Source organism: Streptomyces sp. NBC_00989, from assembly GCF_045162655.1.
Taxonomy (GTDB): Bacteria; Actinomycetota; Actinomycetes; order Streptomycetales; family Streptomycetaceae; genus Streptomyces.
Window position 1 is genome coordinate 1 of sequence record NZ_CP108728.1, and the last position, 230,686, is coordinate 230,686.

Consider the following 230,686-nt stretch of genomic DNA (forward strand, 5'->3'; position numbering starts at 1 on the left):
GCTCCGCAGGAACGACGCGCCGACGCTACGCGTCGGAAGCTGTCTCGCTCCGCGAAGACAGCTCGGTCCCTCCGGGACCGGAGATCCGCTCCGCGGATCCTGTAGGGTTCGTCGGTGTGGTGTCCCGATCGCTCCGCGATCGTGCCTCCTCCCCGACTGGCCTGCGCCTATACAGTGCATCTCCACTGTTCCTGAGGTGAGTTGAGGGATCCGTCCACTCCGTGGCCGGCTCCTGCTGGCTACGGAGTGGATGCTGCGTCCTTCGGCTGGCGGGCTTGGCCGCATCGGGTAAGTGATCAGCCATGCGTTCTGAGGGAGTTTCAGGGATTGGGTGCTTCCTTAGTCGAAAAATCTTGGGATATCTGAGTTCTGCCCCTCCCCCTCTCCCGGCTTCGCGAAATCTAGTACCGCATTCGGTACCTGTCCCGGTACCCTGGGCCTATGCCTGCACTCAATGTGGTTTTCACCGAAGACGAAATGACACGGCTGCGCCAGCGGGCGGCTCTGACGGGCCGGAGTCTGAAAGATCACGTGCACGACGTGACGGTTCAGGAAGCCGACCGCATCGCCTTCGTGGAGGGAGCGGTCGAGGAAGCCGCCCGGGTGCTGCCCGGCGTCGTGGCGCGGTTTCCCGAGGGACAGCGGTGAGCCCGATCATCCGTGTCGATGTCGGCTGGGTCCTGCAGATCCAGTCGGCGATCTCCCCGCTGAACGTGCCCATCGCGGACTGGGGCGCTCTGGGGTTCATGGCCGACCGGCACACGTTCGAGCGGGAGCGCGGCGTCCTGTACTACGAGGAGGCCGCCTCCCGGGCCGCGACCTTCCTGCACACCGCGCTGCTGCTGCGGCCCTTCACCGACTACAACCTGGTCATCGGCTGGGCCTGCGCCAGCCAGTACATGCACGTCTCCGGCCAGCCTCTTCAGGCCAAGGACGATGATCTGTACGAACTCGCCCAGGCGATCCGTGCCCAGGAAGCCGATCTGCGCACGGTCGCGCAGCGGCTGGAGTCCTGGCGTATCGAGTAACTACCGTCAGCGACTCCGCTTGGGGGTTCCGGGCGACGAGGGTGTGACGGCTTCCCGGGCTTCATCTTCGCTTCCGCCGGTTGCCCGGGGCCCACGACCTGCTGCCGCTGCGGGCCCTGGTCGATGTCTTCCCCGACGACGTGCACGCGGGCCGCGGGCGGCGCCGGACACCACGGACAGCCCCGACCTCTCGCCGTCATGCCGTCTGACGGCAGCGGTACTGGCCCTGGGCGCTGAGTGCTACGCACAGGGCCAGTCCAGGGCGGCGCACAGGTCTTCAAGGACCTGCCGGTCGGCTGCCGGCAGATGGGGCGAGAGGCCTACGCCGATGTCGAGCAGTCCCGGCTGCTCCAGGCTCTGGCGCATGGCAGCGATCCCGGCGAAGGGGTAGTCGGGTGTGAATTGCTCTGCGGCGGCAAGCCGCTGGGCCCATACGGTACCGGGGCGCATCCACGCGGCTCCATAGCGGGAGACGTCGACCGCGAGGAGCACCGGCGCGCCGTCCAGGGAGCGGCCCTGGGCCGCCTTCTGCGTGCCGCGGCCAGCTTCGAACGCAGCGTACTCGGCGGCGCCCAGCGGGCCGTCGAGTACGCCGGCGGTGACTTCCCAGCCCACCGCGCCGTTTCCCGGACAGACCTGGACGGTGATCTCCAGGGGGCCGCCGTTCTTCGGGTCCTCGACCTGGATGACCTCGGCCATGGCCGGGCTGCCCGCGCCGAGGGCATCAACCTGGGCGCGCACCGCTGCCGCGGCCTTGTCGGCGATCTCCGGCTGCAGCCGGCTGGGATAGCCGTCGAAGGCCAGGTCCACGTCGAACCGTCCGCCGCTGACGGCTTCCACGCGCTCGACGAGTTCGTTGATGTTCTGCGGCGCCCGAGCGGTCACCTCCACCCCGGCGCAGATAGCGCCGGAGCCGGTGAGCAGGAGGAGGTCGGGGTTCACGATCTTGGTGTTGCCCAGTTCGTAGCCGATACCGGCATCAGTCAGGGCCAGGGCGAGAGCGAACTCGGCCCGCATCTCCAGGAGTTGTCCCATCGAGGTCAGCTGCCCGAACTCCGCGATCTTCCTGCTCCAGCGCGGGTTGTCGGCGGCCGTGTCGTCGAGTGCGGCCGCCATCATCTCCAGGGCGTCCAGCCCCATGGGGACAGCCGGGTTCGTCTCAGTCTTGGCTTCCAGAACCCGGACGGGGTGGGTGTCGGGGGCGTCGGTGAGCCACCGTTGGAGCACCGGGCGGCCGGCGGAGGGCAGTTGGGAAGTGCCGCTGGTCATCGCGCCGGTCTCCTCAAGTTCGCCCGGCCTGCGGCCGGCGTGGACAAAGACTGGGCGTGCCCCGTCCGGTGGCGTCCCTCTCGTGTGCGCCGACGCGGCACCTGCTGGTCGTGCGCGGCGCGTTGCCGCATCCCGTTTCCTGCGGCAACGCGCCGGAGTTGACGCTTTCCCTGAGGGTCCTGGGCGCCGAGCGCCTCCGCACCAAAAATCCGGTCCGACGTGGTGGGATGCGGCCGGCTTCGACGGCTGGATCAGACCGCGGTAGCGGTCCGTTCAGGCCCCTCAGTGACGGGGGCGTTTGGCATGGAGCGTGAGATCCAGCCGATGACCGTGTCGGTCAGCCGCTGAACCTGGTCGGCGGTGCGCGGCATCCGCGCACGATGCCATGGAGTATGTCCCCACTGCTGTTCCAGGACCCATGCCGGTCCGTTTCGCTGTGCTTCAGCGAGGAAGCACACGCCGTCGTCGAGGAGCGCGTCCAAGACGATGCGCCGTCCGTCGTGGATGTGGGTGGCCATCCAGATGAAGCCGCCGTCGGGTATGAAGCCCTCCTCGCTGTTGTCGATCCATCCGTACTCGCCGAGGGTGGCATCGCCGTTGTCGTGGTCGATGCCCTCGCTCCAGGCGCTGGGGTCACCGGTCAGGGCTTCAGCAATACGCCGGATGCAGGGCAGCATCATCGCCCGTGTCGCCTCAACATCGCGGCGGTTGCGGTCCCCATGCGGCCCCCAGCCACCCATGAAGGGACGGCCGAAGGGGCGGAAGCGGGCTGGCTGGGCAGTGTGGCGATCAAGCCAGGCCGCCAGTTCAGCATAGAAGTCGGCCATAGTCAGCCGGTCATGCACCTGGTGCTGGGTCGCGGCCTCCAGGACATGTTCCAGGGCGGTCGTTGCGTTCCCGCCGCCGAGAGAGGACAGGCTGAACTCCTCCGAGCCCACCCAGTGTGCTCCTTCGGGCGGATACGGGCCGCGACCGGGGTAGGCCAGGACGAAGAGGGTCTTGGCGAGAGAGTAGACATCAGCCCGCTCGCCGCGGTCCTTGCCGCCAGCGCTGCGCATCTCGGGGGCCATGAAGTTCGCGGGCCCGACCCTCTCCCCGACCCGGGTCAGGCCAGCCGGCCGGTGGGCGAAGGCCGCGATCCCGAAGTCGGCCAGGACCGGCGCCTCGTCGTACCAGAACAGGTTGTCGGGCTTGATGTCCCGGTGGAAGATCCCCTGTTCGGCGAGCCCCGCGAGGGTCCGGGCCAGGGCTGCGATGTGCGTGACGACGTCCAGGACGGTCGAGGTGTCGTCGAAGACGTCGGCCAGCAGCCGGGCCCGGGGCATGGCGTACCAGCGGGGTGTGTTGCCGTGGGTGTCGTCGATGTCCCAGATCGGCAGGATGCCCGGGCTCCCGTTCACCTGCCGCATGAAGAGCGCCTCGTCGTAGAAGCGTTGGCGACGAACTTGTGTTGCCTTGTTCACGTAGCGCTCGCCCGGCACAGGCGGGGCGGACATGTGCTTGAGAACGCCCTTGCGCCCGCTGCCCGCCTCGGTGCCTTTGCGCACCCACTTCTTCCCGCCCAGTGGGCCGCCGTCGCGCCAGCGCACCACGTTGTAGTTGCCGTTGTTGTGGGCCGGCTGGGGCTTACGCGGACGCTGCGGAGGGCGGGGTGTGGGTCTTCCTGGCATGCCCGAACGGTAGCGTTCCTGGCACTCGTTCCGGGACCAAACGGTGTGGTCTGCCTGCGAGTTGGGGCTCGGACGGGGCGGGCGGACTCTGCGGGAGCGGGCGTACGGCTGCCGTGCACAGCAGGCTGCGTCATTCGATCATCGAGCCCGATGCCGCCCGGCAGCCGGTGCGGCCCTGCGCGGAGCACTGAGCGGGTGGGGCGTGGTGCTGGGGCGCAGTGGTGCGTGGAGGGCCAACCAGCGGCGCAGGCGCAGGGGCGGGTGCAGGTGTCCGGCGCAGGTGAAGTTCCAGGCGCGGGCGGCCAGGGACGTGGTGTGCTCGGCAGCGATGTCCGCGCTCCACATGTCGGCCACGCCGGTACGGCCGCAAGCCCGTACCGCGGCCGCGTCGCAGGCGAGTTCGGCCCACCAGTGCAGCACGACGGTGATCAGCCAGACGGTCAGGGCGGTCGCGGTGAAGGCCACGAAAGGCAGGAGGCCGGACGCGAGGGAGACGGCCACCACGGCGGCGGTCTCGACGCCCACCCGTGTGCGAGTGTCGCCGCGTCGCAGGTGAGCCAGTTCGTGCTCAAGGACCGGCGCCAGGTGCTGGGTGTGGTCGGGATGGAACCAGTGGGCGCCGAGCCACAGATGCCCACGCCGCCCGTAGCCGGTCGAGCGGGCGTCCGTGAGGGCGTGCCGGTCGCCGGGCAGCGCGAACGAGATCCGCTCGAGTCCGTGCCGGGCGGCGAAGGCACGCGCATGGTGCTCGGTGTCCCGCATGCGTGCGGCCATCGACAGGTAGAGTGCCGACGGATCAGCTGGCGCCCTGTGCGGGCGGACGTGAGAGTCCCAGGTCAGCGCCTGGGCGAAGCCGCCGGCAGAGACGGCGCGGTCGCTGGTGTGGTGTCCGTTCCAGGCCCAGAGCGCGCCGCTGAGGAACGCGGTGTAGAAGGCGATGGAGTGCGGCCCGCCGACTGCCGTGGTGATGGTCTGCGCGGTGATCCCGGCGGCCACGATGAGGGAAACGCCCCAGCGGTCCAGCACCTCCCCGATACGCATGGCGTCAGCGTAGTGCGCGTCTCGTGTCCGCCGGGCCCGCGGGCCCGGCGAGGAGATTGGAGGCGTTGGCGGAGTGGGGGCACGACGTCAGCGGCCTGGAGAACGCGGACGACGTCGCGGTCCGCGCACACTGGGCCAACAGCGAGCGGAACGCTGGACGGGCGGCTGCGCAGACGGTCCCCCGTTCTGCGTGGCCTCGGCCCGAACCCGGGAACGTGCAGGCTGCCCCGGGGCGGGTCGGCGTCGCGCCCAACCCTGCTCCGTAGGGCGGATGTTGAATGTGCCGGGTATCAACCGGGCGGTGCAAAAAAGGGCGTTGAGGTTCCGCGTAGACCATTTCCCAGTTGGGAGGTGGCCGCGCAAGAGGCCGACGGCTACCGCGCGGCTGTCCGGAGGCCGTCGATCAGGGCCCGCAGTTTGGGTGTCAGGTCCGGGTGGTCGCCGCGGGAGGCGGACTGGAGCAGCTCGGCGCAGACGACGAGCAGGGCGGCGCGGCCGGCGGCGCCTTCGAGGAAGGCGGCGAGTTCGCGGCGGATGCGGGCGGCGGTGTCGGGGGCGAGCTGAGCGTAGGCGTAGAAGATGGCGGCGTCGTAGCCGCGGGGCGCGATTCCCCATCCCTCCCAGTCGAGGACCGTGCCGCCGGTGGTGAGGTTGGCGGCATGGAAGTCGCCGTGCGCGCACTCCCACTCGTCGATCCGCGGCGCCGGTAGTCCGGTGAACTGGGGAACGGCGCGGTCGATGTACTCCTGCCGTACGGCGGTGCGGTCGGTGGGGGTGGCGGCGATCGACGCCAGGTTCGCGCGGGTGGTGGCGAACCAGGCGTCGGCAGGGTGAGTTCGTGGCGCAGGACGGGGTCAGGGGAGAGTACGGGCTCGTCGATGTACTCGGTCAGTTCGGCCCGGTAGGCGTGCGCGCCGGCTGTCCAGTCGTGCAGTCCGTAGAACCCTGGTTTGCGGACGGCCGGGAACGCGGCGACGGCCCGCTCGGTGCCCTCCCACAGTTTCCCGCCCTCCTTCGCGGCGGCCACGGACACCAGGCGCAGCCAGCACACGCCGTGTTCGGGGTGCTCGGCGCGATGGCCGAGGGTGCGGCCGTGCCACCCCCACACCCGTGGCCCGTGGACGGTGACGCCGAGGGTGACGGCCGCGCGTGCGTGCGCGGCCGTCATGCGTCGGGTGTCGTCGTCAGACGGGGGTGGCGAGTACATCGAGGGCCGTCCGTAGCGTGTCGGGAGGGGTGGCGGGCGCTCTTCGGACGTACCGAAGTTGGGCGACCATGTTTCGACCGGAACGAGGTCACATCAGCTCGCCGGGCTTGAACTCACCGACCGTCTTCTTCTCCGCCCTCCACACCCAGATCGGCGACCTCGTCCACAGCTCCGGCTGCTGCTCTCCCTTGGGCGCCGGCCGCCAGGCCTGGTCGGGGATGAAAATTGCCCGGACTTCATCCAGGCGCATCGTCGGCCCGCGCCAAGGGATGCGCCACTCCCGCTCGTGCGTCCAGTCAGTGGAGCCGCCGGTGCGCACTGCCCAGTGATCGAGTTTCGCGCCTTTGAACATCGCCAGCGTCGCCTCGTCTTGCATGTAAGCCACCGTGCCGCCGCCCCTACACAGCACCTGCGGACGTGTCATCACGATGCCCCACGGGCAGTAACGGCGTTCTCCCAGCAGGAAACGCAAGTGGTCCCCGGTCGTCTCCGAGAAGCTCACGCAACGCATCCCTGCACCGTAGGGAGGAAACGCTCTGATCAGCCCGCTGCTGACTATCGACCGCAGTCGCTCCTCCGCCGACATCCACCGGATGTCCCGATCCACCCAGTCCGGGTGCGGGCGACCGCCCCGGCCAGTGAAGTGGATGAGGAAGTCGCTCTGCGACGGACTCATTTTCTCCATCGGCCCCCCAGCCCTCTCCTGCGGCGCGGAGACCGGCTCCGGGTACACCGAGCCCCCGGCTGTCCGGTGGACGGTGCCGGGGACTCGTATGCGCAGAAGCCCGGGGATCCCTAGTTCTTTGGCGAGAGCGGGGAATCCAGGCTTTCCTCCAACCCGGAGCCACCTCCAAGTCGGTAAGCACAGAAACCGACACTGAAACGGTCACAACTGTGCTCGTGACAACACTACGCCCGACTCCCCCCGAAGGAAAGCGAGCGTGGCAAGCTACATCCGGCCCATTGCCCACAGGAATAGGCATTTCTTTTGCCTGCTTGCCGTCGTCATTACTAATAGGCGCCGAGAACGACGGACCGTGCAGCCGCAACGAAGTGACCTGCGTCACACGCCAGCAGGGAGCGTCTGCCAGCGCAGGCGAGGGGACAGAGCCGTGACGGCCACCGGGAGCCGGGAGCCGGGAGGGCCGATAAGACAACAAGACAAAGAATGAGAGAGCGAAGGGTCCGGAGGCGCCGAAGAAGATCATTAATTGCGGGTGATCATCGCCGAATTCACGCCGCCCCGGAACACGGAAACGTGCAGTGAAGATCACGTGAACCACGTCACGCCTTCTCCGGAATCCGAATTGGTGCACAGCGGTTTCAAGTTCTGCTGTAATGGAATGAAAACTCAATACCCCTGCAGGGCGAGGGACTTCACGAACCCTTTTGGCGAGAGCGCGTGAACCCGAGCCACCTCCACCCCGGGGCCGTCGGTGTCCGCGTACGCGGGCCCGGCGGTCCCCTCTCTCCCGAGAGGCACCTCCGATATGGCCTTCTTCGGCCTTCCCGAGCGCGTACGCACGGCGTCGCGCACCGTCCTCGACCTCGCGAAGCGCGGCGTCGAGGCCGCCCGCCGCGGTCTGGAACCCGCGGAGATCTGGTTCCAGGACCATCACGTCGCCGTGCTGGTCTGCGTGGCGGGCACGGTCCTGCCGCTGACCGGCCTGATGATGTGGACCCACTGGGACGCCGTCACCGAGACCGCCCGCCAGGTGGGCCCGGTCCTGACCGTCATCAGCATCATCACCGGCGCCGTCCTCCGCATCGTGCGGTGGGTACGCAAGCGCCGCGCCGACCGGCTCGCGCAGGTCATCACCCTTCCCGCCGCCCGCAACACCGAGTCCGGCACCGAGACCTCCCCGGCCACCGAGACCGAAGCCCGCACCGAAGCCGACGGAGGTGCTCATGACGACGCCGCCTGAGGACCCGCAGCAGCATCGGACGGACCGCGACGCGCTGGAGACGGCCCGCCAGATCCAGCTCACCCGCGTCCGCGACGTCCTGGAGAACACCCGCCAGGCCCAGCTCACCCGCGTCCGCGACGTCCTGGACCGCGGCGCCGAGTCGCTGGCTGTGGACCGCGAGAGCGGCGTGCCGGAGGGGCTCCGCCTCCCGCTCGACTACGAGGCGTTCCACGCCGTCGACCGCACCGAGTTCATGAAGTTCGCGTTCGTGCCGCTCAGGGAGGACGTACCAGAGGATGTGCCCCCGGAGCCTCTCTACGCCCCGTCCAGCTTCGAGGCGTTCTACGCCCGCAACGTCGGCCGGTGCACGAAGTACGTGTCCTCGCGGCGCGGGCGCGGCTGGTGGAATCTGCCCGGTCACTCGCCGGAGGACATCACCCAGGACGCGTTCGTGACCGTGCTGCGCAACTGGGACAAGGTCAGCGTCATGGCCTACCCCTACGCCTACCTGCGCAGGGTGGCCGACAACCTGCTGCGCCGCGCCTTCGAGCAGGGATGGGAGTACCCCGTCGAGGAGTTCGGGGACCTCGAGTCCTGGGACCGGACGGCGGAGCACGAGCAGGGCCTGGACGCCGTGATCGTCAACGGCGAGACGTTCCGCGAGCTGGTCGGGCAGCTGCCGGAGCGTCAGGCCCAGGTGCTCGTCCTGTACGCCCTCGAGTTCACGGACTCGGGGATCGGCGAGCTCCTCGGCCTGGCGCCCGCCACGGTCCGCTCCCACCGGCGCCACCTGGTCAACTACGTGACCAGGACGGGCTGGAGGGAGCCGGAGGAGGAGATCGCGGCCGCCTAGCCCCGCACACGGACGAAGGACCGGCCGCCGGACTGCACCCGGCGGCCGGTCCTTCTCCGTCCCCGCTCCGGGACCGGCGCCGGAGACGGCCTCGTTGCCGTGCCTTGTGATCCGGTGCCGTCAGAAGTGGGGCCGGCCGGCGCCGTCACCCGTGCTGTCGTAGGCGTTGATGTAGGCGAGACGGAACGTCGGCCCGCAGCGGCCGGTGTCGCCGTAGAGGCCCTCGTCACCGAGCAGTTGATGCGCGGCCACCGCGAAGACGCCCTCCGCCGAACCCACGACCTTGCCGCTGCTGTCGAGGAACTCGTACCGGATGTCGTACGCCATCGAATGCGCGGCATGGTTTCGCAGCCAGAACGTGAGCTGAGGCGAGCCGCCGGCCTCACAGTCGCTCTTCACCCGGTACAGGTCCTTGACCGGGTGGAGATAACTCCGGCTCGGTGACGGGCCGGGCGTGGCTGACTTGTCGTTCGACGGGGCTGCGGACGAACAGCCGGCCGTGACGAAGGCGAGGGCGGCCGCAGCGGCCGTGACGCGGTATCTCACCAGGTCACCCTGGCAGAACCCGGGCAACCCCATAGTGGTTTCACCAGGCACCGTGTCCCTCAAGTGCCCTTGGCCGAGCGGCAGCTGAGCGGGTGGGGCCTGCATGGCGCACTCCGCAGGTCACAGCACATCTCCATGGTGCAACAACGCATTCCGCAGGTCGTCTGCCTTCACACCGCGCGGCGGGCCGGACAGCTCCGGCCCGCCGCTTTGATTGGCTCCCGGGGATGGACCGCCTTTACGCCACTATGTAGATTTGCGACATTGGAGGTGTGCCATGAAGACGTCCCTCTCCTTGCTGCGCGTGCTCGCGGCCCTACTGGAAAACCCTGACGACCCCGCGTACGGCTACAGTCTGATGAAGACGACCAGCCTGCGTTCGGGGAGTCTTTACCCGATCCTCGCGCGACTCACCGCCGAGGGCTGGGTCACCCGCGAGACGGAGGAGGCCCGGCCCAGCGAAGGCCCGGCCCGCAGGTACTACCGACTCACCGCCCTTGGTGTTGCCGAGGCCCGCCGGGAACTCGCGTCTGCTGCGGCCGGCCTGACGCCCGGCCAGCGCCAGCACCCGGGGGTGGCCGGTGCTTAAGGATCTGGCCGTCGGCCTGCTGTCCGCGCTCCTCGCACTCCCAGTCCCGGCAGTCCTCGGCACCCTCAGCCGACGCCTGCGCCAAGCGATACCCCACGCGCTCGTCCTCATCGCCGCTTTCCTCACCCCGCGCGAACAGCGGGTCGAGATGCGCGATGAGTGGACCGCAGAGCTCGCCCAGATTCTTGCCACCATGCCGACCGCCTGGCAGCAAAGCACGGCCGCCAACGGGTTCGCCTTCGACCTGATCCGCGCAGCCGCCAGAGTCCGCGCCGCCACACACCGTCTGACCCGTGCCGCCCGCCGCGAGGAACCCACCGTCACTATCACGGTCAACAAGGCCTTCCGGGTCTGGGAAACCAAAGAGATCACCGTCCCCGCCTCCCTCACCCGGCGCTGACCCGACACCACCCGGGTCGCTGACCAGAGGTGATCAAACTTCCCTACGTTCTTCTCCGGGACCGGGCGAGCCCTTCGTATGGTTGGCCCACCCAGGTGTGACCTCCAGTGATAGGTCGCCAGGGCCGACGGGAAGCCCGCAGTTCAGCAACCGGTACTCAACGATGGTTGGCCACTGCGGTCTCGGCTCCATTCGAGGCCACCAAGGCATGGGTGGGGCGGTTGGATGCCTGCACTTTTACTCGTACTCGATACATGCTTGCATGTCGTACTCGATACATGCTCCACTTGTGGCATGACGAATATTCGGCTCACCAAGCCGACGATCGCCGTCCTGGAGACACTGCTCTCCGCGACAAGCGACGAGCGGGCATGGGGCCTCAGCATCTGCCGCGACGCCGACCTCGGCCCCGGCACCGTCTATCCACTCCTTGACCGGCTATCTAAACGTGGGTGGGTCACCAGTTACGAAGAGACTGGCCCCCATCCGGGCCGTCCAGCACGCCGCTTCTACGAACTCACCGGCATCGGTCGCACCCGAGCAGAGGAAGCTCTGGAGGCGCGAAAAGCAAGGCAGCTCAAGCTCCACCTGTCAGGAGGCTGGGCATGAGCACTCCGTCCCACATGGAGGACCCGGCTTCAGCCCGACTCGCCACGGGCGCCCTTGTTCGGAGCAGCGTCGAGGGCGACGCGGCCGCCTGGAAGTCACTGGTGGAAGGGCTGAGTCCGCTGGTGTGGTCGGTCGTGCGCGCACACCGACTCTCCGACGCCGACGGGCACGAGGTCTACCAGGCCACCTGGTTCCGATTCGTGCAGCACCTGGAACGACTCAGGGAGCCGGAAAAGGCGGGGTCGTGGCTTGCGAGCACCGCCCGGAACGAATGTCTCAACATTATTAGGAGCCAGAGTCACCCAACACGTCAGGAGTACTCCCAGGCCGCAATGTCGTTCGCCGAGAGGCAGGACGTCGAGCTTCCCTGGCGGAGCCCACAGGCCTATCGACCGCGGAGGTCTCGCTCGGCGTGGGGCCTGACGTCCTGGGCTTCACGGCTAGCCGGGAGGCAGCGGGACACAGACCAGTGGCGTGCGCACCTTGCCGGAGTTCCGGAGGAGGGCATTGTCCTGGCACCGCGCCAGCAGTTGGGCGCAGCATTTGGCTTTCTCGTCGCCGCGGTGCGGTACCGCCTTAGCGATCTCCTTGGCGGCTTGTGGCGACCCGTGGACTGGTTGCTCCGGACCCCGCATCGCAGCAACGCTTTCATCACCGCGGCGGTCGGCGCCCAGGCTGTATACATCGTCGGCGATGATGGGTTGGCAGCACTCGTGACGGAGGTATGGGAGCCCTGCGGCATCGCGGGCGCCTCCTTGTTCGCCCTGACCCGCTGGCTCCGTCGCGTCCGCGGCATCGAGTTGGCCACACCCGATCGTGAGCCCGCCGACGACTAGATGATCGATTCCAAGAAGTCTCTGTGGTTAGTGGTCGTAGGCGGTCAGTGAGCGGAGGGTGGGCTGGCCGGTGTGGTCGTTGTGCCAGATCGCGGCGGTCAGTGCGAGGATGCGCTGCATGACGCGGGCGATCACGCCGCCTGGTGTGCGGCCTCTGTGTTGTTCGAGGTTGAGTTGGCCCTTGAACGTCTCGCTGACCGACTCGATGATCTGCCGCAACGGCTTGAACAGCGGCGCGCCGGGCCGTTCCGGCTCGCCCTTGCGGGCCGGCCGCAGCAGCCGGATGTTCTGCTCGGCCACCTGGTGCTCGAAGTCGCGGCCGAAGTAGTTCTTGTCGCCGATCAGCGTCTGTCCGGGCCGGGCGGCGACGAGGTGCGGTTCGGCGGCGAGCAGGTCCAGCAGGGTTTCGCGCTCGTCGGCCTTGGCCCCGGTCAGAGCGAAGGCGATGGGCAGTCCCTGCAAGGTGCACACCAGGTGCAGGCGCAGGCCCCAGAAGAAGCGGCTGTGGCTGGCGCAGTACCCGTACTCGGCCCATCCAGCCAGGTCGGAGCGTTTGACGGTCTCTCGGGAGCGTCCGCATTCCACCGGCGTGGAATCCACGATCCACACGTCGTCGCTCCATACGGAGGTGGCGGTGGCCAGCAGCCGGGTCACTTGCCGCAGCAGCTCGGCGGCCTTGCGTAGGCGCTTGTTGTAGCCGGGCTGCTTGGGCAGGTAGGGAAAGAGATGCCGCAGGTGGGAGTGGGCGTGGCGAAGCCACTTGGCCTCAGAGGTGAAGCCCAGCATGGCCTGCATCATCGCGAGTGTGACCAGTTCGGCATCGGTGAGCTGCGGAGCGATACCCGTGGCCGGACGCCAGGGCGCCAGATGCGGGGACGCCTTCAACAGGTCGTCGGTCCTGACGTACAGCGCGGTGGCGAGGTGTTCGATGTCGCACTCTTGACCCTGCATACCCTCAGTATTAATACTGGAGATATGCAGACGATGCAGGGTATCCACAACCCGCTCGACCTCGACATCATCGACGCCAGCGGCTACCTCACCGGCCAAGAGACGTGGGTCGCCGACCACGTAGCCGCCATCACCGACAGCATGCGCCGCCACGGCTGGCAGGGCGCCCCGCTCGTCGTCCTCCCCGAGTGGGCCATCTCCTACAGCGGCACCCACCGGCTCCTCGCCGCCGAAGCCGCCGGACTGGAGCAGGTGCCGGCCGTCAGCCTGGAAGACCTCTTCGAGGCGTGCGGCCTGGACCTTGAGGCCATCGTCGCGGCAGACGACCTGATGGTGACCATGCACCGGCCCGAGATCCTGGGCCACCTGCCCGACGACGTCCGCGCCGCGTACACCCTCGACGACATCATCTGATCCCGCGGGAAGCCCTGATGACCACACCCACCACCGGCTACGAGGCCGAGCCCACCGACGTCGCAGCCGAAGTCGACGGCCACCTCGCCGACATCACCGACCCGCTGGAGCGATACCACCGGGCCACCGCCGCCCAGGCCCACCACCAGGCGGTCGCCGCCGCCTTGCAGGCCGAACGCGACAAGGCCCTGGCACTCCTCAACACCCCGGACCCGGACGGGTGCCGCCTCACCTACGAGCAGATCGCCGAACAGGTGACCGTCGGCCTCACCCGCTCCGGCGTCCAGAAGGCCGTGGAACGCGGTCGGGAGCACCTGCGGTGCGCCGGCTGACGAAGGAGGAGAAGACCGCGATCCTCAAAGACGTGGGCACGGGCCTCTCCCTCAACGGGAGCCTGGGCCGTCTCGACGTCTACGGTCATCTGTTCTACGACGAGCGCCGCCTCAACCCTGGATTCGAGGCGGCGCTCATGGCTGCGGCTCACCGGGGCGGGAACCAGGACATCCAGCCCATCCGCACCGCCGCTGCCCGCATCGAGGAGAAGCGTGTGAAGCGGGCCGTCCTCGATGCGCTTCAAGCCGGTGGGACGCTCGCCCTGGCGTACCGGCAGGTGGGAGTCACTGACCGGACGGTCCGCCGACTGCGTATGGACGACGCACAGTTCGACGCCGTTGTGGGCAAGATCCTGGACTCGCGGAAAATCGACACGGAACGTGTGAAGCAGGCCGTCCTTGAAGCGCTCCGCGCCGGCCACCCACGTGCGAAGGCATACCGGCAGGCGGGCACCTGCCGCAGGACGGTCCACCGGCTCCGAGCGGAGGACCCGCAGTTCGACAGAGCCGTCACCGAGTCACTCCACGAGGTACTCGACAGGATACTCCGCGGGGAACATACCGTGCCTCGGATGCCCACGACGACCGGCCCTCGCCTCTTGGAAGGATGCACGGTTGCTGGCTGCCCGGACACCAACATCAAGGCGAAAGGGCTGTGCATCCGGCACTACTACCAGCAGTACCGGACGGGCCAGACCACGCCTGGTCCGCAGACCTACGGCCGGACGACATGCACAATGCCCGGCTGCGGCCGACCGCACCGGGCGAAGGGCTACTGCACCCGCTGCTACGAACGACACGTCAGGCAGCGTCTTCGCGCACGGAACGGCAACTGACCTTGGAATCAATCATCTAGGACAGAGCGGCTCGCCTGCGCCTCGTGGCCAGATAGCTCTGCCAATGGCCAGCTATCGCTGCGAGTCACACCAGGGGCGTCGGGTGTGGCTTTCAAATTCGAACATATGTTTTAATCGCATAGTGCAGCAGCCGACGTTTCCGCGCGATTTGATCCGGACCCAGCTCCAGCGGACCCGCACATACGCGGCCCTGGAGCTCCGACCCTTCGAAACGACTGCGCTGCGCCGTCGGCTGCGGCAGCTCGACAACCGGATCAGCGCTCACCCGTTCTGGCAGACGGCGGCCGGGCGCTCGCCGTCGGCCAGGGTCGAGCTGCGCGAACTGGTCCGGGAGATCCAGGAGACAGAGGAACACCTCTCGGACCAGCAGCGGCGCATCCTGCGGTGCATCAGGGAGTGGGCCGCCGCGCACAACGGCGAGACCCCCTCGGTACGGGAGATCGGCAGGATCGTGGGCCTGTCCAGTACCGGCAGCGTCGCCTACCAGCTCGGGCAGATGGAACAGCTCGGCGTCCTCGACCGCAGCGTCAACCGCGGCCCGGGCAAAGGGATCTCGCTGCCCTGGTGACCACGGGACCTGCGGGCTCCGGGCTGGTCAGGCCTCGTCCGACTCAGCGGTGTCGGCGAGTGCGGTCAGGTCCTCGCCGAGACCGGGGCCCGTCCGTACAGGGCCCGCCGCCGTCCGGGCCGGAGACCCGTCGATGCGCTCCAGCGTGATCCTGGCATCGAGCACGGGCGCCTCGTCAGAGGTGTCCCCCGGCTTGCGGTGCAGCTTCGACCTGAGGCCGCTCAGCCCGCTCTTGGCGTACGGCGCGGCCTTCATCGCGGCGTAGCACGCCACGAAGCCCAGCGCAGCGAGCACCGTACGCTCCATGATCCTGTTGTCGTCCTGGTCGGCCGGGAACAACTCGACGTGTCCGACGAACGTGTTGTCATCGTTGATCAGGAGTCCGCGGCTCCCCTCGGACGCGCGTGACCGCGCGAGACGCGTCCCGGCCGGACGCTCCACATACATCACGTCGCGGACCTTCTCGGACATGTCAGCAGAGGCCATGGGGCAACTGTAGAGATCTCCGCCGGTGCCGTGACGGGGATTCCCGAGACCCGGTGCCGATCGCAGCGCCGCACTCCTGCACGGCATGGCCCCGGGCGTCGGCCGCAGGACGTCGAGCGCGTCGTCTACCACCATCCGGCCCCCTCCGATATCCCAGATCGGCGGGGCCGGAGCCGTGTGCGGTCCCGGACATCCAGACGTGAGATACCGGGCACGACCCGTGGTACTGCACGATGCCGAGCTGGCGAAGTGCGAGCTGGTCAGCGTCGGAGCGGGCGCACGGCAGCCGTGCACAGCAGGGGAATCTCATCGAACTCCCACAGACCCTCACTCCACTCCCACGCTCCGCCGCGGTCGGCTTCCTCGTAGCCGAGCTCGGCGAGCGCCCGGCGGCGGCCGGAGCCGGTCAGCAGGCCCGCGTCGAGAAACACCGTCGGCTCATCCATCCACGGGTCCCCGCCGTCCTCGTGCAGCTCACCGGGCGCCACCGCCATCAGCCAGCGCCCGTCGTCCTGCAGGGCGACGTACGCCGTGGCCCTCTCGTACCGCTCCCTGCTCACAGGCACCGGCCCCGGACACCGACGGCCCCGGCAAGGCCCGGGACGGTCGCCGACATCTTGCAGTGGGAGATCACCGGGATGCGGCCGTACCAGCCGGCGCCGCCAGGACGGACTAGTCGCGCCCGTACTACGGCCGCGGGGCTGCTCAGGAGTCGGCGCAGCCGGAAAGCGTCCGGGCGGGCGGTGCCGGCGTATACGGCGGTCTGCAGGACGTCGCAGAGCAAGGGCGGGTCCGGCTGGAGCAGCCGGCGGTCCAACAGGCGTGACACGGCGGTCTCTCCCCTCGGTGCGGCAGCGGCGGAGCGGTGGTTGCTGTCCGCCAGCCTGCCGTGTGGGCACGCTGCTGATCGCTGTGCGCGGCGAGTCCTCCCGCCTGGCGGTCCGTGCCGCTCTGAGCGTCCCGTGCCACGGGATTCGGCCCCGGGACCGACCGGCGGGTGCCGGTCACGCGCATGACTGATCGAAGTGGGGTCCTCAGGTCTCACCCCGCCCCTCCCCCGTCCCCTGCTCTCCGCCGGCGTCGGGGTACCAGGGGGCGAGGCGCAGGAGGAGGTGGAGGGTGTGGCGGGCGGCGGTGCGGTGGGCGGGGCGCGGAGCGTAGGCGGCGCCGAGGGCGATGACGGCGGTGAGGGTCAGGAGAAGCAGGAGCGCAGCGCCGGCGTACGCGAGGGCGGTGCGGCCGGCCGGGGCGAGGAGGAGCACGGTGGCGGCCGTGGTGGCCGTACGGGCGGGCCGGCGCCGAGCGGAACGCCGGCGGGCGGGACGGGGACGGGCTGGCATGGGCGAACGGCTCCTTCGCGGCGTGCGGCGATACCCTGGGCCCCTGCCGGGACCCGGTCGTCTGCCCAGTTCAGCGGGTACGCGGCGCACGTTTTCCGGGTACCTCGCGGGGTTCTAAAATGCGGCGGTGACCAGAGGAGAACCGAGCCCGGCGGACCAGCAGCTGATCGAGCACCTGACAGCGCTCGGCCTGGACGTGTCGGCGGCGCAGCTGGAGCGGTGGCGCGGGGCGGGGCTGCTGCCCGGGCACGCTCGGGCGTGGCTGGGGCGCGGGCGCGGCTCGGTGTCCGTGCTCGCCGAGGAGACCGTCGCGGTGGCCGCGGCGATCGCCGAGCACGCGCGGCCGGGGCGGGACCTGCGCTGGACGGTGATCGCCTGGTACGCCGAGGCCGGACGGCCGGTGGTGCCCGGGGAGTCGGTGGTGCCGGAGCCGCCGTGGCCGGCCGTGCACGAGGCCCTGCTGTGGGCCGCGGGCCGCTCCCAGGCGCAGCGCCTGGCCGCCGCCGGGAGAGCCGCGGCCGCCGCCGGCGACGCGGAGCAGGACGCCTTCTACACCCACGTCACCCGGCTGTTCGGGCGTGCCCCGGGCCCTCTCCCGCACCCGGACGAGCTGCTGCGGGTGGTCCAGGACCCGGACGCCGAGCTGGAGCGCGGCCCCGACCGCCGGCTGCGGCGCGGCGCGGTCCGTCTGATCGCGGCCGCCGGCATGGGTGCCGACGAGGTCGGCGGCGAGGCCTTCGTCGACGCGCTCGCCGCCCTGATGCCCGGCCTCGACTGGGCGCCCGTCGCCGCGGAGGCGCGGCGGGCCGAGGAGGCGGGAACCCTGGAGGACTGGGTCCGGGCCGGGACGCTCGACCCGCTCGCCCTCCTGCGGGCGGCCGGCGAGCAGGAGGTGGCCGCCGCGCGCCGGACGGCGCAGCTGCTCGCCGGGATCGGCGGCCTCTACGTGATGCACGGGCTGCTGATGCCCGACACCCCCGGCCTCGCCCACCTGCGCGAGCAGCTCGACGCCTCCGGTTTCGGGGTGATCGTCGCCCAGCTCGTCCCCCTCATGATCAACCCGACCGGCGTCCCCCAGGCCCTCGTCATGTGCCTGATGCCCGTCATGGGCGCGCTCGCCGCCCACTTCGAGGCTCTGCTCGCCCAGCAGGCCGACACCGGGCGCGGGCTGCTGTGGCTGCCCGGCGACGAACACGGCTCAGCCGAGGCCTACATGGAGGCCTGGACCGGCCGCGTCCACCAGCTCGCCGAGCGCTCCCGCACCCGCCGCACCGCACAACAGGCCGACAGGGTGGACGAGGTGAACGACGACGTCGCCGTCGAGGCCTGCGACCGTCCACACGGCGCCGGCCGCATGATGGAGCCCGCCCTACAGCCCGACGAGGAAGGAACCCGCAGCCGATGACCAGCAACGGCCTCCGGACCGGGCCGGGAGGTGCTGCATGACCCTCTTCGACGACCTCGCGCGCGCCTCCCGGATGCGCACGCCGGAGACGGAACTGCGCTACCACGGCGGCCCGCTCGACGGACAGGCCCACACCTGACCCCTGGCCGCCGTGCCGCCGCAGATCCCGGTCGCCCCGTGCCGCCGGCCAGGCGGGAGGCCGGTACCTGCTCGCCGACGGCACGGACGACCCGAACCTCTCCTTCTCCTCCTACTGGACACCCGGCGACCGCGCATCCGCGCCGCGACCGGGTTCCGCCGCCCACGACGCCCCAGCGGCCGACCAGCTCATCGAGCTCCCGGACTGGGCCCTCGCCATCCGCGCCCTCTTCCAGGACAGCCGGGGCCGGCATGCCTCCCTCCAGCTCGATGTCCCGCCCCCGCCCCACGAGTAGCCGTGCCCCTAACTCCCCGATGGCACCAGGCGGTTGGGACCCCGCCACGGGCGCGGCCTGGCCGGGGAACTCGCGGGGGTGACGCCGGCATGACCGTCGAGCAGTGACGGGCCGCGGCCCTACGGATGGATCCAACGGCACGACTTCGTACGGGAGTTGCTGGGGCAACTGGTCACCGTCCCAATGCCGGCAACGGCTGTGCGTGGACGGGAGGTTGAGGCTTTGTCGTGCGGCCGTCAAGGCCGCCTTCACCCGTAGGGATTGCCGCGCCTTGACGGTGTCTCATGCCAGGTGCGTTTGTCGTACGGTCTCCCCACCGTCGCATCCTCGGGTGGGACTGTGGCGGTCCGGATCGGGGAGAGGACGGCATCGGGTGATCGCGGGTGATGGGGAGTCGTGGGGTGCGAGGGCGATCTGCCGAACCGCCGACCCCGAGGAACTGTTCGTCGAAGGCGCCGCGCAGAACCGGGCGAAGGCGGTGTGCACCGGCTGTCCGGTGCGTACGGAGTGCCTCGCCTACGCTCTCGACAACCGTATTGAGTTTGGGATTTGGGGCGGTATGTCGGAGAGGGAAAGGCGCGCACTGCTGCGGCGGCGGCCCACAGTGACGTCTTGGCGGTGTCTGCTTGAGGCTGCCCGCACGCAGCACAACCGGCAGGAATCCCCCGAAGGTGACGAGCGCCGTGCCTCGGCCAGCTGAGTACGGCCCGGCTGGCCGCCGCTTCATCACCTCCGCTCCGGCGTCGACGAGGAGAGCCGGCTCACGTTGAACCACGACCTTGCCGCCGAGCTCCACCGCCGTGCCGAAGACGACCAGGCTGTGCGCGCCTCCCGGCCGGAACTCATGACGGACGCGAGATGCGCCGAGCGCATCGGGCAGGTCTGTCTCAACGCCATCACATGACAGCAGACCCGGACACAACACATTCCCGACGACGGGGACCGAGACCACCCACCAGCACTCACACCATCAGCGAGCCAACGCCCCGAGATCGTCCGGGCCGTGGGAATGCCGCGCCGGTTCGGGCGGGGAGGTCACCGGTCATCCCTCATTCCTGACGGGCGGCACCGCGGCGCCGCCCGGGCCCCGGCCGGTCAGCGGGCGTGGCCGGTGTCGGGGCGAGGTCCACCTCGCCGGCTTCGACCAGGGACCGGCGTAGTTGTTCGGTCTGGGTGGGCCGTTCGGCCTCCGGCAGCGCTTCGGCGGCCTGGAGCAGGGCCCGTGCGTGCCGGCGGACGTCGGCATCGTACTCGGGGTCGGGGGCGGGGTGGGTCAGCAGGTGCGCGGTCAGGAGCAGGGCATCAGGGCTGCGCGGGTGGTCGGCGGCGATTTTGGCGACCTTGTCGGCGCAGGTCTGGGCGGGGGTGTGCTCGGCGCTGCGCCGGGCCAGGGGCAGCCATACCTCGTCCGTGAGGGCGGAGCTGACGAAGTAGCCGGCATCGGCGAGCGCACCGGACGGCAGGTCGGCCTCCAGCGCCGCCGTCCACCACGTGCGTGCGACGTCTTCGGGGGCGCGGGCGGCCGGGGCTCCCGCGGCCTCGCCGGACCGCGGGCGCCCGCGCGCGGAAAGGGCGAGCGGCATGAGGAGATGGGAGGCTCCGGCGCCGTCCGGCCCGGCCACCTCGCGCCAGGCGTCGACCGGGTCGCCGAGCAGGTCGTGCTGGCCGTCCAGCAGGAGCGCGAACGCGACGCGTGTGGCCGCGCGGTACCGGTTCTCGCGCACCGCGGCCAGGAGCTGGTCGCGGTGCAGGGCGGCGAGCAGCAGCGGATCAGTTCTTCCCCGGGCCAGCCATACGGAGGCCGGGGAGGGCCGGTGGGGGTCGAGGGCGTACAGCTCGGGGTGGGCGGCGGTGAAGGCGGTGGCACGGCGGTGCAGGACCGGCAGGTGCGCGCCGATCACAGCAGCGACCGCCTCGTCGCCCGGGCGGGCGGCCAGGACGTCGGAGAGAAGGCGAAGGATGTCGGCGGGCATCTCACCGTCCGCAGGGGCCCGGCTTGCGGCGTAGTCGAGCAGGCAGTCCAGCGCGCGCACTGCCGGGTGTGAGCCCAGCAGTCCCTCGGGCAGCTCTTCTTCTCCGCCCGCACCCGCACCCGCACCCGCACCCGCACCGTCGCTGTCGCCGACGCTGGGGGCGGGCGTGTCCGAGGTGCTTGCGGGCGGTGGCGGGGCGGGGCGGGTGAGGGGCTCGGCGAGGCCGCGCAGGTTGTCCAGGACGGCCGGCAGGTAACCGTCGAGGTCGGCGCCGGTGTGCCACACGACGCTCAGCAGACCGGACCACGCCCGGCCGGCGAACTCCGCCGCGTCGGGGACATGGGGGCTGGCGGGGGCGGGCAGGGCGCGGCTCAGTGCGAGAGCGGCGAGGACGGCCTCGGCCGGGCCGGCGGGGAAGGCGTCAGGGGCGCGCGCGACGGTCGCGACGGCGGCGAGGTAGAACGCGCCGAGCTCCGGCCGGGCCAGGACGGCGAGGACCTGGGGGACGTCGGCGGTCCAGGCGGCCCGGTCGGCTCCCACGAGGCGCTGCAGCACGAGGGCGTAGCCGTCGGCGCCCGCGTCTTCGGCGGCGGCGAGGGCGGCGGCGGCCTCGAGCGGGCCGGCCGCGGCGGCCAGATCCAGCAGGTCCTGGAGGGCGACGACGGTGTCATGGCGCGAGCGCGGGCGCGCGGCGGAACGCGGGTCGGGCGGTCCGGCCGGCTTCAGCCGGTGCAGCGCGGCGAGCAGCGGGGCGAAGTCGGTGAGCAGCGGTACGGGCAGGACCGGTGACCAGTGCCATACCCGCAGCCAGGAGGCGGGCAGCTCGGTCCGGCCGCTGGCCTGGGTGGCAGCGGGGGCGGCGGGCAGGGCCTGGTCGATCTCGTCGGGGGAAGGGGCCGGACCGAGTGCCGCGCGTGCCCGCTGGTTCAGGTCGGCGGCCCGCTCGGGCGGGCAGGTGTCCAGCACCAGGGCGGCCAGCCGGGAGCCTTCCGGGTTCGGGCGGCCGGCCAGCAGCCGCACGGTGACCTCGACCGCCCGGTCCCACCACTCCCCCGCGCCCGCGGAGTCGGTGCCCGCGGCCGGTGGGTGTGCGGCCAGGTGTGCGGCGAGCATCCGGTCGTGCAAGCGCGGGGCCGCGGCGTCGATCCGCGGCCATCCCCGCATCCGCTCGACAAAGGGGACACCGGCCGCGGCGTCCGCTACGGCGAGGTCGAGGACCGCCCGGGCCAGGAGCGGGCCCAGGAACGGGCCGAGGACACTGGCCAGGAAGGGGACCTCGTCGTCCCGGAGGCGGACCTCGTCCAGGTCGACGCCGTCGACAAAGCCCTCCTGCCAGGTGCTCTTGGAGGTCGCCGAGACGTTGCGGCACAGCAGCGCTGCCAGCGCGTTCCGGGCCCGGCGGTCCCAGCGGACCGTCACGCCGTCCGGGCTGTGGACGGTCGCCACCAGCTCCCGCAGCAGGGCCACCACGTCGCCCTCGGGCAGGAGGGCAGCCCATTCCTCGGTGGCATGCGGGCGCTCCAGCATCGCTTCCAGGGCCGGGAAGCCTGCGTCCACCACGTCTTTGAGCAGCTCCTCGACGACGGCCAGCCAGTCCCCGTCCCGCTGCGGCATCGGGAGAGTGCACGCCCAGCGGGCAGTCAGCCCGCGCGGCCAGCCCGCCGGCTCGATCGGCATCCCGGCCCGGGCCGGTCCGATGACGACGGGGAGCAGCAGGCGGACACCGGCGGGAGCGAGGGCTCCGACCGGAGCCAGGAGCAGTACGTACAGGGCGTCCGGGCCGGCGGCGGCGAGTTGTTCGGCGTGGGCGGCCAGCCACGGGCGGGCGGTGTCCGGGGCTGCGGCGGCCAGGTGCTCGAAGAACCGGACAGCCGGCCACCGGCCGGTCGCCTTGTCGGGCAGGAGCAGGTGCGGTGCGTGCTCGTCAAGGACGTGAAGCCAGGCCGGGGCAGGGCCGGAGCGGAAGAAGTACCCGGTGGCGCGCGGGTCCGCCCAGCCGGCCAGCTCTCGCGCCTCCTGCTCACCCGGGCCCGTGAGCGCGGTCAGCTCAAGAACCCGCGCGGCACGGGCGGGGAGCGGCACCAGCAAGTTGCGGGCCGCGCTGAGGAGTTCGGTGTACAGCGAGGCGGCCTTGCCGGGGGCGGCGGCGCGGCCGTGCAGGATGCCCGAGGCCACCCCGTAGAGGGTTCTCCACACGTCCAGCGCCGTCTCTTGCGCCGCGCCGAGTGTGACGCCCATCAGCCGCTCGACGATTCTCGCGGCCCGTACCTGGTGGCCCGGCTGGTTGAGTTCATCGCGCAGCACGTCGGCCGCCGCCGTCACCCGTTCCCACGCCGCGCGCTCCGTCGGAGACGGGCTGGCCGGGGAGTCGGTGACGCCGGGAGCGGCGGCCCGGGCGGCCTCGGCGGCGGCCGGTGACGGGACGGCGTCCACTGCGGCCAACAGGTCCTTCGCCGGGAGCATCAGGCTCACCGTGCCCGGCGAGCCGGACAGGCCCAGCAGCGCGTCCGCCGCGGACCGCACACACGCCGCGGCCACCTCCTCCGGCTGGAGGAACCCCGCCACGGTGAGCACCCGGTGCGCGTCCCGCAGCAGCCCCAACGCCCGTACGCCCGCCTCCCCCTGAGCGGTCAGGGCGTCGGCCAGGGTCTCGTCGACCACGGGCAGTCCGGCCGGCGGCATCTCGTCGCTCACCGGTGCACCGTAGAGCGTGGTGGGCGGTGGCCGGGCAGGAATCGGACAAGTCCGACCACCGGGCCCAAGCCGGCGCGGCAGGGCGGGAGCGCGGGCGATACGGCGCTGACGGGCCCGGGAGCGCGACGGGTCGAAGACGGAGGTGCTGTGGCTTCTCGCCGCCCGTCCGTTCGCGGCACGGTTTGCCCTGGTCCACTGGCGCCCTGCGCGGCTCGCAGCGGCTTCCCGTAGGTGCTGTCGAGCAGGGGGCCACAGGGGTCCCTGAGGTAGAACGACGACTTCACAGCAGCGGAGTCTGTAGCCCAGGTTGTAGACCGGGAGGCTATTTCCCGTACGATCGAGACGCGGAACAACGCGGAAAACTTGACGCAGAGGACCCCTTTCCTGGGCTCCACCCCAGGTCCAGGGCCCTCCATCCGCGACACAGCCAGTGAGCCCGGTCGTCCAGACATCGGCCGGGCTTACTGCTGCCCGGCGCTACGACCCGCTCCCACGTTCTCCGTCAGGAGAAGTGCTGCACCACGAGGTTGGCGAGGCCCGCGAGCACCGGTGACCAGTCGATCAGAAGCTGCCGGGTGAGTCGGCGCCGTCTCCGGCGCTTCTCGGCTGCTTCCTCCTCGTCACCGCCGTCGGCGGGTGTCTTGCCTTCCATGTGGGCCTCCGTGGCGTCCGAGACAGCCCGGCTGATCTGCCGGGCCTTCACCAGGCGGTGAAGTACAAGGCAGGCGCCACAGAGGAACGTCCCCAAGCATAGAGGTGGGGCCGACACACGAGGGCACCGAGGAGCACAACCTGCGGAAGTCCAAAAGCCGCTGAGCCCATGTCAATTAGCGGCTCCACCTGCGACGGAGAAAAGAGACTCGGTGACGCGGGGCGATTTGCAGGGGGTCCCCAAAAGTGGTGCTCGGCCGGTGTCTGGGCCCCTGGGACCATCGAAAATTTCGAGCTCCCCTCCTTGATGTGAACTGTGGTTTCGTCAGGGGCGCCGCGTGCCGGTCGGATCACTGTCCGGGCCGTGCCCGAGCGCCGCCCGGGCCTTGATCACCAGACGTGAAGGCGCCCTTCTTGCTGTCGCGGGATCTGGCCCGGGTCCTTCAGGGGTCGGCAAGAGTTCTGCCACCGCGAACCGCTGCATCAGCTGCCGGGAAACCTGTGTGAAGGGCTGCATGGTGGTGGACGTGCAGACGGGACAGGGCTTGGACCTCGCCGAGAGGACGGTAGTTCCGTCGGGAAGGGTGAAACGCCGGAGCTCCTGCCCGTCGGGGGTGCGCTCGGGATCCGAGTGGAGGTACACCGGGCGGCCGTCCGGAAGAACGACTCCCGAGGCCTGGCGCCGGGCGACGACCGCGGGCCCGAGCCGCCGCTCCTCCGCCCGGTCCCACGCCTGTTCCCACTCGCGCAGCACCAGCCCCTTCGCCCCGCAGGCGATGGCGAACGCCCGGACGAACTGGCGGGTGGGACGGCCGCCCTCCTGGCGGAGGAAGCGCCCGACGGTGGCGTGGGCCAGCACACCGGCGCTGGCGGCCTCCAGCTCGCGGTACGGCCGGGCGCCGTCCTTCTGATAGAGGTCGGCCAGCGCTACGTGCAGTTCCGCGAAGTTGCGCACGTACCGCGGGTGCGGAACGGGCTCCTGGCAGCCGCGGGCGGCCCGGTAGCGGGCACGCTTCCACAGCCGCTCGGCCTCATCGGGGTCGGCGTCGCAGGCCAGGGCGTAGGCCCGGACCGTCTTCAGCTTCGGCATCTGCTCGCCGGCCACGGCCCGGATCAGCGTCGAGGCGCTGCATCCGGACCGTACGGCGAGTTCCCTGTAGTTCAGCCCGGCCCGCTCGCGGTGGTCCCGCAGATAGAGAGCCAGCTTCTCCAACTCCCGCTCGCACGAGGCGATCGGGTTCTCCCGCCGCCCCACCGTCAGCTCGCCGCTTCGACCCGCTTGGCGGAACGCGCCCGGCGGACCAGGCGCAGGCCCGAGTCCGTCGTCTCGGCGAGCAGGACCAGGACGGACAGGGCCGGCATCCCCGCGAGGGCCAGCAGCACGGCCAGGACCAGGACGACCACGACGACGGTCGCCTCCGGAGCGTTCAGCGGCCGGTCGCCGGTCACCACGCAGGTAGCGCGGGCAGTGTGAGACATGGTGTTCTCCCCTTCGGTGTCTGTTCGGGCTCCCCAACTGGCGTCACTGCGCGGGCGGTTGCCGTCGCCCATGCGAGTGACATTCCAACGATGCTGGCGCACCGCACAGACTGCTCATGACCAACTCCCGGACCACGCCGCGTATAGACCCGTCCCCGTCTCACACTGGACATCACGCATCCAGGCCTTCACACGCGCCGAAGCCGCAGGTCGGCGCGGGGGCTCTCTGGACTTTGCGCCGATTCCGTCTCAATCGTGGTTGTGCACTCCTGCGCGTACTGCCGATTCTGGTTGACGCCTCACCGCGCCAAGCGCTGAGGATCCCGTTCCGTTTGTGGGCTCCCCCACGACCTCGGGACATCGTCGTGGGCGGCCGCGTTGCCGCGAGGGCTCCCGCGACCGTCGGCCCGCTTCACCTGCCGACACGACGTGCGAGAGGCCGGCGGTTACCGTCGGCCCCTCGCCGTGTCTCCGGCCAACCCGCCTGGAGCTCGACGGCCCGCTCGGGTATCCGGCACGGTCTGCTCCAACTCCGCAGAGTGGGGCCCCCTCCCCGTTCCAGCAGGCGCCTGAAGAACAGACTCGGGACCCGCGACGTCTCCTTCCCAGAGGGCCACTGCGGCCAGCGGATACCCGGCACACCGTGCCCGGCTCACGCCATGTCCCCCGGCGCCAGGTCCGGGCGCAGCCGGTGCCAGGAGGGATGCCGCAGGTAGCCGGCCCGGGCACGGGAGGCGTATGTGACCTCGCCGACCAGACGCGGCAGTACCCAGTGCGCGCCCTCGATCCGGGGCACCGGGGTGAAGGGGCAGGAGGCGACCGCGGCCGGTGCGGCGGGGGACCTGCGCGCCGAACTCGCCGCGTACGTGACGCGGGCACGCGCCGGTGGTGGGTGCGGGCCGGCTGCTGACGGACGGTGCGGCACGGGGGCTTGTGCGAAACTGCGCGTGGAACTCCGCGAACCCCGCTTCGCGCGACAGCGACAGAGCCCTCCGCGGCCCTGGCAAGACCGGCATCTGGGTGGAGACGGCCCCATGACAGAACCCGAAGGCATAGTCGCCAGGGCTGAAGAGTTGCTCTTGGAGGGCGCTCAGGCCCGGCACGCGGACAGGAACCTGGCCCGGCTGCGAGCGAAGGACCCGGATGCGGCCCGGGTACTGACCGTCGGCTTTGTCGACGCCCTGATGGACTCCGAGCTCTACACGCAGCAGGGCGAGGAGCACCGCCGGTACTACGCGCTCAAGATGGAGTCAGACGAGACGCATCTGTGGGACGAGCTCTTCGCCGGCATGGACGAGATCGAGTAGGGCCTCCCATTTTATGAGCGCCTGCCGGCCTACCCGCCGACGACGTCCCTGGGGCCTGGCACGATGGGCACCATGACGCAGACCCGAAAGGCCGATGGCGCGTAGGCCGCCCGGCGCCATCCGCTCTCAGCGGTGGCCAGCCCGCAGCGACACTCGTCCGATCCGCCAGATTCCCGGCATTTCCCGCCGAACGCTGTCGACCATCCACCGGATCGAAGCCCAGCATCTCGGGCGTGGTGCGGTCGCCAAGGCCCTGCACCAGTACGAGCGCTTCCTCCGCCAATCCGGCAGATACCTCTATCTGCCGTGGGACGAGTGCCCTTGCTGCGACCCGACGGACGCTCGGGACATCCTTGAAGAGGCGCTTCGCCGGCTGCCGCCCGCAGCCCGGGCGGGGCTCGGCAGGATCGTTGCCCCGCTGGATGAGGAGTTCCTCCGTCGAACCCTGCCTGACCCCCGGGCCGCATCAGTCAGTTCGTGGCATGCGGCAGCGTGGTGGCGGCAGAGAATCCGGGAGAGATGACCGCTGCCCTGCTGCCGAACAGCGTCACCCCCGCCGGCTCCAGGACTGGACCGGCACATGCCCCCGCCGACGCAACGGCGCGGCCGTTGTGGCCTGACGGCCGGGGCAACCGGCGGACACCGGGCGTACGTCGTCGCCAGCATCACGCCTGAGTGCTGTCACGGAGGCGAGCTCGCAGCCGCCGCCCGGCGCAGAGTCCCGACCGCGCGGCCAGACGTCCCGGCCGTGCCGCGCGCGTGGCACGGCGGTGCTCCGCGACCGCTGCCCCGACCCAGCGCTGCTCCTCGGCTTTACGCAGCCGCTCCTGTATCCCTGCATGGACGGCTTCCGGGGTGTGGTGGATCGGGTGGATCAAGGCAGACGCTCCGTTCTGGTCCGGACGAGGAGCCGTCGGACACGACGGTCCTGTCGTCACCGGGAGTGTGAGCGGCAGCATCAGGGCGTTGGTGCAGGTGAGAGCCCTCGTCCCGTATGATGGGAGAAACGGGGCGGCCGGTGTCCTTCCGGTAGCGCAGGACGGAATCGCAGCCCCGGGCCCGCCCTCGATGGCCGGGGCGGTTGACCGGGCGAGCCGCCCCTTTCACCAGCATCAGCAGGAATCAGTGGGTGCCGGTCAACCGGCGTGCGGTGCGGGCCCGTTGTACCGGTTCCGCAGGCTGGAGACGGCCCCCATCCGGCACCGTGCTGCCGAGCGCTCCGGTTCCGCGTGGATCTGATGAGCGTGCGTCGGACGCGGCTAGTGCTGTGACCGCATTGGTTCGCCGGGTGGGCTTTCGGAGCGGTTGTATGGGTGGTGACGTCCGCTCCGACCGTTGGAGGTGTGGTGGCCGAGCTTGTGCGGGTGCGCCGACTGACCGATCAGGAGGGGCAGAAACTGCAGCAGATCGTGCGCCGGGGCAGTACCAGCTCGGTGCGCTATCGACGGGCGATGATGCTGCTGGCCTCGGCCGGCGGAAACCGCGTCCCGGTGATCGCCCAGCTCGTCCAGGCCGACGAGGACACCGTCCGCGATGTGATCCACCGCTTCAACGAGATCGGCCTGGCCTGCCTGGACCCTCGATGGGCGGGAGGCCGTCCCCGCCAACTCAGCACTGACGACGAGGACTTCGTCGTCCAGACGGCCACCACCCGCCCGACCAAGCTCGGCCAGCCCTTCACCCGCTGGTCGATCCGCAAACTTGCCGCCTACCTGCGCCGTATACACGGACGCGTCATCCGGATTGGCCGGGAAGCCTTACGGTGTCTGCTCCTGCGCCGCGGCATCACTTTCCAGCGCACCAAGACCTGGAAGGAATCGCCCGACCCCGAACGCGACGCCAAGCTCGACCGGATCGAGCAGGTACTGGACCGCTTCCCGGACCGGGTCTTCGCCTTCGACGAGTTCGGGCCCCTGGGAATCCGGCCCACCGCAGGCTCCTGCTGGGCGAAACAGGGCAAGCCCAACCGGCTCCCGGCGACCTACCGTCGTACGCACGGCGTCACCTACTTCCACGGCTGCTACTCCGTCGGCGACGACACACTCTGGGGCGTCAACCGCCGCCGCAAAGGCACCGTCAACACACTGGCCGCGTTGAAGTCGATCCGCGCCGCCCGGCCCGACGGCGCCCCGATCTACATCATCCTGGACAACCTCTCCGCACACACCAGCGTGGACATCCGCCACTGGGCGAAGAAGAACAAGGTCGAACTGTGCTTCACCCCGACCTACGCCTCCTGGGCCAACCCGATCGAGGCGCACTTCGGCCCACTGCGGCAGTTCACCCTGGCCAACTCCCACCACCGCAGCCACCCCGCGCAGACCCAGGCCCTGCATGCCTATCTGCGCTGGCGCAACGCCAACGCCCGCCACCCCGACGTACTCGCGGCCCAGCGCAGGGAACGCGCCCGCATCCGCGGTGAGAAGGGCATCCGCTGGGGCGGACGCCCCCTCGCCGCCGCAGCCTGACAGTGGCTCAGAAGCCCCGGAAGACACCGTCGTCGTCGACGGCACCGACGAACTCCCCGAAGTCCATGTTCGCGCCCGAGAGGTTGTTCTCGATGCTCCACAGCTCGGCTGCCACCACGCGGACACAACGCCCGCGACCACCCCGCAGGTCCACCACGAGGAGCGGCAGGTCGGCCGAGGTGACAGCCGCGGAGTCCGCCAGGACAAGCAGGGGATGCCGGTACGCGGGATGGATCAGGTCAATGGCCTGCTCAGGCGTCACGCCCTCGTACCTCCGGTCATCGACGAGCGCGACGTTGGCCAAGAAGCCGTCCTTGCTGGGCGAATACAACGCCGCCCGCAGAGCATCCCAGGCACCGTCCGCCGAGAAGTCAGTGCGCACAACAAGGGCTTCCAAAGTGCTGGGGAGCTGCTTCATGCGCGGACAGTACCGCCAAGCCGGTGAACCATTCCGGTCACAGCACTAGTAGGACTCCGTTAGGTCTGCCTGGATCTTGGCTTTGAGTATGAACCGCTGGGCAGGGGTTGGTGGCAGGTGGTGCAGGTCCCGGTCCAGCACCTCAGGGTGTCTTGGAGAGCGTCGAGGATCTGGTAGAGGGTGAAGCTGGTTCCGGTGCTTTTGGGGCGAGGCGCCGCTCGGTGAGGAATGCCTGTGCAGCCGTCACGAGGGTGACGTGGTGATGCCAGCCCGGCCAGGAACGGCCTTCGAAGTGGTCCAGGCCCAGGCCGTGTTTGAGCTCTCGGTAGTCGTGCTCGATGCGCCAGCGGACCTTGGCCAGGCGGACCAGATCGGCGATCGGAGTGTCGGGCGGGAGGTTGGAGAGCCAGTATTCGCTCGGTGCTTCGGCGCCGACGGGCCATTCGGCCAGCAGCCAGCAGTCGGGCAAAACCCCGTCCCACCAGCCCTGCTCGGCCGAGGCCGCTGCTTTGATCGGGCGTTCGACCGCCTTGCCGGCCGGACGTACGCGCACGGCCGCGAAGCGGGAACGCAATTCCCCTTTCGCTCCCTGGCGCCAGGTGACCGGGACGAATGCCTCTTGCCCCAGGCCCGTGGCAAGGGCTGCAACTGACGGGGCCTTCTGGCGGTAGCGCGGCTGGGGCCAGCAGCCGACATCTCCTTTGCGGTCCGGGGCCACGGGTTCCGCGTCGAACGGGTGGGCGCTCACATCCGACCGGATGGACAGGACATAGGTGAGTCCTCGCTCCGACAGGGCGGCCCGCAGGTGTGCGTTGGTGCCGTAGGCGGCATCGGCCACCACCGCCGGCGGGGTCATCCCCCAGTCCGCGAGACTGTCGAGCATGTCCAGGGCCAGACGCCACTTCTCCCGGTGCGTGACCTCGGGCGGAATCAGGGTCCTTGTGCGGCGGTGGCTGTCCGCAGCCCAATCCTCGGGCAGGAACAGCCTCCACTGCAAAGGGCACGAGGCAGTGTTACTGGCAGCGTGGACGCTGACCGCGACCTGGCAGTTCGCGCGTTTGCCCAGGGCTCCGCAGTACTGCGGAGCCACACCGACCGACATCCGGCCGTCCTTGGGCATCGACACATCGTCGATCACCCAGGCCACCGGGTCGACCAGCGGCAGCAGCCGTTCGTTGACCCGCCGCTGAACAGGCACCGGATCCCAGGTCGACTGATTCACGAACTGCTGCAGGTTCTGCTCGTTGCCGTCCGGCAGCCGCGCAGCCATCGCCTGGATCGATTTGCGGCGGCCGTCCAGCATGAGTCCCCGCAGGTAGCAGTCGCCCTTGGCCCGCTGATCCTTCCGCGGCACCGAAGCGAACACATCGGCCACGAACAACGCCAACGTCGCTCGAACACGCCTCACTTCATGTAAGTCCACATACTTAACATGCTCTTGATCAGCGCAAACAGAAAGACCTAACGGAGTCCTACTAGTGCTGGGTTCCTCTTTGGCTGGGTATAAGTCCTGGTGGCGGGGTAGTTGACGGTGCTCGGGGGCGGGTGCTGGACGATGGTTTTACGGGCACGACCGGGGCTTGACGAGGACGAACGGGCCGTCGTTCGCCGGTTATCGCGGGCGCGGAAGGCTCCGCGCGATGCCGTGATGCGGGCCCGGATGATCGAGCTGAGCTGGTCGGGGCTACGGGTGCCGGCGATCGCCGGGGCACTGGACTGCAGCCCCAAAACGGTCCGGTGCTGGCTGCACCGCTTCAACCGCTCGGGCCTGCGGGGGCTGGATGATCTGGGCGGGCAGGGCCGCAAGCGGCGGATCACCGAGGAGGAACGCTCCAAGATCATCGCCCTGGTCAAGACCGTCCCGCCGGGGCGGCTGAGGTGGGAGCCGGTCGGGGAGCTGTGGGCCTTTGACGAGTCCGGGCCACCCGAGTGGACCCTGGATTCCCTGGCCGCGGCGGCACGGGCCGAAGGGATCGAGGTGGGCCGCTCGCAGGTCCGCCGCATCCTGCTCGCCGAGGGCGTGCGCTGGCGCCGTACCCGGTCCTGGACGCGTTCAAAGGACCCGGACTTCGTCCCAAAAGGACACGGATCATCGGCCTCTACACCCACCCGCCCGACGACGCGACGGTGATCTGCGCCGACGAGCTGGGGCCAGTGATCCCGCGGACCTTCCCGCCCGCACCCGCCTGGTCACCCGACGGACACCGGATCAAAGCGGAACTCGACTACAGCCGCGGACCCGAGAAAACCTGGGTCTACGGGGCCTTACGCGTCCGCGACGGCCAGCAGATCACCATGGCCGCTTCCTCCCGCAACAGCGTCTTCTACCAGCAGTTCCTGCAACAGATCGAAGACGCCAACCCGACCGGCGAGGTCTGGATCGTCACCGACAACCTGTCCAGTCACAACAGCCTGTCCACCCGGACCTGGCTCGAGGACCATCCCCGCATCCACCACGCCTTCATTCCCGTCGGCGCGTGCTGGCTCAACCTGCAGGAAGGCTGGTGGCGCATCTTCCGCAAAGCCGCCCTCGCCGGCCGCTCATTCGCCAACCGCGACGACATCGAATACGCCACCACCCTTGCGACCAGCCAGCTCAACTCCCGTGCCAAACCCTGGGTCTGGGGCAGACCCGCACCGCCAACCCGCCGACTACGGCGCCGATATGTGTACACCGTTTGAGGAACCCAGCACTAGGTGCCCCCGGAGCAGAGGAGGCGCCGTGCTGGGTACGGCTCAGGCGATGGTGGCCGACCACCCCCTACGCGAGAGCGTGGCCGCCCCGTCGGGGGTGATGGTCACCGTGGCGCCCCGTACAGGGAGGTCGCCGTCTATGACGAGCCAGGTGCGGATGCGGTCCAGTTCGTCCCACAGCCGCCGAGGTCCGCCCTGGTGCACGGTCGGGAGGTCCCGACGCCCCGCAGCCGTGGCGCGGGCCCACGACCCGTCCGCGTGGAGCATGTAGACGGTGCGGATGCCGTCGTCCGCCGTGTGCCGGCGGTGGTCGATGCCGGGGACGAGGACTGCGAGGGTGGAGCGTACGTCCCAGGTGTCCGGCACGTACATCAGCGGATAGAGGCCGGTGGTGATGCTCTCGCCCTCGGCGTGCTGGGCGCTCTGCCACACCGGCGGGTTCTCGGGGAAGGTGTCGTCGTAGTCCTCGCCGTGGCGCGCGTTCATGAACCCGGCCGCCTCCGGTGCGACGTGCCCGACGGCGCCGCCCTCGGGGGTCTTGTCGGCGACGACGACCAGCCCGGTGTCGGCGAGGGCGGTGACCAGCCGCCCGCCGGGGGCGAGCGCCGTCAGCCAGGAGGCGGGCACGGTGGGCACGGAGACGGTGGAGACGATCCGGTCGTAGGCACCTTCGGGCAGGGGCCCGGTCAGGTCGCAGACCTCGACCCGGGGGTGGTGGCCGGCGGCTGCCAGCCGTTCCCGCGCCGCCTTCACCAGGTACGGGTCGACGTCCACACTCGTCACCCGCTCTGCGCCGAGACGGACACAGGCCAGCGCGGTGCCGTAGCCGCTGCCGGTGGTCACCAGGAGGCGGGAGGCGTCGGTGACGAATGCCGCCCGGTACATCATCACAAGCAGTGCGGGCAGCGTGGAGGACGAGGTGGAACGCCGGTCCCGTCCCCGGGGGAGAGTCTGGCCCCTCTGGGCGTGGTCGGCGTGGTGGGTGCCGACACGGGTGACGAGCGTGGTGTCGGCGTAGGTGTCCCGCAGCCATGTGTCGGTGTCGCCGCCGCCGCGCAGCTCCCACAGGTCTTCGCCGTCGGTGCTGGTGGTCCTGGTCCACCAGCGGGGCACGAAAAGGTGTCTCGGTGTGGTGGCCAGCGCCTGGTACCAGCGTGACTCGCGCCGGATCACGGTCTCGGCGGCGAGCCCTCGCGCTGCTGACTCCCAGTCCATCGGGGGTGTCCTTTCAGCCTGCGGTGCTCGGGATGACCCCGTCGTCGGCGGGGCCACAGGTTCCGCCGCCGCCCTTGCTGTCGTCGTTGGGGCCGCAGTCGGGGGTGCACGGGTCGTGGCGGCCGGCCGGGATGCTCGCGGCGGCCTGCCGCCACCGCGCCGAGGTGAACACCCGCTCCAGCGCCGTGCCTTGGACCTGCCCAGCCGGCAGGAACCGGCCCAGCACGCAGGGGGCCACGCTACCGTCCGAAAGGATCGCGGCGATGCCGTTGGCGCACCGGCCGCACAGTGCGGACGTGGACGGCAAGCCACCGCCGGTGAGGGCATTGCCGACTTCTCGCACTGGGTCGGTGTGCACGTTCGTGATGCCGAGCGCCGCCAGGTCCGCGCGGGCCTGGCCGACGCGCTGTCCGTCGAGGACGTCGACGATTCCCACCCGCACGGGAATGCCGCGCCGGTGCGCCTCGACGATGTTCTTGCGGGTCGCGGCGTGGGAGCCCCTGCGGCCGGTGACCTGGTCGTGTCCCTCGTCGGTGTCGGCATAGTAGGAGGTCGCGAGGCTGATGCCGGGCCGGGTGAAGAGGCTCCAGTGGTCGGGGCGCACGCGGTACAGATTCGAGTACACCTCGGCCCTGAGCCCTTCCGCGAGGGCGTGTTCCACGAGTTCGGCGAAGCCGGGGTGGAGCGTGGGCTCCCCGCCGATGAGCTGAACCGACCTGACGCCGAGCGCGGCGGCCTCGCTGATGGCCCGGCGCCAGTCATCGACGGTCATGACACCGTGCCCCTGTGCCGGGCCCGCTGCGGCGTAGCAGTGCGAAGAGCAGGAGAGTTGGCAGCGGCGGGTGATCTCCAGCTGAAGAACCCGAGGAATGAGGGGGGTTGTCGTTGTCGGGGCTTCGGGTGCGATCGTCACGTGTGTTCCCTCCGGTTGTGTTCCACAGTGGGGTGGGCCGGCCGCACCAGTCGGGAAGGGCGCACATCTGGTTCGTCGGCTCCTGCGTCCGGGCCCTGGTGCATCACCGCAGCAGCCGCGCTGTAGGAGTCTGCCCAAGGTCCCGCCCGAACGCCGGGTACAGCGTGGTGCTCACGGCGGGCACCGCCTTCGTGGACGCCACGGTCGGCGGGCGGTCGCGGACGGTCTCAGCAACGTGACGAGGCCAAAGCGGGAAGTCACGGGTATTCACCCCGGGTTGAGGGCGTCGTGGTCGGCGACGATCCATTCCGTACCGCCGCCCTCGGGGCGCAGGAAGACCGCGCAGACGGTGACGCTCCGGGTGACGGGGTCTTCCCACTCGCCGATGAACTGCACGATGCCCCGCCGGCCCTGGCCGTCGACCGCGACGGAGCCTTCGTGCAGCCAGTCGGGCAGGTGGCGGTGGGAGACGGGCCGGTGCCCGGTGTGCATGACGCGGCCTCCATCGGTCGGGCTCACGCAAGGGTGAACTGTGCCGCACCCGCCGCGGAGGGGCATCTTGAGGGGCATCATGTGCCCATGCCGATCGGACAGTTGATCCGCGATCTGCGCACCCTCGAACGGTGGACACAGGCCCAGCTCGCCGAGCGATTAGCCATCGCCGCAGGTGACCCCACCGGTGCTCCGGGCCGGGACGCCGTCAAACGGTGGGAGAGCGGGAAGGTCATCCCCGGAAGGCACTGGATCGGGCACCTGTCGGGTGTGCTGGACGTCCCTGCCGGGCTGCTGGCAGCGGAGGCTACGCTCGACCGTGTGAACCGACGAGCCTTTCTGGGACTGTCCGCCCTGGCCGTCACACACGGCCCACTCGCTGCCGAGATGGCGGCCAGCATCGCCGGACGCGACCCGGGACCCCTCGCCCGCGTGCAGACGACGCACGGCGCGGACATCGTCACCGCGTCGCTGGCGGACAAGGCGTCCACCACGCACCTGCGCCGGTGGATGGCGGACGGCGACGTACCGATCCTGCGGGTCAACGCCGCGGGCATCCTCGCCAAGATCCCCGGCCAGGGCCAGGCCGACCATGTCGCCCGCACTCTGGCCCACGACGAGGAGGTCCGTCACCTCTACCTGACGGCCGTCACTTCCCGCGTCTGCGCCGTCGACTGGACCACCGCGGGCCAGATCGCCTCCCAGCCCACCGCCTACGCGCACCGCGCGGACTTCCTCGCCACCCGTTTCGTCGGAGAGGCTCTCAACCCCCGTGACTCTGGCGCCCGCTGGTGTGCCTCGGTCATGCTGCGGGAGCTGAGCCCCATGATCGGACGGAGTCCCGCGTGATGATCGTCTTTGAAGTCCCCGAGGGTGACCTCGTCGCCGAGCTGAACCGCCAGGCCGCCGAGGCCGGCATCACCGACGCGGCGATCGTCTCCCTGATCGGAGGCGTCGACTCCTTCACCGTCTCGACCATGCCCAAAGGCGACGCACTCACGGACACCATCACCAAGTACGACCTACCCGGCGAGATGACCGGCGGCGGCGAGATCCGCAGCGGTCTTGTCCATCTTCACGTCGTGATGGGCGTCGAAGGTGACCGTGCCATCGCCGGACACCTCCACGAAGCTCTGATCGCCACCCACTTCGCCCGCGCCTACGTCATCCCCGCCGGCTGACTGAACTCACGGCTTGCACCGCCCGGTTCTCACCGGACCCAAACGCCCCTCACCGCAGGGTCCTCCCGGAACGACCTGGCCTGTGCAGCACCCGCCCAGCGGCGACGCGTTCCCTGCGACGACGGCCGGGCAAGGACATGACCAACGACGGGACGGCTCCCCCGGGCGCACGCGCCTCCCCTCCGGGACCGCCGCGGGCCGAGGCCCGCTCTGGCCCGCATTCCGGACGGGCGCGGCCTCGCGCGCCGCGCCCCTGCCCAAGGCCGACGGCCGTGCCCGTCCGGGCTGGTCAGGATGTCTGCTCGTCGCGGACGCTGACGTGACCGGCCCGGCATTCGCGCACCGCGTGGGCCAGCGTCCGGACCGCGGCCTGTGTCCGTTTCGTATCCCGGCCATGGTCGATGGCTTCCAGCGCCTCGGCGGCCGTCACCCGCACCGAAAGCGGCAGGTCGTCATAGGCGGCGAGCTGGTAGGCGATGGCACGCCGGGCCTGGCGCTCCGTGAGGCTCGCTCCCTCGGGAGTCAGCGGGAAGACCGTGGCCTCGTACAGCGTGATGGCCCGCAGGACAGCATCCGCGGTGGCTTCCGTCTTCCCGTCGCCCACCACGATGCGCTCCAGGAGGGTCTTCGTCCGCAGACGGCACAGGGAAATCGTGACCCGCACGCACAGGAGCACTGTGCCCATGCCCGCGGCGATCCCCCCGACCGAGCCCCACCCGCCACCCAGCAGACGCCCGGCCCAGCTCCCGGCAGCGCCCGCGCACAGGAGCAGCAGCGCCAACGCCGCGTACAGGCGGGTGCTGGGCGCAACTCTCATGCCCAGGAGTATGCCCGCCCTGCCCGTGCCGCGACCCCTGATCCGGCACGGCCCGGTCCGGCTCCGGCCCGTGGTGCCGGAGCGAACCCGCCGGTGTCCGGCCCGCCCGGGGCCCTTGGGAACAGGGCGTTGCTTCAGCCGCCGAAATGCCCCTCGGCGGCTGAAGCCGGGAGCGTCCGGGCGGGCGGCGCCGGTGTATACGGCGCTCTGCAGGACGTCGTAGAGCGAGGACAGGTCCGGCTGGAGTAGGTGGCGATCAGGTCGCGGACCGGCCGGAGAGCGCCCACCAACCTACGAAAAAGGCGGCGGGCTGGAACGCGGCGGCCACGTGCGTCAGCTCGTCCGGGGCGTCCGCAGTGGTCACTGGGAGTTGTACGCCTTGACACTCACCGCCGGGCCGTTGGAGTACCTGGCCACTGCGCGGGCTGCGGCGCCGGTGACCTCGACCACCGCACTGCCGTGGGCGGGGACGCGGACCAGTCCGCCGACCGGGGTGTCGGAGATCGCTTGCTGGGTGTCACCCGCAGCCGGCTGGTCGTAGACGAGGTAGGAGACCCGCACGGAGACCGGAAAGGCGTCAGGGTTCTGTACCCGGACGGAGGAGAAGCGCGAAAACTTGCTGACGACGTGTCCGGCAGCGTCCAGCGGCTCGGCCGTCAGGGGATGAATGTTGGCCCTGGTCTTCGCGGCAGCGAGGTGGGCCACGGTGACCCGCACGTCGTACACCTCGTGCTCGCCGGGGCCGGAGAATCGCAGGATGTCCAGGCTCCACCCGTAGGGAACCACCAGACGGCCGCTGTCGCTGCCATAGACGGTCCTGACCCGTACTCCGGGCAGCGGGTGGTGGTGGCGGTCGAGCGCGGTGAACTCCAGGTCCGGGACAACCGAGTGGGGTTCCGCGTTCTTGATCTCCAGGGTCTGGTCGATGTAGTTGTCGCCGCTGTGCCGGTGATAGGCGAACGTCAGCACGTTCTTCTCCGGCACCGCGGACGATCCAGCCGTGCTCCCCGAACCTGGCGCATGGACACCACCAACGTTGTGCGCCCCGCTGTTCGCGGAACCGCACCCCGCGAGCAACGCCGCCGCCAGCCCCGCCAAGACCCCCGCCACAGCCTGTCTTCGGCCCACCCTGGTCCTCCTCAACTCGTGCCTGTCCGCGCCGTGTTCAACGCAGCATCGTCGGAGCCTAACGAACCGGGCCCGGGCGGCCCACCAGGGGATCCGGGCTGATCGGAGCGTGCGCGCCGGCGACGGACGGACCGGGCGCGCGCCCCGCCGCCGCCGTCCTCCAGCAGCACCCGGGACTCGCGGGCCGCCCGGGCGGCGTCGCATCCCGGCCACGGCGCGACGGCCCGCACCGCGGTGTGTGCCCCGGCCGCTACGACGGGACCCGCGACGTCTCCTTCCCGGAGGGCCACTGCGGCCAGCGGATACCGGCACACGGAGCCCGGCTCACGCCATGTCCCCCGGTGCCAGGTCCGGGCGCAGCCGGTGCCAGGAGGGATGACGCAGGTAGCCGGCCCGGGTACGGGAGGCGTAGGTGACCTCGCCGACCAGGCGCGGCAATACCCAGTGCGCGCCCGCGATCCGGGGCACCGGGGTGAAGGGGCAGGAGGCGACCGCGGCGACGGACAACAGACCGGCCAGAGCTGCCCGTTCACGCTCGCTCCACCCGGTGCCGACGCTGCCGATATAGCGCAGCCGGCCTTCCGTCCGCTCCCCGAGCAGGAGCGCCCCGGGCAGGCCTGTCAGACGGCCCCGCCCCGGCACCCACCCTCCGATGACCGTGTCGGTGGTGAGCAGGTTCCTGATCTTGATCCACGACCGGGAGCGCACCCCCGGCTCATACCGCGAGGCCAGGAGCTTGCACACGATCCCTTCCAGCCCCGAGGCCCGGGTCAGGTCGAGCGCCTCCGCGCTGCGTCCGACCGCCGCGCCCGGCACCGACCAGCGCGGCCCGTTAAGTCCCAGCGAGCGCAGTACCTGCCGTCGCTCCGCATACGGCTGTGCCAGCAGGCTCTGCCCGCCGAGGAACATCACGTCGAACAGGACCAGGTGCGCCGGGGTCAGCTCTGCGGCCCGCTCGACAGCCCGGACCGGCGCCCTGGTGAGCCCCATCCGGGACTGCAGCCGCTCGAAATCCGCCCGTCCCTGTTCATCAAGTGCGACGATCTCGCCGTCGAGGACCGCCGGCGTCCCCCCGAGCGCGCCACCCACATCTCGCAGTTCCGGGTACGCAGAGGTGATGACCTCGCCGGACCGGGAGCGCACCTGGACCGTGCCGTCCCCCGGCAGATACACGACCGCCCGCTGGCCGTCCTGCTTGGTCTCCACCGCCCACCGGTCGTCGCCACCGGGCAGCGGCAGCCGACCCGGTGTCGCGAGCATGGGCGTGATCCGTGGCAGGGCGGCCATGGCCGAACCCTTCACCGCCCGCAGCACCAGACACACGCGGGCGGACGAGATTTCCATCGTACGCGGGCGCGCTGGACAGCCACCCGGCCCACAGCGCGGGCCGCCGGGCCCGGTCTGTGCGACGAGGCCGCCCGTCCCGGGACCGTCTCCTGGTGCCGTGACCGCATACGTTCACCGGGTTGGCGATCAGTGGTGCGAGGGGACGAGCTTCTAGAGTGAGGCGTCACAGCTCAGCTGTGGGTGGGAGAGGCGTATGGCGAAGGCTGAGGTTTCAGGGCCCGTGTCGGACTGGGAGCGTGCGCCGGAGTACCAGGGAGGGAAGCGAAACCCGGCCCTCCAGGCCAGCATGTGGGAGTACGCGACGAGCTCCTTCCGGCTCGCTGCCGGCCTGTCGCCGTCGCTGGACGTTCTGGCCGCTCGGCTGCGATTGACCATCGAGCGGGGCTGGGAAGACCTGGGTGCGGTGGATGCGGCGATGTTCCGCATCCAGAAGATCGACTTCGCACTCAGCCGGTTGGAAGGCAGCACCCATCCTGATGTCTTCGTCTGGGTCGGCCGTGCCCACGCGGACGTCGACATGGCGCTCGGTATCCTGCTCGATGCTCTCGGCATCGGCGAGGAAGCCCTCACCTTCCGCGGCGACGTCGAAACCGGCTTCGTTGACCTGCGGAGCGAGCCCCAGGCATGAGACCTGAACTCACGCAGCTTCACCGATGGGGGTGTCCGCCCCCATCGGGTGCCTTTCTGCGATCGGATCGGATGTCGCCTCGCATCCAACCGCTGGAACCGTCCACCCGGTGAACCTTCCCGTTCGAAGCACTACTGAACTTGAATGGGTGATGTCGGGGGACGGCGAGCGTGGTGGTACCCCGAACCGCTCCGCGTAAGGCTGTCGCGTCAAGATGACCGCATGACCGAGAGCGAAGCGGATCTGCTGGCGTTGCTGCGCGAGCTCGATGATCCGGAGTGGCTGGAGTGGCCGCAGCACTACAACCGTGGCGAGACCGCGGCCCTGTTCAGCGGTCTGGTGAGCCGGCTCGAAGGTGACTTCGCAGCTCGGTGCACGGCTGAGCAGGACACTCAGGACTCCAGCGAGTACGGACGTGTCGTCGTGCCTGCGGACGCGACCGTATGCGGAACCCGGATCGTGGTCTGTGTGAGCAAGTTCGGCTCATTGGCTCTGGTCTGCGCGGACAACCCGGGCGCCTTCTTCGGGACGGAGGATGCCCAGGCTGAGGGCGAACTGGACCGCGTTGACCTTGCCAAGGTGAATCGAGCGTTGGTCGAGCTCGGCTACGTGGTGGTCGCCGAGGAAGTGTTGGAGCGCGATTACGACGGGCCGAGCCGCCTGCCCTCGCACGTTCAGCGGCCCAGCTGGTGGCATCGCTTCTTCGGCATCTCCTGACGATCACGACCACAGGGTCAGGCCGGTGCCCGCCAGGCAGCCGTCAATCACCTCCGGTTGGTACTGCAACATCTTGAGCTTGCGCTTCACAGCGCGGGTGACCTGGCCGAGGTCTGCGGCGGCAAGGTTGCCGATGGAGGCCGGGCAGGCGGACCTGTTCCGGCGGGCCCACGCCGGGGACACGTTCTGGTGCGGGCAGTGGCTGGGCGGCTGCCGAGGGCGTCTGACGATCAAGACCTACGCGGACCGTGTCGCCCACTTCGCCCATGTCCCGGGCCCTGGGCGCGTTGTGTGCCGCCGGGCGTCGGTAGGTATCTCCGGCGCCGACCACCTCTACATCAAGCAGCAAATCCTCGCGTGGCTGGCCGGCCAGGACATCACCGCCGCCGCGCGCCTGCCCGAAGACCAACCGCCCGGCTCCGAGGTGGTGTTCGAGCCGGCCGAGCACGGCTGCCTGCGGGTCCTGCTGGACCAGGATGCCGCGCTGCCGGCGTCCCAGGACGGTATCCAGCTGCTCCTGGGCCCGCAGGTCGCGCACGATCCGCACCGTCTCGTCCTGGACGGCTACGTGCTGCGCATCCGCTGCGACACCGACAGCCACCTGCGCCGCGTCATGATCGGAACCCAACTTCACGGCCGCACCGAGTGGTTCGGCCTGGACGAATGCCGTCTCAGGCCGTGGGGGCTGTCCACGCCCGCGGTCGAGGAGGTCCGCCGCCTGCGCGGCAGCAGCCGCCCCCTCGCCTCCTTCCCGCGCCGCGCCGCACCGGCCCCGCCCGGCGCCGTGGTCCGGCCGGTGGCAGCGCCCCAGGCGCCGGACGACCGCCAGGCCGCGTTCGACGCGCTGCGCACGGCCGTCGAGGGCGAGCACTCCACCAGCGAACTGCGCCATCACCTCACCCATGCGGAGGCCGCCGCCCACGGCGGCGCGAGCGCCGAGGAGAACGCCCTGCTGCGCGACGCCGCCGACCTGCTGCTGCGCCGGGACCGCGGTGTGGGCGTCAGCGCCCCGCCCCCTGACCCGCCAGGGCGTGGTCGTCTCGTCCGCGCCGAGCGCGGCGGGAAGAGCACCGCGGGGCGGGCGGCCGAGGCGGTCGCCGATCTCCTGGACGTCCTCGACCGGCGCCGCGGCCACCTGGGTCCCGGCGAGCAGGAACGCCTGGTGACCCGGCTGCAGGACCAGGCGCGGGCGGCCGAGCCCTGGCTGACGCGCGTTCAGCGCAGGCAGATCACCGCCTGGACGAAACGCACCCGGCCGGCCGCACTGCCCGTGGCCGAGGTGTCCGTTGCTCCGACCGCCGTCGTGGAGGAGGCACCCGCGCAGAGCGCGGCCCCGCGGGAGCGCCGTCGCGACGCCCCGCGCCGTCCCGCCCCTGCCGGCGTCGACGCGGTGGCGGACGCCGCGCGCGACGTCCTCGAACACACCGCCCGGCTCCAGGCCACCATCCCCTGGGACCGGCTGTGTGCGCAGGTCAAGGGGCTGCGCGAGCTGAGCGAGGAGGAGCAGCGCCGGGCCCTTGAGTCCGCGTCCGCCCGCTCCCGTTCCACCCGGCCGCTCACCGCCCTGATCACCACCGGCAGCGGGACGCCGCACCCGCACTACAGACACCCGGCCACGCCGGGCGACGGCCCGGCCGCCCGGAGGGCCTGGCAGCAGACCGTGGCCGACGTCCATGCCTCCTACCGGCCCAGCACTCCCCCGCCCGGGGCCCGGCCTGCCGGATGAGACGGCCGGTCCGGTTCACCGGCGTCGCGCGCAGGCCGGTGCGCAGTCAGGATCTCGCGGCGCCGGCGATCAGGGCCACGAGCGGGTCGGCGGCAAGGCGCTGACGCGCCTGGAGGAGCTGTGCCCGGACGGCACTAGGGGTGAAAAGGAAGTCCAGACCGCCTCTGTGCGGTTTTCAGATTAATAGGCACGACATCTTTCGTTTTCGTCTTGTCCTGACGTACGGTCAGGCCTCCCGAGCGGGCCCGCCGTTCCCTCCCCCGGAGCGGCGGGTCCTGGGACGTGCCTAAACGGGCGCTCCTCCCCCACCCACCCGGAACGGGCAGGTGCGGGCCCAGTCGCGACGCCCGCATCCGTCAGCGGCCCCGAGCCCCGGTCGAGGAGAGACAGGCCGCTCCGGTCACGCCTGGTACACGGGGGTTGACGTGAGGTGTGGGTGGGTCTTGGGTAGAGGCTCTCGGTTTACACAAGGGGGCGCCTTATGAACCAGATTGTGCGATCCCGGACCCTTCCCGTCTGCTCACGCTGCCACGCCGACGAACTCATGACCGTGGCGGACATGCCCAAGAACGACGCCGACGGCCGGCGTATCCGGCTGGAGCTGTGCAAGGTCTGCGACGCGGACAAACCCGCGGCCTCCGCGGTCATCGGCTTCTTCGCCTCAGGCGGCGGCCACGATCTCAGCCGGGCAGAGGAAGGCAGCCGGCTGATGATCGAGTGGACCAGGGAAGGCATGGCCGCCTACGGCTGGTACTGGAGCGAGACCTCCCACAGCCATGGCTGAGCTGCCCGCACACACGGCGGCGTGCGAACGGGCCGTGACCACGGCAGGGACGGCGTCGTTGAAGCCCCGGAACGTATTTCTCTTCCCCGCGGAACTACGTCAGCGCGAGCCCCCGGCGGTTGGGCCCCGGGGGCTCGCTGCCGCGTTGATGAGGATGTTGAAAACGGCCGGGTACGCTCATCGCGCCACTCGATCCGGTGGTCAACACAGCGGGAAGTTCCAGCGAGCGCCGGGCGCCGTGCCGACTGGTAGTCCCCCGCTCGTGGAGTGCGCGAGATGAACCCCCGGCAGACGCCGTGTCATGTGCCGTGCTGCCTCGTGAGGACTCTTCCAGAGGGCGGGGGGGCGGGCTTCACGCCGGGCGATCGGCCGTTCCCAGAACGACGAGTTCGGTGCTGCCCAACACCTCCGCGACCGCCTGCGGCGCGCCGCGCATGTGGTGGTGGTCCCACTGCGCGCGGCGAATCATCTCGTCCGGATGACCGAGCGCACGCAGCACGTCCCAGTGCAGGGCCTGGGCCCAGACGTACCCCGGCCCGCCGTCGACGTCCATGTCCTCCGCGTCGATCGGGGTGTTCGCGAGCGCGGAGGCCAAACGGTGGCTGTCCACGGGGCCGGTGGCGAAGTCCAGGAACGCAGCAGGATCCGCACCCAACGGTGCATCGTCGGCGCTCCCATCGTCCCGGCCCGGCCAGGAGTCGTAGCGGTGGGCACGATCTCCGTCCCGCCAGACCTCCAACTCCAGTCGGTCACCGTCGTACTGGAAGGCCGCCAGCACCGCGACGCCCAACTCCGCACTGATCGGCCCGGCGAGCGCGAAGACACCATTGCCGTCGACGAACCGGTTCGGATGGACAAGGCAGAAACGCGGCCCGGCGGGAGTCGCGTAGCCGTCCGTGCAGACCTCGCGCAGGACAGGGGCCGCCTGTCCGAGCGGCACAGGAATCAAGATCGTGCCGTACGTGGTCACGGCCTCACCTCCTGGGACGCGGTGACCCTATGCGGCGGTCACGCTGCCCGCCAAACGAAATACGCCCTCAGAAGTGCGCCTCGCGCCCGGCTGGCGGCCTTCCGCTGAGGGAGGTCCGTCAAGCAGGTTTGGGGGGACCCCGGAGCAGGAGATGGCCGTTCTCGAGATTCTGGCCGCAGTTCCGTGAAGGATCTTGGGGTGGCCTGACCTAACAGCGGGGGCGAGCAAAAAACTCGGCCCTACTCCTCCGCGCGACTACTGTGCTGCTGGTAGATCGTTCACCGATTTGAGGGCTGAGTTGTGCTGACCACTTCGCACCCGCCGTAGGTACCTCTGGAGAGCCCAGAGGGCCCTACGGAGGCTCTCGATGTCCAGGACTGTTCGCACGACTCCCTGGCGACTCCGCGTCCGAGACGGCGCATCGGAGTCCATGTCCCTGTACGACCTGCGCTACACACACGCTGAATTGGCCCAAGCCGCCCGCGAAGGCCGTCGCCCTGCTCCAACGAAGACGCTGCGCCGGATCACCTCCTGGCAGTCGATGGTGCTCTACTGCAGAAAGGGCTCATTCTCCGCCGAGATCGCTACGGCTGAAGGTCGCGCCCGGCTCCAGGGTCGACTCGAAGCCCAGCGGATCCGCGGACTGCACCACGCCGGCCACGACCTTGACGACGTAGATATCCCTCCGGTCCGCCACCGTCACGGTGAGCTCTGGCATGCGTGGTAGACACGAAGCACCCAGGACTGACCGGCACGTGCGAGGCAGGGGTACCTACGGCGGGTCGAACAAAGGGCTTGCGCCCTCCGCCCGTTCACCGGCAGCCCGGCCAGGCCGCGCTCGTACGACGAATGCACCCTCGTTGCCTGTGAGTTGCACCCCGGACAACGTGGTGGCGGCCCGCACGCGACCGCCTCGACGACCAGCCCCTCCGCGGCCTTGGTGACGCGCGTCAACCGCACATCGAACCCGGCGAACAGAACATCAGCGAGCGATTCGACCCCCATCAACGTGAGCTTCAGCCACACCAAGCAACCAGATTCACGATGTGAGTGCAGGTCAGGGCGACCGACGGCGCGGATGACACCGCCGGCCCGGGCACGGCACAGCGAGAAGGCCGCGGTCTGTCACGCGCTGGGGACGGCCGTCCGCCGACAGAGGCCGCCAGCCTGGCCGAAGAGGCGCAGCAGGGTGTCCAGGACATCGGCGAACTCGTCGACGCGGCGCGAGAGTTCGATGTATTCGTCCGTGGGCATGTGCGTCCGGGCGGCGGCCTCGGACGCGGCCCCGGTGGGAGCGGGGAGAGGGTCGGCGACGAAGGTTCCCCGGCCGGGCCTTGTGTGGACGAGGCCTTCGTCGCGCAGGATCCGCACGGCGGACCGGGCGGTCATGTCGGCGATGCCGTAGTCCTCTCCCAGGATGCGGGAGGGCGGGATCTGGTCACCGGGAGCCAGCCGCCCGGCGAGGATCTGGCGCCGCAGGTCGTCGGCCAGGAGGCGGTAGGGAGGCCGGTCCGAGGAGTGCGGCAGACGCCGTGTCGGAGTCCTGCGGGCAGCCCGTGCGCGTGGACTGCCGGGCGCCGCCGCGGCGTTGCTCACGACGGGTCCGCGCCCGGGGCGGGGCGCCGGGGGGCGCGGTGGATCAGGCTGCTGACCAGTTCGATCTGCTCGGCGCCGTAGGCGGTGGTCACGCCCGAGGGCTTGTAGCCGGAGGCCGGGGCGAGTTCGCGCAGCGGGTAGCGGCCCGAGGGGTGGAACTCCCGGGCGTAGGCCAGGAGCAGGCGGACGCGGCGGTCGGCCGCCTCCCTCTGCGCCCGGGCCTCCTCCAGGGCCAGGATCAGGGGATCGGCATCGAGGCCCAGGGCGGCGGCCTCCAGGTTGGAGGCGTACTCCGAGCGCTCGCGCTCGGCCTCCTCGCAGGCGTCGGGGAAGGCCTCCTGCGGAGTCACACTCCCCGGCTCGGGCAACGGGCAGAGCACGGTGGCGAGTTCATCAATCAGCAGCATTTTTCGATTATCGTAAAGATTTACGATAATCGCAAGACCTTGGGGCGGCCCCGCCCTTCCCCGGCGCCGGCCCGCGCGTTCCGTCACCGGCGGGAGGCCGAGCCGCGACGGCGCCATGCCTCGGCGGCCGACGGCCGGTTCCGGCGGGCCGGCCTCGCTCCGGTGACCGGTCCCTCGGCACCCCTGACGCCCCGTCCGCGATGCGGTCGCGGCCCCCAACTGCCGTGGGCGCGGCTACGGTTGACGGTGCGGACGCGGCATCGGCGGACACCGGCAGGAACAGCCGCGCGCCACAGGGCCGGATGCGGCACATCGGCCGCGGCCCGGACGGGCTCTCCGCACCCCTCACTAAAAGATCTTGAAAGATCCGTTCCCCGGTCCGGGTCCTCCGCGCGATGAAGAGGGTGGACGGCACGGAGAACGAGGAACGGGGCAGTAACCGCGATGCAGGAGTTGGCAGTGTGTGAGGAGGTGTCCAGGCCGAGTGTGCTCCGGGCCGAAGGACCGCAGAGCGATGCCGGCCACCGGTACGCCCCTTCGCGAGTCACGGTCCAGGCGAAGGCGGGCCGCCGAAGGCCCCCCGGTGCCACAGGCGGGACGGAGCCGCGCCGGTGACCGTGGAGGAGCACCTGGAAGCGGTCCCCGGCGGCGCCGGCGACAGCCGGCCGGTGATCGACGAAGCCCGGCTCGTCATGTTCTACGAGCAGGAGGCCGCCCGTCTGCGCCGGTACCTGTACCGCAAGGCCGGCGCGAACGACGCCGAGGATCTCATGATCCACGTGTTCGAGCAGTTCTTCGCCTGGTGGCCGGACAACCCCGGCCACACCAACCCGGTGGCAAGCCTCTACCGGATCGCCAACTGCCGTCTGCTGGACCGGCTGCGCAGCATGGGCCGGGACCTGACCCTCGTCGCGGACGACCTGCACGCGGCCATGGACGTCGAGGCGGGCGAGGACGGATTCGAAGCCGTCGACCTGCGCCTGGACCTCGACCGGGCACTGGCCGAACTGACCGAGCAGCAGCGGCAGTCGCTGGTGCTGCGCTACGTGGCGGAGCTCTCGGTACAGGACTGTGCCGAGACCCTCGGGGTCAGCTACGAGAACATGAAGAAGATCTTGACGAAGGCGCGGGATTTGCTGCGGCGTTCGCCGCGGATGGATAGCTACGAGATCGCCGCAGGGATGAAGGAGGTGCGCCGGTGAAGCACGTGGAGAGCGACGGACGTGATGTGCCGCAGGAGTGCGGCACACCGAGCGCGGCCCGGAAGGCGGGATTCGCCGCGGTCATGCAGCGGCTGGCGAGCCGGAGCGAGGCCGAGCGCGCCGTGCTTGCGGCCGAGGCCGAGGGTGCGGTCCTGGGCTACGAGGCGTACGCCCTGGGCCAGGAGTACCTGGAGCGCGGCAACTGGGCCAAGGCCCTCCAGTGGCTGAAGGTGGCGGCCCGCCACCGTGTCCCCGGCGCGGACGGCACCCTTGCCGAGGCGCAGACACGCCAGGCCGCAGACCGCCTCGCCCCACAGCCTCCGGACACGGCCACACGCTGGACCCGGCACGGCGCGGACGCGGCGGTGCCCGCCGAATCTGCGGACACCGCACCGACCGTGGTCTGCGGGCAGAACCGGATCACCGCCCCCACGACCTGGCGCGACTGGCCGCCGGTGCAGGTACGACTGGTGCGCCCGGACCCCTGGGCGGCCGAACAGGCTGCCGCCCGGGCGGCGGCCGAACGGATCACCACGCAGGCCCGCCGGGAAGCGGCCGAACTCCTCGGCCGGGCGCAGCAGCAGGCCGAGGCCGCCATGCGTGCCGCACGCGAACAGGTATCGCCGACCCCTCCTGCAGGCCGTCTGCAGAGGTACACGCCGTTGGCGATCAGGCTGCCTGCGGACTTCTCACTCGAGGCCACCGAACTCTTTTGCACCGCGAGGCAGGTGATGTTCCGTCATGGCCTGGTCCAGATGCTGAAGTTGGTCTTCTCCACGGAAGAGGCAGACCTGCGCAGGACGCAGGCCTATGCGCCACGTCCGGCACCGAAGCCTGGGGCTCCCTGGCGGTCGGGGCACGACCGCATCCCGGTTCCGATCACGCTCGGCTGCGCCGTCCTCGTGTCGTTGCCGACGGCGCCGTCGCCTCAAAAGCCGCTCCCCATGGGACAGCCGGCACCGGCCATGGCCTTGGGCGGAGGGCACTTCGGTGAGCCCGCGCCCGACCTCGTAGGGCAGGAGCAGTTCGGACTGGTGAAGCTGCGGATGCTCTCCGCCGGAGTGCCCGTTGTGGTGGCAGCCTGCGGACTGGTCGACGATCCCGCGCCTGACCTCTCGCCGCAGGAACACGTGGGACTGGTGAAGCTGCGGCCGATGGCCTCCGACGGACTGCCCGTTGGGGTGACAGGCAGCACAGGGCCAGCCGGCCATGGACTGTGGACTCCTGGCTCTCCCGGGCTACCAACAGGAAAGTGGGCTCCCGCACCCGGCGGAACCGACGCCGAGCGGAGTGCCGGGTCGGGCAGACCATGGCAGGGCCAGACTGTGCAGGACCGGCCGCCGATGGATGAAGCATGCGCGGACAGCACTGCGTGACGGCGGAGCATACTGCTGCGGCCCCGGCCGGAACTCCGCCGCCCGCCGCCGGAACGGACACGGACTGGCGGGTGCGAGCGCTGCAAACGGCTTGTGGCGTGAGTTCGTCGGGCGCTTCGGGAAACGGTGACTGCTGCGGGCGCAACAGGCAGGCCGCCGAGCACGGCTTGAGCGGCAGCACCCCGCCTCGACGCGGACTCTCACGGGCCGCGGACGCATAACAGCGCGGTCTTCCTGCCCGCGTGCGGCGGAGCCCCAGGGCAGCGATGCCGCATCCGTCGTCGACACCGGGCGGGGAGAGGTGTGCCCGGCATCTGGAGTGAGGGCGCCCGGCAGAGGAGGGCTCTTGGCTTCTCGTCGGACAGCCTCCGACGGTCCGGGACCAGCACTCACAGAAAGTGAGGCACGTCACACGAAATCAGGGACAGGCGAAAACAGGTTCGAACATTGCGGCCGGAAAATACGGACTAATTACCCTCGACAGGACCGGAAAGCAAGATCGAAAAGATGATCAACAACGGCAGGAAAAGGGAACAGGGGCCCGCCTTGATATTCTTTCCTCAGCAGGCTCATATCCCCTAGAAGAAAGGCCCAGGCATGTCCGGTATCGAAGAGTCGGCTTCCGAGCGTTCCGACGACAAGGTGCCGGGAAAAGGTGACCGCCGCCTGTGGAAGTGGCTCCTCGCCCTCCACGTCATCGTGGCGACCACGTACTACAGCATCTACATCGTGGAGCACTGGCTGCGGCCCCTGCTCTGCACACTGGCCAGCATGATTGTGCAGGTCATCGGGATGCTGTAGGCCGACAGGGCCGGAGTCACCAGCCGGTGACCCCAGCCCTGCGGCAGTCCCGGAACCTTCCCGGGAATCTCACACGGTTTCGCGGCCAAGAGATTCCCGGGAAACAACTTTCCAAGACTGTGCCCGGAGGTTCGGCGTCGCCGAACTTTCGGGCACAGTCATTCTACCGCGTCCCGAACTGGAATCACACTCCACATACGAATGTTTTGGACGTCGGAACTTTCCAGTTCGTCAAATCCGGCAGCAACTACCGCACCGGCAATGTTTTGCATGCCTGCAATTCATGTTCACCATTTCACTTCCGACGTCGGTGCAGTTCACGTTCACCACTTCACTTCCGACGTCGGCACAATTCATGCCGTGTGATTGCGGAGGGAAGTTGTTCCGGTCGAGTGGAAAAACCAATTCATCTTCCGCGGTGCAACTGGCGCGGTCGCCGGCTGCCGGGTGAGCTCCCGGCGCAGGTCAGCGCAGTGCCTGCTGCTGTGCGGATGCCGGGCCGGGGACGGCGGCCGGCTCCGTCTCGGGTGTGCTCCAGTCCTCCTGGAGGATCCCGGACAGCAGCTCCGCCTGCTGGGGCGGCAGTGTTCCGGCGTTCCTCTTCGTGCGGGTCTTGGCGAGCCAGGGACCGATCATGACGCGTTCGCCGTCGACCTCGATCCACTCGCGGGCGCCGGGGGTGCGTCCCCAGCGGTCGACGAACAGGCTGAGGATCTGCGCGGTCTGGGCGAAGGTGCGCCGCTTCGGGGCGCCGGCGCTGGGGGAGGCCTGGTCGGGGGTGAGGCCGGTCGAGGTGAGCAGGTCGCGCTGTCCGGGGGCGAGCTGGGTCCAGGTGGTGAACTGGCGGTGCAGCCAGCTGCCCGCCTTGACGGTGCCGATGACCGTGTCGCGGGTGAGGGTGGCGGGGTGGTGGCCGGCTTCGAGGTGGCGGCGGATCACGTGGTACTTGCGGTGCCAGTCGGGGCCGTGCGGGAGCATCCAGCCGGGGTCGAGGGCGGTGAGTTCGGCGGCGCGGGCGGGGGTGAGGCGGCCGTTGCGGGCGGCGGTGCGCTGGTCGGCGAGGAACTGGCCGCCGGGCGCCTGGGCGGGGACGGCGAGGTGGCCGTGTTCGGCGAGGAAGGCCTCGACGGTGGCCATGTGCCCCTGCCAGAGGGCCTCGTGCTCGTCCCAGACCATGCCGAGCGCCTCGAGTTCGGCGGTCCACGCCGGATCGAGGGCGCCCGCGCGGTGGGCGGTGCGCTGGCCGGTGACGAAGGCCCCCAGCCGGTAGCCGTAGGCGTCCTCGTAGTCGGCGCTCACGCGCAGGTGGCCGCGCTCGGCGTGGTAGCGGACCGCGGCCGCGAGGCCCGCGCGGCGCGGGGCGGACAGGACGGCGCCGTCGGAGGGCCACACCAGCAGGTCCAGGGCGCGGGCGATCGCGGTGGGGTCGAGGGTGTGGTCGAAGCGGAAACGGCGGGTGATGTAGGTGTGGGAGTCGCGGGCGGGGTGGGTGTTCTTGGCGCGGGGGGCGCGGGCGGCGATGGTCTGGTCGTGGTGGCGCAGGGCTGCGGTGACCAGCCAGAGGGCTTCGTAGGGGGTGCCGAGGAGGTCGGTGGGGTCGGCGCCGGGCGGGATGTAGGCGGGGACGACGAGGGAGGCCGTCTTGGTCGTGAGGGTGGGGGGTTTGCGCAGGGCGCGGCCCAGGGCCTGGACGATGCGGCGGACGCTGGCGGTGCGGTCGGCGAAGACGATGCCGTCGACGGCCGGCAGGTCGACGCCTTCGCCCAGGACCTTGGCGTTGGCCAGCACGCCGCGTTCGGCGTCGGCGAAGCGGGTGAGGATGGCGGCGCGCCGGTGGGGGCTGTGGGTGCCGTCGATGGACTGCACGCTCAGCTGGCCGGCCCAGCCGGGGCGCAGGTCGTCGGGGAGGGTGCGCAGGGTGTGGGCGAACTGGCGGGCGAAGTCTGCGGCGTCGGCGATCTGCTGGAAGTAGACGAACACATGCTTGAGGTTCTGCTCGCGCATGGCCTTGAGGATGGCCAGGTGCAGGGCGGTGGTGCGGCGTGCGGTGGGCCCGGCGTCCGGGTCGGTGAGGGCGGTGCGCAGGTCGGTGTCGGTGACAGTGGGCACGACGAGCTGGTAGTCGGCCAGGACGCCGTCGTCGATGGCGTCGGCGTGGGAGTAGGTGTGCAGACGGGGGCCGAAGACCCTCGGCTGGTCCATCGTCGCCAGCAGGGACGGATCGTCCCAGCCGGGCGCGGTGGAGGGGGTGCGCTTGGGCTGCGCCCTGCTGGTGGGCGCCTCGGCCAGGCGGGGGGCCTCCCACACGTAGGGGGTGGCGGTGAGGTAGAGGCGGCGCTCGGCGGGGATGCGCTCGTCGTCGTGCAGCGCGGTCCAGTTCTTGGTCCAGGTGCCCGCGGTGGCGTGGGCCTCGTCCACGACCAGCAGCCCGAACACGGGCGGGGCGAACACCGCGGAGTGCTGGGCCTCTGCGACCTTGTCCAGGGAGTCGAAGGTGAAGAACACCGTCGCCCGGGGGTGGCGGCCCAGCCAGTAGGCCAGGTACTCCCCCGAGTTGGTGGAGGCGACGTCGGCGTCGGCCAGCAGCGGGTGGGAGGCGGCGTTCATCGAGGAGACGGTGATCATCGGCTCGTCGCGGTGGTCGGCGCGGGCGGCCGCGGCCCACTGGGCAACCAGGTCCAGGCTCGGCGCCGCCACCCCCAGGTGACCGATCCCGAGCGCCTCCGCCGTGCGCAGCGCGATGAGGGTCTTGCCGGTGCCGCAGGCGGACACCTCGTGGCCGCGGGTGCGGGGACGTCTGAGGTGGCGGGCCGCGCTGTCGACGCCGTCCTGCTGGTCCGTGCGCAGGACGAAGCGCGGCGGGCGGCCGTCGGGCGTGGGTTGGGCGGTCATCGCGCGGGTCCTCGGTATGCGGAGCGGCGGGGCGGCGGGCAGGACGTTGGCGTTCATCCTCCCGTACCGCGGGGGCGGGTGCGGTGCGGATCCGCGGAGCGCGCCGGACGGTGGGGCAGGCAAGTGCTGCGGCTTCCGCGCCCGCTGGTCTTTTGGCATCGGGCGGGGCGCACGGTTCCTGGCAGGCCGTCGCGGCCCAACGGGCAGCCGTGTACGTCTCCTTGGCCGTGTGGTTCCGGGGGACTCGTGATGGCGGGGTCTACTACGGTTTCCTGGCGGGCTGCCGAGGGGGCGGTCGTCGGTGAGGAGTTGGCATGCTGCCGCAGGTGGGGCTGTACTACCCGTTCATCCACTTCCGTGATGAGCGGTGGCTGAAGACGGCCGCGCTGTACTGGCGGGAGCTGGCGCGCGTCGTGCCGCAGGGATACCCCCTGGCGGATTCACGGACCGCCCGTGTGCTGCGTGAGGAGCTCGGCTTCGTCAGGCCGGTGGATCCGGCGGAGACAGCCCGGCAGGTGGCACCCCTGTTCCTCAGTGTCCTTGCCCGTCACGGCGGGGCCCTGCGCGCCGCCGGATACGCAGCGTCGCCGGCGTGGGGCGCCTGGGGCCGCCACAGCGCGGGGGACTCCTTCAATCCGGCACCGCCGCTCACATGGGGACGCGCAGCGAGGCACACCCACGGCAGGGTGTCCGCGCGTGCGGGCGTTGCTGCCTCCTACGAGGAAGAGTTCACCCCCGAGCTGCGCGAGGTGCTCATGGAGTGCGGGCTGGCAGCCGATGTGCGGCGGACGCCCGGACTGCAAGAGCGGCAGTCCCTCGTGTACGGGCGCTGGATGGCGATGGACGCCAGACTCACCTGGGTCTACAAGTGTGCGTTTGTCGAAGTCCTCGCGCGCCAGGGCCGTTACACGCCCACGACGGACCAGCCGGATGCGCATCTGGCGTCGGACGGCTGGGATGTGGACCGCATTGCCCAGAGCCTGCTCGACGCTCCGGGCGTGGCAGCGGCCGCTCGGCCGGACGACCTCACCGATGCGGTGGGACTGCTGGCCATCCGTCTGGCTGTGCCGGCCGGAATGGACAACATACCGGTCGAGAAGATCGTCAAGCTGCGCCAGGAGCACCGCGAGGAGTTCGCCGCGTTCAACGCCGTCGTGACGCAGACCGTGGAGGAACTGCGGCAGGAGCTGAGCGGGGTGACGTTGCAGGAGGCGCGCGTGCGCGATGTGCGGCTCGCGGTCGAGGACCGATTCGATCGTCCCTTGCAGGCCTTGCGGAAAGCGATGAAGGCACAGGGCATGGGTACGGTGTACGGCCTGGCCAACGTGAAGTTCGATGTACCCGCCCTGATGAGCCTGGCCGGTACGGCTGCAGGCGGCTTCCTCGACCATCCCGTGGCAGGTGCGGCAGCCGGAGCGGCGCTCGGCTTCATGAACGTCCGCCACACGCACAAACAGCAGGTGCAAGGCCTCAAGTCCGGGAACCCCGCCGCCTATCTGCTGTCGGTGCAACGCGGCCTGAAACCGCAGTCCCTCCTGCGGCAGATCACCCAGCGCGCCTGACCTGCCCAACGCAGCGAGCAGGCTCCCCTTGTGCACTCGGTGCCGGCACCGGCTGGTGGCCTGTCCGGCACACCGCAGCGGCTTCTAGGCGGCGAAGCCGATGCTGGTGCAGTACTCGTACTGGCCCCACTGGGAGCCGAGATCGACGATCTTCTCGATCCAGGCGTCGTCCAGCGCCCGGTCGTCGCCGGCGGCCCACGCGTCGACGATGCGGTCCCAGTGGCGGACGTTGAGGTGGCGGTGCCCCATGACCCGCTGCAGGGGGCGGCTGACGAGGGACTGGTCGAGGGGGTGGATCTCCACGCGGGTGCCGCGGCCCTCGCGGTTGAGGCGGGACAGGAGGTGGCGGGCGACGTTGTGGCGGCGCACCGCGCGGTAGGCGTCCTCGACGGCGGCGAGGTTCTTCTTCAGGGGCCGGCGCTCGCCGTTGAGCCAGGCGTTGACGGTGTCGTCGGTGACGGTCAGGCCCGCGTCGCGGGCGGCGGTGCGGGCGTGGTCGGTGCGGGTGAGGTAGTGCAGGCGGGCGAGCAGGCCGCGTTCGGTGGTGACGGGGGTGGTGATGTAGGTCAGGTAGGAGTCCAGCTGGCGGGCCACCAGTTCGTGGCCCTTGGTTCCTCGGGCGTGGTACTTGCCGAAGTCGACGGTGCGCTCGGGCATGCGGGGCTGCTCCTCCTCTACTCGTCGGTGTCGCCGGGGGCGGCCGGGTCGTCGGGCGGACCGCCCACCATGTAGGTGTCCTTGACCTTCACCTCGGTGACGCCGCGGCCCTCGGTGAAGACCTGGTGCCAGTCGCCGATGACGTGGAGTTCGTCGGTGCCCTGGACGCTGACGACCATCAGGCCCTCGTCGTGGGCCCTGAATGCCTTGGTCCAGAGGTTGGCGAAGGCCTGGGAGCGGATGAGGTGCATCCAGTCGGGGCGGTTGAGCTCCCGGTTGTACGTCGATTCCCCCATCGTGGAGACGAATTTGGAGTACATGGCTTTCACGTACTCGACGGTGACCTCGTCGTCCTCGGCGATCGCCTTGTCGCGGGCGTCCTTGAGGGTGATGCGGAACTTCTCCAGCAGGCTCTCGGTCGCTCCCGAGGTGAACGACTCGTGGATCACGGGCGGCTCGCACAGCCGGTGCTTCGGGCCCGCCAGACGCATCAGCAGGCGCAGGGTGGGTTCGGTCACCCACAGCGGACCGGGCTCGTCGCGGTCGCCCAGCGGGTTGGGCAGGACCGCGTCGTGTTCCCAGGCGGACGCGGTGATCCGGTGGACCCCGGAGCGGCGCCGGTCGTGGACGTTGCCTTCGGAGTGTTCGAGGCGGCCGATCGGCAGGTGGGTCTTGAGGGCCGACATGTAGGCGCCGTTGATGTCGAGGCGGGCCACTTCGTGCGCTCCGGCGGGCAGTTCGGGGCGGGTCCACTTGGGGCGGGCCTCCCAGATCTGGTCGGCTCCCCTGGCGGTCTGCTTGCGCAGGATGTCGGGGATCCCCGGGTGGGCCACGATGTCGTAGCGGCCGCCCTTGCGGGTGGCGTCCAGCAGGGCCATCGCGTCCGGGATGGCCCGCTTGACCAGCGCAGCGGTCGCGGCCTCCATATCGCCCCGGTGCTCGGCGAGCGCGGCCGCGACCGCGTCGCCGATGGGATCGGGGACGTCGGCGGCGGTCCGCACCCGGCCTGCGGTGGACCCCACCGTCTTCACGCTCCCGGACCGGCGCGGCGGGGCCGGGCGCGGCACACGGCCGGCCGGAGCCTCCGCCACCGAAGGCACCGTCGCAGTGGGTGCCGGGACCGGGGGTGCAGGAGCGGTGCACTCGGCGGGGTCCAGGTGCTGGGGGTAACCGGCGACCTCGTGGCGTGCGTCGTGTCCGCACAGCACGCACGGCCGGGGCACCGTCAGGGTCTGCACGTCCTCGACGTCCTCGGCGTCGTCGGTCTCCTGCCCGGCGGGCGTCTGGTGCGCCGCGTCGCCCGGCCCGGCATCCGGCGCGTCCTCGGCACCGGTGCCGGTGTGGGTGTCGGCATCTTCGGCTGCGCGGTCCGCGTCGAGGGCGGCGAGCCTGGTCTGGGCGCCCTTGAGGAAGTAGGCGTACTGGTCGCGGACTTCGCCGCCCGGGTCGCGGCCGCTCTCCCAGCCGCCGACCGTGGAAGGGCTGACGCCCAGGGCGCGGGCCACCTGCGCACGCGAGAGGTTCAGCGCCTCGCGCAGCATCCGGCGCTGCTCGGCCGGGGGCAGTTCGGCCTCCTTGCGGGCCGTGGCCAGCAGGGCGTCGACCGCGTCGAACTGTGCCATCACCGCTTCCTCTCACGTTCGCCCGTATCCGCCCGTTCCCGCACGGCGCGGCGCGCGTCGGGCAGTTCCTCGCACGCCCGGCTCGGCCCGGCCAGCAGGTCCAGTACGTCGATGCCGTAATGCGCGGCCAGTGCGTCGCAGTCGTCCAGGCTCCATGCGGCCGTGCCGGACTGACGGCGGCTCACCTGCCCCTGCGTGACCCCGAGCACCCCGGCCAGTGCCGCCTGCGACTCACCGGTGGCATGCAGCAGCGCCGCCACCGTGACCCGCACTCGCTCCGCCAGAGACATTCCCATGCCCCACACCCTACCCCAATCATGTGACTTCCGCATGCAGATTGAGTTTTTCGCATCACGAGAAGAGTGTCCGCCCGCAGGCCGGTGCAGACTTCCTCCCTGGACCCGGCGGAGGCAGGCACCGCATGCTGGTGATCACTTGATCACTGCCTTGCCGGAAGGAGCCGCCGTGATCCCGGGCGCCGTCCGTACCGCCCCGCTCGCCGGTGAGACGGCCTTCTCGCTGCTGCGCCGGGCCGCCGCCCGCTACGGCATGACGCCCGCCCAGGTGCTGCCGTGGTGGTCGTGGGCCAACCATCCGCCCCGGCATCCGGGCACGGGCACGGGTCCGCGCCCGGACGCGGAGGTGCTGTTCGACCGGGCCGGGCAGCGGGTGCTGGCGCGGCTGTGCGGCGTGCCCGAGCAGCATCTGGCCCGGGCGCTGCCGTCGTGGCCGCACGCCGCGGCGCTCTTCGGCGAGGAGACGGACGCAGCAGGGCCGCGGGCGCGGTGGGAGCTCGCGTCGCGGGTGGCGGGGCCGGTGGCGCTCGCCTGCCGCCGGTGCGCCGCGCGGCGCACCGGGCGTGACGGGGAGGTGCTGCGGTATCTGCCGCTGTGGCGTCGGGTGTGCCCGCGCCACCAGTACTGGCAGCCGGACGCCCCCGACGGGCAGGACGGGCCCGGCGGGTACGGGCCGGTGGCCCTGGACGTGTCCGGGTGCCCGGAGATCGGGCGCGCGCAGCGGCGCTGGGAGGCGGTGGCCCGGCGCGCGCAGGGTGGGGGGCATGACGCGGGGCGGGTGTTCGCGATGGCGCATGCGGTGGTCGCCCGGTGGTGGGAGCAGGCCCTGTACTGGGAGGAGGAGAGCATCTGGCCCGGCCGGCTGCACCGGGTGGTGGGCGGCAGCGCCGGGGAGCGGCTGGCGTGGTGGCGGGCGGTGGGCCGGGACGCGGTCACCCTGCCCGAGACGGTGGCCGTCGCCGGCGCGCTGATCGACCCGGTGCTGCACGAGCTGGTGTGGGCCGACGCGGGCGGCGCCCGGAGTGTGCGGCCGCTGGGGCCCGACGGCCGTTTCGTGGCCCGCCTCGGCGAGCTGGTCGCGCGTCCCTGGCTGGGGCCGCTGGCCGGGGACGACTGCCCGAGCGCGCTGTACGACTTCATGGGCGTGGTGGTGCGCACCCGGCGCTGGCCGCCGGCGCCCGGCGCGAGCGGTCCGGCCGCCTACGGCTACGACCCGTTCTTCCTGCGCCGTGAGTGGCGGCCGCCGTCCGTGGCCGCAGGACTGCGGCGGCTGGCCGGGCAGGAGTACGCCGCACGGCAGGTGGCGGCCCGTCAGGAGGCGGCCCGCCGGGCGCGGTCGGGGGCGGGCTGGAGCGCGGGCGAGGCGTTCACCGACCGGCGCGGACGCCGCGGACGGGCCTACCGCCGCCGTCCGGCCCCGTAACCGGTCACGCCCCAGGCGGGGAAAGTGCAGGATCCCGCACTGACACGGGCGGACGCTGCGCGGCATCCTGGGCGCCGCGCGCCCGGCCCGCCGGCCGGTGGGCGGGCGGGAGTTGGAGTTACCGGCCGGTTCGCCTGCGCGGCGCCGTACGCATGGACTTGTCTGGAGCACGTGATCATCGAGAGCCATCACGCCGAGGTGCCCGCCGGTTTACCGGCCGCCGCCGCAGGCGGGTGCCGGATCCCGGAGACGGACGGCGTGGAAGCGGTGTTCGCCGCGCCGGACGGAACGCGGCTGCCACGGCGCCGGCTCGCGGCCGCCCCCGTGGGGCGGTTCGAGGACCTTCAGGCGGTGGCGCCGCTCCCCGCGGTGCCCGGACGGCGGTGAGGGCCGGTGGTGGCCGGCTTCCCGGGACAGGCCCTTGAGGGCGATCCTCACCGCGTCGGGGTCTTCCGCGTCGTTGCCTTCAGCGGGGAGACGACGTCGTCCCTGATCTGCCGCATCGCGGCGCGCTACGGGCTGGAGGCGAAGGCGTTGCGATCCTGCTGGAAGTGGCGCAACTACCAGCCCCGCCACGAGAGCGGGCGGGTGCGCTTTGATGCCGATGTCCTGCTGAATACGGCGGGGCGGCAGGTGCTGGCCGGGCTGTGCGGCGTGGGAGAGGAGTCGCTGGCTCAGGTGTTGCCGTCCTGGGCTCGGCAGGACGCGAAGCTGTCCGCCGCGCAGGACGGGGGGCCGCTGGCGGTGTGGCGCATCGGGGGTGAGTTGGCCGGGCCGGTCGCCTTCGGCTGCCGCCGGTGCGCGGCCCGGCGGTGCGGGATGCCGGTGCAGGTGGTGCGGTACGCGGCGCGGTGGGAGCGGGTGTGCGTGCGGCACGGGCGGTGGCAGCTGGATGCGGACGCCGACCAGCCCCTTGAGGACCTCGACCTGCGCGGTGTCCCGGAGGTCGTTGCGGCCCAGCGGCGGTGGGCGGGGGTGGCACGCCGTGCGGTGCGGGCCGGAGCGGAGTGCGGGGAGGTGTTCGCCCTGGCGCACGCGGTCGTGGCCCGGTGGTGGGATGAGGCCCTGTACTGGGAACGGGAGGAGATCTGGCCGCGGCGCCTGCACCAGGTGGCGGGCGGCGACGCCGGCGGGGACGTTGAGCGGTGGCGGATCGTGGGACGGGATGCGGTCATCTTCCCCGAGGTGGTGGCCGTGGCCGGCGCGCTGCTGGACCCGGCCATGGCCGAGCTGGCTTGGAAGGACAGCGGTGGTGCGCGTCCGCGGCAGCTGCCTGTCGACGGAGGATGCTGCCGCCGGCTGGGCGAGCGGGTGGGACGGGACTGGCTGGGGCCGCTCGCCGCGGTCGACTACGGCGGGCCGCTGATCGCGTGGATGGGCAGCGTCATCCGCCTGCGCCGCGGCAGCGGCGGACCGCCCGGGTACGACAACAACCCGTGGTGGGTCCGGCAGGAACACCAGCCCGCGGCCATGGCCACCCAGCTGCGGGTGCTGGCCAAGGAGCGCAGCTCGCCCGGCTCCGGCACCACGTGGCGCTCGGTGGTTCTGGCCGAGCGGCGTGCCCTGATCACTAGTCTGATCGGCGGCGCCGAGGAGCAGTTGACCCAGCTGCGCGGCGCCCAGCAGGGCACGACCACTGATGCCGCGCGGCAGTTGCTGGGCAGCCTCGGCCAGGCCGCCACGCTGATCGACCAGGCCGTGCGGGAGACCGCGGCGGCGGCCCGGCAGGCAGGGGTGGCGCTGGAGGATCTGGCGCAGTGGGCCCGCCTGCCTGCCGACGCCCTGGCCGAGGCGCTCGCGGACTACCACAACGACCGGCCCGGACCTGAGCGGTGAGCACGCATCGCCACGGCCGCAGCACGGCACGGGGCGCTTCGAAGGGTGTTTCCGCATCACCGGGCACGGTGTGATCAAAACCTGTAAAAACTGCCCGTCACCAGGCGGCACGGGCTTGGATGGAGCGTATGAGCGGCAAGGACGCGGCGGCCACATCGGGCGGCCGGCCACGGCGTGTGCAGGCGGCTGCCGCATCGGGGTGGGAGGCGGTCTTCGTCGACCCCCTCGGGCAGGTGGTGCAGCAGCGGTGGGCGGACGCGGCCCTCGCGGTGGCGTTCGAGGACCTGGAGCCGGTATCGACGTTCCCGGTGGTGCCGGGAACGCGGTGGGGTCCGGGCCTGTGGTGGTCGGCCACGACCGGCCGGCATGTGTCCTGCGGATCGGCCGCGATGCGGGCGCAGTTGATGGTGCTGGACCGCGATCCGCGGGTGGTCGGCCTGGCCGGGCGGCCGGTCCGGCTGCTGTGGCGGGACGGGCGCGGCAAGGCGTATTCGTGGGTCCCGCAGCTCTTCGCCCGCTACAGCGACGGCAGCGCCCTGCTGGCCGACTGCCCCAGCCACCCGCAGGCCGGCGGCGAACGGGCCCGGCGGGCTGCGCCGGTTCTCGAGGCGGCGTGCGCGCAGGCCGGCTTCAGCTACCGGCGTCTTGAGCCGCTGGAGAAGGTGCGGGCGGCAAACCTGAAGTGGCTGGCCGGATACCGCCACCCCCGCAACCAGGGCCGGCCCGGCCTCGCGGCCGCCGTGCGCGGGGCGTTTACCCGGCCGCGGCCGCTGATCGAGGGCACCGAAGCGGTCGGCGACCCGCTCGAGGTCCTGCCCGCCGTCTTCCACGCCCTGTGGCACGGACACCTCACGGCGCCCCTGGACGTCCCGCTGAGCGAACGGGTCCTCGTCAGCCCCGGCGCCGACCAGGAGAGCGGCCGCCGCGACAGCACCGGCGGCCCAGACCGTGGGGAGGAGCGGTGAGCGTGCGGCGTGGCGGGCGGCCGGTGCTGAAGGTCGGCGCGCACGTCCGCTTCCGCGACCGCACCTGGCAGGTCATCGCTCTGGCAGGACAGCAGGTCCACCTGGCCGGTGAGGCGGGAGAAGACGAGACCGTCGTGGCCGGGCATCTGTTCGCCGACCCGTCCTTCGCCCTCGTGGGTGCCGAAATGCCCCAGGCCGTGACGCAGTGGGGGCTGTTCGAAACCGCCCCCGAGAGCGCGCGCCGCAAGGCGCTGGCCTGGCAGCGGCACATCCGCGAGGTGGAGTCCGGCCTGCCCGACCAGACGGACAGCGGCCAGGCGCCCCGGGCACAGTACGACCCCGAGCGGTTCACCCTCGCGCAGCGCGAGGAGGCCAAGGCCGCGGAACTGACCGCGATCGGCTTCGGGCCCGTCTCCCGCACGACGGTGCAGCGCATGCGCCTGGCCTACCGCAAACAAGGCCTGTGGGGCCTGGTCGACCACCGCACCACCCGCCGCCCACACCCCACCGGGCGCACCGACGAGCGCGTCATCGCCGCCATCGAGGAAGCCCTGCGCCGCCAGCGCGGCCGCTCCAAGGGCACCATCAAGGGCCTCAGGCCCCTGGTCACCCAGATCCTGACCGACCGGCACGGGCGCGGCACAGTGCCCACGCCCTCCCAGGCCACCTTCTACCGGCTCGTCCACCGGCTCGCCCACCCCGCCGACCACCCCCACCGCCCCGCCCGTACCCTCCCCTCCCCCACCGGCGGACAGGCGTTCACCCCGACCGTGGCGCTGCGCCCGGGCGAACAGGTACAGGTCGACACCACCCGCCTGGACGTCCTCGCCGTCTTCGACGACGGCACCACCGGCCGGCCCGAACTCACGATCGCCGTCGACGTCGCCACCCGCGCCATCCTCGCCGCCGTCCTGCGCCCGGCCGGCACCAAGGCCGTCGACGCCGCCCTGCTGCTGGCCGAGACGGCCGTCCCCCACCCGGCCCGCCCCGCCTGGCCCGACGCGCTGCGCCTGGCCCACGCCCAACTCCCCCAGCTGCAGCGGCTGCTGACCCTGGACGAACGCCTTGAGGGCGCGGCGGCCCGGCCGGTCGTGATACCCGAGACGATCGTCGTCGACCGGGGCAAGGTCTACCTGTCCGCGGCGTTCACCGCCGCCTGCGAAACCCTCGGCATCAGCGTCCAGCCCACCCCGCCCCACGCCCCCACCGCCAAAGGCATCGTGGAGCGCACCTTCGGCACCATCAACGCCCTGCTGTGCCAGCACCTGCCCGGCTACACCGGCTCGGATGTCACCCGGCGCGGACCGGCCGCCGAAGGCGAGGCCCGCTTCAGCGTCGCCCAGCTGCAGGACCTGCTCGATGAATGGCTCATCCACTACCACCACCGCCCGCACGAAGGCCTGCGCCACCCCACCCTGCCGAAGAAGGCGCTCACCCCGAACCAGATGTGGGCCGCTCTGGTCGCGGTGGCCGGGTACGTGTCCCTGCCTTTGAACGGCAACGACTACCTCGAGCTGCTGCCGGTGCGCTGGCAGGCCATCACCGAACGCGGCATCCGCATCGACCACCGCACCTACGACGCGGACGTCCTGGCCCCCTACCGCGGCCAGCCCTCCCCCGTCTCCGCACGCGGCGGCAAATGGGAGATCCACACCAACCCCCACGACGCCCGCCAGGTCTGGATCCGCCTGCCCGACGGACGCCTGACAGAGATCCCGTGGATCCACCGCGACCACATCCACCAGCCTTTCAACACCGCCACCTGGCAGCACATCAAGACCATCACCGCCCGCCACGGCGACCGCGACACCCACGAAGTCGACCTCGCCGACGCCCTCGACCAACTCATGCGCCGCGCCCGCACCGGCACCGCCACCCCCGGCGAACAGCGCCTGATCACCCGCACCGCGCCGCTGAAAACACCCCCGCCCGCGGACCACACCCGCCCTCCCCGCGCTCCGGACCCGCCCGCCGACGGCTGGGACGACGACAGCCTCGACGACCTCGACGACCCGGAACAGGCCGACAGCGAAGACGAACCCGACCCCGGCGACAACGACCACGCCCCCGTGCCGTACACCGGACTCGGCCTCTACGACCCCGCCCAGGAAGCCCTCAACTGGTGACCAGCCCCGCACCCGACCACCACGCCACCACCGACACCACACCGCCGCTGCCTGGCACGCACACAGCACAGCCGGAGTGGCCGATCACCCACTGGCAGGGCTGGCACACCTTCGCCACCACGCCGCCCCTCACCCCGCCCCAGCCCGGCAATGCGCCCCGCAGCACGGAAGAACGCCTCGCCTACCACTCCGCGTTCGTCACCGTCCGCACCCCCGCCATCGACACCCTCGCCACCCAGGTCCGCACCCTGATGCTGCTCGGCCGCCACCAGCAGACCACCGCCCGGCCCTCACTGATCGTCACCGGCCCCGCCGCGGCCGGGAAAACGACCGCCCTCCTCGAAGTCGGACGCACCTGCCACCTCGCCCACACCCGCACACCCCCCGCCCCGCCCGGCCGCACCTACCAGCAAATACCGGTCGCGTACCTGCTGGTGCCGCCCGGCGCCACCGCCAAGACCCTCGCCACCGAATTCGCCCGCTACCTCGGCATCCCGGTCACCACCCGCATGACCCAGGCCCAGATCACCAGCGCCGTCTGCCACACCTACACCCAAGCCGGCGTCCGCCTGGTCCTCATCGACGAGATCCACCGCCTCAACCCGCGCACCACCACCGGTGCCGAAGCCGCCGACCTGCTGAAAGACCTGACCGAACGCATCAAAGCGACCTTCGTCTACACCGGCATCGACGTCGCCGCCACCCCCCTGTTCGCCGGCGTCCGCGGCGCCCAACTCGCCGGCCGCGCCAGCCTCATCACCTGCGGCCCCCTCCCCGCCCGCCACGGCGCCCGCCGGCCCTTCACAGACCTCATCACCGACATGGAAGCCGCCCTGGACCTGACCCAGCACACCCCCGGCACACTCCCCCACCACGCCTCCTACCTCCACCAGCGCACCGCCGGCCGCATCGGAAGCCTCGCCCGCCTCATCCGCCAAGCCGCCATCACCGCCATCTGCGACGGCACCGAACGCATCACCAAGAAGACGCTGGAAGCCATCCAGCTCGACCATCTCGCCGAAGAAGCCAGGCGCCCCCGCACCCGCCAACCGTCCACAACGGCATGATGCGAACGTGAAGAAGAGCACGGCCATGCCGGCCGACGAGGAGTTCGCTGCCCTCTACGGCCGGGCGTGGGACGTCCTGATCCCCGCCCGTGTCGGCTACCTGGCCGCCGTCTCACCGCACTACGACGAAGTCTTCCACGACGTCGCGCAGCGAACCGAAGACACCGGCAGCCTCGGCAAGACAGACATCGCAGCCCTCGTCGTCTGGAAACGGCTCTCCGCACAAACCCGTTGGGTGACGGCCCTCATGTCCCTGCCCGACACCCACGTACGGGCCGTCACCCAGCGGGCCGTCGCCGCCGTCCGCGACGCCGCCCTGTCCCGTGGCGAAGCCGCCCGCGCCGGACGCGGCATCATCGCCGAACTGCCCGGCTTCCGCACCGGCGACGCCCTCGCCTCAGCCGTCCTCACCGCAGCAGCACCCCAGCGGATGGCCGTCTACGACCAACGCGTCCAACACGCCCTCGACACCCTCGGCCTCACTCTCACCCCCGCACCGGGACGCTACGGCCGCTACCTCCAGTTCCTCGACGACCTCCTCAGGCACGGCGCAGCACGCGCCGACGGCTGGACCGCACGCGACATCGACACCGCCCTGTACTGGACCGGCGGCAGCGGCAACCCGCCCCACCCGGCTGCCCCGACCGGCAAGCAAGCCGCTGACCAGCACAAACACGCACCGGACCTTTAGACACCGGGGACCATTACCAACACCACGCCACCGTTATCAACCAACCACGAATAGCCCCAGGCCAGAAGCCTCGTCATCGCCCCACCCAGTACCCAGAACGCGCCCTGCCGCTTCTCAGAAAACTCCCAACACCCCAGCTCAAGCCACCCTTGCCGCACCGACTATGAACCCCGGAATCACACCGGCACTGTCTGGGCGGCAGTCTCCTCGTACGCGGCCAGGAATGTCTCAGCTGCGACCGGGCCGTACAGCAGGGCGAGGTCGAGTCGACACCAGCTCACGTCGAAGCCGCGCGGTGCCAACGATGCCCCTGACCAGTCGACGATGCCGGTGAGTTCGTCCTCCTGCCACAGGACGTTGCCCGACCAGTAGTCGTAATGAGTCAGGACCGGTGCTTCTTCGGCGAGACGATGACCATGGGACGCCAGGATCGTTGAAGCAGGAGCGGCGGCATTCACACGGGCGGACGAGACAGTTGCGGCCGCCATTCCGTCGCGCAGTCCGATGAGTTCAGCGAGCGGGACATCGTGGAGACGGGCCAGGGTGCGCCCCAGTTGGACCGCTGCCACGTCGGGGGATGCTGATGTGATGTCCGAGCGGCCGGAGAGACGGGTGATCAAGGTCGCAGGTTCGCTGAAACGCTCTCCGTCGGGGTCGGCGCCCAGAAGCCGAGGAGCCCAGCCCCCCAGTCCGTCAAGCGCCGCCAATACGCGTGCTTCTCGAGCGGCAGCGCGGTCACCAGGCGGAAAGCGACGCAGGACCATCTCTCCCGCCGGGTCCACGGTTTCCAACAGATGAGTGGCGGCGTGAGTGCCGCCGACCAGTCGCTGTACGGTGCGCGCGGAGGCATGGGGGCCAGCGATTTCGGCCGCCCAGGTGAGGGCAGCGGCAGGCGGTTGCGACTTGATCACCAGGCCAGTGTGCATGGCCGCCGCCGTGCGGGACCACCGGTTTCTGCTCGCACTCAGGACGAGATGCGGGCACAGGCCCCGGCATTCAGCTCGGCGGCTGACTTCGGTGGCTGGATCACCGAGCGGTCGGCGGCATAGCCGGCCGAGCCGTGGTCTCGTTTTGCGATCGGTGGAGATCGGACGCACGCCCCACCTACGCGACGACGTCTTTTGCGATCGTTTCCAGCGCGTTGATCTCCTCGTCAGAGATCGGTTCGCGCAGGCGACCGACCTGGGAACGGTCGCCGGTGTGACTTACCGCCCGGCCGGGTGAGGTGACGGCGGATCACCGGGCGTGCCGGGGCTCCGGCCCGCTACGGAGATCACAGCCCTGTCTGTTCTCCGGAAGGATCCTCGTGCACCCCATCCGCACGGCACGCTCCGCGACAGCCGTCCTGTCCGTCCTCGCCGCCCTGCTCTCCCCCACCGCAGCCCATGCTGCCGCGACCGAGCGTCACGCTGCTCCCGGTGACAGTGTGACGCTGCCGGTCCGTGATGCCCTGGCCGCGCTCCCCGTCCAGACCGAGAACCGCACCGGCTACGAGCGCACCAAGTTCCGCCACTGGACCGACGCGGACCGCGACGGCTGCAACACCCGCCTGGAAGTCCTCAAGGCGGAGGCGGTCAGCGCCCCGGTCCAGGGCCCCAACTGCGTTTTGACCGGGGGCAGTTGGTACTCGCCGTACGACGACCGCTACCTCGACAGCGCGAGCATGCTGGACGTCGACCACCTCGTTCCGCTCGCCGAGGCCTGGGACTCCGGCGCCTCCCAATGGACCGCGAAGGAACGGGAGTTGTACGCGAACGACCTGGACGACGCCCGCGACCTGATCGCCGTGTCCGCGGCCAGCAACCGGTCCAAGGCCGACAAAGACCCCAGCGAGTGGATGCCGCCGTACGCAGGCTACCGGTGCCAGTACGACACCGACTGGGTCGCCGACAAGATGCGGTGGGGCCTGAGCATCGACGCCACCGAGCGCGACGTGCTCACCCAGCAGCTCGTCGGCTGTCCCGACTGGCCGATCACCGTCACCCTCGCCCGCTGAACACGACTCCGGCCCGCCGCTACGGGGGAAAGCGACGGGCCGGAACCACTTCCACCGTGCCACATCCGCAGGCCGGACATACGAGGTGCGGCGGAATCAGCCGATGGGATGGCCCGGATGCAGCTCGCAGAGTCCTTGGCACAGTGGTCCCCCAACGACAAGGTCAGGCAGCGCTCTTCGCCTTCCGGACACCGCTGGCAGCTGTGGTGCGCCTGCTCTGGTTTGGTCGGCGATCGCCGGCGAGGCGGTGGCCTCCGATCCTCTTCTGGGGAAGTGCGGGTGGCTCTACGCTCAATGGCACGGGGCAGAGGGCGAAGCCCCTCCTATGTGCTGCCGGGGGACAACGTGACGGTGCCGACGCTGATCCTGCTGGGGGCTGCCGGTGGCGTGCTGCGCGGGCTTCTCGATGTCTACACCCGGTTTCTTGACTGGCAGTCGGACCGCCGTGCCCACCGCCGATTACCGCCTGGACAGGAGGGTGAACCACCGCGCTTCCAGCAGTACTTCGATCCGGTCGGCGATCCTGTCGCCGCTGTGGTCCACAGCGGTATGGGTGCCGGCGCCGCAGTACTGTTCGGCGCCACGGGACAGATCAGCGGGGCGTACGCGGCCATTGTGGTGGGGATCTCCGCACCGGTCATCCTGACTCAGCTCAGCCGCGTCCAGTCGGTGAGCGATGCGCTCACCGCGGGCCCAACGGCGGGTACAGCCTCCGGCGACACGACGACGGAACCCACAGCGCGCCGTGATCCGATCGCTCCCGAGCCCGCAGCAACTTCCATGGCGCTCGGTTCCACGGCGGTGACACCGCCCCAACTCCAGGTACCTCCGCGTACATCCGCGCACCGTGGCGAGTTCCCGTCGCCGGTCCGGGCCGAGAGACGAACAGAGGGACCACAGGCGCAGTCGAACGGCCGGCCGGCGGATGCCGTAAGCGAACCGGTGACCGGGCACACCGGGCCCGATATGCCGCCGCTGCCTCATACCCGGCACCGGGGAGAGGAAGGGACCACATGACGGTCCGCTCCTCCTGGCCGACGCGCATCGCCGCCAGCGTTCTCGGCGTCGCCCGCCCCGGACGTATCCCGCCGACGATGGAACAGCAGCGCAGCCTCCCGCTCCGGCGACGGCTGCTGGCCTCGCTCCTCGGCATCCGCGTACGCCCAGGCCTTCCACAGACCTCCACCTCACCCGTCGCACCCGCGGCTCCCGGCGGATCCATCACCAGGGCCGAGGAATCTCCCCCGACCGCCGACCATCTCGACGACTCCCCCACGCCGGTCCACACCCCGCCCCCGGCCGGCCAGCACGAACCCCGGCACACTCGTACCAAAGGCCACCTGCACAGCGAGGACCGCCAGGAGTACGAGCGGATCCTCGACGAGGCGCTGCGCTCCGCCCCTACCCGCCCGGAACTGGCCGCTGTCGGTCAGCGGCTCAACCCCGAACAGCTGCGCACCATGGCGCTGAACGCCACCGCGCTCATCACGGCGGCCGCGGCGACCGAGTACCAGCACTACGTGAAGGTCCGCGAGGAACTGCGCCAGCCGGCGTCGTCCACCCCGTCGACCGTCCGCGAGACCGGCTCCGCGGAGCCGGGCGGCGTGGGCGCGATGGGGCTCGCCACCACCCGGGGGAGGCGGCCGAGGGTGCGGGTGCCGTCGCCGTCGCCGCCGTCCTCACCCCCGTCCTCTCTGGAACATTCACCGCGATCTTCCTGCTCGTGGGCTACATCCTCAAGATGCTCAACCCCGAGCCGGCGTTCGCCCAGACCATGCTGACCGCCGGGTGGGTGTTCGGTGCCATGACCGCCGCGGCGATCCTCGTCGCCGCCGTCGGCCTGCTGTTCACCGTTCTGCGCAACAGGCCCTCACCCGACACCGGCCCCTACGGCGAGTCTGGCGGCGAAGTGGCCCGCGCCAGGGATGCCTGGCACGACGCCCTCCTGGAACGCGGCATCCTGCCGTTCCTCCAGGAGGCGCTCGCGGCTCCGGGCACGCTGGCACTGCGCCGTACGACGCCCCCGGGACCGAGTCGCATGCCGCACCTCGGCTACGACCGCCCCGGCTTCTCCAGCCCGGACGACGGCCCGGAACCGAGGCACCGCCCGAGCTTCAGCAGCCCGGACTTCGAAGACCCAGACTTCGGGGGGCCAGAACACCAGCCGGAGTGACCGGGTCGCAGACGGGACTTCGCCCACGGTCCGGCATTTACCGCGACTGCGGATGTGGGAAGGCTGCCCGCGTGGTCCAGGCAAAGACGAAGGCCGGTACCAAGGGGATCAGGGCTGTCCACGGGAGCATCACCACCAGGGAGCTGCTCGTCCGCCGGTCAGGGCTCCTCCCTCGATGCCAGGTTGAACGCGGAGACATACCAGGGGGACGCGGCATCGGACCGGCCTCACCCGGGACACCTTCACGCCGCTTCACGGCGCACCGGGCCTCACCGGCCAACTGCCGCCCGGAGTTCATGCTGTCGGCTCCTCCCCCGCCCACGCCTTGCTGCACGCCCTGAACCAGGACCTTGACGCCCCGACGACGAAGAGGATGAGGATGAGGCGTAGCCGCTCCTGCACCTCACCGCCGCTTCCGGTCGTTTCCCTGCACCTCGGGGCTACGGCGATCACCGACCCCGCTCCTTCTCCTCCTGACCGCGACCGCACGTCAGTTGATGCCGATCAGGCTCGTCCACCAACGGGCCGGGCGTACGGCGAGCCGACGAAACCGGCCGACAGCCGGGCCTCGTTCACAACCCCGGGATGCAAAACGGTCGCTGTCCCGCACCGTGTGCGGGACAGCGACCGTGTATGGAGCGCCGGGCAGGCCTTGCACCTGCATTTCCCCGCAGGAAGCGGGGCGTCTTTCCTTGGACCACCAACGCAGCACCAGCCGACCGGAGTTGCGGCGACCAGCTCAAGATCGATTATAGCCGGTGGAAGGTTGGCAAGGAACCGGCGCCGGAGGCAGCCGGGGCTGCGAATCCGGTCCCGAATCCGGAGGGGCCCTGCGAGAGCGCCTTGGCGGCCCGGGTGCGGAGGCGGCTGAGGTAGTAGGCCGTGCGGGTGCCGAGGCTGTCCGTGCTGTCGGCGGTGGCCGCCTCCCAGGAGCAGACGGCGCTCGCCTCCTGGAAGAACGTGTGGGTGATCGCGGGCTCGTCGTGGCCGTCGGCGGTGACGTTCACCAGCATCTGCTCCGGGCCCTGCGTCCAGGCCGGCACGCGCTCGCTGTCGCTGTCCGGGTCGGCCGGGGGACGGTTGGGCAGGTCCTCCGTGTCGGCGGTTGCGGCGCCCGACGTGTCAGTCGGACGGGTGTAGTGGCCCGTGCCGGATGCCGCGATGGCGACGACCGCGAGCCGTTCGGCGAAGTGGTCCCCGGGTACGGGGAGTTCGAGGTCGGGGTGGCGGTCGTAGCCGACGGCGACCGCGGCGGCGACGATGTCGATGACGGCCTGCGCCATCGGTGTGTGCCTGCGGGGGTCGGTGCGGGTGAGGCGGCTGAGGATGCGCAGGACGGTGGAGAGACTGGTGTCGGCGGTCATCATCCGGTAGGCCGGAGCGTCCTGGTCAGCCTCCGCCGGATCCGTGCCGTCACCGCTGTCGTGGGGTGCGTGGGGACCGGCCTGCGCTCGCCACAGGGCGGCGGCGTGGGTGTCGCCCTGGGCGAGGTGGTGGAGGTAGAGGCAGTAGGAGGACGGCTGGTCGTCGGCGCCGGCAGCGTACTGCCACCAGAAGCGGGCGCCGTCGTCGGCGCCCGCGAGCTGCAGGGCGCAGCCGAGGATCCATGCGGCCCGCGGCTGGGGCACCTGGTCGGTGAGGAAGTCGGCGAGCTGTTCGATGGTGCAGTGGGTGACGACCGCCTCGCACAGGGCGGCAAGACTCCGCGCTGCGCCGTCATCTGCCGTCCTGGGCCTGAGGTCCCACAGCGGGAAGCCGTCCGCGGCGAGATCGTCGTAGGCCAGGTCGTCGTAGGGGACGACATCGGACGGGACGTGCGGCTGGTGCAGCAGCAGGGACTGGGCGAGGAGGTCGTCGACGGTGCTCATGGCGGGGTGATCACTCCTGGGTGTCGGTGTCGGGGAAGAGCTCGTTCAGAGCCCCTCGTGCGTGGTGGTCCAGGGTGTGGGCGACGGCCTCGGACAGGCCGACGACGCCGGGGACCGTGTCCGGAGGGATGCCGCACAGATAGCGCAGCACGGTGACGTCCATCTGGTCCGGGGGCAGGCCCGCGATCGCGTCGAAGAACCGGGTCAGGACGCCGATGCGGGCCAGCCGTTCGGAGAGGTCGACGATGCCGGCCTGACAGGCCGCGAAGAACGCGGCCGCGCGCAGGTCGGGACGGCCGCCGGGCCTTTGCGGGGCCCGGGCCAGGACTCGCGAGCGCAGCAGCAGCCAGGCGTGGCGGGGCGTGTCGGGGCTCGCGGTCGCTTCGTCCCAGGTCAGCCAGAGAATGTCGAAGGTCTCCGCGACCACCTGCTGGGCACGCTGGTCGGACTGCAGGAACGCGCGGGCGTAGGCGGTGTAGGGCTGCCACATCGCCTGGGTGAACGCCAGATGGGCGACCGGCTGCTCCTCCAGGTCGGGCGCCTGGACGTCCCGGATCCCGTTCTTGATCCAGGAAGTGTCCTTCTCCGCCTCCACGGCGGCCGCCTTCCACAGCCGGCACACCGGGCTGACGGGGATGTCGAGCGCGCGGACCACGCTGTAGGTGATCTCCCAGCCCGGGTAGTAGCCCTTGCCCCGCAGGAGTTCCGACAGGCGGGTCTTGGAGTAGCCGGAGCGGCTCACGAGGTCATCGAGGGTCAGGCCGCTCGCGGTCAGCCGGGTACGGACCGGCTCCAGCCAGGTCCGGTGGGCGGTGCCGGCGCTCTCGCAGATCGGCTCCGGCGGGCGGCCGCGGCGACTGGGAGGATCCCCTCCGGGCTGCTCGGGCACCTGGGGCGGCTTCACCGTGGCGGCTCCTCACTCCCGGCCGCTGCGGCCGGGGTCGGGCCGGAACGGCTGTCCGTGCCGCTGAGCGCGGCGACGATCTGCTGGATGAGGAGCCCCAGCGAGGGCAGTAACGCGGCCACCGCCGCGAGTTGCCCGAGCACAGTCATCACCGTGCTCCATGCGAGGACCGCCGCCAGCACGGCTGCGGTCATCACCTGCTTGCTTGTCATTGCACCTTCCCTGGGCGGAAAGAAGGGTCTGGGAGGGCCCCTCCGGGACGGTGCTGAATCGCCCCGGAGGAGTTGGACGACAGCATGGTGCGCCGGGCGCACACCACTCAACGTGATTCGGGGGTTACGGAACAAATAGCGCCCGTCGCCCGCCCCGGCACAGTCGGCCCGTTACTCCATGACGGCCACAAGTACGGGCAAATCATGGCCGAATGAACGCTTTTGGTGGCGAAACCGTACTTGTCGTTGCGGCACCGGCGGGATGGCGCACCATGGAAGCGGACGCCTCCCCCGGCGTCGCACCTTCCGGTCTGGAAGGCCGCGCGGCCCCCTTGTGCTGAAGAACAACCAAAGGGGACCGCCCCGCTTCCGTCCAGCCGCCCACGCGCTGGGCGGAAGCGGAACCCGCCCCCTACCCCGTCTCGGGGGTAGCTTGAGGCCGCCGGGTGCAGTGGCGTGGACGTTGCGCCCGTCCTGCCTGGGCTGCTGCCCGAACCGCGGGGCTAGAGTCTGGCATCATGGCCGCAGTCCCCTTCCCCTTTGCCGCCGCCCCGGACGGGTGGCGGGTGGCGGGTGGCGGGTGGCGGGTGGCGATCAAGTGCCCCAGCGACAGCCTGATCATGGTGATGCCGATCGTCGGCTGGGCAACTCCCGTAGACGGCATGCGGCGAACCGATGACCAGCTGGCCGTCGAGCCCGTCATCCTCTTCGACAACGTCGACGAGCCGCTCATCACGGCTCTCGCCGACACGCTCCATGACTGGACCGACGGCGAAACACTGCACCAGATCATGGCGCCGGGCTTCGCGGTCCGCGACGTGCCTGCCGGCTGGTCAGTGCGCGAATACGGAGACTGAACACGCGAACACCCCCCCGGGGGGCGAACGGTGTCAGCGAGGGGCTGACCAGTGGGTGCGCGGTCTCGCCAGGGTGGGGTCAGGAAGCGGGCCGGTACGTGGCGGCGGGGCCGATCGCGCCGGGCCCGAACTTCTCCCGGATCCGGTCGGCGGCCGACTCCGTCACCAGACGGGCCTGCCGCGCGGCATCGAGGCTGAGCTGTTCGGCCACCAGGCCGGCGTCGACGAGGTCCTCGCCGCGCAGCGCGAGTCCGGTCAGCCGGCCCCGCTGGAGACCCGCGGCGTCCATCAACTGGTAGGCGAGCAGCCGCAGATCGTCCTCGTGCGCGGACGGCCCGGTCAGGCGACGCGTCTTCTCCCACGTCGGTCCGCCGGCGAACGACAACGTGAGCGTGAGCGCGCGTGCGGCCTGCCCGCGGCCGCGCAGTTCGGCACCCAGCTGCACGACCAGACCGAGCAGAGCCGCGCGGGCGGCGGCGCCGTCATGGACGTCGCGGGGGAAGCGGTGGCGGACGGTCGCTGAGGCGGGCTGGAGGCGCGGGGTGACGGTACGAGGGTCGATCCCGCGTGCCCGGTCGACAGCCATGCGGCCGGTCTTGCCTCCGAGCATCCGCTGGACCGTGGCCGACGGGAGTGCGGCGAGCAGGCCGACGCGGTCGATGCCGTAGCGCTTCAGGGTGGCCGCGTGGCGGGGGCCGATGCCGTGCAGGTCCTCCACGGGGAGCAGGGCGAGCCAGTCGGCGGCGTCGGCCGGCTCGATGGCGAGGACGCCGCCGGGGTGGGGAACCTGGGCGGAGGCGGTCGTGGCGACGGTGATGGTCGGGCCGATACCGACGCGCACGTCGATGCCGTACCGGGAGACCGTCCGCAACCGCAGCACGTCTGCGAGGTGGGCGGCGGTAGCGGCGTGGTAGCGCAGCGCGCCGCGCAGGTCGACCAGCGCCGCAGTAGGCGGCAGCGCCTGCACCACCGGCGACAACTCCCCCAGCTGCTCCAAGACCAGCCGGTACAGCTCATCCGGCAGCCGCTCCGCACAGCGCACATGCATCACCACCGGCACCCGGCGCCTCTCTCCGTCCATGTTCACCGCACCCGCCTCTCACACACCACGCTATCGAACTAGTATTCGAACGCGCGAGTTACGTGCACCACGGACCACGACTCTGGATCACGACATGCCCGACGACCTGCCGCCCGACCTGGACCGCCTGCACACCCTAGAAGTTACGTGGAATCCGCCTGGGTGATCATGTAGCCCGGCGTCGTCCACGGATCTGGGGAACGGATTGAGCAGCACATCGTTACTGGTGGTCAAGTGGCCGGTACTGGCCCGGCATGGGCATGCAGCGGCCTGGTTGCAGGCGTGGGAGGACCTCGGTCGTGCGCCGCGGACCTTGGACGCGTACGCACGGGGGCTGGCGGAGTATCTGGCGTTGTGCGACCGGGAGGGCGTCGATCCGCTGGCTGCCGGCCGGGCGCATGTGGGGGTGTTCGTTCGCGAGTTGACGTCGCGGCCTCACCGGCGCGGGGCGAACGTCCCGGGCTCGCTGGGAAACCTGACGCGGCTGCGCTACCTCAACGTCGGCGAGAACGCTCTCGCCACCCTGCCCGAGGCCGTCGGCCGGATGGCCGACCTTATCGAGCTCCGGGCACAGCACAACCGGCTGGCCACGCTGCCCGACAGTATCGGCCGCCTCCGCAACCTCCGTGAGCTCTGGCTGAGGGGCAACGTGCTCGAGAGCTTGCCGCCGTCTGCAGCCGACCTACCCGAACTACGCCACCTGGACCTGCGGGAGAACGCACTCGCCGAACTGCCGGAGATGCTGGCGGGCCTGCCCCGACTACGCCAGCTGGACGTGCGAAGCAACCACCTCACCCGACTGCCGGAATGGGTCGTCGACATGCCCTCACTGGAAAAGCTGGATCTGCGCTGGAACCCATGCGAGCTCACCCCGCAAATGGTGGCCACGCTGGAGCGGCGGGGATGCATCGCCCTGACGTGAGTGCCTGTTCCCGAACCCTCTGTGCGACCCCTGCCGTGAGGCAAATGACAGAGTCACCGTCCGTTTTGGCTGCCCGACGAACAAGGCGGCATGGCGCATGATCAACACCCTGTGCTCCATGGCAATCTGCGGCCCAGCAGGATGACTTGGAGCCGGAGGTACACCGCCCGTGGCGGCGAACAACAACCCCACCGTCAGGAGACGCCTCCTGGGAGCCGAGCTTCGCAGGCTCCGCTTGGCGAGTGGGCTGAAGAGCACAGAAGTGGCCGAGCGGCTCATGGTCTCCCAGCCCAAGATCAGTCACCTGGAGAACGGCCGCCGCACCGTCAGCCCCCGCGACGTACGAGACCTGTGCGCGATCTACGGAGTGACGGGCCAGCAGGCCATCGACTCACTGATGCAGATGGCCAGAGAATCCGGACAGCCGGGCTGGTGGCACGCCTACGGCGACATTCCCCAGAGCGTCTACATCGCCCTGGAGACGGATGCCGCCTCACTCCATGCCTACGAGCCCTTGGTGATCCCCGGCCTGTTGCAGACGCCCGCCTACGCCCACGCGGTCATCGAGGAAACGATCCCCCAGCTCACCGCCGAAGAGGCCGACACGCGCCTGAAGGTGCGGTTGCGCCGCCAGCACCGGATCTACGACCCGGCCCGTCCGCTGCACCTGTGGGTCGTCCTGGACGAATCGGCTCTGCGCCGTGTCGTCGGCAGCCCGGACGTCATGCGTGAACAACTGGAGCACCTGAACGCGCTCGGCGCCGAGCCGCACATCACCGTGCAGGTCCTCCCCTGCACGGCGGGCGCCCATCCGGGCCTGTCAGGACAGTTCTCCATCCTGCGGTCCGCCGACAGCTGCGCGGCGGCGGTGGTGTATCTGGAGCGGTTCACCAGCGACCTCTACCTGGAGAAACCATCCGACGTGCAGCATTACAGCGTGCTGCATGATCACCTTCAGGCCCAGGCGCTCAGCCCCGACAGCAGCCGCGACTTCATCACCGACGTCACCAAGATGTACATCGACGCGGCAAGCCACCTTGTGACTGTGGTGTGAGACGAAGATTCAGTGATCACGCGGTATGACATGCGTTCAGCTGACGGTGACTGTGCGCTGCACCGCGTTGGCGAACAGCTCGGAGACCACCAGCAGCACCGCCGGGTGTTCCGCTGACAGATCACGGACGGCGGTGGGAGAGTCGTTCTCAGGACCGCAATTTCGGCCGGGGCAAAAGACCAATGTGATGACCCTGACCTTGAGAACGATCAGTGCCGCCGGGCTTCGCGGGATGCCAGCTGCCCGCTTTTGCGCGTGATTCGCACCAGAGGTTGCTTGACGAGAACTGTCGCCTGCGGCGTCGACTTGCCGGAGCGGCGGAGGATGTCGGGACCTGTCGGAACGGTGACTTGAATCTGGTGGCTTCTGAGCCTTGGCGGTCTGGTCCGTAATTGGCCTGGCGCAGAAGGGGCTCCTCGCGGGCCGGCGCCGCGTAGTGTCGGAGTACGAGGACGAACTCCGGGCCTGCGGCCCGGCCGGAGTGTGTGGCCGCCGCCGGGGCATCGGCGTCCCCGGCGGCGGCCGTGGCACGGGGACGGGCGGCTCCCCTCCGCGGTGTCCTCGCACCGGTCGTCCTCACCGGCGTCCGGGGTGCGCGGGAGTTCACCCCGGCTCGAAAAGCTGGGAGGACGGCGTCGGAGCCGTGTTGTCGGCGATACGGCTCCGACCGTCAATCGCCCCCGGGGGCTGGGGGGCGACGCATGCGGGCTCGGCGTCCGGTGGCCGGCTGGTGCCGGTGAAGCGGACGACTGCCCTGGGACCAGGGTAGAACCAGGCAGGGGATGGGCGACACCCCCCGACTTCCGGCCAGGAGAAGCTCTCTGCCGGGGCTGCCAGTCGTGGCTACCCATCCAGGCGTGGTAGCAGTACGAAACGCCAGAGCCAGACCAACTGGCACAGCTTCCGGCATGCACTCGCCCGCTACCAGATCAGCTGAGACCACCCACATCCGCAGATCTAAGCCGATCTGATCGCCGCGGGTCACAGCTCCCGGCCTGGACGCCATCGCCCACGAACTCAACCACCGTCCAGGCAAGACCCACGGCTACCGTTCTCCGGCAGACGTCTACGCTGACCTCCTGAACAGCAGTGATGCACTGACCGCCTGAGCTCGCCGGCGACCGTGCCCACCCGTAGGTGCACTGCCTCTACCGAGAACGCTTGACAAACCTGATTCCACAGAATGCGCGTATGGCACGCCATGTGGCTGGACCGCATCGACCGCAGAATCGCCTACGTCCGCAAGCGGCAGGCCGAAGAGGAACGCAGACGCCGCAACCGGCCGAAGCCCCCGGACAGGGTCGTCGAACTCAGCAGAGCCACCGACGGACCGCTCCAGGTCCACGACGGCGCATGCGGCATGAAAGGCAAACGGCACCGTGAGGTCAGCCGCAACGAAGCCCGCCGACTCCTCACCACGGACGCCGTGCCAGCGTGCCCGTTCTGCCACCCCGACACCCAGCTGCGCATCATCGGCGACTTAGCCGACCGGCGAAACCACCCCCGCCCCGCCTCGAACGACCGTTCCACCACGCCCGCTATCGTGCCGAACAGGCGACTTGTGATGACCGCCTAGAACAGGCCCCCTTCCGATGACCACGACTCCCCCGCCCCCCGCTCACCGAACCCGACCCGTCCGCACTGACCTGCCCCGGGGACCGGGTCGGCCTCTGCTCCGGATGCCAGCGCAAGACCCACAAGTACGGATCCGGCGGCAGCCTGCTGCGCCAGTGGTGCATGGCCCCGGTCCAGTCGGGGTGGGCACGTTCGTGCGCTACATCAGCACGCGCGTCTGACCTCGCGGCCCGTGCACCCGGCCGGGTGAAGTCACCTCTGCGGGAGAACTTCCGCGGGCGCCGGCACGTCGTGCCGGGCATGAAGCAGATCACTGAAGCGCACGTGGCCGCGCCGGGCCTGGTCGTAGTGGACATCGCAGCAGCCGACGACGAGACCGCGTTCGTGTTCCAGCAAGCGCTCGCTGCGTGGTGGGCGACCGCGACGGCGGACCGTACAACTCGCACGCCCGGCGAACCCGGCGTACGGCTGCGCTGTTTCCTGGACCTGCGCCAGGAAACCGGCGCATAGCGGCAGGCCGTGCACCAGTCTTCCTCGTGCCCTAAGGCACGTATCGAGTCGTGATCAAGCGGTACTTTTGACTGACACCGCCCTTCTCTCAGGGCAGCACGCGATAAGTCACGTGTGTAACCGAGTTCGCTGCTCGCGACTCCACCTGCTCAAGATTCAGTGACGGCACTCCGTCGAACAGCCGTGTGCCGGCGCCGAGCGTGAACGGCACAATGTGCAGCCGCAGCTCGTCGATCAAGCCTGCGGCTAGGTACTGGTTGATGGTGGTCGCGCCCCCGTGGATCGACACGTTGCGGTCCCCGGCCGCCTCGCGAGCCTGCCGCAGTGCGGATTCGATGCCGTCGGTGACGAAGTGGAATGTGGTGCCGCCGTCCATCGGTTGCGGGTCGCGCGGGTGGTGGGTGAGGACGAAGACCGGCGCGTGGTACGGCGGATTGTCGCCCCACCAGCCCTTCCACTGCCGATCCCACGCGCCGCGTACGGGGCCAAACATGTTGCGCCCCATGATGAAGGCGCCGACTGCCGTCAGCCGGTCGAGTTCGACCTGCCGCTGCTCCGAGGTTTCAAACATCCATGCGTGCAGCCTGTCGCCCCAGCCATCACCGGCGTCGTCGCCGAACGGGCGCTGCTCGGCCTGGTTGAGTCCGGCCGAGTACCCGTCGACGGAGATCGAGAGGTCGCAGGTCACCCTGCCCAAACGTTTGGTCACTGTGCCGTCCTCCTGGTGGCGACCTTCCGTCGCCTTCGCGGTGAGTCGCCTGATCCATTCACTACTGGGGTAGACCGTTCCGGGCCCGCGAACTCATCGCGCGGCCGTTTCGCTGTTTTCGGCGCCGCTCAGCTGGCCACGCCCCTTGACACTGTGCTCAAACTTCGACGACACGAACTCGCGTCCGTCAAGGTTCGATGGCGCGCGATCAAGGTTCGGTGACACGGGACAATTGATCACAACCGGATACACGCCCTAGCGGCCCGCGACGTTTCGGCCTCCTTCGAAAAGCTGGCGCCCCCTGCTGGCGGCACCTAGGTTCTTGCCCACCAGACCGACCGCCAGGGGGAAACATGCGCAAGGTAATGAGCGCCGCCGCCGCGTTCGCGACCGCGGCCACGGCAGTAGTGGCGATGAGCGGCGCCGCCCAGGCCGCGCCCGACGGCGACTCCACGGTGTACGGATGCAGGTCCGGCAACGTGTGTATCTGGCCCCAGGGCGTCGAACCCTTCAACAACCCGCACCCGACGGTCCAGTACAGCAGCTACGGCTACCACAACCTGAGCAACCAGTACGGGGACCATTGGGTCCTCAACAACCAGTACGGCGGCGCCACCGCCAGCCTCTGCTACAACTACGGCGGCACCAACTGCTACGAGACCCTCTTCCAGGACGATTGGACTTACGAGAGCCTCACGCCGATCAACTCCATCACCCTCAACCGGCCGTAGCGCACCATTCACCACGGGGGAGCGTCCACCGGGCCGGCCCACACCGGTCCCGTCCGGCGTGTGAACCTGCATGTCACGAGGCCGGACAAGAGGGGCGGCCGGGTTCCGCCGAGTACCGGCGCCGGTCGGTCCGTCACGGCCACGCGGAGAAGATCACCCGCACCGGGTCCGGCAGGGGAACGCTCGTCGGCTGGTCGCGCGGCCCCGCCGACGAGCGAGGTCCCATTCAGAGCGAGAATCGCACCGGCTACGAACTCACCAAGGCCGAAGCCGTCACCGCCCCGACCCAGGGACCCAACTGCGCTCTGACCGGCGGCAGTTGGTACTCCCCCTACGACGACCGCTACCTCGACAGCGCGAGCAAGCTGGACGTCGACCACCTCGTACCGCTCGCCGAGGCCTGGGACTCCGGCGCCTCCCAATTGGACCGCGAAACAAAGGGATCAGGTCGCCAGCAACCTCGACGACGCCCGCGACCTGATCCCAGTGTCCGCGGTCAGCAAACCGCTCCAAAGCTGACAAGAACCCCAGCGGGCAATCTCATCCAGGAGGACCGGGCCCCTCGTACCGGGTGCTTGTCGAAGTACTCCGTGGCCGTACGCCGGACCGAAGCGCAAAACGCCCCGTCAGATGCCAGGTGTCCTGGATACAGCGAGCAGGATCAGAGTGCCCACAGGCATCCAGTCCTCCCAGCTGCGGCCACGGGCCGCATCTACCGGTACCAGTACTTGACGCCCCGGTGGTGCGAGCACGTCCCGCGGGCGTGGGCACTGTAGGAGTACAAGCCGTCCTTGCACTTCGCGGTAGCGCCGCGCGGATGAGGTGAGTTCGCCTTGCAGACACCCGTCGTGTGGCGCGCGCACGACGCGGCCGCCGCATCGGCTGCCACGGCCACCGGCACCAGGAGTGCCCCCGCCATCACCGCCGCCGCAACCGCGCCCCGGACCTTCGTCAGCATGATTCCCCCTCTGATCGTTCGGAGAGGCGAGCATGCGTCCGCCGGCCACAGCATCCGGGCAGGCCGGGCGGACTGTCACACAGCGGTGACCGCCGTAGCAAGACCCTCGCACTGGGTTCGAAGCATGCGAACAAGCAGGCGGGTCAGAGCACTCCTCTCTTGACTTCCTCCCCTGCCTAAAGGCGGGGGATTCCAGCGGTCGCCCGCTGGGGTTCCTGTTTCACCGACGACTGCCCCGTCCGGGAGGACTCCCGTTGAGGTCTTACACCGTCTCCACAGGCTGCTGCCGCCAGCCCGGCGGCCAGGATGTTGCGTGCCGCGTTCACGTCGCGGTCATGCACGGCGCCGCAGTGCTCGCACGTCCACTCACGGACGTTCAGCGACAGTTTCCCGCGGACCGTGCCGCAGCTTCCGCACAGCTTCGAGCTGGGGAAGAAGCGGTCGATCACGACGAGTTCACGCCCGTACCAGGCACACTTGTACTCCAGCATGAAGCGCAGGTCCGTCCAGGCCGCGTCCGAGATGGCGCGCGCGAGCGTGTGGTTCTTCAGCAGGTTGCGGACGGTCAGGTCCTCGATCACGACCACTTGGTTCTCGTGGACGATGCGCGAGGTCAGTTTGTGCAGGAAGTCGCGGCGCCGGTCAGCGATCCGCGCATGCACGCGGGCCACCTTGCGGCGGGCCTTCTCCCGGTTCGCAGAGCCCTTCGCCTTGCGCGACAGCTCCCGCTGCGCGCCGGCCAGACGGGCGCGATCCCGCCGCTCGTGCTTCGGATTGGCGATCTTCTCCCCGGTGGACAGGGTCACCAGGGAGGTGATCCCGGCGTCCAGGCCGACCGCTGTGCTCATGGCGGGGGCCGGGGCGATGGTGTCCTCGCACAGCAGGGACACGAACCAGCGACCCGCCGCGTCGCGGGACACGCTCACCGTGGTCGGCTCGCTGCCCTCAGGAAGGGGACGCGACCAGCGGATGTCCAGTGCACCGGCCATCTTCGCCAGAGTCAGCTGTCCTTCGCGCCACGTGAAGGCGCTACGCGTGTACTCGGCCGACGCCCGCGACTTCTTCCTCGACTTGAAGCGCGGATACTTCGCCCGCTGGGCGAAGAAGCTCCCGAACGCCGTCTGCAGGTGGCGCAGCGCCTGCTGGAGCGGAACCGAGGACACCTCCGTCAGGAAGGCGAGCTCCCCGGTCTTCTTCCACTGGGTCAGCGCGGCCGACGACTGCACGTAGGAGATGCGGCGCTGCTCGCCGTACCAGGCCCGGGTGCGCTCCTCCAGCGCCTTGTTGTAGACGAGGCGGACACAGCCGAACGTGCGCGACAGCTCGGCCGCCTGCTCGTCCGTGGGGTAGAAGCGGTACCTGAACGCCCGCTTAACCTGCTCCGCCATACCTCACCCTCTATCAACTCCCGTGTGAGAGGCGGGTATCGGACGGTCGGCGGTGGGCGCCGGTCCACCCCGGCGGCGAACCGACTCCTCCTGCCCTGCTCCGCAGGAGCTTCGCTTCCTCCCCGGCCTGAAGGCCGGCGTATCCACGAAGGAAGGCCCCGATGAGGTCGGTGTCCCGGCCTTGTTCGGCCGCAAGCCTGTACTCGGTGGCTATATCAGGCCCATGGCCTGGGCCATGGCTCCGGCCGTCGGTACGGCACAGCACCGCGTCGGGCCGGGCGCCCTCGATCCTGCGTGGATGACCCAGCTGTGTCACTGGCTGAGTGCTGGCAACGTCGCAACGGCCTCGGTGCGGCCCGCCACTCTGCTCACCGTTGTCCCGGCCGTCTGGCTGGCACTCCATAGCTACCGGCCGACGTCGCGCCGGCCTCACCGGGTGGAGCGCAGGACACAACGCTAAGCTTGGCGTCTATGCAGCTCTGCTGCTTGTGACGGTTGCCGCGAGGTTTGGTTTGTCCTGTTTCCCGACGGCATGCTGGCGTGCACGGTGCTTGTTCTTCACGCCGACTGGTCGGCCGGGGCCTGCGGTGTTGGGTTTCGGTGCGCTGGCCGGCCGGGCGTCCTCCCGTAGCTCGGGCCATATAAGACAAGCTGAAGGGAACAACGGGTTCCGCCTGTCCGTAGTATCTCTACGGGGCAGGCATTTTGCGCCAGTTACAGCGGCTGCCTCACCGGTACAGCACAGAGGAAGCGCTGCCCCGGTTCGGGGCCGAGAGCCTGGATCGCTGCCGCACACCGAGGAAAGGCCAGCACCATGTCCGAGAGCACAACTGTCGCCACGGGACTGACATCCCAGTACATCGCCCAGGTGGCCGGCGACCTCGAAAGCAACTTCAAGGAGCAGGAACGCATCGGCGCGGAGATCGCCGTCCTGCAGCAACAGCTGACTGCCCTGCAGCAGGACCACAGCGTGCTGGTCAACATCCAGCAGGCGCTCGGCGTCACGCACGAACCTGACGGGCAGTCGGCCGCGGCTGAGAGCGCCGCAGTGCCCTCTCTTCAGCAGAAGACCGAGGCTGCGCCCCCAGCAAGCGAAGGGCACGGAAGGCCACAGCCGTGCAAGAAACGACGGCCAAGAAGCCTGCCGCCCGCAAGCCCCTGCCCAAGGCCGGCACCACGGCGGCCCGGCCCACCCTGGTGGAACTCATCCGCCGCCACCTCACCGAGCAGAACGAGCCGCGCTCCGCCGCGGAAATCTCCACCGCACTCAGCCAGGCCCACCCCGAGCGCGGCATCAAGACCAAGGTCGTCCGCGTCACTCTCGAAGGGCTCGTGGCCAAGAGCCAGGCCCAGCGCACCAAGCAGGGCGCCGCCGTCTTCTACACCGCCCCCACCGCACCGGAGCCGACAACTGCGCCCCAGGCCGAGGAGAAGCCCGACGACACCGACCGCTGAAGCCACGGGGCAACAACCGCACACCACCAGACACCACGGTCTGAATCAACACGTCCGGGGAGTACTCGCCGTCGCCCGCGCCCTTCCGCGGTAGCGAGTCCGGCATCGGCAAGGTTGTGTCAGGGCAGGCTCAGCCTGATCAATTCCATCGTGTAGAGGCCCGTCTGGGATTCCGTGAGCGCATCGCCAGCGGTGCCGATCGAGGCGTCGGTGCCGAGCCAACTGCTTTACGCCGTGTCTCAGGCGAGGCCGAGGCGGCTGAGGGCGGTGGTCCAGTCGGTGACGATCGCCTTCTGCGCGGCGGCGAGGGTGACCGTGCCCTTGCAGACCGCGGTGTGCAGCTTCGTCTCCACCGGGTCCTTGGCGTTGTTGACCCCGGAGCCCTTCTTGTGGCCGGGGTCGGCGGGCTCCACCCACAGGTTGCGGTAGTCGTTCGGGTCCCCGCCCAGCTGCAGGCTGATCAGGTGGTCGTACTCGGCATCCCCCATGCGGCCGGTGAAGCCGTAGGAGGCGGCGTTCAGCTTCTTCTCCTTGCCGGTGACGGACGTGGAGGGGCGGATGCCGGAGGTGTAGCCGCCCTTGCGGCAGATCGTCGACTTCAGATTCGACTGCGTGACCGCCGGGGAGATGGCACCCGGCGTGCACGTCGGATCCTCGATCGGCTCGCCCTTGAGATACCGGTAGTGGCAGGTACCCGCGGCCGGCTGCCGCTGCACCGTGTACGTCTTCTGCGGACCCGCCCCCACCGCGATCGCCCGCCCGGCACCGCCGGCACCCGACGGACCCGCCGAAGGGGTTCCGCTCCCTGACGCGCCCGCGTTCGAGTTTCCGAGCGACGTGGGAGAGCAGCCCGCGAGCACCAGGCAGGTGAGCAGCACGGATGATGCGGCGCGGCGGGTGGAACGCATGATGACCCCTCACAGGCAGGCAATGGCTGAGCAGATGCTGCCCTACCCGACTGTCGGCCTACCGTGCGGGGGTACGGCGTACGGGCGCGCAGATGTCCCACGCCCGGCGCCGTCGGCGCGCAACGCAGGAACCGCACCCCGCATATCGCCACTGTCCGTGAACCACGCGTGGGCGGGCAGGGACATGACGCATCACCACCGCGCCTGGCCTACGGCGTCCTGCGACTCTGCCGACGTCGTTGCGGAGCGGTTTTGACGGTGACGGTGGTTCAGCTCGTGGGCACGGCCGGCTCGATGTGCTTGCCCAACTCCAGCCCGTTGGGCAGGTGATCACGGTCGAGGCGGGCGGCGGCGTATCGCCACACCGGTTTCACCACCGTCGGTGCCCCTGAGACCGCGCTGAGACCGCGCTGAATGGAGGGTCGGTCACGCTCTGCGGCATGACGACAACGGCCCCGTCAGGGGCAGCGGACGGGGAGGGGATCACCATGAACAGCCTGCGGCTGATCCGTCGGCACGCGGCGGCCTTCGGGCGCTTCGCCGGGCTGGGCAGCGGGGTCACCCTGGCGGCCTCGGCGGCCCTGGTCCTGCTTTCGCAGTGGATCCCGTGGATGGCGGCGAACGCGCTGACCACTGTCGCCTCCACCGTGGTCGCCACCGAGGTGCACGCCCGCGTCTCGTTCGGCCACGGACGGCCCGGCCTTGCCGGGCACCTGAAGAGCGCGGCCACCATCGCTGCCGGCTGGCTGGTCACGTCCGCTGCGGTCGGCGCGCTGGCCGTGCTCCGCCCCGGCGCCGGACTCGTCCTGCAGCAGACGGTGTACCTGTCGGCCACCGCGCTCGTCGGGATGGGCCGCTATCTCGTACTGCGTCTGGCGGTGTTCGCCGAGGGTGCCCCGCAGCGCCGGACCGGCGGCGAAGTCCGGTTGCGGGCCGCCTACGACGCGGCGGCGTAAGTGTGTGGCTGTGCTCGACGCAAATGCCCAGGAGGCCAGCGACCTCGGCAAGGCCCTCAAGCGCGGCGGGTGAGGCCGGCCGTCCCGATCAGGTGCTGCCCGGCCCGCCCGCCGGAGGGTAGCCTCCGCAGCCCTCGCCCAACTCCTCCGAGTGGGGCGGTGTGTGACGTGCGCGTTTGCCCGGCCGGGTCGTCGGCCTGCCCGTCCTGCGCGGTGCCGGTGGCATCGTCGGCGAGATGCCGGTGCGCGTCCGCCGGGGAGCGGGCTCAGTCGACGGCGAGGGCGTCCAGCAACTGCCGCAGCGCCTGCACTATGTTCCGTGCACCGGAGGCGTCCACCGCCTCCAGTACCGTCGCCGCCGGATCGAGGACGGCGACCAGGTGCCCGGCGCGGACGGAGGCCGGCAGATCGCGCAGCGCGGCCCGGAAGGCGGATCCGTTCCACCGCACCCGGGCCAGATCCCCGGCGAGCGCGTGCTCCCCGTCCGCCGGGAACCAGTTCCCGCCCTCGTACGCCGCCAGGAGCACGAGAGCGTCCCGTTCAACGGCATCGGTCAGCGCGGTGGTGGTCACACGCCTTCAACGACCCGCAGCACCCTATGTGACGGCGCCCCGGTGTGACAGAGCACGACTGTTTGCGAGTGATCGCAAGGAGCGAGCTGGTCACCAGCTCCAGGGAGCGCGACGGTTCGCGAGGGCGGAGCACGAAGGTTGCGAGTTCGGCGCAGGCAACGTCACTGAAGGTGATCGGCTGAGGTGTCCTGTCCCGACGACCTGGACTCAGGAGCCATGGGCGCAAAGCCTGACGCGGTGTCGCTGAAGGTCGACTTCCGCAACCCGCACCGTGATCTGGTCGCCCTCGCTGACGAGTTGGGCTGGGCTTTCGACTGGCGAGTCGGTCATCTCGGATACGTGCAGAAACCCCTCGATGCCGGGGGCGAGTCACACGAACACGCCTCCAGCAGAGGTCCGTACGGTGAGTGGTGTAACTCCCGTGCAGAGAGCGACAGTTGATGACTGATGTGACGAGGACGGCCTCGTCGTCAGCTCTCAGTGCGGTAGTGGGCGGCGGTCCCTGTGGCGTGCGGGTTGAGTTCGGGGCGCAGGACCAGGTCCTCGTCGTAGTCGCCGCCGTTCTGGTGGCGGAACGGCAGCGGTCCGGTGTACGGAAGGTCCTCGAGACGCTGGCGTAGGACGTTCGCGTGGAAGGCGTACGCGGCCTCGTCCACACGGTCGGCTCCGTGGACGAGCAGCGGGGGCAGGACCTCGATCCCCGCGTACCACAGCGTGCCGTGCTGGAGAGGGAAGAGCAGGTCGTTGAGCTCACCGTTGACGCCGCGAGGGCCGAGGCTCGCCTCCCGAGCACCGGCACTGACGACGACCATCGCGCGCTTACCCGCGAGCGCCCCCTCGCCATAGCGCAGTTGGCGCCCCTGGGCGTCACGGACGCCGAAGGCGAACCCGCCGACGAAGACGCGGTCGAACCAGCCTTTGAGGATGGCCGGCATCCCGTACCACCACAACGGGAACTGCACGACAAGCGTGTCTGCCCAGGACAACTTGTCGTGTTCGACGGCGATGTCAGGGGACAACGCGCCCCGTTCGAAGGCCTGCTGGGCCGCGCTGCCGACGACGAGCCGCTCGCCGTCGGGGTGGGAGAAGTCACTGGCCCTGACGACCGGGTCGAACTTCATCGCGTACAGGTCGCTGGTGCGCACCTCGTGCCCCTGGTCCAGGAGGCGTTGGACACCGTCGCGGTACAAGGAGCCGTTCAGGGAACGGGGTTCGGGGTGGGCGGTGAGCCACAGGACTTTCACTGTAGGTTCCCTTCTGGCAGATCCATGATCGTGCGCACCTACCCGGCCCGTCCTGGGGCAACCCGCCGCCGGGACCGTCCCGGACGCGGTGACGCCGAGTCCCCGCCAGTGGCCTGGCAGGGACTCCAGGGATGCGCGGGTGTCGCGGCGCGGCCTACTTGGCCTCCACCACCTCGTCCGTCAGCAGCGGATAGACTCCGTTCTCGTCGTGGTCCTCACGGCCGGTGAGGGCCGGGGTGAAGATGCACAGGAACGTGCTGTCCTCGATCGGCTTGATCGTGTGGTTGTCGGCGTCGTCCAGGATGTGGAGGGTGCCGGGCGTGATGACGTGTTCCTCGTTCTCGTCGCGGTCGACCAGAATCATCTTCCCGGAGATGCAGAAGACGGCTTCCACGTGGTTCGCGTAGCAGATGTCGGTCTCGGTTCCGGCGTACACGACGGTCTCGGAAACCGAGTACCCGAATCCATCCGAAGCCAGCAGGATGCGCTTGCTGCGCCACGCGCCGCTCGCCGCCGTGACATCGCGGTCAGTGCCTTCGATCTCCGAAATCCTGCGAACCTGCATGATATTCCTCCTGATCGTTCTCGAATTCTTGGCGCTATGACAAATGAGGTGAGGTCGATAGGGCTAGCGCGTTTTCAGCGACTTCAGGAGCTCGATGTAGAGGCGGTTGAACTGGGCCCCTTTATCCAGGTAGGCCGCCCCGACGATCGCGCTCTCCCGCAGGTACGTGACGAGGACTCCGTCACCGGGGCGTTCGAGGTCGCCGCGAACGATCTCCACGGAGTCCGCATTCCTGGGGTTCCCCGCGATCTGGATGCGAAGTCCGAATACTTCGGTAGCCATGCTGGGGAAGTACGCGATCCGAGTCATCTTCGATCCGTATCCCAGAGACGACGCTAGCGCCTTCCCAGCGATATTTCCGGTGTCAATCGCATTTTTCCAGAATTCCATGCGGGTTAGCTTTACCGTGCCCCACGGGTCGGGATAGCGGGCGATGTCGCCGGCTGCGAAAACGCCATCGCACCCCAGTACGCGCATATACTCGTCGACCCGTACCCCGTCAGACAGGTCCAGGCCGTTCCCGTCCAGCCATTCCACGTTGGGAACGCTGCCGATGGCCTCGATGAAGAGCGGTCGTTCGGACGCCGCCCCGGGAGGCGACGCCGCGTGCCTGCCTCCGGAGCGCCTTCCCGAGCGGTCGCAGAGGAGCTCCTTCGCCGCCTCGCCTGTCAGCAGAGTGACGCCGTTCGCGGTGACCCAGCGTCCGAGCGCTCGCGCGACGTCCTCGCCCAGGATGTTCTCGAAGGGGCCGTGCCTCATCGCTTCGAGCATGACCACGTCGCAGCCGTACTCCTTGGCCAACGAGGCCAGTTCGCACGCGACGAACCCGGCGCCCGCGATCGTCACCACCTCTCTCCTATGGAGCTCTTGGTGGATGGAGTGCGCGTCGTCCAGGCCGCGCAGCGTCCTGTGCGCGTGCGAGGCGCACTCCTCGTCGTCACGGGCGGCGGTCCGCGGGCGTACTCCCGAGGCGACCACCAGGCCGTCGTAGGCGAACGTTCCGCCGGTGCTCAAGTGCAGGACCCTGCCGCGCAGGTTCGCCGCCTCGACGCGGGTGCCGAGGTGCCAGTCGAGCGCGCTGGTCTCGGCCCCCTTGACCCTCAGGTCCTCGGTGATGGCCGCCCTGAGGTCGGCCGACGGCGGGTACCGCTTCTTCGTGAGTCCCGGCCGGTTGTACGTGCGGTGGGCCTCGTCCCCGAAGACGGTGATCCTGGCACCGGTTTCGCAAGTGAGGACCGATTGGGCTGCCCGCAGGCCGGCTATGCCGGAGCCGACGATGCCGATGCGCGGCGCTGCGCCAGTCATGCGGCGTCACGGCCCATGACGATCGCCTGCAAGGGGCACGAGTCGATGGCGTCCTCGATCGCATCGAGGTTTTCCTCGTCGAACGTCTCCTGGTACGTCAGCTTCCCGTCGGCGTCGAGTTCGAAGTGATCCGGCGCCGAGATGGCGCACAGGCCGTGGTTCTGGCACTTGACCTCGTCAACGGTGATCTTCATGGTCTCCTCCGATCGGAAGCACGGTTTAGGAACGCGAGGTGAACGTGATGGGCAGCACAACCGCCCCCGTGTTGCCGGAGTCGGGCAGCCACTCGGCGTCCTCCCCCACGCGCAGGTCGGTCAGCCGCGTGGCCAGCGTCGAGAGGGCCACGCCGATGTCCGCACGGGCGACGAAGTGCCCAAGGCAGTGGTGCAGTCCGCCGCCGAACGCGAAGTGCGGGGAACGCTCGGCGTCGAGGTCGATGCGGTCAGGGTCGTCGAACGCGGCCGGGTCGGTGGCCGACGTCATGGTGAAGAGGTGGAGCGTGGTCCCCTTCTCGATCGTGCGCTCCTTGTGCTGGAACGTCTCCGCCGCTTCGCGCGAGATCCAGCGGCCGATCGGGTTGACGCGCAGCGCCTCCTCGACCGCCGCGGCGGAGTAGCGCTCAGGGTCCGATGCCAGCTTCTCCCACTGGTCGGGCTGCTTGGAGAACGTCTCGACGCTCAGGGCCAGTTGGTTCCGGGTCGTGTCGATGCCCGCGAAGATCAACAGGATGATGAGGTTGATGAGCTCCTTGTCGGAAAGCTTGCCCGCGTCCTCGTCCCTCGCGTCCACGAGAGTGCTCAGGATGTCGCCCTTGGGGGACTCCCTGCGGCTGCGGACCAGGGACTCGGCGTACTCGGTTAGCTCGACGATGGCCTGGTCGATCCGGGCGATATTCTCCTGGATGGTGATGCCGAGGCCGAGGCCGATCGTAGAGGCGAGTTCGTGGATCTTCTTCCAGTCGTTCTCGTCGATGCCCAGCAACACGCACAGAATCCTGGTCGCGTACGGTGCGGCGAACCGGCTCGCGAACTCGGTGCGCCCGTCCTCGATCCACTCGTCCACCAGGCCGTCCGCCAGATCTTGGAACTTCGCGTGCAGCGGCGCTATCTGGCGAGGCGAGAAGGCGGGGTTCACCAGACGGCGAATCCTGTTGTGCTCGCCGCCCTCCAGCACCAGCAGGGTCTTCTGCCACCACTCGTCGAAGTGTCCTTCGACGACCCCGTGCTGGGCGGGCCACTTGGCCGATCCTTGCGTCAACAGGGGGCTCTTCAGGAGGGCGCTGCTGTCCTCGTAGCGCAGGACGGCGATGCCCCAATCCGTACGTGCGTACCAGTGGGCGTCTCGTGCCTTCCGCACCTCCTCGGAGTCCATGCGGAAGTAGGCGTTGCTGATGTCGAGGTGCAGTGTCGTGGGTTGCGTGGCCATGACGGTCGGCTCCCAGTCGTCGGATGCGGTGCTGCTCGGACCAGTGACGGGCGGCCCGGTTCAGCCGGCGGTCAGCGGGCCGATGCGGTACAGGACCTCGTCGTGGTGGCCCTCGCTGTCGGCGAAGAGGGAGCTGGGGAAGAGCACGCGGGTCTCAACGGGGGCCGAGTGCTTCTTCGCGTACTGCTTCAGCACCATGATGATCGCCTTGTTCTCGGCGGAGACAGTGGCCTCGACGTACCGGGCGCCGTTGGCAACCTGCTGGTCGGCCGCCTCCTGGAAGAGCTTGACGCCGAGGAACGGGATGCCGTGGCGCGGGTTGACGGCGGTCTGCCACACGAAGTAGGTCTCGGGCTGCTCGGGGCGGCGGTAGCCCGTGAGGAAGCCGACGAGTTCGTCGTCCACCGTCGCGACCAGCGAGCCGTCGGCGAAGTCCCGGAACCATAGCGAGTAGTAGTAGAGGCTGTTGGAGTCCAGGCCGGGAGTGTCCTCGACCATCTTCCACACGGCGGGTCCGTCCTGAGGGACCGGTGCGCGGAAGACTGCCCGCTTCTTCTCGGCAGTGTTCGGCTCCGTGGAGGCTGCAGTGGGCATGGTGATCGTCATCTCGGGTCGGGCCTTTCTTTCGTGTGTCTCTCATGTCGGTGGCGGGCGCGGTCACGCCGTTTCGTAGACCGCGCGCTGCACAGTGCGCAGTCCCTCGTCGAGTTCATCGGTGGTGATGGTGAGCGGAGGCAGCAGCTTCAAGACCTCGTCGTAGGCCCCGGAGGTCTCCACGAGGAGCCCGAGTTCGAAGGCGCGGCGTGCGGCGCGCCCCGTGTGCCGAGGGTCGGCGAGCTCCAGGCCCCAGGCCATCCCGCGGCCGCGGTAGGCCGATCCGCTGTGGTGTGCGGCGGTGTCGTGGAGCGCTGCCTCGATGGTCTGGGCGTGCGCCAGGGTCTGCCGCTCCAGCGTGTCGTCGCTCCAGTAGGTGTTGAGGGCGGCGGTCGCGGTGACGAAGGCCGGGTTGTTGCCGCGGAAGGTGCCGTTGTGCTCGCCCGGCTCCCACACGTCGAGCTCCGCTCGGAACAGGCAGAGCGACATGGGCAGTCCGTAGCCACTGATGGACTTGGAGACGGTGACGATGTCCGGCGTGATGCCCGACTCCTCGAAGGAGAAGAAGGCGCCGGTGCGGCCGCAGCCCATCTGGATGTCGTCGACGATGAGCAGCATGTCGTGCCGGCGGCAGAGCTGGGCGAGGGCGTGCAGCCACTCGGCGCGGGCGACGTTGATGCCGCCCTCGCCCTGGACCGTCTCGACGATGACGGCGGCCGGCTGGTTCAGGCCCGAGCCCTGGTCCTCCAGGAGCCGCTCGAACCAGATGAAGTCCGGGGTCCTGCCGTCGAGGTAGTTGTCGAACGGCATGGGGGTGCCGTGTACCAGCGGGATGCCGGCGCCGGCCCGCTTGAAGGCGTTGCCGGTCACGGCGAGCGAGCCGAGCGACATGCCGTGGAAGGCGTTCGTGAACGACACGATCGACTCGCGGCCCTTGACCTTGCGTGCCAGCTTGAGGGCGGCCTCGACGGCGTTGGTGCCGGTCGGGCCCGGGAACATGACCTTGTAGGGCAGGTCCCGCGGGCGCAGCACCGTGTTCTGGAAGTACTCGAGGAACGCGCGCTTGGCCGTGGTGGACATGTCCAGGCCGTGGGTGACGCCGTCGTGCTCCAGGTAGTCGAGCAGGGTGCGCTTGAGCACGGGATTGTTGTGGCCGTAGTTGAGAGAACCGGCCCCGGCGAAGAAGTCGAGGTACTCGTGCCCGTCCTCGTCGTACATCCGGCTACCTTGCGCGCGGTTGAACACGGTGGGCCAGCTGCGGCAGTAGCTGCGTACCTCGGACTCCAGGGTCGTGAAGACGCTGAGGTCGGGCTGGGTGAGCGTCATGCCGCGACCTGCTCGCCCTGTGTCGCGAGGACGAAGTCGGTGAAGGTGTCCACGGAGACGAAGTCGTCCGCGTCCAGCTCCTCCGGGTCGACGACCAGGCCGATGGAGTCCTCAAGGAACATGAGCATCTCGAGCATGGTGGTGGAGTCCAGGTGCAGGTCGGCGAAGAGCTTCACGTCGCCGGTGAGACCGGTGACGGGGCGCTCCAGGACGTCAGTGAGGGCGCTCTCGAGGGCGGTGACGACGTGCTGGCGGTCCATGGTCAGTTCCTCACGTGTGTCGGGTGGTTGTCGTTCTCGGGCGTTGCTCTGGTGGGGCGTGCGGGGGTCAGTGGGCCAGGCGCGCTTGGAGGGCCTCTGTGGTGACCGAGGCGGGCGGGTCCTGTTCGATCAGGGCGGCCAGCTTCTTGCGGTCGACCTTGCCGTTGCCGTTGGTGGGCAGGGCGTCGAGGCGGACGCAGCGGCGCGGGATCTTGAAGGGTTCGATGTGGTCCCGCATACCCTCGCGCACCTGGTCGGCGGTGAGGTCCGCGACGACGACGAGGAGCGCGGTCCGCTTGCCCTCAGGAGGCAGTACGGCGGCAGAGGTCACTCCGTCGACCCGGGTCGCGGCGGCCTCGACCTCGGTGGTGCTGAGGCGGAACCCGCGCTCCTTGTAGAGGTCGTCCCTGCGGCCGGAGAAGTAGAGGTAGCCGTCCTTGTCCTGCCAGCCGTAGTCGCCGGTGTGCAGCTCGGGGAACAGCCCCTCCGTGCGCGGGAAGCGCTCGCCGGTCAGCTCGGGGCGGCGCCAGTACCCGGCCATGACGTTGGGTCCGCGGACGACGATCTGGCCGATCTCTCCCGCGGGCAGCCGGTCTCCGTCGTCGTCGACGATGAAGACCTCGGTGCCTGGCAGCGGCAGCCCACAGGAGCCCGGGTGGTCCAGGTCCCCATCGGGGGGCATGATCGCCGTGCGCTTGCACTCGGTGAGGCCGTACATCACCTGGATTCGCAGGTGGGGCAGGGCGGCGCGCAGCGCGGTCATGGTGGGCTCGGAGAGCGCCGCACCAGTATTGGTGAGCAGGCGTAGGCGGCTCGGCCCCCCGCTGCTGCGGCTGAGCAGCCAGGCGAGTCGGTCCGAGACGGAAGGCATGGAGGGCAGGACGGTGGCGCCCGCCTCCTCCAGGCTGCGCAGCAGCGGGGGGCCGACCTCGGCGACCGTGGCCAGGTGGAGTCGGGCGCCGCTGAGGGCCGCGAGGTAGACCTGGTAGAGGCCGTAGTCGAAGGAGAGCGGGAGCGGGCAGTAGACGACGTCGTCACTGCGGTACTCCAGGCACTCCTGGATCGCGATGGCGGCGAATAGCACCTGCTGGTGGGTGCTCACCACGGCCTTGGGCAGGGAGGTGGTGCCCGAGGTGTAGATCAGGCTGACGGGGTCCACGCCTAGGGCGTTCGGGCCGGCGGGGGTAGCGGGCTCGGCGGTGTCCGCGTCGAGTGCCGTGCGCACGAGCTCGTCGAGCACGAGAGAGCGGACGCCGTGCTCGGCGGCGGTCCGTCCGGCGTCGAGGTCGTCGGAGACCAGCAGCGCGGGCTCGCAGTCGCGCAGGACGTGTTCCAGCGGCCCGCCGCGTACTTGCTCGTGGAGCACGCTGAAGACGGCGCCGACACGCGAGGCGGCGTAGACCAGGATGGCGATGCCGATGCCGTCGGAGGCGGTGACGATGATCCGGTCGCCGCGCCGCAGGCCCTCGCGCCGCAGGCGGGCGGCCATGGCGGTGGTGGCGGTGGCGAGTTCCCGGTAGGTGAGGCCGCGATCGCGTGAGCTCAGTGCGGCCGACTCCGGATCGCGGTCGGCGGCCCGGTCCAGTATCTCGTGCAGGAGCTGCGGAATGCGGGGCATCAGGCCTCCTCGGCCGTGGGGATGCGGGCGGTCGCCATGTGTGCCCGGCGGTGGGGTACAACAGTGGTGGCGGTCGCAGCGCACACGAGTTGAGGCTCGTCGAGGACCTCGCCGGCGCTGTCGGCCTCTTCGGGGCTGGCGCGGATGACCTTGTGCGCCTCCAGCTCGACCACGCGGCGCAGTCGAGTCTGGCGCACCAGCCGTGCGCGCGCCTCGATGTAGTCGCCAGGCCTCACGGGCGCGGTGAAGCGGATGTCGCTGTACTGGGCCAGCAGTCCTTCGTCGCCGTCCGTGCGGACGGTGATCTCGGTGACGAGGTCGCCGAACAGGCGCAAGATGCGCGCACCGTCGACGAGATTGCCCCCGTAGTGAGCCTCTTCCTGGCCGACGCGTACGCGGAGGAAGGCGGTGGTCTGCGCTTCTCGCTCGTCGCGGGTACTGGTCTCGATGGTCGCGGTCGCGGGAGTGTTCGGCGGCGGCACGGCGTCAAGCTCCTTCGGTGCAGTGGGTTCGGTTCGTCCGTCTCCGCCGGCTTCGCCGGTGGGGTCGTCGGCGGTCGCACCAAGGGCCTCGGGAAAGCTGATGGCGACGGCGGCCACGACGTTCTGCTTATGAGTTATGGAGACCGAGACGGATGACGGGGTCAGTTGCGCAGCTCGTCCGCGGAGGTGGACGACAGGGGCGCCGTGCGCGGTGTGTTCCACGTAAATCTCCCGTGGCGTCACACCTTGCAGGAAACCGATTCCCAGGACTTTGAGGAGAGCCTCTTTGGCGGCGAACCGACCGGCCAGGAATTCCAGGCGACGATCTTCGCCGAGGGTCTCGGCATGGGCTATTTCCTCCGGGGCGAAACTGAAGCGCAAGAACCAGGGTCGTTCGATGAGGCGGCGGAGTTCGGAGCGGTCGAGTACGTCCAGTCCGACTCGCGCAGCTTGCTTCGCTGCGGTTCTCATTCGGATCAGGTGTCCATACGGATCACGTGTTCAGGCGGACACGGCGCGGAGATCGACGAGGCGCTGCTTCGCCAGCAGGTCCTCCGTCGTGTCGCGCTCCCGGATGAGGTGGGCGCGCCCGCCGTGGACGAGCACCTCGGCCGGGAAGCCGTGGCTCAGGAAGAGGCCGGGTGAAGCGGTCGGCCCGTAGGCTCCGGACCGCTCCACCGCGAGCAGGTCTCCCGGCCGTACTTCCGGCAGACGGACCTTCTTGGCCACGACGTCGTTGGGCGTGCACAGGGGTCCTGTCACGCTGTAGGGGCGCGAGGCTCCGGCGGCCCGGTTTCCCAGGTGGCGGACCGGGAAGTTGCGCTTGACGAAGCTGCCGACGCCGACGGCTGCCATGTGGTGGTTCGTGCCGCCGTCGGCCACCACGAAGCTCTCTCCCATGGACTCCTTCACGTAGCGGGCGCGGACGACGTACGTACCGGCCGTGGCGGTGAGGAAGCGGCCCAGTTCCATGATCATTCGGCAGTCTGGGTTGCGCACCGAGAAGGGGGTGATGACCTCCGTGAGGCCGGCGCCCAGCGCATCGAGGTCCAGGTCCTCCTCGTTCTCGAAGTAGGCGACGCCGAGTCCGCCGCCGAAGTCGACGGTCTCCAGGGGGAAACCGAGCTGTCCGGCCAGGTCCTCCGCATTGGCGAGGATGCGCCGGGTGTTCTCGACGACGTCCTCGTGGTTAAGAAACCGCGTCCCCATGTACGCGTGCACGCCCTTCACTCGGACGTTACGGAGGGCCGCGAGGCGGTGCTTGGAACCGCGCAGTTCGGCTTCATCGATGCCGAACTGCCGGGGTTTACCGCCCATGGCCAGCCCGGACCCCTTGCTGTCGAAGGCCGGGTTCACCCGGAGGAGCACCGGGAAGTCGTCACGTCCTGCCGCTGCCAACAGCGAGTCGAGCAGGTCGAGTTCATCCAGTGACTCGCAGACAATCGCGTGAATGTCGGCTTCGACGCACGCGGTGAGCTCCCTCTCGTCCTTACCGGGGCCGAGGAAGATAATGTCGCCAGGATGGACTCCCGCCCGCAGGGCGGTGGCCAGTTCGGCGTAGGAGGAGACCTCGGCTCCCGTACCGAACGAGTTCAGCAGGGCGCAGACGCTGATGTTCGGGTTCGCCTTGAGCGAGTAGAAGATGTCGGCGCCGGCGGGGAGCAGGCCGCGCAACGTGCGGTACGTGTCCGCGAGGACGTCCGCGTCGTAGACGAACAGCGGGGTGCCGTACTTCTCGGCGAGATCCGCCATCGAATTTCCCTGGACACTGTTCTTCGAGGTCGTCATACGGTCACTGCCACCCGCCGTCGTCTTCGGGTGAGAGGCAAGGAATTCCCCTCTTCACCGGTGAGCTATCGGAGATGAACATTCGCTCTTTCATGACTCGCCTCTCGCTGGTTTGCTGTGCGGCGATAACGAGTCTGCGATGTTCGCAGCGGCGAGGGAAGGGCGGACGGTTGGCCTAAAGGGTCCTGACCTGTTCAGGACTGCGGTCGGATTAGTCATCCGGCCAAAGGGACACGGCGATCGCGACATTCTCCGGGCTGGACCGTTTGGGACACGCAAGAATGTGCATGCAGGTCCCACGCACCGCCCGGGCACGGGCAGCGGCGGCGCGTGGCACGGGCGTCGAGAGGAGCAGGGCTCACTCCACGTCGTAGGGGTGGAGGGGCACTTCGGCCCGCCGCAGGGACCAGGCGGCCAGAGGGCTGCAGCTGGTGGTCGCGTGCTGCCAGATCCGCTTCGCTGCCGCCTCGGCCTCGTCCAGGGAGGCGGCGCGGAGAAAGAGGCTGACGACAAGGTGGGGCCGCGTCTGCGTGTGAACGCTGACGTGTTCGACGACGTCCGGCGCTGCGTCGTGGAGCGCCTGCTTGATCTCAGCAGGTGGGTGGGCATCGCCCGAGGGTGCGAGGGTGAGCTGTACGAGGTACATGAGTGGAGTGTCCTGTCCGAATGGTTATTTCCTTTCAACTGCTTGTCGATCGGTGACGTACGGGCCGTCACGGCCGAATGAGGCCCCTAGCAGCCGCGTGCAGGCCGGCCTGGAACCGGCTTCGCGCGCCGAGGTGACCCATGAGTTTCGTGGCGATCCGGCGTGCCGTGCGGCCTGACACGCCCAGCCGCGCCGCAACGTAGTCGTCGGTGTGCCCGAGGGACAAGAGCCTCAGGGCTTCCAGTTGTTGCGGACTGAGGCCCTGTTCGTCACTCGACTGGGCGCTCTCTCCCATGAGTTGGGCGGCCTGCCAAATATTCTCGAAAAGTGCGTAAAGGGACGAAACTAATCCAGCCGTCCGGAGGACCACCGCCCCGGCCGAGGTGTCGTCTGAGTCGACGGCGACGATGGCGATCTTCTTGTCGCAGATGATCAGTCGGTTCGGCAGCGAAGGCGCGGTGCGTATCCGGCCGCCCCGTTCGGCGAGCCAGTCCGCGTGCGCGACCGTGAGGGGATCGTTGCGGACGCTGTCCAGGTACACGGTGCGCATCTGCACCCCTCGCGCGAGCAGGGAGTCCGCGATCGGGCGCGAGCTGCGCAGGTTGGCCTCCGTCTGCGCTCCGCCCGGGGCGAACGTCAGCAGCTCGTCCTGGACCTCGTTGTGAAGCGCCGCCAGGTAGTCGCGTACGGAGTCGACCCCGGTCAGGCGGTGCACCTCGTCCTTGGGGCTCTCCTGGGTGAACTCCGACTTGAGCTGCAAGGCGGCGGCCTGGACCTCCTGCACGCGCTGCTGCTGGGCCGCGAGCTCGGCCCGTTCCCTGGCGAGCAGAATCTCCGCGGCGAGGTGAGGTTCCACGACGTGGAAGCTCTGGGGGTCTTCGAGGGAGTGCCGCACCAGGGCCAGCTCGCCGAGGGTGTCGAGTGCTGCCCGTACCTCCTGCTCGGTCAGTTCGAGCCGGCGCACCAGCTCGGCCATGCCCTCCTGCGGATGCGCCAGCATCTCGCGGTAGACCACTTCCGCGGTGGCGTCGATCTTCAGAACGTCCAGCATGTACTTCCCTCTCTGCACCTGCGTGCGGTAGCGGACGAGGGGGTGCGGGAGCCTGCGGCAACGACGCCCTGCCCTCGTCGTCTACAGCGCCCGACGGTTGTCGAGCGGTAGCATTCCGAATTCGCGAGCAGCACACTGCGGCGCGGGCCGCTTCCAACGCACGAGGCAAGTCCTGACGTTGGACGCGGTCGCGATGAGCGACGACGGCTCGGCTACTCGCTTGCGACGGTCGAACACGAGGCGCTCCGGCCACCGTGCGACTGGGTCGGGCACCTCCCTGACGAGGAGGGACGGCCAGGAGGCAGAGGGGCGTCGGCGTAGAACGGCGCCCGGTGCGACTTCAGCCGGCGCGGCTCGGGTCCTGGCGCTTGCTGGCGAGGAAACGCGCCTTCTTCTCGCGGTTCCCGCAGGTGTTCATCTCGCACCATCTGCGCGTGGCGCCCCGACTGGCGTCGAAGAAAGCGGCCCGACACGTCGGGGACGCACACAACGTCATCCTCCCCTCGCGCGCGCCCGAGACGATGTCAACCGCGTCGGCGGCGATCACGCTGAGAGCGTCCTCGACGGAGGCGGAACCCAGGTACCACTCCTGTTCGCCCCGGGGCGAAAGGACCGCCGAGGCCTGGCCGCCCGTACTGCAGTCATTGATGACCTGGACGGCTGCGGCGGGAGGGGGGACCTGCGTTGCGACGGCGGTAGCGGCTTCATGGATCGCTTCACGCAGTTGCCGAGCATGCTCCAGCTGGGAATCGCTGCACGAATCGACCTTGAGCCCGTTGACCGCCAACCAGTCGACCAGCCGCTCGGGGATGGGAATGCGTTCGACGGGTTCACCGCAGCGTTCTGTGAGGGTTGCCGTGAAGCTGGTCGCCAGCACCTTGCCAAGACGGAACTCGGGGAATCGCTTGACGGACATGGAACCACCTTAGCCGGTTGCCATGCCGAGGACAAGCAAGCGAACTGCTCCAGGTGGTTCCGCGCTGCTGGAGGGCACGGCACCCCGCGTCCGCGTCTCCGTGGACGGACGGTGCGCTTCGCGGTCCTGATTAGGCCAAGGACGATTCAGGACACTCGAAGACCCTTTCTTTACTCTCTGCGAGCTTGCAGTATCGAAAGGGCCGGAGGACGGACCAATGAGCCGCGAGAAAAAAGGCCTTGGAATTCCGGCACCCCGCCCCGCGAGCCGATGAATTGCGCTCCTATACGGGCAGAAGAAGCCGCCGCTCCCTGAAAAGGAGAACAGCACATGACTGTCGCTCAGCGCCCAGACCTGTATCCGACCCGAGTCCTCGGTGAAGCCGTTCCCAAGCCGCGGACGGACCCGTCGGTGTGGGGAGAGGCTCCGGGCCCGCTCGACGCCGAGCAGCTCAAGCAGTACGAGTCCAACGGCTACCTGGTCCTCGACGACCTGCTCTCCACGCAGGAGGTGGACCTCTACCTCTCCGAACTCCGGCGCCTCGGTGAGGACCCGGCGCTGCGCGCGAGCGAGCGCGTCATCCTGGAACCGGAGTCCGACGAGGTCCGTTCCGTCTTCGAGGTCGAGAAGGTCAGCGAGATCTTCGCCGAGCTGCTCCGGTCGCCCCGGCTCATGAACATCGCCCGCCAGGTACTCGACTCCGAGGTCTACATCCACCAGAGCCGGGTCAACTACAAGCCGGGGTTCGGCGGCGCCCCGTTCCACTGGCACTCCGACTTCGAGACCTGGCACTCCGAGGACGGCATGCCCCGGCCGCGCGCGTTCAGCGTCTCGATCTCCCTCACCGAGAACCACCCGTTCAACGGCCCGCTCATGGTCATGCCCAGCACCCACAAGACGTTCGTCCCCACGGTCGGGGCCACCCCGCAGGACTACCACAAGGAGTCGCTCCGCGTGGCCGCCCCCAGCGTCGGCTCCCCGGACCGCAAGCACCTGACGCACATGGCGGAGGAGCACGGGATCGAGCAGATCACGGGTCCCGCCGGCTCCGCGGTGATGTTCGACTCCAACCTGCTGCACGGCTCCAACGGGAACCTCTCGCCGTTCGCGCGCTCGAACATCTTCATCGTCTACAACAGCGTGGAGAACACGCTGGGGGCACCCTACGCTGCGGACACTCCGCGTCCGCAGCACCTCAGCAACCGCGAATTCCCCTCCTCGCGGGGCATGTAGGGCACCCGCGCCCGTCGCCGCACAGGTGAGGCCGTGCTGGCCTCGGCCGTGCCAGCGCCCCCTCTCCGGGCGCCGCACGGGCCGGGGCCCGGCTTGCGTAGTTCCGGCCGCCGGTCCGTCGCAGGGTCGGCCTCCGACGCAATACTCGCGCGGCGCCCCAGGCAGGAGCGTGGAACCGGCTTGGCCGGTTGACTTAAGAATCACAGACTGGTAGAACCGTCTCAGGTGGTTCATCCTCGACTCGGAGACCTCATGGCGCCCTCGAAAACCAGCCCTGAGTGCCCTGCGGCCCACCGCGCGGCGCACACAGGTCCCACCGGGCTCGGAGAGAGAAGACCGACGGCGGATTTAGCAGTCCTGCCGGGCGTCGTCGCAAAAGTCCTCCTCCTGCTGCGCTCGCCGAAGAAAGCCAACTGAGACGAGGTCTGCCATGACCGGAACTGTCCTTGCCCCAGCACGGTCCACCGGCGTGTCGAAGAAGGTCCTCTTCCCGCTGCTGCTGGTCCCCATGTTCCTGGGCGGTGTGGACTCCACGCTGTTCAACTCCATCGCCTACGACCTGCCGGTCCTGACCGACTCATGGCGCCTGTGGTTCATCGACGGGTACACGATCGCCCTCGCCTCCAGCGTCGTCCTCGGCTCGCGTCTGGGCGCACGCCTGGGTCCCGGCGTGACGCTGGCGACCGGCCTCTTCGTCTTCGCCCTCGCGGGGGCGAGTCCCGCACTGCTGGACTCGGCGACGACGTGGACGGCGAGCCGGTTCATCCAAGGCTTCGGCTACGCGCTGATCGTCTCCAGCGTCGCCTCGGTCATCGGCGGACTGCCCGAGACGTCGGAGCGCACCCTCGGCTACTCCCTGTGGATCACCACATACGCCATCGGAGCCGGTACAGGACCCCTGATCGGCCGGGCGTTCGTCGGCATGGACGCCTACACGATGCTCTTCTGGCTGCCCGCCGCCGTCGCCCTGGTGTGCGGAGTGCTCGCCACCGCGCTGCTGCGCGGCATCACCCTGGGACAGGCCTCATCGACCAGGGTCGACGTCGCCTCTTCCGCCCTCGCCTTCGTGGGCTTCGGACTCTTCGTGGCCGGACTGCAGAGCCATGGTGCCGCGTTCGGGCGCCTCCTCGCGACGGTCGCGGGCTGCCTGGTCCTGGCGGTCTTCTGCACGCGGCAGCTCCGCTCGCTCGACCCGCTTATCGACGTACGGATGCTCAGCTTCTCCCGGCTCGGCGCGCCTTCCCTCGCGCTCGTCGTGAGTTCCGCCAGCTACACGGGATCGGTCTTCCTGTTCAGCGCGGAGGCCGACTCGCTCCTGTCGATCCTGCCGGTTTCGGTCCTGGCCCTGTGGGTCTCCCTCGGCGGGTTCGCGTTCCACAAGCTCCAGGCCCGCTTTACCGCAGTGCGCATGCTCCAGGTCAGCCTGGCCACCTGCGCCGTCGGCCTCATCGTGGCCGCCTTCGTCGGCCTGTGGCCCGCCAGCTTCCTGATCGGCCTAGGCGTCGGCGTCTCCATGGCCTCCGGCGACGCCTACCTGCTGGGCAGCGTCCCGCCGAAAGACATCGCGCGCGCCGCGGCCCTCCAGGAGACGGCCCTCGCGGTGGGTGCGGCGCTGGGCGTAGCCGGCTTCGGTGGCATCTTCGCCGCCACCGACTCGGCCGTAGGGACGGCCGTCATCACGGCGGTCATGATCGCCGTCGTCGTGGCGGCGCTGCGCTGCAACCGGGGCGTCTTCAAGGCGTAGCTCGAGCGCCTCGCGGGTCACGCGGGTGGCTACCGATCCGCCGGTGGCCACCCGCGTTCCGCGGTCCGGGTCTGTACGGTCTTCGATGTAACTCCCGATCATGGAAGTGACGCAATCATTACGTCAAGCAGGTTCTCCTCAGCTCCCTCCCAGGTGGCCGAGTGCGTCCCCGCTTGGGTGATGAGTGGTCCGGGACTCCGGCTCACCGTTGAGTACGCGGAAGGCAACGGCCTCGGTGCTGCCGGTGCCGAAGGGATGGCGGCCAGCGACCGCGACATCGGCGCCCTGGCCGAAGTCATGCGCCTGCTCACTACCGGCCACCGCGTCGCCCTCGCCCTCGCCCGAGGAGGACAGCAGCTCGCCGCGCTGGCCCTCGCCGCCCGCGACCTCAAAGACCGGCGCCGCACCACCTGCCCCGAACTCGTCCTCTTCCCCTCCTGGGGCGAAGTCCAGGACTACGCCCTCTACGACCCCGCCGGTCGTGACCTGCGGCCCTTCGTCGACCTCGTCGACACCCACGGCCCCGACGCCATCCTCAACGCCGTCGACCAACTCACCGACGAGGCCCACGCCGATGTGACCGTCTCCACCGCCCACACCGCCAAAGGCCGCGAATGGCCCACCGTCCAAATCGGCAACGACTTCCCACCGCCCAAAGACACCGACCAGCACGACGACCGGGGACGCCCCGTCCCGGAACCCGTCAACGACACCGACGCCCGCCTCGCCTACGTCGCCGTCACTCGCGCCCAACAGCACCTCGACCTCGGCGGCCTCTCATGGATCACCACCCACCCGTCTGGCGAGGTCAGTCGTGTCGTTCGCGTTCTCCGGTGACGAGGAATTTCACGTCACGGCAGAATTTGTCGAAGGAGGGCGCTGCGGCGCGCGCGGTGTCCAGGTCGAACTGTGCTGCGAAGGACGGCTGGTGTGCGGTCTCCTGGTACGTCGCGCCCGGTGGCATCTGCCGTGAGAGCCACTCCTTGGCGCCCCGGATGCTCTCTGGACGCGGTGGCGGCTGGAGGTCGTGCGGCAGTCCGGCGCGGCCGGCCAGGCTGGCCGCGCCGGCGAGGAACCAGGCTTCGAATTCACGGACTGCCGCGACTGCGACCAGCGGGACGTTGTGGTGAGTGGCTTGTGCGTGCTCATGCAGGGTCCGGGCCAGCTCGACGGGGCAGTCGTCGTCCGAGTCCAGCAGAGCCAGGACCCCGGTCGGCCGGGGGGAACGCGTCATGACGATGGTCAGGGTGTGCTCGAGGTGGTTCTTTTTGAGCATCCGGTCCCGGGGGAGGCGGTGAGGACGCTGGATGTCTGCGTACATGCCGGGCAGCAGGTGAGGGACAAGGCGGTTCAGCAGCCCGTGCAGGGCTCTCTCTTCCCCGTGTCCCTCGACGATCGAGGCGATGACCGGGTAGGGGCTGTTCACCGCTGCTCGCCCTCTTCCCGCTGCCCTGGTCCCGAAGCGGTTGCAGGACGCATCTCTCCACTGCGCAGGAGTTCCGGCAGGGTCAGCACGCCGTCGGCGAGGAGGCGGCGCCCTGAGCCGTCGATCGGCCCGATCACGGTTCCTGTTCCGGCGTCCCGGACGATCAGCAGATGGTCGGGATCGGCGGCCGCGTTGTCCAGGAGGTCCGCGCTCTGTGTAGTGACGATCACCTGGGTATTGCGGGAGGCGGCTACCAGGGCGTCGTAGAGGGCGCCGAGCATCGGGGGGTGCAAAGAGATCTCTGGTTCTTCGATCCCGACGAGCGGGATGTTGCCCTCCAGCGCCAGCGGCTGGAACAGCGCGGCCAGGACCGCAGTGAGGCGGAGGGTCCCCTCCGACAGCGACCGGCGGTCGACCCTGGTTTCGTGTCCGTCCGCCTGGAGGAAGCGGCCGACGACATAGGCGAGGCTGGCTTCGGATACCTCGACGCCGTCCACCGCGACGGCGTTGTCGATCATGGTGGAGAGGTAGCCGTCCACGGCCTCCTTGGCCCAGGGATACTGCTTGCTCATCTTGGTGAGCACTCGGGCCAGATGGCTTCCTCGCTCGCCGAGCAGTTGTCCGCTCGTACTGCTCGAGGTGTCGTCGACGTCCCGCAGGGCCGGCGTCAGGAACTCGTAGAAGCGCATACGGCCCAGGGAGCGGACGAGTGCACGCGCCTCACGGTTGCCGCGACTGAGACGGATCGGCAAAAGGAAGTCGTCCCGGAAGACAGGCTCGTCCCCGGACGGGTCGGGGGGGAACGGCTCGCCGACCAGAGTTCCGTTGATGACGAGTTCGTCCTTGCGCACCACCGGCAGGGAGGGGTCACGCTGCGGGTCGGTGCCGATCTCCACTGTGTAGGCGGCATCGAAGGGGGTGCGGCCGTCGTGTGCACGGACTTCCATGTGAATGCGGAAGGACTGTGCCTGCCGGCCGGCTCCGTCGCGGTGCAGGACTTCATCGAGGCCGCCGCGTGGTTCGAGTGCACGTGCAGGCGAGGTTCGCACAGCATCGCGGACGAACCTCAGAGCGTCGAGGAAGTTCGACTTGCCTGCGGCGTTCGGGCCGGCCAGGACGGTCAGAGGGCCAAGGCGTACGTCGCAGCCTCCGATGGAGCGGTAGTTCCCGATCTGCAGCCGAGTGAGGAACTCGGAGGGGGGCTGGTGTTCGACGGTCATGACAGTGCCCTGGTCGGGACGGGTTGCGGACTCCGGTACGAAACCGCGGCAGGCAGTGACGTTCTCACGGTGCCCGCGGCAGAAAACCGCTTCTGACGGCTTGAGGCAATACGGCTCGTCAAAGCAGCCTCCGGTCGCCTGATGTCACCGGCGCGGGCTTTGGGCGTTGCCGGGGGCACTGCTTGGGTGAAGCGTGTGAGGTACGTGCTGCTCACCGTACGTTGCCTGCTGTGATCCACAATCCGTCACCCTATCCGGATGACTGCGGACGTTCCGAGCAACAGCCCGGTCGACGGGACTGAAGGCCGCGCACCAGGGTGAGGGCAAGACGCCGCGCATGTGACGTGCACCGAGCAATAGCAGCACCCGCTGACGAGACCCGACCCGCCCTAGGCCGGCGGAAGACTGCAGAGGCAGAGGAGGACCGCATGGCCCCATCGTCAAAGATCTTCTTCGAAGAAGTACGAGCGGCTTACGCAGAGACGGCAGGTTCTCTGCGTCTGGCCGGTCCGGTCGAGACGGAGAACGTCCTACCGGTGTCGACGTACACAGCCGGCGGCGTCGAGTACAGCGTCGAACTCGACATCAGAGAGGGCTATGTGGACTGCGTCGTCGGCACCGAAACAGAAACTGTCGACTTCACCGTGAACGTGGAGCAGCTGGCACTGACGGCCGGGGTCATCGAGGTCCACGGAAAAATCTCCTACAGCGCCCGCAACCTCACCCAACTCAGAAAATCACTGTCGGGGCAAGCCAGATACGTCCGGCTCGTACACCCTTTGCTGGCCGACAAGGCCACAGAAGCACTGATGCGACGGGCCGGCGCACGTGCATGGAAGAAACCGGCACGCCCTTGAAGCAGGGCTTGCAACTGACTCGGCTGCGGTTCCTGCTCCTCGAACACCACTGGCGGCTCGTAGACCCTGAGCAGTCGCGGAAAGTCCAGCGATCGTCGGGATCACACGACGGTCAACGGGGGCTGACGTCGTGCGTGGCGATCGTGTGCGGGAAACGAAAATCCATGGCCCGGCCGACCTCTCGCCAGGCCACCTCTGCCACCGGGACCAAGACAGGCGCCGTCACCGCCACTAACGGCCACCCCTTCTGGGTTCCCGCACTCCATCAGTGGGTCGAAGCAGGCAACCTGACGGCCGGTCAATGGCTGCAAACCAGCAGCGGCACTCGGGTACAGATCACTGCCATCCGTCACCACACCAAGCAGACCCCGGTCTACAACCTCACCGTCGACGATCTCCACACCTACTATGTGGGCACTGGCCAAGGTGACCTGGTCCACAACGCTCAGCCTGGCTGCGGGCCCCACCTCGCCCTGGGTCTGAGAAGCATCCATGGTGGCCAGCAGGGGCTTCTGGACGAGTTCGCTCGAAGCGTCGCAGCGATCACCTACACCGACGCCATGTTCAACGTCCCCATCGGGGGCGTCATGACCGAGCCCATGGTCCGAGACATGATCGACGTCGTTGTCAGCCGCAGTGGACGCATGACCTTCAACATGCACGGCATCACAAGGGTCGACGAAATGCTGACCGGCGGAGAGAGTTACGTAGCCACGCGTGGTCACGGCGATGGAGCTGCGCTACATCTGCGGGAACGCGGCTGCCCGGGCCATCACGACCTTCGTGAACGGAGACGCGCCATGCTGAGTGACTCTCGCAGTCCGGAATCGGCATGGACGCGCCTGCTGCAGGAGTTCCGCCCCCCACACTCCGGCTCGGACCTCTACACGCCGGCGATGTGGACCCTGCTGCAGGCCGCCCACAGGCATCCGCTGCTGAGCACGCTGTATCCAGAGCTGTCGACCACCATGCTCACCTTCTCCCGGACAGACGACTTCCAGATGCGCGGGGGCGAACGGTTCCCTGTCATCGGCGCTGCCGCCGGCGAGTTCGGCGTGTCCGCCTATCCCGTTGCCGAGAACAACATCCTGCTTGTCACTAGCGAGGTGAATAAGGCCGTCGCCCTTGCCGCCAGCCTCATCGAGGAGCAGCTCGACCAGTGACAACGACAAGCAGGCGAGGGGTCCTGCGTGCCGCGATCGCCGCTGGCGCTGTCGGCGCAGGCGGCCCCGCCGCTGCCGACACCGTCGCTCTGCGCAGCGAATCCAGCCACCAGGACCAGGAGGCCGCTCACCTCCGCGGCCCGGCCCCGTTGCCGTACGCGCAGGTAATAGCCCTCGACTTCATTGGGGGTGGAACTCGCGCCGGTGGTTCCCTGCGTACTGCACACCACGTGGTCGAAGCGGTAGACGGCGGCAACGTCGCCGCTTGGTTGGCCATGCAGGTAGGCGCGGGCCACGGCCCGGGGCTCAACTCGCCCGAACCGGCCCGCGATCCGGGCCATGACCTGGTCGAACATCGCCCGCCAACGGGCAGGGTCTACGCCGTGGCCCGCAGCCACCGCACGATCTTCAGGAGTCCACACAACCCCCGATGATCACGCGGTGGTCGTGCTCGTTCCCGGCCGACCCTGACACGAGGTCATGAAGCTGGACCGCAGTGCTAGGTCAGGACCAACCAGCGCCGGCCGTCGATGAGCTCTCGTGCCGCATCGAGGTGGCCGGCGTGGCATGCAGTCTCGGTGATGACGTGCAACAGGACGTCGCGCAGGGTGTGTAGGTGTGGTTCGCCGAACAGGTCGTGAGGCCACCAGGCCAGGACGGCGTCGGCAGAGGTGGTGGCGATGATGACGTCGGAGAGCTCTGCCTCCTGCCGATATCCGTCGAGCACGTCGACGGCCCGCGCTTCCGGAGCCACGTTCCAAGCTTCGTCGCCGCTCGTCAGGCCGCGGATGATCTCCTCGTCCCCGGCGACAACCGCACGGAACCAGAAACGCTCAACGTCGAGCGTGAGGTGTTGGACCAGCCCCAGGCAGTGCCATCCGGATGGCAGCACCGGCCGTCGCAGAACTTCGGCGTCGAGCCCGTCAAGGATGCCGAGAACGTGGCGACGCTGCCCGGTCAAGACCCGAAGAAGCGCCCTGACCTCATTATCCGGAGCTGTTTCGCTCGTATTTTCGGTCATGAGCAGCCAGGATTCCCCAACTCCGGCGGTCATGCAGGGAGTTCTCCGAAATCCGGGACACACGATCAACGGCAGGCCAACGCAAGCGTGGATGTGCGCAGCACCCGACAACATCTGCCGCTCCAAGGACGCGTCGCCGTGACGACTTGCCGCACCCTCCAGCCATGAATCACGAAACCGTACTGGAGTACTAGGGCGTGTTTCAGAAGTGGATCAAGGTTGTGCGATGATCACGTCTCGTGGCTCGGGGAGATCTGACAGAAATCCAGTGGGTGGTACTGGAGCCGCTGTTGCCGAGGGGCATCAAGTCCGGACGCCCGCCGGTGCACACCAAGCGGCAGCTGATCAACGGGATACGGTTCCGCACCCGTACCGGCATACCGTGGCGGGACCTACCCGAACGGTACGGGCCGTGGGAGACGGTGTACGGGCTGTTCCGCCGCTGGCAGCGCGACGGCACCTGGCACCGCATCCTCGAACAGCTCCAGGCCCGGGCCGATGCTGAGGGCCTGATCACCTGGGACGTCTCAGTAGACTCCACCGTCGCCCGTGCCCACCAGCACGCGGCTGGCGCTCGCAAAAGGGGGATCTCCAGGTCGAGCCGCCCGGCGGGGTTGCCATCGAGCCCGACGACCACGGGCTCGGACGCTCCCGGGGCGGTCTGACCACCAAGCTGCACCTGGCGGTCGAGCAGGCCCAGAAACCGATGTCGCTGGTGATCACGGCCGGGCAGCGCGGAGACTCCCCGCAGTTCCAGGTCGTCCTCGGCCGCATCCGCGTACCCCGGTCCGGGTCCGGCCGGCCTCGCACCCGGCCGGACAAGGTCCGCGCCGACAAGGCCTACGGCTCCCGTGCGAATCGCGCCTACCTGCGCCGACGAGGGATCCGCTGCACCATCCCGGAGAAGCGCGATCAGATCGCCAACCGCAAGAAGCACGGTTCTCGCGGCGGCCGTCCGCCGAAGTTCGACCCGGTTGACTACAAAGAACGCCACGCGGTGGAGTGCGGCATCAATCGCCTTAAAAGACACCGCGCGGTCGCCACGAGATACGTCGCCCGCGAGATCTACCAAGCCCTACTCACATCGCGGAGGCGATCTCCCGCACCAGCCCCCGCCGGTTGACATCCATAGGGGCATCAAACTTGCCGTCCGTTACGAAGCGACCGTACTGGTCGCCGCCATCAACGAGTGGCTGTAGGAATCCGGCGAAAGCCGAGAGCCGGTGGAGGCCCCACAAACCAGTCGAGAAAGCCTTTGCGGGCTGTCACCCTGGCCAGATGTTGCTCAAGCTGACCGGATCCAGCGGCGCGGGCAAGACCACGCTCGCCTTCGCCCTCGCCGACCGGCTGGACGGGGTCGTGGTGCACGAGTTCGACGAAGTCGGTGTCCCGGACCCTCCTATCCCTCCCCACTGGCGCAATCACATGACCGAGATGTGGGTACGGCGCGCGCTGGAGTACCAGGACCGTGGAATGGACCTGCTGCTGTCCGGGAACTCGCCACTGGGCGAGGTCCTGGCCGCCCCCTCGGCCCCGTTGCTGAACGGGACCGCAGTCTGCCTGATCGACGTCGCCGACCAGGACCGGCGACACCGACTCGCCGCACGCGACGGCGGCCGATGGGATCAGGCCGCCACCGACGCCTTCTGCGGCTGGGCCGCATGGCACCGCGGGCACGCCCGCGACCCGCGCTTCCGGCCTGACGTCATCATCGACGGGAGCTGGCCGGAGATGGTCTGGCGCCGGTGGACCACGTGGACCGCCGAGGACCCGCGATGGCGCACCCACCTGATCGACACCACCGGCCAGTCGCTCGCGACATCCGTGAACCAGGTCGAGCGATGGGTCACCGAACAGCGCGAGGCACATCGGTCAGGCCGACTGGCCTTACCTCGAGGCTGGACAGACGAGACACCCCGCCCAACCGACCACGATGCTTGATCCACTTCTGAAACACGCCCTAGTACTCCAGCCGTAGATCGCTGGTGCGACGTCCGACCGACCGCGCCTACGGGTGCGTGTCCGTGATTGCGATGACCTTGTCGAGGCGGTCCAGGGCAGCCTGCATGTCGTCGATCTTGGCCTGGATGCGGTCCCGCTCGGTGCGCAGCATGGCTCGTTGCCCGGCGTCGGTGTGCCCGGAGTCCCAGCACGGAAGGAGTGCCATGATCCCTCGGCTGGTCAGGCCGGCGGCGAACATCTGCTGGAAGAAACGGACCAGGGCGACGGCATCCTGCCGGTAGAGACGCTGGCCGGATGGGCTGCGCTCCGCGACGAGCAGCCCCTGCTGCTCGTAGTAGCGCACGGCGCGTACCGAGACGCCGGCACCCCGCGCCACCTCGCCGATGCGGATCAACCGCTCGACCGCGGCCTGCGTAACGGTCATGGTGATTCCTCTCCCCCGGCCCTGATGACCAGCACTTGCCTCTGACGTCAGCGTCAGGTTTTAGCGTACCGGGCATGGACATCAACAACTCAGTTGCCCTTGTCACCGGAGCCAACCGCGGCCTGGGCCGCGCCTTCGCCCAGCGTCTGCTCGAACGGGGCGCCCGCAAGGTCTACGCGACGGCTCGCCGGCCCGAGACCGTGGACCTGCCCGGGGTCGACGTGCTGCCCCTCGACATCGCCGATCCCGCATCCGTGAGGGCCGCAGCCGAGGCCGCCCCGGACGTCTCGCTGCTCATCAACAACGCGGGGATCCAGACGGGGACCGACCTGGTGACCGGTTCGCTGGACGCGGTACGGCACGAGCTGGAGACCAACATGTTCGGCCACCTGGGAATGATCCGGGAGTTCGCGCCGACGCTCGCCAAAAACGGCGGGGGCGCGATCGTCAACGTCCTCTCCGCCATGTCATGGTTCGGGGTCAGGGGCGCCAATACCTACCACCTGACCAAGGCCGCCGCCTGGGCCATGACCAACGGCGTCCGCCTGGAACTCTCCGAGCAGGGCACGCTCGTGACAGCGGTGCACCTCGGCCTGGCCGACACCGACATGGCGGCGGGCTGGCCCGTGGCCAAGATCGCGCCGTCGGACCTGGCCGACGCGGCGCTCGACGGTGTCGAGGCAGGCTTCGCCGAGGTCCTCGCCGACCAGTGGAGTCGGGACATCAAGTCCCGTCTGCCGCTGACGCCGGAAGAATTCAACGACGCGATGGACCGCGCCCTGGCGGCGCTAACGGCGGGATGAGGGGGCCCTCGGGCCGCACTGACTTCGGTCGGTTGCTTCTGAGCTCAGTCAATTAACACTCCATCCGCAGTCGTGGATCTTCATCGGGGCCTTCCTTCGTGGATACCCCGGCCTTCAGGCCGGGGAGGAAACGAAGCTCCTGCGGAGCAGGGCAGGAGGAGTCGGTTCGCCGCCGGGGCGGACCGGCGCCCACCGCCGACCGTCCGATACCCGCCTCTCACACGGGAGTTGATAGAGGGTGAGGTATGGCGGAGCAGGTTAAGCGGGCGTTCAAATACCGCTTCTACCCCACGGACGAGCAGGCGGCGGAGCTGTCGCGCACGTTCGGCTGTGTCCGCTTGGTGTACAACAAGGCGCTGGAGGAGCGCACCCGGGCCTGGTACGGGGAGCAGCGCCGGATCTCCTACGTGCAGTCGTCCGCCGCGCTCACCCAGTGGAAGAAGACCGAGGAACTGGCCTTCCTGGCGGAGGTGTCCTCGGTTCCGCTCCAGCAGGCGCTGCGTCATCTTCAGGCGGCGTTCGCCCACTTCTTTGCCAAGCGTGCGAAGTATCCGCGCTACAAGTCCCGTGCGTCGGCCGAGTACACCCGCAGCGCCTTCACCTGGTGCGAAGGACTGCTCACGCTGGCCAAGATGGCGGAGCCTTTGGACATCCGCTGGTCGCGCCCCCTGCCTGAAGGTGCGGAGCCGACCACGGTGAGCGTGTCCCGCGACGCGGCGGGTCGCTGGTTCGTGTCCCTGCTGTGCGAGGACACCATCGCCCCGGCCCCCGCCATGAACACAGCGGTCGGCCTGGACGCCGGGATCACCTCCCTGGTGACCCTGTCCACCGGGGAGAAGATCGCCAATCCGAAGCACGAGCGGCGGGATCGCGCCCGTCTGGCCGGCGCGCAGCGGGAGCTGTCGCGCAAGGCGAAGGGCTCTGCGAACCGGGAGAAGGCCCGCCGCAAGGTGGCCCGCGTGCATGCGCGGATCGCTGACCGGCGCCGCGACTTCCTGCACAAACTGACCTCGCGCATCGTCCACGAGAACCAAGTGGTCGTGATCGAGGACCTGACCGTCCGCAACCTGCTGAAGAACGGCACGCTCGCGCGCGCCATCTCGGACGCGGCCTGGACGGACCTGCGCTTCATGCTGGAGTACAAGTGTGCCTGGTACGGGCGTGAACTCGTCGTGATCGACCGCTTCTTCCCCAGCTCGAAGCTGTGCGGAAGCTGCGGCACGGTGCGCGGGAAACTGTCGCTGAACGTCCGTGAGTGGACGTGCGAGCACTGCGGCGCCGTGCATGACCGCGACGTGAACGCGGCACGCAACATCCTGGCCGCCGGGCTGGCGGCAGCAGCCTGTGGAGACGGTGTAAGACCTCAACGGGAGTCCTCCCGGACGGGGCAGTCGTCGGTGAAACAGGAACCCCAGCGGGCGACCGCTGGAATCCCCCGCCTTTAGGCAGGGGAGGAAGTCAAGTTGTGGCCTCGCGTCGGCGGTAGTGGCAGTCGCGGGCGCGGGCCTGGTGTCGACGACGTCATAGGGACCAGTGCAGGCGATGGTCGCGTTGGTGGTTCGGGGATGCGGCGGGCAGGGCGAATGGTCGCTGTATTTCGTTGCCGGTGAGAGCGATGAGTTCGGTGGGGGCGGGGTGCTCGTCGGCGCGGATGACGGCCAGGAAGGCGTGGGCGAGCGCCGAGAGGGTGACCCAGCGCAGCCAGGGGGTGTGGCGGCGGACCTGGTGCTCTTCCAGGCCGGCGAGGCCCTTGCCGGCCTGGAAGGTCTCCTCGATCTTCGTGTACTCAGCGGTTCGGGCTGACTGGCGCGACCGTAGAGCCTGTGACGTGGGTGTCCCATCGCATTCGAGCCGGCAGGTGGCAGGCTTTTCCGCGGGGCTGCCAGATAGTTTGAGAATGCGATGCGGCGGGGGCTCAGGTGAGTTGCCCTTCGCGGGGAAGTTCTCGTAGCCGGTGGTGGGGCGGTGCTGCGAGCGGGGTGGAGGCCGCGGACAGCTGGCGGCGCAGCTCGACCGTGCTTCCCCGGCGAGATGCGCGCTCTGCCGGGCGGGCTGGCGGTGTCATTGGGAACGGGGGGGCGGGATCATGGGCGAGGTCGGACTCGAGGGTCGGCTCGTGTCGGCGGTTCGGGCGGGGGATGCCGAGGCGGTTCGGGATCTGCTGAGCAGGGGTGCGGATCCGGATGCGGTGGACGCGAACGGGCTGCCGGTGCTGTGTGTGGCGGTGACGGCGTACGACGAGCAGGTCGCCGAGGCGTTGGTGGAGGGCGGGGCGGACCCTGACCGGGTGCTGCCGGACGGGACCACGCCGCTGGGGTGCGCCGTCGACGGCGGTTCCCCGGCGCTCTTCTCGGCGGTGCTGGGCAAGGAGCCCCGGCTGCGGCTTGCGGAGGCTGCCCGGGAACGGTTGCTCGCGTCGGCCCGGAGCTGGTACGAGACGGGCGCGGCCGAGGAGCTGCGGCGCAGGACGGGCGCACCGGGTCCGGCCGTGACGGTCCGGGTTCAGGACGGCGAGTACGACTGGGTCGATCAGGTCACGCTCGGCGGCCTCGTCGTGCGGGCTGGGCACGGTGCCATCCTGACCGCGCTGGAGTGGGCCTTCCGTGTTCTGACCCCCGTCGACGAACTGATCGCCCGTGCTGTGGAGCAGCCGGACGAGGAGCATGTGGGCTGGTCCACGGTCTGCTGGATCCTCACCGAGCGCCGCAGCTTCGAGACCTGGTCCGCTGTGGTGGCCCATCGTCACGACCCGGAGCGGGCGCATCGCCGGTTCGTAGTGGATTACCTGCGGATGCGGGGGTTCCTCGATACCAGTCCCTACTACGAGAAGGAGGAGGGCGAAGTCCTGGCCGCGTGGGCGGCCGAGGAAACGGACGGCGAGATGCTCGCGAAGGTGCTCGACGCCTTCACCAACCGTGCCCATCCGGGTCAGGAGGCCATCGGCCTTCGGCATGCCGGCCATCCCGACCCGCGTGTACGCCGCGAAGTGCCTTACGCCCTCTGCGCGACCCGCACGCCCGCGGCCAGGGCCGCCCTGCGCACCCTCCTGCGCGACCCGGACGCCGGAGTGCGGCTCAGGGCATGCGAGGCGAGCATGCGGGACGGCGACCTCCTCCCGGAGATCACCCGGGCGCTGCTGTTGCTGGCCGAGGCACCGGATGCCGGTGTGCGGGGTGAGGCCGTGGCGGCGCTGGCCGGTTCCCCGGACCGTACGCCCGCCGTTGCCGACGCCCTGGCCGCGTTGCTCGGTGAGGACAACCAACTCGTGCGTCTGGAGGCCGCCTACGGTCTCGCCCGGCGGGACGACCCGCGCACCGCCGAGGCGATCGAACGGGTGGGGCCACTCGGTGCCGGCTTCGAACACGACCATCGGGTCGACGAGTTCTGGCGGTGGAGGTGGCGCAAGGACAACCCGGACGGCGAGTGACGATCTCCTGTCGTGCAGGCTGTGGTTCGCTGACCTGCAAAGGAGCCAGCTGGTTTGAGAACACCGGCAGCCCTTGTTCTCAAACACAACGTGGCCTTCGCGGACGTCTCGTTCGCGGTGGGGCAGAAGCGCCGGCCCGCGAGCAACGACACGCCTCCGGAGCGAGACTGCTCTGCTGTCGCCGGCGACCGGAAGCCGACGAGTTCGCCGAAATGGCCGTTGCCGACCAGGGACAGGAGCTCCGCCCGCGTGGTGCTCGCCCGGTTGGTCGCAATGCGGCTGGTGTTGATCATGCAAGAGCTGACGGGCGGCCGGTCCCCCGCCGGCGTGAGCCAGAGGTCTTCTTCCTTCACGTTCCGGGAGTGCCGACGGCGTTCAGCTCTTCGCCGGTGGCGAGGCGGGCCCGGACGGTGATGCGTGGGTTGTGGGGGGCGGGTACGGCGAGGGTGCGGGTTCGCTGCGTGGCCGTCACGTCTCCGCTCACCGTGAGGCGTGTGACGGCGCGGCTGCCGGCGGCCAGTGCGTACCAGTGGCCGTTCGGGGAGCGCCAGCCGTCGGCGGCCACGACGTGCTGGCCGAACCGGCTGCAGGCCGCGGTCGCGCGGGCCCGGGTGATGGTCCGGGCCGGTGCGCCGGGTGCGTATGTGCTCGTGCGGAAGGAGACCGTCACGTCGCCGGGTCCGCGCCAGGTGTCGGCGCGGGCGCAGGTCCACACGGCGTGGCCGCCGCCGTCGGGCAGGTCCTGTTCGGCGAAGTCCCAGGTGTTGACGGCGCGTACGCCGGTGTCGTGCAGCAGTTGCAGGGAGCAGGCCTGGTGGGCCCAGGCCAGCAGGGCCTGGGGGCCGGTGGCCTCGCGGGGCTGGCGGGCGGGTGGTGTGCCGTGTCCGGGCAGGGGGGTGTAGGTGAGGTGGACCGGGGACAGGTCGCCCAGGGGGGCGAGCAGGAACGCGTGGTGTTCGGCGATGCGTTGCGAGGAACGCAGTTGCAGGACCGGCCGGCTGTCGCAGTCCCCTGTCGCGGGCCCGGTCGCGACCGGGTCCGTGACGCCGTCCTTGGAGACGTGCAGCGCGCGGGCGGGGACATCGGGGCGCAGCAGGTCGCGGGTCTGTGTCTCGGCGATCCAGGGGGCCAGCAGGTAGCGGGCGGTGCTGCCTGCCGGGGTGAGGGTGAGGGCCGCCGCCGTGGTGACGTCCGCGTCGTCGGCGCGGGCGATGCTGAGCTGCGTGTCCCGCGCCGCGGAGCGGGTCTCGCTGTAGCGGGCGAGACGCGCTCCGTCGTAGAGCAGCACCACGGCGCGGTCGCCGACGTCCCCGGCGTACAGCAGTTGCGGTGCGGTCGCCGGTGGGCTCGCGGTCGTGGCGGGGGCGAGGTGGAGGTGGGTGCGGGCCTGCGGGCGCGTCCATGCGGACAGGGCGCGGTCGAGGAGGTGCTGGTCGTGGACGCGGGAGCCGCGGGCCGGCCATGCGGTGAAGTCGACCCGCGAGGTGTTGTCCCACACTCCGGCGGCCGTGCGCACCAGGTCGGCCGGCCCCGGTGTGCCGTGTGACGCGGGTGCCTGGGTGCCCGTCCGGTGCGCCGTGCCGCCGGCGGCCACGACCAGGGTCACCACCGTCACGAGTCCGATCGCGGCCGTCCCCAGGACCAGGCGGGTTCGCCGGGTGCGGCGCAGCAGATCGGTGGGGCCGGCCTGGAGGGCGCAGGCGTCGAACTCCTGTGACGCGAGCAGGGTGGCAGGTGGCCTGCGCGCGTCCTCCTCCAGGAGGCCTGCGGTGCGCAGGGCGGCGGCCGCATCCGGCGCGTCCGCCGACTCCAGCAGGGCGTGGACGGTGTCGGGGGGCAGGCCGTGGACGGTACGCAGCAGGAAGGCTGCGCGGGCCGCGGCGGGGGCTGCGGACAGCCGCTGTGCCAGGGCGAGTTCGTCCGCTCCTCCCGAACGCGGGAACAGCCGCAGCCCCCAGACCATGGGCAGCCGGGGCCGCAGAGCGCCCGGGTGGACGAAGCGTGCGGGCCACATCCGCGGACGCCGCCCGTAGGTCAGCGCGGCGCGCAGCACTTCCACCAGGAGGCGGCGCTCGACGGTGTCCCCGCCGCGGGACTCCCGGCGCGGCAGGGGGACGGCGGGTGCGGTGGGTGCGGTGGGTGCCGTTCCCGCGCGGCGCAGCGTCCGCTGGACGAGGGAGTGCGCCAGGAGTACCCGCCGGTGCCGGCCGAGTGAGGCGGGAAGGACGAGATGTGCCAGGCGGACGAGGTCGCCGTACTGCTCGACGAGGACGGATTCGGTCTGCCGGACCCGGGACCTGACGCCCCCGGTGTGGCGCCGGAGCGAGCGAAGTTGCATGGAGCAGGACGCTTTCCGGGAGGGGACGTGGCGATGTGTCGTTGCGTCAAACGAGTGAATCCCGGGCCGGTCACCGCCTGCGGGGTGTGCGACGGTGTTCCGCCCGGTCGCGCGGTTCACACGCCGTGAGCAAGCAGACCGTCCGTGTCGGCGAACTGTTGCGTGGCCTGGGCCTGCCGGCCTGATCGCAGTCTCGGCACCGCGGGGGGGGCAGGACTCAGCGAGAGTTCTTCCAGCGGGTGGCGGACGTGGTGCAGGCCGCCCCGGGTGCCGCCCTGTCTACGTCGGTCATCGTCCGGCCGGCGACATCTTTCCCCGCCAGGGGTGACAGGACTGCGCACCGCCGAGGCCATCCGTCGTCAGCTCGCCTGCTGTCCGGTCGCTCACCGGCAGCTCAGGTCTCCGGGCGTTCGTTGGGGGTGCTGTTCCCTGCCGCGGAACGAGATGTCCGTGCGGGCAGTCAGGCCGTTGTCTGCCGGGCGTGAAGAGTGAACCGCTGCTGTGCCGCACCTCTGTGCGCTCTTCGCCGGGGGCGTGTCCCGCGGGACGATGCCTGAGCCACCGCGACCGGCGGCCGCAGTTGTGCGGGTGCAGGTGGTCGGGCGTTGGCCGGCGTGAGGGCCGGTCGTAGACGACACGAGCAAGGAGCGGGAATTGGCTGTGGTGATGGTCATGCGCTGGGCGGGTGTGACCCCCGAGCAGTACGACACCGTGCGGGATGCCGCGGGCTGGGAGGAGACCGCGCCTGAGGGCGCTCAGGTCCATGTGGCGTGGTTCGACGGCCAGGGACTCAACGTGACCGATGTCTGGGAGTCGGAGCAGGCCTTCCAGGCTTTCTTCGCCGCACGGCTGTTCCCTGCGGTCGAGAAGGCAGGGATCACCGGCGAGCCCGAGAGCGAGTTCTGCCCGCTGCACCGGCGTTTCATCACCCCCGGGGTCAGCGGCGCCGCGTGAAGCGAGTGCCGGCTTGTGTCCGGCTGCCCCGGCAGGGACCTGCTGCGTGACTCCTCCCCCGGCTGCAGCCGGGGGCTTCTCGCTATGCCGGGTTGGCGTTGCGACGGACCAGCCCGGCCCGTAGAACGTTGGTGGCTCCGACTGTGTCGGCGTGCGCGGTGTGGCCGCAGGCCACGCAGTGGAACTTTTCCTGTGTGGGCCGGTTCTCCTTGGCGGTGTGCCCGCATTCGGGGCAGGTGCGGGAGGTGTTGCGGGGGTCCACGGCGATCACTTCCCGTCCGGCGCTTTCAGCCTTGGCATGCAGGATCGTCAGGAACACCCCCCAACCGGCATCGTGGATCGACTTGTTGAGCCCGGCCTTCGCCACGGCCCCGTTCGGCAGGAAGGCGCCCGCCTGGTCGGGGTCGGGCTTGGGTGCGGGGGCCTTGCTCATGTTGCGGATCTTGAGGTCTTCGTGCGCGATGAAGCCGTGTGCGCGGACCAGGCCGAGGGCGGTCTTGTGTGCGTGGTCGAGGCGCTGGCGCCGCACCTTGCCGTGGAGCTGGGCAACCTTGTCCACGGCGCGCTGGTGGTTGGCTGTGCGGTCCTTGGCCTGGCGGCGCGGGAACCGGGAGAGGGCCTGCTGTGCGGCTTCGAGTTTCGCGGCGGCCTTGCGCCCGTGGCGCGGGTTGGGGACGAAGTCGCCGTTCGAGTCGGCGAGGAAGTTCGCGATGCCCAGGTCGATCCCGACCACGCTGGCGGTCGCGGGCAGCGGCTCCGGCTGTTCCTGTTCGGCGGTCAACACGACGAACCACTTACGGCCCTCGCGCTTGACCGACACGGTCTTGACCCGGCCGGCCACGGCGCGGTGCTGGTTGACCCTGACGTGGCCGACGCCCTGGAAGCGGACACGGCTAACGGGGTCGTGCGGGATGGAGTCCCACCGGCAGCCGTCGCCGTCCTTCGGGAAATCGACCGTGTCGAACCAGTTCACCCCGCGAAAGCGCGGGTAGCCGGGCGTCTCACCGGACTTGACACGGCGGAAGAACGCCTGCATCGCCTTGTCCAGGCGACGCAGCGTCGCCTGCTGCGAGGAGAACGACCACCGCCCTTGACGCTCCGGGTCGAACGCCCGGATCTCCTTGAGCTGCCCGGACTGCATCCCGTACCTGACGCTCGTCTTCGAGCTGTGGCGATAGGCGTCACGCCGCTCCTGCAAGGCCCCGTTGTAGAGGCAGCAGTGATCCCGCAGCATCTCGGCCAGTGCCTGGGCCTGACGGACGGTGGGCCGCAGGAGGAACTTGTACGCACGGATCATCTCAGCCCACCCCCTCCGGTCGAGTTCGCTCGATCCTACTAAACTTGGCGTATATCACCGCGCTGGGAACCAGATCCCGATATCAGACGTGGAAACCACGTCATCTACAACCTCCACGCACACTTGGTGTTTGTCACGAAGTACCGGCGCGAGGTCTTCAACGACGACATGCTGACACGCTGCGAAGAGATCATGCGGGACGTGTGCCAGTCCTTCGAGGCCGAGTTGCGCGAGTTCAACGGCGAAGGCGATCACGTCCACCTGCTCGTGCACTACCCGCCGAAGATCACCCTGTCCAAGCTCGTCAACAGCCTCAAAGGCGTCAGCTCCCGCTACCTGCGCGCGGAGTACACCGGCCGGATCAACCGGATCGGCACCGGGTCCGTCTTCTGGTCCCCGTCCTACTTCGCGGGATCCTGCGGCGGCGCACCACTGAGCATCGTCAAGGACTACATCGATAACCAGAAGCGGCCTGTCTGACCGTCAGAACGAAAGCGCAGAGAAGTCCGGCGCTTCGCGCCTCCGGACGAAGGATCGCATTCCCGCCCGGCCTGAAGGCCGGGATTCCCTGCGAAGATCAAGGGATGGAGCATCCGCCTGAAGCGCCACCACCCACCAGCACCAAACCGATCAGCCCACGCCAGCCCGCCACCCGCTGATCGGAAAAGGACCGCTCCTGGACAAGGCCACCCTGCGGGAGTTGAGCATGAGGGCGCAGTCGTTGTGACGAGCCTCGCTACGACACGGCCGGTCCGAGTAGCCCTGGACCGGCCTCTTCGTGTGCGGCGTTCTCGGAGGCTCCCGCTCGGTGATGACGACGAGGCTGGGTGAAGGGGGCAAGGATCTGGTGTCGGTGCGTGCTCGTTCGTCCGCCGAACATCCCGACAGCGAGATCATGCCGGAGGCCACGTCCCTCAATGGCCCGACTGGGTAATGCCGTCGGCGATCTGTCCCATGGTGTGGGCGACTCCCTGCCCGAACGTTGTCGGGGCGATGAGCACGCCGAAGGCCAGGACGATGAGCACGGTCAGCAGTTCGTCATTGCGGCTGCGTGCCTGAGTCCGGCGGCGCAGCCGGAAGAAGATGATGACCGCCAGCAGCACCGCCACATTGATCGTCAGCACGAACAGCACCTTCTCCCCCACGCAGAGATGCCCTTCATTCAGGTGTAGTCAACGACCGGTGAGGAAGTGACACAGTCGGTCAGGAATGGCAGCAAAGGGCGTACAGGTCGGCCGAATCTGCGTCGTTGACCTCCAGCCGTATCCGGTGCGACGTCTCACGCCGATGCACTGGGCATTCTTAGAGGATGCCGCCGCTTTTCCTCGCGCTATGTCAACGGATCAAGACTGCGATCAATGAGGACAGCTGACATCCGCATGAGGGTCGGCTGGGCATCGAAGTGGGAAACACACGAGGTCCCTCACGGCCGTTGGCGTCGAAACGGATCCCGCGTCGTCACTGGCGAGACAGCCGTCGCCACCGCGTGTCTGCCCGGCAGTCGGGCAACGGTCGTCATCCGGCACACCGGCACCGGACAGGCCCGGCCGGCTGGGGAACAAGCGTTACGGACCGGCCGCCGGTGTGCCGGCCGATTCGACGTGTCCAGGGCCCACAGGGCACTGCCGTGGTCCCCCGTCACCTCCTCCTCACCTGCAACATCCGAGGTCAGGGCGTCGTACTGGTGTTCATCAGGGAGTTCGCCGGAAGTGCTGCGGCGGGTGCGGGAGGCGCATAGCGTGCGGTGACCGGGCCGTTTCCCCGCGGTTTTGCGGTCCGTGCCTTGTGGGGCCCACGACCCTCTAGGAGATCTTGGGATGTCTTCCGACAGCTCCGAGTTACGTCCGCTGCCGCATCGGGCCGGACGGCATGCTTCCGCTGTTGCGCCTGGGTGGGCCACGGGCCGGGTCCGTCCGTGGACCGGGCCGCACCGGGATCTGCGGCTGTTGCGGCGGGCGTGCCGGTGGCAGCGGCGGGTGGCCGCGTTCGCCGCGCTCGGTTATTTCGCGGTCTTTCTGGCGCTGACCGTGGAGGTGCCCTCCCTGATGGCGCGTCCTGCTCCGGGCGGGCTGCCGTTCGGGTTGTTCCTGGCGCTGGTGCAGTTGCCGGTGACGTGGCTGGCGGTGGTCTTCTACGAGGTCACCGCGCGCCGGTTCGTGGATCCGCTCGCCCGCCGGGTGCGGCGTCAGGGCCGTGAGGGGCAGTGGCGGCCGTGACGGATTTCGAGGGCGCCGCGCAGTCCTGGTCGCTCGTGGCGTTCTGCAGTGTGGTGACGCTGACGCTGCTGCTGTGTGTGATCACCGGTCCCGACCGGGAGGACCTGGACGAGTTCTACACCGGCTACCGGTTCCTGTCGCCGCTGCGCAACGGGCTGGCCATCGCCGGTGACTACATCTCGGCGGCCACCGTCCTGACGGTGGGCGGGATCATCGCGCTGTGCGGTTACGACGGTGTGGTGCTGGCGCTGAGCACGCTGCTCTCGCTGCTGCTGCTGATGTTCCTGCTGGCGGAGCCGCTGCATCACACGGGCCGGTTCACGATGGGGGACGTGCTCGGGCGGCGGATGCCGGGGCGGGCGGTGCGGATCACGGCGTGTGTGGTCACGCTGGCGGCGCTGGTGCCCATGATGGTGGTGCAACTGGCCGGTGTGGGGCAGCTGTTGGCGTTCGTCCTCGGCTTCGACGACAGTTCGATGCGCACCGGCTGCGTCGTCGGGGCCGGCGCGCTGATGATCACGTACGCGGCGATCGGGGGGATGCGCGGGACCGCGCTGATCCAGATCCTGAAGACGGTGATCCTCCTCGGTTCCGGGCTCGTCGTCGCCGCGCTCATCCTGCACACCTTCGGCTGGAGCCCGCAGACCCTGTTCCAGAGCGCCGCGCAGAACAGCGGTGCCGGGCCGGGCTACCTGCGTTACGGCCTGCAGTTCGCGGGCGGGGAGCATCCGGCCCTGGACATGGTGAGCACGCAGTGCGCGATCGTGCTGGGCGGTGCCTGTCTGCCGCACGTCACGATGCGGATGTACACGGCGGGCAGTACGCGTCAGGTGCGGCGTGCGATGTCCTGGGCGGTGTCGGCGGTCGCGCTGTTCATGGCGGTGATGACCGTCGTGGCGGTGGGGGCGACCGCGTTGATCGGGGGCAAGGAGGTCGCGGCGGCGGATCCGCGGGGCAACACGGCGTATCTGCTGGGGGCGCGTGCCGCGTTCGGGGCGGATCTCTCCCGTGCGGAGGGGCTGTTGTTCACCACGGTCACCACGGCGATCTTCCTGACGCTGCTGGCGTCGGTGGCGAGCATGACGCTGGCGTGCGCGAATTCGCTGGCCCATGACGTCCTTGCCCGCGCGGGCACGGCGCCGTTGCGGGAGATGGGGCTGGCGCGGCTGTCGGCGCTCGCGGTGGGGGTGCCGGTGATCGCGCTGGCGGTGCTGGCCCAGCACCGCAGTCTGCAGCCGCTGGCGATCGTCTCGTTCTGTCTGGGCGCCTCGGCCATCGCGCCCGCGCTGGTGTTCGGTCTGTTCTGGCGGCGCTACACCCGTGCCGGCCTGCTGTGCACACTGATCGGCGGCAGCCTCAGTGTCCTGGTCCTGATGACCGGCACCAACCTCGTCTCCGGTTCTCCTCAGTCGGCGTTCCCCGAGGCCGACTTCAACTGGTTCCCGTTCACGACGACCGCTCTGGTGTCGGTGCCGGCGGGTTTCCTGTGCGGGGTGCTCGGCACGGTGCTGTCGGGCAGGAGGGCCGCGGCGCGTGAACGCAACCGTTACGAGGCGGTCGAGCCCGTCCTGCTGGCCGGGCCGCCTCGTCCCCGCAGCGGGTGACACGGGCCGGGGACCCGGGGGGTGCGTGTCCTGCATGTGTGGCGGGGTTCCGCTGCAGAAGCGCTGTGTTTCGCGTTGAGCAATCTCGGCGATGACATTGCCGGTGTGCCGGCCGCACCCTGATGTGTGAACGTGCTCTGCGGGAGCGGGAGATGAATTCACGTGGCTCGCGGGTACGGCCGAATCCATGACTGGGGAAGGTCTCGCATGTCGCCCACTCTTTTTGGGGTCACTGAGGATTTCGACGTTATCGTGATCGGCGGCGGGCCCGCCGGTGCGACCACCGCGGGGCTTCTCGCGAAGCGCGGGCACCGTGTTCTCGTGCTCGACCGTGAACGGTTCCCGCGTTATCACGTCGGGGAATCCCTGATTCCCGGCGTGATGGTGCCCATGGAGGAACTCGGCCTGGTCGAGCGCATGGAGGCCAAGGGATTCGAGCGTAAATACGGCGGGACTCTGGTGTGGGGGAACAACGAGGTTCCGTGGAATTTCTCGTTCACCACGGGCGGCCGTATCCCGTACGCCTATCACACGCGCCGTGCCGACCTGGACGCGCTGCTGCTGGACCGGGCGCGGGAGCTGGGCGCGTTCGTCGTGGAGGACGCGACGGTGAAGGAGCCCCTGGAGGAGGACGGCCGGGTCGTCGGTGTCCGCTACGCCCTGCGCGGCCTGAGCGGCACCCACGAGGCCCGGGCCCGTCTGGTCGTGGACGCGTCCGGACAGGCGCGGGTGCTGGGGCGGAAGTTCTCCACGGTCAACTGGAACGACCAGCTGCGCAACGTCGCGGTGTGGACGTACTTCGACAACTGCCACCGGCTGCCCGGCGACGAGTGGAGCAACATCCTCATCGAGGGGACCCGGGACGGCTGGTTCTGGGGCATCCCGATCGACAAGGGTGTCTTCAGCGTCGGTTACGTGACCCGGTCGGACGTCGCCAGCGGGAGCGACAAGTCGCTGGAGGACCTCTTCGAGTCGGAGATCGCGCAGACCACCAAGCTGAAGGACATCCTCAAGGACGCGACCCAGGCCGCCGGCTACCGTTCCGCGCGCGACTGGTCGTACACGAACGAGCGTTTCCACGGGAACGGGTGGGTGCTGGTCGGGGATGCCGCCGCCTTCGTGGACCCGCTGTTCTCCACCGGGGTCGCGCTCGCGACGCTGGCGGGCAGCACGCTGTCGAAGGTCGTCGACAAGATCCTGCAGACCCCGGGGATCGAGGAGAAGGCACTCGACCGGTACTCGACCGCGTACCAGGACTTCTTCCACGACATCCGTACGTTCGTGGAGGGCTTCTACGACCGTTCGAAGACCAAGGGGTTCTATTTCAACCTGGCCCAGGAGATCAACGACCCCGGCCAGGAGAACGACGCCCAGGTCGACTTCGTGAAGCTGATCTCCGGGCTCAGCGGGCGGGCCGGCGGGCTGTTCGACCTCGACCTCGACGACCTCGTCGCCGACGCCACGCAGGCCGGCGCGGCCGGCGTATGACATGACGCCGGGGCCTGACCGGGGCCCGCAGAAGCGGGTGCGGCGGGTCCCGGCACGGACAGCACGGTGCGGCGGTTCCCGGGAGCGGGGGCTGCCGCACCGCGCTGTCCGGCCAGGCCAAGCCGGAGTGGGGCGGGGCGGGGCGGGCGGCGGACCGGGGCGGCGGGCCGGGGTGTCAGGCTGCCGCGTCCTGGCCGCCGGGGTGCTTCGGGGCACTCACCCAGCGGACCGTCTGTATCCGTGCGTCGAGGATGCCGAGCGCCAGGGCGCCCAGGGCCGTGCCGTCGCGGTCGTGGAAGACAGCGCCGGGGCCGCCGTCCACGTCCTGCGGCCTCATGGTGACGCCGATGCGCAGCAGGGCCGGGACGACCGCGGCCAGGACCCGGGCGACGTGGTCCGCGCCGGTGATGCGGTCGGGCCAGGACGGGCCGGGGCCGCCGGGCCCCTCCGGCGGCGTCACGCAGGCGGTGAGCCGGCGGCTCACCGCCTGCGGGCAGCCCACGGCCGCCGCGATCTGTGCCGTGTCGCATCCGAAGATCTCCCGCAGGGCGAAGACCGCGCGCTCCAGCGGGGCGAGCCGTTCCAGGAGCAGTACGGCCGCTGCCGCCGTCATCGGCGACAGGGCCGCCGGGGCCGAGGTCGGCTGCTGCTGCGGGTGCGGCGGGTCCTGGAGGGGGGCGTGGGCCGGGTGCTGTGCGGCCCGGGCGATCCGGGTGACTTCGGCCGACAGGAACGCCCGGGGCGCGGCGGGCACGGCGGGGGCACTCTCGTAGGCGAGCCGGGTCTCCTCGACGGCGTCCCGGGCCCGGCTCGCGTTGCCCAGGATCCGGTAGGCGATCGAGAACAGCAGCGGCCGCAGTTCCTCGAACTCTTCGGTCCGGCTCACCCGGGCCCCTCCCTTCTTGGACACGGCGGACGGTGTCCGCCTCCTGCTCGCCGTGCTCGCCGCGGGAGAAGCACTGACCCCCTGCGGGCCGTCGTCACCGCCGTGCGTCCGGCGGCGGCACCGGTTTCCCGTCCTCTGCGCCGCACGCACGTCTGCCGCCTGCCGTGCACGAGACGAGACGGTCCCGGCGCACGTGACATCGAAGGGCATCGAAGGGGCATCGAGGGGTGCGGACCGTCGCGCCCGCCCGTCGGCCGGGGGGGGCGGGACGGGCGGGCGCGGCGGTCCGTGCGGGGCGGCCTCGGGGGGGGTGGCCGCCGCCGCGTGTCCCGTGCGCGCCGGGGGGTGGGGTGCGCACGGGGGCCGGGGTCAGGACGGCGTGTCGGGGGTGGGCGCCGGGTGTTCGTCGTGGGCGGCGTAGACCGCGAGGAAGGCGGCGAGCGCGCGGACTTCGCCTCCGCCGCCGGGGCTCAGGCCGGTGACCGGGATGCACCGGCCCAGGCCCTGCGCCAGTGCGCTGTGGGCCCGCAGCGCGTGGGCCGCCAGCTCACCGGGCCCCGGGCAGCCGGGGTCTGCCCTGCCGTCAGAACCGGAGCGAGAGCCGGGGCCTGAGCCGGGGCCGGGGTGGGGGTCTGCGGAGGTCATGGCGAGGGCCTCGGTCCAGGCCCGGGAGACCAGTTCGGCGGCGGGTGCGGGCCGTTGCGGGGCGGGCGGGGCGGCGCTCATCGGCTGTCCTCCGTCGGTGGGTCTCTCCTGCTCCGGGGAGCCGCACGCACCGCCGCCCCGGCCGCGGGCGGGGCGGCGGTGGGCGGGTCAGTCCTCGGTGTCGCCGCTGATGTGGCGCTGCACGAAGTCGTGGGCCAGGTCGCCGAACTGGGCGCCGAAGGGGATGGAGCGCTGTGTCGTCCCGGGGAAGGCCACGCCCGCCCACACCCGGCTGGCGGCGCAGTCGTTCTCGAAGTCGGTCCAGGTGTCCCAGGTCAGTTTCAGGTCGCCGGCGGGCACCAGGCCCGGCTCGGTCTGTGCGGTGCCGGCCGGGAAGGCGTGCGTCCAGTCCAGGACGTCGTCGCCGAGGAAGCGCCGGGCCGCCTGGGCCTGGGCGGAGCACAGGGCGGTGAACGCGGAGGGGAACTCGGGGTGGCTGCCCTGGGGCAGGTAGCCGCTCCACAAGTTGGCGGGCAGGTCGGTGACGGTTCCCCGGCCGGGGCCGCCCCAGGCGGCCACCGGGGTGTGGCCGTGGACGTGCCGGACCGCGCTGGGGGGCCGTACCGCGTCGTGGGCGTGCTTGTGGTGCCAGACGGCGATCAGGTTGTCGAAGCGGGCCAGGGCGGTGGTGAGGAACAGCTGGGCCCAGCCGTCCAGGTCCAGGTCGTGGGCGAGGGCGGCGGCGCGCGGCGCCCAGGTGAGGGAGACCGGTGAGTGCTCGAAGAACTCCGCCTTCACCTTCTGCTCGTCGCTCAGGCGGGCCGACGCGTCCAGGACCTCGTCGACCGCGCGCCGGTAGGCACCGGGGTCGGCGGGGTCGAGGTGGGCGGGCGGGGCGAGGGGGAAGGCGGCCGGGTCCTTGTAGGTGTAGGGGGTGACCAGCCGCAGCTGCGGGGTGAGGAACTGCTGGACGGTGTAGACGCCCTTGTCGCCCGGTCCGCCGCCGACGCGGCGCTGGTGGGGTCCCAGCGCGGGCTGCCAGCGGGTGGGGTCGGTCAGCTCGTAGGCGGTGTTGACGGGGGTGTAGCCGGTGTAGTCGGCGTAGGGCAGGGCGTTGTAGGTGCGGCCGTCGTGGTCGCCGCGGTGGTTCATGCCGTCGTCGTGGTGGGCGGCGACGACGGCTTTGCCGGCGGTGTTGCCGATGCCGACCGCGGTGGTGGGGTCCTGGGAGTCGTCGTCGGGGTCCAGGCCGAACGCGGTCATCGCCATCCGCATGACCGGGGCGCGTTCCTCGAAGACGGCCTTGACGACCTGGTAGGAGGCGTGGAGGCCGGCGATGTTCTTGTTGCGGTTGGTGGCGGACTCGGCGGCGGGGCGGCGGGCGATGCGGGAGTGCACGCCCAGGGCGGTGGGGTGGTAGGGCGCCAGCGCGTCGAACCAGGCCGTCTGGAACTGGAGGGTGATCCAGGTGTAGACGGGGGTGTCGCCGGGGGCGATGGCCTCGGCCGGGGGGAAGCCGCCGCCGCCGTTGGTGGTGATCAGGTCCCGGATGAAGTTGCCGTTGTCGAAGTCGAAGGCGACCTTCGGGGCGGGAGGCGCAGCCGGTGCGGCCGGGGCGGCGGGTGCGGGGCCGGACGTCGTCATGGGGTGTGTCCTTTTCCTTGGAGAGGGCGCTGCGGTGAAGAGGACGCTGCGGTCCGGGGGCGGGGCGGGCCTTTCTGTGCGGAGATCCGGCGGGCTGCTGTTCACCTGCGTCGCGAATTCCGTCCGGGAATCCCGCATTTCACCCCATGGAGAGTAACCGCGGCCGCTCGAGGCCCGGTGGAAATCCGCTGCATTTACCGGCCCTGCAGAATATCGGTGGGAAAGATTAGCCAATATCTTGACAGGCCGAGTTTCCGGCGTCGATGCTTCGATGGAGCGGCGGCCCGGGACGTGCTTTCTGCCGGTGCCGATACAGACGCCGGTACCGGCGCCGTGTGCGGATGATCCGCCCCGGTTGTGCGCGGACATCGATATAGATATCGATACGGAAATCGATATGGTCATTGACGGTGACACTGGAGGAAGACGAATGAGCGGGACAGCGGAGCTGGAAAGTCTTTACTCCGTCATGGAGGAAACGGCCGGGCTGCTGGACATCACTCCCTCGCGCGACCGGGTCTGGCCCATCCTGGACGCCTACGCGCCCCTCATCCCGCAGGCCGTGATCGCCTTCCGGGTGGCGACGCGCGACACGGGTGACCTCGACTGCCGTTTCACGGCGTTCCCCCGGGGCTTCGACCCGTACGCGCACGCGGTGGCGCACTCGCTGACCGAGAAGACGGAGCACCCCGTCGGGTCGCTGCTGGCCGACCTCGAGGAGCGGTTCCCGATCCCCTGCCACGGTGCCGACTTCGGGCTGGTCGGCGGTTTCAAGAAGACCTGGACGTTCTTCCCGGTCGAGGACCTGCAGAAGCTGTCGGATCTCGCCGAGGTCCCCTCCATGCCCCCGAGCCTGGGCGGCAACCGCGACTTCTACGCCCGCTACGGCCTGGACGACAAGATCAGCATGGTCGGGATCGACTACCCGAGCAGGACGGTCAACGTCTACTTCCTCGGGGCCCCCGCCGCCTGCCGCGAGCCGGAGACCGTGCGCGCGATGATGCGCGACATCGGGCTGCCGGAGCCGAGCGCGGCGATGCTGGCGCACGCCGCGCAGGCCGGCGGCATCTACACGACCCTGAGCTGGGACTCCCCCGCGATCCAGCGGATCACCTTCGCCGCGCTGCTGCCCGACGTCCGCGAGCTTCCCGAGCGCTTCGACGTCGACCCGCGGGTCGCCGGGTTCGCGCGGAACGCCCCCCACACCTACGGCGCGGTCGGCAAGGGCCTGTACAACGTGGCGTCGTACGCCGGCGGGGAGTACTTCAAGCTCCAGACGTACTACCAGATCAGCGAGGGCTCCGTGGAGGCGAAGGGGCTGCTCGGCCGCACGTGACGGTGCGGGCACATGAGGCAGGCCCCGCATCCGGTCCGGGTGCGGGGCCTGCCGCGTGTGTGCTCACACCTGCCCGGGTGCGGGGGCCGGCAGCGGGCGGGGGGCGGTGTGCTCGGCGGCCCGGTGGTCCCGGCCGCGGGCCCGCAGCGCGCGTACGGCCGGCAGGCACAGGGCGAGGGGGAGGGCGAGGACGGTCAGTACCGTGCCCAGGCTCCAGCCGGCCTGGGCCATCAGGCCGCCCGCCAGGGCGCCGAGCACGGGACCCAGTTTGCCGGCGCTGTTGGCCCAGCTGATGCCGGTGGCGCGGGCGGACGGCGGGTAGGCGAGCGCGGCGATCACCTGCAGCGCGGAGTTGGCGGCCGGCAGGCACAGTCCCAGGACGAACGCCCCGGCCAGCAGCGCGGCGAACTGCGGCGCCCACAGGCCGGCGGCCGCCAGGCCCAGTGCGCCCGCTGTCCACAGGGCGGCCAGCACCGCGAACCGGTCGAAGCGCCGCAGGACGAAGGAGACCGCGAGCTGTCCCGCCAGGCCGCCCCATCCGAACGCCGCGACGGCGATGCCGGCCTGTGCGGACGTCAGGCCCGCGCGCTCGGCCAGCAGGGGCAGGTAGCTGAGGATCAGGCCGACCACGCCCAGGCCCGTCAGGAAGCACAGCCACAGCAGGACCGTGGTGCGGGCCGTCGCCCCGGACAGGACGGCCCGGGAGACGGGGAGCTGCCGGGACTCCGTCTCCCCCCGGTCCAGATCCAGGTCCACGCCGGTCAGGTCCCGGCCGGCGACGGCGGCACGCAGCGCCGCGCGCACCTGCGCCGGCGGCCGGCCGCGGGCGGCGAGCACGCTCACCGACTCCGGGACGTACACGAGCAGTGCCGGGATCAGCAGGAGCGGGAGGAGTCCGCACACCGTCAGCAGCACGGGCCACCCGTGGGCGGGGATCAGGAGCGAGGAGAGGATGCCGCCGGCGGTGGTGCCGGCGGTCACCCCGGCGAAGGCCAGCGCGACCATCTGGGCCCGGCGCGCGGCGGGGGTCCAGTCCGCGACCAGGGCCATCATCGTCGGCAGCACCGCGCCCAGCCCCAGGCAGGCCACGATCCGCACCCCGGCGAAGGGGCCGATGCCGTGCGTGAGCGCCATGCCGGCCGTGCCCAGGCCGAAGACGGCGATGCCGGCGGCGGTGACGCCCCTGCGCCCGTACCGGTCGGCGAGCGGTCCGGCCACCGCGCCGCCGAGGACCATCGCCAGCACGCTCAGGGTGACGGTGGCGGTGACGGCGCCGTCACCGGTCCCCCACTGTTTCTCGATCTTCGGGTAGACGAAGGCGGCGACGACGGCGTCGAGTCCTTCGGCCACCATCATGAGCAGGCCCAGGATCACGATGAGCCACTGCCGGCGGCTCATCGGACCGCGGTCGATGAACTGCTGGGGGCTCAGGCGTGCCGAGGCGTCCGTGGTCGAGGCATCCGTGGTCACCGGCGGACCCCTTTCGTCGCGAGGGAAAAGATGAAGGGAAGACATGAGGAGGGCGGGGGGAAGGTGTGCGGGCAGCAGAACGCCCCTCCGCGGGTGCGGAGGGGCGGGGAGAAAAAGAGGGGGGCGCCGAGGGCGCAGGGGCGGGTCGTGGGGGGTGTGGTCAGTGTGTGGCGCGGCGGGCGCGGTTGGCCTCGCGGCTCAGTGCCCAGGCGTCGGCGACCGGGCCCAGGTGGGCGAGCTTGTCGGGGTTGGTCACCGAGCGGATCGTCTGGACGCGTCCGTCCAGGACGTCCAGGGTCCAGGCGGTGAGGACCCGGCCGTCGCGGTCGCGGAAGATCGCGCCGGGCTGGCCGTTGACCTCGCGCGGCTCCAGCGTCACCTCCACCCGTACGAGCGCGGGCACGACCGAGGCCAGCAGGCGGGCCGTGTTGCCGGCGCCGCTGACCGCCCTGGCCAGCTGCGGGGTCTTGCCGCCGCCGTCGCCGACCAGTTGCGCGTCCGCGGCGAGCAGGTCGCGCAGGCCCTCCACGTCGCCCTCGCGCAGCGCGCAGAAGAAGCGGGCGGCGAGTTCGTCGCGTTCGCGGCGGCCGGCCTCGAAACGGGGGCGCTCGGCGGCCATGTGCCGGCGGGCGCGTACCGCGAGCTGGCGGCAGGCGCTCTGCGAGCGGCCCACCGCCGCGGCGATCTGCGGGAAGTCGAAGGCGAACACCTCGCGCAGCACGAACACCGCGCGTTCCAGCGGGGAGAGCCGCTCCAGCAGGATCAGGGCCGCCATGGACACGGAGTCGGCCAGCTCCGCCGAGCGGGCCGGGTCCTGGTAGGGGTCGGTGAGCAGGGGTTCGGGCAGCCACGGGCCGACGTACTGCTCGCGCCGTACGCGGGCCGAGCGCAGCACGTCGATCGAGATGCGGGTCACCACCGCGGACAGGAAGGACTTCACCGACGTGGGGCTCGCCGTGGAGGCGTCGTAGCGCAGCCAGGTCTCCTGGACCGCGTCCTCGGCCTCGCTGACGCTGCCCAGGATGCGGTAGGCGATGGAGAACAGCAGGGAGCGCAGTTCCTCGAACTCCTCGATCCGGCTCACCGTGACCTCCTGCCGTGGTGCCGAGCGTGGATCCGGGCCTGTGCCGGGGCGGTTTTCACCCTAGGGGCGGTGTCCGTGCGCGCCCCGCACGCTCCAGCGGTGCTCGAGTACGGCTGTGGCGGGTCTTGAGCGGGAACGGCGGGTGCGGCCGGCCGTGCCCGGGGGTGACCCGGGTGCGGCCGGCCGCTTCGACGGCCCGTCCGTGAGGGGGGCGTGCGTCAGGAGCGGGCCGCTTGGGCCTGTTCGGACGGCTTCGGGGCGCCGGCGCCGGCCGGTGCGGGCAGGGGTCCGCCGCGCAGCAGCAGGGCGGAGACGACGGCGCCCAGGACGAGGAGGGCGGTGCACCACCAGAACACCCGGATGTCGCCGTGGATCGACGCCAGGTGCAGCTCCCGCACGGTCGGGCTGCCCTGGACGTGGCCGGCGAGCCAGTCGGTGGCGGCGGCGGCGGCGATCGTGTTGAGCAGTGCGGTGCCGATGGCGCCGCCGAGCTGCTGGCCGGTGCTGATGACCGCCGAGGCGATGCCCGCGTCCTGGGGTGCCACACCGGAGGTGCCCGCGCTCAGCGCCGCGCCGTAGATGAGGCCCATGCCGATGCCGACCAGCAGCACGGGGCCCAGGATGTGGCTGGCGTAGGCGGAGTTCGCGTCGATGCGGGTCAGGCCGGCCATGCCGACGGCGCTGATCAGCAGGCCGCCGGTGATCAGCGGCCGCGGGCCGAACTTCGGCAGCAGCTTGATCGCGCCCACGCTGGTGCCCACCGGGGTGATCGCGATCATCGGGAGCAGCGCGCAGCCGGAGGTGATCGCCGAGTAGCCCAGGATGGTCTGCATGTAGTAGACGAGGAACATCAGGATGCCGAAGAAGCCGATGCCGACCAGGAGCACGGTGAAGTAGGCGGCGCCGCGGGTGCGGTTCAGGACGATCCGGGGCGGCAGCAGCGGGTGCGCGGCACGCGTCTGCCAGATCGCGAAGGCGATCAGCAGGACGGCGCCCAGGGCCAGGAAGCCCCAGGTGGAGGTCTCGCCCCAGCCGTTGTGCGCGTTGGAGAAGCCCAGCACCACGCCGAACATCCCGACCGACGCGAGCAGCACTCCCGGGATGTCCATCCGGGCGTCCGACTTGGGCTGGTCCTGCAGCAGGGCCATGCCGCCGAAGAACGCGACGGCGGCGAGCAGCAGGTTGACGTACATGCACCAGCGCCAGCTCAGGCCGGAGGTCAGCGCACCGCCGATGATCAGGCCCACGCCCGAGCCGCTGGCCACGACGCCGCTGAAGACGCCGAAGGCCTTGGCCCGTTCCTTGGGGTCGGTGAACGTGGTGGCCAGCAGGGCCAGGCAGGACGGCGACAGCAGCGCGGCGAACGCGCCCTGGCAGGCCCGCGCCGTCACCAGCATCTCGAAGTTGGTCGCGGCGCCGCCCACCGCGGAGGCGGCCGCGAAGCCCAGCAGGCCGATCAGGAAGGCCCGCTTGCGGCCGATCAGGTCGGACAGCCGTCCGCAGAACAGCAGCAGGCCGCCGAAGGGCAGCGCGTACGCGGTCACGATCCACTGCCGGTCGGCGTTGCCGAAGTCCAGGGCCCGCTGCGCGGAGGGAAGCGCGATGTTCATGACGGTCAGGTCGAGGCCGACCATCAGATAGGCGGTGCAGATGACGGCGCCGATCAGCCACCGCCGCCGTGCGTCCGCGGCCGCCCCCGTGCTCGGCCCAGCCGCGGCGGCTGCGCTCTGTGCTGCCATGATCATCTTCTCCTTGTTCCGTGGTCCGGCGTTTTCGGCGAACGGGCTCGATGCCTCGCCCCTAGGACGAGACACGGGGTGGCGGCTGTGACATGACCGCGGAGCGGGTGCGGCTGCGGCCGGGAGCCGGCGCGAGCAGGACGGCACCCCGGAGGGCAAAAGCGGGGGGGCGGGTCAGGCGGGGCGGGCGTGCGACGTGAACACCTTCAGCAGCAGCGGCGAGATCTGGTGGTACACCGCGAGGTCGAGATGGTCCCCGCCGGGCGACCACTTGACCGCCGACGCGTTGACCGGCTCACCGGCGTACGTGTACGGGGAGGACCTGACGAAGTGCTCCAGCCGCGGATCCAGCCGGGCCGGGAGCGCCGAGGGGTCCAGACCCGGGGACGGCACGGGGGCGAAGGAGATCCGCCGGATGTCCGGGGAGTCCCAGCCGAGGGTCGCGTAGACCCGGTACGCCGTGCAGGCGTACGCCAGCATCCGCTCGTCGGGCTCGGGCAGCCCCATCGCCCGCAGCAGCGACAGGACCGTCCGCGGGTCCAGGTTCCCCGCCACCTCGGCGGGCAGCTGGAAGTACAGGTTCAGCGTCCTGCTGCGGTAGTTGATCCCGACCAGCGCCACCTCCTCCAGGCCGTGACGGGCGAAGAGACCGGCGTTGTCGGCCACCGAGCGCGGCACCGACGGGATCCGGGCGAACTCCGACACCTTCTGCAGGTTGCGGGGGAACTGCGCGTAGATCTTCTTGAAGCCGTCGGCGACCCCGCAGTCGATGAAGTAGTCGTCGACGACGATCCGCTCCTCGATGTCCGAAAGCAGCGTCGCGACGGGATGGCCGGTGGGGGGAAGCAGGCCGCCGGCCAGCGCCCGGGCATAGGGGCCCTCGGTGCCCGGGGACACCTGGACGGTGTATTCGAGTTCTCCCACCCGGCCCGCGTTGACCTGCGCGCTGAAAATGATCGCGCCGTCGGTGAGCGCGTCACGGAACGCCTCCAGGACCGGCCAGACCGTGTCACGCGAGAAGGCCGCCCCCACCAGCCCGGCCGCCTCCTCGATGGCCGAGTACAGCTTTTCCGCCTCAGTGCCTTGGGACATCAACACTCCAAGTAGTCTGCGCCGGTCGTTGATTCCGCAGGAATCCCGTGCTCCGCCGCCTTCGGGAACATAACGCGGGGCCGCTCGGGAACCGCTGGAGAATTCACTGACGCCGGGGTCGGTGAAGTCGTGAGCGCGTGAACAGCGTGAACGGGTGGTGATCGGCCCGTCCCGCGACCCGGAGGACCTCGACGGCAGTCGCAGGGGCACCCCGGCGGGAGAAGCAGCAGGCCGGCTACGGCGTCCGCGCCTGCCGCGGCGAGGACCCCGAAGGACGGGGCCGGGCCGGCCCGCGCCTCGTCCCCTCCCCCGGGCCCGCCCGTCCGCCGGCGGTCCAGGAGACCCGCAGCGCGCGTACGGCCGGCCGGCAGGCAGGCACAGGGTGAGACCCGGCCGGCGGATCCTGCCGCGGACGCGCCCCGGGGGGCACGCCCGTCTGCGGCGCCGGTCGGCGGTCGGCGGCTCCGCCGTTTCCCGGCTTCGCCCGAGGGGCGGGCCCCCCGTCGCGCTGGTTCTCTCTATCTGTCTCGCGGCCGCGCGCGCCACGGCCCGCCCACCGGTCGGCGCCGGTGAGGGGCCGCCGCTCTCCTGCGGCTCGATGCGCCGGGCAGGGCTAGGCGGCCGTGCCCACGGTTCCCGCCGGGTGCCCGGTACCGGTTCCGGTTCCGGTTCCGGTCGCGGGGTCGGTGCTCGTCGCGGGGGCGGGCGGGCGGGGCAGGTCGACGTCCGTGGGGCGGGCGGTGATCCAGCTCAGCAGCGGGCCCGCCATCGCGGTGGTGACCACGGCCATGACGACCATCAGCGAGTACAGGTCCCGCTCCAGGAAGCCCAGTTGCAGGCCCACGTTCAGCACGATGAGCTCGGTCAGGCCGCGGGTGTTCATCAGCGTCGCGAGCGCGGCGGACTGCCGCAGCGGCATCCGGTTGAGGCGGGCGGCGGCGAACGCGCCGGTGAACTTGCCGCCGACCGCCACCAGCAGGATCAGCCCCAGCGTGCCCAGCGCGCCCGCGTCCAGCTGGGACAGGTCGACCTGGAGACCGGCGACCAGGAAGAACACCGGCAGCAGCAGCGTGCCGCTCAGGTGGCCCAGCCGCTCGTGCACGTCGGCGCGCAGCCGCTCGCTGCCGCCGCGCGGCAGGATCACGCCGAAGAGGAACGCGCCGAAGATGTAGTGCAGGCCCACCCACTCGGTGGCCGCCGCCGACAGCAGCAGGCCCACCAGGGCGGCCGCGAACACCGTCGGGGTCAGCGTGCGGGCCGGGCGGCGGGCCACCAGGCGGCGCAGCAGGGGCCGTACGACGAAGAGCATGCCCAGCAGGTAGGGGACGGCCAGCAGGATGCGCCACTGGTCGGGGCCGGCCGCGCCGCTGACGGCGATCACCGCGGCCAGCAGCGACCAGGCCAGGACGTCGTCGATGGACGCGCAGGCCAGCGCCACCACACCGAGCGGGGAACGGGACATGCCCCGGTCGGTGAGGATGCGGGCCAGCACCGGGAACGCCGTGATCGACATGGCGATGCCCATGAACAGCATGAACGCCGTCCGGTCACCGGTGCCGTAGTCGTCCATCAGATACAGGGCCAGCAGCATGCCCAGGCCGAACGGCAGCAGGACGGAGCTGAAGGACACGGTCGCGGCCAGGCTTCCGCTGCCGCGGATCATCGAGGCGTCCCACTCCAGGCCGACCAGGAACATGAACGCCGCCACGCCGACCGCGGCCAGCGCGCCCAGCAGCGGCCGGATGCCGGCCGGGAAGAGGGCGTCGGACAGCGCCCCGTGGAAGAGGGTCGGCCCCAGCGCGATGCCGGCGAGGACCTCGCCGATCACCGCCGGCTGGTTCAGCCGCCGGGCCAGCATGCCGAGCACACGGGCCAGGAACACGACGGCGGCGAGACCGAGAAGCAGGGACGAGGTCTGATGAGTGGTCATGGCGAAAGATCTCCGTAGGTGGAATCCGGCCCGGGAGCAGAGCAAGGGTCGTGCCGCGGCACACCGGCGGCGGGACGCCGGCCGCACCACCGCGGGACAGCCGCGGAACCCGGCGGCCACTGTGTGCGGTCACCGGGCTCCCCGCGGGAACGGTGCGGGCGGCATGGCGCGGCTCAGTGCGGGGTGGGGCGGCTCAGTGCGGGGTGGGGCGGCTCAGTGCGGGTAGCCGCCGAAACGCCGCTCCCGGTCCCGCAGGTCCGCCAGCGCGGCGTCGAAGTCCGCGCGCGTCATGTCGGGGAACAGGCACGGCGAGAAGTGCAGTTCGGCGTAGGGGGACATCAGCGGGAAGAAGGACGACATGCGGGTCGCGCCGCCGGTGCGGATGAGGTGGTCGACCTGCGTGGGGACGTAGGCGTGGCGGGCCAGGATCTCCTCGGTCAGCTCCGGGATCTTCCCGTTGAGCCGGTTGAAGATGCCCACGACCTCATGGGTGAGGGACATCCCCAGGATGTAGTGGAGCGTGAACGGCGCGTCCCTGGCCGACTTGTCGCGCAGTTCCTCCAGTTCGGCCAGGTGCGGGGCCGACACCAGGTCGAGGGAGCCGGAGAAGTCGAAGGCACAGGTGTCGTGGACGCGGCGCACCACATCGGTGAACGCGTTCATGAACGTGGTCACCGCGGCCTGGGGACGGCTGTGGTTGGCGGCGGAGGAGGCCGTGATGTAGAGGGTCGTGACCCCCTCCTGGCGGGCCCAGTCCATGAACTCGACGATCTTGTCCCCCATCGCCGCGTAACCGTCGTCGAGAGAGACGCCGTGCGCCTCGGACCAGCGGCGCATTCCGTCCGGCAAAAGCATCAGGGTGGTCACCGGGAACTCCTTGTCGTTGCGGGTGGGAACAGGCGGGGACAGATGAGGCAGGAGCAGGGCGGGGCGGGGATGTCCGGCGCGGGTGCGGGCGTGTTCAACGGCCGTGTTCCGCCCGGCTTGTGCTCGGTGAGGGGGAGGTGAGCAGGTGCGCCACCGAGGCCCACGCCCGCACGCCGTGCAGGGCGCCGTCCACCTCGGCCGTACGCCAGGTGCCGGACGGGGAGCGCAGCAGCCGGGCCCGCTCCAGACGGGCCGTCACCTCACCGCCCGTCCCCTCCGCCGCGCCGGTGCCGGCGGTGATGCGGGTGCGCCGCATCCACAGGTTGTTGCTGTCGGCGCGCTCGACGCCGTCCAGCGTGTAGAGCAGGACCTGGCCCAGCTGCATGGCGGCGACGAACGCGTCGATCATGGTGGCCGGTGCGTCGTCGAGGGCGGGCTGTGTCCCGTCCCCGACCAGCGCGACCCGGGCCGACGCCCGCGGGTCCTCCCCGGCCCCGTCCTCGACGCGCACGCCGGTGAGCAGCTGGCGGCGCCCGCCGTGCGGGACGCCGTAGGGCGCGTCGTTCCAGGGTCCGGGCAGCTCCTCCGCCAGGTAGTACGACCGGGGCGGGCCGGGCGGGCGGCGGCCCGGGCCGTGCCGTGCCTGGACGCGGGCCGACAGGGAGCCGATGCGGCAGTCCAGGGTGGTGGACCAGACCGGCCCGGCCGTCTCGGCGGCGACGAGCCGGCCGGTGACCGGGAAGCTCTCCAGTCCCTCCTCGTCCGGGCGCGAGCCGGCCCTGATGTCGACGCGGCACACCTCGAAAAGGTCGCCGGGCGCAGGCGAGCAGGCGTGGGCCGCGTACAGGCCGGTGAGCCGGGCGGCGAAGAGCATCACGTCGAGGGAGCTGAGATGCGGGGTCGGATACCGGTCACCCTTGCGGGACCAGGCGGCGGGCAGCGCGAGGTGGGCCGTGGCCCGGATGCCCGCACCGCCGCCGGCCGTACCGGGGGTGACAGTTGTGCCGGGGGTGGTGGTGGCCGGTGTGATCGTGAGGTCGGTCAGCGAGTGTGCGACCCGCTTGAATCCCTCGCCGAGGAACCGGCCCTCGCGCGGGCCGAGGAAATCGTCGATGGACGCGAGGTGCAGGGATGACACAGGTGCTCCTGTTCCCGCCGGGAGACCGTCCCCTCCGGGTTCGGGCGGCGGGAGCGGCCGTACGTCCGCCGCGTCCGCGGTGACGCCCTCGGCGATGGGCGTGGCTGTCCTGGTACGGGTGGAGACACGCGGCCCGCGCGCCGGCGGCAGCCGGGGGTGACGCGCGGACGGGTACGGCGCGTGGGTCCGCGGGGCCTGACCGTGGGGGTGGGGTGCCGTAGCGCGCGGGCCTCTCCCCCGGGTGGGGCCGGTGCCCGTGTCCTGCGTCGCCGGAGGACGGGCAAGAACGGGCGGAGGCCGTCCCGCTCCGGGCAGGCCGGCGGAGGACTCCTCGGAGACCACCGGGCGGGCACCATCGGGCAGTTGGGTGCCGTCATGGGCAGGAGGACGGTCTTGGCGGGTCTGTGTCCGCTGCCGGAACGGCCCGCCCCTGGCCCACCCGGTCCGGGCGCAGCGCCGGGGGGGGCGGGCAGTCCGCAGAGGGCGTGTCCGGGATCGCCCCGGTGCTCCGCCCGGACCGCCCTCGGATCTCGGGCCTCGGGCCTCGGGCCTCGGGTCAGTTCTCCGTGGCGGGCCGTTGTCCGGTGGTCAGGGCGGTGCGGCCGGCGAGGTGGATCGCTGTCAGGCGGGCGACGCGTTCGCCGAGGTGTTCGGCGGTGGCGATGTCCGCCTTGTGGACGGTGTCGGCGGGGAGGTCGCCCGGCGCGGTGGCGGCGGCGCCGTTGAAGTAGCCGAGCCGGTTCAGGTCGTTCTCGCTCTCGTGGCTCAGATGCCAGCCCGGGAGCAGGCCGAGGCTGACCCAGATCATGCCGTGCTGGGCGCCCAGGGTCGCGAAGTAGCCGAGGGTGGAGTCCTTGTCGCCCGCCTTGCAGGCGCCGATCGTGAACCCCGATCCGAGCTTGTCCTTCCACGCCTGCCGCGCCCAGCGCCGGCTGGTCGACTCGGCGAAGACGTGGAACGCTCCCGACGCCGACCCCATGTGGGTGGGCGCCCCGAAGACGATCGCGTCGGCACGGTCGAGGCTGTCCCACGCGGCGTCGTCCATGGCGGCGACACCGACCATGGTCACCTCGGCGCCCGCCGAGCGGGCGCCGGCCCGGACGGACCGCGCCAGCACGTCGGTGTGGCCGCGGCCGGAGTGGTAGGCGACGGCGATGACGGGCGGTGTCTGCATCGGTTGTCCTCCTGCGGACGCGGGGCGGCTCAGGGGTGTGCCGGGACCCGTTCGTGCTCCATACGGAAGTCCTGGCGGCCGTACTCCTGCCGGGCCAGTTCGATGGCCTCGGCCGTGCTCATCACCGGGGTCCAGCCGAAGATGTCGGTGATGGTCTCCAGCCGCCGGGCCAGGGGGCCGCCGACCACGTGGTGGGGGATGCGCAGTTCCTCCAGGGTGGCCAGCAGCATCCGGTCGACGTCCGCGCGGAAGGCGTCGTTCATCGGCCGGTGGCCGTCCGCGGCGAGCGGCAGTTCGTGCCGCAGGTGGACGTAGGCGTCGTAGGTGGCCTTGACGTGCTGTTTGAAGGCGTGCCCGTACTGCTCGACGACCTCGCCGAAGAACACCATCTCCGGCGACGCCGTCGTGGCCGGCACCCCGCCCCCGCCCCCGCCCCCTCCCCCGGCTGCGGCGGTGTTGGGGTTCATGCCGTAGCGGCGGCGGACCTCGCCGTAGAGCCATTCCTGCAGGGAGGACCCGTCGGAGACGAAGTCGTCGCCCAGCAGGGCCTCCTGCACGGCGCGGCCGGTGTGGCGGCGCAGGGTGAGCTGGAGGAACTGGGCCGGCGTCACGTCCGTGAGTCTCACCCCGGGCAGGGCCTGCGGCATGATCTCCCGGACGGTGCGGGCGCGCGAGCGCGGGATGCCGGTGTAGTGCGACAGCGCCATCACCGTCGAGGTCTTGCCCGAGGAGTAGGTCCCGGACACGGCCACCCTCATGACTCCCCCCGCTCCCAAAGATGCGGGGGCAGGGTGGAGGGCCGGCCGCTCACGCGGTCTTCGTCGCGGTCAGGACGGCCTGGACGGGGATGACGTCCGGCGGGATCTGGGCGGTGTCCCTGGTGACCGCCCTGGTCACCTCGAAGCCGCACTCCCGCAGCCAGCGCTCGTAGACCGAGAGTTTCTGCGGGCCACCCTGGCCCATGGCGGCGCCGATGAAGAACGCCGGGAAGAAGTCGACGTTGTAGTTGCCGGTGTCCTTGATGTCCTCCGGGTAGACCGGCACCAGGACGTTGACCGTGCCGCCGACCCTGAGCGCTTTGTGGACGCCCTGCAGGATCCTGACCACGTCGGCCTTGTCGAACATGTCCAGGAAGTGCTTGACCAGGACGACGTCGTAGCCCTGCGGGATCTCCTCGAAGACGTCGCCGCCGATGAACGACAGATGCTCCTGCAGGCCCGCGGCACGGAAGTTGGCCAGCGCCTCGCTCTCCTTGCCGGGCAGGTCGAAGGTGGTCACCTTCAGGCCCGGGGATGCCTGGTGGCGGTAGGCGTGGATCGCGCCCAGGCCGGTGTTGCCGGCGACGTCCAGGACGCGGGAGCCGGCCGGGATGTCGATGGTGTCGAAGAACCAGGGGTCGATGTGGGCGGTGACGCTGTTCATCAGCGTCAGCCAGGACTCGTTGAGGTCCGGGTGGTCACCGACCGCGTCGTAGAGGGTGCCCGAGGCGCCGTAGAGCTCCTTGAGGCCGACGACAGTGCCGGTGCGGGCGGACTCGGTGAGGTGGAACAGCTGGCGCAGCGCGGTGACCTTGATCAGGTTCATATAGGCCAGGGCCCGGTCGAGGTCGGCGACGGGGACGGCGGCCAGCGCGTCGAGGGTGTAGGTGCCGGCGGCCTCGTCGTGGGCGACGAAGCCCTCCTTGACGAGGAGGAACAGGAGTTGTTCCACGGCGTCCGGGGTGGTGCCGGCCGCCTCGCCGAGATGGGCGGCGCTCGCACCGGGGTGCTCGCGCAGGGTGTCGATCAGGCCGAGTTCGAAGGCGGAGAGCAGGCTCATGAACCGCGTGGGTCCGACCATGTACTCGCGCAGCCGGGCGAGCGTGGCGTCAGGTGTCACGGCGTCAGCCTTTCGGGTCGGTGACGTGCGCGGCCGGGCCGGGCGGGGTTGTGTCCGGGCGGTTCGGCTGCTGTTCGAAGCGGCGGGCCAGCGCGAGGCGCTGCACCTTCAGCGTGGCCGTCCTGGGCAGTTCGGCCTGCGGGATCTGGACGGGGTCGGCGAGCTGGGGGAAGGCGGTGGTGGCGGCGCGCCAGCGGGCCGGGTCCAGGGGGGTGTCGTCGTGGGTGCAGATGACCGGGACCGGGCGGGCGTCGGGGCCCTGCACCACGACCAGTTCGCTCAGTTCCCCGAGCGCGCCCAGGACGACGTCCTCGATCTCCAGGGAGCTGCGCACCCCGGGGATCATGTCGACCTCCCGGTCCAGGAGGTGCAGGCAGCCCAGGCGGGTGACGTAGCCGACGTCGCCGGTCCCCCACCAGGCGCCCTTGCGGTTGCCGTCGTAGCGCTCCTGCTCGCCGTGGTAGGTCTTCGCGAGGCCCGGCCAGGCGACCTCGATGCGGCCGGGGTGGTGTTCGGTGGGGCGTCTGCCGTCGCGGCTCACGACGCGGATCCGCGCGGCGCCCTTCGGCATGGGCCAGCCCACGCAGCGGCCGTTGGCCTTGTGGGCGAAGGGACGGAAGTAGGCGCGGCCGACGGCCGGGCCGACCTCGCTCTGGCCGTAGATCTGGAAGAACAGCGCACCGCGCCGGGTGGAGGACTTCAGCAGGCGGCTCATCGTGCCCGGGTGGATGGCGTCGAAGGTGCTGGAGAAGACCTTCACCGACGCGAACGGCATCCTCGGGTCGGCGGTGAGCTGCTCCCACTCCATCAGCGAGTTGGGCAGCGCCTCGATGAAGGCCGGGCGGTGGGCGAGGAGGTGTTCGGCGACGGCGGCGGGGTCGTTCTCGCGCATCAGCAGCACCGGGTAGCGCCTCAGCAGCGCCAGGGACATCGCCGCGACCATCCGGGAGTGCACGAACGGCACATGGATGGCGACGGTCTCCCTGCGGCGCATCAGGGCCAGCAGCCGCCACTGCGGGACCAGGCGGACGGCCTGGGTGCGGGGGGTGTGGACGACGAGTTTGGGGATGCCGGTGGTGCCGGAGGTGTGGGTGATGACGGCGGCCTCGTCCAGCGGCCGCAGCACCGGCCGCACCCGCGGCGCGCCCGCCAGGCCGGCCAGGGAGACGGTGCCGGGGCGGTCGGCGGCCGAGGTGACCACCCGGCGGGTGAGGTCCGCCAGCGGCACCTCGGCCAGGCGGTCCAGGGTGGGGCCGTCGGTGAGCAGCGTCGGGCAGCCCACCCGGCCGAGGAGGACGCCCACGGTCGCCGCGTCCAGGGCCGGCGACAGGTTGACCACAACCGCGCCGATACGCGAGACCGCGCAGGCCAGCATCCAGTGGTCGGCGTTGGCCGTCTTGTAGATCACGACGTGTTCGCCGGGCCGGACGCCGGCCGCCCACAGCCGGGCGGCCAGGTCGTCGACGTGTCCGGCGTACCGGCCCACCGTCAGCCGGCGTCCCGCCTCGGGCAGGACGTCCAGGTCGTGGTCCAGGGTGATCGGCGTCGACGGGTCGATCGCCGCGGCGATCTCGGGCAGGAGGCCGATGTGCAGGCCGCGTCGTTGGATCGATCGGTAGGCGGTGGAGCCCTTCATAGGAATGTGTCTCCTTCGGGGGCACGCTGCGGGACGGGCGTGGGGTGGCGTGCGGGACGGGGGCCGCGTGGGCGGCGGGCTCCGCACGGACAGGTCGGTCCTACGCGGCACGGCGGGCGGTGCCGGTGTGGGTGCGGACGGCGGTGCGCAGGGCGTGGGCGACGCGGGTGACCTGGTCCTCGGTCAGCTCGGCGTGCATGGGGATCGCGAGCTGGCGGGTGGCCAGGCCGAGCGAGACGGGGCAGTGCTGCTTCGCGTCGAACACGGGCTGGATGTGGCCGGCGAACGTGCCGTGCCCGCAGCCGATGCCCTGGCCGCGCAGCGCGGTGGCCACCGCGCCGCGGTCCACGCTCCCGTCCAGGGTGACCATGTAGGTCTGCCAGGCGTGGGTGCGGTCGGCGGGCACGTGCGGCAGCGTCAACAGGTCCTCGCCGCCCAGGAGTTCGCCGTACTGCGCGGCAACCGCGGTGCGGCGGGCGAGGAGTTCGCCGATACGGCCCAGCTGTACCTGGAGGATCGCGGCGGCGATGTCGGACAGTTTGAAGTTGTAGCCGATCTCGGTGAACGTCGGGATGGGCAGGCCGACGACGTTGCCCATGTCGAAGATGCTGCCGATGCCGAAGGACGAGCGCAGCCGCGCGTCCGCCCCGATCTGCGGGTCGGCGGCCAGCAGCGCGCCGCCCTCGCCGCTGCTGGCGCCCTTGCGGCCGTGGAAGGACAGGCAGCCCACCTCGGCGAGTGCGCCCGCCCTGCGGCCCTGGTAGGTGGCGCCGACCGCGCAGGCGGCGTCCTCGACGAGGAACAGGCCGTGGCGGTCGGCGATCTCCTGCAGCTCGGTGTAGTCGGCGGGCAGGCCGACCGTGTCGACCGCGACGATCCCCACGGTGCGGGCGGTGACCAGATCGGCCACCGCACGCGGGTCGACGGTGTAGGTGTCGGGGCGTACGTCGGCGAAGACCGGGGTCGCGCCGACGTAGCGGGCGGCCTGGGCGGGCGCCGGGAACCCGTAGTCGGCGACGATGACCTCGTCGCCGGGGCCCACGCCCAGGGCGAGCATGGCCAGGTGCAGGGCGGCGCCGCAGTTGCTCACCGCGACCGCGTCACCGACCGCGTACTCCGCCGCCAGGCGCGCCTCCAGCGCCTTGCCCTGCGGTCCCTGGCCGGCCGGCCAGCCGGAGGCGAACACCTCGGCGACGGCGGCCAGTTCCCGCTCACCCAGGCTCGCGTGCACCAGGGGAATCGCGTCCATCGTGGTCAACTCCGTTCACGCTCCGCGCCCGGCGGCCCGGGGGGAAGAAACAACAGGGGCAGGGGCAAGAGAAGGTGCAGGGGCAGGGGCAGGGGCAGGGGCGGCTGCCGGCTCCGGCGCGGGCCCGGGGTCCGGTGCGGGCCCGGGGGCGGGTTCCGGGGCGGATTTCGGTGCGGGGGTGGGGGGTTCGTAGCGCAGCGGGGTCAGCTGGTGGACGTCGTAGCGCCGGCGCATGCGTTCCACGGCCTCCTGGTCGACCGTGCCGCCCGCCTGCCAGATCTCGGCGATCTCCTCGAAGTAGAACTCGTGGTACGGCGAGGGATAGCACTGGAAGAGCATGCGGGCCGGCTTGTCGGAGGCGTTGCGGAAGGCGTGCGGGGTGCCCGGGGGGACGAACATGAAGGCGCCCTCGGTCGCGGCGGCGATCCGGTCCCCGTCCGGGGAGGTCCACCGGTGCCAGGAGTCCTCGGTGCGCCGCTCCGGTTCGAACGCCAGGAGCTCCAGCTCGCCCTCCAGGACGTAGAAGAACTCCTGCGCGTCGTGGTGGACGTGCGCCCCGACGTCGAAGCCGGGCGGGACGACCACCTCGAAGACCGACAGGGAGGAACCCTGGTCCTTCGTGGCCTTGAAGGTGACTTCCTGCGCCTTGGTGATCAGTTTCCGGCCCTGGCCGGGCGGGACGATGAGGCCAGTCATCTATTCGGTTCCTTCGGCAGAGACAGCAGCAGAGGCGCCGGCAGCAGCAGCGGGGGCGGAGGGAGGCCGGTCAGGCCACGTCGGCGCGGGCGCCGTCGTTCCAGCGGCCCAGGGCCATCTCGGCGGTGATGCCGGGGCCGAAGCCCGCGATCAGGCCGGTGGCGTCGGGGGCCGGCGGGTCCTCCTCGAACAGGCGGCGGGCCGCCTCCAGGACCACCGCGCTGGCGATGTTGCCGTACTCGCTGAGCGTGGCCCAGCTGTGGCGGAACACGCTGCGGTCGACCTCCAGGAACTTCGCGAGGTCGTCCAGGATCCGCGGGCCGCCCGCGTGCACGATGTAGAAGTCGAGGCTGCCCGCGTCCCAGCTGTGGTCCTTGGCGAACTCCCGCAGCACCGGCGCCAGCGGCTCCATCGTGCCCGGCACCCGCCGGTCCAGCTGGAAGTGGAAGCCCGTCTCGCGCACCGCGTAGGAGATCCAGTCCTCGGTGTGCGGGATGAGGTAGGAGGCGTTGCGCTCCAGCTCGATGCCGGTGCCGCCGGTGCCGCGCACCACGGCCGCCGCGACCGCGTCCCCGAACAGGCCGTCGGAGAGCAGCGAGCCGATGTCGTCCATGTCGGGCTGGTAGCACAGCGAGCAGAACTCCGCCGACACGATCAGGACGTTGCTTCCCGGGTGGGCCACGCAGAAGTCGTGCGCGCGGTTGACGGCCGCGCCGCCGGCCGCGCAGCCCAGCTGGGCGATGGGGATCTGCCGGGTGTCGGGGCGCAGCCCCATCGTGTTGATGAGCCACGCCGTCAGCGACGGCATCAGGAAGCCGGTGCACGACACGTAGATGATCGCGTCGATGTCACGGGCCGCCACGTCGGCGTTCTTCAGCGCCTCCTCGACGACCTGGGGGGTGCGCTTCTTCGACTCGACCTCGTAGATGCGGTTGCGTTCGGTCAGGCCCGGGTGGCGCAGGGTCTGCTCGATGGGCTGGACGAGGTGGCGCTTCTGCACGCCCGTGTTGCGTATCAGGCGCAGCGCGAGCGGCAGTTGCTCCTTCCCCTCGTGCACCCGCCGGGCGAACTCCAGCGTCTCCTCCATCGTGATGACGTGTTCGGGCGCCTGCACCGCGGGCTTGCACAGCCTGGCCATGTCTGGGTCCGCCTTCTCTAGGGTCTGCCTGGGGAAAAGTGCGCGTGCACGTACATGTGGGAGTGCGTGTGGGTGTGGGTGTGGGGCTGCGTGTAGGTGTGGGGGTGGGGCCGGGTGTGGGGTGCGGGTGCCGTGTCCGCCGCGTGGGGCGTGTACGGTTCCGCGTCACGCCGCCGCGGGGTGCGGGGCGAGGTCCATCAGGGCGGAGAGGACCGGCGGCCTGCTCCAGTCCGGCGCGCTCAGGGTGAGTTCCAGGCGGCGCGCGGTGCCGTCCTTGACCCGCACCGGGCCAACGGCCGCCGTCAGCCGTGCCGGTGACGGTGCGTCAGCCCTGTCGTCGCTGCCGCCGCTGCCGTCATCCGAGGCGGGGGCGGGGGGTCCGGGGCGGGTCACCGCGTGGACGTACCAGACGCCCGCGGGGATGCGCTCCAGCGTGAAGGGCCCCGGCGCGGACGCGTGGGTGAGACGGACGGGGGCGCCCTGCAGCAGGGGGCCGGCGAAGACGCCGACCCGCACCGCCCGCCCAGCGCCGCCGCCGCCGGTGATGGTGGTGGTGTGCAGGAGTCCCGTCACCGTGCCGGCACACCGGACCGGCACGGGTGCGGCTGCGGGTGCGCGCGGCGCCAACTGAGGTGCGGGCGCGGCCGGTTCGGGCACCGCCGGGGTGGAGGCCGGGGTCAGGGGCGAGACCGGGGCCGGGGTCAGGGTCGAGGTCAGGGAGAGGGCGCGGTAGCGGGTGGGCGACAGTCCCACCAGCTCGGTGAAGCGGCGGGTGAAACTGCCGGTGCTGCTGTAGCCGACCCGCGCCCCGATGTCCGCGACGGTCAACTGCGTGCTCAGCAGCAGGACCTTGGCCTCCTGCAGCCGCACCGCACACAGGAACCGCCCCGGGGTGACCCCCGTGACCTTGGTGAACACCCGCAGGAAGTGGTACTTGCTGACCATCGCGCCACGCGCCAGCTCCTCCAGGCTCAGCGGCTCCCAGAAGCGTTCGCGGATCGTGGTGACGGCATGCCGCACGAGGTGCTCCATGAGCTGCTCCAAGAGGGCTCCTGACAAAAGCCGTCCGGCCGGTGACGGGGGTGAAGGGCGGCAGACCCGGACGAGGTCACAGGGTCGCGGCCGCCGCCGCGCGACAGGCGCGGAGAGAAACAGGAGAGAACAACAGGGGCAGAAAAAAGGGGAGTCGGGGCGCTCGGCCCCTCAACTCCCCACCGCTCCCCCGCTGTACGGACTGTCCGCCGTACGAACTGTTTTCGGGCAGGGGGCGTGTGCCGAAATAGTGACACGGCCGGTGTCCGCCCGCCAAGACTCCCCCAAAGTGACGTAGGTCACGTCAACTGCGGGGGCGGGCGGCGGAGTTGGCGTACGGATCACGCCACCCGCACCCGACCGGTTCTGTAGCGGCCTGCTGCCACCATCGGCCCAGACCCACACGACCGGACACGGAGGGCGAATGTCTCGCGCCGAGGAAGCCACCGTCAGGACCAAACGGTCGACCGCACCACCGGCGCGGGCCGGCGGCTCAGCCGGCCGGCTGGAGGGGCTGCGCCGGACCGGGGCCCTGATCACCTTCATGCTCGGCGCCCTGTCCGCGGTGCCGCCGCTGTCGATGGACATGTACCTGCCCGCGCTGCCGGACGTCACCCGCTCCCTGCACACCTCCGCCACCAGCGGCCAGCTGACCCTGACCGCGTGCCTGACCGGCATGGCGCTGGGCCAGCTGATCGTCGGCCCGATGAGCGACCGGTGGGGCCGGCGCAGGCCGCTGCTGATCGGCCTGCTCGTCTACGTCCTCGCCTCCGTGAGCTGCGCGCTGGCGCCCGACGCCGCGCTGCTGATCGGCTGCCGGCTGGTGCAGGGCCTGGCCGGGGCGGCCGGCATCGTCATCGCCCGCGCCGTCGTGCGCGACCTCTACGACGGCCTGGAGATGGCCCGTTTCTTCTCCACCCTGCTGCTGGTCTCCAGCCTCGCCCCGGTCGCCGCGCCCGTCCTGGGCGGACAGGTGCTGCGCTTCACCGCCTGGCGGGGCGTCTTCCTCGTCCTGGCCGTGATCGGCGTCGCGCTCACCGCGCTGGTGTGGCGCCGGCTGCCGGAGACCCTGCCGCCCGCCCGGCGCCGCGGCGGCGGCGTGCTGGGGGCCCTGTTCATCATGCGCGGCCTGCTCGCCGACCGCGTCTTCGCCGGCTACGTGATGGTCAACGGCTTCGCCTACGGCGCCCTGTTCTCCTACATCGCCGCCTCCCCCTTCGTCATCCAGGGCATCTACGGCGCCTCCCCGCAGACCTTCTCCCTCCTCTACGGCCTCAACTCGCTCGGCATGATGATCGTCGGCCGCGTCAACGGCAAGCTCCTGGTCGGCCGGGTCCGCCTGGACCGGGCCCTGGGCGCCGGGCTCGCCGTCATCGCCGTGGCCGGGACGGTGCTGCTGCTGGTCGCGCAGGGCGTCTTCGGCGACGCCGGCACGATCCCGGTCGCCTGCTGCCTCTTCGTCATGATCTCCGCGCTGGGACTGGTCCTGCCCAACACCAACGCGCTGGCCCTGATGCGCACCCCGCACGCCGCCGGCTCCGCCTCCGCCCTGGTGGGCACCTCCTGCTTCGCCATGGGCGCGATCGCCACCCTCCTCGTCGGCATCGCCGGCAAGGGCACCGCCGTCCCCATGGCCGCCGTCCAGACCGGCAGCGCGCTCGCCGCCGTCACCTCCCTCCTGCTCATGTGCCGCCCCTGGCAGAACCGGCCGGCGGAAGAGGCCCAGCACTGAGCAGCGGGCCACCGAGACCCCCTCCCCTCCCCCGGTACGCCGCGGCAGCTCCTGCGGACCGCTGAACCACGCCGACCACCCCAACGATCCGCACCACCACACCGGGAAAGCGGAACCCGGCGCCCACCCGACACAACGGCTGTCGGCCTGCCCACCCTCAGCCACCGAAAGCGAAACGGTCCGCCGACTCCGTCGGCGGACCGTCAAGAACGATTGAGGCCGGCCTCAAAACGAGATCACCGAGTGGCCGTCAACACACCACCTCAGCGGACGTGACCCAGTACCCGGCCCCACCTCATCGAAGGGCTCATCGCCAAGACCGGACTCGACTTCCAACCGCCGTAACCCCAGCCATTGAAGATCTCCAGGGTTGGCGAACGAGGGCTGCCGGAGACGGCCGAAGCGATCATAGAGTGACACTGTGCTGGATCTCCTGGTGACGCTGCTTCTGTTCGCCTTGTTGCTCATGCTGCTCATTGGCATGAGGCTGATGCGTGGCCCCAACCGGATGGCCCAGCCATGGCGGATCCTCTATGTATTCCTACTTGCCGGGCTCGTGCTTGCGATTGTCATGTCCACAAGGGCGAGCTTCGCGTTGTGCCGCACACAACCGGAGACCTGCGAGTCGGTCCCGCCCGGTGAACGGTAAGCCGGTTCCCGCGCCTTCCGCGAGCGGTTCTTCACCCACTGCAACACCGTCCACCGGCACTCCCGCATCGGGCTGCACACCCCCGCATCCGTCCACGACGGCACAGCGAAAGCCATCCAGGCCCAGCGAGCCGCAGTACTGGCCGACGCCTACACCACCAACCCCGACCGATTCCGGCGACCCCCGCCTCCCGGGGCCTGGCCGGCGCGGGCGTCTGTCTTGCCGAGCGAGCGCAGCGGGACGTCGTGGGGCCGGAGGCGGCGACGAGAGCGGGGGACCGTCCCGGCCCGAGGGCGCGGGACCGTCCGCATAACCGATGCGCCGGGCCGGGGCGTTCTTCCTTATACGGGCTCCCCTCCCCGATAATGGCCCTCCGTTGTCTGGCCGTGGGGGGCTTGTGTCGGATCGTGGTTCCACTCCTGTTCCGCCCGCCATGCGCAGGGTCGCGCGGGACTTCGAACTCGGGTCGCGCCAGGGGCTGGTGTGGACCGAGCCCAAGCGCTTCCCGTGGATCGTGGTGCTGCTGCCGACACTGGTCGCACTGCCGGTGCTCTGGCTGGGGGTTTCGGCCGCGGTGGAGGGCCAGCGGAGCGACGGCGCCTGGTACTACGGGCTGCCGCTGCTCATCTTGGGGACCGCCATGGTCGCCTCAGTCGGGTATTTCCTCTTCCTCGCGCTCACGAGACGGCAGACGCAGGTCTGGGTAGGTCACTACGAGCACGGCATCGTCCGGGAGGTCGCCGGACACGTGCCGGAGGCGTACTCATGGGACGAGATCGCCGGCGTTCGGCGGAGCAGCACCAAAGTGACGAACGGGATCACCAGCGTCACCACGCACGAACTCTGGGTGCGTCCCCATGAGGGCGCCGAGATCACGGTGACCGACGCGTACAACGGGGTCGCACGGTTCATCGACGAACTGGAAAAGACCTTCACGCGCGTTCGGCTGCCGCAGGACAGAGACCGGCTGAAGGCGGGCGAACGGGTCGACTTCTTCGGGGCCCACCTCGATCCCGCCGGTGTCGGATACCTCGACCACCGGCTCGACTGGCACGAGGTCGACCGGGTCACGGTGGAACAAGGCCGGCTGGAGATCCATCGGCATGGTGACGGAAAGCCGTGGGCCAGGCTCCCCGTAGAGATGGTCCAGAATCTTTCGGTCTTCCTGGCCCTCGCCGCAAGGATGCGCCAGGAGGCGGCCGGGAAACGGCCCTGACCAGACGATCCGGCCTGATCCGGCGAAGGCCAGCACTCCGGCAGCAGATCTGGATCAACGAACCAGCACCACGGCGGTCACCGTGCTTGGGAGAGGAACTACCTGCACCTCTCAAACAACGGCATTGGCCGTGCCGCTGGCTCCGCGCCCATCCCGGTGTCGAGATCGCCTGCCGCGACGGCTCACTCACCTACCGGCAGGGCATCACCGACGGAGCCCCCGACGCCGTGCAGGTCAGCGACCGCTCTCACCTCTGACAGGGACTGCCCCGCCGCGTCCAGGACGTGACTGCCACCCACCGCGGCTCGACTCCGGCCGCACCTACAGCTCCGTGGCCCGAGAACTGGGCCTGGACCGCAAGACGGTGCGCAAGTACGCCAGGGCCCGCACCTGGCAGGAGGTCGTGCGCCGCCCGCCCCACCGACCCTCCACGCTGGACCCTTACCTCGGCTACCTGCAACAACGGTGGGACGAGAGGCAGCACAGCGCGAAGATCCTCCATGAGGAACTCCTGACGAAGAGCTATCTCGGCCACTACCAGCGCGTGAAGATGGCCATCGCCCCCTTGCGGCGGGGCTGCCCTTGGACGAACCACGCGAACGCCCGCCCTCCCCGCGCGAGGTGTCACGCTGGATCAGCACCCGCCCGGACCGCCGCAGCCCACACTCCACCGACCGGCTGCACCGACGAACTCAGTCATCTTGCAAAGAACGACCCTACGATTCAGCTGATCGGCTTGCCTCGCCTCTACCACGGAGAGTGACCCCGAACCGGTAGTCTGGGGCCAGGTCCGGCCCCTGCCGGTGCACGGCAGCGAGCAATCCCACACAGCCTGGAACGCACGGGCGTCATCGCCTGCGGAGCCAGGGAGCCGACTTCCTCGGTCGGACGGGCCAGGGCCTCAAGCCCTTTGCAGGCGCAGCTGTGAACGCAAGTGTGCTGAGCACCATGCTGCTGGCCCCCGGAGCTGCAGGCATCACCACAACCGCTGCACATGGGCCGGTGTCCGTGTCAGGTCCTTGCATGACAAGTCGGTTTTATTGATGCAGTTGAGGGCTCGTAGCTCCGGGCGGATCCGCCCGGAGCTACGACTGGGCCACAGGTACCGCCCGCCGGGCGATGGTCGTGTGGACCACCGCCTCAATGCGGTCCCGGCCGCCCTCACGGCAGTCGGCCTAAGGTCCCTCACTGCTGTGAGGCTGTCCGTCCGTTGACGCCCAACCGAACGGGAAACCGGATCACGGATGCGTTCGCAACACCGTGACCTGCCGAAAGAAGATGTGCCACAGCCTCTCAGTTCAGCGTTGCGTCGTTTGGCCAACAGCCTCGGCGGGCCTCGAACGATCCGCTGGTCGTCGGTGCGCTGCGGCCTGCGTGCGACCACCCGCACCCGATGGGTCCGAAGACCGGCCGCTCTTGATGTCAGCCGCCGTAGAGGGTGGGCAGATCGACCAGGAGAAGGTCGTCACGGCGGTCGGCCAGGTCGACCAGATCGGGGTAAAAGCCATGCAGGGAATACAGGGCCAAGGTCGTGGCAGCTGTGTCGTACCCCTGGTCGGCGAGCAGGGCACGAATGCGTTCCAGGCGTTCCAGGTCACCGGTCCCACGGCGGGCGGCGGTCGCCTTGGCTTCGCCTAGCAGCGCGATCTTCGCGCGGGGAGCCTGCGGGCGCTCACCGGCGGCCAGGGCGATGACGTCGACCTCGTGCTTCGTCCGGGCGGTCTGGTCGGCGACCTCGGTGGTGCCGACCGGGCCGGGCAGTCCGCCGGGCAGCAGGGTGTGGGCGTAGCGCCGGGTGAAGTCGCGGGCCAGGTCTTCGAAGTGCGGCCCGAGGATCTTGGAGTTGAAGGTCGGGGCGGCCTGCTGCCACACCTGCTCGGCGAAACCCTGCTCCACAGCGGCGGCCTGCGGGAGGGTGATGAGCTGGTTGAAGCGGATGACCGGGTCCGCGAGGGTGATAACGGGGTGCTTGGATCGGAGGATGTCCTGTTCCCGCCGGATGTATCCAGTGGATTCCAGCACTCCGAGAGGGTGGGCGACGGCGTTGCGCGGGCGTTCCAGCGCGGCGCCGATCTTGCTGGGTGTGGTGGCGCCCCGCGCGATCGCGGTGAGGATGTCGTAGTACAGCGTGTGCTGCGTGATCCTCGGGTCCTCGCGCAGCAGGTACTCGGTCTCGGTACGCGAGTACACCGCCCTGCCCGGATCGAGCAGTGTCCGGGCCAGCCACGTGTCGAAGCCGTCGTCCGGATGCGGCCGGGCAGCCACCGGCCGATAACCGGGGGCCCCGCCCAGGACCGCATGCACCTTCAGCGCGGTCAGCGGGTCGGTAATCTGCCAAAAGGTCCTGCTGTCACGGTAGTCGAAAGCGCCCAGTCGCAGATCGACCACGGCCCGTCCCCGCAACGGCTTGGTCCCCGAGAGCAGTTCGTGCATGACGCTCATCGCGGAGCCGCACAGGATCAGCCGCGGCCCCGGCCCGGCACCGGGCCGGGCACCCCTCTGACGCTCGTCGTAGAGCTGCTGAAGCAGACCCGGGATCTCGGGTGAGTGCTGGAGCAGATACGGCAACTCGTCGATCACCAGGAACGGGCGCGACGAACGGGCGGTCACATCAAGGGCATTGGACAGGACGTCACGCCAGTCGGTCAGGCGCAGGCTCCCCGGCCGCAGGCCGGCGTGGGCGGCAATCGCATCACTGAACCGCTGGATCGCGGGAAGTCGCCCCTCCTCCCGGACGGCGGTGACGTAGAGGCCGCCGACCTCCTCGGACAGGGCCTGCAGAAGGTACGACTTCCCATGCCGCCGCCTCCCCGACACGATGCCGAGCCGCATCGCCGGATCCGGATCGGTGAGGAATTCCGCAAGCAGACCCCATTCCCGGTCCCGGTCGACCACGTCGTCCGGCTTGACCGGCAGGTCCTTCTTCACTCGCTCTCCTGTACATCGACTGCGACGCAATGCGTCTAAGTCTACTTCGACATAATGTGGCGCACTGGAATTTCCCCTCTCCCCGCGACAGGTCGCCCCACTTTTCGGTGTCCCGAAGCCCGCCGCCGACCGGATCACCGACAACTTCGGTTCCCCTCCGGCACTCAGCCGACGGCGTACTGATCGCGCGCGTCCGGAAGTTCCAAAGGGTGAGCATGGAGGCCACGGAGCGCACATGCTCGGCGAGCACTGCCCCCGTTTACAGCAGGGGCAAGGTTCAGACGCTGGGCGATGGTGTCGCGGACGAACGCGGGAAGGTGCCCGGATTCTGGCCGGGATCCCATCGGGTGAGGAGTCGTTGGCGGATCTGCGGCGCTTCGCCGGCCTCAGCCGCGTGGAAGCAGTCCGCCTGCTGGCCCCCTCACTGCCCAAGGGACCTGCCCGGGCCACGGCATGGAAACTGCAGGTTCTCGAATCCGGCCGGCCCGTATCGGCCTGGCTGGAAGCAACCGTCCGGGAGAGCGTCGTGGCAGTCATGGCCGATGTCTACGGTGTGTCGCCCCACACCGTCAGGCGCAGCTGGTTCAGCGCGTTTCCCGAGCACGTCCACCTGCTGACGCCCGAGGCGGCCCGGCCAGGTCCGCCGGGACACCAGGAAACCTGATCCATCAGCAGACCGCACGTTCCACGATCCGCCGTGCCGGGGACCTTCCCGTGCCCGGCGCCGGCGCACAGGGCTGGGCAAGCAGCCGGACAGCAGCCCGAAGACACTGGCCGCTGACGTCACAGGCGGCAATCACGCAGCACTGTCGCAGGCATCCGCCCCTGCCTCAGCTCCCTGGTCAGGAAGTGCTGGGGTGCTGGGTCCTGGCATGGGACACCAGCCGCACCAGCACGGACCGGGGAAGAAACCGCCGGGAGGCGGAGCAACCGCCGGTACCCGTGTCTCTGCCGGGTATCTGAAATGCCACCGGTTCAGCTCTTGAATGCGTACCCGCTGGTTCACCAGCACGGCTGGCTGCAGCCGGGCCACGAACAAGGACTACGGCTGGCGTTTCGGCGTGGACGTCGATGCCTTGGCCCTGCCCTCCGTGCTCTGTCCCGAGGAGTGCCCTTGAACGTGTGCGTCCGGTGCCCTGGTAGTAGGGCTCAGGGCGTCCACCAGCTGACGGTGCATCCGGCCAGTCTTTCCTGGATGCACCAGGATGTACCCGGCAACTTCGGGGATAGCAGAGGCAGCGGCCGGAACCCTGACGGCGTACGGCATCCGTCTGGGACGGATTCGGCACGGCGCCCGCAGTGCTCCCGCCCTGCACCAGCCGGTCGTGTCCCGCCTCGTGGTGTAAGCGACCTTGCTCGACGCGTTCCGGTAAGCCGCGCGTCGGCCACCTGATGGGCAACGACGCCCGCGTCGCGCGCGGCTGACCTGCCGTCAGCGCCATCGGCGGCCCTGAATCACGTCAGTGTCGCGATGACCTGCGCATTCCGAGCACTTGATCGGCTACACCACCTGGCGGGACGCGATCCACCAGCCTGCCGTCGGGCTGCCCGCGCGGAACAACCTCACCTGCGCGCCGTCCGACTGCCCGCATCGTTCGTCACAGCAGCCACCTTCGCGGAGCACCTGGATAACGAAGGGCACGATCGCCCGGACGACTGGCCTTGGCCGGCAGATGTACGCCCCGGTGCCCCGCAGACCCCGGCCAGGTCACCCGCGCTGTGAAGCGCAGGCTCAAGATGGTGCAGCACCAGCCGGAGGTGACCGACGGCTGCCTGGCGGGCACCGCCCGACCCTGTGGTCGTGATCGTCAGAAGACGCCGAAGAAGCGATACCACCAGCTGGGCCGCTGAACATGCGAGGGCAGGCGGCTCGGCCCGTCGTAGTCACGCTCCAACACTTCCTCGGCGACCACCGCGTAACCGAGCTCGACCAACACGCGCTTCACCCTGACAAGGTCGACGCCGTCCAGTTCACCCTGGCTCCGGGCGTCCTCCGTTCCGAAGAAGGCGCCCGGGTTGTCCGCGCAGACCAGAGCCAAAGAGCCGAACTTGCTCACACAGACCACGATCCGGGTTCCGCATACGGTCGCGTCCGCAGGAACGACGACACGTCTGTTGTCCTTCGACAGTGAAGTTAGTCGTGTGCAGCGCGCTGACCTGCGGCGACTAGGTTGGATGGCAACGCGAGAGTGACGGGCTCACGAGTGTGGGCTCTGGGCCACTTCAAAAGTGGCCCAGAGCCCAAGCCTGGACAGCAGATGTTCACCGGCCTGGGCAGCGCCATGTGGTCGACGGGTTCGAGCAGGCGGGGCCGGCGGTCACCGATGCGGCGGCTGATCGGTCTCGGCGGCGGACTGCTCGGTGTCGGCGGCGTGGAGGACTTCGCGGATCAGCAGGTCGAGGTCGTCGGTGATGGTGCGGTAGTTGCACAGGGCGGCGCGCAGGACGGTGCGGTCGTGGATGGAGACGGTGGCGAGGTAGGCGCGTCCGTTGTCCTGGACCCGGCGGGCGATGCGGGTGTGCAGGGCGTCCGGGTCGCCCTGGTCGGGGTCGGTGATCCGGAAGCAGGCGACCGGCCACGGGCCGCCTGCCAGCAGGTGGAGCCGGGGTTCGGCGGTGATCCGCTCGCGCAACTCGCCGGCGAGGGCCAGGTAATGCTCGATGAGGCCGGTGACGCCGTCGCGGCCCAGGTGGTGCAGGGTGGCCCACACGGCGAGGGCGCGGGTGCCGGGGCGGGTCAGTTCGATCGTCGCGTGGGACAGCCAGGGCAGTGCGTCCGATTCACCGGCGGTCAGGTACGACGCCTGGTGGGCGAAGGCCGTGTGCAGGTGCTCGGGGTCCGGGACGAGCAGCGCCCCGCACCCCACCGGCACGCTGAGGGTCTTGTGCGGGTCCACGGTCAGCGAATCGACGCCACCGACGCCCACGTACTGCGGTGCGAGGGCCGACACGCTTGCACCGAGTCCGCCCCAGGCGCCGTCCGCGTGGTGCCACATGCCCACGCTCCGGCACAGGTCCGTGACCGGTTCGAGCGGATCCACGGCGCCGGTGGCGGTGGTGCCCAGCGTGGTGACGGTGCAGAAGGGCAGCAGGCCCGCGTCCAGGTCGGCGGTGACCGCGGCGCGCAGCGCGGCGGGGTCCAACTGGTCGTGCGGGTCGGTGGCGACGGGGCGCAGCCGATGGGCGGGCAGGCCGACGCAGGCGGCTGCCTTGGCGACGGACATGTGCGCCTGGGCGCTGTAGTAGAGGGTGAGACGGGCGTGGTCACGGTCGAAGGCGGGGCCGTCGGCGGAGCCGCGCCGGGTGAGGAACCAGGTGCGGGCGGTGGCCAGGGCGAGCAGGTTGGCCATGGAGCCGCCGCTGGTCAGCACCCCGCCCGCGCCGTCGGGCAGACCCGCCAGGTCGGCGAGCATGCGGACAGTGCCGCGTTCCAGGTCCATCAGGGCGTTCTCGCCCATGCCGCAGGTCGCGTTGACGGCGCAGGCCAGCAGGTCGGCGACGATCCCGGCCGGTGCGGGCGGTGAGTTGACCCACGCGAAGAACGCGGGGTGCCCGTTCCCGGTCGGGTATGGCGCGATCTCGTCGCGCACGAAGTCCAGCACCGCGCCCAACTCCCCGCCTTGCTGCCGCAGTTGCCCGGCACGCAGCTCGGACCGCAGCTGCGTGGGCAGCGGACGGCTGACCGGGCCCTGGGGCAGTTCGCTCAGGTACCGGGCGGCCCACTCGGCCGCCGCCACGAGTTCGTCCCGCAGCACCTTCGTATGGACCGCGGGCGGCTCCGGGGACAGGCCGAACTCGCCGAACCGAGACGGAGCTTGGTCATGCAAACGCTGAGCCATGGTGGCGTGTGGGGCCTTTCGTCGTCACAAGGCCCCCTGGTCAGCGAAGCGAGGGCCATGATCGCAACGAGCTACTTGCCTCAGTGGACACGTGGACCAGCACACTCCAGTGCGCTCACTCTGCACGACTGGGTTCGCTGTCAAAGAAGCTGAAACGGCTGGGTTCCATGTCAAGCGCCTCGGTTGGATGACAGAGGACATCCGTACTCGCCGGAGTCCTGAGTGTCCTGCTCAGCCGTGCACCGAGCTGCAAAGTCGTCTTCGAGCCGGCTCACCAGACCGCTGAACAGGGCTGCAGTCCCGGCACGGTTGTAGTGCTGCGGCCACTCCAGCCAGTCCGGATCATCGAGCTCGCGCAACAACACCGGCAGGACCGCTCCGCTCCCGGTCATGCGGTCATCCTGACGCGACAGCCGGACGCGGAGCGGTCCGGGGTACCACCCCGCTCGCCGTTCCCCGACAGCATTCGGCACTCACGAACGTCCGTCGCCACGGCAGAATCAACCAGCACCGGCTCGACCTGCGGCAAAGCCGCTGTACCCGCGTTCTCCAGCGCCTTGAGGAGTCGCGAGGGGCCTGCCGGGGTTCCTCACTTGTCGTGGGCCCCGCTGGTCGGATGCCGACCGGCGGGAAAAAGGCGTGAGCAAGATCAGCCTGCCGGGCGGATGGCGGACAGTAGGCTGAGTCCAGCGGGATCGGGCCCGCAGCGCAGTGTCCGGGAGGTGCTTCATGACGGCCGAGATGGTGGCCCCGGCGTGGATGCATGAGCAGATCACGGCAGAGGAATACGAGTCCTGGTCCGAGGAGCAGTGCGCCGGCATCGAGATCGTGGACGGGATGGTCGTGGTGAGTCCGAGTGCGTCCAAGCGGCACAACCGGCCGGCCCGGATTCTGGCGAACGCCCTGGATGCCGCCGCGGGCCCGGAATGGAACGCCGACACGGACTTCGACGTCCGGCTTCAGGATGTCCCGCTCACCAATCGCCGCCCGGACGTCGTCGTGTACCGCGCGGACACGATCGACATCACCCCCACCCGCCCTGAGCACGTGCTGCTGGTCGCGGAGGTGGTGTCACCGGGCTCGGAGACCACCGACCGGATCGTGAAGGTCGACCAGTACGCCAAGGCAGGCATCGGCTTCTACTGGCGGATCGAGCAGGCCGCGACAGGCGTTCCTCTCGTGTACACCTACGTTCTCGACCCCGCGACGAAGACCTACCGGGACGGGGACGTGTTCACCGGCGTCCTCAAGGCAGCGGCCCCCTTCCCCGTGGAGATCGACCTCGGCCAGGTCTGACCACGCGCTGCTGCCGGCAGCGCGTGAGCGACGCGTGAGAGGACGGCCCGATACAGGGCGGCATGAGCCGGATCAAGCGGCTCGCCGTGCGGTCCCCGACCAGGGGAGACAACACCGTGCGGCAGCGCCCCGCATGACCTGGTTTCTTGGTGAGATGTCTGCCGACCAGGGAAAACTCCTTTCCGTGGTTTTCCCTGGTCGACGCCGTTTCCCAGGCCCATGTGCCCTGGATGTGCCCTCGTGACTGTCCAACGCAGCAGATCCATGAGGGCTTCGCACACCGGGCGCACCGGGAGGAAGGCTCTTCTGGGCCGATCCCTCCTCCTGGTCCTCGGTGGATCGCTTCCAACCGCTGCATAACCGAGACGATGCTGTCCGACCCCCGACATTTCTTCCGCTCGTACTCCGCAGCCGAGATCAGCCGCCTGCTCACAGCACAGCACCAGTACCCAGGAACGTTCCCGCCCCATGGGCAACACCACCCCGCGCGTCCGCGAACTCAACCTCTACCGCCAGTACTTCGGCCTTGTCGCCGCTGGCACCAAGACCATCGAGGTACGGGTCAAATACCCCCACCTCGCCGGTCTCGCCGTCGGCGACGTCATCCAGTTCCGCATCAAGGGCACGGACGAGACCTGCGAGGTCGAGATCGCGTCCCGTCAGGTGGTGTAGCCGATCAGGTGCTCGGAATGCGCAGGTCATCGCGACACTGACGTGATTCTGGGCCGCCGATGGCGCTGACGGCAGGTCAGCCGCGCGCGACGCGGGCGTCGTTGCCCATCAGGTGGCCGACGCGCGGCTTACCGGAACTCGTCGAGCAAGGTCGCTTACACCACGAGGCGGGACACGACCGAGGTCGAGGTCAAGCGCGTAACCGAGTACACCGACTTCGAGGCCCTGCTCGACGGCGAGGTGCCAGCAAACGTCAACCCGACCGCCACTCACGACGAGCAGCTCGCCAACATCCGCGCCATCTACCCGCCCGAGAAAGGAGTTCTCGGCGCTCTCGCCATCGAGATCCAACTCGTCCGCTAACCAGCTTCTCCTGCCCAGCGAGGTCGCTGCGATCGTTCGGTGATGAGCCCGTCCTGCAACACGGAATCGAGTCCCGCGTGCTCGCGTTCCGGGAGCATTCACAGTTGCGTGGACGCGGGAACTCGCTGCCCTACGCTGAGCTGCTGAACGGGGTGAATCGGAACACCCGTCCCAGTCGGCTCACTCCGTGGTAGGCCAGCGGATCTCCAGGTTCGTGATCTCCTGGGTCGCGTCCGCTTGGCCCTCCGCCGCCGACAGGTCGACCACCGTCTGGGTGAAGAGGTGATGGGCCCGCGGGTCCACCAAGTCCGTCAGTGCCGCTGGCCCACCGTAGCTCCCACGCAGCAGCCATCCCGGCCCGTCGCACCCGACGATCCGCGTCGGCTGAAGCACTCGCTGCCCGTCCTTCACAACAAAGATCCGCGCACGGACCTCGGATCCGAGGCCGCTCTCGGCCTCCTCCGCCGTACCGCCCTGATCCCGGATCCCCTGGATGATCTTCGGGAGGGTCTTCCTCCAGGCCGGCTCCACAGGAACCCGGAACGCCTGGAGGCTGAAGGCGGCATCACCGAGAGAGACGGTCACCCCGACGGTACGCCCACCAGCCATCAGCGGATGCATACCCGCGCCCTCCAACAGCGGCACCCTCAACACGCCGTAGTCGAGCCGCTCCACTCCGGCGGACACCGGCGTCTCGGTCGCGTCCCAGGGCCCGAACTCGCCGTCCCTCACCTGAGGACGCGTCATCTCGCCGGAATCAAGCACCTCGGACCAGAGTTCTTCCGCCTCGGACAGCAGAACGTCGAAGGTGCCCTCCGACGCATCAGGGCGCCGGACGTACTCCACGAGCCGGGCAACAATCTGATCCCAGCTTTTGGTCGCGTCCTCGACGCCCAGTTCAATCGCGCGGAAGTCTCCCGCGATCAACCCGGCCAGTAGCGTGTCGTCCGACTCCGCGATCCGCTCGACGAACGACGGGTCCTCAGCTGCGGCAACACCAAGGGCCATGACGAGGAGCACGCCCGGAGTCAGTCGATCCCAGACACCGAACTCCGCAGAGGCAAGGCTCTCTGAGGACAGGACCCCGTCCCGACCGTATTGCTCAACGATTCCCTCAGCATCCACTCTGGCCTGGTTCATCGGCCACCCTCCGCTGCCCTGCGTGATCTGCGCTCCAGCACCTTCTTGGCCGCGTCGAACAAGACCGTCGCGGTCACGGCGATAGCGCTGACCGGGTCGGCCACTTGCACGCCACCTCCGATGTGATCACCGACGTTCTGCGCGACGCTGAGACGTCTCTTCGACCACACAAGCCTTAAACTCAGCGCGTTCCTGGCCTTCCTCGACCGACTGGTGTTCTTGTCATTAAACAGCAGGTGGGCCCCGCCGGAAATCAATCCACCGGAACCCATCTACCTATTGCCGGGGGGAATCCCTCCCCGCTCAATCAATCAAGCACTACAGCCCATACACCGAGAACTTTAACAAAGTCCTCAGTTCGAACAATCAGATTCGGTGATCCAGTCCTGCTCGACAAAAGCCCGTCAACAATTCTGCGCGCCTCAACCGAGCCGAGCCCACCAGAAACTGGCCAGACAACCGGACCGTCACCACCATCGCCGAACTCCTCATTGAGGACCGATCCATCTGAATCCGGAATTTCCCAGAGCCCGAAAATCCTATCGTCCAGAATTGAGCTCTCAGGGCGTTCCGCGAACAGCTTGAAATACCAGCAGGAACTCTCGCTCTTCCACCTCAAGATCCCTTCCAGTGGACCATCACGCCAGTCGAAGATCACTAACACCTGAAGTTGACCGCGGATCCCATCTAGATTTCCCGTCATATCAGCTCCGACCAAACACCGTGTTGAAACCTCTTTGAACTGCCGAGTCCACCGGTTTCGGAAGTATCAGCGTGTGATGCATAGGAAGATTTCGCGTCGGAGTGAATATCAACGAGAACCCAGCTGTCTCTATCTCTTCTTTGGTCGCTACCGATGCTCCTTCAACCGGACCATCAACCGCTCGCACTGAAACACCATGCCCGAACGACTTTGAGTTATCTTCCGCCATTTGCGCTTGTTTCGAGAGCCGACCAGTGCTCTCCTTGCTTGTCCCAAGGCGCGCAAACCCCTGATCCCCGCTGCATGTACAGGCCTGACCAAATTCCGGACCACCAGGGCCGCAATTGTGGACCAGGACCGGCGTGGCTCCCGCGAGCACATAGTACGTGTGGAGGGTGCCGACGGTGAGTCGCCGGCCACGACGACGTCGACATCGACAGCGCCCTCGGACTGCTGCGGGACCAGCTGAAGGGCTGGGGCATCAAGGTCATCTTCACCACCCTGACACCCTGCGACGGCAACAGCGCCTGCACGGCGGCAGTCGACCAGAACCGCATCGACACCAACACCTGGATCACCGACCAACTCGACTTCACCTCGCCCACGGTGAGTTATGTGGACGCGGAGGCGATCGTCGCGGTCACCGACGCAGCGAGCACTACGGACCCGCAAGCACTGAAACTGGGCAACGACACGGCCCCGGCGGACTTCGACTCCGGCGACCACGTCAATCTGACCGCGGACGCTTACAGCACCATCAGCAACGCCTTCGACCTGGCATCACTGGGCCCGGACGCGTAGCGCAGTGACCGGGACCGGGTGCACCACAGCTTTGTGTGGCGCACCCGGTCCGGGTCCGCTCACACGCGGGCGGACGCCCCAGCACCAGCCGCCAGGATTTCCTTGAGGGACTGGACCAGGAACTCCTGTCGCTCAGCAGGCCGATAGCCTTCTAGGACGGCGAGGGTACAACCAGGGCACATGAGCCTGGGAAACGGCGTAGACCAGTGAGAACTACCGAGAGGCGTTTCCCCTGGTCAGCGCACACATCTCCAAAGAACCCCAGGTCAGCAGCCTCCCGCCGTCAATCGCCGCACGAGTGGCAGGACGTGAGCCATCGGCTGCAGGAGATCGGGGCATCAGACGTGCTGATTCCCCTGTTGGGTGGAACCGCCGATCCTCACTGAGCACCCCGTGCCCCCCAGCGGCATCACCGTTCCGGCGGCAGGATCAGGGTGGGTTCCAGGACGACGCGGGCGGCGGGCTCCTCGCGTACCACCGGGGCCACGGCGTGGCGCGGGCCGCGCTGCTGGCGCCAGTGGGCCTGTGCGAGGACCACCGCGACGTACGGGATGACGACCGCGCCGGCCAGTGCGCAGGCCGCGAGGACGGGCCAGCGGTTCCAGGTCGCGGCCATCACCACCACGCACACGGTGCGCACCAGCATCGCCATGAGGTAGCGGCGCTGCCGGCCGCGCAGGTCACGCGTCAGACCGGTACGCGCCCGGGTGATGGACTCGGCCGGGGCCGGGCGCCGGGGAACTCTGTTCATCGGGGCCTCCGCGGACACTCCGGCACGAACACGCCGGACAACCGGACAAAGGGGCGGGGTACGGCGGGCGCGGTGCGCGGCGGCCGGGGTTCCCCGCGCGGTGCGCGGCCGGCCGTATCCGCGCCCGTGCCCATGCCCGCCGTGCTCTACGGCAACTGCCTTGAAGGCGGCGGACAGTGACGGTTCGTCAGGGTGGCGGGGGTGGTCGTGGAACGGCGGCGGCGCGGGTGACCGTCCCCCGATCACCCGCGCCGCCCTCACCGGCCCCGTCTTTCGGGTCAGTGCGGTTCCCGGCCCGCCTCCCGGTCCCGGGCGGAACCCCGCCCCGCGCCGGAGTCCGCGGACACGGACTCGGACTCGGACTCGGAGCCGGGTGTGGAGGGGCCGTGGCCGTTGGACGAGGAGGCGTGCCCGTTGGAGGCGGCGTGTCCCTCCAGCGCGGCGTGTCCGTTGTCCGGGTGGCCGAGGTGGGCCAGGGCCTCGCGCATCTCCTGCGGGGTCGGTTTGGCGATCTGGTTGCCGTAGAGCCAGCGGCTGAGGCGGTGGCGCAGGGCCTGCCGGCGGCGGTCGGGGTTGGGGACGCCGTCGTGTTCGGGGGTGGGGGCGGGCAGCGGGGCGTAGGCCCTGCGGGCCAGCAGTGCGTACTCCCGCTGCCGGTCCAGGCGTTGGTGGACCTCGACGAACTCGCCGTCGGGCAGTCTCCTGATCCGGCCGGTCTCGCGGCCGTGCAGGAGGGTGTCGCGTTCGCGGCGCTGCAGGCCCAGGCAGATCCGCCGGGTGAGGACGTAGGTGAGTGCGGGGACGGCGAACACGCCGATCCGTACCGCCCAGGTGATCTGGTTCAGGGACAGGTGGAACTCCTGGGCCAGCACGTCGTTGGCGCCGCCGAGGAACAGCACCAGGTACAGGGCGACGAAGCCGGTGCCGAACGCGGTGCGGGTGGGGTGGTCGCGCGGCCGGTCCAGGAGATGGTGCTCGCGCCGGTCGCCGGTCACCCACGCCTCCAGGAACGGCCACAGCGCGATCACGGCCATCATCAGGGTGGGCACGATCACGGCCGGGATCAGGATGCCGAGGTTGACGGTGTATCCGCCGAGGCTGAACTCCCAGGCGGGCATGGCCCGCAGCGCGCCCTCCAGGAAGCCCATGTACCAGTCGGGCTGGGAGCCCTGGGAGATCTGGTCGGCGCTGTAGGGGCCGTAGGTCCACACGGGGTTGATCTGCGCGATGCCCGCGAGCAGGGAGAGCACCCCGGCGATGATGAAGAAGAAGCCGCCCGCCTTGGCCGTGTAGTGCGGGAACAGGGGCTGGCCCACGACGTTCTTCTCGGTGCGGGCCGGGCCCCGGAACTGGGTGTGCTTGTGGTAGAAGACCAGGATCAGGTGCACGGTCAGCAGCGCCACGACGATGGCCGGGATCAGCAGGATGTGGAAGCCGTAGAACCGGCCGATCACGTTGTGGCCCGGGAACTCGCCGCCGAACAGGAACATCGACAGGTACGTGCCCACCAGCGGAATGGCCAGGGTGACGCCCTCGGCGATGCGCAGGCCGGTGCCGGAGAGCAGGTCGTCGGGCAGGGAGTAGCCCACGAAGCCCTCCAGGGTGACCAGCACCAGCAGCGTGAACCCGAACAGCCAGTTCAGCTCGCGCGGCTTGCGGAACGAGCCGGTCAGGAAGTGGCGCAGGGTGTGCAGGCACAGGGCGCCGATCATGGTCAGCGCCGACCAGTGGTGCAGCTGGCGGATGAACAGGCCGCCGCGCACCTCGAAGCTGATGTGGACCGTGGAGGAGTAGGCCTGCGACATCTGCACCCCGCGCAGCGGGGCGTAGGAGCCGTTGTAGACGGTCTCGGACATGCTCGGGTCGAAGAAGAGGGTGAGCCAGGTCCCGGTCACCAGCAGCACGACGAAGCTGTAGAGGGCGATCTCGCCGAACATGAACGACCAGTGCTCGGGGAACACCTTGCGCACCAGGAAGCGGAAGTTGTAGATCCCCAGCCGGCCGTCGGTCCAGTCGGCGATGCGTTCGCCGCGCGGCGCGGCGGTGCGGCCGGCGCGCGGGGGTGTGTCGGTGCCGCTCATGCCCGTGCCCCTTCCCCTCGCCGCCGGACGGTGCGGGCGGGGCGCCGCGGCGGGCACGCCGCCGCCGGCTGTGACGGGACCGGGCCCGACGGGGCTGTCCTGTGGGCGGGTCGGGTGGCGCCCGGGGATGTGCCGGTCTCCCCCGTGACCGGCCGGCGTGCGGTGTCTGCCCTGCCGGGGGTGCGGGCCGGGCCGGCTTCTGGGGCGGCTGGTCGGTTCACTTTCTCCACTCTCGTCATGCGGGACACCTCGTGGGACCGGGTGCGGGCGGGGTGTTCACGGCCGCCCGCGCTCACCGGCGGGAGCCGGCGCGGGCAGGCCCGTGGGGCGCGGGTGCGGGGCACCGGCCGGGCGGGCCGGGGCGGCGGGCGCGCGGCGGCGCGGTGCGTCCGGGCCGTGGGTGGTGCTGGGGGGCGCGTACGGGGCGGGGCCGCGCGGGGTGCGCAGGGCGGCCCGCAGCGCGCGCGGCCGCAGCGCGCCGCCGGGCGGCGGCGTGATGCCGTGCAGGGTGCGCAGCAGCATGCCGGCCGCGTAGGGGTCGGTGGTCGCGGCGGCCGCGATGCGGGCCGCGTACCGGGCGCGCGGCCCGTGCGCCGTACGGGAGGCGGAGCGGGCCTGCTGCCAGGCGGGGGCCACCTGCCCGGCCATGGCGTGGCGCAGCCGGTGGCTGATGCCGACGGCGGTGCCGTGGCAGGCCAGCAACTGGTCCAGCGCCAGGGCGCACTGCACGGCCAGCGCCATGCCCTGGCCGCCGGGCGCGTCCAGCTCGGCGAGGGCGTCGCCGACCACCAGGAACTGGTCGGGCCAGCGGCGCAGTTTCTCGTAGCGGTGCCAGCAGGCGCCGGTGCGGGTGCGGCCGTAGACCGGGCCGAGGGGGGTGGCGGCGGCGAGGACGTCGTGCAGCAGCGGGTGGCGCAGGGCGCGCGCGGCGTGCAGCAGGGCGGAGTGGCCGGCCGGCGGGCGGGCGGGGCCTGCGGTGGTGAGGGTCACCGACCAGCGGCCGCCCTCGACCGGGTGCAGGACGCCCTGGCGCGGATGGCCGGGCGCAGCGCTCAGCACCAGGCTCCTCCAGTCGGCGACATGGCCCACCGGCGGGGCGAACACGGCGCTCGCGCAGGCGGAGGGGGCGCTGGTGAGGCTCTGCGGGGCCTGCTGGTAGCCGAGTTCGGCCAGCCAGCGCCGGGCGTGGGAGCCGCGGCCGGAGGCGTCGACCACGAACTCGGCCGGCAGCAGACGCCGCCCGCCCCGGCCGTGGGGAGCGCCGCGGTCGCGGGCGTGTGTCCACACGCCGGTGACGGTGTCGTGGCGGCCGCCGCGCAGGGCGACGGCCTCGTGCCCGGGCAGGAAGGCCACCTTCGGGTCGGTGCGCAGCCGTGTCCGCACCACCGCGTCGATCAGGTCGCGGCCGGCGGAGAGCAGCGCCACGCCGGTGTCGGAGCGGGGCAGCCAGCCGCCCGGCCCCAGCAGCAGCACGTCCCGGGGCACGGTGAGCGGGACCGCCCCGGCGCCGGCCAGGTCCTGGCCGATGCCGGGGAAGAGCCGCTCCAGCCCCTGGTGGGCGGCCGGCACCAGCGTGTGGGTGTGCCGGGCCTGGGGCACCCCCGGGCGCCGCCCCGGTCCGGAGGGCACCCGGTCGCGCTCGATCACCGTGACGTGGTCCATGAAGTTCGCCAGGGCCCGTGCCGCCGTGAGCCCGGCGAGACCGGCGCCGATGACCACGGCACGCCCGTGTCCACCACCCGCGCCGGCCCCCGCGTATGCACTCAACTCGGCTGCCCTCCCTGCTCGTTGTGCCTTCATCATGCGGCGCCCCCATCACCCCGGACGGCCGCTTCGACCGCCCGAGGACCACCCCTCCAGCCCCTCTCCAGCGGGACTCCACCGGCGCTGTGGAGCGGCTCCGGGGAGATTCGAGGAGGACTCCAGCGGGACTTGAGCGACAGGGGCGTGACCAGGGCGGGGAGCGGGGTGGGGCGGGGTTCGGGGGCTGTTTCGGGGGGTGGGGGGTTCGGGGGCTGTTCCGGGAGGGGGGCGGGGCGGGGGCCGGGGCTGATCTTGCTCCGGGGAGGGCGGGGCTGGGTCTGCTCCGGGGGCCGGTCCGGCGGGGGTGTCCAGGGGGCAGTCCGGGGGCGGGGCGGGTGTCCGGGGGGCCGTCCGGGGGCCCGGGTGCCGGGCCGGTGAATGCTCGGGCGCCGGGCCGGGAGTCCGGGGGGCTGGGGGCCGGACCGGGAGTCCGGGGGGGCTGGGGGCCGGGTGCCGGTACGGGAGCCGGCCTGGCCTTGCTCCGGGTGCCGGACCGGGGTCTGCTCCGGCGGGTGCCGGGTGCCGGGGCTGTGGGCGTTCAGAGACCGGTCCGGGTACCGGAGCAGTCAGCGCTCGGGGCCGGTCCGGTGGGTGCACGGAGGCACCGTCGCGGGCCGGCCCCGGTGCGTGCCGGGTGGGCAACGTTCTTGTACGGCTTGGGAGTTGGGGTCGGTGACGGCGGTACGGAAGCCAAAGGCCCCCGGACCGGCGGCGGGTGAGGTGTCGTCAGGTGCCGTGTCCGCCGGACGGCGCTGCCACCGCACCCGCGCCGGGGCCGGTACCGGGCGCATCGTCGGAGCGGAGGCCGGGGTCGCGGTCGGGATCGGGAGCGGTGGAGTCGGGCAGGAGCAGGGAGCGGTCCACCAGGGCCGCTGCCGCGCCGGTGTAGCCGGCCGGGTCGAGGAGGGTGGTTGCTTCCTGGGGGGTGAGTACGCCGGCCAGTTGGGGGAGGCCGGCCAGGACGTCGGCGAGCGGGAGGCCGGTGCGGGTGGCGAGGAGGGAGGCCTGGGTGAGGAGTTGTCTGGCCGCCGTCCGGCCCAGGCGGGGGGTCAGGACGGCGGAGACGCGTTCGGACAGGAGCTGTCCGCCGGTGGCGCGGAGGTTGGCGCGCATCCGCTCGGGGCTGACGGTCAGGCCGCGGGCGAGTTCGACGGCCGTGTGCGCGGCGCCGCCGGTCAGCCGCAGGCACTCGCGCAGCGGCTGCCACTCCGCGTGCCACACCCCGGCCGAGCGTTCGTCCTCGGCGGCCAGACACTGCATCAGCACGCTCGCCAGCGCGGGCACCTGGAGGGCGGCGGAGCGGATCAGGGTGGCCAGCACCGGGTTGCGTTTGTGCGGCATCGCCGAGGACGCGCCCCGGCCGGCCACGGCGGGCTCGGCCACCTCGCCGATCTCGGTACGGGCCAGCACCAGCACGTCCGCGGCGATCTTGCCGAGCGCCCCGGCCGTATGCGCGAGGGCGGCCGCCAGATCGGCGACCGGGGTGCGCAGCGCGTGCCAGGGCAGCACCGGTGCCGTCAGGCCCGTCTCCTCGGCGAAGGCCGCGGTCAGGGTCTGGGACAGGACGGCGGGATCGGTGTCCTCGCCCGCGTACTGCAGGTAGCCGGCCAGGGTGCCGGCCGCGCCGCCGAGCGCCACCGGAAGCCCGCCGCGGGCACGGTCGAGGCGGTCGGCCGCGTCCAGGACGAGGCGGCGCCAGCCGGCCGCCTTGAGGCCGAAGGTCGTGGGCACGGCGTGCAGGGCGAGGGTGCGGCCCGCCATCACCGTGTCCCGGTGTCCGGCCGCCAGGACGGCGAGGGCATCGGCGACGGCCCGCAGGTCGGCGACGATCAGGCGCAGCGCGCGGGCGGCCACCAGCATCGCGCCGGTGTCCAGGACGTCCTGGCTGGTGGAGCCGCGGTGCACGTACTCGGCCGCGCCCGGGCAGTCCCGGGCGACCCGCGCGGTCAGCGCCGCGACCAGGCCCACCACCGGGTTCGCGGTCTCCCGCGCGGCCAGGGCGAGTTCGCGTACGTCGAAGAGCTCCGCGCGGGCGGCCGCGGTCACGGCTGCCGCCGCGTGTTCGGGCACGGTGCCCAGGCGGGCCTGCGCCCGGGCCAGGGCCGCCTCCGCGTCCAGCATCGCCTGCAGCCACGCGCCGTCGCCGACGGCCGCCTCGACGGGGGTGCCCGCCCGCACCGGGGACAGCAGCCCGGCGTCCAGATGCGCGGACAGGGCGGCGGGCGGGGGCTGCCGGGGGGAGGTGGTCATGCGTCCGCCTTCGCGCTCGGGGCCGTAACAGGGCTCTGGGGCACGGGAGTTGCGGCGGCCCAGGCCGGCCAGCGGGCGGGGGCGGGTGCCTGCGGTACGGCGAGGACCGCCGCCGCGATGGCGTCGGAGTCCTCCAGGGTGACCGAGCCGACGCCGGGCCGGATGCCCGCGGCGGTCACCCAGTGCACGGACTCGGTGGGCACCCCGTAGGCGAACCGGCGCGGATGCGGCACCCCGTGCGCGTCGATCAGACGGTAGGGCCGTCCGGACACCGCCAGTCCCCCGGTCTCGTACTCCCCGCCGCCCTCTCCCTCTCCCCCGCCGCTGCCGTCGTCGTGGGCGGGGATGCGGTAGGGGCGGCACTGGCCGGTGCGCAGCAGCTGGTTCATCAGGGGGTCGGCGGTGCGCCGCAGGTCGATCGCGGGCAGCCGGGCCTCGATGAGGACGGCCGCCCGGATCCGTACGCCGGGAACCGTCTCGGAGGTGGCCACGAAGCAGGGGCCGCCAAGATCGTGCGCGTCCGTGCCGATGCGCAGGCCGGGGCCGGTCACCTCCAGGACGCCGGCGTCGATGAGCGCGGCCATCTCCTCGATGCGGGAGGCCGGCGGGCCGATCGAGAGGTAGGCGTTGAGCGGGGTGTACCAGCCCTCCAGGTCGTCGCGGTGCGAGGCGGCGCTCAGGCCGGCGTGGTCGACGGCGAGCCGGACCTCGTTGCGCAGGTCGCGCAGCACGTCCAGGGCCGCCTTGACCGGCCCGCTGACATTGCCCTGGCGGGCCAGGCGGACGTCCTCGTCGAGATGGCCGCGCAGCCAGGTCCGGAAGGCCGCCAGGTCGGGGAAGGTGCGGGCGCCGTAGGGGCGGGCCAGGCGCTCCCAGTCCCAGCGCTCGGCCCCGGCGATTCCGGCCTCCTCCAGCAGGCGGTCCTCGGCCCCGCCCGGCTCGGCGTGCAGATAGCGCTCGGTGAACTCCTCGGCCACCGCGGCCGGTTCACCGCGCCGGGTGAGCAGGGCCGCGTAGTAGACGGCGCACACCTCCTTGGAGATGAGCGGCCACAGGTCGGCGGCGAAGTCGACGGCCGTGCTGCGCCGGTCCCCCGCGCGCAGCGCGGCGACGCAGCCGGCGGTCAGCAGCCGGGGGCGGTGGCGGCCGTGGGCGCCCTTCTCGTTCTCGCCGCGCGCCTGGTAGGGCACCCCGCGCCGCGACCCGGCGTACAGGCGCGGCTCGCGGCCCGAGGGCCGGTAGACCAGACGGCCGCCGCTGCGGGTGAAGACGCCGCCCCTGCCCCGGGTGAACAGGGCCATGTGGTCGAAGAAGTTGAGCCCCAGGCCGCGCAGCAGCACGCTCTGCCCGGGCCGTACGCGGGAGAGGTCGACGTCGGCCGGGTTGGCGGGGGCCACGTACGTCAGACCGTGCCGGGCGGCGAAGCCCGCCAGCCGCCGCTCGGTGGTGGACAGCCGGGCCGGGACGTGGCCCTGCGCCAGGACGACCGCGGACAGGCCGTTCAGCCGGGTGCCGTCCTCCAGGGTGATGCTCTGGCGCCCCGCCCGGACGCCGTCGGTGTCGGTGAGGGCGACGGCGCGCGCCGCGTGGGTGCGCACCCGTACATGCGCGGCGGCGTTCGCCACGACCCGCCCGAACGCCCAGGTGAGGTAGGAGCCGTAGAGGGCGCGGGTGGGATAGGTGTCGGGGCCCAGGGCGCGCGCCTCGGCGAGGATCTCCGCGATCTCCGCGCCGTCCTGGTCGAGGAGCTCCGTGCCGCCGGCCGGTCCGGGGCCGCTGTCGAGGGTGCCCGACTCCAGGGCGCGGGCCCACTCGTACAGGCTCGGGCCCTCCTCCAGCGGGCCGTCGATGCGGACGCTGGCATCGGTGTAGACCGTCACCTGCGAGGCGACGGTGTTCATCAGCAGGTGCCGCGACTGGGTGGGGCGCCACACCCGGCCCGAGCCCGGCGGGTCGGGGTCGACGACATGCACGGTGACGGTGTCCCAGCGGGGCGACTTCCGTTCCTGCGCGCACAGCCGTTCCAGTACGGAGAGGCCCCGCGGGCCGGCACCGACCAGGCACACCTCCAGATGCGCCGTGGCGGCGTCGCCGGGTGGCGGCGCGGCGGCGCGTGGGTCCGGGTCCCCGGGGGGAAAGGCCCCGCCCGGGGGAGACTGAGCGGCCGTCATGACGAGCGGCCCTGCGAGGAGTCCGGCGTCTACTGCGCGTTCGCCTGCGTGCGTACCGTCCACAGTTCCTCCCTTCCTGCGGCCACCGTCCGTGCAGGCGCTCGACCAGGGCTCGGCTCCGGGTGGAAAAGGCCTCGAGAAAACGGGCCCCGTATTTCACCGGCGTGTTCCCGAACCGGGCTGTATCGGGACTCGAGTCGCCCGTCGGGTAATGGAAGGAACCGTCAGAGGCCGGCGCAGCAGCCCTTGGCGGACGAAAGCGCCGGGTCAACTGCCGCGATCGGCACGGGATATCCGACAGCAGAACCCGCAGGTCCGGAAAGCCGGAAGAACCGACAGAGCCGGAAGAGCCGGCAGGTCCGGGGGAAACGGCAGGTCCGGGAGAGCTCGCGGGACATGCGGGATATGCGGGATATCTGGAAAAGCACAGTTATGGACAGCGGTTGCGGGGCGCCGACGCCTCGTGGAGGAGTTTCGATGAATTCCCAGTCATGCCCCAGGAGTCACCCCCAGGAAAGCGTCGCCGCCGCCGGGTCCGTCCTCTGCGCCCCGTGCGTGCGAAGGGCGGCGCACCATCTGCGGGTGCTTCCCGCCCTTCACCAGGAATGCCTGCACCAGGCGTCCCTGACGGGCCGGCGCACGAATCCCACCAAGGTCTCCGGCAGCCGCAGGAGGGACCACCTGGACATCACCGTCCTCGACGCCCGCCACAGCATCGAGACCCTTCTCGAGTCGTGGTCGTCGATGGTCGCGGAAAAACGCGGAATCACCACTCCGCCGCGTGCCGTCCCCTCCCTGGCACGGTTTCTGACCCGGCATCTGGAATGGCTCGCCGGCCAGCCCCCGGCCGACGACTTCGCCGAGGAGATCGAGTCCCTGGTCGGCGAACTGCGCCGGACCATCGACCCCGACCCCCATCCCCTCAACGCCCTCATCCGCAACTGCGTCGTGGACGGCTGCCCGGGGACGATCAGCGCCCTCCCCCAGCACGCCACCGGCACAGGCGGCCCGACCGGCGCAGGAGGCGGTAACGATGCCGGTTCGGGTTCGGGGGGCAGCATCCGCTGTTCCTCGGGGCACGCGTGGGACGTGGGCGAGTGGCTGGGGCTGCGCACCCTCATGGAACGGCAGCGGAAGGGCGTCAGCGCATGATCAAGCCACCGAGCCACCGGCTCGTCCCCACCAAAGTGGCCGCCCTCGCCGTGGGCGTGTCCGAGGCGACGATCCGCAAGTGGGTCAGCCGCGGGAAGATCACCCGCTACGGCGCCCCGAACCGCCGCTCGGAGTTCGACATCGAGGAACTCACCGAGATCGCCCTGCACCGACGGCCCTGACCGGACCCCGGGCCTCGCACCCCGGCCCACCCCCACACCGGCCCGGCCTCCGACCTCCGGCGACCAGCTCCCGGCTCCCGGCCCACCGACTTTCCCACTCCCCCGCTCCGCCGCTCTCAGCCCGCCGACTCTCCTGACGTGATGTCAATTCCCTTTCCCTGTACGCCCGTAGCCCTCGATGTGCCCGCCGCGACTGCCCTGGCAGCCGCGGCTGCGGCGGTTGTGCGGGCTGCGGATCCGCCCCTCCATCCGAGTGACCCACGTCACTTCGGTGCGGTGTTGGCGGGGGGCCTGACCCCGTGTCACTATCTCCCTACATCTCCCCTGCCCAAAAGCCGCCGCGAGGCCGTGCGACGGCAGGGGACGCGTGCCGCGGCCGCCCGTCATCGGGCGCGCGGCACTTTTTCTTTCGCGGTTTCCTTCACCGTTTCTTCCGGCGTTCTTCCACCGCGTCCGCTCCGCCGCCCGGCGCACCCGGGTGCTGTCGCGGTGCCCCGCCACCGGCACCGCGCCGCGGGTGAAGCAGCGAAGTCGGTGAAGTCCCCTGTCGCGTACGGCAGTTGCTGCCGCGCGCCCTCGCGGACCCCCTGCACAACAGACATCTCCATGCACAACTGACATAGGGAGCTGAGTGCGTTGACTCTACCGACCTCGGCGGAGGGGGTGCCGGACAGCCGCCGGTCCCGCTCGGTCGGCATCGGCCGCGCCCACGCCAAGGCGATCCTGCTGGGCGAGCACGCGGTCGTCTACGGGGCTCCGGCGCTCGCCCTGCCGATCCCGCAGCTCACGGTCACCGCCAGTGCCGGCTGGTCCTCCCAACCCGGCGACGGGCAGGGCGACTTGTCCTACACGGTGACCGGTTCGCCCTCGCGGGCGATGGTGACGCAGGCCTCCGACGGTCTGCGCCGGCTGACCGCAGAGTTCAAGGCGCGGATGGGCGTGAGCGGCCGGCCGCATCTGGACGTGATCCTCGACGGTGCGATCCCGCACGGCCGGGGGCTGGGTTCCAGCGCGGCCAGTTCGCGGGCGATCGCGTTCGCGCTGGCCGACCTCTTCGGCCGGGAGCTGGACGAGGCCACGGCGTTCGACCTGGTGCAGACGGCCGAGAACATGGCGCACGGCAGGGCCAGCGGTGTCGACGCCATGACCGTCGGCGCGCTGCGCCCGCTGCTGTTCCGGGCGGGCCGGACACGGGAGTTGAGGCTGGGCTGCGACGGCCTGTTCATCGTCGCGGACAGCGGGGAGCCGGGCAGTACCCGGGAGGCGGTCGAGCTGCTGCGGGACGGGTTCGAACGCCGGCCCGGGGCGCGGACGCGGTTCGTGCGGCGGGCCTCGCAGCTGACCGAGGAGGCCCTGTCGGCGCTCGCCGAGGGCCGGGCCGGTGACCTGGGCCGGCGGATGACGGACTATCACGCGCTGCTGCGGGCGGCCCGGCTGAGCACCGGCTCCATCGAGCGGCTGGTCCAGGCCGCGCTGGGGGCTGGCAGTCTCGGCGCCAAGATCACCGGCGGTGGTCTGGGCGGCTGCATGATCGCGCTGGCCCCGCCGCAGCGGGCCCGGGAGGTCACCCGGCGACTGCACGAGGCAGGCGCCGTACAGACATGGCTCGTACCGGTCAACGCTGACCAGCGCTAAGACGCTGGGCTCGCACAACGGGCATCACCGGGTGTGATGCCGCGTTTGCGTCCAGCCCCGCTCCGAGCTGTTCGGGGCGGGGCAGGGGCCGTTGACGGGGCCCCGCGTCGCCACAACTCCCACGCGCGGACGCGGATGTTGCGGGAACTGTTGCGGTCCGCATGCGCAACGACGCCGCAGTTGCGGCACGCGGACCAGGCCTGGGAGACCCGGTTCGCTCTGCCGATGTGACCGCACTCGGCGCAGGTGCGGGAGGTGTACGCCGGATCGACGTACACCACCGGCACTCCCGCCCGGCGGGCCTTGTACACCGCTCGCCCGGACCAATGACACGCAGGGCCGTGCGCTGGCGCCTTGACCGCACGAAAGAGCCGGCGGCCGAGCAGCGTCATGACGCTGCGGCACTCCGCGTCACCTGGCCAAGGACGCAATTCCTCCCGGACATGAACGCCCGGGGTTCCTCGCAAGACCAAGCGGAAAGGGCTCGACAGCCATGCGCCGTGAACCACCGACAACTGTGCCAAGCCTGCCTGAGACGGTGCCGCGGCTGTCGCAGACCGTGCCGCGCCCGATGAAGGCGGACGCCGCCGATGTCACCGCCGTCGCGCATCCGAACATCGCCCTGGTCAAGTACTGGGGCAAGCGGGACGAGCGGCTGATCCTGCCCTGGAGCGACAGTCTGTCGATGACGCTGGACGTCTTCCCGACCACCACCCGCGTCCGGCTGGACGCCGCGGCCGGCCACGACAAGGTGGTCCTCGACGGGGTGCCCGCGACGGGCGAGGCCGCGCGGCGCGTCATCGCGTTCCTGGAACTGGTGCGGGAGCGGGCCGGTCTGTCGTGGCGGGCGGTGGTGGACAGCCGTAACACCGTGCCCACCGGGGCGGGGCTGGCGTCCTCGGCCAGCGGGTTCGCCGCGCTGGCCGTGGCCGCCGCGGCCGCGTACGGGCTGGGGCTGGACGCCACGGGACTGTCCCGGCTGGCGCGCCGGGGGTCGGGGTCGGCCTCGCGGTCGGTGTTCGGCGGCTTCGCCGTCTGGCACGCCGGACCGCCCGGCGCCACCGGCGCGGCGGCGGACGCCGCCTCCTACGCCGAGCCGGTGCCCGCCGCGGGCATGGACCCGGCGCTGGTCGTCGCCGTGGTCGACGCGGGCGCCAAGACGGTCTCCAGCCGGGAGGCGATGCGCCGCACCGTGGACACCTCCCCGCTGTACCGGCCCTGGGCCGACTCCAGCCGGGCCGACCTGGCCGGCATGCGGGCGGCGCTGGCGCTCGGTGACCTGGAGGCGGTGGGTGAGATCGCGGAGCGCAACGCGCTCGGCATGCACGCGACGATGCTGGCCGCGCGGCCCGCGGTGCGCTATCTGTCGCCGGCCACCGTCACCGTGCTGGACCGGGTGCTGGAGTTGCGGCGGGACGGTGTGGCGGCCTACGCGACGATGGACGCCGGGCCGAACGTGAAGGTGCTGTGCCGGCGCGCGGACGCGCGGCGGGTGGCCGGCGCCGTCGGCGAGGCCGTACCGGCGGCGCGGGTGCTGGTGGCCGGGCCGGGACCCGGAGCCCGTCTGCTCGACGAGGCGGACGGGGCCGGACGATGACCGCGCCGACGGCAATGACGACGGCGGTGTCCGCGGGACGCACGGTGGTACGGCGGGCGCCGGGCAAGCTGTTCGTCGCGGGCGAGTACGCGGTGGTGGAACCGGGCAACCCGGCGATCCTTGTCGCGGTCGACCGCGACATCACCGTCACCGTCACCGGCGCACCCGGCAGCCTCGGCGCACCGAGCGCACTCGGCTCACTCGGCAGCCTCAGCGGATCCAGCGGGCTCGGTGGGCCCGGCAAACCCGGCGAACCCGGCGAGTCCGGCGAGTCCGGCGCACCCGGCGGCTCCCGCAGGCTTCGCGGACCTGGCGGATCCAGCGGACCCGGCAGCCCCGACGGACCTCGCGGACCCGGCGCACCCAGTGGACCTCACGGACCCGGCGGATCCAGCGAGTTCAGCGCACCCGACAATCCCGGCGCACCCAGCAGTCCCGGTGCACCCCACGCCCCGCACGGACTCGACGAACCCGGCACAGCCCGCAACCTCACCGCCCCCGGCAGCCCCGACGTGGTGATCTCCAGTGACCTCATCCCGCAAGCCGTCGCCTGGCGCTGGCAGGAGGGGCGGCTCGTCGTCCACGGCGCCGGCGCCGGCGCCGGTGGCCGTTCCGGTGACGGGGCGCGGGCGCGCGGCGCGCTCGCGCATGTCGTGTCGGCCGTCGAGACGGTGGGTGCGCTGCTGGCCGAACTCGGGCTGGGCGTACCGGCGTTGAAGGTGTCGGTGAGCAGCCGGCTGCACGAGGGCGGGCGCAAGTACGGGCTGGGTTCCTCCGGTGCGGTGACCGTGGCCGCGGTGGACGCCGTGGCGGCGTTCTGCGGGGTCGGGCTGTCGGCCGGTGAGCGCTACCGGCTGGCGCTGCTGGCGAGTGCGCGGATCGATCCGAAGGGCTCGGGGGGTGATCTGGCCGCCAGTGCCTGGGGCGGCTGGATCCTCTACCGGGCGCCGGAGCGGGCCTTCGTCCTCGACCTGGCCCGGCGGGTGGGGATCACGCGGACGCTGGCCGCGCCCTGGCCGGGGCATGCGGTGCGGCGGCTGCCGCCGCCGGCCGGGCTGCGGCTGGAGGTCGGCTGGACCGGGGAGCCCGTCTCCACCGCGTCCCTGGTGGCCGGCCTGCACCGCCGCGGCCGCGGCCGGCAGGACGGTGCCGCGCGCGGCCGGTACACCGAGGCCAGCAACCGGCTGGTGGAGGCGGCCGTACGCGCGCTGGAGCGCGGCGACGACGGCGGACTGCTGGAGCAGATCCGCACCGCCCGCGTCGAGTTGGCGCGGCTGGACGAGGCGGTCGGGCTGGGCATCTTCACCCCCCGGCTGACACGGCTGTGCGAGGCGGCCGAGGCCGTCGGCGGCGCGGCCAAGCCGTCCGGGGCGGGCGGCGGCGACTGCGGTATCGCCCTGCTGGACGCGGCGGCGTCCCGGCACATCTGTCAGGTACGGCGGCGGTGGAGCGCGGCCGGGGTGGAAGCCCTGCCCGTGCACCCCGCCGCGCGACGGCCCGGAAGGACCCCACAGCCATGAGTGCTCAACGCAAGGACGACCACGTCCGGCTCGCCATCGAGCAGCAGGACAGCCCGCGCGGGACCAACCAGTTCGACGAGGTGTCGTTCGTCCATCACGCCCTGGCGGGCCTGGACCGCCAGGAGGTGTCCCTGGCCACCTCGTTCGCCGGCCTGTCCTGGCCGGTGCCGCTCTACGTCAACGCGATGACCGGCGGCAGCGCCCGCACCGGTGCCATCAACCGGGACCTGGCCGCCGCCGCCCGCGAGAGCGGGGTGCCGATCGCGTCGGGGTCGATGAACGCCTACTTCAAGGACCCCTCCTGCGCGGGCACCTTCCGGGTGCTGCGCGAGGAGAACCCGGACGGGTTCGTCCTGGCCAACGTCAACGCGACGGCGTCGGTGGACAACGTGTGGCGGGCGATCGAGCTGCTGCGGGCCGACGCGCTGCAGATCCACGTCAACACCGCGCAGGAGACCGCGATGCCGGAGGGCGACCGGTCCTTCGCCTCCTGGCCGGGGCAGATCGAGAAGATCGCGGCGGCCGTCGACATTCCGGTGATCGTCAAGGAGGTCGGCAACGGGCTGAGCCGGCAGAGCGTCCAGCTGCTGCGCACGCTGGGGGTGGCCGCGGCCGATGTCAGCGGCCGCGGCGGCACCGACTTCGCGCGCATCGAGAACGGCCGCCGCGCGCTGGGCGAGTACGCCTTCCTGCACGGCTGGGGCCAGTCCGCGCCCGCCTGTCTGCTGGACGCCCAGGACACCGGGATGCCGCTGCTGGCCTCCGGCGGTGTGCGCAGCCCGCTCGACGCCGCCCGCGCGCTGGCGCTGGGGGCGCGTGCGGTCGGCGCCTCCGGGATCTTCCTGCGCACCCTCCTGGACGGCGGCGTGGGCGCCCTGACCGCCCAACTCGCCCGCTGGCTGGAGCAGTTGGCGGCCCTGCAGACGATGCTCGGCGCCCCCACCCCGGCCGCCCTGACCCGCTGCGACCTGCTGATCCACGGCTCCCTGCGCGCCTTCTGCGCCGACCGGGGCATCGAGACGGGCACCCTGGCCCGCCGTTCCAGTTCCGGCGCGCTGCGCGCCCCGACGACGGGAAGCACCCGATGACCGACACCCATGCCACCGCCGGCGTCCCGATGCGCTGGGTGGGACCCCTGCGCATCTCCGGGAACGTCGCCCGCACCGAGACCCGGATCCCGCTGGCCACCTACGAGTCGCCGCTGTGGCCCTCGGTGGGCCGCGGCGCGAAGGTCTCCATGCTGGTCGAGGACGGCATCGTCGCCACCCTGGTGGACGAGCGGATGACCCGCTCCGTCCTGGTCGAGGCGACCGACGCGCAGGCCGCGTACAGCGCCGCACGGAGCGTGGAGGCGCGGATCGAGGAGCTGCGGGAGGTGGTGCGCGGCTGCAGCCGCTACGCCCGCCTCCTCGGCGTGCGGCACGAGATCAACGCCAACCTGCTGTTTCTGCGCTTCGAGTTCTCCACCGGCGACGCCTCGGGCCACAACATGGCCACCCTCGCCTCCGACGCCCTGCTGGCCCACCTCCTGGCGACGGTTCCCGGCATCTCCTACGGCTCGATCTCCGGGAACTACTGCACCGACAAGAAGGCCACCGCCATCAACGGCATCCTGGGCCGCGGCAAGAACGTCGTCACCGAACTCCTCGTCCCGCGCCAGGTGGTGCACGACGTCCTGCACACCACCGCCGCGAAGATCGCCCAACTCAACGTGCGCAAGAACCTGCTGGGCACCCTGCTGGCCGGCGGGGTGCGCTCGGCCAACGCCCACTACGCGAACATGCTGCTGGGCTTCTACCTGGCCACCGGCCAGGACGCCGCCAACATCGTCGAGGGCTCGCAGGGCGTGACGATGGCCGAGGACCGCGACGGCGACCTCTACTTCGCCTGCACCCTGCCCAACCTGATCGTCGGCACCGTCGGCAACGGCAAGGGCCTGGGCTTCGTGGAGACGAACCTGACCCGCCTGGGCTGCCGCGAGCAGCGGGCGCCCGGCGAGAACGCCCGCCGCCTGGCCGTCATCGCCGCCGCGAGCGTGCTGTGCGGGGAGCTGTCCCTGCTCGCCGCGCAGACCAACCCCGGCGAACTGATGCGCGCACACGTCCAGCTGGAACGCGACCCGAAGACCGCAAAGGTTGGTGCCTGACCATGTCCCTGTCCATCGGAATCCACGACCTGTCCCTCGCCACCGGCGAGTTCGTCCTGCCGCACACCGCGCTCGCCGCCCACAACGGCGCCGACATCGGCAAGTACCACGTCGGCATCGGCCAGGAGTCGATGAGCGTGACCGCCGCCGACGAGGACATCGTCACCCTCGCCGCCACCGCCGCCGCCCCCCTGATCGCCCGCCACGGCAGCGACCGCATCCGCACCCTGATCCTGGCCACCGAGTCCTCCATCGACCAGGCCAAGGCGGCCGGCGTCTACGTCCACTCCCTCATCGGCCTGCCCTCCGCCACCCGCGTCGTCGAACTCAAACAGGCCTGCTACGGCGCGACCGCCGCCCTGCAGTTCGCCGTCGGCCTGGTCCGCCGCGACCCCGCCCAGCAGGTCCTCGTCATCGCCAGCGACGTCTCCCGCTACGACCTCGACAGCCCCGGCGAGGCCACCCAGGGCGCCGCCGCGGTCGCCATGCTCGTCGGCGTGAACCCGGCGCTGGTGCGCATCGAGGACCCCTCGGGCGTGTTCACCGCCGACGTCATGGACTTCTGGCGGCCCAACTACCGCGACACCGCCCTGGTCGACGGGCAGGAATCGGTCGGCGCCTACCTGCAGGCCGTCGAGGGCACCTGGAAGGACTACACCGAGCAGGGCGGCCGCACCCTGGAGGAGTTCGCCGCGTTCTGCTACCACCAGCCCTTCACCAAGATGGCCCACAAGGCCCACCGCCACCTCCTCAACTACTGCGGCCGCGACACCGACCCCACCGCCGTCACCGCCGCCCTGGGCCACACCACCGCCTACAACCGGGTCATCGGCAACAGCTACACCGCCTCCCTCTACCTCGCCCTGGCCGCCCTCCTGGACCAGGCCGACGACCTCACCGGCCAGAACATCGGCTTCCTCAGCTACGGCTCCGGAAGCGTGGCGGAGTTCTTCGCCGGCACCGTCGTCGCCGGCTACCAAGACCATCTGCGCACCGCCGCCCACCGCGAGGCCATCACCCGGCGCACCGAGGTCGACTACGCCGGCTACCGCGCCCTGCACGAACACCGGCTGCCCGCCGACGGCGGCGACCACGCCACCCCCGCCCAGACCACCGGCCCCTACCGGCTGGCCGGCATCAGCGGCCACAAACGCCTCTACACCACCCGCTGACACACCCCCGCGAGCACTCCGAGAGCACTCCGAGAGCACTTCTGCGGGTGCGGACGGCCCCGCCACCGCGCACGGGCCGTCCGCACCCGCCATTCATCCATTCACGCACCATGCGAAGGGGAGGGCAGCCGCATGGACGACGCGACGATCCTCGGTACAGGCAGCCCCATCAGGGACGTCAGGATCCTCGGCACCGGCGCCTACGTGCCCGAGCGGATCGTCTCCAACGACGAGGCCGGCGCACCGGCCGGGGTCGACGACGCCTGGATCACCCGCAAGACCGCGATCCGCGAACGCCGCTGGGCCGGCCCCGCCCAGGCCACCTCCGACCTGGCCACCGCCGCCGCCCGGGCCGCGATGGCGGCGGCCGGCATCACCGCCGAGCAGCTGTCCGTGATCGCCGTCGCCACCTCCACCCCCGACCACCCCCAGCCGCCGACCGCGGCCTACGTCCAGCACAACCTCGGCGCCTCGGGCACCGCCGCCTTCGACGTCAACGCCGTGTGTTCGGGCACCGTGTTCGCGCTCTCCGCGGTCGGCAGCGTCATCCTGCGCCGCGGCGGCCACGCCCTGGTCATCGGCGCCGACGTCTACTCACGCATCCTGGACCCCGCCGACCGCAGGACCGTCGTCCTGTTCGGCGACGGCGCCGGCGCCATGGTGCTGGGCCCCGCCGACCGCGGCCCCGTCGTCCGCCACGTCGCCCTGCACACCTTCGGCGAACTCACCGGCCTCATCCAGGTCCCCGCCGGCGGCAGCCGCCGGCCCCTCGACGCGGCCGCCCTGGACACCGGACTGCACTACTTCACGATGGAGGGCCGCGCCGTACGCGACTTCGTCGTGGACCAACTCCCCCAGCTGACCAAGGCGTTCCTCCACGAGGCCGGCGTCGAGCCCGCCGACGTCCACCACATCGTCCCCCACCAGGCCAACGGCGTCATGCTCGACGACGTCTTCACCCACCTCGCCCTCCCCCACGCGGTCATGCACCGCACCGTGACCCACTACGGCAACACCGGCGCCGCCTCCATCCCCATCACCCTGGACGCGGCCGTCCGCGCCGGCGACATCCGCCCCGGCGAACTGGTCCTGCTGGCCGGCTTCGGCGGCGGCATGTCCGCCAGCTTCGCCCTCGTCGAGTGGTGAACAGAAAAAAGGCCGAGTGCTGAACAGAAAAAAAGGGGGGCGGCCACCGGCCGCCCCTCACCCGCTCCCCCATCACCTGCTCCCCCGCCGCCCGTGCCTCAGCCCCAGCCTCAGCCGCCGTCTCCGTCGGGGGCCCGGTGCCCGGCATACCCCGCCGGCCACAGCTGCCGCAGGATCCGCCTCTCCTGCTCGGACAGCGCGACATCCTCACGCACCCGCTCGGGATGGGCCGGCGGCGGCCCGCCGGGACGCTGCGGCACCTGCCGCTCCCGCTGCCCGGCCACCTGCTGGGCGAACGGCTCGTAGGAGGAGCCGAAGGCCACCAGGGACAACCACAGCCGCCGTACGACATAGTCCGCCAGCGCCCGCCGGCCGCCCCGCAGCACCCGTCCCATGTCCGCCCCCTCCGTGCCGTCGCCGTCTCCTTCCTACGCAGGCTGCCAAGAGCGGCTCGCGGACGGCTCGAGAACGGCACGGGCGGGGTTGCGGCGGGACGGTGTGTCAGTCGATACCGCGCACCACGTGCGGCTCCCCCCACTCCTCCTCGTCGATCCCCGCCAGCAGCAGCGGCGGCGTACAGGACAGGGACAACGGCAAGGGCGGGTGCGGAGGCAGGGGGGCGTCCGCCGCGTCCTGGGACGGCCTGCTGTCCACCTCGGTGATGTCGTACATCGCGTCCTCCTCTGCTCGGTGCGGGTCAGGAGCGGATGGCGCTCCGGCGTGCAAGGAATCCCCCGGCCCCGCTGCGCCTGCCGTCGTCCTGGCGGCAGGCGCCGGGGCGGGGGCGGGGGCGGGGGTTCACGGACCGGCGGCAGCCCTCAGGTGCCGGACACGGTCGGTGCGCTCCCCGGTGAAGTCGGGCAGTTCACGGCCGAAGCGGCCGCAGGCGGCGGTCTGCGCGCAGACAGGGCGCAGCAGGGCGAGGCGGTCCCGGCGCGGCAGGGCGTCCAGGACGGTGTCGCTGATCCGGCTGGCAATCTTGTCGGAGTGACCTTGGGCCACGGACTCCGAGGCGGACAGACGACGGGACATGGCTCTCCAGAAGCTTGCGGCCTGGGGGCGCGGCCGGCGTCGGCAGCCGGGCCGGATCACCCCTGCCACCGCCACGGTCCCCGGCCGCGGACGAGGCGGGGTCGAAGCCCGGCGGAAGAGGAGTGGAGCGGCTCCCGGCCAGGGGGGTGGAGCGGGCTCCGGGTCAGGGAGTGGTGCGGCCCCAATCCCCGGGAGGCGGGCGGCCCCAGGGACAGGAGCCGGTGTGGTGGTGTCCTGCTCCTGCCCCTGTCCGGCCAGGGGTGGTGGTGCGGCTGCGGTCAGGGGGCATGCGACCCCGGTCAGGGGTGTACGGCTTCGATCGGGGGGGGTGCGACCCGGTCGGGGGGGTGGGTGCGGTGGCGCTCACGGGGGCGGTGCGGTGGCGTTCTGGAGGGCCCGGGCCAGGACGCGGGCGCGTTCCCGTTCGCCGGGCGGGGCGGGGGTGAGGACCACCCGGGGCGGGCGGCGGCCGGCGACGGCCAGGCGCCGGGCGAGGTCGCAGGCCACCGCGCCGGCTCCGGAGAACCCGGCGAGCAGCAGGGGCCGGCCGGCGGTGCGGGCGGCCAGGGCGGCGGAGGCACTGCCGGCGTCGGGGTTGGCGGAGGTGTTGAGGAGCAGCAGTTCCTGGGGGCCGGGATAGGCGGGGGGCAGCAGGTCGTAGCAGGTGGGCGGTGCGCCGGGGGGCGGGACGAGGCAGATGGTGCCCGCCTGTTGGTGACGGGCCGCGCGCAGGAGGGTCAGCGGAGTGCCCGGGCCGACGGGATCGGCGGCGGGATCTGGGGCGGGGGTGGTGGCCGGGTCGGGGGCGGCCGGCGGTCCGGGGGGATCGGCTGGACCGGTGGTCGGGCCGATGGGACCGGTGGCCGAGCCGGTGACGGTGGTCGGGCCGGGCAGACCGGTGATCGGGCCGGGCAGACCGGTGATCGGGGCGGGCAGGCCGGTGGTCGGGGCGGGGCGATCGGTGGTCGGGGCGGGGCGATCGGTGGTCGGGCCGGGGCGATCGGTGGTCGGGCCGGTGGTGGGGGTGTCGGCCTTGGGGGTGTCGTCGGCCATGGGGGGTACGGCGCGGCCCTCGAGGAGTTTCAGGACCTGGGCGACGGTGGTGGACTCGTCTGCTCCCAGGGGGAGTTCGCGTAGCAGCAGGGCGCTTTGGACCAGCAGTTCGGCGGCGGCGGCCTCGTCGAGGAGGGCGCGGTCGTGGACACCGGTGAGGATGAGGCCGCCGGTGCTGTCGTGGTGGGCGAGCAGGGCCAGGGGCAGGACGGAGCGGGCGGGCACGGTGCCGGGGAACTCGGCCCGGATGCCGTGGGCGGCCAGTTCGTTCTCCAGGCCGTGCACCGGGTGCGGCGGGTCCTCGAAGACCAGGACGGTCTCGGCGCGGTCGGCGTCCGCCCCGGCATGCGCCCGGGCCTGGGGGGCCTGGGGGTGGGTGGGGGCAGGGGTGGGGGGCGGGTCGGCGGGCAGCCATTCGTAGGCGGCCATGTCCAGGGCGCGGTCACGCAGATGGCGCAGCAGACGGGGCACCGTGTCGGCGGGGTCGACCTCGATGGACATCGGCAGCAGGTTGCGCAGCGGGCCCGGCAGCCAGGCCGCGCCGTCCAGCGCGATGCCCCGGCCCGGGACGGTCACCGCGAAACACACCGGGGCCGGTCCGGTGGCGCCGGACGCGCGGTAGATCAGCATCGCCCAGACGGCCTGCAGCACGCTGCTCTCCGCGGTGCCCCAGGTGCCGGCCCAGCGGGCGAGGCGGACGGTTTCCGCGGGGTCCAGGCGCAGCCGGGCCCGGCCGACCCCGCTCAGGCCGGTGGCCTCGCCCGGGCGGCCCGGCCGGGAGGCCGCGGCGGCGGCGCCGGGCGGGGTGAAGCGCGCCCACAGGGCGCGGGCGGGCCGCGGGTCCTGGGCGGCGATCCAGGCGGTGTAGTCGCGCAGGTCGGGGCGGCGTTCGCCGCCGGGCAGGGTGCCGCCGGCGAGGTAGGCCCGGTAGAAGGTGCGCAGCAGGAGGTGCGCGGACCAGGTGTCGAGCAGGGCCCGGTGGTAGGTGAGCACGATCCGGGTGGGCGTGCCGGCGGTGGCGGGCGGGGCCTGTTCCGGCTCCAGCAGGGTCAGGCGCAGCGCGCCGGGGCAGCGCAGGTCGAAGCCGCGCAGCCGGTCCCGTTCCAGGAACGGGGCCCAGTCCCCGCCGGAGGGGATCCGGTGGGTGATGTCCGGGGTGACCCGGCCGTGCACGATCAGCTGCGGCGGGCTCGTCCCGGTGAACGCCGTGCGCAGCACCGCCTCGCAGTCGAAGACCGACTGCCAGGCGGCCCCGAACCGCTCGGTGTCCAGCGGCCCGTGCCACACCCACACGAGCTGCTCGACATGCCGGCCGGTACCGGGCTGTGCGTCGCCCCCGGTGTAGAGGGCCACCTGCTGCGCGGTGGGCGCGAACGCGGCCGGGACCGGGGCGGTGGCGGCGTCGGCCAGTTCTTCCAGTACGTCCCGCAGCAAGGGGGCGAGGGTTGTTGGCGTGGGGGTGGAGGTGGGCGTGGGGGGTGTCTCGGGAGCGGGGAGGGCGGGGGTTGCCGGGGGGCCGGTGAGGGCGGTGGACGTCGAGGTCTCGGTGACGCCGGTGGTCACGGACGGGGTGGTGAGGTCGTCGGTGTCCGGGGCGTCGGGAAGGCCGTCGGTCGCCGAGGGGGTGGCACGGCCAGTGGTCACCGGGGCGGCTGACGCCGGGCTCTCGGCAGCGCCTGCGGATACCGAAGGAGTGGTGAGGTCGTCGGTGCCTGGGGAGCCGGGGAGGCCGTCGAACGCCGAGGGAGTGGTGGGACCGGGGGTCACCGGGGCGGGGGTGGTGGGCCGGTCGGGCAGCTGGTCGAGGGTGAGGTGCAGTCGGCCGGCGGTGATCCGCGCGTGCGCGTGGAGGCGGTGGGTGCGGTGTTCCGGTATGCCGGGGACGGGGTGGGCCGGGGCGGGCGGTGCTTCGTCCGGGGCGTGCAGGATCAGGCAGGCGGGGGCGGGCGGCAGTTCGCGCAGGGTGGCGCGCAGCAGCGGGTCGGGGCTGAACTCACGGCAGGCCCCGAAGCCGGCGCCGCCCGCGGCCCGGCCGGCGCCGGCGGCCAGGAAGCCTGCCGCGGCGGCCAGTTGGCCCAGGGCGTCGGGGCCGGGATCCAGGGTGAGCTGGACCGGGTGCACATCGGTGAGCCGGCCGACGTGGCGGCGCAGGCCCGGGTGACCGCTCCGGGGATCGCTGCAGACGTCGAACCCGACCTCGTCCGTGTGCTGCCAGCGGGCCAGCGCCAGCGCGAACACACCGGTCAGCACCTGCTCAGCGGTGAGCGCGAGACGCCGGGCCAGGTGCTGGGTGATCCGCTCGGTCCGCTCCTCGTCCAGGGCGAAGGCGGTGCGCTGCACCGGGTCCGGGGCGGGGGGCGGGGGTGTTTCCGGTGTGGGGTCCGGTGTGGGCAACGGCGCGGGGCCCGAGGCAGTGCCCGGTCCGGTCTCCGGGGCAGGCGGCAGGGCGGGGTCCGGTCCAGTTTCCGGGGTGGGGAGCGGGGCGGCGGTGTCCGGCCCGGTTTCCGAGGCAGTGCCCGGGGTGATGGCCGGGGTGGTGTCCGGAGCGACGCCCGGTCCGGCTCCCGGGGTGAGGGTCCCCGAGGCCGGCAGCGGGGCGGTGCCGGGTGGCGCGGTGGCGTCGGCCGTCCAGCTCGGCCGGGGCCGCCCGGCGACGGGGCGGGAGGCGGCCGGGCGGGACCTGCGCTCGGCGATCAGGCTCCAGTGACGGGCCTCGGCGGGGTCGCGGGCCAACTCGCGCAGGCCCGCGACCCAGTCGGCCACGCCGTCGCCCGCACACTGCGCCCGTACCGCGGTGCGGACCGCGGCCGAGGGGAGAACCGTGGCCGCACCCGGCGCCGCGGCCGAGGGGAAGTCCGCAGAGCCGAGGATCGTGGCCGGGTCTGCCGCCGAGGAGGAGGCCGTGGCCGAGCCGGGTACCTCAGCCGGACCGGGCACCTTGGCCGAGGAAGAATCCTCAGCCGGACCGACAGCCTCAGCCGAGCCGGCGACTGCGGCCGGGGAAAAGCCCACGGCCGGATCCGGCGCCGTAGCCGAGGAAAGAACCGCAGCCGAACCGACAGCCTCAGCTGAACCGGAGACCCCAGCCGAACCGGAGACCGTAGCCGGGGAAAGACCTGCGGCCGGACCCGGCACCGTGGCCGGGGAAGGGACCGCAGCCGGACCGGCGATGGCCGTCGGGCCGAGGGCACTGGTCAGGTCGGTGAGGAGGGTTTGCCAGGCGGCGGTGTCCGCGGTGAGTTCGTGGGTGAGGAGGGTGAGGCGGTCGGTGTGGGGGTGGGAGGGGCGGTGGTCGCGGGCGAGGAGGGCCCGGAGGTGGATGCCGCCGGGTGGGTCGAGGGTGCGGGCCAGTGCGGTGACGGCCTCGGTGAAGCCGCTCTCGTCGGTGAACCGCCCCTCGGTCAGCAGGTCCTGGCCGGCCGGGACGGGCGGGCCGCTCAGGTGGCCGGTCGCGGTGTCGAGGCGGAGGCACAGGTGCGGGTGGGCGGCGACGACGGTGTGCAGGGCGCGGCGCACCGTTTCCGTGTCCGTCCCGGCGGCCGTTTCGAGGAACATCGCCCGGTAGCCGCGGGCGGCGCCGGCCCGGGTGAGCAGCGCACGCTGGGCGGGGGTGAGCGGGTGGCCGTACGCCGCCTGCGCGGTGAGCAGGTCGGCGATGCGGCCCGCGACGGCGAAGGCGGGGGTGTCCGCGGTCGCCGTGCAGCGCAGGGTGTGGTGGTCGGGGGCGTGCCGCAGCAGCCGGTGGTGCCCGGTGCTGCCCGGACGCTGCCCGCCGGCGGGGGCGGTCTGGTCCAGGAGGCGGTGCAGCGCGGCGGGATCGAGCGGTCCGCGCAGGTCGAGGTCCCACGGCGCGGTGCGGGCGGGGAGGCCGGGGCCGGGGCCCAGGACCACCACGGTCGGCGCGTTCGGGAAGCGGTTGGCAGTCATGGCGGTGTCCGGGGGCGTGCGGGCCGCTACGGGAGGCCGGATCCCCTCTGTCTCCTCTCTGCGGGCGCGGGACGGACCTGCGGGACTCCCCCCGGCCGGCTCACCCGCCGCACACGGACCCGGCAGGTCCGGCGGATCCGGCAGGTCCGGACCCGGCGGGTTCCCGGCTTCGGCGGCGGCTGTGACGCGGGCGGTGGGGGCGGTGGGGGGCCGGGCGCACGGGGGCCGGTCCGGGGGGCCGTACTGCCTCTCTGCCATGACGGCCTCCTGGCCTGCCTGCGTCCACAACGGTCGAGATCAGCACGTTAATGGCCCTGCGCGCCCGGAGTCCGTTTACCCGAGCGGATGTGCAGCGGGGTGCGAGCAGGTCCCGAGAACGGCGGACCGCCGGGCGGCGTACGGAACGCGGCAGGGGCGGCAGGGGGTGGTGGCGCAGAGGGTCGGACCGTGTCCGTGCCGGGCGGGACACGACACCGGCCGTGACCGCCGGCCGGTTGCAACGGCCGACCGTATGCCGGGCGGGCGGGCGTCACGATACCGGCGCCCGGCGGCGCGCTGTCGCGGACCGGGGGCCGGCTCGAGGCGTTCTCTAGCGGACGAGGCGGACGGGAGGGACAGGACGGGTCGGGGGCACCAGCATGCGGACGGCGCCGGCCGCGTGCCGGCCGGCCAGGGTGAGCAGGGCCCGGCAGTCGCGGCCGAGCGCCGCCCGTACCTGCCGGCGGGCGTCGGCGAGACTCGCGCCGTCGCCCAGCACCGCGGGGATGTCCTCCTCGCACAGCACGACGGTCTGCCGCGAGGTGAGGGTCGCCCCCCGCTCGTCCTCGGTGAGGGACCACTCGCCGGTGTGGGCCGTCAGCAGCGGGGACGGCGTGGTCTGCTTGTGGACGATGCGGCCCGCGTGCGGGAAGCAGATCCGTACCGACTCGCTGGTGTGCACGCCGTCGCCGGCCGGGGTGCGCAGGGTCAGGCGCTGGATGCCGGGCGCCTCCTCGCTCACGTGGGCCCCGCTGATGTGCGCGACGTGCCCGGGCCAGTCCCCGGCCCGGTAGAGGAAGTCGTAGGCCAACTCGGCGGGGCCCTCGATGCGGATGGAGTCCTCGCAGGACAGCACCAGGTCGTCGAGGCGGCTCCACCGTTCGGCGAACCGTTTCAGCTGGGTGAGCTGGAGCCGGATGTTCAGGTCGGCGAGCCGCCCCGGCCACAGGCCGCCGGCGGGCGCGCCCTCGCGGGCGCCGAAGCCGTAGCGCAGTTCCAGTTCGCTGGCGTGCGGGCCGCGGTCGCGGATGCTGACCACGCCGCGCATCGACTCCAGCGGGGAACCGGGGGCCTCCGGGCGGACCTCGATACGGCGCTCCACCGGGTCCAGACAGCGCCACGAGGTCCACGACTGCAGCCGGCCGCCCACCAGGAACCACATCCGCAGGCGTTCGCGCCCGCCGTCGAAGTCCAGGCGCTCGACGTGGATGCTCGGGGCGAAGTAGAGCGGCAGCTGCGCCGCATCGGCCAACACGGCGTAGACCACACCGGCGGGTGCGGCCACCTGTATGCGGTGGACCGCCCCGCCGTCCCGCTCACCAGCCATCCCGGACACCTCTCTTCTCTTCCTTGTTCTTTTTTCTCTTCACGTCTCACGTCTGTACGCCGCGGTACATCGCGGTACGCCGCAGTACGCCGCGGGGGGGGCGGGCCGGTGGGTCAGCCGACGGGTGCGGGTTCGGGGGTGAGGCGGCGTACGACGCGGCAGGCCCGGCCCAGCAGCCGGGGCAGTTCACGGCCGCCGCGGACGAAGAAGTGCCGGCCCGGGACGGTACGGGAGCGGACGGGGCCGCGGGTCCACCGCTGCCAGCCCTCCCCCGCCCGGGGCGCGGCCAGCGGGTTGTCCTGCGAGGCGACGACGAGGACCGGGGTGCTCAGCGGGCCCTGCGCGGAGGGCAGGCGGGCCGCCTCGTGCAGGGACTGGGCCAGCGCCAGGTCGGCGCGCAGCACCGGCAGGACGGCCCGCAGCCAGATCCCCTCGTCGCTGCCGGCCGGCACCGCGCCGCGGCCGCCCAGGACGTGCAGCAGTTCGGCGTCCGTGGCCCGCCGGGCGTCGGGCAGCCCGGCCGGCAGCCGCGGCGGCGGCCAGGCGCCCACCGCCAGCAGCGCCGGGCCCGGCAGGCCCGCCTCGTGCAGGGCGCGGGTGACGGTGAGCGCGATCATCGCGCCGAACCCGTGCCCGTACAGGACGAAGGGACCCGGCTGCGGGCCGCCGAACCTTGGCAGCACCTCGGCGAGCAGCGCCCGGTGCGTGCTCACCCTGGGCTCGCCGCGCCGCGGGGCACAGCCCGGCAGGAGGACCGGCAGCGGCCGCACACCGGGTCCCACGCTCGCGGCCCAGTGGTCGAAGACGGAGACGCCCTCGGCGGAGTGTGCGAAACAGTGCAGCCGCACTGGCTGTTCGTCCGGCATGGCAACCTCCCGTGTGTCCGCTCCCCCCACCACAGGCCGACGCGGCGACGGGGCGGAATCCGAGCATCGCCACACCGCCTCGAACCCCACTCGAGAACGGCCCCAGTACCGGCGGAGACCACGCCGGGGTGCATCCAACAGGGCCCCGGGGGCGGGGTGTTGCGTGTCCGGACGCCGCCGCAGGGCCTCAAGCGGCCGCCACGGCACGGGATTTGTTGACTTCCTCTCCCTCCTGAAGGAGGGGGATTCCTACGGCTCGCGCCGTAGGGGTTCCTGCTTCAACGCCGACTGCCCGCCAGGAGAACTCCCTTGAGGTCTTACACCAGCTCCACAGGCCAAGACGGCCAGCCCGGCCGCCAGGATGTTGCGGGCCGCGTTGATGTCGCGGTCATGTACGGCACCGCAGTCGCACGTCCACGCGCGGACGTTGAGCGGCATCATCGCCGCGAGGGTGCCGCAGGCCCCGCACAGCTTGCTGCTGGGGAACCAGCGGTCGATCACGACGAGTTCGCGCCCGTACCAGGCGCACTTGTACTCCAGCATGGACCGGAGTTGCGTCCACGACGCGTCACTGATGGCGCGTGCGAGCGTGTGGTTCTTCAGCAGGTTGCGGACGGTGAGGTCCTCGATCACAACCGTTTGGACGCCCCTATGACTGTCAAGCAGTCATGCCAGGACGGGCGTGAGCCCGGCACGTGGGAGGAGGGAGAAGATCTCGCGGGCGACGTAACGCTTGAGGCATCTGATCACTTCGCGCCGGGTCTTTCCCTCGCTGGTCCGCCGCTTGAGGTAGTCCTGGGTGCGTGGATCCCAGCGCAGGCGGCTCTGCACGATGCGGTAGAGCGCAGCGTTGGCCTGTCGATCGCCGCCGCGATTGAGGCGTCTTCGCTGCTGTTTGCCGGAGGAGCGCTCGACCGGGCTGGCTCCGCACAGCGCGGCGAAGGACGCCTCGTCGGCCAGGCGTTCTGGGTTGTCACCGGCGGTGATCAGGAGCGTGATGGCGCTGTCCGGGCCGACGCCGACGCGCTCCAGCAGTTGCGGAGCGTGGGACTGGACAAGGCCTGCCAGGCGTCGCTTCAGCTCGTCGATCTGCGCGGTCAGTTGCTGGATGCGCTCGGCCAGCAGCTGGAGCGTGACCACTGTGGCGTCCAGGACGTCGTCCCTGCCGAGGTAGCCGGGATCCGAGGTCAGGTTCGCGCAGGTGCGGATCAGCGCCGGGTTGGTCAGAGGGGTCAGTTGCTCCCGCAGGGCTGGGTCGGCGGACACCAGGACGGCCTTGAGCTGGTTGATGGCCTGGGTGCGGGCCTTGATGGCGGAGTCCTTGGCGAGTTTGAACATGCGCGCGATCTGCACCGGCCCATTGCCGGTCTTGGCCTGGGCAGTGGCTCTGCCGGAGATGACGGCCCGCGCGGCCGCCTGGGCGTCGACGGTGTCGGTCTTGCCCTGCTGCCGCTGGGCCGTCCTGTCGGGCCGGTTGACGTCGAAGACCTGGACGTCTCGGGCCAGGAGGTGGCGTGTCAGGGCTGCTCCGTAGGAGCCCGTGCCCTCGACTCCGGCACGCGTGAGTGTCCCGAAAGACCGGGCCCAGTCCAGCAGTTCGCGATAGCCGACCGAGGTGGCCGGGAACGCCTCGGTGGCCAGGACTCCGCCGAGAGGAGTAACCACGGCGGCGACGTGTGTGTCCCTGTGGGTATCGACCCCCAGAACGACCTCGCCGTCGGGCTGTCGCTGGCTGGCGTGCACACGGTTGGGCATACTGGCCACGGTCAATCCGCTCCCGGTCTGTTGGAGTGTCGGTTGGCCGACACCGGACCGGTCGGGGCGGTCAAAACTGTGACGGCGCCCTGTTCACGGCAAGGCCCCTATCGGGACACACCCCGCCGGCCCGGTGACAGCAAGCACCACCCCGGACCAACGACCGACAGATCCAAACCAGGACACCACGGTCCGTTCTCACGCGGGTCAAGCCGCAGCCCGGGACAGCACCCGCCGATTCTCACAGTTCTCACGGACGAGACGAGTAGACAGCTTGTGCAGGAAGTCGCGGCGCCGGTCGGCGATCCGCGCATGCACGCGGGCGACCCTGCGGCGGGCCTTCTCCCGGTTCGCCGAACCCTTCGCCTTGCGCGACAGGTCCCGCTGCGCCCTGGCGAGACGGGCGCGGTCACGGCGCTCGTGCCGGGGGTTGGTGACCTTCTCTCCGGTGGACAGGGTCACCAGGGAAGTGACGCCGGCGTCGATACCGACCGCGTTCGTGGTGGCCGGAGCCGGAGCAATACGGTCGTCGCACAGCAGCGACACGAACCAGCGGCCCGCCGCGTCGCGGGACACGGTCACCGTCGTCGGTACCGAACCCTCCGGGAGGGGACGCGACCAGCGGATGTCCAGCGGACCGGCCATCTTCGCCAGCGTCAGACGGCCCTCGCGCCACGTGAAGGCGCTACGCGTGTACTCGGCCGACACGCGGGATTTCTTCCGGGACTTGAAGCGCGGGTACTTCGCGCGCTGGGCGAAGAAGTTCCCGAACGCCGTCTGGAGATGGCGCAACGCCTGCTGAAGCGGAACCGAGGACACCTCCGTCAGGAACGCCAGCTCCTCGGTTTTCTTCCACTGAGTCAGCGCGGCCGACGACTGCACGTAGGAGATGCGGCGCTGCTCTCCGCACCAGGCCCGGGTGCGCTCCTCCAGCGCCTTGTTGTAGACGAGGCGGACACAGCCGAACGTGCGCGACAGCTCAACTGCCTGCCCGTCCGTGGGGTAAAAGCGGTACTTGAACGCCCGCTTGACCTGCCGCGTCATGCCTCACGTTCTATCAGTTCCCGTGTGCGTGGCGGGTGTTAGCCGGTAGACGGTGGACGCCGGTCCGCCCTGGCGGCGAACCGGCTTTCCCTGCCCTGCTCCGCAGGAGCTTCGTCTCCTCCCCCGGCTGAAGCCGGGAGTATCCACGAAGGAGAGCGCCGATGAACGACGGCCTGTCCGGGCCGGGTTGAGGCCCGCGGACCCGGCGGGCGGACGAGGCCGGGCGGAGCGGGGCGGGGCGCTGTCTGCCGCGGACCGGGCCCGGCCGGGCGACGCGTCGCGTCCGGCCATCCGTCCGTCGTCCGCAGCCTGCCTGCCGGGGTGGCCGGGCGGCCGGTGTGCGCCGGAGCGGAGAACCGACAACCGACACCGGCACTCGGCACCGACACCGACACCGGCGCTCGGCACCAACACCGGGCGTGGTGTGGCGTCGTGGCGGGAGGGCTAGGCGGCGTAGCGGTCGAAGGTGGAGCCGCGGCGCGGGCCGGCCATCACGTCGAGTTCCGGGTCGACGGCGAGCATCGCCTGGTGCAGGCGCTGGAGCTGCGGGGTGGGTTCCACGCCGAGTTCGTCTATCAGCCGTCTGCGTAACCGGCGGTAGACGTCGAGGGCGGAGGCCTGTCGGCCGGACCGGTACAGGGCGAGCATCGCCTGCGCGTGCAGGCCCTCGTGCTGGGGGTGACGGGCGACCAGGTCGGTGAGTTCGGCGATGAGTTCGGCGTGCCGGCCCAGCCGCAGGTCCGCGTCGATGCGCCGTTCGACGGTCACCAGCCGTGACTCCTCCAGCCGCAGCACCTCGATCTCCAGCACCGGGCCCAGGCGTACGTCGACCAGGGCGGGGCCCTGCCACAGGGCCAGGGCCTGGCGGAAGCAGCGGGCGGCGCGTTCGTCCTCGCCCTGTTCGAAGGCCTCCTGGCCCTCGGTGATGAGGCGTTCGTAGGTGTGCACGTCCACGGACTGGGGCGGCACCTGCAGGAGGTAGCCGCCGTGCCGGGTGGCCAGAACGTTCTTCGCCCCGCCCGGGGCTCCGGGTCCCATGGCCGTGCCCAGGCTGCGGCGCAGCTGCATGATGTAGGTCTGCAGCGTCGTCACCGCGCTCTGCGGCAGTTCCGTCCCCCAGATCTCCTCCATCAGCGTCGACACGGGCACGACGCGGCCCGGATACAGCGCGAGCAGGGCGAGAACCTGCCGGGGTTTTCCGGCGGTCGGGACGATCGAGTCCCCGTTCACGGCGGCACACAGCGGACCCAGAACCTGAATCTCCATGGTTTCCTCCGTTCGTCGTGGGGCACTCCCGATGGCGGAAATGCGTCGGTGGATCTGCACGCTAGCCGCCCCCGCACCGGAGGCGCGGGTTCCTTCAGCGGCCTTCGAGCGGTCCTCAACACCCCGCCGCCGGACAGGCCGCGGCGGCCGGCCGGCGGGAGGGGAAGCGGGGAAAGCCCGGCCGGAACAAATGCACCGGCATCGCTGAAATCCCCTCCCCCCAGGGCCAGTTGACGCCGTCCGCTCCCCCGCACACGCCCACCCCCCTTCCTTCCCCGGCCTGTCGGCGTGCGGGGCGGTGAAGTCCGGGAAGGCCGGGGCCAGTTGAGAAGCGGGAGGGTGAGGACGGGGGGCTGCCGTCAGTGTCCGGCGGGCGGCGGCTGCCGCCGGGCCCGCGGCGCTGCGGCGGCGGGCGGCGCGGTGCCGCCGGACATCAGCGCGGCCAGGTCCCGCCGGTGGGCGAGGCGCGGCAGCAGCACCTCCCACAGCCGGGTGACGTTGTGCCGGCGCAGCCAGGAGGCGTCCGCGGCGCCGAGGACCTGCAGGCCCACGGTCGCGGCGACGACGACCCGGGCGGCGTCCGCCCCCGACACCCCCGGCGCGAGCGCGCCGCCGCGCCCGGCCCGGCGCAGGCTGTCCTCGACCCAGTGCTGCCACTGCGCGCGCGGGCCCGGGAGCGCGTGCGGGGACGCCGCGGGGCGTGCGGCGGTGTCGCCGGCGAGCTGGAAGCCGGCGCGCAGAACGGTGTCCCGCGCCAGGGCGTCCATCAGGCCGTGGGTGGCGTCCACCACCGCCTGCAGGGACTCGCCCTGCCGCTGCCGGGCCGCCCCGGTGATCGCGGACACCGTCCCGGCGGCCTGTGCCTCGACCGCCTCGGCGAGCATGTTCTTGTTGGCGAAGTGGAAGTGCAGCGCCCCGTTGCTGACACCGGCCCGCGTACTGATGGCGCCCAGCGACGCGGGGGCGAAACCGGCCTCGGCGAACACCTCGGACGCGGCCTCGATCAGCGAACGCCGCGTGCGGGCGGCCCGCTCCTGCTTGACCATGTGCTGCCTCCTGGGCACCGGGACGTCGGCCCTGTCCCGCCCACCGCGCACAGACCCGGCACGGAAGGCCGCCGTGCACGCGAAGCCGCAGGCCGCGCGGGCGCGGCGGGGCAGGAACCGCACCCCACACACTAACAAACCGCATGAGCGGTTTCATGCATGGGGGCATGAAGCGGGCACGAACACCGCTGGTCAACGACTGGGGGGCCGCCACAGGCGGCCCCCGATCCTCCCCGGACACTCCCCCGCCACCGCTACACGGCGGACTCCGGCTCCACGGCACCCTCCGCGGCACCCGGACCCGCCGGACCCGCTGTGCCGGCCGGGCTCTTCACCGAGTCGAGGAGTAGCTGGGCGACGTCGACGACCTGGATGGATTCCTTGGCCTTGCCGTCGTTCTTCTTGCCGTTGACGGAGTCGGTGAGCATGACGAGGCAGAAGGGGCAGGCCGTGGAGACGATGTCCGGGTTGAGGGCGAGGGCTTCGTCGACGCGTTCGTTGTTGATGCGCTTGCCGATGCGCTCTTCCATCCACATCCGCGCGCCGCCGGCGCCGCAGCAGAAGCCGCGTTCCTTGTGGCGGTGCATCTCCTCGTTCCGCAGGCCCGGGACGCTGGCGATGATCTCGCGCGGGGGTGTGTAGATCTTGTTGTGGCGGCCCAGGTAGCAGGGGTCGTGGTAGGTGATGATGCCCTCGACCGGCGTCACCGGGACCAGCTTGCCGTCGTCGACGAGGTGTTGGAGCAGCTGGGTGTGGTGGATGACCTCGTAGTCGCCGCCGAGCTGCGGGTACTCGTTGCCGATGGTGTTCAAGCAGTGCGGGCACGTCGCGACGATCTTCTTCGCCGACCTCGGCTTCGCGGACCCGGCCACGACCTTGCCGTCGTCGTCGAGTTCCTCGCCGAACGCCGTGTTCAGCGCCATGACGTTCTCCATGCCGAGTTCCTGGAACAGCGGCTCGTTGCCCAGGCGGCGGGCGGAGTCGCCGGTGCACTTCTCGTCGCCGCCCATGATCGCGAACTTCACGCCCGCGATGTGGAGGAGTTCGGCGAAGGCCTTCGTCGTCTTCTTCGCCCGGTCCTCCAGCGCGCCGGCGCAGCCGACCCAGTACAGGTACTCGACCTCGGTGAGGTCCTCGATGTCCTGGCCGACGACCGGGATCTCGAAGTCGACCTCCTTGAGCCACTCCAGGCGCTGCTTCTTCGCCAGCCCCCAGGGATTGCCCTTCTTCTCCAGGTTCTTCAGCATCGTCCCGGCCTCGGACGGGAACGCCGACTCGATCATCACCTGGTAACGCCGCATGTCGACGATGTGGTCGACGTGCTCGATGTCCACCGGGCACTGCTCCACGCACGCCCCGCAGGTGGTGCAGGACCACAGGACGTCCGGGTCGATGACCCCGTTCTCCTCCGCCGTCCCGATCAACGGACGCCCGGCCTCCGCCAGAGCCGCCGCGGGCACGCCGGCCAACTGCTCCTCGGTGGCCTTCTCCTCGCCCTCCATGGACGTGCCGCCACCCGCCAGCAGGTAGGGGGCCTTGGCATGCGCGTGGTCCCGCAGCGACATGATCAGCAGCTTCGGGGACAGCGGCTTGCCCGTGTTCCACGCCGGGCACTGCGACTGGCAGCGCCCGCACTCCGTACACGTGGAGAAGTCCAGCAGACCCTTCCACGAGAACTGCTCGACCTGGGAGACGCCGAACACGTCGTCGTCACCCGGGTCGGTGAAGTCGATCGGCTTGCCGCCCGACGTCATCGGCAGCAGGGCGCCGAGGGAGGTTTCACCGTCCGCGTTGCGCTTGAACCAGATGTTGGGGAACGCCAGGAAACGGTGCCAGGCGATGCCCATGTCGGTGTTCAGCGAGACGGTGATCATCCAGACGTAGGAGGTGGTGATCTTCAGGCAGGCGACGAGGTAGACGAGGTCGCGCAGGGTGGCGGGGTCCAGCTGCCGGAAGCCGGCGACCAGCGGGTAGGAGATGAAGAAGGAGGCCTCGTAGGCGTCGACGTGGTGCAGGGCGCCCTCCAGGGCGTGCAGCACCACGATGCAGACGCTCACGACGACGATGACGGTCTCGACGAAGTACGCCTGGCCCGAACTGGAGCCGGCGAAGCGGGACTTGCGGCCCGGCCGGTCCGGTCTGTTCAGCTGGCGGACGGCGATGAGGACCAGGATGCCCAGGGCGGTCGCCGTGCCGAGGAACTCGACGGCGACGTTGTAGGGGGTCCACTCGCCGATGACCGGCAGCAGCCAGTCGGCCTGGAAGAGCTGGCCGGTGGCGTTGACGAGGGTGATGAGCAGGGCGTAGAAGCCGACCGCGACGAACCAGTGCGCCGCGCCGATGACGCCCCAGCGGTTCATCCGGGTGTGGGCGGCGAACTCCCTGGCCAGGGTGGCGCTGCGGCGCCAGGGTGCGGCGGTGCGCAGGCCGTCGGGGACGGGCAGGCCGAGCCGCAGGAAGTGGTGGATCCGTAAGAGGGCGCGGCCGAACAGGGTGAAGCCGGCCGTGGTCAGGGCCAGCGACACGATGATCGCGACGAGTTGCATGAGTGGGCTCCTCGAACCGGCGAAAAACCGGTTACCAGTCGGTAACTTAGGTGTTCCGTCCGAGGCTACCCACTCCCCGTGGCGCGCCGCAGCCGCAATCGCGGCACTGCGCCGGCCGCCGTCTCCCGCCGCGGGCGGGCGACTTCAGGCGGGACGGACGCCGACGCGGGTGCGGGCGGCGGGCGGTGCGGGGAGGGCGGGCGCCTGCCCGGGGACCAGCGGCGGGCCCTCCGGCGCGGCCACCAGGATCGACTGCTGCAGCCGCCGCAGCCGGGGCGAGGGCTCGAGTCCCAGGTCCCGCACCAGGGTGGCGCGCAGCCGGTGGTAGACGTCGAGGGCCTCGCCGCGCCGGCCGGAGCGGTGCAGGGCCAGCATGAACTGGGCGTGCAGGTTCTCGTGGGTGGCGTAGCGGCTGCTCAGCACGGTCAGTTCGGCGAGGAGCTCGCGGTGGCGGCCCAGCCGCAGGTCGGCCTCGATGCGCTGGTCCAGCGCGCACAGCCGGCTCTCCTCCAGCCTTCTGGCCTCCGTCTCCAGCCGGGCGCCGGCGGGCACGCCGGCGAAGGCCGGGCCGGTCCACAGCAGGAGCGCCTCGCGCAGCAGGCGGGAGGCGTCCTTGTGGTCGCCCGCGTCCATCGCGCGGTAGCCCATCCCCGCGAGGCGTTCGAACTCCCGCACGTCGCTGGTCCCGCCGCCGGAGACGAGCAGGTACCCGCCGGGCACGGTGGCCAGCACGTCCTTGGCACCGCGCCGCACCGGCCCGGCCGACACGGCGGACGGCACAGCGGGCGGGGCGGCGTAGCCCGGCTCGGGGTCCGGGCCGGGGCCGGGGTCGGAGCCGGGGGTGTGCAGGGCGAGGGTGATGAGTTCGCGCAGCTGCAGGACGTAGGTCTGCAGGGTGGTGCGCACGCTGCGCGGCGGGCGGCCCGACCACAGCTCGTCGACCAGCGCGGACACCGGCACCACCCGGTCGGCGTGCAGTGCCAGCAGCGCCAGGACCTGGCGCGGCTTGGGCGCGGTCGGAGCGATCGACACCCCGTTCTCCCTGACATCCAATGTGCCCAGTACGTCGATCTGCACGCCGTCGCCCCCTCGGTGGGTGTGTGCCGTCATCCGGTACCCCGAGTACAAAACAGGCCGGACGGTTTGTCAATACCAAACCGCTTGCGCTGTTTTGATGCATCGTGCAGCCGGACCCGCACCACTCCCCCGCCACCCTCTCTCCAACACCCCCTGAACTGCGGGTACATGGAGATCCGGGCCGCCGGGCCCCGGGGTGCGCGCCAGGGTGTCCGCCCGGGTCCGGGCCGGGCCGGCGTGGTGGAGGGGGCGGTCGCGCGGCCGCGGCGGGGGCTCCCGGACGCCATAAACAGACTGATTGTGCTGTTCGTGTGGGAGGGAGTGCCGCCCCCGGCCCCGGGGGTGCTGCCGGGAGGCGGCGGGTGTGGGGGCGGGCCGGGGGCGGGCGGGGTCATTGCGGCTGGTTGCCGTGTTTGCGGGAGGGCAGGTCGGCGTGCTTGCTGTGGAGCATGGCGAGGGAGCGGATGAGGACCTCGCGGGTGGCGGCGGGGTCGATGACGTCGTCGACCAGGCCGCGTTCGGCGGCGTAGTAGGGGTGCATCAGCTCGGCCCGGTACTCCTTGACCAGTTTCTGGCGCATGGCCTCGGGGTCGGCGGCCTCGGCGATGCGGCGGCGGAAGATGACGCCGGCGGCGCCCTCGGCGCCCATCACGGCGATCTCGTTGGCGGGCCAGGCGTAGGTGAGGTCGGCGCCGATGGACTGGCTGTCCATCACGATGTAGGCGCCGCCGTAGGCCTTGCGCAGGACCAGCGAGATGCGCGGCACGGTGGCGTTGCAGTAGGCGTAGAGGAGTTTCGCGCCGTGGCGGATGATGCCGCCGTGCTCCTGGTCGACGCCGGGCAGGAAGCCGGGCACGTCCAGGAGGGTGATCAGGGGGATGTTGAAGGCGTCGCACATCTGCACGAACCGGGCGGCCTTCTCGCTGGCCCGGATGTCCAGCACGCCGGCCAGGGTGCGGGGCTGGTTGGCGACGACGCCGACGACCTGGCCGTCCAGGCGGGCCAGCGCGCAGACGATGTTGCGGGCCCAGTGCTCGTGGACCTCGAGGTACTCGCCGTCGTCGACGATCTCCTCGATGACCCCGGTCACGTCGTAGGGGCGGCTGCCGTCCGCGGGGACGTGGCCCAGCAGCATCTCGCCGCGCCGGCCGGCCGGGTCGGCGGTGCGCACCCGCGGCGGGGCCTCCCGGTTGTTCTGCGGGAGCATCGACAGCAGGTAGCGCACCTCCGCCAGGCAGGTCTCCTCGTCGTCGTAGGCGAAGTGGCACACCCCGGACGTCTCGGCGTGCACGTCGGCGCCGCCCAGGCCGTTGTGGGTGATCTCCTCGCCGGTGACCGCCTTGACGACGTCCGGGCCGGTGATGAACATCTGCGAGGTGCCGCGGACCATGAACACGAAGTCGGTCAGCGCGGGACTGTAGGCGGCGCCGCCGGCGCAGGGGCCGAGTATCACGCTGATCTGCGGGATGACCCCGGAGGCCCTGGTGTTGCGCTGGAAGATGCCGCCGTAGCCGGCCAGCGCGCTCACCCCCTCCTGGATGCGGGCGCCGGCGCCGTCGTTGAGGGAGACGAGGGGCGCGCCGGCCGCCAGGGCCATGTCCATGATCTTGTGGATCTTCGTGGCGTGGGCCTCGCCCAGCGCGCCGCCGAAGATCCGGAAGTCGTGCGCGTAGACGAACACGGTGCGGCCCTCGACCGTGCCCCAGCCGGTGATCACACCGTCCGTGTAGGGCTTGCGCGTCTCCAGGCCGAAACCGGTCGCGCGGTGCCGGCGCAGCTGCTCGACCTCCTGGAAGGAACCCTCGTCCAGGAGCAGACCGATCCGCTCCCGCGCCGTCAGCTTGCCCTTGGCGTGCTGCGCCGCCGTCGCCTTCTCGCTCGGCCCGGCCGTCGCCTGGGCCCTGATCGCGTGCAGCTCCGCCACGTGTGCGTGCATGCCGCCCGGTCCTGCCGCGACCGGTGCGAGCGCCGTCGTCATCGTCATCCCTGGTCCGTTTCCGGGACAGCCGGGAGAAGAGGAGATCCGCCCCGGTCCCATCGAGAGCAAAAGTAACCGTCCATGAGGTGCCCTCCCCCGCGGCTGGAAGCCGCCTCGGGACACGGTGGACCCGTCCGCCGCCCGCCGGGCCGCGGTGGGGTTCTGCGGCGGCCGCCGTCCGGCGTGCGCGGGGAGGGCGCCGCGGGGGCCGGGTGCTGTCCGGCCGCGGGCGCGGGAGGGGTGGTGACCGGGGCGGGAGCGGCCCGCACGGGTGCCGGGCCCGCGTGTTCCCGCCGCCGTGCGGTGTCCGCCGTTGCCGTGTCCGGCCCGTCCCTCCTCTCCTCGCGGCCCACGGCCATGGTCGGCCGGACCGCTGGAGAAGTGCTGAGGGATCGCTTGAGGATCGGTCGGGGGCGGCTGAGGTGAGATGGAGTGCAGTGGGGTGGGGTGGGGAGCAGTGTTCCGGGCCGGGGGCGGGCTGCCGGGCCGGGGGCGGCGGCTCTGGGTGAGGGGCCGGTCGTCCGGCGTGGTGGCTTACCGGGGGCGGGGCGGAGGCCGGGGTGCCGCTGGGGGGCGCCGTTTGCCCGGGCGGTCAGGGCCGTCGTTTCAGGGGGTGCGGGTTCAGAGGGTGCGGGGCCGCTGTTCTCCGGGGGTGAGGCCTGCGGGGCCCGCGCACCCGGTCCGGGAGCGAACCGGGCGGCGCGTGTCTTCGGTGCCCGGTGCGGCGTCGCGCAGGTCTCGCCGTTCAGGGACGGCGGGCCGCTCCGGCCGCGGGTGCCTTGTCTGTCGTACGACTGCTGCCCGCCTCCCGGGACTGGGGGGATGCCGCATCTCCTGTTCTGCGCCGTCCCGTACCGCCGTGGTGGGCCGTGGTGGTACGGGAGTTGGCGGGAGGAGGGGAAGGCTGCGGTCGCGGGCCGGGCCACCGTGGTGCCGGTGCCTGCCGTCCCGGCGTCTGCCATCTGCGGTCTGCGGGGCGGGTGTTACGGCGTCTGCGGGTGGGGGCCGGTCTGGTCCGGGGGCGGGGTGAAGGCCTCGAGGTGGTCCTGGGCCCAGTGCCGGAAGGAGCGGGCCGGGTGACCCGTCAGGGTGCGGACGGTGTCCTCCACGTGGGCCTTGGCGCCGGCCCGCTGGCGTTCCGCGCTCGCCAGGAGGGCCTCGACGACCGGGGGCGGATAACGCCGGCCCAGCGCGGCGCGGGCCTGGTCCGGGGTCAGTTCCTCGAAGCGCAGGGGGACGCCGAGCAGCCGGCCCAGCTCGCGGGTCTGGTCGGCGGCGGTCAGGGCCTGCGGCCCGGTCAGGGTGTAGGCGCGCCCGGCGTGGCCCTCCTCGGTCAGCGCCCGTACCGCGGCCTCGGCGATGTCGCGGGGGTCCACGCAGGCGTTGGGCGAGGTCCCGTACAGCGCGCGGACGGTGCGCTCGCGGCGCACGGGCCCGGCCCAGGACAGGCAGTTGGACATGAACGCGCGCGGGCGCAGCAGCGTCCACTGCAGGCCGCAGCCGCGCAGCAGGTCCTCGTTCGCGCGCTGCCGGCGGGTGACGAGGTCCTGGGCCCCGGGGTCCAGGACGGCCGCCGCGGAGAGCTTCACCACCCGCCGCACCCCGGCGGCGCGGGCGGCCGGGACGAACGCAGCGTCGTCCTCGCCGTCGACACCGGTGGTGACCAGGAACGCCGTGTCCACGCCCCGCAGGGCCCGGGCCAGCGACGGCGGGTCCGTGTAGTCCCCGGCGACCGCCTCCACCCCCGCCCCCGCGAACACCCCCGCGGCCCGCGCCGGATCCCGGGTCATCACCCGCACCCGCAGACCGGCGGGCAGACCCCGGACCACTTCCCGCCCCACCGTCCCCGTCGCACCCGTCACCAGCACCACCGGCATCACCGGGTCCTGCCCGCGGCCGGCCCGCGACGCCGCATCCCGCCCGCCGTCATCCGTTCCTCCCTCGTCCATGACTCCGCGCCCGCGCCCCTTCCGCTCCCCGGCCCCTGATCCCTGGCCCCTGGCCCCTGGCCCCTGGCCCCTGCCTCACGATTCCCTTTTTGAGCTGATTCTTCACAGATTCTTCCGCTTCTTCCGTTTCCGGCCCGGCGGGTCCGGCGGGCCGGAAACGGCCGGGGTGCCGGGATGTGATGTGGGTGCGTCCGGTCTGCCGGTGCGGGGCCGGACGCAGTAAGATCCGGACTGGACGGTTTTTATTGGGCTTTCGGGCTCATCGGAGAGAGAAGACCGGGGGCGGCGATGCAGGACCGGGCGATCCTCACCCGCCAGGCGATCCTCGCCGCGGCGGCCGGGGTCTTCGAGGAACGCGGCTACCGGGCCGCCACGATCAGCGAGATCCTCGCCCGGGCGGGGGTGACCCGGGGCGCGCTCTACTTCCACTTCCCCTCCAAGGAGGATCTGGCGGAGGGGGTGATCCGCGAGCAGGACGGCCGGCTGCCCGCGGCGGGCCGGCACTGCGCGGTCCAGCAGCTGGTGGACACCGTGGTCCTGCACGCCCACCGGCTGCGCACCGACCCGGTGGTCCGGGCCGGTGTGCGGCTCGCCCTCGACCAGCAGGCCGAGGGGCTGGACCGCGGCGGTTCCTTCCGGCGCTGGCGCGAGGTCGGCGCCGGCCTGCTGGAACAGGCCCGGGAGCGGGGCGAGCTGCTGCCGCACGTGGTGCCGGCGGAGACCGCGGGCGTCCTGGTCGGCGCGTTCGCCGGGGTCCAGGCCATCTCCCGGTCCCTGTCCGGCTACCAGGACCTGCCGCGCCGGGTCACCGGCCTGCTGCGGCACGTCCTGCCGTCCGTCGTGATCCCCCCGGTGCTGGCCGCGGTGGACCTCTCCGAGACCCGGGGCGCCTGGGTCCAGGAACAGCTGCACGACACCGGCGGCACGCCGGGACCCGCACCCCTCACCTGACCGCACCCCGCGCCGCATCCCCCACCCCCGCACCCACCCCGGCCACCACACCCGCGCCCGCGTCCACACCCGCATCCGTCACCGTGCCGGTCCCGGTGGCGGTGCTGGTGCTGGTGCTGGTGCTGGTGCTGGTGGCGCGGGTGTCCGGCTCCTCCCGCTCGCGGCCCTCGCCCCTCCCACTGCCCTCACCCGTGCCCTCGCCCATGCCCTCGTCCCTGCCTTCGCCCGTGTCTTCGCGGAAGTAGGTGCGCAGGGCGGGGGCGAGGGGGCCGGCGCCGGCCGCCCAGCCGACGTATCCGTCCGGCCGTACCAGGACCGCCCCGCCCGGCAGCGCGGGTGACGCCGCCCGGACCCGTACCACCCGCAGCAGGCCGGCCCACGGCCGGGCCTGCGCCTCCCAGCGGCCGCCGTCCGCGCCGGACAGCAGGAGCAGCGGCGATCCGCCGGCCAGCAGGCGGATCACGTCGGTACGGCCCTGCGGGGTGGCCAGTTCGGTGTTGGGCAGGAACCGTCCCTCCCAGGGCGAGGGATCCGCGGTGCGGGCGGGCAGCACCGTGTCCTGGGCGCTGACCATGGAGGCCAGCACCCCGCCCTCGCCCTCCCCGCCCCGGGCCAGCAGCTCGCCGAACAGGGTGCGCAGCGGGTCCAGGCCGGCGTCCGGGCGCATGAGGGCGAGCTGGGCGCGGGTGTTGTCGATGACCCGCTGCGCGGCGGGACGGCGTTCCTGGTCGTAGCTGTCCAGCAGGCCCGGGGCGGCGGCGCCGCGGACGGCCAGGGCCAGTTTCCAGCCGAGGCCGAGGGCGTCCAGCACCCCGGCGCTCAGCCCCTGCCCGCCGATCGGGAAGTGCACGTGCGCCGCGTCCCCCGCCAGCAGGATCCGCCCCGCACGGTAGGAACGGGCGATACGGCTGAAGTCGCTGAACCGGCTCAGCCACCGCGCCCGCCCCATCGCGACCTCCCGCCCGGTGATCCAGGCGACCTCCCGGCGCAGCTCCTCCAGCGTGGGCGGCAGCTGCCGGCCACGGTGCGCACCCGTGCAGTTGAGAGTCCGCAGCCGGACACCACCGGCGCCGGTGGTCCCGTCGATGTCGGCGGGCTCGTCGATGTTCTTGACGACGATCCAGCCGCGTTCGGTGCGGTGCCAGCCCGGGCGCAGCGCGCCGGGCTCCTCCAGACGGACGTCGCCCGCCAGCGCGGAGACCGTGGCCGGGTAGCTGCGGCAGGCGAAACCCGCCTGCTCGCGCACCACGCTGCGCGCACCGTCCGCGCCCACCGCGTAGCGGGCCGTGCAGGTCACCGGGCCGTGGCGTCCCTCGGCCGTGACCCGCACCCCCTCCGGCCCCTGCCGGACGCCGGTCACCCGCAGACCGCGCAGGATCACCGCGCCCGCCGCGAGCGCCCGCGCCTCGAAATGACGCTCCAGCCGCTCCTGCTCACACTTGAGGACCGGCGGCGGCTCCAGCGCCGGCGCGCACATGTCCATCCCGGGAATCCCCGCGAAATGGAACCCGCAGCGCGTCGGCGCCGACGCCGTCCGCCCCCCGGGCAGACCGGCGAGATACCCCCGCCGCACCAGGCACTGCACGGCCCGGGCATGCAGCGTGGTCGCCTTGGGCCGGGCGGACACCCCGCCCCGCTCCTCCACGACCACCGTGCGCACCCCGTACCCCGCCAGCTCACACGCCACCACCAGCCCCACCGGACCCCCGCCCACGACCACCACCTGCGCCCGCACGTCACCCGCCATCCCCGACTCCCCCTCCTCATCCCCGACCAGAACCACGCCGTCCACGCACCGCACCCGCCGGCGACGGAACACCGGCCGGCACGGAAACCCGAAGACACCGGAAGACGGAAGAAGACCCACAGACAGAAAGACAGAACCGAAGACGGAGACGAAGAGACGAAGAGCGGGGGCAGGGAGGGGAGCGGAGACGGGAGAAGGTGTACGGCAGCCCGCACGACACCGTGCGCTGCGCGGCACGGCGCCTCCCCCTCCCTCCCCCTCCATCTCCTGCCCTCCGACCGTCTTCCGACTGTCTTACGGCTGCCTCTGCCGGCCCTCCTGCGGCTTCCCGCGGCATCTTCCGGCGCGGCCCGGGCACGGGTTCTGCGGGGCCGCGCGCGACCGTCCAGGGGTGCGGACGCCGCCAAAATATACCGGGTGGACGGTTCTTTGCAATGGTCCCGGAGAACCGCCCGGGAGCGGGCGGGGAGAGCACCGCGGGAGGGGCGGGCACGGGCCGGGGGCAGCATCCGGGACGGCGCCCCGCTTCTTTGCCGGGGCGGGCAACAGCGCGGCAGGGGTGGCCTGTTGGAGGCCCCCGGACGTGCGGTCCCGGAGGTGAGTGGGTGCACGGTCGGACAGGGCGGGGCAGGCTTCAGGGGGCGGACGGGGTGCCGGTCGTTTCCCGGGGCGGTGCTGGCGGCCCGGCCGGGTCGCGCGGTCCCGTTCATGTCCGGATGCCGGAGCACGAGGGCGCGGGGACACGAGGGCGCGGGGCGCGGTGGGGGCGTGTGTCGGGGCAGTGGGTGGTGACGGTCCGGGTGCGCTCGAGGTCCGGCGCGGGCCAGGCGGGTTCCGGGGCCCGGTTGCCGCATCCGTCGTTCACGCGGTGCAGCCGGCTCCGTACCGGACGGGGAAGCCGGTGGCCGCGGATCCGCCGGGGTCCCGGCATGTCCGTCGCCGTTCCGGTCAGGACGAGGCCGGCGGCGGGCTCATTGCCCCCTCGGGAGCAGTTGGACAGCAAGCCGCCTTCTTCGGACTGCCGGGCCGGAGCCGGTTCACACAACAACCGGCAACCGGCCCATGGCCGGGCCGGCATCGCGGTCGACCTGATACCCCCGGCCGCATCAATGACGTTTTCGCCGATCGGAAGCGGTGGGACGCGCCGCCCCCTCCGCCTTCTGCCGGTCCGTTCCTATCCGAACCTCTCCCATGTAGTAACATGTAGGACATGGAGACGACCGCCCGCGAGTTCAACCAGAAGTCCTCACAGATCCTCGCCGCAGCGGCGCGCGGCGAGACCGTCACCGTCACCAAGAACGGCACTCCCGTCGCCCGGGTCGTGCCCATCACCGAAAACGACGTTCCCCCGTACCCGACCAGCCCCATGGGTGACATAGAGCTGCCCGACCTCGGCCTGCCCGACCTCACCGTCGACGAGATCGAGGAAACGCTCAGGGGGATGGGGGCATGAGCCTGGTCGTGATCGCCGACACCAACGCCCTGTACCGTCTGCTCGACCCTAACCTCACGGGCCATCAGGAACACAAGAAGGCCCTGGCTGCGGTCAGCCATCTGGTCATCTCCCCCATGGTCCTGGCCGAGCTGGACTACCTGATCACAGCGCGCGCGGGAACCCGCAAGGCCCTGGCGGCAGCCCGGTTCATCGAGCGCAACACGGCTACCCGTCGGTTCGAAGTCCCGGCCGTCAGCGCGCACTTGAGTGCGGCGATCGCCGTCGCCGAGGGGTACGCGGACGCCGACGGCGGCAAAGGCATCGGTTTGACCGACGCGATGAACGTGGCCCTGGCGGCCGCTTACCGCACCGACGCCATGTTCACCACCGACCGCCACTTCCGGATGATCCGTCCCCTGACCGGCCATCCGGCCTTTCGTCTCCTGCCTGACGATTTGTAGCCCGCGCAGGCCGGAAGGCCGCGCCAGTCCGATCCCGACCCAACACCGCATACAGCTTGCCCCCAGCGGTGTGCTACCCGGTTACGGTGAGGCTGTGATCGCCCAGCCCGAAATCACCCAGCGCGACCTGCGCACCAGATCCAGAGAGATCATGGACGCCGTTCAGGGCGGCCAGTCCTTCACCGTCACCCGCGACGGCCATCGCATCGGCGAACTGATCCCCCTGCGCCGGCACTTCGTCCCGCGCGACGAGTTCGCCGCCATGTCCCGCGCCGCCCCCGACATCTTCCCGGACGCCTTCCGCACAGACCAGGACGCCACCGCCGAGCAGGAGCCGGACGCCCCCTGTGCCCGGTGAGCACCGACAGGGACTCCTGCACACCAACATCATGATTCTCCGCAAGTGGATCGACCCCGCGGAACTGCCCGCCGAGATGGCCATCACCTCCATCACCCTGGCCGAACTCTCCGCAGGCCCCACCCCGTCCGCGGCAACGCCGAACAGGACGACTACGACGAGCACGCCGAACGCGCCCGCCGCACCGACGTCCTCCAGCGCGCCGAGAACGGGTTCGGCCCCGTCCCCTTCGACGTGGAAGCCGCCCGCGTCCACGGCCAGGTCTGCGCCGCCGTCATCAGCGCGGGCCGTCAGCCCCGGCGCCGCATCGCCGACCTGACGATCACCTCGGTCGCCGTCGCGGAGGGCCCGCCCCTGTTCACCACCGACCCCGACGGACTTCACCGGCCTGGACGGCCTGCTCACCGTCGTTGCGGTCGCCCGCCCGAAAGCGCTCCACGACCGGCAGGACGCCACCGCATCCGGACACGTCGCGGGAGAGGCGGGCGCGGACCGGGGCCGCCTCTGCGACGGCAGAGGCGAATCCCGAACGGCTGCCAGGGCCCGGCCACGACGTGAGGCGGCTCACCGCAGTACGCCGGCAAGCGGCCCCCAAGCCTCGGCCGACGGCCGGCGAGGAGGGCTCGGCGCATCCTGGAGGCCCTGCAGGAGGCGGACATTCCCAACTCCGGGCAGTTCCGGCCACGGTGGGCAAAACCCCGCGGGCCGAGAAGGACACAGACCGGGCCGGGTCAGGCCGGGCGGGCGGTGAGCTGTGGGGTCGTGCCGCCGGCGGCGGGGGCGGTCACGGGGGCGCTGTCGGGGCGGGCCGTCAGGATGGAGCGCTGCAGGCGGCCCAGCGGCGCCGAGGGTTCCAGGCCCAGTTCCGTGACGAGGGTGGTGCGCAGCCGCTGGTAGACGTCCAGGGCCTCGCCGCGCCGGCCCGCGCGGTGCAGCGCCACCATGAACTGGCCGTGCAGGCTCTCGTGCATCCGGTGCCGGCTGACCAGCACCGTCAGTTCCGGCAGCAGCTCACGGTGACGGCCCAGGCGCAGGTCGGCGTCGATGCGCTGGGCCAGCGCGCACAGCCGGGCCTCCTCCAGCCGCCGGGCCTCCATGCCGATCTGGCTGCCGGCCTGCAGACCGGTCAGCGCCGGCCCGCTCCACAGATCCAGCGCACCGGCCAGACGGCGGGCCGCCCCCGCGTAGTCCTCGGCGTCCATCGCCCGGTAACCGGTCCCCGCACGGCGCTCGAACTCCCGGTGGTCGACCGTGCCGCCACGCGTCGACAGCCGGTAACCGCCCGGCACGGTCGCCAGAACATCCTTGGCCCCCAGCCGCCCGCCCCCACCGCCCTCCTGCTGCTCCCCCCGCTCCTGCCGCTGTTGTGGTTCTGGTGCGGCCAGCGCCACGCCGATCAGCTCCCGCAGCTGCAGGACGTAGGTCTGCAGGGTGGTGCGCGCACTGCGCGGCGGCAGCGCCCCCCACAGCTCCTCGACCAGCGCACCCACCGCCACCACCTGATCGGCGTGCAGGGCCAGCAGACCCAGCACCCGCCGCGGCTTCGGCGCCGTCGGCACGACCGACACACCGTTCACCCGCACCGCCAGCGCGCCCAGCACTTCGATGTCCACACCCAACTCCCCCACGAGGCCGCCACGACAGCAGGTCCACGGCCCCGCACTCCGGGACCGCCCAACGCCCCGGCCGTCACCGCACCGGAACCCCTCGATAAAAAAACAGCACGGACGGTTTGTCAATGCCGGGTGGACAACCCACCCCCGGGAACGCACAGATCCGGCCAACCCGGCCCCCGCCCCGACCTCCGCCAGGACCCGCCCCGACCCCCGCCAGGACCCGGGCCCACCCCGGGCGGGACACGGGGCGAACCGCCCGCCCAGGAGTTCACGCGAGCGCACGGGGAACCGGCACGGGAGCTCGGGGGCGAGCGACACGGGGGCAAGAGGGCACGCGGGGTTCAGGGCGGGCGCGGAGCGCGGGGCTGAGCGGTACGGGGGGCGCGGGATTCAGGGCGGGGGTGCGGGCCGTGGTCTGGGTGCCGTGTCCGGGTGATGTCGGGCGGTCGTGTGGTGCCCGGGCTTGCATCGCCGGGAGCGCGGACCGTGGGGGGCGGGTCTTTCCGGTCCGGGGTGGTGGGGGGCGGATGGGTCCGGCGTACGTGCGGGGGCGTCGGGGTGGGGCGCGGGCCGGCCGGGGCCGGGGTGCCGGGCGGGGGCGGCCCGGGTAACCGCCGGAACTCCGCTCCCGCCCCCACAGATCCGGGCGGAGGTATGTGCGCGGGAGGGGGCCGGGACGGGGGGCCGCCCGCCCGGCCTTCACCGCGCCCTTCGCTGTGCGGCGGGCCCCGTCCGCGACCGGCGGGAACCCCGAAGACACCGTCGGACACCCTCCCGGGGAGGGGGACGTACGGCTGGAAGCGTGCCGCCACCCCTGCCGTACGGCGGATCGCCGGAAGCTCGGTAGGGCAGGAAGCGGCGGATGGGCGGCCGCCGGAAGCCACCGGGCGGCCTCCAGAGACGGAGGAGCGAGGTGCCGGCGGTGCCGAGGCCGGCGCGCAGCGCCACGCGGGGCAGGTGCGGGGCACCCGGCGCCGGACCACGGACAACACCGCCCGCCCCGCACCCGGGCACTCCGCACCACCGGAGACCGCAGGATCGCCCCGCACTTCCGGGAACAACACCCACACCCACACCCGCACCACACCACACCCGCGCCGGAAGGCGCCTCGGCCGGCCGATACGTGCGGGTGCCGGCCGGCACGTGCGGGTGCCGGCGCCCTCCCGGGCACGCACGGGCACCCGCGCCGCCCATCGGGCGGGACGGGCCGCCGGGCACTCCTTCCGCGGCGTACCCCTCCCTCACCGCATGACCGGACGACGTCACCTCACCGTAACAAACCGCATGCGTGGTTTATATGAGGGGGTGGGAGACGCCCTTGCCGAACCGGCCACCTCCGCAGGATTCCCGGGCCGTCACCGCCAGGCCCGGGGAGGGCGGTAGGCCGCGGCCGTCCGCTCCGGGTGCCACGCCTGATCCCGCGCCGGCCCGGTGCCGCTCCCGTCGCCGCCGTCGTCCGCGCGGGCGGCCAGCACCGCGCACAGCACGGCGCACAGCGCCGCCAGTTCCTCCCTGCTCGCCCGCCCGCGCTCCACCCGGAAAACGCTCTCCGCGCTGCTCACCCGGCCCGCACCCCCTTCATCCCGACGTGCGGCCACCCTGCGCCGGCACGCTGGAGGACCACTCCCGCACCGCTGGAGAACCACCCCGCCCCGCCCCCGCACCGGACACACCGCACCCCCGGCGGGCCGCCCCCGCACCCCGTACCAGGCTCCCGCCGCCCACCCCGCGAAGCCGCCCGCACCACACGCCCCCGCCGGCCCGACGACGGGAGCCCGGCACAGTTCCGGCCACCCGGCACGGAGCGGGTTCCTCCACATCCCGTGCCCCCGGAAGCCCCGATACCCCTAGAAAGAAAACCGAGTGGTATGTATCTTCTGGTCCGGACACCGCGTCACACCGCACCACACGGCACGGCACCACACCGCACGAGTGCACCGCACCGCCGCACCATGCCGGCGCACCGCACCGCACCGTCCCGTACGAGCACGGCACCGCACGCCCCACCCCGCTCCACCCCGCCCTGTCCCGTGCTGCACGGCGGGGCACCGCGGGGCCCCGTACCTCATCCGATCCGTCCCGATCCCGGCCCAGGGGGAACCATGTCCGCACCCACGTTCCACGCCCACCGCCCGGCCCCCGCCACACCGCCCGCCCCGGACACCGCACCCACCGCACCCGCCACCCCTGCCGCACCCGTCATACCCGCCGCACGCACCCCGGAGACCTCACCCGCCACGCACACCACGGGCACGGGTGCCCGGGCGTCCGCGGGTGCCGGAGCGTCCGCGGGTACGGCGATGTCCGGGGGTGCGGCAGGCACGGCGGGTGCGGCGGGGGTGTCCGGGGCCGGTGACGCCTTCGGTCACCTGTCCCTGACCCGGACCGTCCCCAAGGAGTTCGTCCACCGCGCCTCCGTCGCCGAGGTCCTGCTCACCGACTGGCACCGCACCGGCGAGGACCGCTTCACCGTCAGCGCCCAGTGGCCGCGCGGCCACTCCTTCTTCACCCCCATCAACGGCCGCCACGACCCCCTCATCGCCGCCGAGACGATCCGCCAGAGCGGACTCCTGCTCGCCCACACCGAATACGGCGTCCCCCTCGACCACAGCTTCGTCATGCACGACCTCGCCCTCACCGTCGACCCCGCACACCTCCACGTCGGCCCCGCACCCGCCGCCCTCACCATCGACGTCACCTGCTCCGACATCACCCGCCGCCGCGGCCGCGTCTCCTCCCTGCGCTACACCAGCACCCTGCGCCGCGACGGCCACACCCTCGCCCGCGCCGACGCCTCCTGCACCTGCACACCCCCCGCCGTCTACCAGCGCCTGCGCGGCACCCGCACCCACACCACCCCCCTCCCCCTCACCGCCCCCACCGCACCCCAGACCGTCGGCCGCACCTCCCCCACCGACGTCGTCCTCACCCCCACCCCCCACCCCCACACCTGGCAACTACGCGCCGACACCCGCCACCCCGTCCTCTTCGACCACCCCGTCGACCACGTCCCCGGCATGGTCCTCCTCGAAGCCGCCCGCCAGGCCACCACCGCCCACCTCGGCCACCCCACCCTCCCCCTCACCCTCACCACCACCTTCACCAACTACGCCGAACTCGACACCCCCTGCCACCTCCAGACCCACACCACCCCCACCCCCCACCCCACCCACCCCGACACCCACCACACCATCCACATCACCTGCCACCAGAACAACCGCCCCGTCTTCCACTCCACCATCACCGCCACCACCCCCTAACCCCCCAACCACCAACCACAGCGGCACCCCAGCCCCGGCCGGCCCACCCCCACACCCCGCACGCACACCGGACCCACGCCCCCACCGCCCCGGCCCCGCCGCCCCGGACAAGAAAGACCCGCCCCCACACACAGGCCACCACTCCCGGCGACACCAGCCCGGGCAACAGGCAACACACCCCGACACCACCCGGACCCGGCACCCGCGCCGGCCCACACCCCCCACCGCGACACCACGCCGCGAACACACGAGAAACCCCGGCCCCCCGACCGGCACGACACACCCCGGCACCCCCGGCACCCCCGGCACCCCCGGCACCCCCGGCACCCCCGGCACCAGACAGTCCGCCGCCCGGACACACCGGCACACATCACGACACCACCCAGGACACCCGCCCGCGCCGCCGCCTCACCACCCGAACAGCACGGGCAACAGACCGCCGAACGACGAACCGGCCACCGGGAACACCACCTGCCCGCGGTGACACCGGCCGGGAAAACCCACCGACCGCCAGAACCCAGCCCCCGAGCAGGGCCTTCTCACCCCACCCCGCTCCGCCGGCCGGCCCGCCGGACCTGGAGCCGACACAGCCCCCGGCCGTCCACCGGAACCCGGACCACGAACCCGACAACCCACCACGAACACCCCCGCACCAGCAGCGAGACCACCCCGGACCCACAGCCGGCACCCACACCCGACGGGCCACCGACCGGACCACAGAAACAAACCGGCATCACACCACCCGGCACCACAGCCCCCGCCGAGGACCCCACCCCCACCACCGGCCCGACCGAACCCGCCACCCACCCGCAAACGCCACCCCCTACAACAAGGAACCGACCCCACACAGAACAAACACATACACACACTGACAAATCGCCACAAAAAATGTGGGTTCACCCACAGGAAACCAACACCCCACCCCCACCCCCACCCCGACCACCCCGCCAACCGATCACCACACAACCCCCCACCCCCCACACCGAACCCCGTAGACTATACGAACTGGACGGTATTTTTAAACCAGCGGGCACCCCACCCGCAACGAAAGAAGCCACACCATGCCAGCACCCAAACAAGACCGCGCCATCCGCACCCGCCACACCATCCTCATGGCCGCAGCCACCGTCTTCGAAGAACGCGGCTACCAAGCCGCCACCATCAGCGAAATCCTCACCACCGCCAACGTCACCAAAGGCGCCCTCTACTTCCACTTCAAATCAAAAGAACAACTCGCCCAAGGCGTCCTCGCCGGACAAGACCAAAACCTCACCGTCCCCCCACACCCCTGCAAAACCCAAGAACTCATCAACACCACCATGCTCCACGCCCACCGCCTCCAAACAGACCCCCTCGTCCGCGCCGGCGTCCGCCTCACCCTCGACCAACGCGCCGACGGACTCGACCGCACCGCCCCCTTCCACCACTGGACCACCATCGTCACCAACCTCCTCACCCAAGCCCAACAACAAGGCGAACTCCTCCCCCACGTCAACCCCCAAGAAACCGCCCACATCCTCGTCGGCGCCTTCGCCGGCATCCAAGCCATGTCCCAAGCCACCACCAACTACCAAAACCTCCCCACCACCATCACCACCCTCCTCCAACACACCCTCCCCACCATCACCCACCCCGCCACCCTCACCACCCTCAACCTCACCCCCCACCCCTGGCCCCCCACCACCACAAACAACAACAACAACGAGAACGAGAGCAGCGAAAGCGGGGACAACAACGAGGACGAAGGAGACACCACCGGGAACAACAACGAGAACACCAACAGGAACACCAACGGGAACGAAGGAGACAGCCACAGCAGCAGGGACAGAAACAACAAAGAGGACGAAGAAACAACGGAGAAAAACAAAACCAAGGAAACACAGAACACCAGAACAAAAAATGACAAAGCAGCCTGACAACAACAACAGAAACAACAACCCCAAGCCACACCACACCAACTAGTGGTCTGGTGCTGCTGGTGATGGTGACAGCGGCCAACGTGACCGACCGCGGCGCGGCCAAGGAACTGCTGTTCCGCCTCGCACGCATCCACCCCGAGATCGCCATCGTCCGGGCCGACTCCGCCTACGCCGTGAAGCTTGTGACCTGGGCCAAGACCTACCTCGACATCACCATCAAAACGGTCCGGCGTCCACCCGGACGCGAAGGCCTTCGTCGCCCTCCCGCGCCGCTGGGTGGCCGGGCGTTCCCAGTCGTGGATCATGCGAGCCCGCCGGCACTTCCGCGACCACGAACAGCTCCCCGAGATGAGCGAATCGTTGATCACGTGGGCGGCCATCACGCCAATGACCCGGCGTCTCACCCACAGCAAAACCCGTCCCGCCGAACGGCGCGACCTCGCTCCGTACTACCTGCAGCAGAAGGCAGCAGCCTGAGCTTGAGCAGACGACCAGAACCGGGTTATGGGAGACGATCACAGAAGCCGCTGATCACAGCCGGGTCTGCTGCAGGTTTGGGTGACAGGTTCGGTCACGCGGCCTGAAGGGCCGGTGTGGTCATGACGGTCTCGAATTCGACGGGGGTCAGCCGGCCGAGTGCGGCTTGTCTGCGGCGCCGGTGGTAGGTCCTCTCGATCCAGGTCACGATCGCGATGCGCAGTTCCTCGCGGGTGGCCCACGATCGGCGGTCGAGGACGTTGCTTCTGCAGCAGGCTGAAGAAGGACTCCATGGCCGCGTTGTCGCCTGCCGCGCCGACCCTCCCTATCGAGCCGGCCATCCGGTGGTGGTCGAGGGCCCGGACGAACTTCCGTGAGCGGAACTGCGATCCGCGATCACTGTGCAGAATGCACCCGTCGACGTGTCCACGCCGGGCAACAGCGTTGTTGAGGGCTGTGACGGCCAGGCGGGACTTCATCCGCGTGTCGATCGAGTAGCCGACGATCCTCCTGCTGAAGACGTCCTTGACCGCACAGAGATACAACTTGCCTTCGCCGGTGACGTGTTCGGTGATGTCGGCGAGCCACAACCGGTTCGGGCCGGTCGCGGTGAAGTCACGGCGGACGAGGTCGTCGTGCACCGGTGGGCCGGCTTTCTCGGTACTGCCGCGCTTCTTGCCGAACACGCTCCACCAGTTGTTGTCCCGGCAGATCCGCCACGCGGTCCGGTCGGCCATGCCGGATCCCGCGCTGCGGGCTTCGTCGGCCAGGAACCGGTAGCCGAATTCCGGATCCTCGCGGTGAGCGTCGAACAACGCGTTCGCGCGTGTGGCTTGCTCGAACTCGGCACCGGTCACGGGACGTTCGAGCCAGCGGTAGTAGGGCTGGCGGGCGAGTTTCAGGACCCTGCACGTGACCGTGACGGGAATTCCGCCCGTGGCCAGCTCTTTCACGAGCGGGTAGACCCTTTTCCCGGCAGATGAGCCTGCGACAGGTAGGCCGCGGCCCGGCGCAGGACCTCGTTCTCCTGCTCCAGCAACTTGATCCGCCGACGCGCTTCCCGCAGTTCCGCGTTGTCCTGGCCGGTCGTTCCGGACTTGGTCCCGTCATCGATGTCCGCGCGACGCATCCACTTCCACAGCGTCATCGCGTGCACTCCGAAGTCGGCGGCCACCTGCTCGACCGTCACGCCCGGACCGCGGTTCCTCGCAATCCGTACGACGTCCTCGCGGAACTCTTGCGGATAAGGCTTGGGCACAGCGACATCCTTCCCACCCACCCCACAGGGCAAGCCATTTCAGATGTCACCCGATCGTGCACCAGACCCCAGGGGTTACCCGGGCAGATGGCTCAGCGGCCGGGCGCGCCAGACTGGTCGTACGGCTTCCCGCTAGCTAATCTCTTTCCAGGCTTTGCAGCCGGTGGTGTTGAACGCCTTGTCGGTGGCGGCGATCGTGACGGTCGTCTGGCCGCTGGTGGCGTTGTTGGCGATGATGTCCTTCACCTCGCCGGAGGTGCTGGAGAGCCTGGCCCAGTAGCAACTGGTGACGAGGCCGCCCTGCGGGCCCCCGCTGCGGTAGGTGCCCGGCTTGATGTCGTTACCGACGACGTACGTGCCATCGCCAGGGAACCCACCCGAGGAAACCTTGCCGGCTGCCGACGGGGTGCTGTCGGTGGCCGCGCGCGTGGCGGTCACGGTCGCGGTGACCGTCGCTGAAGGTGCTGCCTTGTCGCTGCTGGAGTTGCTCGTGACGCCGATCAGCACACCGACGAAGAGACCGACGAGAGCCGCGCCCGCATGGGTGAGGACCTTCCAGCGGGGGCGCGCTGGACATGGCTCCGACTGAGTCCTGTCGCCGCGGTCCGGGGGTTGCAGTGGCCCGTCCGGAGGGCCTGGCGGGATCGGGCTGTTCATGACTTCAGCGTGCGTCCGCCAGCCTGTCCCCGCACGTGGAGCCGCGGGGAGGGCGCCGTGGATAGGCGCGGCGTTGTCGGGGTCGAGGCGTGCGCCGCCCTTGGACAGCGGCACGACGTGGTCGACGGTGAACGACAGCGGCTGCTTGGCATGCAGCTCGTATCCGATGTTGTGGCCGCACCGTGCGCACGGGAAGCGCTGGGCTCGGAGCCAGGCACACAGCCGGCGGTATAGGCGCCCGTTGCGTGGGTTGCCGGCCACGGGCGCCTCCTCGGCTACGCCTTGGGCACGGTCCAGGTGACGGGGTCGCGGCCGCCAGGGCCGTAGATGATCCGGTCGGGACGGGTGCCCTTCGCCATGCTGAACGTAATCTTTCCGCGCAGGCAGGTGCCAGGCTGTACGGCGGTGCTCTCGACGGGGTACTCCGGCTTGGGGATGCCGGCGCCGCTGACGCCGGGTGCCTGGATCCGGGTGTCATCGGGGTAGCCCAGGGCCCACGGGCTCTGGGCGACCATGACGTTGGTGCTGGTGGCGTCGGCGCAAACCTTGACTTCGAGGATGGCCCAGGTCGGATTGGGGAAGTCGGCGAGCGCGTCGGAGAGGTCGACCTTGGCCGGCTGGGTATAGCTGATGACGCTGGTGGTGGCGCTGATGTGGCTGCCGTCGAGGTCGGTGTCCGACCAGTGGCGGCCACCGCCGATGGCGAGGGCCTTGAGCTTGGCGACCGCCGTCGTGGTGGCCGTGCTGGAGGGCTTGGCGGCAGTCGTGGGCGCCTTGCTGTCGTCGCTGCTGGTGTTGCTGCTGCAGGCGGTGGCGGCCGCGATGAGCAGAGCCGCGCAGGCGGCTGTGCGGGCGTTCATGGTCCCCCCGGGCGTGCTGATGCTGAGGGTGCATCATCGCGCCCCGTGTGGGGCGATGCGGGGTCGTGTGGCCGTCTTGTGATGTTGAGGTCCGCCGCCCGGCGCTGCACATCCCGTGGGGTCACCTCTGCCCCGGCGCCGGGCGGCGAACGCTGACACGACGAAGCCCCAGCCGACTACTCACCGGCTGGGGCTTGAGCATGTGTCTGCGGCGGCTACTTGTCGGGGCCTGACACGTCGATCCATATCTTCTTGATCTTCCCGCTGACCATCCTCCGCATGCAGCGATCGTTTCCCATCTGTGCCGTTGCTGGTGGCGGCGTCGACGAACTCCTTGAGTTCGGCGAGTGTGATTGGTCGGCTCTTGCCGTCGAGCATGCGCTGATGTCGAGGCATGAAGGAAAAGATGGGCTGTGCCTGCTCGTTGAGTAGCGGAACTGGGCATCCCGGTCCGGGTGCTGAGCACCCTCGATGGTCTTGGCGTTGGCCTGCAGACTGAAACCTTCCTCCCGCAGCAGGCCGGCGACCGTATCAGCGGAGACCCGGTGGCACTGCCGGGTCAGCTCCACCGCCAGCCTCCGGGTCGACTCCGTCGTCCACCGCAGCGACGACATCAGGTCACCCCGCTCGTCGGGCTCGACCAGCGCAAGCAGCACCGGCCGCAGCCCCGGACCGAGGACCACAGCCTTCTTCCGGCCCCCACCAGGACGACGAACCCACCCCAACACAGCCTGACCAGAGTCCAGTTCAGCCGCCCCGCGCGAGACCGCACCCTCTTGAACCCCCGCCGCGGCAGCGACGAGCCTGATCCCACCATGCCCCAGCGACAGCACCTCCGCCCCTATGGCCAGCCGACGCTGCCGCTCGTCCAGATGCGGCAACAACACCCGAAACTTCGCAGCCAGGACCGCCTCGATCCCCTCCGGTCTCCCCATACCAGAACAACGAGTCCCGCAACTGGAAGCCACGACTTGTTTCCCGGCAAGCCCTAAGAGAACAACTGATCTGCTTTGCGGGTGATTTGGGGTACTCGCTGTGACCCAGGACGATGGTGGGTCGTTGCGTGTCTTGTGAGTCCTCGACGCCCGTATCGCAGTGATGTCTCCGATGCCCGCTGGACGTTGATCGAGCCGGTGTTCGTGTCTTGGCGGGCAGACCGGACAGGGCCGGGGATCGCGGCGCGGATTCACGATCTGCGGGAGATCGTGAACGCGATCCTCTATGTCAACCGGACGGGTATCCCGTGGGAGTACCTGCCGCACGACTTCCCTCCGTACAAGACCGTCTACGACTACTACGCGAAGTGGGAAGCGGACGGTACGACTCAGCGGGTGCATGACCTGCTGCGTGACAAGGCCCGTCGCGCACAGGGCCGGCCGGCGGCCCCGTCGGCCGCTGTCATCGATGCGCAGAGCGTGAAGACCTCCGCAAATGTCGCCGAGGCCAGTCAGGGCATCGATGCCGGCAAGAAGATCAAAGGGCGCAAGCGTCATGTCGCCACAGACACGCTCGGCCTGGTCCTCGCGGTCATCGTCACTGCCGCCTCGGTCCACGACTCAACCGGCGGGAAACGCCTCCTCGACGAGCTCGCCGCGTCGCACCCCAGCGTGACTGTCAACGGCCTCTTGATCGTCCCCGCTGGCGGCCGTGAGGCATCCCCGCAGGTGGACGACATGATCGCCCCGCTTGCGGCCAGATATTCTCCCCGCCTTCGATTCACGTGGATCAGCTGAAGGGCTTCACTCCCTTTCCGGTGGTGGCCTCGGTGAACCGGAACGAATCACCCTGAGTGACCGTGACGTGGGCGTGGTGGAGGAGTCGGTCGACGGTCGCGGTGGCCAGGGTCTTGGGCATGATCTCGTCGAATCCGGACGGATGGAGGTTGCTCGAAACCGCGATCGAGCGCCGTTCATATGCGGCATCGACCAGGCGGTAGAAGCCCTCGGCGGCGTCCTCGGAGACGGGCAGCAGGCCGATGTCGTCGACGATTATCAGGTCCGAGCGGACGATCTTCGCGAGGGCCCGGGCGATGGAGTCGTCCGCGCGGTGCCGGCGGACCAGCATCCCCAGGTCCTCGATGGTGAACCAGGCGACGGTCAGGCCGGCCTCGACCGCGGTCTGCCCGAGGGCCTCGGTGAAGTGCGACTTTCCCGTCCCCGACGGTCCACAAATACAAAAATTCTCCCGTCGGCCGACCCATTCCAGGCTCTTGAGGGCGTCCTGAGTGGCCCGCGGTATGGACGACTTGGTCTCGTGCCAGTCCCCGAAGGTCTTGCCGGTGGGGAACCCGGCCCGCTTGCGGCGAGTGTGCAGGTTGGCCCGGTCGCGGCCGGCGGCTTCCTCCGCCAGCAGGACGCGGACGACCTCGGCGGGATCCCAGCGTTGGGCCTTCGCGGTGGGGATGATGTCGGTCAACGAGCGGCGGATGTGCGGCAGTTTGAGCCGTCTGGTGAGCTCGATGGCCTCGGAGAGCGGGTCGCCGTTCGTGCCGAGAACGGTGCGGATCGGGGTGGCCATCAGACGTGGTCGCTTTCGTCGTGCTCGGAAAGATCAGGAGTGCTCGGGGCGGGGGCGCCGAGGGCGGACCAGGCAGAGGTGCCGGGCTGCAGCGAGTGGGCCTCACTGCGGCGGACCGGCTCGGCCAGGCCGTGAACGGCCTGGTAGTCGAGGATCGACAAAAGGTCCTTGTCCGCGAAGCGGGAGGTGACCGCGGCGGTGCCGAGCGCCCGGTCAACTTCCGCTATGGAGTAGAGCTTTGAGAGCGCGACGGCCTCGGCCATCTTCGCCTTGATCCGGCGAACCCCGGCAGCCCCGGCCTCGACCAGCCAGCTCGCAGCACCTGGGCCGAGCTGGAGGAACGCAGCTTCCTCTGCGGAGGTCGCCCTCGGAGTGCGGTCCCTTTCCTTGTCTTCGCGCGGCGGGTAGTGGGCATCCTCCAGGACCGGCGAGCCGGGCTCGCCGCGCGGGTGGCGGGCGACCTCGTGGGCCGAGCCGGTCTCGTCGACGGCGGTGACGATCAGCTCGTCGCCGTGGAAACGGGCCCAGACCCGGGTGTCGATCAGCTCGTGCGGGACTGAGTAGCGGACCGCGTCGACCGAGATCGTCGACTCCCAGGTCACCCGGCGGGTGGTGCCGAAGGCGGCGGTGAACGGCCGCCTCGGCAACGGATGCAGACGCTGTTGTTCCTCCGCGAGCCGCTCGACCGGCTTGCGTCGAGTCGCCTTGTGCGTGCGGGAGTTGACCTCCTCGCAGAACTGCCGGCAGGCGGCTTCCAGCTCGCCGAACGTCTTGTATTGTTCGCGCAGATTGACGTCCCGGGGCACCAGATCGGCCTTCGCGATCTTCACCGTGGACTCGGATCCGCCCTTGGTTTCCGGGTCCGCCGGCAGACACGTACGAATCGTCGTGCCGTAGTGCCTCGCGACCTCGACGATCTCCGGGTTGCGGACCGCGATCCCGGCGACGTGGTCGATGGTGACCGTCTTCTCGTTGTCCGTAAGGACATAGGCCGGGACCCCGCCGATCCTGCGGAAGGTGGCGTCCAGACATGCGGTGATCGTCGGCAACGTCTTGTCCCAGATCGGGATGACGACGCGGAAACGGGACCAGGCCACCCATGCGCAGAACAGCGTGGTCTTGCGGCCCTTGATCACCGGCCCGTCGCCGAAGTCGTACTGAATCCAGAGCCCCGGCTCGGTCACCCACGGCCGGTAGACCCTGCGCAGACCGGCCCTGAACTGGGCTTTCGCCTCGGCCACCGTGCGGCGGGTGGTGCGTTCCCCACCGGTGAAACCCATCGCGGCGATCCTCTTGTGGACCACGTCCGCGCGGATACGGCCTTGCGAGCGGACCACCAGCTCCTCGATCTTCGGCAGATAATCGTCGATCGCGCGAGCCCGGTGACGGCGCTGGTCAGGATGCTGACCGGCCGCCCGCATCTTCACATAACGGGCCACCGTGTGGTGGTCGCACCCGGCCAGCTCGGCCGCCGCACGGTAACTGCCTGTGAGGTCGTATGCCTCAAGGATCTCCATGATCTCCCTGCTGTTCTTCACCCGCTCCAGCGTCGCCGAGCGGGACTACTCGGGGCGAGCGGGGAGAAATATCTGGCCGTACGCGGGGATTCCCGAGGCCACAAAATGCGCCGTAGATGGCCGCCACCGGGGAGCTTACGGAGGCCGCCGTCACCCAAACCACACCAACTAAAGGTTGTCCCGTAAAGTGATCTTCGAGTTGGTGCGGGCGGGATTAGCTGTTCGTTGCCTGTCCGTCAAGGATGAGGTTGTGTAGACGGGCGATGCCGAGCATGGCGAGGTGGACGCCGTCGCCTTTGAGGCGGCAGTCACGCAAGATCTTCCAGCCCTTCATTCGGGCGAAGGTGTGTGCTCGACGCGGGCGCGAACTCGCTTGTGGGAGCGGTTGTGTTCCTCCTTCCAGGCTGGCAGGTCGCTTCCCTTTTCGCGTCGGTGTGGGATGACCAGGCCGGTCCCCTGGTAGCCGCCGTCGGCGATCGTCATCGTGGTACCGACGGCGGCCTTGGCTCCGGACTCCTCCCACCCGCGGGAGTCGTGTCGATTGCCGGGCAAGGGTCGGCCGACCACGACGACCAGGCGGGTGTCGGCGTCGATAACGACCTGGTGGGCTGTGGAGTAGCGATAGTTCTTGGACTGCGCGGCGAGCGTGCGGTCGCGGGTCGGCACCAAGGTTCCGTCCACGATGAGCACAGTGTCCTTGCGGAACCGTCTTCGCTGCCGGAGCGCCAACAGTGGACCGAGGTGGTCGATGATCCGGTCTGCGGCCGACTTGGAAATCCCGAACAACGCAGCCAGCTGTCGCATCGTCAAGTTCGTGCGCCAGTATGCCGTGACCAGCAGAACTCGGTCCTCCAGCGGCAGACTCCAGGGACGCCCGCGCTGTTGATCCGCAGCCTGCTCGCGTCGTATCTCGGCTACCAGCTTGGCGAAGCAGCGCGGGGTCAGCCCCGTGAAGGGCTCTATCCAGGACGGCACCGACGCCGTAATCACACCAGCCACGCCGTGATGGTTGCATCTCCCAACAGCCGTCACGGGGGAAGCCATAGAGTGAGGCCCCGTGCGAAGCCTGGACTGTCTGCCGAAAGCCCATCTCCATCTTCATCTCGAAGGCGCGATGCGTCCTGCCACGCTCGCGGAGCTGGCGGACGAGCGTGACGAACGGCCGCCGCATTTTGGCGGCTTCACCTCGTTTGAGCACTTCAACGCCTTGCATGGCGCCGCTGCCCGGCTGGTGCGTGAGGGCCCGCGCAGGAACCTTCTGCGGCTGGTACGCGAGGTGGTCGAGGATGCTGCCGCGGACGGAGCGGTATGGATCGAGCCGCACTTCAACCCCCTGACCTACGAGGACGATCCGGACGCCGCGCTCGACCTGCTGGACGAGGTGATTGACCAGGGCCGCCGCACGGGCGTCCGGCTGGGCGTGGGCTTCGGCATTCTGGTGTTCGCCCGGCGCAACGCGGACCCGTCACATGCAGTCGAGACCGCCCGCCTCGCGGCCAGACGATCAGGTGACGGGGTGGTTTCCTTCGGCCTGGCCGGAGACGAGACCCGCCAGACCGCTGAGTTGTTCGCCGAGGCGTTCGCCATCGCCCGCGATGCCGGGCTGATTCCCGCCCCTCATGCAGGGGAACTTGTCGGCCCGGCCAGCGTGCGCGCCGCACTCGACGTACTCGGCGCCCGACGGATCGCCCACGGCGTACGGGCAATCGAAGACCCGGCTCTTCTAGCCCGCCTGGCTGCGGAAGGCGTAGTCCTCGACGTCTGCCCCACCTCCAACGTCGCCCTCGGGGTCGTTGCGTCCCTGCCTGCGCACCCCCTGCCGCTACTGCTGCAAGCAGGCGTCCGGTGCACCCTCAACGCCGACGACCCTCTGCTGTTCGGTCCGGGTGTGCTGCAGGAGTACGAAACAGCCCGCACGGCGTTATCCCTCACCGACCCCCAACTCGCCGCCGTGGCCCGTACCTCGCTCGAAGCTTCCGGCGCCCCGCGCGCCACCGTGGAAGACGCGGTCACCCGCATCGGCGCATGGCTGGACATCCCGGGCCAGGCAACTGCACCCCCAACCCAGCAAGCATGTCGACCGCCGCACCATAAGGCATCTTCTGAAACGACCAGCCAGAGATTGCGGGACAACCTTTAGTAGGACTCCGTTAGGTCTTCCTGTTGGCGCTGATCAAGAGCATGTTGGGTTGGTGGACTTACATGAAGTGAGGCGTGTTCGGGCGACGTTGGCGTTGTTTGTGGCCGATGTGTTCGCTTCGGTTCCGCGGAAGGATCAGCGGGCCAAGGGCGACTGCTATCTGCGCGGACTCATGCTGGACGGCCGCCGCAAGTCGATCCAGGCGATGGCTGCGCGACTGCCGGACGGCAACGAACAAAACCTGCAGCAGTTCGTGAACCAGTCGACCTGGGATCCGGAGCCTGTGCAGCTGCGGGTCAACGAACGGCTGCTGCCCCTGGTCGACCCGGTGGCCTGGGTGATCGACGATGTGTCGATGCCCAAGGACGGCCGGATGTCGGTCGGTGTGGCTCCGCAGTACTGCGGAGCCCTGGGCAAACGCGCGAACTGCCAGGTCGCGGTCAGTGTCCACGCTGCCAGTGACACTGCCTCCTGCCCCCTGCAGTGGAGACTGTTCCTGCCCCAGGAGTGGGCCGCGGACAGCCACCGCCGCACCAGGACCCTGATTCCGGCCGAGGTCACACACCGGGAGAAATGGCGCCTGGCACTCGACATGCTCGACAAGCTCGCGGATTGGGGGATGACACCGCCAGCGGTGGTGGCCGACGCCGCCTACGGCACCAATGCACACCTGCGGGCCGCCCTGTCGAAACGAGGACTCACCTATGTCCTGTCCATCCGGTCGGACGTGAGCGCCCACCCCTTCGACGCACAACCCATGGCCCCGGACCGCAAAGGAGATGTCGGCTGCTGGCCGCAGCCTCGCTACCGCCAGAAGGCACCGTCCGTGGCAGTCCTTGCCACAAGCCTTGGACCGGAAGCGTTCACCCCGCTCACATGGCGCCAGGGCTCGAAAGGGGAGTTACGTTCCCGCTTCGCAGCCGTGCGTGTGCGTCCGGCCGGAAAAGCCGTCGAACAACCGGTCAAAGCAGCGGCCTCGGCCGAGCAAGGCTGGTGGGACGGGGTCCTGCCCGACTGCTGGCTACTGGCCGAATGGCCCGCCGGCGCCGAAGCTCCGAGCGAATACTGGCTGTCCAACCTCCCGCCCGATGCCCCGATCACCGATCTGGTCCGCCTGGCCAAGGTCCGCTGGCGCATCGAGCACGACTACCGGGAGCTCAAACACGGCCTGGGCCTGGACCACTTCGAGGGCCGTTCCTGGCCGGGCTGGCACCACCACGTCACCCTCGTGACAGCCGCCCACGCCTTCCTCACCGAACGGCGCCTGGCCCCAAAAGCACAGGAAGCAGCTTCACCCTCTACCAGATCCTCGACGCTCTCCAAGACACCCTGAGGTGCTGGACCGGGATCTGCACCAGCTGCCAGCAACCCCTCCCCACCAGAACCCGCACGACAACAAGATCAAGAAAGACCTAACGGAGTCCTATTAGTGGTCTGGTGCTGCTGGTGCTGGTGACAGCGGCCAACGTGACCGACCGCGGCGCGGCCAAGGAACTGCTGTTCCGCCCCGCAAGTTCACGCGGTCACCTACGGCCTGGACGTTTCCCGCTTCGCTGACTTCGTCCAGTTCGCGGCGACGCGCCGGACGGAGGTCAGCAGATAGGCGCGTACGGCGTGCTCGGGCCCGGAACCGCCGCGCACCGCCTGGAGCATGCGGGCGAAGACCTCGGCGGTCAGGTCGTCCGCGGTGTGCCCGTCCCGGCAGCAGGTGCGGGCGTACCGGCGCACGGCGTCCGCGTGGCGCCGGTACAACTCCTCGTACGCCGTGTCGTCACCGGCGCGCATCCGCTCGATCAGCGAGGCGTCGGCGGTCGGCATCTCCAACGGCGTCAGCGGCGGCGGCAGCACACTGCCCTCGCGCTGCGGCGGGACGCTGCCCTCACCGGGATCGCCACCCTGATCCGCAATGGCAGCCTCGATAGGCTCGGGCCCCCGAGGGAGGCGTCCTCCCCAGCCCGGCACCTGCGTGGAGCCGATGCCTCCCGAACCTACGTCACTGCCAACGAGTGACTCGTCCCACCCGTCAACACTCATCGCGAGAGCCCCCGCCAAACGACTCTCCGTCAAGGACGTTCTGAATCTGGGCGACATCGTCGTGGTCGGTGACGGGGTAGCCCTGCACGACGGTGCCTCCGGTGTTGAGATCCTCGTACAGCCTTTGGCACTTGCCCTCCTCTCTGATGGTGCCCAGCATGCGGAGCTGTGGGGCCATGGGTCTGTCTCCCGTCTCCTGCCACGGTGGGGAGCCCCGGCATGGTTTTGTGTCAGTGCTCAGGTATCGAGGCGCCGTCGCGCGCAATGGCCGGGCCTGTACGCGGATGAACCCGATGCCGGGCCCCGCGGTACGTGTCGCGTACGCGGGTCAGCTCGGCCGGAGGTAGCGGCGGGCGATTGCTGTCCACTCCTCATCCGCCCGTCCGGGGACGAACCGACCGGCTGTCTCCCACTGCCGAACGAGTTCGGTGAAAATCGGCTCCAGGTCGGGACGCAGAACCGCTTCATTGCCTCTGCGCCACACACGGGCGACGGGCGTGAACCACATCGTCGTCGTGGCCCCGTCGGGCTCGAAGCCGCATGGGTCATCGGGTTGGCCTGCGTACGTCACGGTCTTCCTGTTCGCGGTCGGCTGCCCGCCGGTCAGCCCAGTGCCATGGGCGGGCCAGACCGTGCGGTGGGCGGTGTCCCGGCGGCTGTCGTCGCCGGGACACCTCGGATGGGGGAACTGGGGCTGCTGGCCCCAGGAGCTGGACTCGGCATCGTGGCCAAGCCTCCAGCGGTCGACAACTGCGCCGGGGGCAGGCTGGAGAGACCGTCAGGTGAGCTGGCGGCCGAGTTCGTCCAGGGCGTGTGCGGTTGCGGAGAGGGGGTAGCGGGCGGCGTTCGCGTATCCGGCCTGCCGCAGGGCGGGCAACAGTCCGGGGGCGGTCCGCAGGCGCTCGATCTCGCGGGCGAGGGGAGCGGTGCGGGTGAAGTCGGTCGCCATCCCGGAGCCGGCCAAGGTCTCGGTGAGGCCCGGAACCGGCTGGTAGAGGACGGGCAGCCCGCAAGCCTGGGCTTCAAGGGTCACCAACCCCATGGTCTCCGGTGCGAGCGCCGGCTTCACGAGCACGTCGTGCTCGGTGAAGGCCCGCCACAGCTGCGGGCGGCGCAGCCAGCCGAGGTAGCGGATCCGCATCCCGGTGCGCTGCAGAAGCGGAGCCAGCGCCTGGAACTGGGGCTGGGGGGTGGCGACGCTCAGCTCGACACCGGGGATCGCGGCCAGGCTGACCAGGTGTGCGGCGCCCGTCCCGGCGGTCAGTCGTCCTGCGTACAGCAGTCGCAGATGGCTCGTCGGCGAACGGGGCGGCCTGGCAGGCGGGGTGGTCAGCAGGTGGTCGGGGATGCCCCACGGGATGTGGGTGATCTTGCGGCGGTCGATCGGGACGAGCTTGAGCAGGACGTCGGCCATCGCAGCGGTCGGCACCACGATGGCGTCGGCGGCCCGTGCGGTCTCGCGCAGGGTCTGCATCTGCTCGCGGTGCGTCCTGGCGCAGATCAGGTCGGTGCCGTGGACGAGGGCGATCCTCGGGTGCGCGGGCAGGGCCCTGATCAGGGCCGGGGTGGCGCCGAAGGTGAGGTGCTGCAAGTGCAGGACGCCGATCCGGGCCGGGTCGAGTGCGGCCGTGAGTGCCCTGCGCAGGGCGAGGACGTAGCGGCCGAAGGCCGGGCCGTGAAGGCACTTGCCTGCCACCGACAGCAGCTCCAGTCCGCCCGGGAGGCGGAAGCGGGGGTGGGTGGGAGCGAGTATGAAGGCACGAGCCGGAATGAGGGGGCTCTCGCCGGTGTAGAGGCCGAGGTAGCGTTCGGCGCTGCCGCCGGGGCTGCCTGCAGGCAGGTCCATGAAGGTCGCGGCCAGGGGCCGCGAGGGTGGGGGGACAGCGGGGTTCACCGGGGGTCTCCTTGGATCTCCTCGTACAGGCCGTACAGCCGGTCCGGATTGCCTGCGGCCGGCCCGGATTCATGCCGGGCGGGGCGGGTCTGATCGGTGTCGATGACGAACGCGAACTCCAGGAACGCCACGGTCATGACCTGGCTGGGGGTGAGGTGTCGCCCTCGGCGAGCTGGGCGTCTCGACCGGCCACGAGGTCTGCCCACTCGACGTCGTCGAGGGTGTCGCTCTCCTTGAGCACGGTCAGGATCTGCCGCCGGAGCGTCAACGCCCGCTCCCGACGTTGGGGGCAAGCGTCGTGGCGGCTGACTCGTCTGGTGCGGCCGGTGTGGGGGGTGTTGGTCCCGCAGGCAGGCATGCCGTGGCCAGGAGCACCGCGCTGAGGCCGTAGGTCCGGCCGTCGCAGGGGAATGCCGGCACAGATTCCGAGGCGTCGTCCACGGCTGCCTCGTCGAACAACGCCCTGGCGGTCAGGGCCGGATTGCTGCGCATTGCGCCATGCGTGAGCACGGTGCCCCACGGACCCTTGACGGCTTCCCCCGTGCAGAGAATGACTGCCGGGTCATCATCGGCACGGTCGACCACGGCGGGATGGTGGGGCCAGAAGGCCACCTGGTCAAGGAAAGCGGGGCTGATCGGGACGAGCGTCGTGTCACCCGTCTCGGCCTCCTGGACCCGCTCCGCGTCAGCCCCGTAGAAGACAAGTCGTGCACCGCAGGCGGTGCCGCGGGGCCGCGGGGCAAGCAGCCGGGGCCGAGGGTAGAGCGGCACGACGATCGCCCCGGCGCGCAGAGCACCGAAACAGAGGGCGGGGAAGGCCGGGACATTGGGCAGTCTCATCCCCACGCGATCTCCGGGGCGCACGCCGTGGGCGAGCAGTCCGCCGGCCACGCGGGCGCTGAGCTCGTCCAGCTCGGCATAGCTCAGGACACTCTCGTCGACGCGCACCGCCGGTCGCTGTGGGTGTCGTTCGGCCGCTTCCGCCAGGGCAGTGGCGAGATTGCTCACGTCAGGTCGCTTTCATGCACGCAGGTCTGATCTTTACGTGACGATCCTCGCAACAGGGACGTGCCGGACACCATGTCGTCATCGACACCCTTTTCTGTCCTCGTCGACAACGACCGAGCAGGGACTCGGTCGTTGGCGAGAAACCCGTGACTGACGCTGCCCTAGGCTCGGCCACGTGCACGTGACAGCGCCCAGACGCCTGGTGGCCGAGCTGGCCAAAATCCTGCTCGGCAGGCTCGATGCCATCGCCGCGGAGATGGCCGAACTGACCTACGAGAACATTGAGTTCTACAGGACCATGGTGGTGCGCCCGGAGGACCTGCGCGCGTCCATGCGCCACAACTTCCATGGCTCCATCAGCTACCTGGCCGACCCCGACGCGCCGTCGATCGACCTGTCCGGGCCGGCGGAGACCGGACGGAAACGCGCCCTGCAGAACGCGCCGTTGCCGGAGATCCTGCGTGCCTACCGCCTGGGCGCCCAACACCTCTGGGAGCAACTCCTCCGTGAGGCCAGGAAGTTGGGCGGCGACGCGCCCGACGCGCTCCTGGAATCGGCGGGGCAGATCTGGGACATCGCCGACGCGCAATCCTCGGCCCTCACCAACGCCTACCGGGAAACGCTCGCGGAACGGATGGTGGAGACCGACCGGCGCCGCTCCGCCCTGGTCGCCGAGCTGATCGACGGGCCCTCCTCGGACAGCGACACCATCTGGGAAGTCGCACGCATGCTCGACTTCCCGTTCCAGGGATCGTTTCTCGTCGTGACCGCCGAGGCCCTCACCGTCGGCGATCCGCCACTGCCAGGACTGGACAGCCAGTTACGAGCCCTCGACGTCGGATCGGCGTGGCGTGCGCAGCCGAGTTCCGAGACCGGGGTGCTCTCCTGCCCGCAACGGCAGCCAGTGGAACGGATCCTCGATGCCGTACGCGCCGCCGCGACAGGCCGCGTCGGCGTGAGCCCTCTCTACGACCGTCTCGACCAGACCAGCCGTGCGCTGCGGTACGCGCAAGTCGCAGCGCAGTCACTGCCCCCAGGCACTGCGGCGGTGCGCCAGCTCGACGACACACCCCTGACGGAACTGGTGATGCACAACCTGGAAACCACCCAGCGCGCCGTCCACCGCATTCTCGGCGGCGTGCTCTCCCTGCCCGAGGACGACCGCACCACTCTGCTCGCCACCGCCCGGGCGTGGCTCGGAGCACACGGATCGGCGGCCGAGGCGGGACGGGCTCTGTACTGCCACCAGAACACGGTGCGCTACCGCATGCACCGTCTGGAGGAATTCCTGCGCGGTCCCCTGGACGACCCGAGGATCGTCGCCGAACTCTCCATGGCACTCGACGCCGTGGGCACCTTCCCCACCCTCCTGGAGCAGCGCCCGCCACCGCTTACAACGGCTAACACAAAGAGGTGGATCGGCCCCGATGGCCTTGTCTGGGGCGGGAGTTGAGCGTTCGGCTGGATGTGGGGACATCGCCGTGGATCGTGTCGGATGAACTGTGGGACCGTCTGGTGCCGTTGCTGCCGCAGCGTGCGCGCAGGTTCCGGTATCCCGGCCGCAAGGCATTGCCGGACCGGGAGGTGCTGGGCGGGATCTTGTACGTGTTGCACACCGGGATCCAGTGGGAGTACCTGCCCCAGGAGTTGGGGTTCGGGTCGGGCATGTGACGTGCTGGCGCCGGCTGCGGGACTGGAACGAGGCCGGGGTGTGGCAGCGGCTGCACGAGGTCCTGCTGGCCGAGTTGAACGCGGCCTCGCGCTTGGACTGGTCCCGCTGCGTG

At 70.8% G+C, this 230,686-nt stretch carries 200 protein-coding genes and 20 pseudogenes (1 of these 220 cut by a window edge); 94 read left to right on the plus strand and 126 right to left on the minus strand.

Translation table 11 applies throughout. The features are described from left to right. The first annotated feature begins 441 nt into the window (after window positions 1-441). Together OG714_RS00005 and OG714_RS00010 are read left to right on the plus strand one after the other, a co-directional pair. A complete protein-coding gene (locus OG714_RS00005) occupies window positions 442-648 on the plus strand; it encodes a hypothetical protein (protein ID WP_406117602.1) in 207 nt (68 codons plus the stop codon). After that, window positions 645-1,028, plus strand: coding sequence for a hypothetical protein (locus OG714_RS00010; RefSeq protein WP_406117603.1), 384 nt, complete (start codon window positions 645-647; stop codon window positions 1,026-1,028). Before OG714_RS00005 ends, OG714_RS00010 begins: the two co-directional genes overlap by 4 nt. Window positions 1,029-1,268: 240 nt before the next feature. On the opposite strand, the gene OG714_RS00015 is transcribed toward OG714_RS00010, so the two are convergent. The 5 genes from OG714_RS00015 to OG714_RS00035 form a co-directional block, all read right to left on the minus strand. Continuing rightward, window positions 1,269-2,297, minus strand: coding sequence for a hypothetical protein (locus tag OG714_RS00015; RefSeq protein ID WP_406117604.1), 1,029 nt, complete (start codon window positions 2,295-2,297; stop codon window positions 1,269-1,271). 251 nt (window positions 2,298-2,548) lie between these two features. Beyond that, window positions 2,549-3,967: a protein kinase domain-containing protein gene (locus OG714_RS00020; RefSeq protein ID WP_406117605.1), complete on the minus strand. Its 1,419-nt coding sequence runs from the start codon at window positions 3,965-3,967 to the stop codon at window positions 2,549-2,551. Window positions 3,968-4,105: 138 nt separating this feature from the next. Then, on the minus strand, window positions 4,106-5,008 hold the full coding sequence (locus OG714_RS00025) for a hypothetical protein (RefSeq protein ID WP_406117606.1): 903 nt from the start codon (window positions 5,006-5,008) through the stop codon (window positions 4,106-4,108). Window positions 5,009-5,382: 374 nt separating this feature from the next. Beyond that, window positions 5,383-5,802, minus strand: coding sequence for a phosphotransferase (locus OG714_RS00030; protein ID WP_406131664.1), 420 nt, complete (start codon window positions 5,800-5,802; stop codon window positions 5,383-5,385). Between the two features lie 501 nt (window positions 5,803-6,303). Beyond that, complete coding sequence (locus OG714_RS00035) at window positions 6,304-6,717, minus strand: hypothetical protein (protein ID WP_406117608.1); 414 nt, start codon at window positions 6,715-6,717, stop codon at window positions 6,304-6,306. A 988-nt stretch (window positions 6,718-7,705) separates the two neighbouring features. Here OG714_RS00035 and OG714_RS00040 point away from each other — a divergent pair. Together OG714_RS00040 and OG714_RS00045 are read left to right on the plus strand one after the other, a co-directional pair. Continuing rightward, window positions 7,706-8,140, plus strand: a complete 435-nt coding sequence (locus tag OG714_RS00040) for a hypothetical protein (RefSeq protein ID WP_406117610.1) — start codon at window positions 7,706-7,708, stop codon at window positions 8,138-8,140. Beyond that, a complete protein-coding gene (locus tag OG714_RS00045; RefSeq protein WP_406117612.1) occupies window positions 8,124-8,975 on the plus strand; it encodes an RNA polymerase sigma factor in 852 nt (283 codons plus the stop codon). Before OG714_RS00040 ends, OG714_RS00045 begins: the two co-directional genes overlap by 17 nt. A gap of 120 nt (window positions 8,976-9,095) precedes the next feature. On the opposite strand, the gene OG714_RS00050 is transcribed toward OG714_RS00045, so the two are convergent. Beyond that, window positions 9,096-9,521 carry a hypothetical protein gene (locus OG714_RS00050; protein ID WP_406117613.1) on the minus strand — a complete coding sequence of 142 codons (426 nt, stop codon included), beginning with the start codon at window positions 9,519-9,521 and terminating at the stop codon, window positions 9,096-9,098. Between the two features lie 277 nt (window positions 9,522-9,798). Here OG714_RS00050 and OG714_RS00055 point away from each other — a divergent pair, with 277 nt between their 5' ends. The 4 genes and pseudogenes from OG714_RS00055 to OG714_RS00070 form a co-directional block, all read left to right on the plus strand. Then, window positions 9,799-10,110, plus strand: a complete 312-nt coding sequence (locus tag OG714_RS00055) for a PadR family transcriptional regulator (protein WP_406117615.1) — start codon at window positions 9,799-9,801, stop codon at window positions 10,108-10,110. Continuing rightward, entirely contained in the window at window positions 10,103-10,510 is a 408-nt protein-coding gene (locus tag OG714_RS00060; protein WP_406117617.1) for a hypothetical protein, read from the plus strand. Before OG714_RS00055 ends, OG714_RS00060 begins: the two co-directional genes overlap by 8 nt. A gap of 294 nt (window positions 10,511-10,804) precedes the next feature. Continuing rightward, window positions 10,805-11,119, plus strand: a complete 315-nt coding sequence (locus tag OG714_RS00065) for a PadR family transcriptional regulator (protein ID WP_406117618.1) — start codon at window positions 10,805-10,807, stop codon at window positions 11,117-11,119. A gap of 14 nt (window positions 11,120-11,133) precedes the next feature. Next, window positions 11,134-11,412: pseudogene (locus tag OG714_RS00070) on the plus strand (RNA polymerase sigma factor); the annotation flags it as partial. Between the two features lie 570 nt (window positions 11,413-11,982). Here OG714_RS00070 and OG714_RS00075 read toward each other — a convergent pair. Beyond that, the gene (locus OG714_RS00075) at window positions 11,983-12,906 is read right to left on the minus strand and encodes an IS982 family transposase (protein WP_406117619.1); all 924 of its coding nucleotides are present in this window, start codon (window positions 12,904-12,906) and stop codon (window positions 11,983-11,985) included. 24 nt (window positions 12,907-12,930) lie between these two features. On the opposite strand from OG714_RS00075, the gene OG714_RS00080 reads away from it, so the two are divergent. From OG714_RS00080 to OG714_RS00095, 4 genes are all read left to right on the plus strand, one after another. After that, window positions 12,931-13,320, plus strand: coding sequence for a hypothetical protein (locus tag OG714_RS00080; protein WP_406117620.1), 390 nt, complete (start codon window positions 12,931-12,933; stop codon window positions 13,318-13,320). A gap of 17 nt (window positions 13,321-13,337) precedes the next feature. After that, window positions 13,338-13,652: a hypothetical protein gene (locus OG714_RS00085; protein ID WP_406117622.1), complete on the plus strand. Its 315-nt coding sequence runs from the start codon at window positions 13,338-13,340 to the stop codon at window positions 13,650-13,652. After that, complete coding sequence (locus tag OG714_RS00090) at window positions 13,640-14,488, plus strand: hypothetical protein (protein WP_406117623.1); 849 nt, start codon at window positions 13,640-13,642, stop codon at window positions 14,486-14,488. Before OG714_RS00085 ends, OG714_RS00090 begins: the two co-directional genes overlap by 13 nt. A 142-nt stretch (window positions 14,489-14,630) precedes the next feature. Continuing rightward, window positions 14,631-15,077, plus strand: coding sequence for a LexA family protein (locus tag OG714_RS00095; RefSeq protein WP_406117625.1), 447 nt, complete (start codon window positions 14,631-14,633; stop codon window positions 15,075-15,077). Window positions 15,078-15,104: 27 nt separating this feature from the next. Here OG714_RS00095 and OG714_RS00100 read toward each other — a convergent pair whose 3' ends face one another. From OG714_RS00100 to OG714_RS00115, 4 genes are all read right to left on the minus strand, one after another. Next, the gene (locus OG714_RS00100; protein ID WP_406117627.1) at window positions 15,105-15,563 is read right to left on the minus strand and encodes a hypothetical protein; all 459 of its coding nucleotides are present in this window, start codon (window positions 15,561-15,563) and stop codon (window positions 15,105-15,107) included. A 260-nt stretch (window positions 15,564-15,823) separates the two neighbouring features. Beyond that, the gene (locus OG714_RS00105) at window positions 15,824-16,129 is read right to left on the minus strand and encodes a DUF6303 family protein (protein WP_406117628.1); all 306 of its coding nucleotides are present in this window, start codon (window positions 16,127-16,129) and stop codon (window positions 15,824-15,826) included. Next, window positions 16,120-16,392 (minus strand): hypothetical protein, encoded by a 273-nt coding sequence (locus OG714_RS00110; RefSeq protein ID WP_406117630.1) that lies wholly within the window; start codon window positions 16,390-16,392, stop codon window positions 16,120-16,122. The genes OG714_RS00105 and OG714_RS00110 overlap by 10 nt, the downstream gene beginning before the upstream one ends. A 205-nt stretch (window positions 16,393-16,597) precedes the next feature. Beyond that, complete coding sequence (locus OG714_RS00115; protein ID WP_406117632.1) at window positions 16,598-16,903, minus strand: hypothetical protein; 306 nt, start codon at window positions 16,901-16,903, stop codon at window positions 16,598-16,600. Window positions 16,904-17,030: 127 nt separating this feature from the next. On the opposite strand from OG714_RS00115, the gene OG714_RS00120 reads away from it, so the two are divergent. From OG714_RS00120 to OG714_RS00130, 3 genes are all read left to right on the plus strand, one after another. Next, a complete protein-coding gene (locus OG714_RS00120; RefSeq protein ID WP_406117633.1) occupies window positions 17,031-18,308 on the plus strand; it encodes a hypothetical protein in 1,278 nt (425 codons plus the stop codon). 810 nt (window positions 18,309-19,118) lie between these two features. Next, window positions 19,119-19,442, plus strand: a complete 324-nt coding sequence (locus tag OG714_RS00125) for a WhiB family transcriptional regulator (RefSeq protein WP_406131665.1) — start codon at window positions 19,119-19,121, stop codon at window positions 19,440-19,442. A gap of 66 nt (window positions 19,443-19,508) precedes the next feature. After that, a complete protein-coding gene (locus OG714_RS00130) occupies window positions 19,509-19,646 on the plus strand; it encodes a hypothetical protein (protein ID WP_406117634.1) in 138 nt (45 codons plus the stop codon). A 145-nt stretch (window positions 19,647-19,791) separates the two neighbouring features. Here OG714_RS00130 and OG714_RS00135 read toward each other — a convergent pair whose 3' ends face one another. The 5 genes and pseudogenes from OG714_RS00135 to OG714_RS00155 all read right to left on the minus strand — a co-directional run. Next, window positions 19,792-23,409: a hypothetical protein gene (locus OG714_RS00135; RefSeq protein ID WP_406117635.1), complete on the minus strand. Its 3,618-nt coding sequence runs from the start codon at window positions 23,407-23,409 to the stop codon at window positions 19,792-19,794. Window positions 23,410-23,911: 502 nt separating this feature from the next. Further along, on the minus strand, window positions 23,912-24,061 hold the full coding sequence (locus tag OG714_RS00140; protein ID WP_406117637.1) for a hypothetical protein: 150 nt from the start codon (window positions 24,059-24,061) through the stop codon (window positions 23,912-23,914). Window positions 24,062-24,385: 324 nt separating this feature from the next. Then, window positions 24,386-25,315 (minus strand): helix-turn-helix domain-containing protein, encoded by a 930-nt coding sequence (locus OG714_RS00145; RefSeq protein ID WP_406117638.1) that lies wholly within the window; start codon window positions 25,313-25,315, stop codon window positions 24,386-24,388. A gap of 2 nt (window positions 25,316-25,317) precedes the next feature. After that, complete coding sequence (locus OG714_RS00150; protein ID WP_406117640.1) at window positions 25,318-25,539, minus strand: hypothetical protein; 222 nt, start codon at window positions 25,537-25,539, stop codon at window positions 25,318-25,320. Between the two features lie 652 nt (window positions 25,540-26,191). Then, window positions 26,192-26,365: pseudogene (locus OG714_RS00155) on the minus strand (ATP-dependent DNA ligase); the annotation flags it as partial. Between the two features lie 208 nt (window positions 26,366-26,573). On the opposite strand from OG714_RS00155, the gene OG714_RS00160 reads away from it, so the two are divergent. Both OG714_RS00160 and OG714_RS00165 read left to right on the plus strand, forming a co-directional pair. Then, window positions 26,574-26,846 carry a hypothetical protein gene (locus OG714_RS00160; protein ID WP_406117641.1) on the plus strand — a complete coding sequence of 91 codons (273 nt, stop codon included), beginning with the start codon at window positions 26,574-26,576 and terminating at the stop codon, window positions 26,844-26,846. Window positions 26,847-28,192: 1,346 nt separating this feature from the next. Beyond that, window positions 28,193-29,314, plus strand: coding sequence for an IS630 family transposase (locus tag OG714_RS00165; RefSeq protein ID WP_406131666.1), 1,122 nt, complete (start codon window positions 28,193-28,195; stop codon window positions 29,312-29,314). 7 nt (window positions 29,315-29,321) lie between these two features. Here the strand turns inward: OG714_RS00165 and OG714_RS00170 are convergent, their stop codons facing one another. Then, window positions 29,322-29,732, minus strand: a complete 411-nt coding sequence (locus tag OG714_RS00170) for a DUF6924 domain-containing protein (protein ID WP_406117642.1) — start codon at window positions 29,730-29,732, stop codon at window positions 29,322-29,324. A gap of 142 nt (window positions 29,733-29,874) precedes the next feature. Then, window positions 29,875-31,155 (minus strand): IS701 family transposase, encoded by a 1,281-nt coding sequence (locus tag OG714_RS00175; RefSeq protein WP_406117644.1) that lies wholly within the window; start codon window positions 31,153-31,155, stop codon window positions 29,875-29,877. Between the two features lie 225 nt (window positions 31,156-31,380). Between OG714_RS00175 and OG714_RS00180 the strand changes: the two genes are divergently transcribed. Both OG714_RS00180 and OG714_RS00185 read left to right on the plus strand, forming a co-directional pair. Further along, window positions 31,381-31,863, plus strand: a complete 483-nt coding sequence (locus OG714_RS00180; protein ID WP_406117645.1) for a transposase — start codon at window positions 31,381-31,383, stop codon at window positions 31,861-31,863. Next, complete coding sequence (locus tag OG714_RS00185) at window positions 31,860-32,414, plus strand: transposase (protein WP_406117647.1); 555 nt, start codon at window positions 31,860-31,862, stop codon at window positions 32,412-32,414. The genes OG714_RS00180 and OG714_RS00185 overlap by 4 nt, the downstream gene beginning before the upstream one ends. 54 nt (window positions 32,415-32,468) lie before the next feature. On the opposite strand, the gene OG714_RS00190 is transcribed toward OG714_RS00185, so the two are convergent. From OG714_RS00190 to OG714_RS00200, 3 genes are all read right to left on the minus strand, one after another. Continuing rightward, complete coding sequence (locus tag OG714_RS00190; RefSeq protein ID WP_406117649.1) at window positions 32,469-33,641, minus strand: methyltransferase domain-containing protein; 1,173 nt, start codon at window positions 33,639-33,641, stop codon at window positions 32,469-32,471. A gap of 13 nt (window positions 33,642-33,654) precedes the next feature. Continuing rightward, on the minus strand, window positions 33,655-34,554 hold the full coding sequence (locus OG714_RS00195; RefSeq protein ID WP_406117650.1) for a radical SAM protein: 900 nt from the start codon (window positions 34,552-34,554) through the stop codon (window positions 33,655-33,657). A 267-nt stretch (window positions 34,555-34,821) separates the two neighbouring features. Continuing rightward, window positions 34,822-35,046: a hypothetical protein gene (locus tag OG714_RS00200; protein WP_406117651.1), complete on the minus strand. Its 225-nt coding sequence runs from the start codon at window positions 35,044-35,046 to the stop codon at window positions 34,822-34,824. An 87-nt stretch (window positions 35,047-35,133) separates the two neighbouring features. Between OG714_RS00200 and OG714_RS00205 the strand changes: the two genes are divergently transcribed. Further along, entirely contained in the window at window positions 35,134-35,895 is a 762-nt protein-coding gene (locus OG714_RS00205) for a helix-turn-helix domain-containing protein (RefSeq protein WP_406117653.1), read from the plus strand. Continuing rightward, the gene (locus OG714_RS00210; protein ID WP_406117654.1) at window positions 35,895-36,227 is read left to right on the plus strand and encodes a PCC domain-containing protein; all 333 of its coding nucleotides are present in this window, start codon (window positions 35,895-35,897) and stop codon (window positions 36,225-36,227) included. Before OG714_RS00205 ends, OG714_RS00210 begins: the two co-directional genes overlap by 1 nt. A 289-nt stretch (window positions 36,228-36,516) precedes the next feature. Here the strand turns inward: OG714_RS00210 and OG714_RS00215 are convergent, their stop codons facing one another. The 3 genes from OG714_RS00215 to OG714_RS00225 all read right to left on the minus strand — a co-directional run bounded on the left by OG714_RS00215 (window position 36,517) and on the right by OG714_RS00225 (window position 39,459). Continuing rightward, window positions 36,517-37,044, minus strand: a complete 528-nt coding sequence (locus tag OG714_RS00215) for a hypothetical protein (RefSeq protein ID WP_406117656.1) — start codon at window positions 37,042-37,044, stop codon at window positions 36,517-36,519. Between the two features lie 360 nt (window positions 37,045-37,404). Next, entirely contained in the window at window positions 37,405-38,028 is a 624-nt protein-coding gene (locus OG714_RS00220) for a hypothetical protein (RefSeq protein WP_406117657.1), read from the minus strand. 468 nt (window positions 38,029-38,496) lie between these two features. Beyond that, window positions 38,497-39,459: an ATP-dependent DNA ligase gene (locus tag OG714_RS00225; RefSeq protein ID WP_406131667.1), complete on the minus strand. Its 963-nt coding sequence runs from the start codon at window positions 39,457-39,459 to the stop codon at window positions 38,497-38,499. 253 nt (window positions 39,460-39,712) lie between these two features. Between OG714_RS00225 and OG714_RS00230 the strand changes: the two genes are divergently transcribed. The 4 genes from OG714_RS00230 (at window position 39,713) to OG714_RS00245 (ending at window position 43,374) form a co-directional block, all read left to right on the plus strand. Continuing rightward, a complete protein-coding gene (locus OG714_RS00230) occupies window positions 39,713-40,147 on the plus strand; it encodes a hypothetical protein (protein ID WP_406117659.1) in 435 nt (144 codons plus the stop codon). 222 nt (window positions 40,148-40,369) lie between these two features. Then, window positions 40,370-40,864, plus strand: coding sequence for a hypothetical protein (locus OG714_RS00235; protein WP_406117660.1), 495 nt, complete (start codon window positions 40,370-40,372; stop codon window positions 40,862-40,864). A 133-nt stretch (window positions 40,865-40,997) separates the two neighbouring features. Continuing rightward, window positions 40,998-42,590 carry a hypothetical protein gene (locus OG714_RS00240; RefSeq protein WP_406117661.1) on the plus strand — a complete coding sequence of 531 codons (1,593 nt, stop codon included), beginning with the start codon at window positions 40,998-41,000 and terminating at the stop codon, window positions 42,588-42,590. A gap of 481 nt (window positions 42,591-43,071) precedes the next feature. Beyond that, window positions 43,072-43,374: a DUF6300 family protein gene (locus OG714_RS00245; protein WP_406117662.1), complete on the plus strand. Its 303-nt coding sequence runs from the start codon at window positions 43,072-43,074 to the stop codon at window positions 43,372-43,374. 352 nt (window positions 43,375-43,726) lie between these two features. Here OG714_RS00245 and OG714_RS00250 read toward each other — a convergent pair whose 3' ends face one another. From OG714_RS00250 to OG714_RS00270, 5 genes are all read right to left on the minus strand, one after another. Beyond that, window positions 43,727-44,344 carry a hypothetical protein gene (locus tag OG714_RS00250; RefSeq protein ID WP_406117664.1) on the minus strand — a complete coding sequence of 206 codons (618 nt, stop codon included), beginning with the start codon at window positions 44,342-44,344 and terminating at the stop codon, window positions 43,727-43,729. A gap of 565 nt (window positions 44,345-44,909) precedes the next feature. Beyond that, window positions 44,910-45,062 (minus strand): hypothetical protein, encoded by a 153-nt coding sequence (locus OG714_RS00255; RefSeq protein ID WP_352113987.1) that lies wholly within the window; start codon window positions 45,060-45,062, stop codon window positions 44,910-44,912. Further along, entirely contained in the window at window positions 45,044-45,349 is a 306-nt protein-coding gene (locus OG714_RS00260) for a transposase family protein (RefSeq protein ID WP_406131668.1), read from the minus strand. Before OG714_RS00260 ends, OG714_RS00255 begins: the two co-directional genes overlap by 19 nt. 120 nt (window positions 45,350-45,469) lie before the next feature. Continuing rightward, window positions 45,470-45,940, minus strand: a complete 471-nt coding sequence (locus OG714_RS00265; RefSeq protein WP_406117665.1) for a GntR family transcriptional regulator — start codon at window positions 45,938-45,940, stop codon at window positions 45,470-45,472. Beyond that, the gene (locus OG714_RS00270; protein WP_406117667.1) at window positions 45,937-46,347 is read right to left on the minus strand and encodes a hypothetical protein; all 411 of its coding nucleotides are present in this window, start codon (window positions 46,345-46,347) and stop codon (window positions 45,937-45,939) included. The genes OG714_RS00265 and OG714_RS00270 overlap by 4 nt, the downstream gene beginning before the upstream one ends. 611 nt (window positions 46,348-46,958) lie before the next feature. Between OG714_RS00270 and OG714_RS00275 the strand changes: the two genes are divergently transcribed. The 3 genes from OG714_RS00275 (at window position 46,959) to OG714_RS00285 (ending at window position 49,726) form a co-directional block, all read left to right on the plus strand. Beyond that, a complete protein-coding gene (locus tag OG714_RS00275) occupies window positions 46,959-47,549 on the plus strand; it encodes an RNA polymerase sigma factor (RefSeq protein WP_406117669.1) in 591 nt (196 codons plus the stop codon). Then, on the plus strand, window positions 47,546-48,925 hold the full coding sequence (locus OG714_RS00280; RefSeq protein WP_406117671.1) for a hypothetical protein: 1,380 nt from the start codon (window positions 47,546-47,548) through the stop codon (window positions 48,923-48,925). Before OG714_RS00275 ends, OG714_RS00280 begins: the two co-directional genes overlap by 4 nt. A gap of 597 nt (window positions 48,926-49,522) precedes the next feature. Beyond that, complete coding sequence (locus OG714_RS00285; RefSeq protein ID WP_406117672.1) at window positions 49,523-49,726, plus strand: hypothetical protein; 204 nt, start codon at window positions 49,523-49,525, stop codon at window positions 49,724-49,726. Between the two features lie 465 nt (window positions 49,727-50,191). Here the strand turns inward: OG714_RS00285 and OG714_RS00290 are convergent, their stop codons facing one another. Beyond that, window positions 50,192-52,675, minus strand: coding sequence for a Helicase associated domain protein (locus OG714_RS00290; protein WP_406117674.1), 2,484 nt, complete (start codon window positions 52,673-52,675; stop codon window positions 50,192-50,194). Between the two features lie 257 nt (window positions 52,676-52,932). Between OG714_RS00290 and OG714_RS00295 the strand changes: the two genes are divergently transcribed. Next, a complete protein-coding gene (locus tag OG714_RS00295) occupies window positions 52,933-54,180 on the plus strand; it encodes a DUF6236 family protein (protein ID WP_406117675.1) in 1,248 nt (415 codons plus the stop codon). 84 nt (window positions 54,181-54,264) lie between these two features. On the opposite strand, the gene OG714_RS00300 is transcribed toward OG714_RS00295, so the two are convergent. Genes OG714_RS00300 through OG714_RS00310 form a run of 3 tightly spaced genes read right to left on the minus strand, consistent with a single transcriptional unit; the run spans window position 54,265 to window position 56,755 of the window. Beyond that, complete coding sequence (locus OG714_RS00300; RefSeq protein WP_406117676.1) at window positions 54,265-54,837, minus strand: transcriptional regulator; 573 nt, start codon at window positions 54,835-54,837, stop codon at window positions 54,265-54,267. 17 nt (window positions 54,838-54,854) lie between these two features. Further along, window positions 54,855-56,459, minus strand: coding sequence for a helix-turn-helix domain-containing protein (locus tag OG714_RS00305; RefSeq protein ID WP_406117678.1), 1,605 nt, complete (start codon window positions 56,457-56,459; stop codon window positions 54,855-54,857). Continuing rightward, entirely contained in the window at window positions 56,459-56,755 is a 297-nt protein-coding gene (locus OG714_RS00310) for a helix-turn-helix domain-containing protein (RefSeq protein WP_406117679.1), read from the minus strand. The genes OG714_RS00305 and OG714_RS00310 overlap by 1 nt, the downstream gene beginning before the upstream one ends. Window positions 56,756-56,924: 169 nt before the next feature. Here OG714_RS00310 and OG714_RS00315 point away from each other — a divergent pair, with 169 nt between their 5' ends. The 7 genes from OG714_RS00315 (at window position 56,925) to OG714_RS00345 (ending at window position 64,863) form a co-directional block, all read left to right on the plus strand. Then, window positions 56,925-58,178, plus strand: coding sequence for a DNA-binding protein (locus OG714_RS00315; protein ID WP_406117681.1), 1,254 nt, complete (start codon window positions 56,925-56,927; stop codon window positions 58,176-58,178). Window positions 58,179-58,349: 171 nt separating this feature from the next. Further along, window positions 58,350-58,565: a hypothetical protein gene (locus OG714_RS00320; RefSeq protein ID WP_406117682.1), complete on the plus strand. Its 216-nt coding sequence runs from the start codon at window positions 58,350-58,352 to the stop codon at window positions 58,563-58,565. Window positions 58,566-58,574: 9 nt separating this feature from the next. After that, window positions 58,575-60,014 (plus strand): DNA-binding protein, encoded by a 1,440-nt coding sequence (locus tag OG714_RS00325; RefSeq protein ID WP_406117683.1) that lies wholly within the window; start codon window positions 58,575-58,577, stop codon window positions 60,012-60,014. A 128-nt stretch (window positions 60,015-60,142) separates the two neighbouring features. Beyond that, on the plus strand, window positions 60,143-60,979 hold the full coding sequence (locus OG714_RS00330; protein WP_406117684.1) for a TnsA-like heteromeric transposase endonuclease subunit: 837 nt from the start codon (window positions 60,143-60,145) through the stop codon (window positions 60,977-60,979). Beyond that, window positions 60,976-63,105: a Mu transposase C-terminal domain-containing protein gene (locus tag OG714_RS00335; RefSeq protein WP_406117685.1), complete on the plus strand. Its 2,130-nt coding sequence runs from the start codon at window positions 60,976-60,978 to the stop codon at window positions 63,103-63,105. Before OG714_RS00330 ends, OG714_RS00335 begins: the two co-directional genes overlap by 4 nt. A gap of 83 nt (window positions 63,106-63,188) precedes the next feature. Continuing rightward, window positions 63,189-64,172 (plus strand): TniB family NTP-binding protein, encoded by a 984-nt coding sequence (locus OG714_RS00340; RefSeq protein ID WP_406131669.1) that lies wholly within the window; start codon window positions 63,189-63,191, stop codon window positions 64,170-64,172. Window positions 64,173-64,179: 7 nt separating this feature from the next. Then, on the plus strand, window positions 64,180-64,863 hold the full coding sequence (locus OG714_RS00345) for a hypothetical protein (RefSeq protein WP_406117686.1): 684 nt from the start codon (window positions 64,180-64,182) through the stop codon (window positions 64,861-64,863). A gap of 176 nt (window positions 64,864-65,039) precedes the next feature. On the opposite strand, the gene OG714_RS00350 is transcribed toward OG714_RS00345, so the two are convergent. Continuing rightward, a complete protein-coding gene (locus OG714_RS00350) occupies window positions 65,040-65,774 on the minus strand; it encodes a phosphotransferase family protein (protein WP_406117687.1) in 735 nt (244 codons plus the stop codon). Window positions 65,775-66,178: 404 nt separating this feature from the next. Between OG714_RS00350 and OG714_RS00355 the strand changes: the two genes are divergently transcribed. After that, window positions 66,179-66,859, plus strand: coding sequence for an HNH endonuclease family protein (locus OG714_RS00355; protein WP_406131670.1), 681 nt, complete (start codon window positions 66,179-66,181; stop codon window positions 66,857-66,859). A gap of 1,340 nt (window positions 66,860-68,199) precedes the next feature. Beyond that, a pseudogene (locus OG714_RS00360) lies at window positions 68,200-69,032 on the plus strand (hypothetical protein). A gap of 749 nt (window positions 69,033-69,781) precedes the next feature. On the opposite strand, the gene OG714_RS00365 reads toward OG714_RS00360, so the two are convergent. Genes OG714_RS00365 through OG714_RS00375 form a run of 3 tightly spaced genes read right to left on the minus strand, consistent with a single transcriptional unit; the run spans window position 69,782 to window position 72,016 of the window. Next, window positions 69,782-70,900 carry a hypothetical protein gene (locus tag OG714_RS00365; protein WP_406117688.1) on the minus strand — a complete coding sequence of 373 codons (1,119 nt, stop codon included), beginning with the start codon at window positions 70,898-70,900 and terminating at the stop codon, window positions 69,782-69,784. A gap of 10 nt (window positions 70,901-70,910) precedes the next feature. Further along, window positions 70,911-71,804, minus strand: coding sequence for an XRE family transcriptional regulator (locus OG714_RS00370; RefSeq protein WP_406117689.1), 894 nt, complete (start codon window positions 71,802-71,804; stop codon window positions 70,911-70,913). Further along, window positions 71,801-72,016, minus strand: coding sequence for a hypothetical protein (locus OG714_RS00375; protein WP_406117691.1), 216 nt, complete (start codon window positions 72,014-72,016; stop codon window positions 71,801-71,803). Before OG714_RS00375 ends, OG714_RS00370 begins: the two co-directional genes overlap by 4 nt. Before the next feature lie 518 nt (window positions 72,017-72,534). Between OG714_RS00375 and OG714_RS00380 the strand changes: the two genes are divergently transcribed. Beyond that, entirely contained in the window at window positions 72,535-72,873 is a 339-nt protein-coding gene (locus OG714_RS00380; protein WP_406117692.1) for a hypothetical protein, read from the plus strand. Between the two features lie 79 nt (window positions 72,874-72,952). Here the strand turns inward: OG714_RS00380 and OG714_RS00385 are convergent, their stop codons facing one another. Continuing rightward, the gene (locus OG714_RS00385; RefSeq protein WP_406117693.1) at window positions 72,953-73,954 is read right to left on the minus strand and encodes a hypothetical protein; all 1,002 of its coding nucleotides are present in this window, start codon (window positions 73,952-73,954) and stop codon (window positions 72,953-72,955) included. A 205-nt stretch (window positions 73,955-74,159) separates the two neighbouring features. Between OG714_RS00385 and OG714_RS00390 the strand changes: the two genes are divergently transcribed. The 4 genes from OG714_RS00390 to OG714_RS00405 all read left to right on the plus strand — a co-directional run bounded on the left by OG714_RS00390 (window position 74,160) and on the right by OG714_RS00405 (window position 78,015). Then, window positions 74,160-74,876, plus strand: coding sequence for a leucine-rich repeat domain-containing protein (locus OG714_RS00390; RefSeq protein ID WP_406117694.1), 717 nt, complete (start codon window positions 74,160-74,162; stop codon window positions 74,874-74,876). 169 nt (window positions 74,877-75,045) lie between these two features. After that, window positions 75,046-75,930: a helix-turn-helix domain-containing protein gene (locus OG714_RS00395; RefSeq protein WP_406117696.1), complete on the plus strand. Its 885-nt coding sequence runs from the start codon at window positions 75,046-75,048 to the stop codon at window positions 75,928-75,930. A gap of 1,183 nt (window positions 75,931-77,113) precedes the next feature. Then, the gene (locus OG714_RS00400) at window positions 77,114-77,506 is read left to right on the plus strand and encodes a DUF6233 domain-containing protein (protein ID WP_406117698.1); all 393 of its coding nucleotides are present in this window, start codon (window positions 77,114-77,116) and stop codon (window positions 77,504-77,506) included. Window positions 77,507-77,805: 299 nt separating this feature from the next. Next, window positions 77,806-78,015, plus strand: coding sequence for a DUF6207 family protein (locus tag OG714_RS00405; protein WP_406117699.1), 210 nt, complete (start codon window positions 77,806-77,808; stop codon window positions 78,013-78,015). Between the two features lie 88 nt (window positions 78,016-78,103). Here OG714_RS00405 and OG714_RS00410 read toward each other — a convergent pair whose 3' ends face one another. Further along, the gene (locus tag OG714_RS00410; RefSeq protein WP_393673271.1) at window positions 78,104-78,724 is read right to left on the minus strand and encodes a dihydrofolate reductase family protein; all 621 of its coding nucleotides are present in this window, start codon (window positions 78,722-78,724) and stop codon (window positions 78,104-78,106) included. A gap of 353 nt (window positions 78,725-79,077) precedes the next feature. On the opposite strand from OG714_RS00410, the gene OG714_RS00415 reads away from it, so the two are divergent. Continuing rightward, on the plus strand, window positions 79,078-79,455 hold the full coding sequence (locus tag OG714_RS00415; RefSeq protein ID WP_406117702.1) for a hypothetical protein: 378 nt from the start codon (window positions 79,078-79,080) through the stop codon (window positions 79,453-79,455). A 712-nt stretch (window positions 79,456-80,167) separates the two neighbouring features. Here OG714_RS00415 and OG714_RS00420 read toward each other — a convergent pair. Both OG714_RS00420 and OG714_RS00425 read right to left on the minus strand, forming a co-directional pair. Next, on the minus strand, window positions 80,168-80,413 hold the full coding sequence (locus OG714_RS00420) for a DUF3761 domain-containing protein (protein WP_406117704.1): 246 nt from the start codon (window positions 80,411-80,413) through the stop codon (window positions 80,168-80,170). A gap of 176 nt (window positions 80,414-80,589) precedes the next feature. Continuing rightward, a complete protein-coding gene (locus tag OG714_RS00425) occupies window positions 80,590-81,801 on the minus strand; it encodes an RNA-guided endonuclease InsQ/TnpB family protein (protein ID WP_406117705.1) in 1,212 nt (403 codons plus the stop codon). A 1,116-nt stretch (window positions 81,802-82,917) separates the two neighbouring features. Between OG714_RS00425 and OG714_RS00430 the strand changes: the two genes are divergently transcribed. Further along, the gene (locus tag OG714_RS00430) at window positions 82,918-83,256 is read left to right on the plus strand and encodes a hypothetical protein (RefSeq protein WP_406117706.1); all 339 of its coding nucleotides are present in this window, start codon (window positions 82,918-82,920) and stop codon (window positions 83,254-83,256) included. Window positions 83,257-83,495: 239 nt separating this feature from the next. On the opposite strand, the gene OG714_RS00435 is transcribed toward OG714_RS00430, so the two are convergent. Continuing rightward, window positions 83,496-84,164 (minus strand): hypothetical protein, encoded by a 669-nt coding sequence (locus tag OG714_RS00435; RefSeq protein WP_406117708.1) that lies wholly within the window; start codon window positions 84,162-84,164, stop codon window positions 83,496-83,498. 440 nt (window positions 84,165-84,604) lie between these two features. On the opposite strand from OG714_RS00435, the gene OG714_RS00440 reads away from it, so the two are divergent. Continuing rightward, the gene (locus tag OG714_RS00440; RefSeq protein WP_406117709.1) at window positions 84,605-85,120 is read left to right on the plus strand and encodes a hypothetical protein; all 516 of its coding nucleotides are present in this window, start codon (window positions 84,605-84,607) and stop codon (window positions 85,118-85,120) included. A 266-nt stretch (window positions 85,121-85,386) separates the two neighbouring features. Here OG714_RS00440 and OG714_RS00445 read toward each other — a convergent pair whose 3' ends face one another. The 17 genes and pseudogenes from OG714_RS00445 to OG714_RS00525 form a co-directional block, all read right to left on the minus strand. Next, window positions 85,387-85,692 (minus strand): hypothetical protein, encoded by a 306-nt coding sequence (locus OG714_RS00445; RefSeq protein ID WP_406117710.1) that lies wholly within the window; start codon window positions 85,690-85,692, stop codon window positions 85,387-85,389. A 207-nt stretch (window positions 85,693-85,899) separates the two neighbouring features. Next, window positions 85,900-86,049 carry a S1 RNA-binding domain-containing protein gene (locus OG714_RS00450; protein WP_406131671.1) on the minus strand — a complete coding sequence of 50 codons (150 nt, stop codon included), beginning with the start codon at window positions 86,047-86,049 and terminating at the stop codon, window positions 85,900-85,902. Window positions 86,050-86,162: 113 nt separating this feature from the next. After that, window positions 86,163-86,936: an NAD(P)H-dependent oxidoreductase gene (locus OG714_RS00455; RefSeq protein WP_406117712.1), complete on the minus strand. Its 774-nt coding sequence runs from the start codon at window positions 86,934-86,936 to the stop codon at window positions 86,163-86,165. A gap of 154 nt (window positions 86,937-87,090) precedes the next feature. Next, a complete protein-coding gene (locus OG714_RS00460) occupies window positions 87,091-87,501 on the minus strand; it encodes an ectoine synthase (RefSeq protein ID WP_255918540.1) in 411 nt (136 codons plus the stop codon). Window positions 87,502-87,564: 63 nt separating this feature from the next. Continuing rightward, window positions 87,565-88,806 carry an NAD(P)/FAD-dependent oxidoreductase gene (locus OG714_RS00465; protein ID WP_406117713.1) on the minus strand — a complete coding sequence of 414 codons (1,242 nt, stop codon included), beginning with the start codon at window positions 88,804-88,806 and terminating at the stop codon, window positions 87,565-87,567. Next, window positions 88,803-89,000, minus strand: a complete 198-nt coding sequence (locus tag OG714_RS00470; protein WP_406117715.1) for a ferredoxin — start codon at window positions 88,998-89,000, stop codon at window positions 88,803-88,805. The genes OG714_RS00465 and OG714_RS00470 overlap by 4 nt, the downstream gene beginning before the upstream one ends. A gap of 25 nt (window positions 89,001-89,025) precedes the next feature. Continuing rightward, window positions 89,026-90,231: a cytochrome P450 gene (locus OG714_RS00475; protein WP_406117718.1), complete on the minus strand. Its 1,206-nt coding sequence runs from the start codon at window positions 90,229-90,231 to the stop codon at window positions 89,026-89,028. A 60-nt stretch (window positions 90,232-90,291) separates the two neighbouring features. Continuing rightward, complete coding sequence (gene ectA / locus OG714_RS00480) at window positions 90,292-90,825, minus strand: diaminobutyrate acetyltransferase (protein WP_406117720.1); 534 nt, start codon at window positions 90,823-90,825, stop codon at window positions 90,292-90,294. A gap of 63 nt (window positions 90,826-90,888) precedes the next feature. Then, on the minus strand, window positions 90,889-92,151 hold the full coding sequence (gene ectB, locus OG714_RS00485) for a diaminobutyrate--2-oxoglutarate transaminase (protein ID WP_406117722.1): 1,263 nt from the start codon (window positions 92,149-92,151) through the stop codon (window positions 90,889-90,891). Continuing rightward, the gene (locus OG714_RS00490) at window positions 92,148-92,411 is read right to left on the minus strand and encodes an acyl carrier protein (RefSeq protein ID WP_327398734.1); all 264 of its coding nucleotides are present in this window, start codon (window positions 92,409-92,411) and stop codon (window positions 92,148-92,150) included. Before OG714_RS00490 ends, ectB begins: the two co-directional genes overlap by 4 nt. Before the next feature lie 67 nt (window positions 92,412-92,478). Beyond that, entirely contained in the window at window positions 92,479-94,029 is a 1,551-nt protein-coding gene (locus OG714_RS00495; protein WP_406117724.1) for a class I adenylate-forming enzyme family protein, read from the minus strand. Beyond that, window positions 94,029-94,478, minus strand: a complete 450-nt coding sequence (locus OG714_RS00500; RefSeq protein ID WP_406131672.1) for a hotdog domain-containing protein — start codon at window positions 94,476-94,478, stop codon at window positions 94,029-94,031. Before OG714_RS00500 ends, OG714_RS00495 begins: the two co-directional genes overlap by 1 nt. Window positions 94,479-94,622: 144 nt before the next feature. Continuing rightward, window positions 94,623-94,982: pseudogene (locus tag OG714_RS00505) on the minus strand (holo-ACP synthase); the annotation flags it as partial. A 30-nt stretch (window positions 94,983-95,012) separates the two neighbouring features. Beyond that, entirely contained in the window at window positions 95,013-96,299 is a 1,287-nt protein-coding gene (locus OG714_RS00510) for a diaminopimelate decarboxylase (RefSeq protein ID WP_406117725.1), read from the minus strand. Between the two features lie 358 nt (window positions 96,300-96,657). After that, a complete protein-coding gene (locus OG714_RS00515; RefSeq protein WP_099918038.1) occupies window positions 96,658-96,945 on the minus strand; it encodes a hypothetical protein in 288 nt (95 codons plus the stop codon). Between the two features lie 67 nt (window positions 96,946-97,012). Then, the gene (locus OG714_RS00520; protein WP_406117726.1) at window positions 97,013-97,996 is read right to left on the minus strand and encodes a helix-turn-helix transcriptional regulator; all 984 of its coding nucleotides are present in this window, start codon (window positions 97,994-97,996) and stop codon (window positions 97,013-97,015) included. A gap of 340 nt (window positions 97,997-98,336) precedes the next feature. Then, entirely contained in the window at window positions 98,337-98,912 is a 576-nt protein-coding gene (locus OG714_RS00525) for a CGNR zinc finger domain-containing protein (RefSeq protein WP_406117727.1), read from the minus strand. Window positions 98,913-99,242: 330 nt separating this feature from the next. Here OG714_RS00525 and thpD point away from each other — a divergent pair, with 330 nt between their 5' ends. The 3 genes and pseudogenes from thpD to OG714_RS00540 form a co-directional block, all read left to right on the plus strand. Then, on the plus strand, window positions 99,243-100,145 hold the full coding sequence (gene thpD, locus OG714_RS00530; protein WP_406117728.1) for an ectoine hydroxylase: 903 nt from the start codon (window positions 99,243-99,245) through the stop codon (window positions 100,143-100,145). Between the two features lie 430 nt (window positions 100,146-100,575). Next, window positions 100,576-101,889 (plus strand): MFS transporter, encoded by a 1,314-nt coding sequence (locus OG714_RS00535; protein WP_406117729.1) that lies wholly within the window; start codon window positions 100,576-100,578, stop codon window positions 101,887-101,889. A 273-nt stretch (window positions 101,890-102,162) separates the two neighbouring features. Then, window positions 102,163-102,726, plus strand: a pseudogene (locus tag OG714_RS00540) (3'-5' exonuclease); the annotation flags it as partial. Here the strand turns inward: OG714_RS00540 and OG714_RS00545 are convergent. Together OG714_RS00545 and OG714_RS00550 are read right to left on the minus strand one after the other, a co-directional pair. After that, entirely contained in the window at window positions 102,698-103,315 is a 618-nt protein-coding gene (locus tag OG714_RS00545; protein WP_406117731.1) for a DUF4276 family protein, read from the minus strand. The pseudogene OG714_RS00540 and the gene OG714_RS00545 overlap by 29 nt on opposite strands. Continuing rightward, the gene (locus OG714_RS00550; protein WP_406117732.1) at window positions 103,312-104,535 is read right to left on the minus strand and encodes an AAA family ATPase; all 1,224 of its coding nucleotides are present in this window, start codon (window positions 104,533-104,535) and stop codon (window positions 103,312-103,314) included. Before OG714_RS00550 ends, OG714_RS00545 begins: the two co-directional genes overlap by 4 nt. Window positions 104,536-104,963: 428 nt before the next feature. Between OG714_RS00550 and OG714_RS00555 the strand changes: the two genes are divergently transcribed. Together OG714_RS00555 and OG714_RS00560 are read left to right on the plus strand one after the other, a co-directional pair. Further along, a complete protein-coding gene (locus OG714_RS00555; RefSeq protein ID WP_406117733.1) occupies window positions 104,964-105,392 on the plus strand; it encodes a hypothetical protein in 429 nt (142 codons plus the stop codon). After that, entirely contained in the window at window positions 105,368-106,555 is a 1,188-nt protein-coding gene (locus OG714_RS00560) for a polymorphic toxin-type HINT domain-containing protein (RefSeq protein WP_406117735.1), read from the plus strand. Before OG714_RS00555 ends, OG714_RS00560 begins: the two co-directional genes overlap by 25 nt. Window positions 106,556-107,054: 499 nt before the next feature. Here OG714_RS00560 and OG714_RS00565 read toward each other — a convergent pair whose 3' ends face one another. Continuing rightward, window positions 107,055-107,576, minus strand: a complete 522-nt coding sequence (locus tag OG714_RS00565) for a DinB family protein (protein ID WP_406131673.1) — start codon at window positions 107,574-107,576, stop codon at window positions 107,055-107,057. 239 nt (window positions 107,577-107,815) lie between these two features. On the opposite strand from OG714_RS00565, the gene OG714_RS00570 reads away from it, so the two are divergent. Both OG714_RS00570 and OG714_RS00575 read left to right on the plus strand, forming a co-directional pair. Then, window positions 107,816-108,699 (plus strand): IS5 family transposase gene (locus OG714_RS00570; RefSeq protein ID WP_406117737.1). Its coding sequence is split into 2 segments (ribosomal slippage): window positions 107,816-108,160 and window positions 108,163-108,699, totalling 882 coding nucleotides; the frame shifts between segments, so codons are not numbered across the junction. A gap of 155 nt (window positions 108,700-108,854) precedes the next feature. Next, window positions 108,855-109,517 (plus strand): hypothetical protein, encoded by a 663-nt coding sequence (locus OG714_RS00575; RefSeq protein WP_406117738.1) that lies wholly within the window; start codon window positions 108,855-108,857, stop codon window positions 109,515-109,517. 67 nt (window positions 109,518-109,584) lie between these two features. On the opposite strand, the gene OG714_RS00580 is transcribed toward OG714_RS00575, so the two are convergent. Further along, entirely contained in the window at window positions 109,585-109,962 is a 378-nt protein-coding gene (locus OG714_RS00580; RefSeq protein ID WP_406117739.1) for a MerR family transcriptional regulator, read from the minus strand. A 74-nt stretch (window positions 109,963-110,036) separates the two neighbouring features. On the opposite strand from OG714_RS00580, the gene OG714_RS00585 reads away from it, so the two are divergent. From OG714_RS00585 to OG714_RS00600, 4 genes are all read left to right on the plus strand, one after another. Then, window positions 110,037-110,765 (plus strand): SDR family oxidoreductase, encoded by a 729-nt coding sequence (locus OG714_RS00585; RefSeq protein ID WP_406117740.1) that lies wholly within the window; start codon window positions 110,037-110,039, stop codon window positions 110,763-110,765. A gap of 245 nt (window positions 110,766-111,010) precedes the next feature. Further along, window positions 111,011-112,210, plus strand: coding sequence for an RNA-guided endonuclease InsQ/TnpB family protein (locus OG714_RS00590; RefSeq protein ID WP_406117742.1), 1,200 nt, complete (start codon window positions 111,011-111,013; stop codon window positions 112,208-112,210). Window positions 112,211-112,307: 97 nt separating this feature from the next. Next, a complete protein-coding gene (locus OG714_RS00595) occupies window positions 112,308-112,568 on the plus strand; it encodes a hypothetical protein (protein WP_406131674.1) in 261 nt (86 codons plus the stop codon). 313 nt (window positions 112,569-112,881) lie between these two features. Next, window positions 112,882-114,192: a HEAT repeat domain-containing protein gene (locus tag OG714_RS00600; RefSeq protein ID WP_406117743.1), complete on the plus strand. Its 1,311-nt coding sequence runs from the start codon at window positions 112,882-112,884 to the stop codon at window positions 114,190-114,192. Window positions 114,193-114,541: 349 nt separating this feature from the next. On the opposite strand, the gene OG714_RS00605 is transcribed toward OG714_RS00600, so the two are convergent. Continuing rightward, on the minus strand, window positions 114,542-116,530 hold the full coding sequence (locus tag OG714_RS00605) for a hypothetical protein (protein ID WP_406117744.1): 1,989 nt from the start codon (window positions 116,528-116,530) through the stop codon (window positions 114,542-114,544). A 660-nt stretch (window positions 116,531-117,190) separates the two neighbouring features. On the opposite strand from OG714_RS00605, the gene OG714_RS00610 reads away from it, so the two are divergent. Then, window positions 117,191-117,484 carry a hypothetical protein gene (locus OG714_RS00610; RefSeq protein ID WP_406131676.1) on the plus strand — a complete coding sequence of 98 codons (294 nt, stop codon included), beginning with the start codon at window positions 117,191-117,193 and terminating at the stop codon, window positions 117,482-117,484. An 82-nt stretch (window positions 117,485-117,566) separates the two neighbouring features. Here the strand turns inward: OG714_RS00610 and OG714_RS00615 are convergent, their stop codons facing one another. Continuing rightward, entirely contained in the window at window positions 117,567-118,781 is a 1,215-nt protein-coding gene (locus tag OG714_RS00615) for an RNA-guided endonuclease InsQ/TnpB family protein (RefSeq protein WP_406117746.1), read from the minus strand. A gap of 51 nt (window positions 118,782-118,832) precedes the next feature. On the opposite strand from OG714_RS00615, the gene tnpA reads away from it, so the two are divergent. Further along, the gene (gene tnpA / locus OG714_RS00620; RefSeq protein WP_406131677.1) at window positions 118,833-119,261 is read left to right on the plus strand and encodes an IS200/IS605 family transposase; all 429 of its coding nucleotides are present in this window, start codon (window positions 118,833-118,835) and stop codon (window positions 119,259-119,261) included. A gap of 434 nt (window positions 119,262-119,695) precedes the next feature. On the opposite strand, the gene OG714_RS00625 is transcribed toward tnpA, so the two are convergent. Continuing rightward, a complete protein-coding gene (locus OG714_RS00625) occupies window positions 119,696-119,905 on the minus strand; it encodes a hypothetical protein (protein ID WP_406131678.1) in 210 nt (69 codons plus the stop codon). 693 nt (window positions 119,906-120,598) lie between these two features. On the opposite strand from OG714_RS00625, the gene OG714_RS00630 reads away from it, so the two are divergent. From OG714_RS00630 to OG714_RS00640, 3 genes are all read left to right on the plus strand, one after another. Beyond that, window positions 120,599-120,997 (plus strand): DUF485 domain-containing protein, encoded by a 399-nt coding sequence (locus OG714_RS00630; protein ID WP_406117747.1) that lies wholly within the window; start codon window positions 120,599-120,601, stop codon window positions 120,995-120,997. Next, window positions 120,994-122,601, plus strand: a complete 1,608-nt coding sequence (locus tag OG714_RS00635) for a cation acetate symporter (RefSeq protein WP_406117748.1) — start codon at window positions 120,994-120,996, stop codon at window positions 122,599-122,601. The genes OG714_RS00630 and OG714_RS00635 overlap by 4 nt, the downstream gene beginning before the upstream one ends. A 207-nt stretch (window positions 122,602-122,808) precedes the next feature. Then, window positions 122,809-124,089, plus strand: coding sequence for an NAD(P)/FAD-dependent oxidoreductase (locus OG714_RS00640; protein WP_406117749.1), 1,281 nt, complete (start codon window positions 122,809-122,811; stop codon window positions 124,087-124,089). A 175-nt stretch (window positions 124,090-124,264) separates the two neighbouring features. Here the strand turns inward: OG714_RS00640 and OG714_RS00645 are convergent, their stop codons facing one another. The 3 genes from OG714_RS00645 to OG714_RS00655 all read right to left on the minus strand — a co-directional run bounded on the left by OG714_RS00645 (window position 124,265) and on the right by OG714_RS00655 (window position 127,264). Continuing rightward, a complete protein-coding gene (locus OG714_RS00645; RefSeq protein WP_406117750.1) occupies window positions 124,265-124,975 on the minus strand; it encodes a sigma factor-like helix-turn-helix DNA-binding protein in 711 nt (236 codons plus the stop codon). Window positions 124,976-125,344: 369 nt separating this feature from the next. Continuing rightward, complete coding sequence (locus tag OG714_RS00650; RefSeq protein ID WP_406117751.1) at window positions 125,345-125,701, minus strand: hypothetical protein; 357 nt, start codon at window positions 125,699-125,701, stop codon at window positions 125,345-125,347. Between the two features lie 87 nt (window positions 125,702-125,788). Beyond that, complete coding sequence (locus OG714_RS00655; RefSeq protein ID WP_406117753.1) at window positions 125,789-127,264, minus strand: DUF6851 domain-containing protein; 1,476 nt, start codon at window positions 127,262-127,264, stop codon at window positions 125,789-125,791. A 430-nt stretch (window positions 127,265-127,694) separates the two neighbouring features. Here OG714_RS00655 and OG714_RS00660 point away from each other — a divergent pair, with 430 nt between their 5' ends. Further along, window positions 127,695-128,600 carry an aromatic prenyltransferase gene (locus OG714_RS00660; RefSeq protein WP_406117754.1) on the plus strand — a complete coding sequence of 302 codons (906 nt, stop codon included), beginning with the start codon at window positions 127,695-127,697 and terminating at the stop codon, window positions 128,598-128,600. Window positions 128,601-128,663: 63 nt separating this feature from the next. On the opposite strand, the gene OG714_RS00665 is transcribed toward OG714_RS00660, so the two are convergent. The 15 genes and pseudogenes from OG714_RS00665 to OG714_RS00735 form a co-directional block, all read right to left on the minus strand. After that, on the minus strand, window positions 128,664-130,070 hold the full coding sequence (locus tag OG714_RS00665) for an MFS transporter (RefSeq protein WP_406117756.1): 1,407 nt from the start codon (window positions 130,068-130,070) through the stop codon (window positions 128,664-128,666). A gap of 160 nt (window positions 130,071-130,230) precedes the next feature. Further along, window positions 130,231-131,154 carry an RNA polymerase sigma-70 factor gene (locus tag OG714_RS00670; RefSeq protein ID WP_406117758.1) on the minus strand — a complete coding sequence of 308 codons (924 nt, stop codon included), beginning with the start codon at window positions 131,152-131,154 and terminating at the stop codon, window positions 130,231-130,233. 218 nt (window positions 131,155-131,372) lie between these two features. Beyond that, window positions 131,373-132,893 carry an MFS transporter gene (locus OG714_RS00675; RefSeq protein ID WP_406117759.1) on the minus strand — a complete coding sequence of 507 codons (1,521 nt, stop codon included), beginning with the start codon at window positions 132,891-132,893 and terminating at the stop codon, window positions 131,373-131,375. Between the two features lie 174 nt (window positions 132,894-133,067). After that, window positions 133,068-133,985, minus strand: a complete 918-nt coding sequence (locus OG714_RS00680; protein WP_406117761.1) for an aromatic prenyltransferase — start codon at window positions 133,983-133,985, stop codon at window positions 133,068-133,070. A 613-nt stretch (window positions 133,986-134,598) separates the two neighbouring features. Continuing rightward, window positions 134,599-135,915: a cation:proton antiporter gene (locus OG714_RS00685; RefSeq protein ID WP_406117764.1), complete on the minus strand. Its 1,317-nt coding sequence runs from the start codon at window positions 135,913-135,915 to the stop codon at window positions 134,599-134,601. Between the two features lie 213 nt (window positions 135,916-136,128). Beyond that, window positions 136,129-136,782: an undecaprenyl diphosphate synthase family protein gene (locus OG714_RS00690; RefSeq protein WP_406117766.1), complete on the minus strand. Its 654-nt coding sequence runs from the start codon at window positions 136,780-136,782 to the stop codon at window positions 136,129-136,131. 94 nt (window positions 136,783-136,876) lie between these two features. Continuing rightward, window positions 136,877-137,920, minus strand: a complete 1,044-nt coding sequence (locus OG714_RS00695; RefSeq protein WP_406117768.1) for an AvrD family protein — start codon at window positions 137,918-137,920, stop codon at window positions 136,877-136,879. Between the two features lie 556 nt (window positions 137,921-138,476). Further along, the gene (locus OG714_RS00700; protein ID WP_406117769.1) at window positions 138,477-139,094 is read right to left on the minus strand and encodes a flavodoxin family protein; all 618 of its coding nucleotides are present in this window, start codon (window positions 139,092-139,094) and stop codon (window positions 138,477-138,479) included. Window positions 139,095-139,123: 29 nt separating this feature from the next. After that, the gene (locus OG714_RS00705; protein WP_406117771.1) at window positions 139,124-139,852 is read right to left on the minus strand and encodes an AAA family ATPase; all 729 of its coding nucleotides are present in this window, start codon (window positions 139,850-139,852) and stop codon (window positions 139,124-139,126) included. A gap of 49 nt (window positions 139,853-139,901) precedes the next feature. Beyond that, on the minus strand, window positions 139,902-140,972 hold the full coding sequence (locus tag OG714_RS00710; RefSeq protein WP_406117773.1) for a methyltransferase: 1,071 nt from the start codon (window positions 140,970-140,972) through the stop codon (window positions 139,902-139,904). A gap of 4 nt (window positions 140,973-140,976) precedes the next feature. Continuing rightward, window positions 140,977-142,608, minus strand: a complete 1,632-nt coding sequence (locus OG714_RS00715) for a class I adenylate-forming enzyme family protein (protein WP_406117774.1) — start codon at window positions 142,606-142,608, stop codon at window positions 140,977-140,979. 100 nt (window positions 142,609-142,708) lie between these two features. Continuing rightward, window positions 142,709-143,857 carry a DegT/DnrJ/EryC1/StrS family aminotransferase gene (locus OG714_RS00720; protein ID WP_406117775.1) on the minus strand — a complete coding sequence of 383 codons (1,149 nt, stop codon included), beginning with the start codon at window positions 143,855-143,857 and terminating at the stop codon, window positions 142,709-142,711. Window positions 143,858-144,016: 159 nt separating this feature from the next. After that, window positions 144,017-144,553, minus strand: a pseudogene (locus OG714_RS00725) (cupin domain-containing protein); the annotation flags it as partial. 70 nt (window positions 144,554-144,623) lie between these two features. Beyond that, complete coding sequence (locus OG714_RS00730; protein WP_406117776.1) at window positions 144,624-145,691, minus strand: type III polyketide synthase; 1,068 nt, start codon at window positions 145,689-145,691, stop codon at window positions 144,624-144,626. Between the two features lie 165 nt (window positions 145,692-145,856). After that, entirely contained in the window at window positions 145,857-146,735 is an 879-nt protein-coding gene (locus OG714_RS00735; protein ID WP_406117777.1) for a helix-turn-helix transcriptional regulator, read from the minus strand. Window positions 146,736-147,147: 412 nt separating this feature from the next. Here OG714_RS00735 and OG714_RS00740 point away from each other — a divergent pair, with 412 nt between their 5' ends. From OG714_RS00740 to OG714_RS00755, 4 genes are all read left to right on the plus strand, one after another. Beyond that, window positions 147,148-148,455 carry a multidrug effflux MFS transporter gene (locus OG714_RS00740; protein ID WP_406117778.1) on the plus strand — a complete coding sequence of 436 codons (1,308 nt, stop codon included), beginning with the start codon at window positions 147,148-147,150 and terminating at the stop codon, window positions 148,453-148,455. A gap of 421 nt (window positions 148,456-148,876) precedes the next feature. Continuing rightward, window positions 148,877-149,104 (plus strand): hypothetical protein, encoded by a 228-nt coding sequence (locus OG714_RS00745; RefSeq protein ID WP_406117780.1) that lies wholly within the window; start codon window positions 148,877-148,879, stop codon window positions 149,102-149,104. Between the two features lie 433 nt (window positions 149,105-149,537). After that, on the plus strand, window positions 149,538-150,320 hold the full coding sequence (locus OG714_RS00750) for a DUF6585 family protein (RefSeq protein WP_406117781.1): 783 nt from the start codon (window positions 149,538-149,540) through the stop codon (window positions 150,318-150,320). Between the two features lie 331 nt (window positions 150,321-150,651). Continuing rightward, window positions 150,652-151,083 (plus strand): hypothetical protein, encoded by a 432-nt coding sequence (locus OG714_RS00755; protein WP_406117782.1) that lies wholly within the window; start codon window positions 150,652-150,654, stop codon window positions 151,081-151,083. Window positions 151,084-151,742: 659 nt separating this feature from the next. Here the strand turns inward: OG714_RS00755 and OG714_RS00760 are convergent. Further along, window positions 151,743-153,248, minus strand: a complete 1,506-nt coding sequence (locus OG714_RS00760) for an ATP-binding protein (protein ID WP_406117784.1) — start codon at window positions 153,246-153,248, stop codon at window positions 151,743-151,745. A 358-nt stretch (window positions 153,249-153,606) separates the two neighbouring features. Between OG714_RS00760 and OG714_RS00765 the strand changes: the two genes are divergently transcribed. After that, complete coding sequence (locus OG714_RS00765) at window positions 153,607-153,912, plus strand: hypothetical protein (RefSeq protein WP_406117785.1); 306 nt, start codon at window positions 153,607-153,609, stop codon at window positions 153,910-153,912. A 1,144-nt stretch (window positions 153,913-155,056) separates the two neighbouring features. Here the strand turns inward: OG714_RS00765 and OG714_RS00770 are convergent. Beyond that, window positions 155,057-155,305: a hypothetical protein gene (locus tag OG714_RS00770; RefSeq protein WP_406117787.1), complete on the minus strand. Its 249-nt coding sequence runs from the start codon at window positions 155,303-155,305 to the stop codon at window positions 155,057-155,059. A gap of 261 nt (window positions 155,306-155,566) precedes the next feature. Continuing rightward, window positions 155,567-157,075 (minus strand): pyridoxal phosphate-dependent decarboxylase family protein, encoded by a 1,509-nt coding sequence (locus OG714_RS00775; protein WP_406117788.1) that lies wholly within the window; start codon window positions 157,073-157,075, stop codon window positions 155,567-155,569. A 741-nt stretch (window positions 157,076-157,816) separates the two neighbouring features. On the opposite strand from OG714_RS00775, the gene OG714_RS00780 reads away from it, so the two are divergent. The 3 genes and pseudogenes from OG714_RS00780 to OG714_RS00790 all read left to right on the plus strand — a co-directional run. Continuing rightward, window positions 157,817-158,383, plus strand: a complete 567-nt coding sequence (locus OG714_RS00780; protein WP_406117789.1) for a Uma2 family endonuclease — start codon at window positions 157,817-157,819, stop codon at window positions 158,381-158,383. Between the two features lie 468 nt (window positions 158,384-158,851). After that, window positions 158,852-159,034 (plus strand): annotated as a pseudogene (locus OG714_RS00785) (ASCH domain-containing protein); the annotation flags it as partial. A gap of 192 nt (window positions 159,035-159,226) precedes the next feature. After that, window positions 159,227-159,418, plus strand: a pseudogene (locus OG714_RS00790) (RNA-binding protein); the annotation flags it as partial. Between the two features lie 180 nt (window positions 159,419-159,598). On the opposite strand, the gene OG714_RS00795 reads toward OG714_RS00790, so the two are convergent. Both OG714_RS00795 and OG714_RS00800 read right to left on the minus strand, forming a co-directional pair. Continuing rightward, a complete protein-coding gene (locus OG714_RS00795; RefSeq protein ID WP_406117790.1) occupies window positions 159,599-160,558 on the minus strand; it encodes a DUF3710 domain-containing protein in 960 nt (319 codons plus the stop codon). Between the two features lie 307 nt (window positions 160,559-160,865). Then, entirely contained in the window at window positions 160,866-161,261 is a 396-nt protein-coding gene (locus tag OG714_RS00800; RefSeq protein ID WP_406117792.1) for a hypothetical protein, read from the minus strand. A 606-nt stretch (window positions 161,262-161,867) separates the two neighbouring features. On the opposite strand from OG714_RS00800, the gene OG714_RS00805 reads away from it, so the two are divergent. After that, complete coding sequence (locus OG714_RS00805) at window positions 161,868-162,062, plus strand: hypothetical protein (protein ID WP_406117793.1); 195 nt, start codon at window positions 161,868-161,870, stop codon at window positions 162,060-162,062. Between the two features lie 409 nt (window positions 162,063-162,471). Here the strand turns inward: OG714_RS00805 and OG714_RS00810 are convergent, their stop codons facing one another. From OG714_RS00810 to OG714_RS00830, 5 genes are all read right to left on the minus strand, one after another. After that, window positions 162,472-162,813, minus strand: coding sequence for a DUF3099 domain-containing protein (locus OG714_RS00810; protein WP_406117795.1), 342 nt, complete (start codon window positions 162,811-162,813; stop codon window positions 162,472-162,474). Window positions 162,814-163,091: 278 nt separating this feature from the next. Next, the gene (locus OG714_RS00815; RefSeq protein WP_406117797.1) at window positions 163,092-164,894 is read right to left on the minus strand and encodes a cytochrome bc complex cytochrome b subunit; all 1,803 of its coding nucleotides are present in this window, start codon (window positions 164,892-164,894) and stop codon (window positions 163,092-163,094) included. 276 nt (window positions 164,895-165,170) lie between these two features. Continuing rightward, window positions 165,171-166,661 (minus strand): FAD-dependent oxidoreductase, encoded by a 1,491-nt coding sequence (locus OG714_RS00820; protein ID WP_406117799.1) that lies wholly within the window; start codon window positions 166,659-166,661, stop codon window positions 165,171-165,173. 762 nt (window positions 166,662-167,423) lie between these two features. Next, a complete protein-coding gene (gene pcaB / locus OG714_RS00825) occupies window positions 167,424-168,947 on the minus strand; it encodes a 3-carboxy-cis,cis-muconate cycloisomerase (protein ID WP_406117801.1) in 1,524 nt (507 codons plus the stop codon). After that, a complete protein-coding gene (locus tag OG714_RS00830; RefSeq protein WP_406117802.1) occupies window positions 168,944-171,118 on the minus strand; it encodes an FAD/NAD(P)-binding protein in 2,175 nt (724 codons plus the stop codon). Before OG714_RS00830 ends, pcaB begins: the two co-directional genes overlap by 4 nt. 582 nt (window positions 171,119-171,700) lie before the next feature. Here OG714_RS00830 and OG714_RS00835 point away from each other — a divergent pair. The 3 genes from OG714_RS00835 to mvk all read left to right on the plus strand — a co-directional run bounded on the left by OG714_RS00835 (window position 171,701) and on the right by mvk (window position 174,087). Next, window positions 171,701-172,270, plus strand: coding sequence for a hypothetical protein (locus tag OG714_RS00835; protein WP_406117804.1), 570 nt, complete (start codon window positions 171,701-171,703; stop codon window positions 172,268-172,270). Beyond that, window positions 172,267-172,452 (plus strand): hypothetical protein, encoded by a 186-nt coding sequence (locus tag OG714_RS00840; RefSeq protein ID WP_200690554.1) that lies wholly within the window; start codon window positions 172,267-172,269, stop codon window positions 172,450-172,452. Before OG714_RS00835 ends, OG714_RS00840 begins: the two co-directional genes overlap by 4 nt. 636 nt (window positions 172,453-173,088) lie before the next feature. Then, window positions 173,089-174,087 (plus strand): mevalonate kinase, encoded by a 999-nt coding sequence (gene mvk / locus OG714_RS00845; RefSeq protein WP_406117805.1) that lies wholly within the window; start codon window positions 173,089-173,091, stop codon window positions 174,085-174,087. Here mvk and OG714_RS00850 read toward each other — a convergent pair. Continuing rightward, window positions 174,084-174,479, minus strand: a complete 396-nt coding sequence (locus tag OG714_RS00850; protein ID WP_406117807.1) for a transposase — start codon at window positions 174,477-174,479, stop codon at window positions 174,084-174,086. The two genes, mvk and OG714_RS00850, sit on opposite strands and share 4 nt — an antisense overlap. 179 nt (window positions 174,480-174,658) lie before the next feature. On the opposite strand from OG714_RS00850, the gene mvaD reads away from it, so the two are divergent. The 6 genes from mvaD (at window position 174,659) to OG714_RS00880 (ending at window position 181,668) form a co-directional block, all read left to right on the plus strand. Beyond that, the gene (mvaD, locus tag OG714_RS00855) at window positions 174,659-175,684 is read left to right on the plus strand and encodes a diphosphomevalonate decarboxylase (RefSeq protein ID WP_406131680.1); all 1,026 of its coding nucleotides are present in this window, start codon (window positions 174,659-174,661) and stop codon (window positions 175,682-175,684) included. Beyond that, window positions 175,681-177,204: a phosphomevalonate kinase gene (locus tag OG714_RS00860; protein ID WP_406117808.1), complete on the plus strand. Its 1,524-nt coding sequence runs from the start codon at window positions 175,681-175,683 to the stop codon at window positions 177,202-177,204. The genes mvaD and OG714_RS00860 overlap by 4 nt, the downstream gene beginning before the upstream one ends. Next, window positions 177,201-178,292: a type 2 isopentenyl-diphosphate Delta-isomerase gene (gene fni / locus OG714_RS00865; protein WP_406117810.1), complete on the plus strand. Its 1,092-nt coding sequence runs from the start codon at window positions 177,201-177,203 to the stop codon at window positions 178,290-178,292. Before OG714_RS00860 ends, fni begins: the two co-directional genes overlap by 4 nt. Next, the gene (locus OG714_RS00870; RefSeq protein WP_406117811.1) at window positions 178,289-179,350 is read left to right on the plus strand and encodes a hydroxymethylglutaryl-CoA reductase; all 1,062 of its coding nucleotides are present in this window, start codon (window positions 178,289-178,291) and stop codon (window positions 179,348-179,350) included. The genes fni and OG714_RS00870 overlap by 4 nt, the downstream gene beginning before the upstream one ends. 2 nt (window positions 179,351-179,352) lie before the next feature. Continuing rightward, window positions 179,353-180,522: a hydroxymethylglutaryl-CoA synthase gene (locus OG714_RS00875; protein WP_406117813.1), complete on the plus strand. Its 1,170-nt coding sequence runs from the start codon at window positions 179,353-179,355 to the stop codon at window positions 180,520-180,522. Window positions 180,523-180,654: 132 nt separating this feature from the next. Further along, window positions 180,655-181,668 carry a 3-oxoacyl-ACP synthase III family protein gene (locus tag OG714_RS00880; RefSeq protein WP_406117814.1) on the plus strand — a complete coding sequence of 338 codons (1,014 nt, stop codon included), beginning with the start codon at window positions 180,655-180,657 and terminating at the stop codon, window positions 181,666-181,668. Between the two features lie 110 nt (window positions 181,669-181,778). Here the strand turns inward: OG714_RS00880 and OG714_RS00885 are convergent, their stop codons facing one another. From OG714_RS00885 to OG714_RS00955, 15 genes and pseudogenes are all read right to left on the minus strand, one after another. Continuing rightward, a complete protein-coding gene (locus OG714_RS00885; protein ID WP_406117815.1) occupies window positions 181,779-182,063 on the minus strand; it encodes a DUF6059 family protein in 285 nt (94 codons plus the stop codon). A 106-nt stretch (window positions 182,064-182,169) separates the two neighbouring features. Further along, entirely contained in the window at window positions 182,170-182,340 is a 171-nt protein-coding gene (locus tag OG714_RS00890) for a hypothetical protein (RefSeq protein WP_406117816.1), read from the minus strand. 126 nt (window positions 182,341-182,466) lie between these two features. Beyond that, window positions 182,467-182,592 (minus strand): annotated as a pseudogene (locus tag OG714_RS00895) (methionine adenosyltransferase); the annotation flags it as partial. Between the two features lie 471 nt (window positions 182,593-183,063). Then, complete coding sequence (locus OG714_RS00900) at window positions 183,064-187,680, minus strand: condensation domain-containing protein (protein WP_406117818.1); 4,617 nt, start codon at window positions 187,678-187,680, stop codon at window positions 183,064-183,066. Window positions 187,681-188,269: 589 nt separating this feature from the next. Continuing rightward, the gene (locus OG714_RS00905; RefSeq protein ID WP_406117820.1) at window positions 188,270-189,265 is read right to left on the minus strand and encodes an aromatase/cyclase; all 996 of its coding nucleotides are present in this window, start codon (window positions 189,263-189,265) and stop codon (window positions 188,270-188,272) included. A gap of 113 nt (window positions 189,266-189,378) precedes the next feature. Then, the gene (locus OG714_RS00910) at window positions 189,379-190,131 is read right to left on the minus strand and encodes a thioesterase II family protein (RefSeq protein ID WP_406117821.1); all 753 of its coding nucleotides are present in this window, start codon (window positions 190,129-190,131) and stop codon (window positions 189,379-189,381) included. A 249-nt stretch (window positions 190,132-190,380) separates the two neighbouring features. Beyond that, a pseudogene (locus OG714_RS00915) lies at window positions 190,381-190,773 on the minus strand (RNA-guided endonuclease TnpB family protein); the annotation flags it as partial. A gap of 24 nt (window positions 190,774-190,797) precedes the next feature. Then, complete coding sequence (locus OG714_RS00920; protein WP_329557339.1) at window positions 190,798-191,886, minus strand: IS110 family transposase; 1,089 nt, start codon at window positions 191,884-191,886, stop codon at window positions 190,798-190,800. Window positions 191,887-192,132: 246 nt separating this feature from the next. Continuing rightward, window positions 192,133-192,930: pseudogene (locus OG714_RS00925) on the minus strand (RNA-guided endonuclease InsQ/TnpB family protein); the annotation flags it as partial. A 444-nt stretch (window positions 192,931-193,374) separates the two neighbouring features. Continuing rightward, entirely contained in the window at window positions 193,375-194,196 is an 822-nt protein-coding gene (locus OG714_RS00930; RefSeq protein ID WP_406117822.1) for a BTAD domain-containing putative transcriptional regulator, read from the minus strand. 359 nt (window positions 194,197-194,555) lie between these two features. Continuing rightward, a complete protein-coding gene (locus OG714_RS00935; protein ID WP_406117823.1) occupies window positions 194,556-195,242 on the minus strand; it encodes a ScbR family autoregulator-binding transcription factor in 687 nt (228 codons plus the stop codon). Between the two features lie 254 nt (window positions 195,243-195,496). Next, entirely contained in the window at window positions 195,497-197,788 is a 2,292-nt protein-coding gene (locus OG714_RS00940) for a (Fe-S)-binding protein (RefSeq protein ID WP_406117826.1), read from the minus strand. A 144-nt stretch (window positions 197,789-197,932) separates the two neighbouring features. Then, window positions 197,933-198,865 carry a BTAD domain-containing putative transcriptional regulator gene (locus OG714_RS00945; RefSeq protein WP_406117828.1) on the minus strand — a complete coding sequence of 311 codons (933 nt, stop codon included), beginning with the start codon at window positions 198,863-198,865 and terminating at the stop codon, window positions 197,933-197,935. Between the two features lie 391 nt (window positions 198,866-199,256). Then, window positions 199,257-200,849: an acyl-CoA carboxylase subunit beta gene (locus OG714_RS00950; RefSeq protein ID WP_406117829.1), complete on the minus strand. Its 1,593-nt coding sequence runs from the start codon at window positions 200,847-200,849 to the stop codon at window positions 199,257-199,259. 977 nt (window positions 200,850-201,826) lie between these two features. Continuing rightward, a complete protein-coding gene (locus OG714_RS00955) occupies window positions 201,827-202,714 on the minus strand; it encodes an NAD(P)H-binding protein (RefSeq protein ID WP_406131681.1) in 888 nt (295 codons plus the stop codon). A 366-nt stretch (window positions 202,715-203,080) separates the two neighbouring features. On the opposite strand from OG714_RS00955, the gene OG714_RS00960 reads away from it, so the two are divergent. After that, on the plus strand, window positions 203,081-203,743 hold the full coding sequence (locus OG714_RS00960; RefSeq protein ID WP_406117830.1) for a ScbR family autoregulator-binding transcription factor: 663 nt from the start codon (window positions 203,081-203,083) through the stop codon (window positions 203,741-203,743). Here the strand turns inward: OG714_RS00960 and OG714_RS00965 are convergent. After that, window positions 203,736-205,535: an FAD-dependent monooxygenase gene (locus OG714_RS00965; RefSeq protein WP_406117831.1), complete on the minus strand. Its 1,800-nt coding sequence runs from the start codon at window positions 205,533-205,535 to the stop codon at window positions 203,736-203,738. The genes OG714_RS00960 and OG714_RS00965 overlap by 8 nt on opposite strands. 1,165 nt (window positions 205,536-206,700) lie before the next feature. Here OG714_RS00965 and OG714_RS00970 point away from each other — a divergent pair. The 4 genes and pseudogenes from OG714_RS00970 to OG714_RS00985 form a co-directional block, all read left to right on the plus strand. Continuing rightward, window positions 206,701-206,943 (plus strand): type II toxin-antitoxin system Phd/YefM family antitoxin, encoded by a 243-nt coding sequence (locus tag OG714_RS00970; protein WP_406117833.1) that lies wholly within the window; start codon window positions 206,701-206,703, stop codon window positions 206,941-206,943. Next, window positions 206,940-207,386, plus strand: a complete 447-nt coding sequence (locus tag OG714_RS00975) for a PIN domain-containing protein (RefSeq protein ID WP_406117835.1) — start codon at window positions 206,940-206,942, stop codon at window positions 207,384-207,386. The genes OG714_RS00970 and OG714_RS00975 overlap by 4 nt, the downstream gene beginning before the upstream one ends. A gap of 94 nt (window positions 207,387-207,480) precedes the next feature. Continuing rightward, the gene (locus OG714_RS00980) at window positions 207,481-207,744 is read left to right on the plus strand and encodes a type II toxin-antitoxin system Phd/YefM family antitoxin (protein ID WP_406117836.1); all 264 of its coding nucleotides are present in this window, start codon (window positions 207,481-207,483) and stop codon (window positions 207,742-207,744) included. 31 nt (window positions 207,745-207,775) lie between these two features. Beyond that, a pseudogene (locus OG714_RS00985) lies at window positions 207,776-208,189 on the plus strand (type II toxin-antitoxin system VapC family toxin); the annotation flags it as partial. A 286-nt stretch (window positions 208,190-208,475) separates the two neighbouring features. On the opposite strand, the gene OG714_RS00990 reads toward OG714_RS00985, so the two are convergent. Together OG714_RS00990 and OG714_RS00995 are read right to left on the minus strand one after the other, a co-directional pair. Next, a complete protein-coding gene (locus tag OG714_RS00990) occupies window positions 208,476-209,357 on the minus strand; it encodes a BTAD domain-containing putative transcriptional regulator (protein WP_406117837.1) in 882 nt (293 codons plus the stop codon). Between the two features lie 1,359 nt (window positions 209,358-210,716). Beyond that, entirely contained in the window at window positions 210,717-210,923 is a 207-nt protein-coding gene (locus OG714_RS00995) for an acyl-CoA carboxylase epsilon subunit (protein WP_406117838.1), read from the minus strand. Window positions 210,924-211,463: 540 nt separating this feature from the next. Here OG714_RS00995 and OG714_RS01000 point away from each other — a divergent pair. The 3 genes and pseudogenes from OG714_RS01000 to OG714_RS01010 all read left to right on the plus strand — a co-directional run. Continuing rightward, window positions 211,464-212,621 carry a ScbA/BarX family gamma-butyrolactone biosynthesis protein gene (locus OG714_RS01000; RefSeq protein ID WP_406117840.1) on the plus strand — a complete coding sequence of 386 codons (1,158 nt, stop codon included), beginning with the start codon at window positions 211,464-211,466 and terminating at the stop codon, window positions 212,619-212,621. 1,061 nt (window positions 212,622-213,682) lie between these two features. After that, window positions 213,683-214,285 (plus strand): annotated as a pseudogene (locus tag OG714_RS01005) (ScbR family autoregulator-binding transcription factor); the annotation flags it as partial. A 293-nt stretch (window positions 214,286-214,578) separates the two neighbouring features. Continuing rightward, window positions 214,579-214,951 (plus strand): annotated as a pseudogene (locus OG714_RS01010) (transposase); the annotation flags it as partial. Between the two features lie 160 nt (window positions 214,952-215,111). Here the strand turns inward: OG714_RS01010 and OG714_RS01015 are convergent. From OG714_RS01015 to OG714_RS01030, 4 genes and pseudogenes are all read right to left on the minus strand, one after another. Continuing rightward, window positions 215,112-216,275: pseudogene (locus tag OG714_RS01015) on the minus strand (IS3 family transposase). A 132-nt stretch (window positions 216,276-216,407) separates the two neighbouring features. After that, entirely contained in the window at window positions 216,408-217,193 is a 786-nt protein-coding gene (locus OG714_RS01020; RefSeq protein WP_406117842.1) for an HNH endonuclease, read from the minus strand. 14 nt (window positions 217,194-217,207) lie between these two features. Further along, window positions 217,208-217,792, minus strand: a complete 585-nt coding sequence (locus tag OG714_RS01025) for a hypothetical protein (RefSeq protein WP_406117844.1) — start codon at window positions 217,790-217,792, stop codon at window positions 217,208-217,210. Between the two features lie 428 nt (window positions 217,793-218,220). After that, window positions 218,221-218,727 (minus strand): annotated as a pseudogene (locus tag OG714_RS01030) (ISAzo13-like element transposase-related protein); the annotation flags it as partial. Between the two features lie 135 nt (window positions 218,728-218,862). On the opposite strand from OG714_RS01030, the pseudogene OG714_RS01035 reads away from it, so the two are divergent. Beyond that, window positions 218,863-219,405, plus strand: a pseudogene (locus OG714_RS01035) (IS5 family transposase); the annotation flags it as partial. Between the two features lie 112 nt (window positions 219,406-219,517). Here OG714_RS01035 and istB read toward each other — a convergent pair. From istB to OG714_RS01050, 3 genes and pseudogenes are all read right to left on the minus strand, one after another. After that, window positions 219,518-220,309: an IS21-like element helper ATPase IstB gene (gene istB / locus OG714_RS01040; protein ID WP_329556472.1), complete on the minus strand. Its 792-nt coding sequence runs from the start codon at window positions 220,307-220,309 to the stop codon at window positions 219,518-219,520. After that, a complete protein-coding gene (gene istA / locus OG714_RS01045) occupies window positions 220,309-221,847 on the minus strand; it encodes an IS21 family transposase (protein ID WP_406117846.1) in 1,539 nt (512 codons plus the stop codon). The genes istB and istA overlap by 1 nt, the downstream gene beginning before the upstream one ends. Before the next feature lie 193 nt (window positions 221,848-222,040). After that, a pseudogene (locus OG714_RS01050) lies at window positions 222,041-222,825 on the minus strand (transposase). Window positions 222,826-222,883: 58 nt separating this feature from the next. Here OG714_RS01050 and add point away from each other — a divergent pair. Continuing rightward, the gene (add, locus tag OG714_RS01055; protein ID WP_406117847.1) at window positions 222,884-223,966 is read left to right on the plus strand and encodes an adenosine deaminase; all 1,083 of its coding nucleotides are present in this window, start codon (window positions 222,884-222,886) and stop codon (window positions 223,964-223,966) included. 52 nt (window positions 223,967-224,018) lie between these two features. Next, window positions 224,019-225,299 (plus strand): IS701 family transposase, encoded by a 1,281-nt coding sequence (locus OG714_RS01060; RefSeq protein WP_406117848.1) that lies wholly within the window; start codon window positions 224,019-224,021, stop codon window positions 225,297-225,299. Window positions 225,300-225,508: 209 nt separating this feature from the next. Here the strand turns inward: OG714_RS01060 and OG714_RS01065 are convergent. From OG714_RS01065 to OG714_RS01090, 6 genes and pseudogenes are all read right to left on the minus strand, one after another. Further along, window positions 225,509-226,000, minus strand: a pseudogene (locus OG714_RS01065) (RNA polymerase sigma factor); the annotation flags it as partial. Next, window positions 225,990-226,178: a hypothetical protein gene (locus OG714_RS01070; RefSeq protein WP_406117850.1), complete on the minus strand. Its 189-nt coding sequence runs from the start codon at window positions 226,176-226,178 to the stop codon at window positions 225,990-225,992. The gene OG714_RS01070 and the pseudogene OG714_RS01065, both read right to left, overlap by 11 nt. Window positions 226,179-226,778: 600 nt before the next feature. Next, the gene (locus OG714_RS01075; protein WP_406131682.1) at window positions 226,779-227,846 is read right to left on the minus strand and encodes a glycosyltransferase family 4 protein; all 1,068 of its coding nucleotides are present in this window, start codon (window positions 227,844-227,846) and stop codon (window positions 226,779-226,781) included. A gap of 44 nt (window positions 227,847-227,890) precedes the next feature. Then, window positions 227,891-228,031 carry a hypothetical protein gene (locus OG714_RS01080; protein ID WP_406117851.1) on the minus strand — a complete coding sequence of 47 codons (141 nt, stop codon included), beginning with the start codon at window positions 228,029-228,031 and terminating at the stop codon, window positions 227,891-227,893. Further along, window positions 228,028-228,162 carry a hypothetical protein gene (locus OG714_RS01085; protein WP_406117852.1) on the minus strand — a complete coding sequence of 45 codons (135 nt, stop codon included), beginning with the start codon at window positions 228,160-228,162 and terminating at the stop codon, window positions 228,028-228,030. The genes OG714_RS01080 and OG714_RS01085 overlap by 4 nt, the downstream gene beginning before the upstream one ends. Continuing rightward, window positions 228,159-228,902, minus strand: coding sequence for an AMP-binding protein (locus tag OG714_RS01090; RefSeq protein WP_406117853.1), 744 nt, complete (start codon window positions 228,900-228,902; stop codon window positions 228,159-228,161). Before OG714_RS01090 ends, OG714_RS01085 begins: the two co-directional genes overlap by 4 nt. A 175-nt stretch (window positions 228,903-229,077) precedes the next feature. Between OG714_RS01090 and OG714_RS01095 the strand changes: the two genes are divergently transcribed. Further along, a complete protein-coding gene (locus OG714_RS01095; protein ID WP_406117854.1) occupies window positions 229,078-230,355 on the plus strand; it encodes a PucR family transcriptional regulator in 1,278 nt (425 codons plus the stop codon). 14 nt (window positions 230,356-230,369) lie between these two features. Continuing rightward, window positions 230,370-230,686 (plus strand): annotated as a pseudogene (locus OG714_RS01100) (IS5 family transposase); it runs 497 nt beyond the window's last position.

Coding starts and splice junctions, on each gene's coding strand:
- OG714_RS00415 (WP_406117702.1), top strand. CDS start 79,078: ATGCGCAAGGTAATGAGCGCCGCCGCCGCGTTCGCGACCGCGGCCACG.
- OG714_RS00210 (WP_406117654.1), top strand. CDS start 35,895: ATGATCGTCTTTGAAGTCCCCGAGGGTGACCTCGTCGCCGAGCTGAAC.
- OG714_RS00100 (WP_406117627.1), bottom strand. CDS start 15,563: ATGGCCTCTGCTGACATGTCCGAGAAGGTCCGCGACGTGATGTATGTG.
- OG714_RS01025 (WP_406117844.1), bottom strand. CDS start 217,792: ATGAACGCCCGCACAGCCGCCTGCGCGGCTCTGCTCATCGCGGCCGCC.
- OG714_RS00400 (WP_406117698.1), top strand. CDS start 77,114: ATGCGCGTATGGCACGCCATGTGGCTGGACCGCATCGACCGCAGAATC.
- OG714_RS00470 (WP_406117715.1), bottom strand. CDS start 89,000: ATGAAGATCACCGTTGACGAGGTCAAGTGCCAGAACCACGGCCTGTGC.
- OG714_RS01000 (WP_406117840.1), top strand. CDS start 211,464: ATGTCCGCACCCACGTTCCACGCCCACCGCCCGGCCCCCGCCACACCG.
- OG714_RS00190 (WP_406117649.1), bottom strand. CDS start 33,641: ATGGACTGGGAGTCAGCAGCGCGAGGGCTCGCCGCCGAGACCGTGATC.
- OG714_RS00300 (WP_406117676.1), bottom strand. CDS start 54,837: ATGCCCGAGCGCACCGTCGACTTCGGCAAGTACCACGCCCGAGGAACC.
- OG714_RS00375 (WP_406117691.1), bottom strand. CDS start 72,016: ATGACAAGCAAGCAGGTGATGACCGCAGCCGTGCTGGCGGCGGTCCTC.
- OG714_RS00780 (WP_406117789.1), top strand. CDS start 157,817: ATGACGGCCGAGATGGTGGCCCCGGCGTGGATGCATGAGCAGATCACG.
- OG714_RS00205 (WP_406117653.1), top strand. CDS start 35,134: ATGCCGATCGGACAGTTGATCCGCGATCTGCGCACCCTCGAACGGTGG.
- OG714_RS00385 (WP_406117693.1), bottom strand. CDS start 73,954: ATGGACGGAGAGAGGCGCCGGGTGCCGGTGGTGATGCATGTGCGCTGT.
- OG714_RS00295 (WP_406117675.1), top strand. CDS start 52,933: ATGCTGCCGCAGGTGGGGCTGTACTACCCGTTCATCCACTTCCGTGAT.
- OG714_RS01075 (WP_406131682.1), bottom strand. CDS start 227,846: ATGGACCTGCCTGCAGGCAGCCCCGGCGGCAGCGCCGAACGCTACCTC.
- OG714_RS00550 (WP_406117732.1), bottom strand. CDS start 104,535: ATGACCGTCGAACACCAGCCCCCCTCCGAGTTCCTCACTCGGCTGCAG.
- OG714_RS00085 (WP_406117622.1), top strand. CDS start 13,338: ATGACCACACCCACCACCGGCTACGAGGCCGAGCCCACCGACGTCGCA.
- OG714_RS00055 (WP_406117615.1), top strand. CDS start 9,799: ATGAAGACGTCCCTCTCCTTGCTGCGCGTGCTCGCGGCCCTACTGGAA.
- OG714_RS00840 (WP_200690554.1), top strand. CDS start 172,267: ATGATCAAGCCACCGAGCCACCGGCTCGTCCCCACCAAAGTGGCCGCC.
- OG714_RS00740 (WP_406117778.1), top strand. CDS start 147,148: ATGTCTCGCGCCGAGGAAGCCACCGTCAGGACCAAACGGTCGACCGCA.
- OG714_RS00920 (WP_329557339.1), bottom strand. CDS start 191,886: ATGCCCAACCGTGTGCACGCCAGCCAGCGACAGCCCGACGGCGAGGTC.
- OG714_RS00750 (WP_406117781.1), top strand. CDS start 149,538: ATGCGCAGGGTCGCGCGGGACTTCGAACTCGGGTCGCGCCAGGGGCTG.
- thpD (WP_406117728.1), top strand. CDS start 99,243: ATGACTGTCGCTCAGCGCCCAGACCTGTATCCGACCCGAGTCCTCGGT.
- OG714_RS00260 (WP_406131668.1), bottom strand. CDS start 45,349: ATGGGGGTCGAATCGCTCGCTGATGTTCTGTTCGCCGGGTTCGATGTG.
- pcaB (WP_406117801.1), bottom strand. CDS start 168,947: ATGACCACCTCCCCCCGGCAGCCCCCGCCCGCCGCCCTGTCCGCGCAT.
- OG714_RS00510 (WP_406117725.1), bottom strand. CDS start 96,299: ATGACGACCTCGAAGAACAGTGTCCAGGGAAATTCGATGGCGGATCTC.
- OG714_RS00245 (WP_406117662.1), top strand. CDS start 43,072: ATGAACCAGATTGTGCGATCCCGGACCCTTCCCGTCTGCTCACGCTGC.
- OG714_RS00310 (WP_406117679.1), bottom strand. CDS start 56,755: ATGGGAATGTCTCTGGCGGAGCGAGTGCGGGTCACGGTGGCGGCGCTG.
- OG714_RS00675 (WP_406117759.1), bottom strand. CDS start 132,893: ATGGCAGCACAGAGCGCAGCCGCCGCGGCTGGGCCGAGCACGGGGGCG.
- OG714_RS00290 (WP_406117674.1), bottom strand. CDS start 52,675: ATGAACGCCAACGTCCTGCCCGCCGCCCCGCCGCTCCGCATACCGAGG.
- OG714_RS00560 (WP_406117735.1), top strand. CDS start 105,368: ATGGAAGAAACCGGCACGCCCTTGAAGCAGGGCTTGCAACTGACTCGG.
- OG714_RS00870 (WP_406117811.1), top strand. CDS start 178,289: ATGACCGACACCCATGCCACCGCCGGCGTCCCGATGCGCTGGGTGGGA.
- OG714_RS00800 (WP_406117792.1), bottom strand. CDS start 161,261: ATGACGGGAAATCTAGATGGGATCCGCGGTCAACTTCAGGTGTTAGTG.
- OG714_RS00285 (WP_406117672.1), top strand. CDS start 49,523: ATGTCCGGTATCGAAGAGTCGGCTTCCGAGCGTTCCGACGACAAGGTG.
- OG714_RS00715 (WP_406117774.1), bottom strand. CDS start 142,608: ATGAAGGGCTCCACCGCCTACCGATCGATCCAACGACGCGGCCTGCAC.
- OG714_RS00705 (WP_406117771.1), bottom strand. CDS start 139,852: ATGAGGGTGGCCGTGTCCGGGACCTACTCCTCGGGCAAGACCTCGACG.
- ectB (WP_406117722.1), bottom strand. CDS start 92,151: ATGACGCTCACCCAGCCCGACCTCAGCGTCTTCACGACCCTGGAGTCC.
- mvaD (WP_406131680.1), top strand. CDS start 174,659: ATGAAGGCGGACGCCGCCGATGTCACCGCCGTCGCGCATCCGAACATC.
- OG714_RS00475 (WP_406117718.1), bottom strand. CDS start 90,231: ATGGCCACGCAACCCACGACACTGCACCTCGACATCAGCAACGCCTAC.
- OG714_RS00270 (WP_406117667.1), bottom strand. CDS start 46,347: ATGCTGCTGATTGATGAACTCGCCACCGTGCTCTGCCCGTTGCCCGAG.
- OG714_RS01070 (WP_406117850.1), bottom strand. CDS start 226,178: ATGGCCCCACAGCTCCGCATGCTGGGCACCATCAGAGAGGAGGGCAAG.
- OG714_RS00215 (WP_406117656.1), bottom strand. CDS start 37,044: ATGAGAGTTGCGCCCAGCACCCGCCTGTACGCGGCGTTGGCGCTGCTG.
- OG714_RS00150 (WP_406117640.1), bottom strand. CDS start 25,539: ATGTCTCACACTGCCCGCGCTACCTGCGTGGTGACCGGCGACCGGCCG.
- OG714_RS00905 (WP_406117820.1), bottom strand. CDS start 189,265: ATGGCTGGTGAGCGGGACGGCGGGGCGGTCCACCGCATACAGGTGGCC.
- OG714_RS00730 (WP_406117776.1), bottom strand. CDS start 145,691: ATGGCCAGGCTGTGCAAGCCCGCGGTGCAGGCGCCCGAACACGTCATC.
- OG714_RS00830 (WP_406117802.1), bottom strand. CDS start 171,118: ATGACGGCCGCTCAGTCTCCCCCGGGCGGGGCCTTTCCCCCCGGGGAC.
- OG714_RS00850 (WP_406117807.1), bottom strand. CDS start 174,479: ATGACGCTGCTCGGCCGCCGGCTCTTTCGTGCGGTCAAGGCGCCAGCG.
- OG714_RS00535 (WP_406117729.1), top strand. CDS start 100,576: ATGACCGGAACTGTCCTTGCCCCAGCACGGTCCACCGGCGTGTCGAAG.
- OG714_RS00640 (WP_406117749.1), top strand. CDS start 122,809: ATGTCGCCCACTCTTTTTGGGGTCACTGAGGATTTCGACGTTATCGTG.
- OG714_RS00160 (WP_406117641.1), top strand. CDS start 26,574: ATGACAGAACCCGAAGGCATAGTCGCCAGGGCTGAAGAGTTGCTCTTG.
- OG714_RS00930 (WP_406117822.1), bottom strand. CDS start 194,196: ATGGAGATTCAGGTTCTGGGTCCGCTGTGTGCCGCCGTGAACGGGGAC.
- OG714_RS00810 (WP_406117795.1), bottom strand. CDS start 162,813: ATGAACAGAGTTCCCCGGCGCCCGGCCCCGGCCGAGTCCATCACCCGG.
- OG714_RS00495 (WP_406117724.1), bottom strand. CDS start 94,029: ATGCCCCGCATTCCGCAGCTCCTGCACGAGATACTGGACCGGGCCGCC.
- OG714_RS00565 (WP_406131673.1), bottom strand. CDS start 107,576: ATGACCGAAAATACGAGCGAAACAGCTCCGGATAATGAGGTCAGGGCG.
- OG714_RS00880 (WP_406117814.1), top strand. CDS start 180,655: ATGGACGACGCGACGATCCTCGGTACAGGCAGCCCCATCAGGGACGTC.
- OG714_RS00970 (WP_406117833.1), top strand. CDS start 206,701: ATGGAGACGACCGCCCGCGAGTTCAACCAGAAGTCCTCACAGATCCTC.
- OG714_RS00960 (WP_406117830.1), top strand. CDS start 203,081: ATGCAGGACCGGGCGATCCTCACCCGCCAGGCGATCCTCGCCGCGGCG.
- OG714_RS00045 (WP_406117612.1), top strand. CDS start 8,124: ATGACGACGCCGCCTGAGGACCCGCAGCAGCATCGGACGGACCGCGAC.
- OG714_RS00225 (WP_406131667.1), bottom strand. CDS start 39,459: ATGGCCGCCCTGCCACGGATCACGCCCATGCTCGCGACACCGGGTCGG.
- OG714_RS00660 (WP_406117754.1), top strand. CDS start 127,695: ATGAGCGGGACAGCGGAGCTGGAAAGTCTTTACTCCGTCATGGAGGAA.
- OG714_RS00065 (WP_406117618.1), top strand. CDS start 10,805: ATGACGAATATTCGGCTCACCAAGCCGACGATCGCCGTCCTGGAGACA.
- OG714_RS00575 (WP_406117738.1), top strand. CDS start 108,855: ATGTTGCTCAAGCTGACCGGATCCAGCGGCGCGGGCAAGACCACGCTC.
- OG714_RS00040 (WP_406117610.1), top strand. CDS start 7,706: ATGGCCTTCTTCGGCCTTCCCGAGCGCGTACGCACGGCGTCGCGCACC.
- OG714_RS00515 (WP_099918038.1), bottom strand. CDS start 96,945: ATGTACCTCGTACAGCTCACCCTCGCACCCTCGGGCGATGCCCACCCA.
- OG714_RS00365 (WP_406117688.1), bottom strand. CDS start 70,900: ATGAGCACCGTCGACGACCTCCTCGCCCAGTCCCTGCTGCTGCACCAG.
- OG714_RS00140 (WP_406117637.1), bottom strand. CDS start 24,061: ATGGAAGGCAAGACACCCGCCGACGGCGGTGACGAGGAGGAAGCAGCC.
- OG714_RS00180 (WP_406117645.1), top strand. CDS start 31,381: ATGCGGGCCCGGATGATCGAGCTGAGCTGGTCGGGGCTACGGGTGCCG.
- OG714_RS00020 (WP_406117605.1), bottom strand. CDS start 3,967: ATGCCAGGAAGACCCACACCCCGCCCTCCGCAGCGTCCGCGTAAGCCC.
- OG714_RS00615 (WP_406117746.1), bottom strand. CDS start 118,781: ATGATCCGTGCGTACAAGTTCCTCCTGCGGCCCACCGTCCGTCAGGCC.
- OG714_RS00885 (WP_406117815.1), bottom strand. CDS start 182,063: ATGGGACGGGTGCTGCGGGGCGGCCGGCGGGCGCTGGCGGACTATGTC.
- OG714_RS00585 (WP_406117740.1), top strand. CDS start 110,037: ATGGACATCAACAACTCAGTTGCCCTTGTCACCGGAGCCAACCGCGGC.
- OG714_RS00555 (WP_406117733.1), top strand. CDS start 104,964: ATGGCCCCATCGTCAAAGATCTTCTTCGAAGAAGTACGAGCGGCTTAC.
- OG714_RS00940 (WP_406117826.1), bottom strand. CDS start 197,788: ATGCAACTCGTCGCGATCATCGTGTCGCTGGCCCTGACCACGGCCGGC.
- OG714_RS00815 (WP_406117797.1), bottom strand. CDS start 164,894: ATGAGCGGCACCGACACACCCCCGCGCGCCGGCCGCACCGCCGCGCCG.
- OG714_RS00950 (WP_406117829.1), bottom strand. CDS start 200,849: ATGACGATGACGACGGCGCTCGCACCGGTCGCGGCAGGACCGGGCGGC.
- ectA (WP_406117720.1), bottom strand. CDS start 90,825: ATGCCCACTGCAGCCTCCACGGAGCCGAACACTGCCGAGAAGAAGCGG.
- OG714_RS00235 (WP_406117660.1), top strand. CDS start 40,370: ATGACCGAGAGCGAAGCGGATCTGCTGGCGTTGCTGCGCGAGCTCGAT.
- OG714_RS00170 (WP_406117642.1), bottom strand. CDS start 29,732: ATGAAGCAGCTCCCCAGCACTTTGGAAGCCCTTGTTGTGCGCACTGAC.
- OG714_RS00015 (WP_406117604.1), bottom strand. CDS start 2,297: ATGACCAGCGGCACTTCCCAACTGCCCTCCGCCGGCCGCCCGGTGCTC.
- fni (WP_406117810.1), top strand. CDS start 177,201: ATGAGTGCTCAACGCAAGGACGACCACGTCCGGCTCGCCATCGAGCAG.
- OG714_RS00080 (WP_406117620.1), top strand. CDS start 12,931: ATGCAGACGATGCAGGGTATCCACAACCCGCTCGACCTCGACATCATC.
- OG714_RS00465 (WP_406117713.1), bottom strand. CDS start 88,806: ATGACTGGCGCAGCGCCGCGCATCGGCATCGTCGGCTCCGGCATAGCC.
- OG714_RS00605 (WP_406117744.1), bottom strand. CDS start 116,530: ATGCAACTTCGCTCGCTCCGGCGCCACACCGGGGGCGTCAGGTCCCGG.
- OG714_RS00890 (WP_406117816.1), bottom strand. CDS start 182,340: ATGTACGACATCACCGAGGTGGACAGCAGGCCGTCCCAGGACGCGGCG.
- OG714_RS00425 (WP_406117705.1), bottom strand. CDS start 81,801: ATGGCGGAGCAGGTTAAGCGGGCGTTCAGGTACCGCTTCTACCCCACG.
- OG714_RS00680 (WP_406117761.1), bottom strand. CDS start 133,985: ATGTCCCAAGGCACTGAGGCGGAAAAGCTGTACTCGGCCATCGAGGAG.
- OG714_RS00975 (WP_406117835.1), top strand. CDS start 206,940: ATGAGCCTGGTCGTGATCGCCGACACCAACGCCCTGTACCGTCTGCTC.
- OG714_RS00655 (WP_406117753.1), bottom strand. CDS start 127,264: ATGACGACGTCCGGCCCCGCACCCGCCGCCCCGGCCGCACCGGCTGCG.
- OG714_RS00580 (WP_406117739.1), bottom strand. CDS start 109,962: ATGACCGTTACGCAGGCCGCGGTCGAGCGGTTGATCCGCATCGGCGAG.
- OG714_RS00875 (WP_406117813.1), top strand. CDS start 179,353: ATGTCCCTGTCCATCGGAATCCACGACCTGTCCCTCGCCACCGGCGAG.
- OG714_RS00650 (WP_406117751.1), bottom strand. CDS start 125,701: ATGAGCGCCGCCCCGCCCGCCCCGCAACGGCCCGCACCCGCCGCCGAA.
- OG714_RS00630 (WP_406117747.1), top strand. CDS start 120,599: ATGTCTTCCGACAGCTCCGAGTTACGTCCGCTGCCGCATCGGGCCGGA.
- OG714_RS00440 (WP_406117709.1), top strand. CDS start 84,605: ATGACGACAACGGCCCCGTCAGGGGCAGCGGACGGGGAGGGGATCACC.
- OG714_RS00685 (WP_406117764.1), bottom strand. CDS start 135,915: ATGACCACTCATCAGACCTCGTCCCTGCTTCTCGGTCTCGCCGCCGTC.
- OG714_RS00900 (WP_406117818.1), bottom strand. CDS start 187,680: ATGACTGCCAACCGCTTCCCGAACGCGCCGACCGTGGTGGTCCTGGGC.
- OG714_RS00460 (WP_255918540.1), bottom strand. CDS start 87,501: ATGCAGGTTCGCAGGATTTCGGAGATCGAAGGCACTGACCGCGATGTC.
- OG714_RS00435 (WP_406117708.1), bottom strand. CDS start 84,164: ATGCGTTCCACCCGCCGCGCCGCATCATCCGTGCTGCTCACCTGCCTG.
- OG714_RS00490 (WP_327398734.1), bottom strand. CDS start 92,411: ATGGACCGCCAGCACGTCGTCACCGCCCTCGAGAGCGCCCTCACTGAC.
- OG714_RS00025 (WP_406117606.1), bottom strand. CDS start 5,008: ATGCGTATCGGGGAGGTGCTGGACCGCTGGGGCGTTTCCCTCATCGTG.
- OG714_RS00380 (WP_406117692.1), top strand. CDS start 72,535: ATGGCCGCAGTCCCCTTCCCCTTTGCCGCCGCCCCGGACGGGTGGCGG.
- OG714_RS00525 (WP_406117727.1), bottom strand. CDS start 98,912: ATGTCCGTCAAGCGATTCCCCGAGTTCCGTCTTGGCAAGGTGCTGGCG.
- OG714_RS00910 (WP_406117821.1), bottom strand. CDS start 190,131: ATGCCGGACGAACAGCCAGTGCGGCTGCACTGTTTCGCACACTCCGCC.
- OG714_RS00200 (WP_406117651.1), bottom strand. CDS start 35,046: ATGCACACCGGGCACCGGCCCGTCTCCCACCGCCACCTGCCCGACTGG.
- OG714_RS00255 (WP_352113987.1), bottom strand. CDS start 45,062: ATGCCAGAGCTCACCGTGACGGTGGCGGACCGGAGGGATATCTACGTC.
- OG714_RS00075 (WP_406117619.1), bottom strand. CDS start 12,906: ATGCAGGGTCAAGAGTGCGACATCGAACACCTCGCCACCGCGCTGTAC.
- istB (WP_329556472.1), bottom strand. CDS start 220,309: ATGGCCACCCCGATCCGCACCGTTCTCGGCACGAACGGCGACCCGCTC.
- OG714_RS00405 (WP_406117699.1), top strand. CDS start 77,806: ATGAAGCAGATCACTGAAGCGCACGTGGCCGCGCCGGGCCTGGTCGTA.
- OG714_RS00590 (WP_406117742.1), top strand. CDS start 111,011: ATGGCGGAGCAGGTTAAGCGGGCGTTCAAATACCGCTTCTACCCCACG.
- OG714_RS00420 (WP_406117704.1), bottom strand. CDS start 80,413: ATGCTGACGAAGGTCCGGGGCGCGGTTGCGGCGGCGGTGATGGCGGGG.
- OG714_RS00115 (WP_406117632.1), bottom strand. CDS start 16,903: ATGCCAGCCCGTCCCCGTCCCGCCCGCCGGCGTTCCGCTCGGCGCCGG.
- OG714_RS00240 (WP_406117661.1), top strand. CDS start 40,998: ATGGAGGCCGGGCAGGCGGACCTGTTCCGGCGGGCCCACGCCGGGGAC.
- OG714_RS00520 (WP_406117726.1), bottom strand. CDS start 97,996: ATGCTGGACGTTCTGAAGATCGACGCCACCGCGGAAGTGGTCTACCGC.
- OG714_RS00720 (WP_406117775.1), bottom strand. CDS start 143,857: ATGGACGCGATTCCCCTGGTGCACGCGAGCCTGGGTGAGCGGGAACTG.
- OG714_RS00230 (WP_406117659.1), top strand. CDS start 39,713: ATGGCGAAGGCTGAGGTTTCAGGGCCCGTGTCGGACTGGGAGCGTGCG.
- OG714_RS01080 (WP_406117851.1), bottom strand. CDS start 228,031: ATGACCGTGGCGTTCCTGGAGTTCGCGTTCGTCATCGACACCGATCAG.
- OG714_RS00005 (WP_406117602.1), top strand. CDS start 442: ATGCCTGCACTCAATGTGGTTTTCACCGAAGACGAAATGACACGGCTG.
- OG714_RS00595 (WP_406131674.1), top strand. CDS start 112,308: ATGGTCGCGTTGGTGGTTCGGGGATGCGGCGGGCAGGGCGAATGGTCG.
- OG714_RS00305 (WP_406117678.1), bottom strand. CDS start 56,459: ATGGCACAGTTCGACGCGGTCGACGCCCTGCTGGCCACGGCCCGCAAG.
- OG714_RS00330 (WP_406117684.1), top strand. CDS start 60,143: ATGAGCGGCAAGGACGCGGCGGCCACATCGGGCGGCCGGCCACGGCGT.
- OG714_RS00860 (WP_406117808.1), top strand. CDS start 175,681: ATGACCGCGCCGACGGCAATGACGACGGCGGTGTCCGCGGGACGCACG.
- OG714_RS00935 (WP_406117823.1), bottom strand. CDS start 195,242: ATGGTCAAGCAGGAGCGGGCCGCCCGCACGCGGCGTTCGCTGATCGAG.
- OG714_RS00700 (WP_406117769.1), bottom strand. CDS start 139,094: ATGCAGACACCGCCCGTCATCGCCGTCGCCTACCACTCCGGCCGCGGC.
- OG714_RS00795 (WP_406117790.1), bottom strand. CDS start 160,558: ATGAACCAGGCCAGAGTGGATGCTGAGGGAATCGTTGAGCAATACGGT.